At 63.0% G+C, this 225,964-nt stretch carries 216 protein-coding genes and 3 tRNA genes (2 of these 219 only partly in view); 138 read left to right on the top strand and 81 right to left on the bottom strand.

Annotated features, from left to right (window positions below):
* Together CSQ92_RS23385 and sugE are read right to left on the bottom strand one after the other, a co-directional pair.
* Positions 1–223 carry the 5' portion of an NADH-quinone oxidoreductase subunit A gene (locus CSQ92_RS23385; RefSeq protein ID WP_099395525.1) on the bottom strand. The gene continues 137 nt to the left of window position 1, outside the view, so 223 of the gene's 360 nt are visible here — the first part of the coding sequence; the start codon lies at positions 221–223; its stop codon lies off the left edge, out of view.
* Positions 224–234: 11 nt separating this feature from the next.
* Positions 235–555, bottom strand: a complete 321-nt coding sequence (gene sugE, locus CSQ92_RS23380; RefSeq protein WP_034783843.1) for a quaternary ammonium compound efflux SMR transporter SugE — start codon at positions 553–555, stop codon at positions 235–237.
* 317 nt (positions 556–872) lie between these two features.
* Between sugE and mnmG the strand changes: the two genes are divergently transcribed.
* The 13 genes from mnmG (at position 873) to CSQ92_RS23315 (ending at position 12,872) form a co-directional block, all read left to right on the top strand.
* Entirely contained in the window at positions 873–2,810 is a 1,938-nt protein-coding gene (mnmG, locus tag CSQ92_RS23375; RefSeq protein WP_099389712.1) for a tRNA uridine-5-carboxymethylaminomethyl(34) synthesis enzyme MnmG, read from the top strand.
* A complete protein-coding gene (rsmG, locus tag CSQ92_RS23370) occupies positions 2,807–3,451 on the top strand; it encodes a 16S rRNA (guanine(527)-N(7))-methyltransferase RsmG (RefSeq protein ID WP_099395524.1) in 645 nt (214 codons plus the stop codon). Before mnmG ends, rsmG begins: the two co-directional genes overlap by 4 nt.
* A gap of 328 nt (positions 3,452–3,779) precedes the next feature.
* Entirely contained in the window at positions 3,780–4,550 is a 771-nt protein-coding gene (locus tag CSQ92_RS23365; protein ID WP_034752687.1) for a ParA family protein, read from the top strand.
* Between the two features lie 64 nt (positions 4,551–4,614).
* Positions 4,615–5,502: a ParB/RepB/Spo0J family partition protein gene (locus CSQ92_RS23360; protein WP_034783839.1), complete on the top strand. Its 888-nt coding sequence runs from the start codon at positions 4,615–4,617 to the stop codon at positions 5,500–5,502.
* Positions 5,503–5,772: 270 nt separating this feature from the next.
* Positions 5,773–6,141, top strand: a complete 369-nt coding sequence (locus CSQ92_RS23355) for an ATP synthase subunit I (protein WP_099395523.1) — start codon at positions 5,773–5,775, stop codon at positions 6,139–6,141.
* A 51-nt stretch (positions 6,142–6,192) separates the two neighbouring features.
* The gene (atpB, locus tag CSQ92_RS23350; RefSeq protein WP_046681851.1) at positions 6,193–7,002 is read left to right on the top strand and encodes a F0F1 ATP synthase subunit A; all 810 of its coding nucleotides are present in this window, start codon (positions 6,193–6,195) and stop codon (positions 7,000–7,002) included.
* Between the two features lie 59 nt (positions 7,003–7,061).
* Positions 7,062–7,340, top strand: a complete 279-nt coding sequence (gene atpE, locus CSQ92_RS23345) for a F0F1 ATP synthase subunit C (RefSeq protein WP_034752695.1) — start codon at positions 7,062–7,064, stop codon at positions 7,338–7,340.
* 43 nt (positions 7,341–7,383) lie between these two features.
* Positions 7,384–7,854 (top strand): F0F1 ATP synthase subunit B, encoded by a 471-nt coding sequence (locus tag CSQ92_RS23340; protein WP_034752697.1) that lies wholly within the window; start codon positions 7,384–7,386, stop codon positions 7,852–7,854.
* A 2-nt stretch (positions 7,855–7,856) separates the two neighbouring features.
* Positions 7,857–8,402, top strand: coding sequence for a F0F1 ATP synthase subunit delta (locus tag CSQ92_RS23335; protein ID WP_034783838.1), 546 nt, complete (start codon positions 7,857–7,859; stop codon positions 8,400–8,402).
* A 78-nt stretch (positions 8,403–8,480) separates the two neighbouring features.
* Positions 8,481–10,022 (top strand): F0F1 ATP synthase subunit alpha, encoded by a 1,542-nt coding sequence (gene atpA / locus CSQ92_RS23330; RefSeq protein WP_034752701.1) that lies wholly within the window; start codon positions 8,481–8,483, stop codon positions 10,020–10,022.
* Positions 10,023–10,084: 62 nt separating this feature from the next.
* Positions 10,085–10,960, top strand: a complete 876-nt coding sequence (gene atpG, locus CSQ92_RS23325) for a F0F1 ATP synthase subunit gamma (protein WP_034783836.1) — start codon at positions 10,085–10,087, stop codon at positions 10,958–10,960.
* Between the two features lie 29 nt (positions 10,961–10,989).
* Entirely contained in the window at positions 10,990–12,390 is a 1,401-nt protein-coding gene (gene atpD, locus CSQ92_RS23320; protein ID WP_034752705.1) for a F0F1 ATP synthase subunit beta, read from the top strand.
* Positions 12,391–12,452: 62 nt separating this feature from the next.
* Positions 12,453–12,872 carry a F0F1 ATP synthase subunit epsilon gene (locus CSQ92_RS23315; protein ID WP_034752707.1) on the top strand — a complete coding sequence of 140 codons (420 nt, stop codon included), beginning with the start codon at positions 12,453–12,455 and terminating at the stop codon, positions 12,870–12,872.
* 57 nt (positions 12,873–12,929) lie between these two features.
* On the opposite strand, the gene rsgA is transcribed toward CSQ92_RS23315, so the two are convergent.
* The 7 genes from rsgA to CSQ92_RS23285 all read right to left on the bottom strand — a co-directional run bounded on the left by rsgA (position 12,930) and on the right by CSQ92_RS23285 (position 18,435).
* The gene (gene rsgA / locus CSQ92_RS23310) at positions 12,930–13,994 is read right to left on the bottom strand and encodes a ribosome small subunit-dependent GTPase A (protein ID WP_099395522.1); all 1,065 of its coding nucleotides are present in this window, start codon (positions 13,992–13,994) and stop codon (positions 12,930–12,932) included.
* A gap of 346 nt (positions 13,995–14,340) precedes the next feature.
* Positions 14,341–14,895, bottom strand: coding sequence for a hypothetical protein (locus CSQ92_RS23305; protein WP_070257823.1), 555 nt, complete (start codon positions 14,893–14,895; stop codon positions 14,341–14,343).
* Positions 14,896–14,959: 64 nt separating this feature from the next.
* Positions 14,960–15,331 (bottom strand): adenosylmethionine decarboxylase, encoded by a 372-nt coding sequence (speD, locus tag CSQ92_RS23300; RefSeq protein WP_092609593.1) that lies wholly within the window; start codon positions 15,329–15,331, stop codon positions 14,960–14,962.
* A gap of 2 nt (positions 15,332–15,333) precedes the next feature.
* Complete coding sequence (locus CSQ92_RS29125; RefSeq protein ID WP_157814714.1) at positions 15,334–15,504, bottom strand: hypothetical protein; 171 nt, start codon at positions 15,502–15,504, stop codon at positions 15,334–15,336.
* Complete coding sequence (locus CSQ92_RS23295; RefSeq protein WP_099395521.1) at positions 15,501–16,964, bottom strand: DUF4178 domain-containing protein; 1,464 nt, start codon at positions 16,962–16,964, stop codon at positions 15,501–15,503. The genes CSQ92_RS29125 and CSQ92_RS23295 overlap by 4 nt, the downstream gene beginning before the upstream one ends.
* Positions 16,965–16,974: 10 nt before the next feature.
* Positions 16,975–18,021, bottom strand: coding sequence for an SPFH domain-containing protein (locus tag CSQ92_RS23290; RefSeq protein ID WP_092609587.1), 1,047 nt, complete (start codon positions 18,019–18,021; stop codon positions 16,975–16,977).
* Between the two features lie 27 nt (positions 18,022–18,048).
* Entirely contained in the window at positions 18,049–18,435 is a 387-nt protein-coding gene (locus CSQ92_RS23285) for a DUF350 domain-containing protein (RefSeq protein ID WP_034783828.1), read from the bottom strand.
* A 59-nt stretch (positions 18,436–18,494) separates the two neighbouring features.
* Between CSQ92_RS23285 and CSQ92_RS23280 the strand changes: the two genes are divergently transcribed.
* Together CSQ92_RS23280 and CSQ92_RS23275 are read left to right on the top strand one after the other, a co-directional pair.
* Entirely contained in the window at positions 18,495–20,006 is a 1,512-nt protein-coding gene (locus CSQ92_RS23280) for a polyamine aminopropyltransferase (protein ID WP_099395520.1), read from the top strand.
* On the top strand, positions 20,006–21,637 hold the full coding sequence (locus CSQ92_RS23275; RefSeq protein WP_099395519.1) for an NAD(P)/FAD-dependent oxidoreductase: 1,632 nt from the start codon (positions 20,006–20,008) through the stop codon (positions 21,635–21,637). Before CSQ92_RS23280 ends, CSQ92_RS23275 begins: the two co-directional genes overlap by 1 nt.
* Before the next feature lie 61 nt (positions 21,638–21,698).
* Here the strand turns inward: CSQ92_RS23275 and mmsB are convergent, their stop codons facing one another.
* The 3 genes from mmsB to chvE form a co-directional block, all read right to left on the bottom strand.
* Positions 21,699–22,910, bottom strand: coding sequence for a multiple monosaccharide ABC transporter permease (gene mmsB, locus CSQ92_RS23270; protein ID WP_034783824.1), 1,212 nt, complete (start codon positions 22,908–22,910; stop codon positions 21,699–21,701).
* Entirely contained in the window at positions 22,900–24,441 is a 1,542-nt protein-coding gene (mmsA, locus tag CSQ92_RS23265) for a multiple monosaccharide ABC transporter ATP-binding protein (RefSeq protein WP_070258325.1), read from the bottom strand. The genes mmsB and mmsA overlap by 11 nt, the downstream gene beginning before the upstream one ends.
* Positions 24,442–24,554: 113 nt before the next feature.
* The gene (gene chvE, locus CSQ92_RS23260; RefSeq protein WP_223278970.1) at positions 24,555–25,577 is read right to left on the bottom strand and encodes a multiple monosaccharide ABC transporter substrate-binding protein; all 1,023 of its coding nucleotides are present in this window, start codon (positions 25,575–25,577) and stop codon (positions 24,555–24,557) included.
* Between the two features lie 429 nt (positions 25,578–26,006).
* On the opposite strand from chvE, the gene CSQ92_RS23255 reads away from it, so the two are divergent.
* The 15 genes from CSQ92_RS23255 to gabD all read left to right on the top strand — a co-directional run bounded on the left by CSQ92_RS23255 (position 26,007) and on the right by gabD (position 43,120).
* Entirely contained in the window at positions 26,007–27,164 is a 1,158-nt protein-coding gene (locus tag CSQ92_RS23255; protein ID WP_099395518.1) for a fumarylacetoacetate hydrolase family protein, read from the top strand.
* Between the two features lie 28 nt (positions 27,165–27,192).
* Positions 27,193–27,960, top strand: coding sequence for an SDR family NAD(P)-dependent oxidoreductase (locus tag CSQ92_RS23250; RefSeq protein ID WP_034783816.1), 768 nt, complete (start codon positions 27,193–27,195; stop codon positions 27,958–27,960).
* Positions 27,957–29,744 carry an IlvD/Edd family dehydratase gene (locus CSQ92_RS23245; protein WP_099395517.1) on the top strand — a complete coding sequence of 596 codons (1,788 nt, stop codon included), beginning with the start codon at positions 27,957–27,959 and terminating at the stop codon, positions 29,742–29,744. Before CSQ92_RS23250 ends, CSQ92_RS23245 begins: the two co-directional genes overlap by 4 nt.
* Positions 29,745–29,897: 153 nt before the next feature.
* Entirely contained in the window at positions 29,898–30,872 is a 975-nt protein-coding gene (gene xylF / locus CSQ92_RS23240; protein ID WP_099389834.1) for a D-xylose ABC transporter substrate-binding protein, read from the top strand.
* A gap of 120 nt (positions 30,873–30,992) precedes the next feature.
* The gene (xylG, locus tag CSQ92_RS23235; protein WP_099395516.1) at positions 30,993–32,564 is read left to right on the top strand and encodes a D-xylose ABC transporter ATP-binding protein; all 1,572 of its coding nucleotides are present in this window, start codon (positions 30,993–30,995) and stop codon (positions 32,562–32,564) included.
* Complete coding sequence (locus CSQ92_RS23230) at positions 32,561–33,703, top strand: sugar ABC transporter permease (protein ID WP_034783811.1); 1,143 nt, start codon at positions 32,561–32,563, stop codon at positions 33,701–33,703. The genes xylG and CSQ92_RS23230 overlap by 4 nt, the downstream gene beginning before the upstream one ends.
* Positions 33,704–33,891: 188 nt before the next feature.
* The gene (locus CSQ92_RS23225) at positions 33,892–35,091 is read left to right on the top strand and encodes a XylR family transcriptional regulator (RefSeq protein ID WP_099395515.1); all 1,200 of its coding nucleotides are present in this window, start codon (positions 33,892–33,894) and stop codon (positions 35,089–35,091) included.
* Positions 35,088–35,855 (top strand): aldose epimerase family protein, encoded by a 768-nt coding sequence (locus CSQ92_RS23220; RefSeq protein ID WP_143450419.1) that lies wholly within the window; start codon positions 35,088–35,090, stop codon positions 35,853–35,855. The genes CSQ92_RS23225 and CSQ92_RS23220 overlap by 4 nt, the downstream gene beginning before the upstream one ends.
* 84 nt (positions 35,856–35,939) lie before the next feature.
* Positions 35,940–36,953 carry a 2-dehydro-3-deoxygalactonokinase gene (locus CSQ92_RS23215; protein WP_099395513.1) on the top strand — a complete coding sequence of 338 codons (1,014 nt, stop codon included), beginning with the start codon at positions 35,940–35,942 and terminating at the stop codon, positions 36,951–36,953.
* The gene (gene araD, locus CSQ92_RS23210; protein ID WP_099395512.1) at positions 36,950–38,680 is read left to right on the top strand and encodes an L-arabinonate dehydratase; all 1,731 of its coding nucleotides are present in this window, start codon (positions 36,950–36,952) and stop codon (positions 38,678–38,680) included. The genes CSQ92_RS23215 and araD overlap by 4 nt, the downstream gene beginning before the upstream one ends.
* A gap of 16 nt (positions 38,681–38,696) precedes the next feature.
* Positions 38,697–39,590: an SMP-30/gluconolactonase/LRE family protein gene (locus CSQ92_RS23205; RefSeq protein WP_099395511.1), complete on the top strand. Its 894-nt coding sequence runs from the start codon at positions 38,697–38,699 to the stop codon at positions 39,588–39,590.
* A gap of 13 nt (positions 39,591–39,603) precedes the next feature.
* Positions 39,604–40,257 carry a bifunctional 2-keto-4-hydroxyglutarate aldolase/2-keto-3-deoxy-6-phosphogluconate aldolase gene (locus tag CSQ92_RS23200; protein ID WP_099395510.1) on the top strand — a complete coding sequence of 218 codons (654 nt, stop codon included), beginning with the start codon at positions 39,604–39,606 and terminating at the stop codon, positions 40,255–40,257.
* Positions 40,258–40,323: 66 nt separating this feature from the next.
* Positions 40,324–40,746 carry a CoA-binding protein gene (locus tag CSQ92_RS23195; protein WP_099395509.1) on the top strand — a complete coding sequence of 141 codons (423 nt, stop codon included), beginning with the start codon at positions 40,324–40,326 and terminating at the stop codon, positions 40,744–40,746.
* Positions 40,743–41,585: a PPK2 family polyphosphate kinase gene (locus tag CSQ92_RS23190; protein ID WP_070279946.1), complete on the top strand. Its 843-nt coding sequence runs from the start codon at positions 40,743–40,745 to the stop codon at positions 41,583–41,585. The genes CSQ92_RS23195 and CSQ92_RS23190 overlap by 4 nt, the downstream gene beginning before the upstream one ends.
* An 80-nt stretch (positions 41,586–41,665) precedes the next feature.
* Entirely contained in the window at positions 41,666–43,120 is a 1,455-nt protein-coding gene (gene gabD, locus CSQ92_RS23185; protein WP_099395508.1) for an NADP-dependent succinate-semialdehyde dehydrogenase, read from the top strand.
* A gap of 6 nt (positions 43,121–43,126) precedes the next feature.
* Here the strand turns inward: gabD and CSQ92_RS23180 are convergent, their stop codons facing one another.
* Positions 43,127–44,251, bottom strand: coding sequence for an extracellular catalytic domain type 2 short-chain-length polyhydroxyalkanoate depolymerase (locus tag CSQ92_RS23180; RefSeq protein WP_099395507.1), 1,125 nt, complete (start codon positions 44,249–44,251; stop codon positions 43,127–43,129).
* Positions 44,252–44,432: 181 nt separating this feature from the next.
* On the opposite strand from CSQ92_RS23180, the gene CSQ92_RS23175 reads away from it, so the two are divergent.
* Complete coding sequence (locus CSQ92_RS23175; RefSeq protein WP_099395604.1) at positions 44,433–45,026, top strand: glutathione peroxidase; 594 nt, start codon at positions 44,433–44,435, stop codon at positions 45,024–45,026.
* 115 nt (positions 45,027–45,141) lie between these two features.
* Positions 45,142–45,501 carry a DUF1428 domain-containing protein gene (locus CSQ92_RS23170; protein ID WP_099395506.1) on the top strand — a complete coding sequence of 120 codons (360 nt, stop codon included), beginning with the start codon at positions 45,142–45,144 and terminating at the stop codon, positions 45,499–45,501.
* 163 nt (positions 45,502–45,664) lie between these two features.
* On the opposite strand, the gene pabB is transcribed toward CSQ92_RS23170, so the two are convergent.
* The 3 genes from pabB to CSQ92_RS23155 form a co-directional block, all read right to left on the bottom strand.
* Positions 45,665–47,509: an aminodeoxychorismate synthase component I gene (gene pabB / locus CSQ92_RS23165; protein ID WP_099395505.1), complete on the bottom strand. Its 1,845-nt coding sequence runs from the start codon at positions 47,507–47,509 to the stop codon at positions 45,665–45,667.
* A 21-nt stretch (positions 47,510–47,530) separates the two neighbouring features.
* Positions 47,531–48,106, bottom strand: a complete 576-nt coding sequence (gene slmA, locus CSQ92_RS23160) for a nucleoid occlusion factor SlmA (RefSeq protein WP_034752791.1) — start codon at positions 48,104–48,106, stop codon at positions 47,531–47,533.
* A gap of 103 nt (positions 48,107–48,209) precedes the next feature.
* Entirely contained in the window at positions 48,210–48,944 is a 735-nt protein-coding gene (locus tag CSQ92_RS23155; protein WP_092609535.1) for a pyrimidine 5'-nucleotidase, read from the bottom strand.
* A gap of 95 nt (positions 48,945–49,039) precedes the next feature.
* Here CSQ92_RS23155 and CSQ92_RS23150 point away from each other — a divergent pair, with 95 nt between their 5' ends.
* Positions 49,040–49,909, top strand: a complete 870-nt coding sequence (locus CSQ92_RS23150) for a TraB/GumN family protein (RefSeq protein ID WP_249153658.1) — start codon at positions 49,040–49,042, stop codon at positions 49,907–49,909.
* Between the two features lie 170 nt (positions 49,910–50,079).
* On the opposite strand, the gene CSQ92_RS23145 is transcribed toward CSQ92_RS23150, so the two are convergent.
* Positions 50,080–50,154, bottom strand: a tRNA-Thr gene (locus CSQ92_RS23145).
* A 65-nt stretch (positions 50,155–50,219) separates the two neighbouring features.
* Positions 50,220–51,113 (bottom strand): acetylglutamate kinase, encoded by an 894-nt coding sequence (gene argB / locus CSQ92_RS23140; RefSeq protein ID WP_010393729.1) that lies wholly within the window; start codon positions 51,111–51,113, stop codon positions 50,220–50,222.
* Between the two features lie 231 nt (positions 51,114–51,344).
* On the opposite strand from argB, the gene CSQ92_RS23135 reads away from it, so the two are divergent.
* From CSQ92_RS23135 to CSQ92_RS23125, 3 genes are all read left to right on the top strand, one after another.
* A complete protein-coding gene (locus CSQ92_RS23135) occupies positions 51,345–51,542 on the top strand; it encodes a cysteine-rich CWC family protein (protein ID WP_099395503.1) in 198 nt (65 codons plus the stop codon).
* A 95-nt stretch (positions 51,543–51,637) separates the two neighbouring features.
* Positions 51,638–54,685, top strand: a complete 3,048-nt coding sequence (locus CSQ92_RS23130) for a response regulator (RefSeq protein ID WP_099395502.1) — start codon at positions 51,638–51,640, stop codon at positions 54,683–54,685.
* 31 nt (positions 54,686–54,716) lie between these two features.
* Positions 54,717–55,868: a response regulator gene (locus CSQ92_RS23125; RefSeq protein WP_034783788.1), complete on the top strand. Its 1,152-nt coding sequence runs from the start codon at positions 54,717–54,719 to the stop codon at positions 55,866–55,868.
* On the opposite strand, the gene CSQ92_RS23120 is transcribed toward CSQ92_RS23125, so the two are convergent.
* Together CSQ92_RS23120 and CSQ92_RS23115 are read right to left on the bottom strand one after the other, a co-directional pair.
* Positions 55,861–57,135, bottom strand: a complete 1,275-nt coding sequence (locus tag CSQ92_RS23120) for an extracellular catalytic domain type 1 short-chain-length polyhydroxyalkanoate depolymerase (protein WP_257219331.1) — start codon at positions 57,133–57,135, stop codon at positions 55,861–55,863. The two genes, CSQ92_RS23125 and CSQ92_RS23120, sit on opposite strands and share 8 nt — an antisense overlap.
* A 54-nt stretch (positions 57,136–57,189) precedes the next feature.
* Positions 57,190–57,603 (bottom strand): CopG family transcriptional regulator, encoded by a 414-nt coding sequence (locus tag CSQ92_RS23115; protein WP_034783786.1) that lies wholly within the window; start codon positions 57,601–57,603, stop codon positions 57,190–57,192.
* A gap of 278 nt (positions 57,604–57,881) precedes the next feature.
* Here CSQ92_RS23115 and CSQ92_RS23110 point away from each other — a divergent pair, with 278 nt between their 5' ends.
* From CSQ92_RS23110 to CSQ92_RS23100, 3 genes are all read left to right on the top strand, one after another.
* The gene (locus CSQ92_RS23110; RefSeq protein WP_070258360.1) at positions 57,882–58,115 is read left to right on the top strand and encodes a DUF1289 domain-containing protein; all 234 of its coding nucleotides are present in this window, start codon (positions 57,882–57,884) and stop codon (positions 58,113–58,115) included.
* Between the two features lie 7 nt (positions 58,116–58,122).
* The gene (locus CSQ92_RS23105) at positions 58,123–59,046 is read left to right on the top strand and encodes an MBL fold metallo-hydrolase (RefSeq protein ID WP_099395500.1); all 924 of its coding nucleotides are present in this window, start codon (positions 58,123–58,125) and stop codon (positions 59,044–59,046) included.
* A 100-nt stretch (positions 59,047–59,146) separates the two neighbouring features.
* The gene (locus CSQ92_RS23100; protein WP_034752807.1) at positions 59,147–60,100 is read left to right on the top strand and encodes an NAD(P)H-dependent flavin oxidoreductase; all 954 of its coding nucleotides are present in this window, start codon (positions 59,147–59,149) and stop codon (positions 60,098–60,100) included.
* A gap of 55 nt (positions 60,101–60,155) precedes the next feature.
* Here the strand turns inward: CSQ92_RS23100 and CSQ92_RS23095 are convergent, their stop codons facing one another.
* From CSQ92_RS23095 to CSQ92_RS23055, 9 genes are all read right to left on the bottom strand, one after another.
* Positions 60,156–60,737, bottom strand: coding sequence for a hypoxanthine-guanine phosphoribosyltransferase (locus tag CSQ92_RS23095; protein WP_034783782.1), 582 nt, complete (start codon positions 60,735–60,737; stop codon positions 60,156–60,158).
* Between the two features lie 63 nt (positions 60,738–60,800).
* Positions 60,801–62,057, bottom strand: coding sequence for a phenylacetate--CoA ligase family protein (locus CSQ92_RS23090; protein WP_034783780.1), 1,257 nt, complete (start codon positions 62,055–62,057; stop codon positions 60,801–60,803).
* Positions 62,054–62,413: an MmcQ/YjbR family DNA-binding protein gene (locus CSQ92_RS23085; RefSeq protein ID WP_034783779.1), complete on the bottom strand. Its 360-nt coding sequence runs from the start codon at positions 62,411–62,413 to the stop codon at positions 62,054–62,056. The genes CSQ92_RS23090 and CSQ92_RS23085 overlap by 4 nt, the downstream gene beginning before the upstream one ends.
* Before the next feature lie 16 nt (positions 62,414–62,429).
* Positions 62,430–63,266 (bottom strand): ABC transporter ATP-binding protein, encoded by an 837-nt coding sequence (locus CSQ92_RS23080; protein WP_052140232.1) that lies wholly within the window; start codon positions 63,264–63,266, stop codon positions 62,430–62,432.
* 127 nt (positions 63,267–63,393) lie between these two features.
* Positions 63,394–64,713, bottom strand: a complete 1,320-nt coding sequence (locus CSQ92_RS23075; RefSeq protein WP_099395499.1) for an ABC transporter substrate-binding protein — start codon at positions 64,711–64,713, stop codon at positions 63,394–63,396.
* Positions 64,714–64,778: 65 nt separating this feature from the next.
* The gene (locus tag CSQ92_RS23070) at positions 64,779–65,837 is read right to left on the bottom strand and encodes a branched-chain amino acid ABC transporter permease (RefSeq protein ID WP_034752817.1); all 1,059 of its coding nucleotides are present in this window, start codon (positions 65,835–65,837) and stop codon (positions 64,779–64,781) included.
* Between the two features lie 83 nt (positions 65,838–65,920).
* Complete coding sequence (locus CSQ92_RS23065; RefSeq protein WP_198521486.1) at positions 65,921–66,817, bottom strand: branched-chain amino acid ABC transporter permease; 897 nt, start codon at positions 66,815–66,817, stop codon at positions 65,921–65,923.
* A gap of 19 nt (positions 66,818–66,836) precedes the next feature.
* Positions 66,837–67,652 carry an ABC transporter ATP-binding protein gene (locus CSQ92_RS23060; RefSeq protein ID WP_034753577.1) on the bottom strand — a complete coding sequence of 272 codons (816 nt, stop codon included), beginning with the start codon at positions 67,650–67,652 and terminating at the stop codon, positions 66,837–66,839.
* A 14-nt stretch (positions 67,653–67,666) separates the two neighbouring features.
* The gene (locus CSQ92_RS23055; RefSeq protein ID WP_099395498.1) at positions 67,667–69,598 is read right to left on the bottom strand and encodes an AMP-binding protein; all 1,932 of its coding nucleotides are present in this window, start codon (positions 69,596–69,598) and stop codon (positions 67,667–67,669) included.
* 180 nt (positions 69,599–69,778) lie between these two features.
* Between CSQ92_RS23055 and CSQ92_RS23050 the strand changes: the two genes are divergently transcribed.
* The 7 genes from CSQ92_RS23050 to CSQ92_RS23020 are packed head-to-tail and all read left to right on the top strand — an operon-like array spanning position 69,779 to position 75,449.
* Positions 69,779–70,477 carry a Crp/Fnr family transcriptional regulator gene (locus CSQ92_RS23050; protein WP_034783773.1) on the top strand — a complete coding sequence of 233 codons (699 nt, stop codon included), beginning with the start codon at positions 69,779–69,781 and terminating at the stop codon, positions 70,475–70,477.
* The gene (locus tag CSQ92_RS23045) at positions 70,464–71,183 is read left to right on the top strand and encodes a hypothetical protein (RefSeq protein WP_099395497.1); all 720 of its coding nucleotides are present in this window, start codon (positions 70,464–70,466) and stop codon (positions 71,181–71,183) included. The genes CSQ92_RS23050 and CSQ92_RS23045 overlap by 14 nt, the downstream gene beginning before the upstream one ends.
* 30 nt (positions 71,184–71,213) lie before the next feature.
* The gene (locus tag CSQ92_RS23040) at positions 71,214–73,037 is read left to right on the top strand and encodes an aminopeptidase P family protein (protein ID WP_099395496.1); all 1,824 of its coding nucleotides are present in this window, start codon (positions 71,214–71,216) and stop codon (positions 73,035–73,037) included.
* Positions 73,037–73,285, top strand: a complete 249-nt coding sequence (locus tag CSQ92_RS23035; protein ID WP_070258377.1) for a hypothetical protein — start codon at positions 73,037–73,039, stop codon at positions 73,283–73,285. Before CSQ92_RS23040 ends, CSQ92_RS23035 begins: the two co-directional genes overlap by 1 nt.
* Positions 73,286–74,026: an MgtC/SapB family protein gene (locus tag CSQ92_RS23030; protein WP_034783768.1), complete on the top strand. Its 741-nt coding sequence runs from the start codon at positions 73,286–73,288 to the stop codon at positions 74,024–74,026. It begins immediately after the preceding gene.
* A gap of 5 nt (positions 74,027–74,031) precedes the next feature.
* Positions 74,032–74,619 carry a DUF924 family protein gene (locus CSQ92_RS23025; RefSeq protein WP_099395495.1) on the top strand — a complete coding sequence of 196 codons (588 nt, stop codon included), beginning with the start codon at positions 74,032–74,034 and terminating at the stop codon, positions 74,617–74,619.
* 2 nt (positions 74,620–74,621) lie between these two features.
* The gene (locus tag CSQ92_RS23020) at positions 74,622–75,449 is read left to right on the top strand and encodes a Rossmann-like and DUF2520 domain-containing protein (RefSeq protein ID WP_099389742.1); all 828 of its coding nucleotides are present in this window, start codon (positions 74,622–74,624) and stop codon (positions 75,447–75,449) included.
* Between the two features lies 1 nt (position 75,450).
* Here the strand turns inward: CSQ92_RS23020 and CSQ92_RS23015 are convergent, their stop codons facing one another.
* The gene (locus CSQ92_RS23015) at positions 75,451–76,905 is read right to left on the bottom strand and encodes a sensor domain-containing diguanylate cyclase (protein ID WP_099395494.1); all 1,455 of its coding nucleotides are present in this window, start codon (positions 76,903–76,905) and stop codon (positions 75,451–75,453) included.
* 265 nt (positions 76,906–77,170) lie between these two features.
* On the opposite strand from CSQ92_RS23015, the gene CSQ92_RS23010 reads away from it, so the two are divergent.
* Positions 77,171–77,533 carry a hypothetical protein gene (locus tag CSQ92_RS23010; protein WP_070258385.1) on the top strand — a complete coding sequence of 121 codons (363 nt, stop codon included), beginning with the start codon at positions 77,171–77,173 and terminating at the stop codon, positions 77,531–77,533.
* A 143-nt stretch (positions 77,534–77,676) separates the two neighbouring features.
* Here CSQ92_RS23010 and CSQ92_RS23005 read toward each other — a convergent pair whose 3' ends face one another.
* Complete coding sequence (locus tag CSQ92_RS23005; RefSeq protein WP_034783760.1) at positions 77,677–78,258, bottom strand: molybdopterin-dependent oxidoreductase; 582 nt, start codon at positions 78,256–78,258, stop codon at positions 77,677–77,679.
* Between the two features lie 224 nt (positions 78,259–78,482).
* Here CSQ92_RS23005 and CSQ92_RS23000 point away from each other — a divergent pair, with 224 nt between their 5' ends.
* Entirely contained in the window at positions 78,483–79,064 is a 582-nt protein-coding gene (locus tag CSQ92_RS23000) for a porin family protein (RefSeq protein WP_034783757.1), read from the top strand.
* A 172-nt stretch (positions 79,065–79,236) separates the two neighbouring features.
* Here CSQ92_RS23000 and ettA read toward each other — a convergent pair whose 3' ends face one another.
* Positions 79,237–80,904, bottom strand: coding sequence for an energy-dependent translational throttle protein EttA (gene ettA, locus CSQ92_RS22995; RefSeq protein ID WP_034783756.1), 1,668 nt, complete (start codon positions 80,902–80,904; stop codon positions 79,237–79,239).
* Between the two features lie 97 nt (positions 80,905–81,001).
* Positions 81,002–81,886 (bottom strand): EamA family transporter RarD, encoded by an 885-nt coding sequence (gene rarD, locus CSQ92_RS22990; RefSeq protein ID WP_099395493.1) that lies wholly within the window; start codon positions 81,884–81,886, stop codon positions 81,002–81,004.
* Positions 81,887–82,123: 237 nt separating this feature from the next.
* Here rarD and CSQ92_RS22985 point away from each other — a divergent pair, with 237 nt between their 5' ends.
* Positions 82,124–84,001 (top strand): potassium transporter Kup, encoded by a 1,878-nt coding sequence (locus tag CSQ92_RS22985; protein WP_070258389.1) that lies wholly within the window; start codon positions 82,124–82,126, stop codon positions 83,999–84,001.
* A 145-nt stretch (positions 84,002–84,146) separates the two neighbouring features.
* Entirely contained in the window at positions 84,147–84,623 is a 477-nt protein-coding gene (locus tag CSQ92_RS22980) for an FKBP-type peptidyl-prolyl cis-trans isomerase (protein WP_070258391.1), read from the top strand.
* Positions 84,624–84,689: 66 nt separating this feature from the next.
* Here the strand turns inward: CSQ92_RS22980 and CSQ92_RS22975 are convergent, their stop codons facing one another.
* The 3 genes from CSQ92_RS22975 to CSQ92_RS22965 all read right to left on the bottom strand — a co-directional run bounded on the left by CSQ92_RS22975 (position 84,690) and on the right by CSQ92_RS22965 (position 86,381).
* On the bottom strand, positions 84,690–85,361 hold the full coding sequence (locus CSQ92_RS22975) for a diphthine--ammonia ligase (RefSeq protein ID WP_099395492.1): 672 nt from the start codon (positions 85,359–85,361) through the stop codon (positions 84,690–84,692).
* Positions 85,358–85,834 carry a GNAT family N-acetyltransferase gene (locus tag CSQ92_RS22970; protein ID WP_070258394.1) on the bottom strand — a complete coding sequence of 159 codons (477 nt, stop codon included), beginning with the start codon at positions 85,832–85,834 and terminating at the stop codon, positions 85,358–85,360. The genes CSQ92_RS22975 and CSQ92_RS22970 overlap by 4 nt, the downstream gene beginning before the upstream one ends.
* Positions 85,835–85,955: 121 nt before the next feature.
* A complete protein-coding gene (locus CSQ92_RS22965; protein ID WP_034783746.1) occupies positions 85,956–86,381 on the bottom strand; it encodes an organic hydroperoxide resistance protein in 426 nt (141 codons plus the stop codon).
* Between the two features lie 285 nt (positions 86,382–86,666).
* Here CSQ92_RS22965 and CSQ92_RS22960 point away from each other — a divergent pair, with 285 nt between their 5' ends.
* Together CSQ92_RS22960 and CSQ92_RS22955 are read left to right on the top strand one after the other, a co-directional pair.
* Positions 86,667–87,926: a histidine kinase gene (locus tag CSQ92_RS22960; protein WP_099395491.1), complete on the top strand. Its 1,260-nt coding sequence runs from the start codon at positions 86,667–86,669 to the stop codon at positions 87,924–87,926.
* Entirely contained in the window at positions 87,919–88,701 is a 783-nt protein-coding gene (locus tag CSQ92_RS22955) for a LytR/AlgR family response regulator transcription factor (protein ID WP_099395490.1), read from the top strand. Before CSQ92_RS22960 ends, CSQ92_RS22955 begins: the two co-directional genes overlap by 8 nt.
* A gap of 131 nt (positions 88,702–88,832) precedes the next feature.
* On the opposite strand, the gene CSQ92_RS22950 is transcribed toward CSQ92_RS22955, so the two are convergent.
* The 7 genes from CSQ92_RS22950 to CSQ92_RS22920 all read right to left on the bottom strand — a co-directional run bounded on the left by CSQ92_RS22950 (position 88,833) and on the right by CSQ92_RS22920 (position 96,433).
* On the bottom strand, positions 88,833–89,876 hold the full coding sequence (locus CSQ92_RS22950; protein WP_070258399.1) for a histone deacetylase family protein: 1,044 nt from the start codon (positions 89,874–89,876) through the stop codon (positions 88,833–88,835).
* Positions 89,877–89,904: 28 nt separating this feature from the next.
* Positions 89,905–91,506, bottom strand: a complete 1,602-nt coding sequence (gshA, locus tag CSQ92_RS22945; protein ID WP_099395489.1) for a glutamate--cysteine ligase — start codon at positions 91,504–91,506, stop codon at positions 89,905–89,907.
* Between the two features lie 216 nt (positions 91,507–91,722).
* Positions 91,723–92,553, bottom strand: coding sequence for a peptide chain release factor N(5)-glutamine methyltransferase (prmC, locus tag CSQ92_RS22940; protein WP_099395488.1), 831 nt, complete (start codon positions 92,551–92,553; stop codon positions 91,723–91,725).
* 11 nt (positions 92,554–92,564) lie between these two features.
* Complete coding sequence (locus CSQ92_RS22935) at positions 92,565–93,083, bottom strand: disulfide bond formation protein B (protein WP_373606062.1); 519 nt, start codon at positions 93,081–93,083, stop codon at positions 92,565–92,567.
* 139 nt (positions 93,084–93,222) lie between these two features.
* Entirely contained in the window at positions 93,223–94,299 is a 1,077-nt protein-coding gene (gene prfA / locus CSQ92_RS22930; RefSeq protein ID WP_034783736.1) for a peptide chain release factor 1, read from the bottom strand.
* Between the two features lie 88 nt (positions 94,300–94,387).
* Entirely contained in the window at positions 94,388–95,662 is a 1,275-nt protein-coding gene (hemA, locus tag CSQ92_RS22925) for a glutamyl-tRNA reductase (protein ID WP_099395487.1), read from the bottom strand.
* An 81-nt stretch (positions 95,663–95,743) separates the two neighbouring features.
* The gene (locus CSQ92_RS22920) at positions 95,744–96,433 is read right to left on the bottom strand and encodes a response regulator transcription factor (protein WP_034783734.1); all 690 of its coding nucleotides are present in this window, start codon (positions 96,431–96,433) and stop codon (positions 95,744–95,746) included.
* A gap of 169 nt (positions 96,434–96,602) precedes the next feature.
* Here CSQ92_RS22920 and CSQ92_RS22915 point away from each other — a divergent pair, with 169 nt between their 5' ends.
* Positions 96,603–97,106 carry a hypothetical protein gene (locus tag CSQ92_RS22915; protein WP_034783732.1) on the top strand — a complete coding sequence of 168 codons (504 nt, stop codon included), beginning with the start codon at positions 96,603–96,605 and terminating at the stop codon, positions 97,104–97,106.
* Positions 97,107–97,109: 3 nt separating this feature from the next.
* Here the strand turns inward: CSQ92_RS22915 and minE are convergent, their stop codons facing one another.
* The 4 genes from minE to metE form a co-directional block, all read right to left on the bottom strand.
* The gene (gene minE / locus CSQ92_RS22910) at positions 97,110–97,361 is read right to left on the bottom strand and encodes a cell division topological specificity factor MinE (protein ID WP_034752886.1); all 252 of its coding nucleotides are present in this window, start codon (positions 97,359–97,361) and stop codon (positions 97,110–97,112) included.
* A gap of 1 nt (position 97,362) precedes the next feature.
* Positions 97,363–98,178, bottom strand: coding sequence for a septum site-determining protein MinD (gene minD / locus CSQ92_RS22905; protein ID WP_034783730.1), 816 nt, complete (start codon positions 98,176–98,178; stop codon positions 97,363–97,365).
* 37 nt (positions 98,179–98,215) lie between these two features.
* Positions 98,216–98,965 (bottom strand): septum site-determining protein MinC, encoded by a 750-nt coding sequence (gene minC, locus CSQ92_RS22900; protein WP_099395602.1) that lies wholly within the window; start codon positions 98,963–98,965, stop codon positions 98,216–98,218.
* A gap of 224 nt (positions 98,966–99,189) precedes the next feature.
* On the bottom strand, positions 99,190–101,514 hold the full coding sequence (gene metE, locus CSQ92_RS22895) for a 5-methyltetrahydropteroyltriglutamate--homocysteine S-methyltransferase (protein WP_099395486.1): 2,325 nt from the start codon (positions 101,512–101,514) through the stop codon (positions 99,190–99,192).
* A 118-nt stretch (positions 101,515–101,632) separates the two neighbouring features.
* Between metE and CSQ92_RS22890 the strand changes: the two genes are divergently transcribed.
* From CSQ92_RS22890 to CSQ92_RS22870, 5 genes are all read left to right on the top strand, one after another.
* Positions 101,633–102,541, top strand: a complete 909-nt coding sequence (locus CSQ92_RS22890; RefSeq protein ID WP_099395485.1) for a LysR family transcriptional regulator — start codon at positions 101,633–101,635, stop codon at positions 102,539–102,541.
* A gap of 128 nt (positions 102,542–102,669) precedes the next feature.
* Positions 102,670–103,155 (top strand): TIGR01841 family phasin, encoded by a 486-nt coding sequence (gene phaP / locus CSQ92_RS22885; RefSeq protein WP_034783725.1) that lies wholly within the window; start codon positions 102,670–102,672, stop codon positions 103,153–103,155.
* Between the two features lie 213 nt (positions 103,156–103,368).
* Positions 103,369–104,547, top strand: coding sequence for an acetyl-CoA C-acetyltransferase (locus CSQ92_RS22880; RefSeq protein ID WP_034783723.1), 1,179 nt, complete (start codon positions 103,369–103,371; stop codon positions 104,545–104,547).
* Between the two features lie 142 nt (positions 104,548–104,689).
* Entirely contained in the window at positions 104,690–105,430 is a 741-nt protein-coding gene (gene phbB, locus CSQ92_RS22875; RefSeq protein ID WP_034783722.1) for an acetoacetyl-CoA reductase, read from the top strand.
* A 117-nt stretch (positions 105,431–105,547) separates the two neighbouring features.
* A complete protein-coding gene (locus CSQ92_RS22870; RefSeq protein WP_143450418.1) occupies positions 105,548–106,984 on the top strand; it encodes a hypothetical protein in 1,437 nt (478 codons plus the stop codon).
* On the opposite strand, the gene CSQ92_RS22865 is transcribed toward CSQ92_RS22870, so the two are convergent.
* The gene (locus tag CSQ92_RS22865) at positions 106,921–107,541 is read right to left on the bottom strand and encodes a LysE family translocator (protein WP_257219329.1); all 621 of its coding nucleotides are present in this window, start codon (positions 107,539–107,541) and stop codon (positions 106,921–106,923) included. The two genes, CSQ92_RS22870 and CSQ92_RS22865, sit on opposite strands and share 64 nt — an antisense overlap.
* Positions 107,542–107,694: 153 nt before the next feature.
* Between CSQ92_RS22865 and CSQ92_RS22860 the strand changes: the two genes are divergently transcribed.
* The 4 genes from CSQ92_RS22860 (at position 107,695) to CSQ92_RS22845 (ending at position 110,263) form a co-directional block, all read left to right on the top strand.
* Positions 107,695–108,177 carry an Lrp/AsnC family transcriptional regulator gene (locus tag CSQ92_RS22860; protein WP_034752896.1) on the top strand — a complete coding sequence of 161 codons (483 nt, stop codon included), beginning with the start codon at positions 107,695–107,697 and terminating at the stop codon, positions 108,175–108,177.
* A 78-nt stretch (positions 108,178–108,255) separates the two neighbouring features.
* Positions 108,256–109,212 carry a prolyl aminopeptidase gene (pip, locus tag CSQ92_RS22855; RefSeq protein ID WP_034783717.1) on the top strand — a complete coding sequence of 319 codons (957 nt, stop codon included), beginning with the start codon at positions 108,256–108,258 and terminating at the stop codon, positions 109,210–109,212.
* Between the two features lie 112 nt (positions 109,213–109,324).
* Complete coding sequence (locus CSQ92_RS22850) at positions 109,325–109,765, top strand: DUF2721 domain-containing protein (protein WP_034783716.1); 441 nt, start codon at positions 109,325–109,327, stop codon at positions 109,763–109,765.
* Positions 109,766–109,807: 42 nt separating this feature from the next.
* Positions 109,808–110,263, top strand: coding sequence for a hypothetical protein (locus CSQ92_RS22845; RefSeq protein ID WP_034752899.1), 456 nt, complete (start codon positions 109,808–109,810; stop codon positions 110,261–110,263).
* A gap of 127 nt (positions 110,264–110,390) precedes the next feature.
* On the opposite strand, the gene CSQ92_RS22840 is transcribed toward CSQ92_RS22845, so the two are convergent.
* On the bottom strand, positions 110,391–110,972 hold the full coding sequence (locus CSQ92_RS22840; protein ID WP_257219328.1) for an SRPBCC family protein: 582 nt from the start codon (positions 110,970–110,972) through the stop codon (positions 110,391–110,393).
* Positions 110,973–111,133: 161 nt separating this feature from the next.
* Between CSQ92_RS22840 and CSQ92_RS22835 the strand changes: the two genes are divergently transcribed.
* Complete coding sequence (locus CSQ92_RS22835) at positions 111,134–113,179, top strand: NADPH-dependent 2,4-dienoyl-CoA reductase (protein ID WP_099395482.1); 2,046 nt, start codon at positions 111,134–111,136, stop codon at positions 113,177–113,179.
* A 79-nt stretch (positions 113,180–113,258) separates the two neighbouring features.
* Here the strand turns inward: CSQ92_RS22835 and ybaL are convergent, their stop codons facing one another.
* The 3 genes from ybaL to CSQ92_RS22820 all read right to left on the bottom strand — a co-directional run bounded on the left by ybaL (position 113,259) and on the right by CSQ92_RS22820 (position 117,926).
* On the bottom strand, positions 113,259–114,968 hold the full coding sequence (gene ybaL / locus CSQ92_RS22830; protein WP_070258417.1) for a YbaL family putative K(+) efflux transporter: 1,710 nt from the start codon (positions 114,966–114,968) through the stop codon (positions 113,259–113,261).
* Between the two features lie 208 nt (positions 114,969–115,176).
* Positions 115,177–116,298, bottom strand: coding sequence for a beta-ketoacyl-ACP synthase III (locus CSQ92_RS22825; protein WP_099395481.1), 1,122 nt, complete (start codon positions 116,296–116,298; stop codon positions 115,177–115,179).
* A 185-nt stretch (positions 116,299–116,483) separates the two neighbouring features.
* Positions 116,484–117,926 (bottom strand): S41 family peptidase, encoded by a 1,443-nt coding sequence (locus tag CSQ92_RS22820; RefSeq protein WP_070279980.1) that lies wholly within the window; start codon positions 117,924–117,926, stop codon positions 116,484–116,486.
* Positions 117,927–118,250: 324 nt separating this feature from the next.
* Here CSQ92_RS22820 and CSQ92_RS22815 point away from each other — a divergent pair, with 324 nt between their 5' ends.
* From CSQ92_RS22815 to CSQ92_RS22805, 3 genes are all read left to right on the top strand, one after another.
* Positions 118,251–118,844, top strand: coding sequence for a hypothetical protein (locus tag CSQ92_RS22815; protein WP_099395480.1), 594 nt, complete (start codon positions 118,251–118,253; stop codon positions 118,842–118,844).
* 154 nt (positions 118,845–118,998) lie between these two features.
* Positions 118,999–121,083 (top strand): M13 family metallopeptidase, encoded by a 2,085-nt coding sequence (locus tag CSQ92_RS22810; protein ID WP_099395479.1) that lies wholly within the window; start codon positions 118,999–119,001, stop codon positions 121,081–121,083.
* 181 nt (positions 121,084–121,264) lie between these two features.
* Positions 121,265–123,334 (top strand): M13 family metallopeptidase, encoded by a 2,070-nt coding sequence (locus CSQ92_RS22805; RefSeq protein ID WP_099395478.1) that lies wholly within the window; start codon positions 121,265–121,267, stop codon positions 123,332–123,334.
* Positions 123,335–123,467: 133 nt separating this feature from the next.
* On the opposite strand, the gene CSQ92_RS22800 is transcribed toward CSQ92_RS22805, so the two are convergent.
* Positions 123,468–124,031 (bottom strand): c-type cytochrome, encoded by a 564-nt coding sequence (locus CSQ92_RS22800; protein ID WP_070279983.1) that lies wholly within the window; start codon positions 124,029–124,031, stop codon positions 123,468–123,470.
* A gap of 199 nt (positions 124,032–124,230) precedes the next feature.
* Here CSQ92_RS22800 and CSQ92_RS22795 point away from each other — a divergent pair.
* The 18 genes from CSQ92_RS22795 to CSQ92_RS22710 all read left to right on the top strand — a co-directional run bounded on the left by CSQ92_RS22795 (position 124,231) and on the right by CSQ92_RS22710 (position 148,404).
* Positions 124,231–124,306, top strand: a tRNA-Arg gene (locus CSQ92_RS22795).
* A gap of 427 nt (positions 124,307–124,733) precedes the next feature.
* The gene (locus tag CSQ92_RS22790; protein ID WP_099395477.1) at positions 124,734–127,391 is read left to right on the top strand and encodes a TonB-dependent receptor; all 2,658 of its coding nucleotides are present in this window, start codon (positions 124,734–124,736) and stop codon (positions 127,389–127,391) included.
* Between the two features lie 109 nt (positions 127,392–127,500).
* A complete protein-coding gene (locus tag CSQ92_RS22785; protein WP_070279985.1) occupies positions 127,501–128,853 on the top strand; it encodes an MFS transporter in 1,353 nt (450 codons plus the stop codon).
* Between the two features lie 165 nt (positions 128,854–129,018).
* On the top strand, positions 129,019–129,966 hold the full coding sequence (locus CSQ92_RS22780; RefSeq protein WP_099395476.1) for a glycoside hydrolase family 43 protein: 948 nt from the start codon (positions 129,019–129,021) through the stop codon (positions 129,964–129,966).
* A gap of 18 nt (positions 129,967–129,984) precedes the next feature.
* Entirely contained in the window at positions 129,985–131,055 is a 1,071-nt protein-coding gene (locus tag CSQ92_RS22775) for an aldose epimerase family protein (RefSeq protein WP_099395475.1), read from the top strand.
* A gap of 196 nt (positions 131,056–131,251) precedes the next feature.
* Complete coding sequence (locus tag CSQ92_RS22770; RefSeq protein ID WP_034752921.1) at positions 131,252–132,994, top strand: IlvD/Edd family dehydratase; 1,743 nt, start codon at positions 131,252–131,254, stop codon at positions 132,992–132,994.
* 12 nt (positions 132,995–133,006) lie between these two features.
* Positions 133,007–133,999 carry an AraD1 family protein gene (gene araD1, locus CSQ92_RS22765; protein ID WP_099395474.1) on the top strand — a complete coding sequence of 331 codons (993 nt, stop codon included), beginning with the start codon at positions 133,007–133,009 and terminating at the stop codon, positions 133,997–133,999.
* The gene (locus tag CSQ92_RS22760; RefSeq protein ID WP_099395473.1) at positions 133,996–135,573 is read left to right on the top strand and encodes an aldehyde dehydrogenase (NADP(+)); all 1,578 of its coding nucleotides are present in this window, start codon (positions 133,996–133,998) and stop codon (positions 135,571–135,573) included. Before araD1 ends, CSQ92_RS22760 begins: the two co-directional genes overlap by 4 nt.
* Before the next feature lie 86 nt (positions 135,574–135,659).
* Positions 135,660–136,427 carry an SDR family NAD(P)-dependent oxidoreductase gene (locus CSQ92_RS22755; RefSeq protein ID WP_099395472.1) on the top strand — a complete coding sequence of 256 codons (768 nt, stop codon included), beginning with the start codon at positions 135,660–135,662 and terminating at the stop codon, positions 136,425–136,427.
* A 223-nt stretch (positions 136,428–136,650) separates the two neighbouring features.
* Positions 136,651–138,195: an alpha-N-arabinofuranosidase gene (locus tag CSQ92_RS22750; protein ID WP_099395471.1), complete on the top strand. Its 1,545-nt coding sequence runs from the start codon at positions 136,651–136,653 to the stop codon at positions 138,193–138,195.
* Positions 138,196–138,263: 68 nt separating this feature from the next.
* On the top strand, positions 138,264–139,298 hold the full coding sequence (locus tag CSQ92_RS22745) for an arabinan endo-1,5-alpha-L-arabinosidase (protein ID WP_257219326.1): 1,035 nt from the start codon (positions 138,264–138,266) through the stop codon (positions 139,296–139,298).
* 8 nt (positions 139,299–139,306) lie between these two features.
* Complete coding sequence (locus tag CSQ92_RS22740; RefSeq protein ID WP_099395470.1) at positions 139,307–141,664, top strand: glycoside hydrolase family 127 protein; 2,358 nt, start codon at positions 139,307–139,309, stop codon at positions 141,662–141,664.
* Between the two features lie 162 nt (positions 141,665–141,826).
* A complete protein-coding gene (locus CSQ92_RS22735; RefSeq protein WP_034783686.1) occupies positions 141,827–142,789 on the top strand; it encodes an ABC transporter substrate-binding protein in 963 nt (320 codons plus the stop codon).
* A gap of 9 nt (positions 142,790–142,798) precedes the next feature.
* Positions 142,799–144,340 (top strand): sugar ABC transporter ATP-binding protein, encoded by a 1,542-nt coding sequence (locus CSQ92_RS22730; protein WP_052140231.1) that lies wholly within the window; start codon positions 142,799–142,801, stop codon positions 144,338–144,340.
* Positions 144,337–145,419, top strand: a complete 1,083-nt coding sequence (locus tag CSQ92_RS22725; protein WP_034783684.1) for an ABC transporter permease — start codon at positions 144,337–144,339, stop codon at positions 145,417–145,419. Before CSQ92_RS22730 ends, CSQ92_RS22725 begins: the two co-directional genes overlap by 4 nt.
* Complete coding sequence (gene yjfF / locus CSQ92_RS22720) at positions 145,416–146,390, top strand: galactofuranose ABC transporter, permease protein YjfF (protein ID WP_034783682.1); 975 nt, start codon at positions 145,416–145,418, stop codon at positions 146,388–146,390. Before CSQ92_RS22725 ends, yjfF begins: the two co-directional genes overlap by 4 nt.
* Before the next feature lie 4 nt (positions 146,391–146,394).
* Positions 146,395–147,369 carry a glycoside hydrolase family 43 protein gene (locus CSQ92_RS22715; RefSeq protein WP_099395469.1) on the top strand — a complete coding sequence of 325 codons (975 nt, stop codon included), beginning with the start codon at positions 146,395–146,397 and terminating at the stop codon, positions 147,367–147,369.
* 93 nt (positions 147,370–147,462) lie between these two features.
* A complete protein-coding gene (locus CSQ92_RS22710; RefSeq protein WP_034752932.1) occupies positions 147,463–148,404 on the top strand; it encodes a LysR family transcriptional regulator in 942 nt (313 codons plus the stop codon).
* A gap of 209 nt (positions 148,405–148,613) precedes the next feature.
* Here the strand turns inward: CSQ92_RS22710 and CSQ92_RS22705 are convergent, their stop codons facing one another.
* The 4 genes from CSQ92_RS22705 to CSQ92_RS22690 form a co-directional block, all read right to left on the bottom strand.
* On the bottom strand, positions 148,614–149,879 hold the full coding sequence (locus tag CSQ92_RS22705; protein ID WP_034783677.1) for a DUF6445 family protein: 1,266 nt from the start codon (positions 149,877–149,879) through the stop codon (positions 148,614–148,616).
* Between the two features lie 46 nt (positions 149,880–149,925).
* Positions 149,926–150,657: a hypothetical protein gene (locus CSQ92_RS22700; protein WP_099395468.1), complete on the bottom strand. Its 732-nt coding sequence runs from the start codon at positions 150,655–150,657 to the stop codon at positions 149,926–149,928.
* 35 nt (positions 150,658–150,692) lie between these two features.
* Complete coding sequence (locus CSQ92_RS22695) at positions 150,693–151,514, bottom strand: hypothetical protein (protein ID WP_099395467.1); 822 nt, start codon at positions 151,512–151,514, stop codon at positions 150,693–150,695.
* Between the two features lie 85 nt (positions 151,515–151,599).
* Positions 151,600–152,979 (bottom strand): caspase family protein, encoded by a 1,380-nt coding sequence (locus tag CSQ92_RS22690; RefSeq protein WP_180277095.1) that lies wholly within the window; start codon positions 152,977–152,979, stop codon positions 151,600–151,602.
* A 187-nt stretch (positions 152,980–153,166) separates the two neighbouring features.
* On the opposite strand from CSQ92_RS22690, the gene CSQ92_RS22685 reads away from it, so the two are divergent.
* The 12 genes from CSQ92_RS22685 to CSQ92_RS22630 all read left to right on the top strand — a co-directional run bounded on the left by CSQ92_RS22685 (position 153,167) and on the right by CSQ92_RS22630 (position 165,707).
* Positions 153,167–153,931: a hypothetical protein gene (locus tag CSQ92_RS22685; protein WP_099395465.1), complete on the top strand. Its 765-nt coding sequence runs from the start codon at positions 153,167–153,169 to the stop codon at positions 153,929–153,931.
* Entirely contained in the window at positions 153,928–154,974 is a 1,047-nt protein-coding gene (locus CSQ92_RS22680; protein ID WP_099395464.1) for a hypothetical protein, read from the top strand. The genes CSQ92_RS22685 and CSQ92_RS22680 overlap by 4 nt, the downstream gene beginning before the upstream one ends.
* A 27-nt stretch (positions 154,975–155,001) precedes the next feature.
* Positions 155,002–155,865 (top strand): hypothetical protein, encoded by an 864-nt coding sequence (locus CSQ92_RS22675; RefSeq protein ID WP_180277094.1) that lies wholly within the window; start codon positions 155,002–155,004, stop codon positions 155,863–155,865.
* 1 nt (position 155,866) lies between these two features.
* Positions 155,867–157,471 (top strand): hypothetical protein, encoded by a 1,605-nt coding sequence (locus tag CSQ92_RS22670; protein ID WP_257219324.1) that lies wholly within the window; start codon positions 155,867–155,869, stop codon positions 157,469–157,471.
* Positions 157,446–158,357: a glycerophosphodiester phosphodiesterase gene (locus tag CSQ92_RS22665; RefSeq protein WP_099395462.1), complete on the top strand. Its 912-nt coding sequence runs from the start codon at positions 157,446–157,448 to the stop codon at positions 158,355–158,357. The genes CSQ92_RS22670 and CSQ92_RS22665 overlap by 26 nt, the downstream gene beginning before the upstream one ends.
* A gap of 204 nt (positions 158,358–158,561) precedes the next feature.
* Positions 158,562–159,587: a LacI family DNA-binding transcriptional regulator gene (locus CSQ92_RS22660; RefSeq protein WP_099395461.1), complete on the top strand. Its 1,026-nt coding sequence runs from the start codon at positions 158,562–158,564 to the stop codon at positions 159,585–159,587.
* Positions 159,587–161,074 carry a sugar ABC transporter ATP-binding protein gene (locus CSQ92_RS22655; RefSeq protein WP_099395460.1) on the top strand — a complete coding sequence of 496 codons (1,488 nt, stop codon included), beginning with the start codon at positions 159,587–159,589 and terminating at the stop codon, positions 161,072–161,074. The genes CSQ92_RS22660 and CSQ92_RS22655 overlap by 1 nt, the downstream gene beginning before the upstream one ends.
* Entirely contained in the window at positions 161,055–162,062 is a 1,008-nt protein-coding gene (locus CSQ92_RS22650) for an ABC transporter permease (protein ID WP_099395459.1), read from the top strand. Before CSQ92_RS22655 ends, CSQ92_RS22650 begins: the two co-directional genes overlap by 20 nt.
* Before the next feature lie 103 nt (positions 162,063–162,165).
* On the top strand, positions 162,166–163,092 hold the full coding sequence (locus CSQ92_RS22645; protein ID WP_370452836.1) for a substrate-binding domain-containing protein: 927 nt from the start codon (positions 162,166–162,168) through the stop codon (positions 163,090–163,092).
* A 79-nt stretch (positions 163,093–163,171) separates the two neighbouring features.
* Positions 163,172–164,224 carry a sugar phosphate isomerase/epimerase family protein gene (locus CSQ92_RS22640; RefSeq protein WP_099395458.1) on the top strand — a complete coding sequence of 351 codons (1,053 nt, stop codon included), beginning with the start codon at positions 163,172–163,174 and terminating at the stop codon, positions 164,222–164,224.
* 9 nt (positions 164,225–164,233) lie between these two features.
* Complete coding sequence (locus CSQ92_RS22635; protein WP_257219323.1) at positions 164,234–165,382, top strand: Gfo/Idh/MocA family protein; 1,149 nt, start codon at positions 164,234–164,236, stop codon at positions 165,380–165,382.
* Between the two features lie 16 nt (positions 165,383–165,398).
* A complete protein-coding gene (locus CSQ92_RS22630) occupies positions 165,399–165,707 on the top strand; it encodes a 2Fe-2S iron-sulfur cluster-binding protein (protein WP_099395456.1) in 309 nt (102 codons plus the stop codon).
* Between the two features lies 1 nt (position 165,708).
* Here CSQ92_RS22630 and CSQ92_RS22625 read toward each other — a convergent pair whose 3' ends face one another.
* Entirely contained in the window at positions 165,709–166,020 is a 312-nt protein-coding gene (locus CSQ92_RS22625; RefSeq protein WP_070258491.1) for a hypothetical protein, read from the bottom strand.
* Between the two features lie 92 nt (positions 166,021–166,112).
* On the opposite strand from CSQ92_RS22625, the gene CSQ92_RS22620 reads away from it, so the two are divergent.
* Together CSQ92_RS22620 and CSQ92_RS22615 are read left to right on the top strand one after the other, a co-directional pair.
* Positions 166,113–166,382 carry a MoaD/ThiS family protein gene (locus CSQ92_RS22620; RefSeq protein WP_034783656.1) on the top strand — a complete coding sequence of 90 codons (270 nt, stop codon included), beginning with the start codon at positions 166,113–166,115 and terminating at the stop codon, positions 166,380–166,382.
* A gap of 14 nt (positions 166,383–166,396) precedes the next feature.
* Entirely contained in the window at positions 166,397–167,494 is a 1,098-nt protein-coding gene (locus tag CSQ92_RS22615; RefSeq protein WP_099395597.1) for a WD40/YVTN/BNR-like repeat-containing protein, read from the top strand.
* On the opposite strand, the gene CSQ92_RS22610 is transcribed toward CSQ92_RS22615, so the two are convergent.
* Complete coding sequence (locus CSQ92_RS22610; RefSeq protein ID WP_099395455.1) at positions 167,467–168,090, bottom strand: TetR/AcrR family transcriptional regulator; 624 nt, start codon at positions 168,088–168,090, stop codon at positions 167,467–167,469. The two genes, CSQ92_RS22615 and CSQ92_RS22610, sit on opposite strands and share 28 nt — an antisense overlap.
* 169 nt (positions 168,091–168,259) lie before the next feature.
* On the opposite strand from CSQ92_RS22610, the gene CSQ92_RS22605 reads away from it, so the two are divergent.
* Positions 168,260–169,303: an MBL fold metallo-hydrolase gene (locus CSQ92_RS22605; RefSeq protein WP_099395454.1), complete on the top strand. Its 1,044-nt coding sequence runs from the start codon at positions 168,260–168,262 to the stop codon at positions 169,301–169,303.
* A gap of 1 nt (position 169,304) precedes the next feature.
* Here the strand turns inward: CSQ92_RS22605 and CSQ92_RS22600 are convergent, their stop codons facing one another.
* Positions 169,305–169,637, bottom strand: a complete 333-nt coding sequence (locus tag CSQ92_RS22600; protein WP_139179280.1) for a hypothetical protein — start codon at positions 169,635–169,637, stop codon at positions 169,305–169,307.
* A gap of 453 nt (positions 169,638–170,090) precedes the next feature.
* On the opposite strand from CSQ92_RS22600, the gene CSQ92_RS22595 reads away from it, so the two are divergent.
* Positions 170,091–171,101 (top strand): substrate-binding domain-containing protein, encoded by a 1,011-nt coding sequence (locus CSQ92_RS22595; RefSeq protein ID WP_034783651.1) that lies wholly within the window; start codon positions 170,091–170,093, stop codon positions 171,099–171,101.
* 54 nt (positions 171,102–171,155) lie between these two features.
* On the opposite strand, the gene CSQ92_RS22590 is transcribed toward CSQ92_RS22595, so the two are convergent.
* Positions 171,156–174,752 (bottom strand): indolepyruvate ferredoxin oxidoreductase family protein, encoded by a 3,597-nt coding sequence (locus CSQ92_RS22590; RefSeq protein ID WP_099395453.1) that lies wholly within the window; start codon positions 174,750–174,752, stop codon positions 171,156–171,158.
* Positions 174,753–174,946: 194 nt separating this feature from the next.
* Positions 174,947–175,888, bottom strand: a complete 942-nt coding sequence (locus tag CSQ92_RS22585) for a LysR substrate-binding domain-containing protein (protein ID WP_070258630.1) — start codon at positions 175,886–175,888, stop codon at positions 174,947–174,949.
* A gap of 138 nt (positions 175,889–176,026) precedes the next feature.
* Between CSQ92_RS22585 and CSQ92_RS22580 the strand changes: the two genes are divergently transcribed.
* Entirely contained in the window at positions 176,027–177,253 is a 1,227-nt protein-coding gene (locus CSQ92_RS22580; protein ID WP_099395452.1) for an HD-GYP domain-containing protein, read from the top strand.
* Here CSQ92_RS22580 and CSQ92_RS22575 read toward each other — a convergent pair.
* Positions 177,250–178,296 carry a GGDEF domain-containing protein gene (locus CSQ92_RS22575; RefSeq protein ID WP_034783647.1) on the bottom strand — a complete coding sequence of 349 codons (1,047 nt, stop codon included), beginning with the start codon at positions 178,294–178,296 and terminating at the stop codon, positions 177,250–177,252. The genes CSQ92_RS22580 and CSQ92_RS22575 overlap by 4 nt on opposite strands.
* 481 nt (positions 178,297–178,777) lie before the next feature.
* Here CSQ92_RS22575 and CSQ92_RS22570 point away from each other — a divergent pair, with 481 nt between their 5' ends.
* From CSQ92_RS22570 to CSQ92_RS22505, 14 genes are all read left to right on the top strand, one after another.
* Positions 178,778–178,960 (top strand): Flp family type IVb pilin, encoded by a 183-nt coding sequence (locus CSQ92_RS22570; protein WP_034752975.1) that lies wholly within the window; start codon positions 178,778–178,780, stop codon positions 178,958–178,960.
* Between the two features lie 53 nt (positions 178,961–179,013).
* Positions 179,014–179,547, top strand: a complete 534-nt coding sequence (locus tag CSQ92_RS22565) for an A24 family peptidase (RefSeq protein WP_099395451.1) — start codon at positions 179,014–179,016, stop codon at positions 179,545–179,547.
* Positions 179,548–179,640: 93 nt separating this feature from the next.
* Positions 179,641–181,014, top strand: coding sequence for an ATP-binding protein (locus CSQ92_RS22560; protein ID WP_099395450.1), 1,374 nt, complete (start codon positions 179,641–179,643; stop codon positions 181,012–181,014).
* Positions 181,011–181,868 (top strand): Flp pilus assembly protein CpaB, encoded by an 858-nt coding sequence (cpaB, locus tag CSQ92_RS22555; RefSeq protein ID WP_099395449.1) that lies wholly within the window; start codon positions 181,011–181,013, stop codon positions 181,866–181,868. Before CSQ92_RS22560 ends, cpaB begins: the two co-directional genes overlap by 4 nt.
* An 18-nt stretch (positions 181,869–181,886) precedes the next feature.
* Positions 181,887–183,338 (top strand): type II and III secretion system protein family protein, encoded by a 1,452-nt coding sequence (locus tag CSQ92_RS22550; protein WP_099395596.1) that lies wholly within the window; start codon positions 181,887–181,889, stop codon positions 183,336–183,338.
* 16 nt (positions 183,339–183,354) lie between these two features.
* Positions 183,355–183,657: a hypothetical protein gene (locus tag CSQ92_RS22545; protein ID WP_099395448.1), complete on the top strand. Its 303-nt coding sequence runs from the start codon at positions 183,355–183,357 to the stop codon at positions 183,655–183,657.
* Positions 183,647–185,077 (top strand): pilus assembly protein TadG-related protein, encoded by a 1,431-nt coding sequence (locus tag CSQ92_RS22540; protein WP_180277093.1) that lies wholly within the window; start codon positions 183,647–183,649, stop codon positions 185,075–185,077. The genes CSQ92_RS22545 and CSQ92_RS22540 overlap by 11 nt, the downstream gene beginning before the upstream one ends.
* Entirely contained in the window at positions 185,074–185,556 is a 483-nt protein-coding gene (locus tag CSQ92_RS29120; protein ID WP_099395446.1) for a TadE/TadG family type IV pilus assembly protein, read from the top strand. Before CSQ92_RS22540 ends, CSQ92_RS29120 begins: the two co-directional genes overlap by 4 nt.
* Positions 185,546–186,154: a TadE/TadG family type IV pilus assembly protein gene (locus tag CSQ92_RS22530; protein WP_099395445.1), complete on the top strand. Its 609-nt coding sequence runs from the start codon at positions 185,546–185,548 to the stop codon at positions 186,152–186,154. Before CSQ92_RS29120 ends, CSQ92_RS22530 begins: the two co-directional genes overlap by 11 nt.
* Before the next feature lie 52 nt (positions 186,155–186,206).
* A complete protein-coding gene (locus tag CSQ92_RS22525; protein ID WP_034783630.1) occupies positions 186,207–187,376 on the top strand; it encodes an AAA family ATPase in 1,170 nt (389 codons plus the stop codon).
* Positions 187,377–187,426: 50 nt separating this feature from the next.
* Positions 187,427–188,773 carry a CpaF family protein gene (locus CSQ92_RS22520; RefSeq protein ID WP_180277092.1) on the top strand — a complete coding sequence of 449 codons (1,347 nt, stop codon included), beginning with the start codon at positions 187,427–187,429 and terminating at the stop codon, positions 188,771–188,773.
* Between the two features lie 123 nt (positions 188,774–188,896).
* Positions 188,897–189,874 (top strand): type II secretion system F family protein, encoded by a 978-nt coding sequence (locus tag CSQ92_RS22515; protein ID WP_099395444.1) that lies wholly within the window; start codon positions 188,897–188,899, stop codon positions 189,872–189,874.
* A 15-nt stretch (positions 189,875–189,889) separates the two neighbouring features.
* Positions 189,890–190,828: a type II secretion system F family protein gene (locus CSQ92_RS22510; protein WP_034783626.1), complete on the top strand. Its 939-nt coding sequence runs from the start codon at positions 189,890–189,892 to the stop codon at positions 190,826–190,828.
* A gap of 11 nt (positions 190,829–190,839) precedes the next feature.
* On the top strand, positions 190,840–191,895 hold the full coding sequence (locus tag CSQ92_RS22505; protein WP_099395443.1) for a LytR C-terminal domain-containing protein: 1,056 nt from the start codon (positions 190,840–190,842) through the stop codon (positions 191,893–191,895).
* A 51-nt stretch (positions 191,896–191,946) separates the two neighbouring features.
* Here the strand turns inward: CSQ92_RS22505 and CSQ92_RS22500 are convergent, their stop codons facing one another.
* From CSQ92_RS22500 to CSQ92_RS29485, 3 genes are all read right to left on the bottom strand, one after another.
* Positions 191,947–192,948: an EDSAP-1 family PEP-CTERM protein gene (locus CSQ92_RS22500; RefSeq protein ID WP_099389797.1), complete on the bottom strand. Its 1,002-nt coding sequence runs from the start codon at positions 192,946–192,948 to the stop codon at positions 191,947–191,949.
* A gap of 210 nt (positions 192,949–193,158) precedes the next feature.
* Complete coding sequence (locus CSQ92_RS22495) at positions 193,159–193,341, bottom strand: hypothetical protein (RefSeq protein ID WP_099395442.1); 183 nt, start codon at positions 193,339–193,341, stop codon at positions 193,159–193,161.
* Between the two features lie 69 nt (positions 193,342–193,410).
* The gene (locus CSQ92_RS29485) at positions 193,411–193,533 is read right to left on the bottom strand and encodes a hypothetical protein (protein WP_257219322.1); all 123 of its coding nucleotides are present in this window, start codon (positions 193,531–193,533) and stop codon (positions 193,411–193,413) included.
* 162 nt (positions 193,534–193,695) lie between these two features.
* On the opposite strand from CSQ92_RS29485, the gene CSQ92_RS22490 reads away from it, so the two are divergent.
* On the top strand, positions 193,696–194,007 hold the full coding sequence (locus tag CSQ92_RS22490) for a hypothetical protein (protein WP_092609338.1): 312 nt from the start codon (positions 193,696–193,698) through the stop codon (positions 194,005–194,007).
* A gap of 27 nt (positions 194,008–194,034) precedes the next feature.
* Here the strand turns inward: CSQ92_RS22490 and CSQ92_RS22485 are convergent, their stop codons facing one another.
* The 7 genes from CSQ92_RS22485 to petA form a co-directional block, all read right to left on the bottom strand.
* A complete protein-coding gene (locus tag CSQ92_RS22485) occupies positions 194,035–194,241 on the bottom strand; it encodes a dodecin (protein WP_034753599.1) in 207 nt (68 codons plus the stop codon).
* A 219-nt stretch (positions 194,242–194,460) separates the two neighbouring features.
* Positions 194,461–194,536, bottom strand: a tRNA-Thr gene (locus CSQ92_RS22480).
* 26 nt (positions 194,537–194,562) lie between these two features.
* Positions 194,563–195,075, bottom strand: a complete 513-nt coding sequence (locus tag CSQ92_RS22475; RefSeq protein WP_034783599.1) for a ClpXP protease specificity-enhancing factor — start codon at positions 195,073–195,075, stop codon at positions 194,563–194,565.
* Positions 195,076–195,215: 140 nt separating this feature from the next.
* A complete protein-coding gene (locus CSQ92_RS22470; protein ID WP_010394154.1) occupies positions 195,216–195,827 on the bottom strand; it encodes a glutathione S-transferase N-terminal domain-containing protein in 612 nt (203 codons plus the stop codon).
* A gap of 120 nt (positions 195,828–195,947) precedes the next feature.
* Positions 195,948–196,712, bottom strand: coding sequence for a cytochrome c1 (locus tag CSQ92_RS22465; protein WP_034783597.1), 765 nt, complete (start codon positions 196,710–196,712; stop codon positions 195,948–195,950).
* Positions 196,713–196,748: 36 nt separating this feature from the next.
* Positions 196,749–198,161 carry a cytochrome b gene (locus CSQ92_RS22460; RefSeq protein WP_099389801.1) on the bottom strand — a complete coding sequence of 471 codons (1,413 nt, stop codon included), beginning with the start codon at positions 198,159–198,161 and terminating at the stop codon, positions 196,749–196,751.
* A gap of 2 nt (positions 198,162–198,163) precedes the next feature.
* Positions 198,164–198,772 (bottom strand): ubiquinol-cytochrome c reductase iron-sulfur subunit, encoded by a 609-nt coding sequence (gene petA / locus CSQ92_RS22455; protein ID WP_034783594.1) that lies wholly within the window; start codon positions 198,770–198,772, stop codon positions 198,164–198,166.
* Positions 198,773–199,184: 412 nt separating this feature from the next.
* Between petA and mscL the strand changes: the two genes are divergently transcribed.
* The 4 genes from mscL to CSQ92_RS22435 are packed head-to-tail and all read left to right on the top strand — an operon-like array spanning position 199,185 to position 201,910.
* Positions 199,185–199,634, top strand: a complete 450-nt coding sequence (gene mscL, locus CSQ92_RS22450) for a large conductance mechanosensitive channel protein MscL (protein WP_099395441.1) — start codon at positions 199,185–199,187, stop codon at positions 199,632–199,634.
* Positions 199,635–199,675: 41 nt separating this feature from the next.
* Positions 199,676–200,836: a Do family serine endopeptidase gene (locus CSQ92_RS22445; RefSeq protein ID WP_070258533.1), complete on the top strand. Its 1,161-nt coding sequence runs from the start codon at positions 199,676–199,678 to the stop codon at positions 200,834–200,836.
* A gap of 21 nt (positions 200,837–200,857) precedes the next feature.
* Entirely contained in the window at positions 200,858–201,550 is a 693-nt protein-coding gene (locus CSQ92_RS22440) for a DUF2461 domain-containing protein (protein WP_099389802.1), read from the top strand.
* A 15-nt stretch (positions 201,551–201,565) separates the two neighbouring features.
* Positions 201,566–201,910, top strand: coding sequence for a hypothetical protein (locus tag CSQ92_RS22435; RefSeq protein WP_225317152.1), 345 nt, complete (start codon positions 201,566–201,568; stop codon positions 201,908–201,910).
* Between the two features lie 5 nt (positions 201,911–201,915).
* On the opposite strand, the gene CSQ92_RS22430 is transcribed toward CSQ92_RS22435, so the two are convergent.
* The 5 genes from CSQ92_RS22430 to CSQ92_RS22410 form a co-directional block, all read right to left on the bottom strand.
* Positions 201,916–202,956 carry an NAD(P)H-dependent glycerol-3-phosphate dehydrogenase gene (locus CSQ92_RS22430; RefSeq protein ID WP_034783586.1) on the bottom strand — a complete coding sequence of 347 codons (1,041 nt, stop codon included), beginning with the start codon at positions 202,954–202,956 and terminating at the stop codon, positions 201,916–201,918.
* 36 nt (positions 202,957–202,992) lie between these two features.
* Positions 202,993–203,454, bottom strand: a complete 462-nt coding sequence (locus CSQ92_RS22425) for an SH3 domain-containing protein (protein ID WP_099395440.1) — start codon at positions 203,452–203,454, stop codon at positions 202,993–202,995.
* A gap of 83 nt (positions 203,455–203,537) precedes the next feature.
* Positions 203,538–204,011 carry a protein-export chaperone SecB gene (gene secB / locus CSQ92_RS22420; RefSeq protein WP_034783580.1) on the bottom strand — a complete coding sequence of 158 codons (474 nt, stop codon included), beginning with the start codon at positions 204,009–204,011 and terminating at the stop codon, positions 203,538–203,540.
* Between the two features lie 160 nt (positions 204,012–204,171).
* On the bottom strand, positions 204,172–204,438 hold the full coding sequence (gene grxC / locus CSQ92_RS22415; RefSeq protein WP_070220900.1) for a glutaredoxin 3: 267 nt from the start codon (positions 204,436–204,438) through the stop codon (positions 204,172–204,174).
* Between the two features lie 25 nt (positions 204,439–204,463).
* Positions 204,464–204,880, bottom strand: a complete 417-nt coding sequence (locus tag CSQ92_RS22410) for a rhodanese-like domain-containing protein (protein ID WP_092609308.1) — start codon at positions 204,878–204,880, stop codon at positions 204,464–204,466.
* A 106-nt stretch (positions 204,881–204,986) separates the two neighbouring features.
* On the opposite strand from CSQ92_RS22410, the gene gpmA reads away from it, so the two are divergent.
* From gpmA to CSQ92_RS22325, 17 genes are all read left to right on the top strand, one after another.
* Positions 204,987–205,733 (top strand): 2,3-diphosphoglycerate-dependent phosphoglycerate mutase, encoded by a 747-nt coding sequence (gpmA, locus tag CSQ92_RS22405; protein WP_099395439.1) that lies wholly within the window; start codon positions 204,987–204,989, stop codon positions 205,731–205,733.
* A gap of 77 nt (positions 205,734–205,810) precedes the next feature.
* Positions 205,811–207,274, top strand: coding sequence for a murein hydrolase activator EnvC family protein (locus CSQ92_RS22400; RefSeq protein ID WP_034783576.1), 1,464 nt, complete (start codon positions 205,811–205,813; stop codon positions 207,272–207,274).
* 47 nt (positions 207,275–207,321) lie between these two features.
* Positions 207,322–208,815 carry a S41 family peptidase gene (locus CSQ92_RS22395; protein ID WP_099395438.1) on the top strand — a complete coding sequence of 498 codons (1,494 nt, stop codon included), beginning with the start codon at positions 207,322–207,324 and terminating at the stop codon, positions 208,813–208,815.
* Between the two features lie 8 nt (positions 208,816–208,823).
* Positions 208,824–209,585 (top strand): HesA/MoeB/ThiF family protein, encoded by a 762-nt coding sequence (locus tag CSQ92_RS22390; protein ID WP_034783573.1) that lies wholly within the window; start codon positions 208,824–208,826, stop codon positions 209,583–209,585.
* 93 nt (positions 209,586–209,678) lie between these two features.
* Positions 209,679–210,131: a type II secretion system major pseudopilin GspG gene (gspG, locus tag CSQ92_RS22385; protein WP_034783572.1), complete on the top strand. Its 453-nt coding sequence runs from the start codon at positions 209,679–209,681 to the stop codon at positions 210,129–210,131.
* A gap of 12 nt (positions 210,132–210,143) precedes the next feature.
* The gene (locus CSQ92_RS22380; protein WP_046681998.1) at positions 210,144–210,638 is read left to right on the top strand and encodes a GspH/FimT family pseudopilin; all 495 of its coding nucleotides are present in this window, start codon (positions 210,144–210,146) and stop codon (positions 210,636–210,638) included.
* Positions 210,635–211,018 carry a type II secretion system minor pseudopilin GspI gene (gspI, locus tag CSQ92_RS22375; RefSeq protein ID WP_034783570.1) on the top strand — a complete coding sequence of 128 codons (384 nt, stop codon included), beginning with the start codon at positions 210,635–210,637 and terminating at the stop codon, positions 211,016–211,018. The genes CSQ92_RS22380 and gspI overlap by 4 nt, the downstream gene beginning before the upstream one ends.
* The gene (locus tag CSQ92_RS22370; protein ID WP_034783569.1) at positions 211,018–211,641 is read left to right on the top strand and encodes a PulJ/GspJ family protein; all 624 of its coding nucleotides are present in this window, start codon (positions 211,018–211,020) and stop codon (positions 211,639–211,641) included. The genes gspI and CSQ92_RS22370 overlap by 1 nt, the downstream gene beginning before the upstream one ends.
* Positions 211,638–212,612 carry a type II secretion system minor pseudopilin GspK gene (gene gspK / locus CSQ92_RS22365; RefSeq protein WP_099395437.1) on the top strand — a complete coding sequence of 325 codons (975 nt, stop codon included), beginning with the start codon at positions 211,638–211,640 and terminating at the stop codon, positions 212,610–212,612. The genes CSQ92_RS22370 and gspK overlap by 4 nt, the downstream gene beginning before the upstream one ends.
* A 19-nt stretch (positions 212,613–212,631) precedes the next feature.
* A complete protein-coding gene (gene gspL, locus CSQ92_RS22360) occupies positions 212,632–213,861 on the top strand; it encodes a type II secretion system protein GspL (protein WP_257219321.1) in 1,230 nt (409 codons plus the stop codon).
* Entirely contained in the window at positions 213,858–214,391 is a 534-nt protein-coding gene (gene gspM, locus CSQ92_RS22355) for a type II secretion system protein GspM (protein ID WP_099395435.1), read from the top strand. Before gspL ends, gspM begins: the two co-directional genes overlap by 4 nt.
* A complete protein-coding gene (locus CSQ92_RS22350) occupies positions 214,388–215,164 on the top strand; it encodes a type II secretion system protein N (protein WP_034783563.1) in 777 nt (258 codons plus the stop codon). The genes gspM and CSQ92_RS22350 overlap by 4 nt, the downstream gene beginning before the upstream one ends.
* A complete protein-coding gene (gene gspD, locus CSQ92_RS22345) occupies positions 215,161–217,410 on the top strand; it encodes a type II secretion system secretin GspD (protein ID WP_070258553.1) in 2,250 nt (749 codons plus the stop codon). Before CSQ92_RS22350 ends, gspD begins: the two co-directional genes overlap by 4 nt.
* Positions 217,411–217,420: 10 nt before the next feature.
* Positions 217,421–218,842 (top strand): type II secretion system ATPase GspE, encoded by a 1,422-nt coding sequence (gspE, locus tag CSQ92_RS22340; protein WP_034783561.1) that lies wholly within the window; start codon positions 217,421–217,423, stop codon positions 218,840–218,842.
* Between the two features lie 10 nt (positions 218,843–218,852).
* The gene (gene gspF / locus CSQ92_RS22335) at positions 218,853–220,073 is read left to right on the top strand and encodes a type II secretion system inner membrane protein GspF (protein ID WP_034783560.1); all 1,221 of its coding nucleotides are present in this window, start codon (positions 218,853–218,855) and stop codon (positions 220,071–220,073) included.
* A 15-nt stretch (positions 220,074–220,088) separates the two neighbouring features.
* On the top strand, positions 220,089–220,646 hold the full coding sequence (locus CSQ92_RS22330; RefSeq protein ID WP_052140217.1) for a type II secretion system protein N: 558 nt from the start codon (positions 220,089–220,091) through the stop codon (positions 220,644–220,646).
* 58 nt (positions 220,647–220,704) lie between these two features.
* Positions 220,705–222,969 (top strand): patatin-like phospholipase family protein, encoded by a 2,265-nt coding sequence (locus CSQ92_RS22325; protein ID WP_099395434.1) that lies wholly within the window; start codon positions 220,705–220,707, stop codon positions 222,967–222,969.
* Here the strand turns inward: CSQ92_RS22325 and CSQ92_RS22320 are convergent.
* Positions 222,942–223,736: a helix-turn-helix domain-containing protein gene (locus CSQ92_RS22320; protein WP_225317153.1), complete on the bottom strand. Its 795-nt coding sequence runs from the start codon at positions 223,734–223,736 to the stop codon at positions 222,942–222,944. The two genes, CSQ92_RS22325 and CSQ92_RS22320, sit on opposite strands and share 28 nt — an antisense overlap.
* 167 nt (positions 223,737–223,903) lie before the next feature.
* Between CSQ92_RS22320 and CSQ92_RS22315 the strand changes: the two genes are divergently transcribed.
* The gene (locus CSQ92_RS22315; protein WP_099395433.1) at positions 223,904–224,518 is read left to right on the top strand and encodes an outer membrane protein; all 615 of its coding nucleotides are present in this window, start codon (positions 223,904–223,906) and stop codon (positions 224,516–224,518) included.
* 153 nt (positions 224,519–224,671) lie between these two features.
* Here the strand turns inward: CSQ92_RS22315 and CSQ92_RS22310 are convergent, their stop codons facing one another.
* On the bottom strand, positions 224,672–224,866 hold the full coding sequence (locus CSQ92_RS22310) for a hypothetical protein (protein ID WP_099395432.1): 195 nt from the start codon (positions 224,864–224,866) through the stop codon (positions 224,672–224,674).
* Between the two features lie 18 nt (positions 224,867–224,884).
* A protein-coding gene (gene hslU, locus CSQ92_RS22305; protein ID WP_099395595.1) for an ATP-dependent protease ATPase subunit HslU crosses the window boundary here: on the bottom strand, positions 224,885–225,964 show its 3' portion. It continues 273 nt past the right edge of the window; only the last 1,080 of its 1,353 coding nucleotides appear in the window; its start codon lies beyond the right edge, outside the window — the gene reads right to left on this strand; it ends in the stop codon at positions 224,885–224,887.

The raw sequence follows: 225,964 nt of genomic DNA, 5'->3' as shown, positions 1-225,964 counted from the left end.
CCTCGATATCGAACAGGATGAAGAGAATGGCAACCAGGTAGAAGCGGATGTCGAACTTCATGCGCGCGTCGCCGAACGCTTCGAAGCCGCATTCGTACGGCGACAGTTTTTGCGGGTCCGGCTTGTGCGGTCCCAGCGTGCGGCCCAGCAGCATGGGCACGATACCGACCAGGATGCCGATCAGAATGAACAGGAGGACGGGGAAATAGTTTTTGAGAAGCATGGGGATTCCTCTCAGTGGCTGGACGACAGTTTCATCAGCACGATGCCGCACACGATGAGGACGGCGGCGCATACGCGCATGGTATTGAGCTGCTCGCCCAGAAAAACGATACCGACGATAAAGGCACCGACGGCGCCGATGCCGGTCCAGATCGTATAAGCCGTACCAAGGGGCAGGGTGCGCATGGCCAGCGACAGCAAGCCGAAGCTGGCGATCATCATGACTATGGTGACAACGGAGGGGGTGAGTTTGGTGAAACCCTCGGAGAGTTTCATCGAGTATGCCCACACGACTTCAAACATGCCGGCAATAAGTAAAAGTATCCAGGCCATGGCGGCTCCTTATACAGAGCGGGCCGTCCCGGTGTGTTCCCATGATGGGGGAGGCCGTCCTCCTGGATGATCGTCCCGCTGGCCACTGGCGTGGTCACGTTGGCGGACGATGCGGCAATTGTAGCAAACATTTCACGCTACCGCAGCCCCCTGCTTGCCCACGCTGCGTGTTCCACGTGAAACAGAATTCGTCGTTGACTTGCCCCTGCTGAGTAAAAATTAAGCAAAAAATGACCTGCGCAAGGTTGCGCTTGCAAAAAGACTCTATAATCGGAGCTCTCATCCCGCATTTTTACTTGCACTGTTACCTATTTATCATGTTATTTCCTACAGAATTCGACGTCATCGTTGTCGGTGGTGGTCACGCCGGTACCGAGGCGGCCCTCGCTTCCGCCCGCATGGGGCAGAAGACGCTATTGCTCACGCATAATATTGAGACACTGGGCCAGATGTCGTGCAACCCTTCCATCGGCGGCATCGGCAAGGGCCACCTGGTCAAGGAAGTCGATGCCATGGGCGGCGCGATGGCGATTGCCACCGACGAATCCGGCATCCAGTTCCGCATCCTGAACTCCTCGAAAGGCCCGGCAGTCCGCGCCACGCGCGCCCAGGCCGACCGTATTTTGTACAAGGCCGCCATCCGCACGCGCCTGGAAAACCAGGCTAACCTGTGGCTGTTCCAGCAAGCCGTCGATGATCTGATCGTCGAAGGCGACCGTGTCGTCGGCGCCGTGACGCAGATCGGCTTGAAGTTTCTCGCGCGCGCCGTGGTGCTGACGGCTGGCACTTTCCTCGATGGCAAGATCCACGTGGGCTTGAATAACTACTCGGCTGGCCGCGCCGGCGACCCGCCCGCCATCTCGCTGTCGGCCCGCCTGAAAGAGCTGAAACTGCCTCAGGGCCGCCTGAAAACGGGTACGCCGCCGCGCATCGATGGCCGCACGATCGACTTTTCCGTGATGCAAGAACAGCCGGGCGATCTCGATCCCGTGCCCGTGTTTTCCGTGATGGGCAACACGTCCATGCATCCGCGCCAGGTACCGTGCTGGGTCACGCACACGAATAGCCAGACGCACGACATCATCCGCGCCGGCCTCGACCGCAGCCCCATGTACACGGGCGTGATCGAGGGCGTGGGCCCCCGTTATTGCCCGTCGATCGAAGACAAGATCCACCGTTTCTCGGGCAAGGAATCGCACCAGATCTTCCTCGAGCCGGAAGGCTTGACGACGCATGAATTCTATCCGAACGGCATCTCCACCAGCCTGCCGTTCGACGTGCAGATCGCCCTCGTGCAATCGATGAAGGGCATGGAAAACGCCCACATCCTGCGCCCTGGCTACGCCATCGAATACGATTATTTTGACCCGCGCGGCTTGAAAGCGTCGCTGGAAACGAAGGCTGTCGCCGGCCTGTTCTTTGCCGGCCAGATCAACGGCACCACCGGCTACGAGGAAGCGGCCGCGCAAGGCATGCTGGCGGGCCTGAATGCGGCCTTGCTGACGCAGGACAAGGAAGCCTGGGTACCGGGCCGCTCCGAGGCCTATCTGGGCGTGCTGGTCGACGATCTGATCACCCAGGGCGTGCAGGAACCGTACCGCATGTTTACCAGCCGCGCCGAGTACCGTTTGAGCCTGCGCGAAGACAATGCCGACATGCGCCTGACGGAAATCGGCCGCGCCCTGGGCTGCGTGGGCGACGCCCAATGGCAAGCGTTTGAAACGAAGCGCGAAGCGGTGGCGCTGGAGCTCGAGCGCCTGCGTTCCACGTGGGTCAACCCGCGCATCCTGGCGGCCGCCGAATCGGAACGCATCGTTGGCCAGGCTATCGAACGCGAGTATTCGCTGGCGGACCTGCTGCGCCGCCCGAACGTGGCCTACGACACCCTGATGAGCATGACGGGCATGGAAGGCCAGGCCCTGGCGGGCCCCGGCGTGGAAGACCCCGCCGTGCGCGAGCAGGTGGAAATCCAGCTTAAATATGCGGGCTACATCGAGCGCCAGAGCAAGGAAATCGAGCGCCACGAACACTATGAAAACCTGGCCTTGCCGGAAGGTTTCAATTACCTGGATATCGGCGCGCTGTCCGTCGAAGTGCGGCAAAAACTCGACAAGCAGCGCCCTGAAACGCTGGGCCAGGCATCGCGCATTTCCGGCGTGACGCCGGCGGCGATTTCGCTGCTGCTGGTGCACCTGAAAAAGCGCGGTTTTGGTGCCGCGCAGACCACCACTTTAAAGGACGAGGTTGTTGAATGAAGCAGTTTGACCGGGCCGCACTGGCCCAGATTTTGAATGAAGGCATCGCCGCGCTGGGGCTCGACCTGAGCGCGGATCAGACGGAAAAACTGCTCGATTACCTGGCCTTGCTGGCCAAATGGAACAGCGTGTACAACCTGACGTCGGTGCGCGATCCCATGCAGATGCTGACCCTGCACGTACTCGATTCGCTGGCCGCCGTGCCGGGGTTCGCGGATGCAAAGAATGTGCTCGACGTGGGCGCCGGCGGCGGCTTGCCGGGCATGGTGCTGGCTATCGCGCGGCCCGATGTGAAGGTGTCGATGATCGACACGGTGCATAAGAAGACGGCATTTTTGACGCAAGTGAAAGCGGAACTGGGCCTCGCCAACGTCACCGTGTACACGAAACGGGTGGAACAGCTGGAAGTGCAGCAGAAATTCGACGTGATCACCTCGCGCGCCTTTGCCGACCTGTCCGACTTCGTCAACTGGTCGAACCATGTGCTGGCCGAGGGCGGGCAATTCATCGCCTTGAAAGGGGTGGCACCGCCAGACGAGCGCGAGCGACTGCCAGCGGAATGGCAAGTAACCGAGCTACGCGCAATCGCGGTGCCAGGGCTAAATGCAGAGCGTCATCTGGTCTTTATAGCAAGAATTTAAACGCCAGAAAATTAAACGATATAAATCATATAAATGGTTTATACGGTATATATAATATAAACCGTATAAACGATTTATATCGTATAAATGAAATAAACAGTATAAATCGTTTCGGCTAAGTGGGTCGTGGGAAATTATTGTGAAGTTATGACGAACAGAGCCGGATGCGCTGCAAGGCGTCCGTTGCGACGCAGTGCGGGCACTGCTAGCAGCGGGCAACGCCGCAGGGCGCCGGTTATGGAGGTCAGAAATCACAATAATTTATTGCGACCTACTTAGATGCCGGGGCGCACGATGAAGTTTGCATCTCTTTACAACTAGAAGATACATGGCCAAAATTTTTTGTGTAGCAAATCAAAAGGGTGGTGTTGGTAAAACCACAACAAGCGTCAACCTCTCCGCCGGTCTGGCCAAGTTGAACCAGCGCGTGCTGCTGGTCGACCTCGACCCGCAGGGCAATGCGACCATGGGCGCCGGCATCAACAAGGCCGGCCTGAAGGCATCGACGTATGAAGTCATGCTGGGCGAGTCCGATGTCAAAACGGCACGCCAGCGTTCGGAAGCGGGGCGCTTCGATGTCTTGCCGTCGAACCGCGAACTGGCCGGCGCGGAAGTGGAGATGGTCGAACTGGACAACCGCGAACGCCGCCTGAAGGATGCGCTGGCCGAAGTGGACGGCGAATACGACTTCATATTAGTAGATTGCCCACCGGCATTATCGATGCTGACCCTGAACGGCCTGTGCGCCGCGCATGGCGTGATCATCCCGATGCAGTGCGAGTACTACGCGCTGGAAGGCTTGTCCGACCTGGTCAACACCATCAAGAAGGTGCATGCCAACCTGAACCCGGACTTGAAGATCATTGGGCTCTTGCGCGTGATGTTCGATCCACGCATGACATTATCGCAACAAGTGTCGGCGCAGCTGGAACAGCACTTCGGCGACAAGGTTTTCAATACCATCATCCCGCGCAATGTCCGCCTGGCCGAAGCGCCATCGTACGGCTTGCCCGGCGTGACCTTCGACCCCAGCTCGAAAGGTGCCCAGGCATATATCGCCTTCGGCGCCGAGATGGTCGAACGCATCAAACATATGTAAACAAGGGGCGAGCGTCTGCACGATTCGATGTAAGCGCTTACTCTGAAAACACGATTAGGACAGCATGGCTACGAAAAAATTAAAAGGACTGGGTCGCGGACTCGACGCTCTGTTGGGCGGCGGGGGCGGCGACTTTGCCAGTCCGGACACGCATCAACCGTCGAACTTGCCCGTGTCGCAAATGCAAGCCGGCAAATACCAGCCGCGCACGCGCATGGACGAGGGGGCCTTGAATGAACTGGCCGCCTCGATCAAGGCGCAAGGGCTGATGCAGCCTATCCTGGTGCGCCCGATCGGGCAAGATACCTTGAGCGGCTTGATCAAATATGAAATCATCGCTGGCGAACGCCGTTTCCGCGCGTCGCAACTGGCCGGTCTGACGGAAGTGCCGGTGCTGGTGCGCGACGTGGACGACCTGGCCGCCGCGGCCATGGCGCTGATCGAGAACATCCAGCGCGAAGACTTGAATCCCCTGGAAGAAGCGCAGGGCATCCACCGCCTGATCGCCGACTTCAGTTTTACGCATGAGCAAGCGGCCACTGCGCTGGGACGCTCGCGCAGCGCCGTGTCGAACCTGTTGCGTTTGATGAACCTGGCCGCTCCCGTGCAGACCATGCTGATGGCCGGCGATATCGACATGGGCCATGCGCGCGCGCTGCTGGCCGTCGATGCGGCCAGCCAGATCACCCTGGCCAACCAGGTCGTGGCCAAGCGCCTGTCGGTGCGCGAAACGGAAAAGCTCGTGACGCGCTCGGTCGAGGAAGCGGCCAACCCGGTCGAGCCGCGGCAAAAGGAAAAGTCCGGCGACATCGCGCGCCTGGAAGAAGAGCTGTCCGATGCGCTGGCCACGCCCGTGGTGTTCAAGATGGGCAACAAGGGCCGTGGCCAATTGGTGATTGATTTTGCCGATCTTGACGTGCTCGATGGTTTGTTGACCCGCTTGCGTGGTTAAATAGCAAGCTGCAAAGACAGGGATCATGCGGGTGTGGACAATCCAGCCATACTTTCCAGATGCACCACGTGATTCCTTGATAACACGGCTGGAAGCGGCCAGACAAGCGACTTTGCCATATAGTGGTGCAAATGGCGGCGAATAGTCGGTAAAGCGTCAGTTTCACGCAGCAATTGCCCTGCTGCGGTGCAGCAACGTTTGACTCTATAGATCAAAGCCAACTATAATCCCGTGTCTTTGCGTGTGTAGATTTTTCTGGGAACTTGGCAATTGAGTGATTCACAACAAAGTATTGCCAAACCAGTCTACAAAGTAGTTGCATTGCAGCTAGCAATCGTTATCAGCTTTGCCACGGTCACCCTGTTTTTCGGTGGCAATGTCAGAGGCTGGTCCGCCGCATACGGCGGCGCTATCGCAGTCATCGGTAGCCTGGTGTATGCCCTGCTGGTGGTTCGCGGTTCTAGCGACGCCAACAAGGCATTCCGGGCGCATTTGCGCGCAGAAGTGGTGAAAATATTTATCACAGCGGTGCTGTTTATATTGGCACTGGTGTTGTTTCAGTCGGCCGCCTGGTTATGGCTGATCTTGGGTTTCGCGGTGGCAACCTTAGCATACTGGTTTTCATTGCTCGCTGTTTAATCATTGGTTTTGGGGCCTGTTGTGCTCTGAAACGACAAATCTAAATTCATTATGACCACAGAACACGCTATTGAAGCGGGCCATGCTGCCCCGGCCAACGCCACAGAATACATCAGTCACCATCTGGCCCACCTGAGAAGTGCCGACGGCATGATCAATCTGGATACGTTCTGGATTTCGGCCATTCTGGGCTTTGTTTTCCTGGCTGTTTTCTATATGGCGTCGCGCCGCGCGACGGCTGGTGTCCCTGGCAAGTTGCAAAACTTCGTCGAAATGGTCATGGAAATCGTCAATGACACTATTAATGGGGCCTTCCACGCGAAAAGCAAGGTCATCGCGCCGCTGGCCATCACTATTTTTGTGTGGGTCTGGTTGCTCAACGCGATGGACTTCCTGCCGGTTGACCTGTTGCCGAAGATTCTGAGCTGGTTTGGCGTGCATAAACTGCGCGCCGTGCCGACCGCCGACGTCAACCACACCTTCGCCATGTCGCTGTCGGTCGTGCTGTGCGTGATCGCCTTCTCGATCAAGGCCAAGGGCCTGGGCGGCTGGATCAAGGAACTGTTCACGGCACCGTTCCATGCGAGCGGCCTGATCGGCACGATCGCCCTGGCACCTGTCAATTTCCTGCTGCAAATGGTTGAGCTGGTTGCAAAACTGATCTCCCTGTCGCTGCGACTGTTCGGCAATATGTACGCCGGCGAACTGATTTTCATCTTGATCGCGTTGTTGCCTTGGTGGGCACAGTGGGCGTTGGGTGGTCCATGGGCAATTTTCCATATCTTGATTGTAACTTTGCAAGCTTTTGTGTTTATGGCGTTGACGGTTGTGTATCTGAGCCTTGCGGTTGAGAAACATTAATCATTAACTTTATATTTTGTTTTTTTAGTATCTTTCGTTTTTAAATTTAGGAGAATTTTATGCAAGCTCTGATCGCACAAGTACAAAGCATGACCGTTCTGGCAGCAGCAATCATCATCGGCCTGGCCGCAATCGGCACCGCTCTGGGCTTCGCTATCTTGGGTGGCAAATTCCTGGAAGCTTCGGCACGTCAACCAGAACTGATGCCACAACTGCAAACCAAACTGTTCGTTATCGCTGGTCTGCTGGATGCTATCTCGATGATCGGCGTTGGTGTTGCTCTGCTGTACACGTTCGCTAACCCGTTCCTGTCCGCTCTGACGGCTGTTGCTCAGTAATTCGCTCCAACCCTAGGAGAAACTTTTAGTTAGGAGCAAAGGTATGGACATCAATATGTCGCTCATCGGCCAGATGATCACCTTCGCGGTGTTGGTCTGGTTCTCGATGAAGTTCGTATTTCCAGCGCTGAACAATGCGCTGGATGAGCGTGCCAAACGAATCGCGGATGGATTGGCTGCGGCCGATCAAGGTCAAGCTTCGATGGCTGTCGCTGAAAAGCGTGCGCAAGAGGCATTGAACAGTGCACGTGAAGAAGCGTCGCAACGCGTTGCGGACGCTGAAAAGCGCGCGCAGCTGGTTGCTGAAGAGATCAAGCAAAATGCACAAGCTGAAGCTGCGCGTATCATTGCGCAAGCCCAGTCGGACGCCGAACAGCAACTGTCGAAAGCACGCGAACAATTGCGCGCTCAGGTGGCTGACCTGGCTGTCAAGGGTGCCGAGCAGATCTTGAAGCGTGAAGTTAACGCTACGGCTCACGCCGAAATGTTGCAGCGTCTTGCTGTCGAGCTGTAATCATGGCAGAACTCGCAACCGTCGCCCGTCCCTACGCGGAAGCTTTGTTCCGCGTAGCCCAAGCTGGTAAGGAGTCAAGCAACCTCGCGGCGTGGTCCGAGCTGGTGTCCGAACTGGCACAGATCGGTAGCCACCCCGAGGTACAGGCGTACGCGCGCAATCCGAAAGTTTCGGAAAGCGACGTCGCCGCCACCATCCTGTCGTTGTTGAAATCGCCGCTCAATGAGGAAGTGAAAAACTTCGTCACGATGTTGATCGAAAATGGCCGCATCAGCCTGCTGCCGGAAATCGGCGCGCAATTCCATACGTTGAAAAACGGTCTGGAAGGTGCGGCTGACGCCGAGATCACGAGCGCTTTCGATCTGAGCGAAGGCCAAACGGCCGAGCTGGTCGCAACGCTGGAAAAGAAATTCAGTCGTAAGCTCAACCCTGCCGTCACAGTGGATCCATCGCTGCTCGGCGGCGTGCGCGTGGTCGTTGGCGACCAAGTGCTCGATACCTCGGTGCGCGCCAAGCTGCAGCAACTGCACGCTGCACTGGTGTCGTAAGACACGCGCTTCGGCAGGCCAGCTAAGACAGACCCTTACCCCTCGCGCAAGCTGAGAGAAACACTTTTAGGAGTTAGTATGCAACTCAACCCATCTGAAATCAGCGAGTTGATCAAGAGCCGGATCCAAGGTCTTGACGGCGGCGCTGAAGTGCGTAATCAAGGCACGGTTATTTCCGTCGCCGACGGTATCTGCCGCATCCACGGTTTGTCGGACGTGATGCAAGGCGAGATGCTGGAATTCCCAGGCAATACGTTTGGCCTGGCAATGAATCTGGAACGCGACTCCGTCGGCTCCGTGATTCTGGGTGCCTACGAGCACATCTCCGAAGGCGACACGGTGAAATGCACCGGCCGCATTCTGGAAGTGCCAGTCGGTCCTGAGCTGCTCGGCCGCGTTGTCAACGCGCTGGGTCAGCCAATCGACGGCAAAGGCGCCATCGAGACGAAACTGACGGCCGCGATTGAAAAAATCGCTCCAGGCGTGATCGCCCGTGAGTCCGTTTCGCAACCAATGCAAACCGGCCTGAAGTCGATCGATGCGATGGTTCCAGTTGGCCGCGGCCAGCGCGAACTGATCATCGGCGACCGTCAAACCGGCAAGTCGGCTGTGGCGATTGATGCGATCATCAATCAAAAAGGCCAGGGCATGAAATGTATCTACGTCGCGATTGGCCAAAAAGCCTCGTCGATCAAGAACATCGTGCGCTCGCTGGAACAGCACGGCGCGATGGAATACACCATCGTTGTCGCCGCTTCCGCTTCGGAATCGGCCGCCATGCAATACATCTCGCCGTACTCCGGTTGCGCCATGGGCGAATACTTCCGTGACCGCGGTGAAGATGCACTGATCGTCTACGATGATCTGTCCAAACAAGCTGTTGCATACCGTCAAATCTCGCTGCTGCTGCGCCGTCCACCAGGTCGCGAAGCGTACCCAGGCGACGTGTTCTACCTGCACAGCCGCCTGCTGGAACGCGCAGCACGCGTGAACGCCGACTACGTCGAGAAGTTCACCGACGGCGCCGTCAAAGGCAAGACCGGTTCCCTGACGGCATTGCCGATCATTGAAACGCAAGCTGGCGACGTGTCCGCATTCGTTCCAACCAACGTGATTTCGATTACCGACGGTCAGATCTTCCTGGAAACCTCGCTGTTCAACGCCGGTATCCGTCCTGCCATTAACGCCGGTATTTCCGTATCGCGCGTCGGTGGCGCCGCCCAGACCAAGGTCATCAAAAACCTGTCCGGCGGTATCCGTACCGACTTGGCGCAGTACCGTGAACTGGCTGCGTTTGCGCAGTTCGCTTCGGACCTGGATGAATCTACCCGCAAGCAGCTGGACCGCGGCGCGCGCGTAACGGAATTGCTCAAGCAAGCCCAATACTCGCCACTGTCGATCTCGCTGATGGCCGTATCGCTGTTCTCGGTGAACAAAGGCTTCATGGACGACGTGCCAGTCAAGCAAGTGCTGTCGTTCGAAGCTGGTGTCCACGCTTACATGAAGACCAAGCAAGCTGCTCTGCTGGCCAAGATCGAAGAAACCAAGCAACTCGACAAAGACAGCGAAGCAACTCTGTCGGCGGCCATTGCTGATTTCAAGAAATCCGGCGCATATTAAGCGGCCAGGCGGCGCCCACTTCGAGTGAGGCGCCGCCCTACGCGCAGAAGGAGTAAGGACTCATGGCATCAAGCAAAGAGATACGAGGCAAGATCAAGAGCGTAGAGAATACGAAGAAGATCACCAAGGCGATGGAAATGGTCGCCGCGTCCAAAATGCGCAAGGCGCAAGACCGGATGCGGGCCGCTCGTCCCTACAGTGACAAGATTCGGAATATCGCCGCCAATCTGGCGACCGCCAATCCGGAATACACGCACCCGTTCCTGGCAGCTGCCCAGGGTACGCAAGCGAAGGCAGTGGGTTTCATCGTTGTCACGACCGACAAGGGTCTGTGCGGCGGCATGAACACCAACATCCTGCGCCAGGTGACGTCGAAGTCGCGCGAGCTGGAAGCAGCTGGCAACCGGGTTGAAGCAGTTGCCATCGGTAACAAGGGTTTGGGTTTTTTGAATCGCATCGGCGTCAAGATCATTGCGCACGCCATTCAAACCGGTGATACGCCCCACCTGGACAAACTGATCGGACCTGTCAAGGTCATGCTCGAAGAGTTCCAGGCAGGCAAGATCGATGCAGTGTACCTGTGCTACACCAAATTCATCAACACGATGAAACAGGAACCAGTCGTGGAGCAATTGCTGCCCCTGACGGCCGACAAGATGGTCGCCGACAAGGGTGCCCACTCGTGGGATTACATCTACGAGCCGGACGCGCAAAGCGTGATCGACGAATTGCTGGAGCGCTATGTAGAAGCGCTGGTGTACCAGGCAGTCGCGGAGAATCTGGCGTCCGAGCAATCGGCACGGATGGTCGCGATGAAAGCTGCAAGCGACAACGCGGGTAGTGTGATCGGCGAATTGAAGCTGATCTACAACAAGACCCGCCAAGCTGCGATTACCAAAGAACTCTCCGAAATCGTCGCCGGTGCGGCTGCGGTTTAAACGAATTTAACTATATTGAAGGAACGAACATGGCTGATGGCAAAATCGTTCAGTGTATCGGCGCTGTGGTGGACGTTGAGTTTCCCCGCAACGCGATGCCTAAGGTATTTGATGCCTTGAAGATGGCAGGCTCGGAACTGACCCTGGAAGTACAACAGCAGTTGGGCGACGGCATTGTCCGTACCATTGCACTCGGTTCGTCCGATGGCCTGCGTCGCGGCATGATGATTCAAAATACCGGCAAACCTATCATGGTGCCAGTCGGTAAAGCAACCCTGGGTCGCATCATGGACGTGCTGGGCAACCCGATCGACGAATGCGGCCCTGTGTCGCACGAGCAGATCGCGTCGATCCACCGCACCGCTCCTGCATACGACGAACTGTCGCCATCGCAAGAACTGCTGGAAACCGGCATCAAGGTGATCGACCTGGTGTGCCCGTTTGCAAAAGGCGGTAAAGTTGGTCTGTTCGGCGGCGCTGGCGTAGGCAAGACCGTCAACATGATGGAACTGATTAACAACATCGCCAAAGCGCACAGCGGCGTGTCCGTATTCGCCGGCGTGGGTGAGCGTACCCGTGAAGGTAACGACTTCTACCACGAGATGGCTGACGCGAAAGTGGTCGATCTGGAAAACCCGGAGAACTCCAAAGTCGCGATGGTCTACGGCCAGATGAATGAACCGCCAGGTAACCGTCTGCGCGTCGCGCTGACCGGCCTGACGATCGCTGAATCGTTCCGTGATGAAGGCAAGGACGTTCTGTTCTTCGTCGACAACATCTACCGCTTCACGCTGGCTGGTACCGAAGTATCGGCACTGCTGGGCCGTATGCCGTCGGCTGTGGGTTACCAACCGACCCTGGCTGAAGAAATGGGCCGTCTGCAAGAGCGTATCACGTCGACCAAGACCGGTTCGATCACCTCGATCCAGGCCGTCTACGTTCCAGCCGATGATTACACCGATCCGTCGCCTGCTACCACGTTTGCTCACTTGGATTCGACCGTTGCGCTGTCGCGTGACATCGCTTCCCTGGGTATCTACCCAGCCGTGGACCCACTGGATTCGACCTCGCGTCAGCTGGATCCGTTGATCGTTGGTCAAGAGCACTATGACACCGCGCGTGCCGTGCAAACGACCCTGCAACGCTACAAGGAATTGCGCGACATTATCGCGATTCTGGGTATGGACGAGCTGGCACCGGAAGACAAACTGCTGGTCGCCCGCGCACGTAAGATGCAGCGTTTCCTGTCGCAGCCTTTCCACGTCGCTGAAGTCTTTACCGGCGCGCCTGGTAAATACGTTTCGCTCAAAGACACGATCAAGGGCTTCAAAATGATCGCTTCGGGCGAACTCGATCACCTGCCGGAACAAGCGTTCTACATGGTCGGCACGATCGAAGAAGCAATCGAAAAAGCCAAGAAACTTAACTAAGTTAAGTCTGGGCCTAACCCCGCCCCTTACACGGCGGGGTTCTTCAACCCGATAGGACACACATGGCACACACAATTCACGTTGACGTGGTTTCCGCTGAAGAACTGATTTTTTCAGGCGAAGCAGAATTCGTCGCGTTGCCGGGTGAACAGGGCGAGCTGGGTATCTACCCACGCCACACGCCTTTGATTACCCGCATCCGTCCGGGCGCGGTCCGCATCAAGGTAGTCGGCCAGGCTGAAGAAGAGTTCGTCTTCGTTGCCGGCGGCCTGCTGGAAGTGCAACCGGATACCGTGACCGTCCTGGCCGATACCGCGATCCGCGGTCACGACCTCGACGAAGCGAAAGCGCTGGAAGCGAAGAAGTTGGCGGAAGAAAATATCCACAACAAGGATTCGGGCATCGACTACGCGCAAGCGCAAGCCGAGCTGGCCAGCGCGATTGCGCAGCTGGCAGCGATCCAGAAGCTGCGCAAGATGTAATCCATCTGCGCCGCACAAGAAAGGCAGCCTGCGGGCTGCCTTTTTTTTCAGCAAAAATTAGCGGCGCTTGTCCTTTCCCCTTTCCAGCCCCGCCTTCAATATCGTCTTCCACTTGGCGCGCGCGGCAATGCGCTCGAGCGGCGTTTCCTCGCTGCGGCGCGCGTCGCGCAGCAGCTTGTGATAATTACGCAGGCGGTCCCCATCGACGGCGCCGCGCACGGCGCAACCGGGCTCGCTGGCATGCTGGCAATCGCGGAACTGGCATGTCGCTGCCAGCGCCGCGATATCGTCGAAGGTGGCGGCCAGCGTCTCCGCATCGGCGTCCGCGCGCCAGCTGCGCAAGCCCGGCGTGTCGATGATGCAGGCGCCGCTGGAGCACAGGTGCAGCGAGCGTGCTGTCGTCGTGTGCCGGCCACGGCCATCGCCATGGCGCACGCCGTTGATTGCCTGCTGCGCCGCAGCCAGGGTGTTGGTCAGGCTGGATTTGCCCGCGCCCGATGAACCGAGCAGTACCAGGGTCTGGCCGGCGTCCAGCCAGGGTTCCAGGATGGCCACGTCATACGCATGGCGCGTATCGATGGCGAACAGCGGCACGTGGGGCGGCAGGCGCAGTTTGAGCTGCGCCAGCTTGCCCGGCACGTCATCGGCCACGTCGGCCTTGCTCAGCACCACGACGGGGCTGACCTGGGCCGCCAGCACGATGGCCAGATAGCGTTCCAGCCGGCGCGGGTTGAAGTCTTCGTCCAGTCCCATCACCAGCAGGGCCGTATCGACATTGCTGGCGAGCACTTGTCGCCGGCCGTCATTGCCGCGCCGGCCGATCTGCGTGACTGGGGATAAGTGCGCCGTTATCCACAGCATGCCGTAACCATCGTGTTCGGCGACAACCCAGTCGCCAACGGCAAGGATGGTGTCCTGCGCCTGCAGCTCGTGCAGCAGGCGTGGCAGGACCTGCGCCCCGTGTTCCAGGATGCCGTCGTGCACACCGATGCTGTCGCGGTGCACGGCGCTCACGCGCAGCAGCTGCGCGGCGGGGGAAGAGATGTCGAGTTGGGTGGCTGCGCTGGCGATGGCCTGCTGCAGCCCGATAAGGCGTAGTTGCGCAAAATCGAATGTGATCATGGTAGCGTGATTCCAGATTCTGTCGTCCGCGTGCGGACGTGAAGCCTGCGCGTGCAGGCACCGCCAGTCGCCATGACTGGCACGAAGAAGGGGGAAGTCGGCTACGCGATCACGCGTATGGGGAAGGGCGAGCTAAGGGAGTTAGCGGGGAAAACAGTGATCAGGCAGCCGACAGCACGGCAGTATCCGAATGGCGCATGTTGTCTACTCCTGAGGTGTGATGGAAAACGCCAGTGTGCCAGCGGCGCGCGCCGCCGTCAATGGAAGGTGTGGCTCAGCTGCACATGCCGTAGGTCGGATTAGTCCGCAGGGCGTAATCCGACACATTGTTGGCGCGATTGTTGAATTAGCTGCACATGCCGTAAGCGCTGCGCTCGGGGAAATAGCGGTAAGTAAACGTGCGCACCGGGTAGCGTTTGCCGGCGACGAGCATGTCGGGCATGGACAGGTCGAAACGCTGCGGCAGCTGGCGCGGCAGTTGCAGGCGCAGCCGCCACTGGGTTTCCTTGCTGTTGCCGACGGCGGCAAACATGATGGGCAGCTTTTCGATGACGTCGACGATTTCCGCCTTCTGGTTCATGCCGCGCTGGTAGATGGTCAGTACTTTCGCCTCGGCGAACGGCTGCTGTTTCGGCTCTTCCAGCAGGAAGGACAGGCGCGTAAAACTGGCTTGCGTGCCGACGGGTAAAGTAAAAATCAGTGCCAGTTCCGTGCCGCCTTCCTTCAGCGTGACGGGCGGCGTGGCATACACGCTGATACCGCGCGGCAGCTCGAAGCGCGAACCCTCCGTCCACGTCTTGCACTCGGGCGTGGTGGCCTGGTACAGGCTGGGCGCCGTGTAGTCATCACAGGCGGAAACCAGCAGCAGCAGGGGCAGGGCAAGGAGGGCGGAACGGCGCATGGGAGTCACGGTTGGGGGAATGAGCCGACAGTGTAAGCGATCCCCACGCGATCCACCAGCGACGCTAGGCCTGCCCGGGCGGCGCGCGCCGCACGGATTGCAGCTGGCAGTGCGCCGCCTGCAAGGCATCCTTGATGGCATCGAGCGCCAGTTGCGGCCGTGCCGCGCCGCACATGAAGATATCGACGGCGGCAAAGCTGCATTCCGGCCAGGTGTGGATGGAGATGTGCGATTCAGCCAGCAGCACCACGCCGGTGACGCCCTGGCCGGCGCCAAAGCTGTGGAAATGGCTGTGCAGCACCTGCGCGCCAGCCGTGATGGCAGCGTCGCGCAGCAGGCGCTCGAGCGCGGCGCCGTCGCGCAGGCGTGCCGGCGCGATGCCCGACAAATCGGCCAGCAAGTGGGTGCCCAGGGGCAGATGCGGTGTGGCTGCCATGCTTATTTGTGGCTGCCGCCGCTGGAGCCGCCGCCATAGCTGCCGCCGCCGCTGCCCGTGCGCGAACTCCAGCTGCTGCCGCTGCTGCTGCCGGCCACCTTGAACATGCGCACCCAGTTGGCGGCCGTGACACTGAAGGTCACCATCAGGGCATAGATCACGTATTTACTCATGGGGGATTCTTTGCATTCTTGTCGAGAAAAGCGGCAGGCAGGAACAGCGCCAGGCAGCCCAGCAAACTCCACATCAAGGTGCTGGAGAACGAGACAAACATGGGAATCGCATTCAAGACCAGCACGATGATGATGAAGACCTTGGCGATGCCGCGATGGCTCAACTGGATATTCTGCACTTTGTCGCCGCCATGGAAGGCGCTGCCGAACCAGGCGGCCATCTGGTCATAGGCGACGGGCACGGAGCGCGACCAGGTCATTTCCTCGCCGGTGAGCTCCGCCGCCAGCTTGGTCTGCCCCTGCTCGAATTCAAACACGCGCGTGCTGTCGCCGACGGCCACCTTCCAGTTGAAGGCGCCCGCCGCATACACGACCTGCGAGCCGTAGTCATACAGTTTGCGGTAGGTGGCGCCATCGAGCGTGCAGGTATCGGCGTCCAGCGACGCCCAATTGGGCCAGTTCGGCAGCACGTTCGAGCGCGACCAGCCATCGTCCGTCTCCACCAGCCAGAAGAAGCCGGCGCGCGTGTTGTACAGCAGGTATTCGTTCCACTCGCTGCCTTCGTCGTCGGCGCGGCGCATCATGCCGATCACCGTGAAGTCCACATTGCTGATCTTTGCGCTGGCGCCCAGCTCCAGCGTGATGTCGGCGTTGTCGTGCACCTGCTTGCCGATGGCCAGCACCTGCGCTTCCGGGCCGCTGGCGTCGAGCTGCGCATGGCAGGCGGGACACACGAGCTGCGCCGCCGCGCCGGGTACATACCCGATGCCGCTGCCGCAGGACGGGCAGTCGAGCGCGTCGAGCTTGCCGCGGTACTTGCCGGCGCTCCTGGCGATGGCGTCGTCGTCGCGCAGCAGCTGGCACTGCAAGCCCTCCAGGGTGACGGCAACGCCCTGGTAGACGACGGGTTGCGGGCCATCCGTGTAGTCGAGCGTGACAAAGCTGGCGTAGTTGCGGAAGTCCGCCACCTGGATGCGCCAGCTGGCGCCCACCTTGAAGGGCAATTCTCCCTGGCCGGCGATGCATTCGGCGCTGCGGATCTCGGCCGCCGTGTACGGTTCGCCGCAGAGCGTGTAGCGCCTGCCCGGCGCCAGCTCGGCAAAGGCGGGCAGCGCGTCTTGCGTGCTGCGTACGCGCGTCAGCGTGTACAGGCCGGACGAGTCACCCAGCCACGCCGTGCTGGCGTCGTCGAACAGCAGATACCACTCGTTCCACGTGCCGGCGCTGTAGCGCTGCTGGATGCGGCCGACGACGGTGAAGTGCACGCCATCGTGCACGCCGGCCGTGCCGACCTGGATCGGCGAGTAATCCTCGAGGACGGCCGACATCTTGCCCACGTCCTTGACGGAATCGGCGTCCTTGAGGATGGTGCTGTGGCAGTACTCGCACACGGCGAGCACGGAAGCGTGCGAGCGGAAGTGGACTTCCGCGCCGCAGCTGGGACAGGAAACAGTTTGCATGCAGTCGCGCTTAGCCGATCAGTTTTTTCAGCAGTTCAGCCTTGGCGCCGTCGTAGTCGGCCGGCGAGATGAGTCCCTTGTCGAGCAAGCCCTTGAGTTTTTCCAGGCGCGCCTCGATCGGTTCTTCCGCAGGGGCCGGTGGCGCCGCAGGCGGCGCGGCCGGGGCAGGTGCCGGCTGCTGTAGCGCTCCACCCATGCTTTGCGCCATCACCTGGCCGATCGACAGCCCGGCGCCCAGTCCCGCGCCGATGCCGGCCATGCCGCCTTCGTTTTGCGCCGCCAGCGGGATCGCATTGGCCACCTGGAATTTCGTGTAGCCGCTCATCTTGTCGGCGCCCAGGCCGCCCTTCATGCCGGCCGAGATGCGCTCGTCCAGCGCCGCCTGCAATTCCTCGGGCAGGCTGATGCTGGCCACATTGAATTCATCGAGACCCACGCCATAGCGGGCGAATGCCTGCGCCAGGCCATCCTTGACCTCTTGCGCCATCAGCGCCTGGTTGGCCGCCATGTCGAGGAAGGGGACATTCGCGCCGCCCAGCGAGCTGGCCATGCTCGACATCAGAATGCCGCGCAATTGATCTTCCACTTCGTCGCGCGTATAGACTTCGCGCGTGCCGCTGATCTCGGTGAAGAAGGTGCGGGCGTCGGCGATGCGGTACGAGTACATGCCGAAGGCGCGCACGCGGATCATGTCGAAATCCTTGTCGCGGATGGTGATCGGCTGCGGCGTGCCCCATTTGCGGCCCGTCTGCACGCGCGTGCTGAAGTAATACACGTCCGACTTGAAGGGCGAATCGAACAGCTTGTCCCAGTTTTTCAGGTTGGTCAGCAACGGCAAGGTCTGCGTCGTCAGCTTGTGCGTGCCGGGACCGAAGACATCGGCGATCTTGCCTTCATTGACGAAGACGGCTACCTGCGATTCGCGCACATTCAGGATGGCGCCGTTCTGGATCTCGAAATCCTGCATGGGAAAACGCCAGGCCAGTACGCCTTCCGTTTCTTCGTTCCACTGCAGTACGTCGATAAACTGCTTCTTGATAAAGCTGCCGAGGCTCATGATGGTGTCCTTGAATGAGGTAAAACGTCAGGAAATGCAGGCGGCGTTGATGGCGCCGATCGACAGGGAAATGGCGGCCAGCAGGCCGCCGAAGGCGCTGTTGTTCGATTCGATCTGGTCTTTCGACATGCGCAGCAGGCGCGTGGTGACCACATAGGCGAGCAATTGCACCACCATGGCGCCAAAGGCCCAGGCGAAGAACTGCTGGTAGTCGGCCGTGTGCATCAGGGACGAGGCGATGGTGGCGGAAAAGCCCAGCATGGCGCCGCCCAGCGACAGGGCCGCCGCCTGGTTGCCCTGGCGGATCAGCAGCACTTCGTTATACGGCGTGACGCGCGTGTAGATGATAAAAAATACAATCAGCAGCCCGGCGGCCAGTAAAAGATGGATCAGATAGTTTAGGATGGCGGGCACGGCATTCCTCACAATGAGTATTTGATAACGTCAACGCATATTAGAACAAAAAAAGTCCAATGAACAAAAAGATTCTGATTTTGTCCGTCTTCGTGGTCGCCTCCTGCGGCCTCGCGTATGAGCTGATTGCCGGCGCCATGTCCAGCTACCTGCTCGGCGACTCCATCCTGCAGTTTTCCACCATCATTGGCTGCTACCTGTTCGCGATGGGTGTGGGCGCTCACTTTTCCAAGTATGTAAAGGACGATGACGTGCTTTCGCGCTTCGTCGACATCGAACTGGCCGTGGGCTTGATCGGTGGCCTGTCGGCGGCCATCCTGTTCATGACCTTTTCGTGGATGGCCGCGCCATTTCGCACCTTATTGTATGTGATGGTGTTCCTGATCGGCGCACTGGTCGGCATGGAAGTGCCGCTGGTGATGCGCGCCCTGAACACGCGCCAGACGGAATTTTCTGAACTGGTCAGCCGCGTGCTGACATTCGATTACCTGGGCGCGCTGGCCGTGTCCCTGCTGTTCCCGCTGGTGCTGTCGCCGTACCTGGGCCTGGTGCGCACGGGCTTCCTGTTCGGCATGCTCAATGTGGGCGTGGGCCTGTGGAGCATTTATGTATTCCGCGCCGAGCTGAAAAATCTCACAGGACGTTTGCTGCGCGCCTGTGTCGTGATGCTGTTGCTGATCGCCGGCTTTGCCATGTCGGACCGCATGGTGGCCTGGGGCGAACACGGCCTGTTCGGCGACCAGATCGTGTATTCCACCACCACGCCCTACCAGCGCCTGGTGATCACGCGCTGGAAGGACGACACGCGGCTGTACATCAATGGCAACCTGCAGTTTTCCTCGCGCGACGAGTACCGCTACCACGAGGCGCTGGTGCACCCCGTGCTGGAAGCGTTGCCGTGGGCGCGCCGCGTGCTGGTGCTGGGTGGCGGCGATGGCCTGGCCCTGCGCGAAATCCTGCGTTATCCACAGATCGAACACGTCACCGTCGTCGACCTCGACCCTGCCATGACGGCCGCGTTTACCACGCGCCCGGAACTGGCAAAGCTGAATAACAAGTCGTTCTCGGACAAGCGGGTTACCGTCGTCAATGCCGATGCCGCCGTCTGGCTGCGCAACAACGGCGACATGTTCGACGCGGCCATCGTCGATTTCCCCGACCCGTCCAGCTTCGCGCTTGGTAAACTGTATTCGGTGCCGTTCTACGACCTGGTGAAAAAGCACCTGGCGGCCAAGGGCCTGATGGTGGTGCAATCGACGTCGCCCTTCTTTGCGCCGCACGCTTACTGGACCATCAATTCGACCCTGCGCGAAGTGGGCATGCGCACCTGGCCCTATCACGCCTACGTGCCCTCGTTCGGCGAATGGGGTTTTATCCTGGCCTCGCCCCAGCTCGACTACAAACCGCCCACCAGCTATCGTCTGCCGATGCGCTACCTGAATGCGGACACCACGCGCGAGATGTTCATCTTCCCGCCCGACATGCAGCCGCTGCCCATGGCGCCGAATCGCTTGAATACCCAGTCGCTCGTGCATGAATTCGAGCAGGACTGGAACCGGGTGATCCGCTGATGCAGCGCCGCTCCTTCATGCTGTGGGCTGCCGGTGGCACGGCAGCGGCAGCCGCTGGCATCGGCAGCATCGCCGCGTATCTGCGCTGGCAGGAAATCACGCCCAAGGTGCTGTATCCGGGCCGCAGCGAGGGGCATTACTTGCGCAAGCTGCTGCGCGAGCGCACGGCGCTGCCGGCGCCCTCGGCAACCGTCACCACGGATGTCGCCATCCTCGGCTCCGGCATCGCCGGCCTGACGGCGGCCTGGCGCTTGAATAAACTGGGGCACAAGGATTTCCTCATGATCGATGGGCCGCAGCCGTATGGCAACGCGGCCGGCGGGCAGTTCGGCGACCTGGCCTATCCGACCGGCGGCCATTACCTGCCGCTGCCTTCGCCCGAATCGACCCATGTGCGCGAGATCCTGTTCGATTTGGGGATCATCCAGCGCGATCCGCAGGCGGAAAAGCCGACTTACGACGAGCGCTATATCCTGCACGCGCCGGAAGAGCGCCTGTTGTTCAACGGTCACTGGCAGGATGGCTTCATTCCCACCGAAGGCGTTTCCGCCGAAGAACTGGCGCAGCACGAGCGCTTCTTTGCCGACGTGCGGCGCCTGCGCCAGGCGCATGGCAACGATGGCAAGCGCGTCTTCGTTTTTCCTACCGTGGAGTCGTCGCAAGACCCGGCCTGGCAGGCGCTCGACACCATCACCTTGAAGCAGTGGATGGAGCGCGAAGGCTATACCTCGCCCACCCTGCACTGGTATTTGAATTACTGCTGCCGCGACGACTACGGCACGCGCTACGACCAGGTCTCGGCCTGGGCGGGCCTGCATTACTACTGTAGCCGCTGGGGACAGGCGGCCAATGCCGGCAATGGCGCGTGGTTGACCTGGCCGGGCGGCATGCAACCGGTCGCCACGGCCATGGAGCAGGCCTCAGGTGTCAAGCGTCATGCGGGCACGGTGGTTTCCGTGCGGACGACGGAGCAGGGCGTGGAGGCGCTGTGCCTGGAGCTGGTCGACGGCCAGCCGCGCACTTACCTGGTCAAGGCGCGCAAGGCCATCTGCGCCATGCCTTTGTTCGTGGCCGCGCGCGTGGTGAACAACATCGCCGAGTATGGCTTTGACGCGCAGCGCGATACGCCCGCGTATGCGCCGTGGCTGGTGGCGAATTTTTTACTTAAACGCTTTCCCGACGAACTGCCGCATGCGCCGCTATGCTGGGACAACGTGGTGTACCAGGAGCCGGGCCTCGGCTATGTCGTCTCCACGCACCAGGATATCCGCGTGCGTCCGCCCGAGAAAACCGTCTTCAGCGCCTACGTAGCCCTGTCCGACCGCACGCCGCAGGAAGCGCGCAAGTGGTTAGATGTGGCCACGCCGGAGGAACTGCTGGCGCTGGCCAGCGTCGATTTGAAGACGGCGTATGGACGCGATTTTGCCCGCTGCGTCGAACGGGTCGACATCACCGTGCGCGGCCACGCCATGGCCGCACCGTTGCCGGGATTTCGCAGCAATGCGGGGTTGAAGGCGCTGCGCGAACACGACGGCGCCATCCTGTTCGCGCATGCCGATCTGTCGGGCTTTTCCGTGTTCGAGGAAGCGGCGTGGTGGGGTGACAGGGCGGCGCGCCTGGCTTCCACATGAGGATATCAATGAAAAAGGCCGGCGCAAGCGCCGGCCAGAGCCCCCTAAGGCTCGAACCGGTCTACTTGTTCTTGTTGATCACGTCGATGAAGACGGCCGCCAGCAGCACCAGGCCCTTGATCACCTGTTGGTAGTCGATGCCGATGCCCATGATGGACATGCCGTTGTTCATCACGCCCATGATGAAGGCGCCGATCACGGCTCCCATCACCTTGCCCACGCCGCCCGAAGCCGAGGCGCCGCCGATGAAGCAGGCGGCGATCACGTCCAGCTCGAAACCCGTGCCGGCCTTCGGCGTGGCCGTGTTCAGGCGCGCCGCGAAGATCAAACCGGCCAGCGCGGCCAGCATGCCCATGTTGACGAAGGTGTAGAAGCTGACCCGTTCCGTCTTGATGCCGGACAGGCGCGCCGCCTTCTCGTTGCCGCCCACGGCATACACGCGCCGGCCCAGCACGGTGCGGTTGGTAATGAAGGTGTAGGCGACGATGAGCAGCGACATCACGGCCAGCACGTTGGGAAAGCCGCGGTACGACGCCAGCAGGTAGCTGAAATACACCATCACGGCGGCGAAGATGGCGTTTTTCAGCAGGAAGAAGGCGCGCGGTTCGTTTTCCATGCCGTGCTTCAGTTGCTTGGCGCGGCTGCGCAGCGAGGTGATAATCAGCGCCGCGGCGGCGATCACGCCCAGCAGCAATGACAGGCCGCGCAGGTTTTCGCCGCCGAACGGGTCGGGCAGGAAGCCCGAACTGAGCATCTGGAAGCCTTCCGGGAAGGGGCCGACCGACTGGCCCGCCAGCAGGGCCAGGGTCAGGCCCTTGAACACCAGCATGCCGGCCAGGGTGACGATGAAGGACGGGATTTTAAAGAAGGCGACAAAATAGCCTTGCGCGCCGCCGATGACGGCGCCGGCCAGCAGGCAGATGATGCTGGCGGCGACAAAATTCATGTTGTAGTTGACGATCAGGACGGCCGCCAGCGCGCCGACGAAGCCGACCACCGAGCCGACGGACAAATCGATATGGCCGGCCACGATGACCATCAGCATGCCCAGCGCCATGATGACGATGTAGCTGTTTTGCAGCACCAGGTTCGTCAGGTTGAGCGGCTGCATCAGGGTGCCGTCGGTCATGTACTGGAAAAAGCCCATGATGACGATCAGGGAAAGCAGCATGCCGTAGTCGCGCATATTGTTCTTCAAAAAGCCGGCATAGCTTTTCGCTTGCGGCGCCGCGGCTGGCGTTGCTGGCGCTCCTGCTGTCAATTTATTGTCCATTGTTTTCTCCGTGTGTAACGATCGCGCGCATGATTCGCTCCTGCGATGCTTCTGCCGCGCTCAGTTCTGCCGCGAAGCGGCCTTCGTTCATGACATAGATCCGGTCGCACATGCCCAGCAATTCCGGCATTTCCGAGGAAATCATGATGATGCATTTGCCTTCGGCGGCCAGCTCGCTGATGATGCTGTAGATCTCGTACTTGGCGCCCACGTCGATGCCGCGGCTCGGTTCATCGAGGATCAGGATGTCGGGGCGCGAAAACAGCCATTTCGCCAGCACCACTTTCTGCTGGTTGCCGCCGGACAGGTTGACCACCTTCTGCGCCACGCTCGAGCAACGGGTCTTGAGCTTGCGGCGGAACTCCTCGGCCACGCCGAATTCACGCTGCTCGTCGATCACCATGTGCTTTGAAATCGCGTCCAGGTTGGCCAGGCTGGTGTTCTTCTGGATGTCTTCCTCGAGGATCAGGCCCAGGCCCTTGCGGTCTTCCGTGACATACGCGAGGCCGTGGGCGATCGCCTTGCCGATGGTGCTGACGTCGATTTCCTGGCCATTCTTGAGCACCGTGCCGCTGATGCGCTGGCCGTAGGCGCGGCCGAAAATGCTCATCGCCAGTTCCGTGCGCCCGGAGCCCATCAAGCCGGCGATGCCGATGATCTCGCCCTTTTTGGCATGCATGTTGATGCCCTTGATGACGGGGCGGTCGGCATGCTCGGGATGGAACACGCGCCAGTCGCGCACTTCGAAAATGGTCTCGCCGATGGTGGGCGTGCGCGGCGGATAGCGGTCGGCCATCTCGCGCCCGACCATTTTTTCGATGATGCGGTCTTCGCTGACGGCGTCGATGCGGCAGTCGAAACTGTCGACCGTGTTCCCGTCGCGCAGCACCGTGATGGCATCGGCGACCCGTGAAATTTCATTGAGCTTGTGCGAGATCAGGATCGAGGCGATGCCCTGGGCTTTCAGGCCCAGCAGCAGGTCGAGCAGGGCCGCGCTGTCGCTTTCGTTCAGGCTGGCCGTCGGCTCGTCGAGGATCAGCAGCTTGACGTCCTTGCACAGCGCCTTGGCGATTTCGATCAGCTGCTGCTTGCCCACGCCCAGGTTCGTGATCAGGGTGTCCGGGGACTCTTTCAGACCGACTTTGTGCAGCAGTTCGCGCGTCTTCGCTTGCGCGTATTCCCAGTCGATGACGCCCATGTGGGCCGGCTCGTTGCCGAGGAAGATATTCTCGGCGATCGACAACTGGGGCACCAGCGCCAGTTCCTGGTGGATGATGATGATGCCGATTTCTTCGCTGTCCTTGATGCCGCGGAAGTGCCGCGTCTGGCCCAGGTAATCGATGTCGCCCGTATAGCTGCCATGGCCGTAGACGCCGCTCAGCACTTTCATCAGTGTGGATTTGCCGGCGCCGTTTTCGCCGACGATGGCGTGGATCTCGCCGCTGCGTACCCGCAGGTTGACATTGTCGAGCGCAACGACGCCCGGGAATGTTTTGCGTATCCCGCGCATTTCCAGGATAGTGTTCGTCATATAACCTCTCTGGCACGGCCGCGCTGGTCGGCATCGGTCGTGCGGCAGTCTTGTTCTTGATCGTGCATGAAGCGAAAGGCCCGGCAGCGCCGGGCCTTCAGTACCTTGGATGCTTATTTCACTTGCGCTTCCGTGTAGTAGCCGCTGCCGGTGACGAGCACTTGCTTCCAGTTCGCCTTGTCGACGGTGACGGGTTTGAGCAGATAGGACGGCACGACTTTCACGCCGTTGTTATAGGTCTTGGTATCGTTGACGGTCGGCGTCTTGCCGCTCATCATCGCGTCAACCATGTTCGCCGTCACCTTGGCCAGTTCGCGCGTGTCCTTGAACACGGTCGATGCCTGTTCGCCGCGGATGATGGATTTCACCGACGGGATTTCCGCATCCTGGCCCGTCACGACGGGGAAGGGCTGTTTCGGCGTGCCATAGCCGACGCCCTTGAGCGAGGACAGGATGCCGATGCTCAAGCCGTCATACGGCGACAGCACCGCGTCGACGCGCGCATTGCCGTAGTAGGCGCTGAGCAGGTTGTCCATGCGCGCCTGCGCCACGGCGCCATCCCAGCGCAGGGTGGCGACCTTTTCCATGCCCATCTGCTTCGAGCGCACCACCAGCTTGCCGCTGTCGATGTACGGTTTCAGCACCGACAGCGCGCCGTTGTAGAAGAAGTGCGCGTTGTTGTCGTCGGCCGAGCCGCCGAACAGTTCAATGTTGAACGGGCCCTTGCCTTCCTTGAGTTTCAGCGCCGATTCGATATAGCCCGCTTGCAGCACGCCGACCTGGAAGTTGTCGAAGGTGGCGTAGTAATCGATGTTTTTCGTGCCGCGGATCAAACGGTCATACGAGATGACCTTGATGCCCTTGTCGGCCGCCTTTTGCAGCACGTTCGACAGGGTGGTGCCGTCGATGGCGGCGATCACCAGCACCTTGGCGCCCTTGGTGATCATGTTTTCCACCTGCGCCAGCTGGTTCGGGATATCGTCGTCGGCAAACTGCAAGTCCGTCTTGTAGCCGCGCTCCTTGAACACCTTGACCATGTTGTCGCCATCGGCGATCCAGCGCATGGACGATTTGGTTGGCATCGAGATGCCGATCGCGCCCTTGTCGGCGGCGCTTGCCACGGGCATTACCGCCATGCCGGAGATGGCCAGCGCCAGGCTCGCGGTCAGCATTTTCATTGTTGTTTTCATTTCAGGTCTCCACCGTCTTCGATAGTTGAATGTGCCAGGGCCGTCGTCCAGTGGGCGGGCTCCGTGCGGATGGCCGATTGCAGGCCACGGCTGATACTAGTTTGTCCATCCATCCCTCACCAATCACTTTTTTCGCATTGGCGATATCCAAAACGGTATCGATAAGCCAATTGATGCAATGCGCCATTGCGCGCCTTCCCGCCTGCTGGCAGGGCGGAAACGGGGGCCGGTCGGCGGCTTTTTTTGGTGCACTGCAATACCAATAATCATCATTCAATTTGGTGATTTTCGTAATTGCGGCGATACAGGGCGGCGCGCAGAATCGGTCCGAACTTGAAGACCAGCCATCCCGTCACGACCTTTTGAAAGCTTGCCATGCAGCCGATTTCTCCCGCCTCCCTGTTGCCCGCCGACCTGGCGCAGGCTCTCCTCATCGGCCGCATCTGGCGTGACGGCCCCTGCGTCGTCGCCGTGCGTGGCGGCGAGGTGGTCGACATCACGCAGACGGTGGCGACGGTGGCCGAGCTGTTCGAGCGCAGCGATGCGCTCGATATCGCCCGCCATGCACCCGGAATCGCGCTTGGCTCCGTGCAGGCCCTGCTGGAGCAGGCGCTGGCCGCACCGGCAGGCGAGCTGCTGCTGGCGCCGTGCGACCTGCAGGCCGTCAAGGCCTGCGGCGTGACCTTCGCCGTCAGCCTGCTCGAACGGGTGATCGAGGAACAGGCGGGCGGCGACGCGGCGCGCGCGGCGAGCTTGCGCGCTGCACTGCAAATGACCCTGGGCGGCGACTTGTCGGCATTTAAGCCCGGCTCGGACGCGGCGCAGCGCCTGAAACAGCAGTTGCAGCAGCGCGGCGCCTGGTCGCAATACATGGAAGTGGGCATCGGCCCCGATGCGGAAGTGTTTACCAAGGCGCAGCCGATGTCGTCGGTGGGCTGCGGCGCGCAGGTGGGCTTGCTGCCATCGTCCGCCTGGAACAACCCGGAGCCGGAGATCGTCCTGGCCGTCAACAGCCGCGGCGAGGTGCTGGGGGCGACCTTGGGCAACGACGTCAACCTGCGCGACATCGAAGGGCGCAGCGCCCTCTTGCTGGGTAAGGCCAAGGACAACAACGGTTCCTGCGCCATCGGCACCTTCATCCGCCTGTTCGACGAACACTTCACGCTCGACACCGTACGCCAGGCGGAAGTGTCGCTGCTGATCGAGGGCGCGGACGACGGCTTTGTGCTCGAAGGCGCCAGCTTCATGCGCGAGATCAGCCGCGACCCGCTGGACCTGGTGCGCCAGACGGCAGGCCAGTACCACCAGTACCCGGACGGTTTCATGCTGTTCCTGGGGACCATGTTCTCGCCCGTGAAGGACCGCGGCGCGCAAGGCGGCGGCTTTACGCACCACCTGGGCGACCGCGTCACCATCGCCAGCGCCGCGCTGGGCGCGCTGGTCAACGAAGTGCAGCGCTGCGATGCGATTACTCCCTGGACGTTCGGCGTGCGCGCGCTGTACCGGAGCCTGGCGCAGCGCGGCCTGATCTGATTTCCCAATTCCTATAACGAGAGACACCATGCAACATGCAATCTATCCCAGCCTGGCAGGTCAGCGCGTCGTCATCACGGGCGGCGGCACCGGCATCGGCGTGGCCATCGTCGAAGCGTTCGCGCGCCAGGGCGCCCACGTCACCTTTCTCGATATCGCCCGCGAGGCGTCGCTGGCGCTGCAGGAAAAGCTGGCCGACCTGCCGCAGCCGCCCGTGTTCCGTTATTGCGACCTGACGGACCTGGGCGCCCTGGCCGCCACCTTCGCCGAGATTGAGCACAGCGCGGGCGCCACGGATATCCTCATCAACAACGCGGCCAATGACGACCGCCACCAGTTACAGGACGTCACACCCGCCTACTGGGATGAGCGCATCGCCGTCAACCTGCGCCACCAGTATTTCTGCGCCCAGGCAGTGGCGCCGGCCATGCGCGCCAAGGGGGGCGGCGTAATCCTCAACCTGGGTTCGATTTCCTGGCACCTGGCGCAAGCGAGGCTGTCGATCTACATGACGGCGAAAGCCGGCATCGAGGGCTTGACGCGCGGCCTGGCGCGCGACCTGGGTGTCGACGGCATCCGCGTCAATTGCATCATTCCCGGCGCCGTGCGCACGCCGCGCCAAGAGCGGCTGTGGCATACGCCGGAGGCGGAAGCCGTGATCCTGCAGGGACAATGCCTGCAACTTCGCGTGGAGCCGGAAGACGTGGCGGCGCTGGCGCTGTTCCTCGCGTCGGACAACGCGGCCAAGTGCGCCGGACGCGAATACTACGTCGACGCAGGCTGGTACGGCGCATGAGCATTCCCGCCCAACCCCAGGCGCGGCGCTTCCGCTCGCAGGACTGGTTCGACAATCCCGAGCATATCGACATGACGGCGCTGTACCTGGAGCGCTTCATGAACTACGGCATCACGGCAGAGGAGCTGCGTTCGGGCCGGCCCATCATCGGTATTGCGCAAAGCGGCAGCGACATCAGTCCCTGCAACCGCATCCACCTGGAACTGGCCCAGCGCGTGCGCGACGGCATCCGCGACGCGGGCGGCATCCCGATGGAATTCCCGCTGCATCCGATCTTTGAAAACTGCCGCCGTCCCACGGCCGCGCTGGACCGCAACCTGGCATATCTGGGCCTGGTGGAAATCCTGCATGGCTACCCGATCGACGCCGTGGTGCTGACGACGGGCTGCGACAAGACGACGCCGGCGCAATTGATGGCCGCCGCCACGGTGGACATTCCCGCCATCGTGCTGTCGGGTGGCCCCATGCTCGACGGCTGGATGGACGGTGAATTGGTGGGTTCCGGCGCCGCCATCTGGAAAGGCCGCCGCCAGCTGTCCGCCGGCTTGATCGACAACGAAAAATTCCTGCAGATCGCAGCCGCCTCGGCGCCGTCGGCCGGCCACTGCAACACCATGGGCACGGCATCGACCATGAATGCGCTGGCCGAGGCGCTGGGCATGTCCCTGACGGGCTGCTCGGCCATCCCCGCGCCGTACCGCGAGCGGGGCCAGATCGCCTATGAAACGGGGCGCCGCATCGTCGGCATGGCGCATGACGACGTGCGCCCGTCGAGCATCCTCACGCGCGAGGCGTTTTTGGACGCCATTATCGTCAACGCGGCCATCGGCGGCTCCACCAACGCCCAGCCGCACCTGATGGCCATGGCGCGCCATGCAGGCGTGGCATTGCATTCGAGCGACTGGATGGCGCACGGCTATGACGTGCCGCTGCTGTTGAACATGCAGCCGGCCGGGAAGTATCTGGGCGAGCGCTTCCACCGCGCCGGCGGCGTGCCGGCTGTGATGTGGGAGCTGCAGCAGGCGGGCTTGCTGCACACCGAGCGCTTGACGGTCACGGGCCAGAGCATGGCGCTAAACCTGGCGGGCCGTGAAAGCGCTGACCGCGAGATGATCCGCCCGTTTGCGGCGCCATTGAAGGAAAAGGCCGGTTTCATGGCCTTGCAGGGCAACTTGTTCGATTTTGCCATCATGAAGACCAGCGTGATCTCGCCCGCTTTCCGCGAGCGCTACCTGTCGCGTCCCGGCAGCGAAGGCGTATTCGAAGCGCGCGCCATCGTCTTTGACGGTTCTGCCGATTACCACGCGCGCATCAATGACCCGGCGCTCAATATCGACGACAGCTGCATGCTGGTCATGCGCGGCGCAGGTCCCGTGGGCTGGCCCGGTTCGGCCGAAGTGGTCAACATGCAGCCGCCCGATGCGCTCCTCAAGGCCGGTATTTTGAATCTGCCGACCCTGGGCGACGGGCGCCAGTCGGGCACTTCGGACAGCCCGTCGATCCTGAACGCGTCGCCGGAAAGCGCCGTGGGTGGCGGCCTGGCGCTGCTGCGCACGGGCGACATCATCCGCGTGGACTTGAGCGCGGGCCGGTGCGACATGCTGGTCGATGCTGACGAACTGGCGCGCCGCGCCACGGCGCTGCCGCCGCCTGTCAACGACAGCGCCACGCCGTGGCAGGAAATCTACCGCGCCAGCGTGGGCCAGCTGGAAACGGGCGCCTGCATGGAGCTGGCGCTGAAATACCGCGCCGTGGGCCAGACCCTGCCGCGCCACAACCATTAGCAGGCAGGTCGGGGTAGGTCGGGTTAGCGCTCCGCGCGTAACCCGACACCACCACAGACATAAAATTTTTCAGCAGTACCCCGTAGTGAAAAAACGTTGTTAATAAAATCCACAAGGAGACACACAATGAACAAGATCATCAGTGCAGCCATCATGACCGCCATGCTGGCATTGAGCAGCAGCGCCGCTCTGGCCGATGCGAAAAACCCGAAGATCGGCTTTTCCATCGACGATTTGCGCGTGGAACGCTGGACGCGCGACCGCGATTTCTTTATCGCCGCCGCCGAAAAGCAGGGCGCCAAGGTCTTCGTGCAGTCGGCCGACGCCAGCGAGCAGCGCCAGATTTCGCAGATCGAAAACCTGATCTCGCGCGGCGTCGACGTGCTGGTGATCGTGCCGTTCAACGCGACAGTGCTCAACAACACCGTCAAGGAAGCGAAAAAGGCCGGCATCAAGGTGCTGTCGTATGACCGCCTGATCCTGAATGCCGATATCGACGCGTATATCTCGTTCGACAACGAGAAAGTGGGCGAAATGCAGGCCGAGGGCGTGACCAAGCTGCAGCCGAAGGGCAATTACTACCTGCTGGGCGGCTCGCCGACCGACAACAACGCCAAGATGCTGCGCGAAGGCCAGATGAAGGTGCTCAAACCGTTCATCGACAAGGGTGACATCAAGATCGTCGGCCAGCAGTGGGTGAAGGACTGGAGCGCCACCGAAGCGCTGTCCATCGTGGAAAACGCGCTGACGGCCAACGGCAACAAGATCGACGCCATCGTCGCCTCGAACGACGGCACGGCCGGCGGCGCCATCCAGGCCCTGGCCGCGCAAAAGCTGGCCGGCAAGGTGCCGGTCTCGGGCCAGGACGCCGATCTGGCGGCGGTGAAACGCGTCATCGCCGGCACGCAATCGATGACCGTCTACAAACCCCTGAAAACCATCGCTTCGGAAGCGGCCAAACTGGCCGTGCAACTGGCGCGCAATGAAAAGCCGGCCTACAACTCCAGCTATGACAACGGCCTGAAAAAGGTCAGCACGGTGCTGCTGAAGCCTACGCCGCTGACCAAGGCGAACGTGAACATTCTCGTCGACGATGGGTTCTATACCAAGGCGCAACTCGGTAATTGATCGCCTGTGTCATGTCGGGTTACGCGCCATGCGCTAACCCGACCTACCCTTTTTTACCGGTAGGTCGGATCAGCGTAGCGTAATCCGACATTTTTCCCCGTATCAGCAACGAGAGCAAGAATGTCCGACTATCTGCTTGAAATGAAAGGCATCGTCAAACAGTTTGGCGGTGTCCGCGCGCTTGACGGCATCGACCTGCAGGTGCGGGCCGGCGAGTGCATCGGCTTGTGCGGCGAGAATGGCGCCGGCAAGTCGACCCTGATGAAGGTGCTGTCCGGCGTGTACCCGCACGGCACCTGGGAGGGCGACATCCTGTGGGATGGCCAGCCCCTGCGCGCGCAATCGATCCGCGACACGGAAGACGCGGGCATCATCATCATCCACCAGGAACTGATGCTGGTGCCGCAGCTGTCCGTGGCCGAAAATATCTTCATGGGCCGCGAGCTCACCCTGCCCGGCGGGCGCATGCATTATGCGGCCATGTACAAGCGCGCCGACGAGCTGCTGCGCGAACTGAAAATTCCCGAACTGAACGTGGCGCAGCCCGTGATGAATTACGGCGGCGGCCACCAGCAACTGGTGGAAATCGCCAAGGCGCTCAACAAGAATGCGCGCCTGCTGATCCTCGACGAGCCGTCGTCGTCGCTGACGGCGTCGGAAATCGCCGTGCTGCTCGATATCCTGCGCGCATTGAAGGCCAAGGGCGTCACCTGCATCTATATTTCGCACAAGCTCGATGAAGTGGCGGCCATCTGCGACACCATCGTCGTCATCCGCGACGGCAAGCACATCGCCACCACGCCGATGGCGCAGATGAGTGTCGAACGCATCATCGCGCAGATGGTGGGCCGCGAAATGAGCCAGCTGTATCCGCAGCGCGCGCAGCCGCCGGCCATTGGCGAGGTGCTGTTCGAGGCGCGCCACGTGACCTGCATCGATGCCGACAACCCGCAGCGCAAGCGGGTCGACGATGTGTCATTCACCCTGCGCAAGGGCGAGATCCTCGGCATCGCCGGCCTGGTGGGGGCGGGGCGCACGGAGCTCGTCTCGGCCCTGTTCGGCGCATACCAGGGGCCGTGCCAGGCCGAAGTGTGGCTCGATGGCCGGAGAATCGATACCCGCTCGCCGCAAAAGGCCATCGCCATGGGCCTGGCCATGGTGCCGGAAGATCGCAAGCACCACGGTATCGTGCCCGACCTCGACGTGGGGCAGAACATCACCCTGGCCGTGCTGGAAGAATTCGCGCGCGCCACGCGCATCGATGGCGAAGCGGAATTGACGGCCGTGCGCGGCGAGATCGCCCAGCTGGAACTGAAGGCGGCCAGCCCTTCGCTGCCCATTACGAGCCTGTCGGGCGGCAACCAGCAAAAGGCCGTGCTGGCCAAGATGCTGCTGACGCGCCCGCGCGTGCTGATCCTCGACGAACCCACGCGCGGCGTGGACGTGGGCGCCAAATATGAAATCTACAAATTGATGCTGGCGCTGGCCGACCGGGGCGTGGCCATCATCATGGTCTCGTCGGAACTGGCCGAAGTGCTGGGCGTGTCCGACCGCGTGCTGGTGATGGGCGAAGGCCGCCTGCGCGGCGACTTTATCAACGATGACCTGAGCCAGGAAACCGTGCTGGCGGCGGCGCTGGACCAGCGTCCGGCACCCGCCGCCAGCACCGCAAACAAGGAACCCGCAGCATGAAACCGCACAGTATCAAACAGCTGTTCACCCAATACAAGATGCTGGCCCTGCTGATCGCCGTGGCGCTGATCTGGGCCTTCTTTTCGTGGAAGACGGAGGGCAGTTTCCTCACGCCGCGCAACCTGTCGAACCTGCTGCGCCAGATGTCCGTCACCGGCATCCTCGCCTGCGGCATGGTGCTGGTGATTATCGCCGGCGAGATCGACCTGTCGATCGGCTCCCTGCTGGGGCTGCTCGGCGGCATCGCCGCCGTGCTGGACGTGACGCAGCACTGGCCGCTGGCCCTGAACCTGGCGGCCGTACTCGGCTGCGGCCTGGTGATCGGCTTGCTCAACGGCTACCTGACGGCCTACCGGGGCATCCCCTCCTTCATCGTGGGACTGGGCGGCATGCTGGCGTATCGCGGCATCCTGCTGGGCATCACGGGCGGCATCACGATCGCGCCCGTCTCCGAGCCGATGGTCTACCTGGGGCAGGGCTATCTGCCCGCCGTGCCCGGCATCGTGCTGGGCATCGGCCTGTTCCTGCTGGCCGCCTTCCTGACGTGGCGCGCGCGTGCCAGCCGCGCACAGCATGGCTTGCCGCAGACGGCGCCTTGGGCCGACGGCTTGCGCCTGGCCGTCATCGGCGCCGTGCTGTATGCCTTCGTGCAAACCCTGAACGGCTATGAAGGCATCCCGCTGCCCGTGCTGTTGCTGCTGGCCTTGCTGGGACTGTTCAGCTACATCACCAGCCAGACCGTGTTTGGCCGGCGCATCTACGCTGTCGGCAGCAATATGGAAGCGACGCGCCTGTCCGGCATCAACGTGAAAGCCGTCAAGCTGTGGATCTTCGGCATCATGGGCCTGATGTGCGCGCTGGCGGGCCTGATCAACACGGGCCGCCTGGCGGCCGGTTCGCCCTCGGCCGGCACCTTCAGCGAACTCGATGCGATTGCCGCCTGCTTCATCGGCGGCACCTCGATGCGCGGCGGCTCGGGCACCGTGTACGGCGCCCTGATCGGCGCGCTGGTGATGGCCAGCCTGGATAACGGCATGTCCATGCTGGACGTGGACACCTACTGGCAGATGATCGTAAAAGGCAGTATCCTCACCCTCGCCGTGTGGGTCGATGTCAGCACCCGGGCCGGACGCAGATAGCGTGGACCCTCGACAAACCTACTGCGCGCACCACTATCGCCTCTGCGTTGCTCAGCGTACCTTTGTACGCTTGCGCTACTCAAGACGATATTGGACCGCTCGCTACGGTTTTTCGAGGCCCCGAAAGGCCTGACTACGTCGTGCGGCCAGAGATACTTCTTTGGCCGCCACATGGAGGAGACACCTGCATGAAACTGCCGACCGCGCACCGGATCGCGCTGCTTTTCAATGGCAACAAGATCTATGACCGCGACATCATCGCCGGCATCGCCGCCTACCTGAACACCACGCGCGTGTCCTGGGACCTGTTCCTGGAAGAGGACTTCCGCTGCCGCCTGCCGGGCATCGAACGCTGGCAGGGCGATGGCATCATCGCCGATTTCGACGATCCCGCCGTCTGCGCGGCGCTGGCGCACAGCCGCCTGCCCGTGGTGGCCGTCGGCGGCTCGTACGCAAAGGAGGAGGGCTATCCGGCCAATATTCCCTATGTGGCGACCGACAATTTCAAGATCGTCAAGCTGGCCTATGAACACCTGGTGGAAGCGGGATTGAGCCGCTTTGCCTGTTTCAGTCTGCCCGAGGCCGATGTCAACCGCTGGGCGCAGGAGCGCGAAACGGCATTTTGCGCCTTGATGGAGCGCGACCATATGCGCGCCGACGTGTACCGGGGCGTCGCCACCAGCGCGCCCTCGTGGGACGAAGCGGTGGAGCAGCAGATCGCCTGGCTCAACAGCCTGGAAAAACCTGTCGGCATCATCGCCGTCAGCGACGCGCGCGCGCGCCAGCTGCTGCAGGCATGCATGCATGCCGGGATCGCCGTGCCGGAGCAAGTGGCCCTGATCGGCATCGACAACGACCCGCTGGCGCGCATGCTCACGCGCATTCCATTGAGTTCCGTGATCCAGGGCACGGAGGAAATGGGCCGCACGGCGGCGCATTTGCTGCACCAGATGTTGAATGGCGCGCGCCTGTCCGGCACGCGCATCCTCGTGCCGCCGGCCGGCCTGAACGTGCTCGCTTCCACGCGCCACCAGCCCTTCCAGCATCCGCAGGTGATGCAGGCGCGCCACTTCATCCGCCAGTACGCCTGCCAGGGCATCAAGACGGAGCAGGTGGCCGATTACGTGGGGGTCTCGCGCTCCTCGCTCGAAGCGCACTTCCGCCACGAGCTGGGGCGCAGCGTGCACGATGAAATCCTGCATTTCAAGCTCGATGCGGCCAAGACCCTGCTGGCGCGCGGGCCGGGGCAGGTGGCCGAGGTGGCCGTGCGTTGCGGCTTTACCACGGTGCAGTACATGCATGCCGTCTTCAAGCGCGAACTCGGTTGCACGCCGCGCGAATTCCAGCAGCGCAGCCGGCCGCCGCCAGCGCCCGGGCCGGCGCCATGATGCATCTGCTGCGCAATGCGCGCGGCATGTGCGTGGCCATCGACGCGCACGATGCCAGCGTGCGGGCCTGGTGGGCGCCCGACCGCTATGGCCGTCTGGCCGATGTGCTGGGCGCGGTGCCCCCGGCGGCGCGTGCGTCCATGGGCTGGCAGGGCGCAGCGCCAAACGACGGCCACTTGCGGCTGCACCTGGCGCAACATGGTCTGTCAGTGCGCCTGGCCTACCGGCTTGACGACGATGGCAGCCTGCACCTCGATTGCGCCGCCACGGCCGAGGCGGCTTCCCGTTTCTCTCTTGCCGCGCCCCTGTTCAATCTGCAGGGCGGCCGTGCCGGCGTGGGCGACCATGTACTGCGCCTGGCCGCCGACCGCTACCGGCCCGGCGGCTGCGCGGGCGACGCTCCGCTCGATGTGGCGGGCAGCGCATTCGACTTCCGTCACGCGGCGCCGCTCGCTTCGCGCCTGGCCTGGCCCGCGCTGGCGCAATCGCCGGGATTCCGGCATGACTTTTACTGGACGGGCAGCGGCCAGATGCGCGAGGCGGCGCGGGTTGCCGACCCCGCGTCGGGCCGGGTCTTGCGTTTTTCCAGCACCCAGGACAGCTGCCATCTGTATTCCGACGCGCGCTGTTTTTCCCTGCTGGCGCAGGGCGTGCAACTGCAGCCGGGAGAGGCGAGGCGCTTCAACCTTGCCTACCGTTTGGGCGTGCAGGATATCGATGCGTTTGACATATCCGAACCGGTATCAATGATGTCAAATAAGTGATTGGTCAGATATGCGGGGCAGTTCTACCATGGGGTAGTTTTTCCCTCATTTATTTTTGTCCTGACCGACGCTGCGAACCTGCCCATGAACATACTCACCATCGATGCCGGCACTACCAATACGCGTACCTTGCTGTGGCGCGCGGGCGCCGTCGTCGCCCAGGCGCAGCTGGAAACGGGCGTGCGCAATACCGCCATCGATGGCCATAACGGCGCGCTGAAACAGGCGCTGCGCGACACCATCGCCAGCGTGCTGGCCAGTGCCGGCATCGCGCCATCCGAGGTGGACCTGGCGCTGGCGTCTGGCATGATCACTTCGCCCATGGGCGTGCGGGAGGTACCGCATTTGCCGGCGCCTGCCGGCCTGGCCCAGCTGGCGCAAGGCATGCAGGCGGTGGACTTGCCCGACGTGCTGGCGCAGCCCCTGTGGCTGATTCCCGGCGTGCGCAACCAGCATGGCGCCGTCGGCCTGCATAACGTCGAAGCGATGGATATGATGCGCGGCGAAGAGACGGAAGTCGTCGCGCTGCTCGAGCGCCTGCAGTTGCGGGGCGCGGCGACCCTGATCATGCCCGGCTCGCATACCAAACTGATCAGCGTGGACGAGCAGCGCCGCATCCTCGGCTGCAGCACCACCATCGCGGGCGAGCTGCTGCAGGCGATCACGCAGCACACCCTGATCAAGCAATCGGTCGACGGCGGATTTGCGCAGACCCTGGTGCCGAAAATGCTGCTGGCCGGCGCGGCCGCGGCGCAAAAAACGGGGCTGGCGCGCGCCTGCTTCAGCGTGCGCACCCTGGGCCAGTTCAGCGCTGTCGAATGCAATGAGCGGGCCAATTTCCTGATGGGCGCCGTCCTCAGCGGCGACCTGCTGGCGCTGCGCAACAGCACCGCCATCCAGATGCGGCCCGATACGCCGCTCGTCATTACTGGTAAACCCATGCTGCGCCAGGCGCTCGGGCTGCTGATCGAAGAACACGGATTTTTTTATGGCAAGCGCATCATCGTCGACGACCAGCAGCAAGACTATCTGGCCGGTCACGGTGCGCTGCTGATCGCCGCCGCGCGCGGCTTGATTTCCCCGCAGGAGACAGTATGAGCAGCAACAAGAACAAGCGTCCCTTGCGTTCGCAAGCGTGGTTTGGCGGCGACGACAAGGACAGTTTTATTCACCGCAGCTGGATGAAGAACCAGGGCTACCCCAGCGACGCCTTCGATGGCCGTCCCGTCATCGGCATCTGCAATACCTGGTCCGAGCTGACGCCCTGCAATGGCCATTTCCGCGACCTGGCCGAGATGGTCAAGCGCGGCGTGCTCGAAGCGGGCGGCTTTCCCGTCGAATTTCCCGTCATGTCGCTGGGCGAGACGAATCTGCGCCCGACGGCCATGCTGTTCCGTAACCTGGCCAGCATGGACGTGGAAGAATCGATCCGCGCCAACCCGATCGACGGGGTGGTGCTGCTGACGGGCTGCGACAAGACCACCCCGGCCCTGCTGATGGGCGCGGCCAGCGTGGACTTGCCGACCATCGTGCTGTCGGGCGGTCCCATGTTGAACGGGAATTACCGCGGCAAACCGATCGGTTCGGGCACGGACGTATGGAAGTTTTCCGAAGACGTGCGGGCAGGGCGCATGAGCTCAAACGAATTCAAGCAGGCCGAATCGTGCATGTCGCGCTCCGCCGGTCACTGCATGACGATGGGCACGGCTTCCACCATGGCCAGCATGGTCGAAGCGCTGGGCGTGACCCTGCCCGGCAACGCGGCCATTCCCGCCGTCGATGCGCGCCGCAAGCTGCAGGCCCAGCTGACGGGTCGGCGCATCGTCGACATGGTGCATGAAGACCTGAAACTGTCGCAGATCCTCACGCGCGAAGCGTTTGAAAACGCCATCATGGTCAACGGCGCCATCGGCGGCTCGACCAATGCCGTGATCCACCTGCTGGCCATCGCCGGGCGCATCGGCGTGGACATGCGCCTGGGTGACTGGGACCGCCTGGGCCGCGACATTCCCTGCCTGCTGAACCTGATGCCGTCGGGCCAGTACCTGATGGAAGATTTTTACTATGCGGGCGGCCTGCCCGTGATCATCCGTGACCTGCTGGGCAAATTGCATGGTGAGGCGCTCACCGTCACGGGCGCCAGCATGGCCGTCAACGTGGCCGAAGCGGAAAATTTCAATCCCGAGGTGATCACGCCGCTGGCGCAGCCCTTCAAGGACGAAGGCGGCATCGCCGTCCTGCATGGCAACCTGGCCCCGCGCGGCGCCGTCATCAAGCCGTCGGCCGCTTCGCCGGAACTGATGCAGCACCGTGGCCGCGCCGTCGTCTTCAACAGTATCGAGCATTATAAAAAGCGCGTCGACGATCCCGCGCTCGATATCGACGCCAGCTGCGTGATGGTGCTGCAAAATTGCGGCCCGCAGGGCTATCCGGGCATGGCGGAAGTGGGCAATATGGGACTGCCGAAAAAACTGCTGGAGCAGGGCGTGCGCGACATGGTGCGCATCTCGGACGCGCGCATGAGCGGCACGGCCTACGGCACGGTGGTGCTGCACGTGGCGCCGGAAGCGGCCGTGGGCGGGCCGCTGGCATTGGTGCGCGATGGCGACATGATTGAACTGGATGTGGCGGGGCGCCGCTTGCACCTGGACGTCGACGAGGCCGAACTGGCGCGGCGGCGCGCCGAGTGGAGCGCGCCGCCGCCGGCCATGAAGGGCGGCTACCAGTCGATGTATATCAAGCACGTGACGCAGGCCGACGAAGGCGCGGACCTGGACTTTCTCGTCGGCTGCCGCGGCTCGGCGGTTCCGCGCGAATCACACTGAAAAACAAGGAAAAATGATGGGGACACAGGCCCAACTACTGGTCGATGCGCAGCACTTCCTGGGCGAGGGCGTGCGCTGGTGCGAACGCAGCGGCCGCGTTTTCTGGACGAATATCGAAGGCTGCCAGCTGCATGCGCTGGTGCTGGACACGGGTGAGCGCCAGAGCTGGGCCATGCCCGAGCGCCTGGCCTGCTTCGCGCTGACGGATAGCGACGATGTGCTGTTGCTGGGACTGGCTTCGGGACTGGCCTGGTTTGACGCGCGCAGCGGGGCCGTCACGCGCTTGCACACGGTGGAGGGGGACTTGCCCATGACGCGCCTGAACGATGGCCGCTGCGACCGCCAGGGACGCTTTGTCTTCGGCACGCTCGATGAACGCCCGTGCCGCGATGCGATCGCCAGCTTCTATCGCCTCAACCTGGACTTGACCCTGGAGCGCTTGCCACTGCCGCAGATCGCCATCTCGAACAGCATCTGCTTCAGTGTCGACGGCACGGCCATGTACTTCTGCGATTCGATGAAAAAGGCGATTTATCGCTGGGATGATTACCTGGGGGGCGACGCCAGCCGGGTGCGCGTGTTTGCCGTGCTCGATCCGGGGCCGGGCGCCGCCGACGGCGCCACCATCGACGCGGATGACTACCTGTGGAGCGCGCAGTGGGGCGCCGGCAGGGTCTTGCGCTTCGCGCCGGACGGCAGCGTCGAGCGCAAGATCAGCCTGCCCGTCTCGCAACCCAGCTGCGTGAGCCTGGGCGGCCCGCACTACGACGAATTGTTCGTCACGACGGCGCAGGAGAGCTTGACCCCGGCCCAGCTGGAGAGCGAACCGCTGGCCGGGGGATTGTTTCATGCGCGCCAGGTGGGCGTGCGCGGTTTGCCGGAAGTGCGCTTTGGCGCCCTGCCGGCCTGACAGGAGAGAGCAAATGCAGAAGCACACGGTTTTCGAGGGCATTATCGAACGGGGCATGGTCGGCATCGTGCGCGCCTCTTCGGCGCAGGCGGCCGTGCAGATTGCCGAGGCATGTATCGCCGGCGGCATCACGGCGCTGGAAGTGGCGTTCACCACGCCCGATACCCTGGGCGTGCTGCGCACCCTGCGCGAACGCCATGGTGATGACGTGCTGCTGGGCGCGGGCACGGTGCTCGATACGGAGACGGCACGCGCCGCCATCCTGGCCGGTGCCCAATTCATCATCTCGCCCGGCGTGAACGTGGAGACCATCACGCTGTGCCAGCGCTACCAGGTGCTGTCCATGCCGGGGGCGATGACGCCGACGGAGATCGTCACGGCCCTGCAGGCCGGCGCCGACATCGTCAAGGTCTTCCCCGCCGAGATGTTCGGTCCCGCCTACATCAAGGCCCTGCGCGCCCCTCTGCCGCAAGCGCCGCTGATGCCCACGGGCGGCGTGACGGTGGAAAACCTGCATGCCTGGTTTGCCAGCGGCGCCGTGGCCGTGGGTATCGGCAGCAGCCTGAGTGGCCCGGGCGCCACGGGAGATTACGCGGCCGTGACGGCGCGCGCGCAAGCCTTCGTGGCGAAGATGGCGGCCGTGCGTAAGGCTAAGTCTTCTGGCTAGCTCCCGGCGGGACGGGAATCTGCTACGCTAGGCGGGCAATGTCGCACGCCTAACTACGATCCGAATATGCCCAACATCGCCCGCATCCTGCAAAACAGCCGCATCATCGCCATCGTCGGCATGTCCGACAAGCCCGAACGCGCCAGCCATGAAGTGGCCGACTACCTGCAGCAGCAGGGCTACCGCGTATTGCCCGTCAATCCGGCTCTCGCCGGGCGCGATGTGCTGGGGCAACGCGCCTATGCCACCCTGACGGAGGCTGCGGCAGCCGTGGCGCCGGCGCGCATCGACATCGTCGATTGCTTCCGCAAATCGGCGGACATCCTGCCCATCGCCGAGGAAGCCATTGCCGTCAAGGCCGGCTGCCTGTGGCTGCAGCTCGATGTCGTCAACGAACAGGCGGCGCAGCTGGCGCGGGCGGCGGGGCTGGAGGTGGTGATGGACCATTGCACAAAAATCGAGCACCGCAAGCTGGCGGTGGCGGCATGAAGGCGCGCACACAATTTCGTGCCGGCAAGGATTTTGAGCTGAACGAGGATTTCGCCGGCAAGCGCCTGTTGGGCGCCGCCACCAAGGCGGCGAACAAGAAGCTGACGGCAGCCCAGTGCAAGGCCCTGGACCGCGAGGAAACCGTGGCCCTGACGGCGCAGATCGCCGAGTGCCAGAGCATGCTGTATGCGCAGCACAAAAAGAAGGTGCTGCTGGTCTTGCAGGGCATGGATACGTCAGGCAAGGATGGCACGGTCAAGGCGATCTTCAGCAACATCAATCCGATGGGCATCCGCGCCGTGGCGTTCAAGGGGCCTACCGATATCGAACTGGCGCACGATTACCTGTGGCGCGTGCACCAGCACGTGCCCGTCAAGGGCGAGATCGCCATCTTCAACCGCAGCCATTACGAGGATGTGCTGATCACGCGCGTGCAGGACATGATCGACAAGGCCGAATGCCAGCGCCGCTACGCGCAGATCCGCGATTTCGAGCGCATGCTGAGCGAAACAGGCACCGTCATCCTGAAAATCTTCCTGCATATCTCGAAGGACGAGCAGCGCGGACGGCTGCAGGAGCGGCTCGACGATCCCGACCGCCAGTGGAAGTTCGACCCCAACGATATCGCCCAGCGCAAGAAGTGGGATGGCTACCAGCGCGCCTATGAAACGGCGATCCGCGAGACGGATGCCGATCACGCGCCGTGGTACGTGGTGCCATCGAACTCCAAGACGCAGCGCAACCTGGTGGTGGCGTCCCTGCTGCTGGAAACCCTGCAGGGCATGAAGCTGGAATACCCGGCGCCGGACCCGAAACTGTCGTCTTTCAAGGTCGAGTAGTTCCGCGCATCGCCTGCGGAATCGGCCGCGCTGTGGCATAGTATCCCTCGTCGATAATTCAAACCAGACCGGAGATCCATATGCTGCAGTTGAAAGATCCTACCTTGTTGCGTCACCAGGCTTACGTGAATGGAGCCTGGGCGGATGCCGATGGTGGCCAGACGATTAATGTGAGCAATCCCGCCACGGGCGAGCATATCGGCACGGTGCCCCTGATGGGCGCAGCCGAGACGCGCCGCGCCATCGAGGCGGCCAATGCCGCCTGGCCCGCCTGGCGCAAGAAGACGGCCAAGGAGCGCGCGGCCGTGCTGCGCCGCTGGCATGACCTGATCCTGGAAAACGCCGATGACCTGGCGCTGATCATGACCACCGAGCAGGGCAAGCCCCTGCCGGAAGCGAAAGGCGAAGTGCAGTTCGGTGCCTCGTTCATCGAGTGGTTTGCGGAAGAAGGCAAGCGCGTGGCGGGCGATACCCTGCAATCGCCGTGGCCTGACCGCCGCCTGGTCATCACCAAGGAGCCGATCGGCGTATGCGCCGCCATCACGCCGTGGAACTTCCCCGCCGCCATGATCACCCGTAAAGTCGGCCCGGCCCTGGCCGCCGGCTGCCCGATGGTCCTGAAACCGGCCGAAGCGACGCCGTTTTCCGCGCTGGCGTTGGCCGTGCTGGCCGAGCGCGCAGGCGTGCCTGCGGGCGTGTTCAGCATCGTCACGGGCGCGCCGAAAGACATCGGCGGCGAAATGACGTCGAACCCCATCGTGCGCAAGCTGACGTTCACTGGCTCGACCCAGGTGGGCCGCCTGCTGGCGGAACAGTGTGCGCCAACGATCAAGAAACTGTCGCTGGAACTGGGTGGCAATGCGCCATTCATCGTCTTCGACGACGCCGACCTGGACGCCGCCGTGGAAGGCGCCATCGCCTCGAAATACCGCAATGCGGGCCAGACTTGCGTCTGCGCCAACCGCCTGTACGTGCAGGACAGCGTGTATGACGCGTTTGCCGACAAGCTGGTGGCCGCCGTGGCCAAGCTGAAGGTGGGCAATGGCATCGAGGCAGGCGTCACGCAAGGCCCGCTGATCGACGCCAAGGCCGTCGCCAAGGTGGAAGAACACGTGGCCGACGCGCTGGGCAAGGGTGGCCGCCTGCTGGCCGGCGGCAAGCGCCATGCGCTGGGTAACGGCTTCTTCGAGCCGACCATCATCGCCGATGTGACGAACGACATGCGCGTGGCGACAGAGGAAACCTTCGGCCCGCTGGCACCCCTGTTCCGCTTCAAGGCGGACGATGAAGTGATCGCCCTGGCCAACAACACGGAATTCGGCCTGGCCGCCTACTTCTATTCGCGCGACATCGGCCGCATCTGGCGCGTGGCCGAAGGCCTGGAAACGGGCATGGTCGGCGTCAACACGGGCCTGATCTCGAACGAGATCGCGCCCTTCGGCGGCGTCAAGCAATCGGGCCTGGGCCGTGAAGGGTCGACCTACGGTATCGAAGATTATTTAGTCATTAAATACATCTGCATGGGCGGTATTTAAGGTCGCCTAGCGCGAGCCGCGGCGCGCGGCGAGGCGGTCGAGCATGCCCTTGACCGCTTCCATCTGCGTGCCGCTCTTGCGGTAGAAATCCGGGTCGATCGGATTGATGCTGGTGTAGCCCCAGAAATCCCAGCAGCCTTTCGGGTTGTACGGGTAGACGGGGCTCGGTTCGGCCTGCGGATACAGCACGATGATCTTGTTGGCGTCCGCCACCTGGTTGTAGCCGGTGCTGGTATAGAAGCGGTCGCCGATGGCCTGCGTCGTTTGCAGGCAGCCGTGGAACACCACGTGCACGCGGCAGCTCTCGCTGTCGCAGGCTTTCGGGATGTAGGCGTAGCCCGTATTGTTCATGCTGGAGTACGCGCTCTGGATGAAGCTGCGTTGATTGAAGGATATCAACTTGCCCGTCAGGGTGGTCGACGACGGCTGCAGGTCCGGATACAGGTGCTGCAGGATGTCGCGCGCCTGCACGAAGTCGCAGTCATTGATGAAGGGCGACGCCGTTACATCGCAAGCCTTGTCCTGGTTGTTGTCCGTGATGATGGCATGGCCCGCCCCGACCGTGTCGACGAAGCGGATCTGCTCGGCCGGCGTGCCCGCCAGCGCATAGAATTTTCCCACCTGCTCCACCACCGGCCGCGTCACGGTCTGGTCTTTCGTTCCGCTGAACAGATACACGCGCTGGCGTTTCAGGTTGGCCGTGTCGTCGATGAGACGGGCGCGCGCAAAATCGTTCGCCGCGCGCAGCAATTCGCTGGCCACGGGTGGCGCCACCTGCGCGCTGCCCGGATTCATGCAGGTGGTCAGGGCATTCGTCAGGTAGGGAATGTAGGGGAAGCGGCCCGGTTGGCCCGAGCAGAAATACGGGCCGCCCGCGATGATGCCTGCGCCGGCCACCGTGGCCGAGTAGGCGACGGCAAATTGCGCCGCCATGAAGCCGCCCGAGGACAGGCCGGATACGGTGGTCTGGCTCAGGTCGGCCTGGTAGCCGGGCAGGGCGGGGGCGTCCCTGGTCGCGGCGGGCTTGACGGCTTTGGCCGTCGTGGCGGCGTGCGCGCCGCCTGGCGCCAGGATGAGCAGGCTGGCAGCCAGCAGGGCGGAGGGTAGTACGGTCAGGTGCGGGAAGGGCATGGCGACTCCACAGGGCAAGAAAAGGGACAGGAAGGCCGAGCATAGGTAAAAAAACTGTGCGCTGGGCAAGTACTGCACTGTCGTTGATGTCGCTCAAGCAATCGCTGTTGTTGTCCGTCTCATACGCGCGCGCGGCGTTTGACATAGAATGGTTTTTTTCCGTTCAACCATGGTGCCCTTCATGTCCAAGACCCTTGCCCAGCTGTTTGCGCTCACCACCCTTGCCGCCAGTGCCAGCCTGGCCATGCCGGCCCATGCTGCCGAAGCCGCTACATCTACCGCTGCTCCGGCCGCCTGCCCCGCCATCCTCAAGCAAACCTTCAACCGCCTGCAGGATGAAGCGCCGCAAAACCTGTGCCAGTATGCGGGCAAGGTGGTGCTGGTGGTCAATACGGCCAGTTATTGTGGTTTTACTAATCAATATGAAGGGCTCGAGGCGCTGTACGCCAAGTATGGCAGCAAGGGCCTGGTGGTGCTGGGTTTCCCGTCGAACGATTTCGGCAAGCAGGAGCCAGGCAACAGCAAGGAAATCGCCGATTTCTGCTACAACACCTATGGCGTGAAGTTCCCCATGTTTTCGAAGTCCGTCGTCTCCGGTCCCGCGCCGAATCCGCTGTATGTGGACCTGATCAAGCAGACGGGCAAGACGCCAGCCTGGAATTTCCATAAATACCTGATCGACCGCCACGGTAAAGTGGTGGAAAGCTTCCCCAGCAAGGTGACGCCGGACGACAAGAAACTCGTCGGCGCGGTGGAAAAAGCGCTGGCGCTGTAAGTTGCCGAGACGCAAGCAGGCTTGAACGCCTGCTTTTTTTTAATGTTGCGCTTGTCGTCTTGCCATCATTGTCCTAAGCTGGTTGTTCGCGTTTGTCACAACAAAGGAGAACATCATGGCGTATGTCGATGGATTTGTGGTGCCCGTACCGAAAGCCAAGCTCGATGCCTACCTGGCCATGTCGCGCAGTTGCGGCGCCGTTTGGCGCGAGTATGGCGCGCTGGAATTTCGCGAATGCGTGGGCGACGATGTCAAGCCAGGCAAGCTGACCTCGTTCCCGCAGGCGGTGGACTTGCAGGATGGCGAAGTGGTGGTGTTTTCATGGATCGTGTATGCGTCGCGCGCCAAGCGCGATGAAATCAACGACAAGGTCATGAAAGATCCGCGCCTGGCCGAGATGATGGATACGGCCAAGCTGCCGTTCGATGGCAAGCGGATGATCTACGGCGGTTATGAAATGCAGGTGGATCTCTAGCGGCTGAAACAGTCCATGGCGGCGTTGCAATGCCTCGTCGTGCAGTTGCACTGCCTTCGGCAATGCGCCTTGCCCTGAACTGTTTCAGGAGTCCATGGCGGCGTTGCAGTGCCTCGTCGTGCGTTCGCACTGCCTTCGGCAATGCGCCTTGCCCTGAACGGTTTCAGGCGCTGGCGATAATATGTGCCGGCAACGCCCCGCGCAGCGCGTTGCATACGACAATCGCTTCCCCCCGCGCCAGCATGGCCCGCGTGATGATGGTTTCCTGCGCGTTCCAGGCGGGATCGGCCAGCATGGCCGCGCGCTGCACGCCGGGCAGCAGGCCGCAGGACAGGGGCGGCGTATGCCAGCGGCCGTCCAGACGGACGAAGACATTGCTGCGCCCGCCCTCCGTCAGTTCGCCCCGTTCGTTAAAGAACAGCATGTCGAAGCCGCCTTGCGCCTCGGCCGCGCGCCAGGCCGCGTCATAGCGCGCGCGCACGCTGCTCTTGTGGCGCAGGAACAGGTCGTCCGCCACGGTGGCGTCGGGCGCCAGCAGGATGTTGACCGTGTCCGGCAAGGCGGTGAGCGCGCCGCTTTGCGTCGTGAACTGGCCATCCTGGCGCAGTGCCAGGCGCAGGCGGAAGGGGGCATCGTCGGGGCGTGCCGCGCAGGCGGCCTGCAGCGCGGCACGCGCGGCACTGTCACTCCAGGCAAAACCGAAGTAGGCGCAGGAGGCGGCCAGGCGCGCCAGGTGGCGCTCTTGCTGGCGGCAGCCACCGGCACGGCTGGCGTGCAGGGTTTCGAACAGTTCAAAGTCGTTGCTCAGCCCCGTCAGGAAGCGGGCCTTGAGCTGGCACTCCGCAAATTCCTCCTGCGGGTCGCTGTCGAGCACGATGCCGGCGCCCACGCCCATCTCGCCGCGCCGGATGCCGCCATGGCCAGCCGCTTGCAGGGCCAGGGTCCGGATCGGCACGGACATGCAGAAGTCGCCCACCGCGTGGGCAGCGCCGGCGGCCGGCGGATCGAACCAGCCGATGGCGCCCGTATAGATTCCGCGTGGCGCCGCTTCCAGTTCGGTGATGATTTCCATGGTGCGGCGCTTCGGCGCGCCCGTGATCGAGCCGCATGGATACAAGGCCTGGAAGATGTCGGCCAGGCTGGCGTCGTCGCGCAAGCGCGCCTGCACGGTGGAGGTCATTTGCAGCACGCTGCTGTAGCGCGTCACCTCGAACAGGGCCGGCACCTTGACGGAACCCGTGGCGGCGATGCGGCCGATGTCGTTGCGCAGCAGGTCGACGATCATCAGGTTTTCTGCGCGGTTCTTCGGATCATGGGCCAGGGCGGCGGCGCGGCGCGCGTTTTCTGCTACTTGGTCCGCAGGGGCGGCCGGCGCCGTGCCTTTCATGGGGCGCGCCATCAGCTCGCCCTGGGCATGGCGCACGAACAGCTCCGGCGACAGCGACAGCAGGGCGCCGCCATCGGGCAGCATCACCAGCGCGCCATACGGCACGGGCTGGCGCGCGCGCAGCCGCGCATACAGGGCCAGGGGCGAACCGAAGGCGTCGAAGCGCAAACGATAGGTGTAGTTGACTTGATAGGTGTCGCCGGCCACGATGTAGTCGTGGATGCGGTGCAGCGCCTGCGTAAATTGCGCCTGGTCGACATTCGCGCGGATGCCGGCGATGCCGGCCGGCGTTGCCGTCGCCGGCGTACGTTCGGCCAGCCACTGCAGCACCTCATCCTGCGACAGCTGCGTGCAATGTTCAAAGACGAGCACTTGCGCCAGCGGCGGCGTGCCGGGATCTGCCGCGCGCGGTGGCATGCCCAGCAAGTGGGCCCCCAGTTCGTAGCTGCACACGCTGACGGCGTACTGGCCGCGTTGTAAGGCCTCTTGCAGCCCCGCGAGCAGGGTGGGCCACTGCTGCCCCTCGGTGCACTGCAAGACTGCCGCCAGGCCCGTGTACAGGCGCGAACCGGCGCCGGGCGTGCTGGCGTCGTCGAGCAGGGCGAAACAGTCGGTGTGCATGGGGACAGCCGCGGCGGTGACTTACCCCAGCAGCATGGCGATTTGCAGCGCCGCTTCCTGGGATGGGTTGATCTTGAAGCCGCTCTTGGCGTAGCGGTGCCAGCGTCCGATGACGAAGCTGACGATCAGGGTGGCGCGCGCCGCCACTTCGCTTTCCTTGCCATGGCCTTCGGCGGCTGCCACGCGCAAGGCTTGCTTGAGCGCCAGTTCCACGCGGTCGTAGAACTGGTTCATGCGCACTTGCAGGCGCTCGTCCTCATTGACCAGCGCATCGCCGATCAGCACGCGCGTCATGCCCGGATTGCTGATGGCGAAATTGAGCAGCATGCCGATGATGTCGCGTGTTTGCGTCATGCCGTCGCTGTGCTTTTCCGCGATCTGGTTGATCAGGCCGAAGACGCTCGACTCGATGAATTCGATCAGCCCTTCGAACATTTGCGCCTTGCTGGCGAAATGGCGGTACAGGGCCGCTTCCGACACGGTCAGTCTGGCCGCCAGTGCGGCAGTGGTGATCTTTTCGCCTTTCGGCTGCTCCAGCATTGCGGCGAGGGCCTGAAGAATTTGTAGCCTGCGTTGGCCCGGCGGTGTGCTTGCCATATTTTCTCTTGTCGTTAAAAAAAATGCTGCCTTGATGGGGGAGGTCCGTCACCGCCGCTAGCGGTGCGGCTTCCGGTGTCAACCGGAAGCCCAGGAGTCCCCTTCAACGCAGACGGTGAAGGCGGCGTGCCAAATGCCGGACAGATTTTACTTTGACATCGACGTAAGCGGGGCGATTTAACGCCTTGGGCAGCTTCGCCACGCCGATCGGATCGGCCATTTTCAAGTATTGCGTGATCCAGGCCGTGCGCAGGCCCAGTTTTTTCGCGCCCTTCAGGTTGGCCAGAGTGTCTTCCACCAGGATGCAGCGGCCAGGGCGGATCTGGTGTTTGCGCATCAGTTTGCGCAGCATCAGCGTTGATGGCTTGGGCCGCAGCTGGCGGTGCACATGCATCGCCTCGATGGCGATATGCTGCGCAAAGTGCCGGCGCAAGCCCAGGTGGCGCATCACGTCGCTCGAATAGCGCAGCGGCGCGTTGGTGAGTAAAATTTTACGGCCAGGCAGGCGTTTGAGTAAAGCCCCCAGTCCCCGCTCGGCGCGTATCATGGCGCGCAAATCGTCGAAGCTATGCGTCTCGTGCAAAAAATGGGCTGCCTGTACCTGATGGTGCTTGACCATGCCCAGCAAGGTGGCGCCGTAGCGGCGCCAGTAGGCCGCGCGCGCCGCATTGACGATGGCGTCGTCGGCCGGCGTGACGCCATCGCCCAGCACGCGGGCAATATACGTGTTCATATTGGCCGTGATGGTGGGGAAGATGGCATGCGAGGCATTGTGCAGCGTGTTGTCGAGGTCAAACAGCCAGACCGGCGACGAGCGGTTAAGATGGGACACAGGCACAGGAGTCTTTAGGCAAGATGATAAGCAAGATGAAAAATTCAACAATCAGGAAAACCATGCGACGCCAGATTATAGTGATGTTTTGCGGATTATTCTTGCTGCCGTTGCCGGCGGCCTTTGCCGAAGCACCGCCGGTGGCGCAAAACCGGGGCGCCCTGTTCAAGGTGCAGGATGCCAGCCACACCCTGTATCTGTTCGGCACCATCCACGTCGGCGCGCCCGATTTTTATCCGCTGGAACCGACGGTGACGCAGGCGCTGCACCAGGCTGGCGCGCTGGCGCTGGAGATCGATCCCGGCGCCGATTCGCGTGCCGCCCTGGGCGCCGTGCTGAAATACGGCATGGAAGCGCCGGGCAGCAAAGTGCCGCCTGACTGTCGCCAGACGCTGGCGCCGCGCCTGGCGCCGCTGTTGCAAAAATACGGCATTCCAGCCGAGTCGGTGGCGCCGATGAAGCCGTGGATGCTGGCCAGCATGCTGGCCATCGGCGAATTTTCCACGCTCGGCTACCGCTCCGACCTGGCCGTCGACAATTATCTGTCGCAGCAGGCCAAGGCGCGCAAGATCCCCGTGCTGGAACTCGAGTCGATGGAAGGCCAGATGGCGCTGTTTGGCGCCATGTCGCCGGCCGACCAGTGCCGCTTCCTGGAAGACGGCGTGGCGTCGATCGAGGACCAGGAGCAAAGCCAGGAAGCGCGCGAGATCGCCGATGCCTGGCGCACGGCCGATGCCGCCGCCTTCGACAAGCTGGCCGCCAAGGCCGCGACAGACCCGTCGTTCGCCGCGCAGTTCGTGCAAAAGGTGTTGCTGGATGGCCGCAACCCGGCCCTGGCCGACGGCATCGCCAAACTCCTGGCGCGCGAAAAGTCCAGCCTGGCCGCCATCGGCGTGCTGCACCTGGTGGGAACGAAAAGCGTCCCGGATTTGTTGCGTCAGAAGGGCTTGAAGGTCGAGCGGATTTATTAGTTTTAACGACAGCAGGAAGAATAGATGACGCTAGCTCCGCCGCGCAAAACACGCGGCAGAGCAGATGGAAAAGTGTTCAGGGCAAGGCGGACTGACGAAGACAGTACGCATGTACGGCGAGGAAGGACAACGCCGCCATGGACATTTTTTCAGCTGCGGGGAGATATAGTTGGTGCCCTTGACGTGGATCGAACACGTGGCCTCTCCCTTACCAAGGGAGTGCTCTACCACTGAGCTACAAGGGCAAATTAAAAGCGGCGCCAGGTGATCTGCGCCGCCAAACTACTCGCTGTGATGCGTTGCGATTTTTTTAGTGCGAACGGATCATAGTACCAAAAGCCTGCTCGGTCAACACTTCCAGCAATAATGAGTGTTCGATACGGCCGTCGATGATGTGCACCGTGTTGACGCCGGACTTGGCGGCGTCGAGCGCGGACGAGATCTTCGGCAGCATGCCGCCCGAGATCGTGCCATCGGCGAACATCTCGTCGATTTCGCGCGCGGACAGGTCGGTCACCAGGTTGCCCTGCTTGTCCTGGACGCCGGCGATGTTGGTCATCATGATCAGCTTTTCCGCTTTCAGGATTTCCGCGATCTTGCCCGCTACCACGTCGGCGTTGATGTTGTAGGCCTGGCCATCCTGGCCGAAACCGATCGGCGAAATGATGGGAATGAAGGCGTCGTCCTGCAGCGCCTTGACGACGGCCGGGTTGATCGCGTCGATCTCGCCGACAAAGCCGATGTCGAGGAATTCGCCCGGATGTTCGCGGTCCGGCATCTGCATCTTGCGCGCGCGGATCAAGCCGCCATCCTTGCCCGTCAGGCCCACAGCCTGGCCGCCGTAATGGTTGATCAGCATGACGATATCCTGCTGCACTTCGCCGCCCAGCACCCACTCCACCACTTCCATGGTTTCTTCATCGGTGATGCGCATGCCTTGCACGAAGGTGCCTTGCTTGCCGATTTTCTTCAGCGCGTTGTCGATCTGCGGTCCGCCGCCGTGCACCACGACCGGGTTCATGCCGACCAGCTTGAGCAGGATGACGTCGCGCGCGAAGCCGTGCTTCAGGCGTTCGTCCGTCATGGCATTGCCACCGTACTTGATGACGATGGTCTTGCCATGGAAATTGCGGATGTATGGCAGGGCCTCGGCCAGAATCTGCGCCTTGATTTGCGGCGACACCGCCGTCAAGTCGTCATTCATGTCCAGGTTCAAGTTAGCTAGTTGATTCATGGCGAGTCCGGAAAATAGATTTGTGCGATTTTACAGGGAAGAAGAAAATCCTGGAGGCATTATAGGGCGATCTTGTTGTATTTTCCCTGATGATCCTATAGTCTGGCCCGATATGTCCCCCAGCCAGCCCTTTTACTGCCAGTTACATCTGCGTCGCATGCCGGCGCAGCATGACACACACTTGCCAATTCACACACAGCCATGAGCCAGTGCACTCTCTGCGGCGCCACCTTCCAGTGTGGCCAGCTCGATCCGGCCGCCAAGGAACCCTGCTGGTGCGTGGCCCTGCCGCCGGCCGTTCCCTTGCCCGGCAGCCTCGCCGTCGGCTGCTGGTGCCCCGCCTGCCTGCAAGCCCGCATCGCCGCCTTGACACCCCCGGCAGCAACGCCGGCCAAGTAAGAGCCGCGGCACGCTTTTTCCTTTGCAAAAGACCTTGCATTTTGTAGGGGAATACGTTCAGACTTCGATTTTCAAGAATTTCTTATAGGAAAGTCATGCGCTTCAGGGATATCAGTATCGGCGTGCGCATCAATGCCGGTTATGCCATGTTGATCGTGCTGATGCTGGTTGTTATCGTCCTGGCGGGTAGCCGCATCTATGCCATCCGCGCCGAGACCGACGATATCCTGCAGCGCGACTGGGTCGCCGCCAAGGCCACCAGCAAGATCCATGGGCTGGCGCGCGAGGCCGCCACGCGCATCGGCAACCTGCCGAACCAGCACGAGCTGGCGCTGCGCCAGGAGAACCAGGCGCGCCTGGAAGCGATCAGGCAAGACATCGATGAGCAGGTGCGCATCCTCGACGGTCTCGATGCGCGGCCCGAGGAGCGGCGCCTGCTGGAGCAGATGCACCTGGCCCGCGCCGGCTACTATGTGTCGCTCCAGACGATGTTTGAACTGGTCGAGCGCGGCGAGGATGCGCGCGCCGAGCAGGCCATGCAGACGCAGACCTTGCCGGTGCTGGAAAAGGTGCTGCTGTACGTGGGCCAGCTCGACGATCTGCAGCAGCAACAGATCCGCGACAGCGCGGCCCGGATACGCAACGACATCGACACCTCGCTGCTGCTGATGGGCGGCATCGGTCTGGCGGCGCTGCTGACGGGGCTTGCCTTTGCCTGGTCGGCGCGCTCGATCACGCGTCCGTTGGGCGAGGCGGTGGCGATCGCCACGCGCGTGGCCAATGGCGACCTCAGTTCCGTCATCGAAGTGACATCGCGCGACGAGACGGGCGAACTGCTGCAGGCGCTCAAGGACATGAGCACCAGCCTGGCCGTGGAGCAGGACCTGCGCCACGCCGTCGAGGTGGCCGAGGATGCGACCAAGATGAAGTCGGACTTCCTGGCGAATATGTCGCATGAAATTCGCACGCCGATGAACGGCATCATCGGCATGACCCACCTGGCGCTGCAGACGGAGCTCACGTCGACCCAGCGCAACTACCTGGAGAAGGTGGAATCGGCGTCGAAGAACCTGCTGGCCATCATCGACGACATCCTCGATTTCTCGAAGATCGAGGCGGGCAAGATGGCCTTTGAAAAAGTCGATTTCTTCCTCGAGGACGTGCTGGCGCAGATCGCCGACCTGTCCGTGATGCGGGCGCAGGACAAGGGCCTGGAACTGCTGTTCGACATCGCCCCCGACGTGCCGAACGCATTGCAGGGCGACCCGCTGCGCCTGGGCCAGGTGCTGATCAATCTGACCAACAATGCGATCAAATTTACGGACAAGGGCGAGATCGTCGTCACCATCCGCCTGCAGCAGCTGGAAGAACATGCGGCTGTCTTGCGCGTCGATGTGCGCGACACGGGCATCGGCCTGACGCCGCCCCAGCGCAGCAAATTGTTCCAGGCCTTTACCCAGGCCGACACTTCCACCACGCGCCACCATGGCGGCACGGGCCTGGGACTGACCATCAGCAAGCGCCTGGTGGAAATGATGGAAGGCGAGATCGACCTGGTCAGCGAAGCGGGCGTGGGCAGCACCTTTTTCTTTACGGCCCGCTTCGGCCTGGCCGCCGTGCCGCGCGACAGCCTGCTTGCTCCGCAGCGCTTTGAGGGCTTGCGCGTGCTGGTGGTCGACGACAACCCCAGCGCGCGTGAAATCTTCGTCAGCATGCTGACGGCGCTGGGCTTCGAGGCGCGTGCCGTGTCTGGCGGCGTGCTGGCCATCGGCGCCGTGGCGCAGGCGCGCGCCGAGGGGCGTCCGTACGGGCTGGTGCTGATGGACTGGAAAATGCCGGGCATGAATGGCCTCGATACCCTGGCCGGCATCCGTGCCGATGCCGCCGGCATCGATGCGACGCCGGCCTGCATCATGGTCACGGCCTTCCATAGGGAAGCGCTGCTGGAGGCGGCACGCCAGCGCGACTTGCCGCTCGACGGCGTATTGAACAAGCCGATCAGCGCCTCGACCCTGCTCGACCAGATAGCGTTCGTGTTTGGCGGCGTGACGGGGCAGAGCCGCAAGACGCAGCGCCAGAGCAGCTACCGCGACGACGAGCGCGCCCTGCGCGGCGCCTGGCTGCTGCTGGTGGAGGATAATGAAGTGAACCAGGAAGTGGCGCAGCATATTCTCAACGACGCCGGCATCCGCGTCGATATCGCGGGCAATGGCGCCATCGCGCTGGCGAAGATTGAGGAAAACGCCTATGACGGCGTGCTGATGGATTGCCAGATGCCGGTGATGGATGGCTACCAGGCGACGCGCAAGCTGCGCCAGGATCCCCGGTATTCGAATTTGCCCGTGATCGCCATGACGGCCAATGCCATGGTGGGCGACAAGGAAAAATGCCTGGACGCCGGCATGAACGATTTCATCGCCAAGCCGATCGACGTGGCGCAGCTGTTCGGCACCCTGGCGCGCTGGATCGCGCCGGCCACGCCGCAGGAAATGACGGCGGTGGTGGCGCAGCCGGAAGCGGAGCTGCCCGTGATCGCCGGCCTGAAAATGGCGGAAGCCATGCGCCGCGTGGGCGGCAATACCGCTTTGATGCGAAAATTGCTGGACCGTTTTGTGGAAACCCAGTTCGATGCCATGCAGCGCATCGTTGCCGCCATCGAGAACAACCAGCTCGAGACGGCGATCCGCGAAGCGCATACCCTGAAGGGCCTGGCCGGCAATATCGGCGCCGGCGGCCTGGCCGACAGCGCCGCGCGGGTCGAGCACTTGCTCAGCCTGGGATCGCACGACGGCTTGCCGCAGGCGCTGGCCGCCTGCACCCTGGCGCTCGACGAGCTGGTGCCGAAGATCGTGCTGGCCATGCAGTCGCGCGGCCATGTGGCCGAGGCGGGCGGCGCGCCGGTGGCGCACGTGGCGCCGGTGGACCGGGCGTACCTGGAAGCGGGCTTGCGCGAGCTGTCGCAGCTGCTGCAGCAGGACGACGCGCAGGCCGTCAAGCACCTGGACGGCATCGGCCCCGTGCTGGTCGCGGCCGGGCAGGCGGAACACGCGCGCCAGTTGAAGCGCATGCTGGGACAATACGATTTCGAAGGTGCGCTGGCGCAGCTGGGCGAGGTGGCCGATGCGCTGGAGCTGACACTGTGACAAGGATAACTATGCAGAGCGAAGGAAGGGCATGAAAGCGCCGGCAAGCAAGCCAACCATCCTGGTGGTCGACGACACGCCAGACAATATCGACCTGCTGCGCGCGGTGCTGGAAGACGATTACCGCACCAAGATCGCCGTCAATGGCGAGCGCGCCCTGAAGATCGCCGCCGGCAGCGACCAGCCCGACCTGATCCTGCTCGACATCATGATGCCGGGCATGAGCGGCTACGATGTGTGCCGTGCGCTGAAGGCCGATCCCGCCACAGCCGGCATCCCCGTGATTTTCGTCACCGCCATGAGCGAAGTGGCCGACGAGCAGCTGGGCCTGGCCCTGGGCGCCGTCGATTACATCACCAAGCCGATTTCAGCGCCCATCGTGCTGGCGCGCATCAGGACGCAGCTGGCGATGAAGCAGATGCAGGATTTCCTGCGCGACCAGAATCATTACCTGGAAACGGAAGTGGAGCGCCGGGTGCAGGAAGTGGCAGCGCTGCAGGACGTCACCATTCACGCCATGGCGTCGCTGGCCGAAACGCGCGATAGCGAGACGGGCAACCATATCCGCCGAACCTCGCATTACCTGAAGGCGCTGGCCGAGAAGGTGCGCGGCTTGCCGCGTTTCCGCGATTTTTTGACGGACAAGAATATCGAACTGCTGTTCAAGACGGCGCCGCTGCACGATATCGGCAAGGTGGGCATCCCCGACCATATCCTGCTCAAGCCGGGGCGTTTCGAACCGCATGAAATGGCCATCATGAAGACCCATACCACGCTCGGGCGCGACGCCATCCTGGCGGCGGAACACGAGCTGGGCATCGAAGTCGATTTCCTCAAGTACGCGAAAGAGATCGCCTACAGCCATCATGAGAAATGGGATGGCAGCGGCTACCCGCAAGGCCTGGCTGGCGAAGCCATCCCGATTTCGGCGCGCCTGATGGCGCTGGCCGACGTGTATGACGCCCTGATCAGCCGTCGCATCTACAAGCAGGGCATGGACCATGCGCAGGCCGTGCAGATCATCGTCGAGGGGCGCGGTTCGCACTTCGACGCCGAGATCGTCGACGCCTTCCTGCAGATCCAGGACCAGTTCATCGCCATCTCCCACCGCTACGCCGACGGCGTGTGCGAGATCGCCGACAAGCAGCGGCAGATCGCGCCATACACCGAAAACATTAGCTGACCGTCTTGAAGAAGCGCAGCATCTCGCGGCTGGCGTCCGGCCCCTTGCCATCCGTGTAGCTGCCGTTATTGCTGCCGCCGGACCAGGCATGGCCGGCGCCGTGGATGACCCAGTGTTCGCCCAGCGGCGAGCCATCGGCCTGGCTGTGCGTGGTGCGCGTGTAGCGGTGGCCATTCGGCACGCTGCCGTCGATGGATGCGGCCTTGGCCGCCTTGCCGCCCGCCTGGTTGCGCACGCCCTGGGCGATCAGTTCATCGCCATTGCGCGGGTTGACGGTGGTGTCGCGGTCGCCGTGGAAAACGATGATGGGCACGCCGCCCGCCGGCGCCTTGCGCTGGGCATTGGGCATGGCGCCGCCCTTCATGGCTGCCAGTGCCGACGGCAAGTCCTGCGCCGAGGCGAACGGCAGGCCCGAATGCACGCCGACGGCGGCAAACAGGTCCGGATACAGGGTGCCGACGATGACGGCCATGGCGCCGCCCGCCGACAGGCCGGCGACGAACACTTCGCGTTCATTCACCGGGTAGTCGTCGATGACTTGCCGGGCGATGCCGGCGATCAGCGATGGTTCGCCCTGGTCGCGCTGCTGGTCGATGGCATTGAACCAGTTCCAGCAGCGCGAACTGTTGGCGCCCTGCGTCTGCGCCGGGTAGACGACAAAGCATTCCTTTTCTTCTGCCAGCGCATTCATCTGCGTGCCGGCGGCGAAATCGTCGGGATTTTGCGTACAGCCGTGCAGCATGACGATCAGCGGCATGGCCTGGCCGTGGTAGCTGCTGGGGATATACAGCTTGTAGGAGCGCGTGCCCGCATGGTTGCGGTACACGCCGTCGATGAACTGCGCGCCAGCGGGCACCTCCGCCGGCGTGGTGGCCGGCGCGTTGAAGCCGGGCGGGTGGAAATTCGGCAGCTCGAAGCTGGGCATGTCGAAGCTGTGCTGGCCCAGGCCTGCCGGCACGCCCAGGCGCGCCATGAAATCCTGCGCGAAGTCCTGCGCCGCTTGCGCGGGCGTGGGCGGCGCATCAGGCGTTTCTGGCGCGGCGGCAGTTTGCGGCTGTTCGGCTCGGGCTCGGGCTTGCGCTGGTGGTGGCGGATTAATGTCGCGCATGGTCTGCGGCGGCGGCGCTTGCGTGGCTGCCGCCTGCGGTGCCAGGCCGGCGGCAGACAGCGCCTGCTGGATCGCTTCGGTGGCGGCGGCGGGACCGCGGCCCATCAGATTACGGGTTGCTGCGCGCATCTGCGCCAACATGTTGAGAGGGAGTTTCATGACCATCCTTAACGGTGCCGCGCATCGGCCGGGTCATCGCCGCGAACCAATACGCTAGTGAATTCGCCCTGCGAGCGCCGTCTTGACGACGGTGCTGGCGTGCAGGGCACCTAATACGAAAATCGACTCGATGGTGGCCAGTGCCAGTTCCACGGAGACGTCGCTGGCGATGCTGGCCAGTCCCAGCACCTGTATCTGCAGGCGCTGGCCGGCTGCCTGGATCGCTTCCAGGTCGGCGCGCGAATAGTGCTGCATGCCCAATACCAGGCTTTTACGGGCGACGGTTTGTTTCACCACGTCGGCGTGGATACCCAGCTGGTTGCGTATGGCCGTACGGATCAGATCCGTGCGGTTGGAATAAAATCCCTCCTGGACCAGCAGATCGATCTGCCCCAGGTCGATCAAGCCGAGGTTGATCGTGATTTTCTCGGATTCCCCAATTTTGGGCTTGCTGTCTTGCTTGGCCATATCTCTCCAAAAACTCCACGTGGCATCCAATTGCCATCTGTATGGATGGTAGTATAGTTGTGAAATATCTCAAGTCAAGCAGGATCTGACCTGATCGTGTTGTAGGACGGGTACTCGCAGAGTGAGAATGGGCTGCAAAATAAATTTCCGGAAGATGGTTTTTTGATCATATTTTTGCTTGAAAATATATTCACAGAAACATTGCATGGCGATGCCACCGACTCGCCGGCACGGTTTCGCGGCATAATGCAAGCCTGTACCTACACCGATGCCGCTCCATGATGGTCACTCCCCCACCTCCGCCCGCCGTTCCGCTCCCCTTGCCGTCGCCGGTGCCGTCGCCCTGCGTCAGCCTGTGCAAGATGAACCGCAACAGCGGCTTGTGCGAAGGCTGCTTGCGCACGCTCGACGAGATCATCGCCTGGAGCAAGGCCGACGACGACTTCAAGCGCGCTGTGTGGGCCGAATTGCCAGGACGCGAATCCCAGCTCGATTTCGAGCCCGACTACTGAGGAAGCCATGCCGCGATCGCCAGCGCTGTTCCCCGATGCCATGCAGGTGTTCGAACGCGGCTGGCTGTCGTCGAATAACATCCTGTTCCAGGGCCGGGATGACACGGCGCTGATCGACAGCGGCTATGCCACGCATGCGCCGCAAACGCTGGCCCTGCTGCGCCACAGTCTCGATGGCCGTCCCCTGGACCGCCTGTTCAACACCCATCTGCATTCCGACCATTGCGGCGGAAATGCGTTGCTGCAAGCGGAATACGGCTGCCATACGTCCATTCCCGTGTCGGAGGCGGACAAGGTGCGCGCGTGGGATGTCGAGGCCCTGAGTTTCCAGGCCACGGGCCAGCAATGTCCGCGCTTCGGCTTCGACGCCACCGTCTCGCCCGGCGACACGTTGACGTTGGCCGACATGCGCTGGCAGGCGCTGGGCGCGCCGGGCCACGATCCGCACTCGCTGATTTTTTACTGCGCCGAAGAGGGCATCCTGATCTCCGCCGACGCGCTGTGGGAAAACGGCTTTGGCGTGATCTTCCCCGAACTCGATGGCGGCTCCGGCTTCCCTGAAGCGCGCGCCACGCTGGACCTGATCGCCAGCCTCGATGTGCAGGTCGTCATTCCCGGCCACGGGCGACCGTTCCAGGACGCCGCCGGCGCCCTGCAGCGCGCCTATTCACGTCTCGATTACCTGGCGTCCGATCCCGTGCGCAATGCGCAGAATGCGGTGAAAGTGCTGCTGAAATTCCTGCTGCTGGAACGCCAGCGCATCGCCCTCGCCGAGATACCGGCCCTGCTGCGGGGCATGCCCGTCTTCGAAGAGGCCAACCGGCGCTTCCTGCGCCAGGAGACGGCCGCGCTGGCCGAGTGGGCCGTGTCGCAGCTGGTGAGGGCTACAGCGGCACGGATTGAGGGTGAGTACTTGCTTAACGAGGGCTGACACGGATAGGCGATAAATTCAGCACGACCGTACTTTTTCTGCACTATAATCAACGTTCAGTGTGTTTCTCACGTCCGATCAACTTTCCAGCGAGTCCGCCATGGCATTGCCTGTTGCGTTGCAAAACCTCTCCTTACCCGTTATCGCGTCGCCGATGTTCATCGCCAGCGGCCCGGCCCTCGTCGCGGCGCAGTGCAAGGCCGGCATCGTCGGCTCCTTCCCGGCCCTGAACGCGCGTCCCGCCGAATTGCTCGACACCTGGCTCACCGAGCTGCAGGCCGAGCTGGCCGCCTTCCAGGCCGCCAATCCCGATAAAAAAGTGGGACCGATCGCCGTCAACCAGATCGTGCACCAGTCGAACGACCGCCTGGCACATGACGTGGAAGTGTGCGTGAAACACCAGATTCCCATCATCATTTCCTCGCTGCGCGCGCCGCCCAAGGAAATGCTCGACGCCATCCACAGCTATGGCGGCATCGTACTGCATGACGTGATCTCGATCCGTCACGCGAAAAAGGCCCTGGAGGCGGGTGTCGATGGCTTGATCCTGGTCGCCAGCGGCGCCGGCGGCCATGCGGGCACCCTGTCGCCGTTCGCGCTGGTGGGCGAAGTGCGCAAGTTCTTCGACGGCCCGCTGGCGCTGTCCGGCTCCATCGCCACGGGCGATGCCGTGCTGGCCGCGCAAGCGATGGGCGCGGACTTTGCCTACATCGGCTCGCGCTGGCTGGCGACCAAGGAATCGAACGTCAGCGATGGCTACCGCGACGCCATCGTCGATTCCAGCGCGGCCGATATCGTCTACACGAACCTGTTTACGGGCGTGCACGGCAATTACCTGAAAAAATCGATCGAAGCGGCCGGACTCGATCCGGAAGCCTTGCCCGAAGCGGATAAGAGCGCGATGAATTTCGGTTCCGGCAGCGCCAAGGCCTGGCGCGACATCTGGGGCGCAGGCCAGGGCGTGGGCTTGATGGATGACGTGCCGAGCGTGGAAGAGATGGTGGCGCGCCTGAAGGCCGAATACGATGCGGCGCGCGCGCGGTTGAAGCTGTAACGTTGGTGAGGATGTCGGATTACGCGCTGCGCGCTAATCCGACAACCATCATGAATCACTGCTGCTTCAAATCCTCGGGCTTGATGGCCCACAGGCCCGGCAGGTTGCGCCAGTAGCCATACGCATCCATGCCGAAGCCGACGACGAAGCGGTTCGGGATCACCAGGCCGACGATGTCGGCTTGTACCGGCTTCTTCTTGCCGATGGCCTTGTCCGCGAAGACGGCCAGGATCACTTCCGAGGCACCCATGTCCAGCAAGCGCTGCTTGACGTGCGCCAGGGTTTCGCCTTCGTCGAGAATATCGTCGAGCACGATGACGGTACGGCCCGCAACATTCGAGCGGGGGATGACTTTCCACACCACTTCGCCACCCTTGTCGTCGTCGCCATAGCGGCTCACATGGATGTAGTCGAATTCGAGCGGAAAGCTCAGTTGCGGCAGCAGGCTGCCCGTAAACACGACGGCGCCGCCCATCACGCCCAGCACCAGCGGGAATTCTTTCGAATCGTCGGCGTTGAAGCGCGTGTTGAGCACATCGGCCATGCGCGTGATCGACGCCTGCACGGCGTCTTGGTCGAACAGCAGTTCCGCGTTCTTGATCAGGTCACGGGCACGGTTGTGATGAAATTCTTGCATGGACTCTTGCATGGCGATGAATGGGGCTGATGGTCAATGCCGGTATTATCCCGCAAATCGGCCTTATTTGTAATCGCGCATGTCGTCGATAACTTTCCCATCCTGCGCCAGACTGCCCACGGCCACCAGCACTACGTCGCCGCGCAGCTTGGTCAGTTCGCGGATCGAGCCGATGATGGCTTCCACGCCGCTGGCGTCCGTCGGATCGTCGACTTCGCAATGCAAAGCCATCTCGTCGTTGGCCATGCGTCCCGAGACCACCAGCCGCGCCTTCTTGATTTGCGGGTGGCGGCGCGCGATCTCGTGCACCTGCGACGGATGCACGAACATGGCACGCACCTTGGTGGTTTGATCCGCACGTCCCATCCAGCCCTTGATGCGCGTATTCGTGCGGCCGCACGGCGAGTCCGGCGCGTCCATCAGCACGGCCGACAGGTCGCCCGTGGCGAAGCGGATCAGCGGATAGTCGGCATTGAAGACGGTGACGACGACTTCGCCCACTTCGCCGGGCGCGACGGGAATGCCGCTGCCCGGATGGACGATCTCGAGCAGCACGTTTTCATCAACGACCATGCCCGGATTGAGCTTGCCATTGCTGGCCGTTTCATAGGCGATGCTGCCGATATCGGCCGAGGCATAGGTCTGGAACACGTGCGGCACGCCATTTTCGGCAAACCAGCTGCGCAAGGATTCGGGCAAGGCTTCCGCGCCCATCACGGCCTTGGTGACGCTGCTGATGTCGGCGCCCATTTCGCGCGCTTTCTCGATGATCAGTTTCAGAAATGACGGCGTGCCGATATACGTGTCCGGCTTCAGGTCAGCCATCGCCTGCACCTGCATTTCCGTCTGGCCGATGCCGGCCGGGATGACGGTGCAGCCGATGCGCGCGGCGCCCCCTTCGACCATGAAGGCGGCCGGCGTGAAGTGATACGAAAAGCAGTTCTGCAGCAAGCCGCCGGCGCGCACGCCGGCCGCATACATGGGCCGCGCGAAGCGCCACCAGTCAGGGCCGCGGCCTTCCGGATCGAAGATGGGGCCGGGTGAGACGAATACGCGCGACAGGGCGTTCTTTGGCGTCGTGTTCAAGCCGCCGAACGGCAGCGCGTCGTGCTGCAATTGCTTGAGGTCGGACTTGCGCGTCACGGGCAGCTGCGCCAGCGCGGCGCGGCTGGTGATGTCGGCCGCGGTGACGCCATCAAGGATGCGGGCCCAGCCCGGCGCCTTCTGCGCGCGCGCGATCAGCTGCGGCAGGCCGGCCATCAATTCGCTTTCACGCGCTTCGGGGGCGCGTGCTTCCAGACTGTCGAGCGTATCGGTCATGTTGCTGATTCTCCAATGTCACGTTGCATTTTTTTCGTCAGCCCCGCAACAATCAGGCTGTATGAGCGCTGCAGCAGGGCGGCCATTTCATCGTCATCGAGGGCGTCGGGACTGGCGACCAGCACCCATTTGGCCCGTGCCAGGTAGGGTGCCGGGCGAAAACCGGGGCGGTCCGTCAACTCCAGGAAGCGTTCCGCATCGACCTTGAAGCTCATGCCGCGCGTGCTGTGCGCTTCCGCGCCGCATAGGGCGAACAGGCGGCCACCCACAGAAAACGCCAGCACGTTGCTCCACTTGATGTCTTCTGTCGCGCCGGGAAAGCCGCGGCATACTTGCTTGGCCCGTTCCAGGTCCATGACGGCAACTCCGATGTCAGGCCAGCCAGCGCTTGCGGCGGCGGTAGAACTTCATGTCGCGGAAGCTCTTGCGCCCGGCGCTGGACACGCCCAGGTAAAACTCTTTGACGTCTTCGTTGCTGGCCAGTTCCTGCGCTTGCCCTTCCATCACGACGCGGCCGTTTTCCAGGATGTAGCCGAAGTCGGCGTAGCGCAGCGCCACGTTGGTGTTCTGTTCGGCCAGCAGGAAAGACACGTTTTCCTTGTGGTTCAGGTCCTTGACGATGCCGAAGATCTCTTCGACGATCTGCGGCGCGATGCCCATCGACGGCTCGTCCAGTAAAATCATCGATGGCTTGGCCATCAGCGCGCGGCCGATGGCGCACATCTGCTGTTCGCCGCCCGAGGTGTAACCGGCCTGGCTGCCGCGCCGGGTTTTCAGGCGAGGAAAGTAGTGGTACACCTTTTCCAGCGCGTCTTTCAGCTCGCCGCGCGACAGGCTGCGCGTGTAGGCGCCCGTCAGGAGGTTTTCCTCGATGGTGAGGTGGCCGAAACAGTGGCGCCCTTCCATCACTTGCGACAGGCCCCGCTTGACCAGTTCATTCGGCGTCAATTGATCCACGCGCTCGCCCTTGAACTGGACTTCGCCCTTGGTGACGTCGCCCCGTTCGCCGCGCAACAGGGTCGAGATGGTTTTCAGGGTGGTCGACTTGCCGGCGCCGTTGGCGCCCAGGAGCGCCACGATCTTGCCTTGCGGGACTTGCAGCGACACGCCCTTCAGGACCAGGATCACGTGGTCGTAGATGACTTCGATATTGTTCACCGACAGGTAGGGCGGTGGCGTTTCCGGTGTTTGCGTGGCAGTGGGTGTCATGGCTGCTTCGTTTTCATAGGGTGTTGGCGATGCTGTCGGATTACGCTTCGCTAATCCGACCTACGTGGATGCGGCGTAGGTCGGATTAGGCCGCAGGCCGTAATCCGACACCACCATCGGCAGCGATTTACTTCATGCACGCCGGCGTGATCTTTTTCTCTTCGGCGTACTTGTTCGACGATTCCTCGACCAGCTTGCGCACCAGGGCCTTGTCGCCGACGATCCATTTCGGCGTGATGGCGGTCCATTTCTTGCCATCCCACTGCTGCACTTTCACGGCGCCCGAGCCTTCATGGTCGTCGCAGCTGGTTTTCACGGTCGGGAACATGCCCAGCGCGCCGACGGCCTTCTGGCGCACATCGTCGACGTTCAGGTTTTCCAGGCCCCAGCGCATCTGCTCGCCCGTGATCGGTTTGCCCTTGCCGAATTTTTCCTGCGCCACGCGGATCGCTTCCACCCACAGGATGCCGGCCGTTACGCCGCGCATGTGGTAGACGGAGCCGATGCGCGACTGGTCGGACAGGTTGCCCTTGCCGGACGCGTAGAGTTTCTTGCGGATGTCGTCGAGCACGGGGTAGTTGCCCGGCGTATTGAACGTCATCGCCGTGTAGCCCTTGGCCGCATCGCCCGATGGAATCGTGTCTTCCTCGGAGCCGGCCCACCAGACGCCCAGCATTTTGTCGCGTGGAAAGCCGTTGCGCTGCGCCGTCTTGATGGCAACGGAGTTCATCACGCCCCAGCCCCACAGGATCACGTGGTCCGGCTTGGCCTGGCGGATCTGCAGCCATTGCGATTGCTGTTCGCTGCCTGGCGGTGCGACGGGAATTTTCACCAGCTCGAAGCCGTACTGTTTCGACAGCGCTTCGAGCACGGGCAGCGGCTCCTTGCCGAAGGCCGAATCGTGGTACAGGTGGACGATCTTCTTGCCTTTCAGCTTGTCCATGCCGCCATCCTTGTCGCCCAGGTACTTGATCATGGCGGCGGCCTGGCTCCAGTAGCTGGAGATCAGCGGATACACATACGGGAAGACCTTGCCGTTGGCGGCGTCCGAGCGGCCGTAGCCGATCATCGTCATGGGGATCTTGTCTTGTGCCACGCGGTCCAGGATGCCGTAGGCGACGCCGGTGGACAAGGTTTCGACCAGGGTGGCGCCGCCCTGCTTGGTTTTCAGGCGTTCATAGCATTCGACGCCGCGCGACGGGTTGTATTCGGTTTCGCATTCTTCCCAGCTGATCTTGACGCCATTGACGCCGCCGGCCTGGTTGACCAGGTTGAAGTAGTCGATGATGCCGCCGTAGAAACCGGAGCCGCCGGCCGCGTACGGGCCCACGCGGTAGGACGGCAGGGCGATGTACTGTTCCTTGTCCTGGGCTTGCGCGCTGCCGGCCATGGTGAGTGCGGCACTGGCGATGGCGGCGGCCAGCATGAGCGATTTGATGTGTTTCATTGTGTGTCTCCTCTTGTTTTATTTGATTTCAAGTCAATCGACATCAGACAGCAAGGTACAAATTCCTAGTGCGGGAAAGGCCACAGGCGCAGTTTCTCCTTCGCGATCTGCCACAGCCTGGCCAGGCCGTGCGGTTCGACGATCAGGAAGAAAATGATCAGCGCGCCGAACACCATCAGTTCCAGGTTCGAAGCCACGCTGGTCGGCAATGCCAGGCCATGCGCGATGGTGTTCAGGAAGACGGGCAGCAGCACGATGAAGGCCGCGCCGAGGAAGGAACCGAGAATCGAGCCGACGCCGCCGATGATGATCATGAACAGGATGCGGAAGGACAGGTCCAGGTTGTATGCTTCCGGCTCCACCGTGCCCAGGTAGGCATACGCATACAGCGCGCCGGCCACGCCGCAATAGAACGAGCTGACGGCAAAGGCCAGCAGCTTGGTGCGCATCAGGCGGAAACCGATCACTTCGGCCGCCATGTCCATGTCGCGCACGGCCATCCACGAGCGGCCCACGTTCGAGCGGATCATGTTCTTGGCCAGCAGCGCCATGCCGGCGACAATCGCCAGCACCAGCAGGTATTTGCTTTGCGGCGTGTCGAACTGGTAGCCAAGGATGGTCATCTTCTGCACCGTGATCACGCCCGAGGAGCTGTAGTTGGTGAGATACGGGATCTTGGTCAGGCACCAGACGACAAAGAACTGCGTCGCCAGGGTGGAGGCCGCCAGGTAAAAGCCGCGGATGCGCAGGGAAGGCAGGCCGAAGGCGATGCCCACCATGGCCGCGCACAGGCCGCCGAGGATGAACGACACCAGCAGCGGCAAGCCCGGCAGGCGGGCCATGAAGTTATACGAGGCAAAGGCGCCCACGGCCATGAAGGCGGCCGTGCCCAGCGACAGCTGGCCCGCGTAACCGGTGAGGATGTTCAGGCCCAGCGCCGCCAGGGCGAAGATCAGGAAGGGAATCAGGATCGCCGACAGCATGTAGGGCGAGGCGAAATACGGCAGGAGGAAGACGGCGACGAGGAGCGTGGCCGTCAACGCCAGGCGGTCTTGCCGGATCGGGAAAATCTGGTTGTCAGCCTGGTAGCTGGTCTTGAATTGTCCTGCTTCACGGTAAATCATGGCGTGTCCTTTGCTGGCTGTTTTGGCTGTTGTCGGGTTACGCGCCATGCGCTAACCCGACCTACGATGCTGTTACGGTGGCGTTATATTCGCCGGATGATCTTCTCGCCGAACAGGCCTTCCGGCCGCACCAGCAGGAACAGCAGGGCCAGCACATACGGGAACCAGCCTTCGATGCCGCCGCCCACCATGGGACCGAGGTAGACTTCGGCCAGCTTTTCCGACGCGCCGATGATCAGGCCACCGACGATGGCGCCCGGCACCGACGTAAAGCCGCCGAGGATCAGCACCGGCAGCGCTTTCAAGGCGATGAAGGTGAGGGCGAACTGCACGCCGTTGCGCGCGCCCCACAGCAAGCCGGCCACCATGGCCACCAGGCCCGCCACGCCCCACACGACGGCCCAGATGCGCTGCAGCGGGATGCCGACCGCCAGTGCCGCCTGGTGGTCGTCGGCGACGGCGCGCAGGGCGCGGCCCACCTTGGTTTTCGAGAACAGCAAGGCCAGGCAGATCACCAGCAGCGCGCAGATGCCGGCCGCCATCAGGTCGAACTGCGAGATGTTGATGTCGAAGCGGTCCATCAAAAACTGCATCGGCACGTCTTCGATGGGCAGGTCCAGCTTGTGCACCTGGGAGCCCCACATCAGCTGCGCCAGGCCTTCGATGAAAAAGGTCAGGCCGATGGTGGCCATGAACAGCGTGATTTCCGGCTGGTTGACGAGCGGGCGCAAGACCACCCGTTCAATCGCCATGCCCAGCACGATCATGGTGAGCATCGTCAGCGGGATGGCCAGCCACAGCGACAGGCCGAACTTGTCCATGATGCCGACGCAGGTGAGGGCGGCGAAAAACACCATCGCTCCCTGCGCGAAGTTGAACACGCCCGACGCCTTGTAGATCAGGACAAAGCCGATCGCCACCAGCGCATACATGACGCCCGACAGCAGGCCGCCGATCAGCACTTCAAAGAAAAAATTGATATTCATTGCTATTCCTCGTCTAGTGCGCCACGCCGAGATAGGCGTTGATGACATCCTGGTTGCTGCGCACCTCGTCGGGCGTGCCGTCGCCGATCTTCTTGCCGTAATCGAGCACCACCACGCGGTCGGAGATATCCATCACCACGCCCATGTCGTGCTCGATCAGCACGATGGTCGTGCCCAGCTGGTCGTTGACGTCGAGGATGAAGCGGCACATGTCCTGCTTTTCTTCCACGTTCATGCCGGCCATCGGTTCATCGAGCAGCAAAATTTCCGGTTCGGCCACCAGCGCGCGGCCCAGCTCCACGCGCTTTTGCAGGCCGTAGGGCAGGCGCCCCACGGGCGTCTTGCGGATGGCCTGGATTTCCAGGAAGTCGATGATTTCTTCTGCCTTCTTGCGGTGCTCGATTTCCTCGCGCCGCGCAGGCCCCCAGTACAGGGCTTGCAAGAGGAAATTCGATTTCATCTTCAGGTTGCGTCCCGTCATGATGTTGTCGAGCACCGTCATGCCTTTAAAAAGGGCGATGTTCTGGAAGGTGCGCGCGATGCCGGACTTGGCGGCCGCATAGCAATCCATGCCGCGCCGGTGTTCGCCCCGGTAGATGATTTCTCCCTGCTGCGGGCGGTACACGCCGTTGATCACGTTGAGCATCGAGCTTTTGCCGGCGCCGTTCGGGCCGATGATGGCGCGGATTTCATGCTGCTTGACGTCAAACGAGATGTCGGTCAGCGCCTTCACGCCGCCAAACGACAGCGAGATGTTCTTCAGGTCGAGGATCACGGGGCCCGCCTTGCGGGCCGTGCCGAAATGGGCGTCGGGTTCGTTCATTTGCATCGTGCTGTGCTCCATCATGCGGCCAGGCCCTGGGGCCGATACGTTTTGCTGTCCCAGATCTGCAGGTCGGCGCTGGTCGAACCGGTGCGGCCATCCTCGAATTTCACCTGGGTCTCGATGTATTGCGTTGTCTTGCCCTCATACAGGGCGGAGATGAGCACCGCGTATTTTTCGGCGATGAATTTGCGGCGCACCTTGCGCGTGCGGGTCAGCTCGTCGTCGTCCGGATCGAGTTCCTTGTGCAGCACGAGGAAGCGGTGCACCTGCGTGCGGTCCATCAGCGGGTCGGCCGCCAGTTCCGCGTTGACTTGCTCGATGCAGTCGCGGATCAGGCCATAGGTCTCGGCGCGCGCCGCCAGGTCGGTGTAGCCGGAGTAGGCGATGCCGCGCCGCTCGGACCAGTTGCCCACCGCTTCGATGTCGATATTGATGAAGGCGCACACCTGGTCGCGCGCATGGCCGAAGGCCACCACTTCCTTGATGAAGGGGAAGAACTTGAGCTTGTTTTCGATGTAGTTGGGGGCGAACATGGCGCCGCAATTCATCTTGCCGACGTCGGCCGCGCGGTCGATGATTTTCAGATGGCCTTCGCTATCGAACACGCCCGCATCGCCCGTATGGAAATAGCCGTCGCTGTCGATCACTTCGGCGGTGGCGTCGGGGCGCCTGAAGTAGCCGCTCATGGTGGCCGGCGACTTGACCAGCACTTCGCCATTCGCCGCCAGCTTGACTTCCACGCCCGGCGCAGGCAAGCCGACGCTGTCGAACTTGATGTTGCCATCCGGTTGCAGACAGACATAGGCGCAGGTTTCGGTCGAGCCGTACAGCTGCTTGAGGTTGACGCCGATGGAGCGGTAGAAGCGGAACAGGTCGGGGCCGATGGCGGCGCCGGCGGTATAAGCCACGCGCACGCGCGACAGTCCCAGCACGTTTTTCAGGGGGCCGTAGACGAGCAGCTCGCCCAGCTTGTAGCTGAGGCGGTCCGCCAGCGATACGGGCTTGCCATCCAGGATCTGCGCGCCGCAGCGCTTGGCCACGTCCATGAAATGGCTGAACATGTGGCGCTTGATGCTGCTCGCGTCTTCCATGCGTATCATCACGCTGGTGAGCATGTTTTCGAACACGCGCGGCGGCGCAAAGTAGCAGGTGGGGCCGATTTCGCGCATGTCGATCATCACCGTGTCGCCCGATTCGGGGCAGTTGACGGTAAAGCCGGCCACCATGGCCTGCGCCAGCGAGAACAGGCAGTCGCCCACCCACGCCATGGGCAGGTAGGACAGGATGTCTTCCTCGTCGGTGAGCTTGTCGAAGGCGACGCCGCCAATGCCGGCAGCCAGCAGCGCCGTGTGGCTCTGGCATACGCCCTTCGGCTTGCCCGTGGTGCCCGAGGTGTACAGGATCACGGCGGAGTCGCTCCCTTGGCCCGCTGCCACGGCGGCGTCGAAAAAGCCCGGGTGTTCGCGGTCATAGGCCCGGCCCAGCACCTGCAGGGCGGCAAAGGACATCAGTTCCGGCTGGCGGTAATGGCGCATGCCCCGTTCATCGTCATAGGCGATGTGGGCGACGTGCGGGTACAGCGCTTTGAGTTCGAGCAGCTTGTCGACCTGCTCCTGGTCTTCGACGATGGCGTAGCGGATGTCCGCATCCTGCAGCACATAGGCCATGTCGGCGGCCGGCGCGTCCTGGTACAGTGGCACGGGCACGCCGCCCAGACTTTGCGCCGCCAGCATGGCCCAGTACAGGCGGGGACGATTATCGCCGATGATGGCCAGGTTCATGCCGCGCTGGAAGCCGATGGCTGCCAGGCCGCAGGCCAGCGCGCGTACTTCCTCGTTGACTTCAAGCCAGGTCCAGGTTTGCCAGATGCCCAGGTATTTTTCGCGAAATGCGGGCTTGTCGGATCGTACTGTCCCGTGTTGCAATAAGCGCCGCGGAAAAGTCGGCATTGCTGCTGTGGTATTCGTTTGCACCAGTGTCTCCCTGTTGCTTGTCTCAGGCCCCACCTCGTTGGATGGCGCTCTGTGTTTTTTATGTGTAAGGCGTTTGTGCAATGATAGTAGCTTGCGTTAGTTTGCCAAGTTGTCTTTTCGGGGACATTTACCCACTTTTCGATGGTGCATCGCACAATGACCAATCCTGATATCAGCCTCAAGGATGCCGTGCGCGCGGCGCACTGGGCACAGCTGCTCGATCCCGTTCAACTGGCCCGGGTCGAGGCGGATGTGTTTGAAACCTTCGTGCCGAAAGGCGGCTTTGTCTGCCGCAAGGGCGAGCCGGTGGACAACTGGATCGGCGTCATCAGCGGCATGGTCAAGATGAATAATTTTTCCGCTTCCGGCAAGGCCATGACCTTTATCGGCGTGCCGCCCGGCAGCTGGTTCGGAGAAGGTTCATTACTGAAGAATGAAATCCGCAAATACGACACCATGGCCCTGCGCGACACGCGCGTGGCGCGCCTGCCCGGCGCCACCTTCCACTGGCTGCTGGAAACGAGCCTGCCATTCACGCGCTTCCTGCTGATGCAGCTCAACGAGCGCCTGGGCCAGTTCATCGGCATGGTGGAAAACGAACGCCTGCTGGACCTGAACACGCGCGTGGCGCGCTGCCTGGCCTCGATGTTCAATTCGCACTTGTACCCGGGCGTGGAAACCTTGGTGCAGCTGTCGCAGGAAGAAATCGGACTGTTGTCCGGCTCTTCGCGCCAGCGCGCCAACCAGGCCTTGCAAGTGCTGGAAAAAAAAGGTTTATTGCGCCTCGATTACGGCGGCATCCGCGTGCTGGACCTGGAAGGCTTGCGCCGCTATGAGGCCGATGATGGCGAATGACGTGTCGATGGACGAGGTGCGGCACCTGACGGAGCAGCACTACCAGTCGTTCCTGCAGGCGCGCCTGGCTGGCGCCAAGGCCCTGGCGCGGCTCGATGCGGCCATGCAGGCGCGCCACGCCATGCTGCCGATGCCGATTACCCTGCGCGAACTGGCCTTGCTGCCGCAATTGCGCGATGCCTCCTTGCTGGCGCTGGCCCGCTCGCCGCACAGCGGGCACTGGAGCCGCGACGACATCGGCGATACGGATCCCGCGCAAGAGCTGGCCGGCGACGCAGCGTATGCGGATTTTGCGCGCGTCATCCTGGAAGAAGCGGCTGCGCACGTCGCCGCCATCCATGCGGGCCAGCTGCCGTATGTGGCCGATGCGGCCTTTGCCACGGCCGATTCCGGCGTGCTGGCGCGCGCCGCGCGGGTGGCTGCCTACCGCGATGACGCATGGTTCGCGCCCGTCATCGCCACCTTGCTGCCGCAAGTATGCGTGGCGCCCGGCACGGCGAAAAGCGCGCCGTCGCAGTCGCTGGCCATGGCGCTGGGCCATGGCGTGGAAACCATCCCCACCCAGGCAAGCCTGGAAGCCCTGCGCGCGGCGCTGGACCAGGTGCGCCACGCGGGCATCCGGAAAAAACTCGAACGCAACCTGAAACCGGCGGAAAAGGCGTTGCGGGCGCGCAGTGCCTTACCCGGGCTAATCGGGGTATCATAGGCACTTCCCAGCACCGCTCTTTTCGTCCCCATGCAGACACCTGACCAAGCCACTCCCGCCTCCCGTTTGTCGCAACTGCGCGGCGCCATGCGCGCGCAGCACATCGACGCCCTGATCGTGCCCTCGGCCGACCCGCATCTGTCCGAGTATCTGCCGGCCCGCTGGCAGGGCCGCGAGTGGCTGTCGGGCTTTACGGGCTCCGTCGGCACCCTGGTCGTGACGCAGGATTTCGCCGGCGTGTGGACCGATGGCCGCTATTGGGAACAGGCGGAAGACGAACTGGCCGGCAGCGGCATCGTCCTGAAGAAAATCCCGTCCGGCGCCAGCGTGCTGTATATCGACTGGCTGGGCGAGGCCATGCAGCCGGGGCAGACGGTGGCCGTCGATGGCGCCGTGCTGGGCCTGGCCAATGCGCGCCTGCTGCAACAGGCGCTGGGCGCGCAAGTGACGCTGCGCACGGACACCGATGTGCTGCAAGCCGTGTGGCCGGATCGTCCGGCCATGCCCGCCGCACCCGTGTTCGAGCATGCGGCCGCGTATCCCTCGCTGTCGCGCACGCAAAAACTGGCGGCACTGCGCGCCAGCATGGCGGCCCAAGGCGCCAGCCACCATGTGATTTCCACGCTCGACGACATCGCGTATCTGTTCAACCTGCGCGGCGCCGACGTCAGTTACAACCCCGTCTTCCTCGCGCATGCGCTGGTGGGACCCGAGCGCGCCATGCTGTTCGTCGCCGACGGCAAGGTGCCGGCGGCCCTGCGCGCCACCCTGGAAGCCCAGGGCGTGGACGTGGCCGCGTATGACCGTGCCGGCGCCGCATTGGCCGCCTTGCCTGCCGGCGCCACCTTGCTGCTCGACCCGCGCCGCATCACGTTCGGCACGCGCCAGGCCGTGGCCGATGGCGTGCAGGTGGTCGAATCGATCAACCCGACCACCCTGGCCAAGTCGCGCAAGACGGACGGCGAGGCGGCGCATGTGCGCGCCGCCATGGAGCAGGATGGCGCCGCCCTGTGCGAGTTTTTCAGCTGGCTGGACGCCACCCTGGCCGATCCGCAGCGCGCACCGTTGACGGAAATCGGCGTCGACGAGCACCTGACGGCCGCCCGCACCCGCCGCGCGCACTTTGTCAGCCCCAGTTTCGGCACCATCGCCGGCTTCAATGCGCATGGCGCCATCATGCATTACCACGCACATGCGGGCAGCGAGGCTACCATCGAAGGCGACGGCTTGCTGCTGATCGACTCGGGCGGCCAGTATTGGGGCGGCACCACGGATATCACCCGCGTGGTCCCCGTCGGCACGATCACGGCCGAGCACAAGCGCGATTTCACCCTGGTCTTGCGCAGCATGATCGCCCTGTCGCGCGCGCAATTCCCGCGCGGCGTGAAGTCGCCCATGCTGGACTCGATTGCGCGCGCGCCCCTGTGGGCCGAGGGCATCGATTTCGGTCATGGCACGGGCCACGGCGTGGGCTTTTTCCTCAACGTCCACGAAGGGCCGCAATCGATTTCCCAGTCCGCCATGCCGGAGCCGCAGACGGCCATGGAACCTGGCATGATCACGTCCATCGAGCCGGGCATCTACCGTCCCGGCCAGTGGGGCATCCGCATCGAGAACCTGGTGCTGAATGTCCCGGCAGGGACGACGCAGTTTGGCGAATTTTTGCGTTTTGAAACCCTGACCCTGTGCCCGATCGACACGCGCTGCGTGGAGCGTTCGCTATTGCGCGACGACGAGGCGGCCTGGCTCAACGACTATCACGCGACCGTGCGCGCGCGCCTCGCGCCGCACCTGGCCGCGCCGGCCGATGCGCCTGCGCTGGCGTGGCTGGAACAGCGCACGGGAGCCATCTGATGCGCTCGACCCGCGCCACGTCCGCCATCGAGCGGCTCAAGGAACGCACCGGCCAGCGCCTCTACACGATGGCGCGCACGGGCGATGAACTGTTCTTCCTCACGGAAGGGCCGGGCTTGCCGCCCCTGTGCCCGCCGCTGGAACTGGACGCCTTTGTCGCCTTCGTCAATGGCCTGGGGCCGCAAAAGGCGCGCCGCGTCAGCAAGCTCGACGTGGCGTTTGAAAAGCAGCTGAGCAAAAAGCCCTAAATGCCGACCATCGACTTCCTGCGCGCCTACTGGTCGCCGGCCGAGCTGGCGACGAATGGCGTGATCCTGCTGAACCTGCTGGGCGCGCTGCTGCTGGGCTTGCTGGTTGGCTATGAACGCTCGTATCACGGGCGCGCGGCGGGCATGCGCACCTACAGCCTTGTCTGCATGGCCTCGGCCGCGCTGACGGTGCTGGGCGGCTATCCCGAGTTCTGGTACGGCGGCCATGGCGCCATCGTCGGCAGCGACCCCACGCGCGTCATCCAGGGTATCGTCACGGGCGTGGGTTTTCTCGGCGCCGGCGTCATCATGCGCGAGGGTTTCAATATCAGCGGCCTGACGACGGCTGCCTCGATCTGGGCTTCGTCTGTGATCGGCATCATGGTCGGCATCGGCTTTTATCTGTCGGCCATGGGCCTGGCCTTCCTGTGCGCGATGGCGATGATTTTTCTGTCAAAATTGGAGAACTGGCTGCCGTCGCGCCACGCGGTGGCCATCACCATGCGCTTCCGCCAGGGATTTATTCCGCGCGAAGATGCGCTGCGGCGCATGGCGGCCAAGCGCGGCTACGACATCGCCAGCGGCTCGCTGACCATCGGCAGCAATGAAGGCATGCAGGAATGGCGCTTCGTCGCCATCGCGCATGGCAAGAACACGGGCGCCAGCCTGTCCGCCATGTCGGCCGAACTGGCCGCTTTCGAGGGCATTGCCGGCTTCCAGCTGTCGCACGCACGCAATTGAAAAGGATGGACATGGATGCACAGGCCCAAGAGGTACTCGATTTCTGGTTTCTGCCGCCGGATAACCCGGATTACGGCCAGTCGCGCATGGAGTGGTTCCGCAAGGATGACGGCTTTGACGCGCAGATACGCGACCGTTTCGGCGCGCTGATCGATGCCGCCATCGAGGGTGGCTTGCGCGAGTGGGACACGACGCCGCATGGCGCGCTGGCGCGCCTCATCGTGCTCGATCAATTCACGCGCAATGTGTATCGCGGCACGCCGCGCGCCTTTGCCGGCGACGCCCGGGCGCTGGCGCTGGCTCTATACTTGACCGAGCAAGGCCTTGATCAGCAGCTGCCGCCGATGCTGCGCGCCTTCGCCTATCTGCCGTTCGAACACGCGGAAGACCTGGCCATGCAGGCGCGCGCCGTCGAGCTGTTCCAGCTGCTGTCGCAGGCGCAGCCCGGCTTTGACGGCATGCTCGACTACGCCGAGCGGCACCAGGAAGTGATCGCCCGCTTTGGCCGCTTCCCGCACCGTAACGCCATCCTGGGCCGCGCTTCCACGCCGCAGGAGCTGGAATTCCTGCGCCAGCCGGGATCAAGTTTCTAGACATGAACGTCACCCTGAATATCATCGGCGCCGGCCATGTGGGCCGTGTGCTGGGCCGTTTGTTCGCCGGCGTGGAGGGTGTCGCCGTGCAGGACGTACTGACACGCTCGATGGCATCGGCGCAATCGGCCGTCGATTTCATGGGCGCCGGCACTCCCGTCGCCAGCTATGCGGCCTTGCGGCGCGCCGACGTCACCATGCTGGCCGTGGCGGACGACCAGATCGGCCCCGCCTGCGCGGCGCTGGTGGCCGAAGGACGCCAGGCGGGCGCCATCGTGTTCCACTGCAGCGGCGCGCTGGCGTCGAACGCGCTGCTGGCCGCCACGCAGGCCGGTGCCTTTGTCGCCAGCGCCCACCCGATCCGCAGCTTTGCCGACCCGCAGCAGGTGGCCGCCACCTTTGACGGCACGTTTTGCGGCGTCGAAGGCGATCCGCTGGCGCTGGCCTTCCTCACGCCGGCATTGAACGCCATCGGCGCGCGCCCCGTGCCCATCGACCCGGCCGCCAAGACCCTGTATCACGCCGCTGCCGTCTTCGCCAGCAATTACCTGGTGACGGTGCTCGACGCCGCCTTGCGCGCCTACCAGGCGGCCGGCATTCCCGAGCCGGTGGCGCGCGAACTGGCGCAGCCTCTGGTGACGGAAGCGGTGGCGAACGTGTTCCGCCTGGGCGCCGCGCCCGCGCTGTCCGGCCCCATCGCGCGCGGCGATTCGGCCACCGTGCAACGCCAGCAGCTGGCCGTGCAAAGCTGGGATGCCGCCACGGGCGAGTTGTACCGGGCGCTGGTGGCGCCCACGCAGGATCTGGCCAGGCGCAAGCGGGGGGGATGACTCAGGCGGCGTGCACGCCGTTGCGGCCGTGCTGCTTGGCCTGATACAGCGCACTGTCTGCGCGCGAAAAGAAGGCCGATTCGCTTTCCTCTGGCCGGTACTCGGCCACGCCCAGGCTGATCGTCACGGGTACCTGCGGTTCGGGCAAGCCGAAATCGTGGCCTTCGATGGCGGCGCGCAGGTTTTCCGCCACTTCCTCCGCTTTGGCCAGGTTGCAGTTATTCAGCAATACCAGGTATTCCTCGCCGCCCCAGCGCGTGATGACATCGCTTTCGCGCACGGTGGCGCGCGCCACGTCGGCCACGCCACGGATGACCTTGTCGCCCCACAGGTGGCCGTGCGTATCGTTGACGCGCTTGAAGAAATCGATGTCGAACAGGATGGCGGACATCGGTTGCTCGTTGCGTCTGGACAGGAGCATGGCGCGCTGGAACAGCAATTCCAGCGATTGGCGGTTCAATAGCCCGGTCAGCGCATCCGTCGAGGCGATGCGCTCGATGCGGCGCTGGTAGCGGTTCACCGTCAGCAAGGTCAGCACCAGTACCAGCAGGGTGACGCCAAAGCTGATGGCCAGGTTGAGGATGAAGACGCGCTGCAGCGACTGGACTTCGTCGCTGACGTTCTGCTCGACCACCAGGTACCAGCCCAGTTCGGGAATGAAACGCGAGTTGACGAGGATTTGCGCGTGGCCCAGCTGGTACGACAGATGCGTCGGTTCGCTCTGGTGGTTGATGATCTGTCCGGCAATGGCGTTCACGCCGGGCAGGCTGCGGATGTTGCCGTGCCCGTTGCGCATGGTCTTGCCCGCCAACACCAGGGTGCCGGCGCCATCGACAAAATAGATGTTGCGGTGAAAGCGCGCCTGGTAGCGGTCGATGATGTGGCTCATGGTGTCCAGAGTCAGGCCGATGCCGGTGGCGCCGATGAACCGGCCGTCGTAGTCGAGTACGCGGTGGTTGATGAAGATGGTCATGCTGTCGCGGTTGGCCATGTCCACGTCGACATTCGTTTCATAGTCGCTATTTTCCATGGCGCGCACGCGGTAGTACCAGATGTCGCGCGTCGCCTGCGGGCTGACGGATTTCAGGGTACCTTCCGCGTAATAATATTTGCTGCTCTTGTCCGAGACGAGAAAGCTGGTGATGGCGCCGTATTTCTTCTTGACTTCGGCCAGGTAGCGCACGATCTGTTCCGGCTTGTTTTCGCCGGCGAGTATCCAGTCGCGCACGAAGGTGTCGTGCGCCATCAGCGAGGAAATGAAGACGGGGCGCAGCATGTCCTTCTGGATTTCGGAATAGATATTGTCGCCCGTCAGCGGCAAGGTCTGGTCGGCGATACCATGTTCGATGGACTGGCGCGACGCCAGGTAGCTGGCCAGGCTGGTGGCCATGAAGCCCGCACCCAGGATCAGGGTCAGGAGGATGAGCAGGCGGTACTTGATCGACAGAAGACGCATGGAGACGAGGAGTGGCCGGCGGGAAGGCAATCGTGACGCAAGCCAAAAGTATGCAGCAGGGCGGGTATTGGCGCAATGATAACTGGATTTATTGACAATTTACCTTGCTGAACGCGACAAGATAACCACGACTTACCAAATAAAAGTGCCGATTTGTCGACAAAGATGCAAATTAGCAATAAGATTTGACGAGGGGAATCATTGCGCACCGCCCCTGTCTTGCCGCCCGTTTCAGGCGCGGGACATTACGCGCAGGGAGTGTTGTATGTTATTTTTAAAGAGTACGTCTGTCAGCAAGGCCCCCGGCATCTACGAGGTCGACATCGCCGCCAAGCCGCCTGGCAAGACCTTCGGCATTTTTCTCGCCACCGATCCCGACCATCCACCATCGGCTTTGCTGGGGCAATTGAAGGCGCTCGGCTTCGAGAACACCTATAGTTCGCCCTACCTGCACAAGGATGCGGGCAAGGTGCTGGACCTGCATTTCCAGAAGGATGGCACGGATATCTTCAAGGGCTGGAAAACCGAGGAGTGCACGCACAACCTGGCGGCCATCACGGCCCTGTTCGAGGAACACGGCATCACTATCGCCCCACGGGTTATGTCGATGGCGGAAGCCTACGCCTAAACGCCTATCAAAACCTACTGCGCGTCGGTATAGGCGGCCTGCGATGCTCACTGCCTCGGCGGTCCCGTGCATTAGCACAGCTCCGCTTCTCAGCCACCTCTTCCTTCCGCTCGCTACGGTTTTGTTTGGCGTTTTAAGTAGCGTCAACCGGCCTCCACGCCAATGTGATACAGCGCCCACGGGCAGCTGGTGTAGCGTTCGGCCAGGGGCAGCGCCGCCACGGCCGCGATGCGGTCCGCATCGTGGATCGCCCATAGCGGTCCCAGGCCGCCCAGCGCCATCGCCTGCCCGTCCAGGTGGGTGGCGACAATAAAACGCTGTGCGCGCGCCTGTGCCATGGTCAGCGCCGCCGCATAGCCATCCACGGCGCGCAGCAGCAGCCGCACGGCATCTTCCTCAGGCGCGCCCGCCGCCTTCAATACATCGACCAGCAGCGGCCCGCGCAGGGCATGCGCCTTGCCATCGTATTCCAGGGTGGGGTGGATGGTGCGTGCCGGCAAGTTCGCCAGCGCCGCGAAGTCGAAGGCGCGCGCCCGCTCAAAACTGATCTTTTGCTTGTGCATCATCTGGTCGCGCACGGCGTCGAACGGACCCCGGTTCGGCTTGTCGATGCTGCCCGTGATGGTCAGCAGGGCCGGACCGCGCAGGCCGGCGGGTGCCGCCCTGCTTATGGCGGGCAGGGCGCTGGCAGCCATGGCGGCGGCGAGAAACTGGCGTTTGTGCATGCACTTCTCCTCTTGACTGAAAATCGCTAATGTTCTTAAGTCTATCTTAAGTTCGCTTAACAGTGCGCATTTTACGGTTATTGTCAGTTTGGAATGTTGGCTTACATCTTGTCACAGTTCTTACGGAATGGAGAAAGACGTAGCTTTTTTCGGCTGTTATTGTGTAGTCATCGCACTTCGCTGAACTGCGAATCCAGGCAAGTCAACTAATTGAGAGAGAGAACATGATGAAGAAGAAAATCCTGTTTGCAATGATCGCTTCCGTTACCGCACTGACCGGCATGAGCGCCGCACACGCCGAAGGCGCCTATGTGGGTGCTGGCGTCACGGGCAACCGTTATAACTTCGATATTCCTGGCGCCACCAGCGCCGATAATCACAGCGGCTACAAGGCCGGCGCCAAGATCTTCGCCGGTTACGATTTCGATAAAACCTGGGCGGTCGAGGGCGGCTACGCCGATTTCGGCAGCAAGGATTACAGCTATGTCACTGGCGCCGGCAACGGTTCCGTGAAAAGCGATTCGCACGGCTACTATCTGGCCGGCAAGGCCACCATGCCCGTGACCGACAAGGTCGGTGTATTCGGCAAGCTCGGCGTGGCCAAGGTCAAGAACAGCTTGAGCGGCACCGGCCTGTCGACTGGCATCAGCGGCAACGACAAGACGGGCGTGTACGCTTCCCTCGGTGCCCAGTACGCGATCAACGAGAAAGTCTCGCTGACGGCGGAAGTGGAACACTTCGGCAAGAGCGCCGACCAGGGCCGCAAGGCCACCGGCCTCGCTTTGGGCGCACGCTACAACTTCTAAAAACCTACTGCGCGGCACGCTTTGCGGCCTCCGATGCTCACTGTGCTATAGCACAGCTCCGCTTCTCAGCCACAATTCGTTGCCGCTCGCTACGGTTTTAAAAACTGGAAGTTTGCTGAAAAAAAAGGCAGTTACCGCGAGGTAACTGCCTTTTTGCATGGCCGAACCGAAATTACGTGGTCAACGGCTTGTAGCGGATACGTTTTGGTTTCGCGCCTTCTTCGCCCAGGCGTTTCTTCTTGTCGGCTTCGTACTCTTGATAGTTGCCGTCAAAGAAGGTGACCTGCGAGTTGCCTTCGAATGCCAGGATATGCGTGGCGATACGGTCGAGGAACCAGCGATCATGGGAAATGACCATGACGCTGCCGGCAAATTCCAGCAAGGCGTCTTCCAGTGCGCGCAAGGTTTCCACGTCCAGATCGTTCGATGGTTCATCGAGCAGCAGGACGTTGCCGCCCATCAGCAGGGTTTTCGCCAGGTGCAGACGGCCACGCTCACCGCCGGACAGGTTGCCGACCATTTTTTGCTGGTCCGAACCCTTGAAGTTGAAGCGGCCCAGATAGGCGCGCGACGGCATTTCAAAGCGGCCCACAGTCAGCATGTCGGCGCCGCCGGACACATCTTCAAAGACGGACTTGTTGTCGGCCAGCGAATCGCGGTTCTGGTCGACGATGGACACGCGTGCCGTCTGGCCGATGGCCACTTCGCCGCTGTCCGGCTGTTCCTTGCCGGTGATCATCTTGAACAGGGTCGACTTACCGGCGCCGTTGGGGCCGATGATGCCGACGATGGCGCCTGGCGGCACGGTAAAACTCAGGTTATCGATCAGCAAACGGTCGCCGAACGCTTTCGACACGTTCTTGAACTCGATGACGTCATTGCCCAGGCGCTCGGCCACGGGAATGAAGATTTCCTGCGTTTCATTGCGTTTCTGGTATTCGTGCTCGGACAACTCGTTGAAGCGGGCCAGGCGGGCTTTTGATTTGGCCTGACGCGCTTTCGGGTTCTGGCGCGACCATTCCAATTCCTTCTGCAGCGCCTTCTGGCGCGCCGATTCCGTCGATTCTTCCTGCTTCAGGCGGGCTTGCTTCTGCTCCAGCCAGGTCGAGTAGTTACCCTTCCATGGAATGCCGCTGCCGCGGTCCAGTTCCAGGATCCACTCTGCCGCGTTGTCGAGGAAGTAGCGGTCATGGGTGATGGCCACCACGGTGCCGGGGAAGCGCAGCAGGAATTGTTCCAGCCAGTCGACCGATTCCGCATCCAGATGGTTGGTCGGTTCGTCGAGCAGCAGCATGTCGGGTTTCGACAGCAGCAGCTTGCACAGTGCCACGCGGCGCTTTTCACCGCCGGACAGCACGCCGACCTTGGCGTCCCATGGCGGCAGGCGCAGCGCGTCGGCGGCCATTTCCAGCTGCAAATTCAAATTGCCGCCGTCGGAAGTCGAGATGATCGCTTCCAGGCGTGCCTGTTCCGTGGCCAGGGCGTCGAAATCGGCGTCTTCCTCGGCATACGCGGCGTACACGGCTTCCAGCTTGGCTTGCGCTTCAAATACTTCGCCCAGGCCCGACTCGACTTCCTGGCGCACGGTCTTTTCCGGGTCCAGCTGTGGTTCCTGCGGCAGGTAGCCGATGTTCAGGCCCGGCATCGGCACGGCTTCGCCCTGGATGTCGGTGTCGATGCCTGCCATGATTTTCAGCAGGGTCGATTTGCCGGAGCCGTTCAGGCCCAGTACGCCGATCTTCGCGCCTGGGAAGAAGGAGAGGGAAATATCTTTCAGAATCTGGCGTTTGGGCGGGACGATTTTGCCCACGCGATTCATGGTGTAGACGTAATTTGCCATTAGAAATCTCGGGTGATATACAAAGACGGACAGGATACGGTAAACGCCCGCTTCCGGCCAGCGCTGCGCGCTGCGGAAACGGACGCCAGGGGCAAGACTAGGCGGCGGCGCGCGCCTTGCGGGCCGTCCACAGGCCCTCGGCCGCATACAGGCCCAGCGCCGTCCAGATGACGAGGAAGCCCAGCATGCGCTCGGGCGTGAACGATTCGTGGAAGACCCACACGCCGATCAGCAGCTGCCCCGTGGGGGCGATGTATTGCAGCAGCCCCAGCACGGCCAGCGGCAGGCGGCGCGCGCCGGCGGCAAACAGCAGCAGGGGAATGGCCGTGATGGGGCCGGACGCCAGCAGCAGCGCGCGCGTGGCGGTGGAATCTGTATTGACGAAGCCGCTCTGGCCATGCCAGCCCAGCCACAGCATATAGGCCAGCGCCAGGGGGAACAGAATCAATGTCTCGAACGACAAGCCTTCGAGCGCGCCCAGCGCGGCCGTCTTGCGCAGCAAGCCATAGCCGCCGAAGGTGGCCGCCAGCAGCAGGGCGATCCACGGCACCTGCCCCGCCTGCCAGGTGAGCCAGGCCACGCCGCAGGCTGCCAGGCCGATGGCCAGCCACTGCAGGCGGCGCAGGCGCTCGTGCAGCAGCAAAAAGCCCAGCATGACATTGATCAGGGGCGTAATGAAGTAGCCAAGGCTGGCGTCGACCACGTGGCCGTTGTTGACGGCCCAGATATAGATGAACCAGTTGGCGGACAGCAAGAACGCACTGGCCACGAAGCTGGCCACCACCCTGGGCTGCGCTTTCAGGCTGCCCAGCCAGCTCCACTGCCGGCGCACGGTCAGCACGATGCCCAGGAACAATAGCGACCAGACCATGCGGTGCACCAGGATTTCCCGTGGCGCGATCTCGCCGATGGCGTGAAAGTACAGGGGGAACAGGCCCCAGCAGAGGAAGGCGAGGGAGGCGTAGAGCATGCCTGGATTCATGATGGGCTTCGCTGGAGAGTAGACAGTCTGTCATTATGGCTGAAAACATCGGGGGCTGCCCGGCGCCGCTGGCGAGGCGTAGAATGGCAACAAATTAATGCCGCAAGCCCGCGCAGCAAGGCGGAGCGGCACAAAACCACGACTTTGGGGCAGCTGCGGAACCATGCAAAAATACTCTTGCTATTTGCTAATACCTATCATATTGTGCGATGCAACAAAACAAAAACGGGTGCAACCTTGACGTCGGAACATAAAAAAAGCGGCCTTGCCGGCATGACGCTGGCGGCCGTGGGCATCGTTTACGGCGATATCGGCACCAGTCCGCTGTACACCCTGAAGACCGTCTTTGACCCGGCCCACGGCCTGCTGCTCTCGCACGAGAACCTGCTGGGCATCGTCTCGCTGATTTTCTGGGGCCTGACCCTGATCGTCTCGCTCAAGTACGTAACCCTGGTGTTGCGTGCCGACAACCGCGGCGAGGGCGGCATCATGGCCCTGATGGCGCTGGTGCTGTCGTCCGTCAGCCGCCTGTCGCGCTGGCATTTCCCGCTGATGGTGATCGGCGTCTTCGGCGCCACCCTGTTCTATGGCGACAGCGTGATCACGCCGGCCATTTCCGTGCTGTCGGCGATCGAAGGCCTGGAAGTGGCCACGCCCGCCTTCAGTCCGTATGTGGTGCCGCTGACGATGGTGGTGCTGGTGGCGCTGTACTCGGTGCAGTCGCACGGCACGGCCGGCATCGGCCGCTATTTTGCCCCCATCATGGTGTTGTGGTTTGCCGCGCTGGCCGGCATGGGCGTGGTCAACATCATCAAGTCGCCGGCCATCCTGGCCGCACTCAATCCCCTGCACGCGGCCACTTTCCTGATGAATAACGGCTTTGTCGCCTTCGTTGCCCTGGGTGCCGTGGTGCTGGCGCTGACGGGTGCCGAGGCGCTGTACGCCGACATGGGCCATTTCGGCAAGAAGCCTATCCGCCTGGCCTGGTTCCTGATCGCCTTTCCCGCGCTGGCGCTGAACTACCTGGGACAGGGCGGCTTGCTGCTGGCGCATCCGGAAGCCGTCTCGAATCCGTTTTACCAGCAGCTGGGCGCGTGGAGCGTGTATCCGCTGGTGATCCTGTCGACCATGGCCACCGTGATCGCCTCGCAGGCGACCATTTCCGGCACCTTCTCGATGACCAAGCAAGCGATCGCGCTGGGCTTCTTGCCGCGCATGCGCGTGCGCCACACGTCGGAAAGCGAAATCGGGCAGATCTACATTCCCGCCGTGAACTGGCTGCAGCTGGCCGTGGTGCTGCTGGCCGTCATCGGTTTCGGTTCCTCGGAAAACCTGGCCGCCGCCTACGGCATTGCCGTGACGGCCACCATGCTGTCGACCACCATCCTGACCTTCTTCGTCATCCGCTACCGCTGGAAGATGAACCTGGCCCTGTGCTGGGCCGCCACGGGCTTTTTCCTGATCATCGACGTCAACCTGGTGTCGGCCACGGCGCTGAAACTGTTCCACGGCGGCTGGTTCCCGCTGCTGCTGGGCTCGATTTTGTTCATCGTCATGCTGACCTGGAAGCGGGGCCGCCAGCTGGTATTCCAGAACCTGGAAAAGCATGCGATTCCGCTCGACGATTTCCTTTCGTCGCTGTTCATCGCGCCGCCGCTGCGCGTGCCCGGCACGGCCATCTTCCTGCGCGGCGAAACGGATGGCGTGCCGCATGCGTTGCTGCATAACTTGCTGCACAACAAAGTGTTGCATGAGCGGGTGATCTTCCTGACCGTCTTCATGCATGAAGAGCCGTGGGTGGCGCCTTCCGAGCGCGTGCGCGTGGTGGACCTGGGCCACCAGTGCTACCAGGTCAATGTGCATTACGGCTTCAAGGATGAACCGGACATTCCGGCCGCGCTGGCGCAGTGCGCCGAGCAGGGACTGGATTTCGAGATGATGGAAACGTCGTTCTTCATCGCGCGCCAGACCATCATTTCGACGCCGGGCGCCGGCATGATGCCATGGCGCGAGCACCTGTTCGTCACCATGTCGCGCAATGCGCGCACGGCGGCCGACTACTATCAGATCCCGAGCAACCGGGTGATCGAACTGGGCACGCAGGTGGAAATATAGATATTGTGTCAACGTTGCATCGAGACACACATACTGCCTTGCTTACGTCTGCTTACAAATGGGCTACGCGAGTCCTGTTAAACTCCAGCCCGTACCGGTCCGCACCGTACGGGCTTAGCCACACACCAATATTTAAAGGGAAACCATGAAATCGGTATTTCAAATGATCGCCACCCTCGCTTGCGCCGTGGCCCTGACCGCTTGCGGCGCTGCTGCCAACACCGAGAAGCCGGTCGTGCTTGACCCGAACACGCAAGTGAAAGAGTTCGCCTTTCCCGACCTGGTGAAAGGCACCGGCACGGCCGCCGCAGCGGGCGATACCTTGACGGTGGTCTACACGGGCTGGCTGTACGACGCGAGCAAGCCGGACGGCAAAGGCGTGCAATTCGACGCGTCTCCTTCTCTCTCGGGTTATACGTTTATCCTGGGTATCGGCAAACATATCCTGGGCTGGGACCGTGGCATGGTCGGCATGCAGGAAGGCGGCACGCGCCGCCTGCTCATTCCGTATGACCTGGGCTATGGCGTGAGCGGCACCCGTGACGCGACGGGTGCTGTGGTGATCCCGCCTTACGCCGGCCTGGTGTTCGACATCACGCTGCGAAAAGTGGAGAAAAAGTAAGCACGCGCAAGGTGCACGGACAAAGGGCGACTCCATGGAGTCGCCCTTTTTGCTTTTGCGGCCAATTCAAACTGGCGCCAGTTCCTGGAAGTAGTAGGTGGCGCCGCCCAGATTGGCTGGCGCGTCAAATTGCAGCACTTGCGTGCGGCGCAGCGCCACCGGTGCACTGAAGGCGGGGCCGTCGTAGACGAAGGTGTGGAATTCGCCGTTTTCCCCGCAGGCGTCGACGCCGGGCGGCAGGTCGGCGAGGAAGGCGGCGTCGAACTCGCGCCCGCAAAATGCGCGCGGCAAGTGCTGGCCATTGATGCACACGACGATGGCCTTGAAGCCGGCGGCAAGGAACTCATCGACCAGCGCGCGGCGATCCTCGCCCCACAGGGGCAGGTGGGCCGTCAGGCCGGCCGCGGCGCAGACTTTTTCTTCCCAGTCGCGGTGCGGCTGCAAGTCGATGTCGCCGAAGATGGCGTGGGCGATGCCTTCGTCTTTCGCCGCGCGCAGCATGGCGATGAATTGCTCTTCGTAGCTGGCCCAGCTGGCGTGATAGCGCTGCAGGCGCGCGCCCAGGCTGGCTGCCTGCGCCTCGAGCAGCGCGGGCGGCACGCCGTGCGAGCGCGACTTGCGGCCGTCTTCATCCATGGCCGTGATCAACAGCGGCACGCTCGTGCCGGCGTTGCGCGCGCGCCACAGGGCCAGGCAGGAATCCTTGCCGCCGCTCCAGGAAATGAGGGCCGTCGTCATGCCGCCGGTCCCGGCGGCACCGCGCGCAGCATGTCGACGTGCTGTATGCCGTCTTCATCGTAGGGCGCGCTGACGGTGACAAAGCCGAAGGACTGGTAGAAGCGCTCCAGATACTGCTGGGCGCCGATGCGGATGGCGTGGCCAGGGTGCTGGCGTTCCGCGCGCGCGATGCCTTCCGCCAGCAGATGCTTGCCGGCGCCCGTGGTGCGCGCCTCGGGCGCCGTCAGCACGCGGCCCAGAGACATTTCCACATACTTGGCGCCGGGCGCCAGCACGCGCAGGTACGCGGCCAGCCGGCGCTGGCCATCGGCCGTTTGCCAGCCCAGCAAATGCATGGCTTGCTGGTCATGGCCATCGAGGTCCGGGTAAATGCACTGCTGTTCGATGACGAACACGCGCTGGCGCAAGGCCAGCACCTGGTACAAATCGTGGGGGCCGAGTTCGTCGAACGTGTTCCATTGCCAAGCGATCATGAGTGCTCCGAAAAATCAGGGAAAGAGCGTCATTTTAAAGGCGCACGCAAAAAAAACCGCATTGCCATGCAGGCAGTGCGGTTTTGACGGCAGAGCGCGATGCGCCGCAGCCCAGTTACGCTTAGACGATCGTCAAGGTGACGTCGATGTTGCCGCGCGTGGCGTTCGAGTAGGGGCACACGATGTGGGCGGCGGCGACCAGCGCTTCGGCGGCGGCGCGTTCCATGCCTGGCAGCGAAATTTTCAGTTCCACTTCGATGCCGAAGCCCGTTTCGATGGCGCCGATGCCGACGTTGCCTTCGATGGACAGGTCCGCCGGCAGGGCGATCTTGTCGCGGCCGCCGACGAATTTCATGGCGCCGATGAAGCAGGCCGAGTAGCCGGCAGCGAACAGTTGTTCCGGATTGGTGCCGACGGCGCCATTGCCGCCCAGTTCTTTTGGCGTGGTCAGCTTGACGTCCAGCACATTGTCGGACGACACGGCACGGCCTTCGCGGCCTCCGGTGGCGGTGGCTTGAGCGCGGTACAGGACTTGTTTGATCGACATGATGGTTTTCCTCGGTGAGTTAAATAGTTAACGACTAAATAGTGTGCTACTTGTTTCGTGGGCTACTGCCCCAGGATGCCCGTCTGAAGAAGCGATTTGCGGCGTCCATGTGCTCAATATATATCGCGCGCTATTTAATTGCAAGCTATTTTATTTGGGAAGGGCGCGGATTTATGCTTTATTTTCTTGCCTTTGTCGCCAGTATTGCCCTTCCATCGCATAATGGCCACCGCCGGTGGGGTCGGTGGTTATGCTTGGCCCCACTTCACACCCCAAGGAAAAATCATGACTAGCCTCTTCTTTATCCTGCGCATCACCCTGGCCACGATGGTCACCTACATCATCGCCACGGCGATCCTGGTCGAGAATTTCCTGCGCTATATCTTCGGGCGGACGGAAGGCTTTTTTGTCATCGTTGGGGCGCTGCTGGCCAGCGCCGTCATCACGAATGCGTTTTCGCACGTGCGGCGCGTGCGCCTGATCGCCGGCACCGTCAATGCCGGCACCCTGTCGAGCCGCCAGCGGCGCCAGATCGAGATCCCGTTCGAGGCGGGCGAAGCGTTCGACATGATCGACGCGGCCATCCACGAACTGCCGGGCAGCGAAGTGGTCGAAAGCGCGCGCGACAGCCTGCAGGTGCAGGCCCGCGTGCGCCGCGCCGCGCCCTACACGCACACGGGCTTGCCCCGCATACGCTTGCTGAGCTTCATTGAACCGCGGCCGAACCAGATTCTCGCCACCGTGACGCCGAATGGCGAGGCGGGCAGCGTGACCCTGATCTGCGAGCCGGCGCGCAATGCCTGGACCGACTGGTTCCTCGTCGACCATGGCAGCAACCTGGAAAACGCGGAAGCGGTGACGCGGGCGATGACGCGCCGGGTGGCGCAGCGCCGCCGCGGCGAGCAGGCCGAGGCGCGCCAGACGGTGACGGAAAAGGAACTCACGGTGGCCAAACTGAGCCTGCTGCACGCGCAGGTGGAACCGCACTTCCTGTACAACACCCTGGCCAGCGCGCAGCTGCTCACGCGCAGCGATCCCCTGCGTGCCGACGAGATGCTGGGTAATCTGATCCTGTACCTGCGCCACTCGTTGCCGCGCACGGAGCAAGCCATGTCGACCCTGGGCACGGAACTGGAACGGGCGCGCGCCTACCTCGATATCCTGAAAATCCGCATGGGTGGACGCCTGAACCTGCAGATCGAGGTGCCGCAATACCTGCGCCAGGCGGAGCTGCCGCCGATGATGCTGCAAACCCTGGTGGAAAACGCCATCAAGCACGGCCTGGAGCCGAAAAGCGGCGGCGGCACCATCTGGATCATGGCGCGCAGCGGCGACGGCACGGTGATCGTCACGGTGGCCGACGACGGCAAGGGCTTCAGCGACGATGGCGCCGGCACGGGTATTGGTTTACGCAATGTGCGCGAACGCCTGCGCCTGACCTATGGCGCGGCCGCGTCGTTTTCCATCCTCGCCAATTTCCCCGATGGCGTGACGGCCACCATCACGGTGCCAGACAGCACGGCGCAGGGAGTCTCCTATGCATAAGCCCGAGATGACGTGCGTCATCGCCGAAGACGAAACCCTGCTGCGCGATGCGCTGGTGGCCCTGCTGGCTGACGAGTGGCCCAGCTTGCGCATCGTCGCCGCCTGCGACGACGGCGGTGCCGCGCTCGACGCCATCGCCACGCATCAGCCCGACATCGCCTTCCTCGACATCCGCATGCCGGGATTGACGGGGCTGGAAGTGGCGGCCGGCGCGCTCGAAGCGAGTCCCGCCACGCAGGTGGTGTTCGTCACCGCCTACGACCAGTACGCGATCGACGCCTTCGACAAGGGCGCCGTCGATTATTTATTGAAACCCATAGCCCGCGAGCGCCTGCAAGCGACCTTGCAGCGCGTGCAGGCACGGGCCGGCAAGACCCAGGTGGATGACGGCGCGCTGGCCGGCCTGCTGCAGCAATTGAGCAGCGCCTTGCCGGCGGCCGCCAAGTCGCCGCCGCTGGTATGGCTGACGGCCAGCAGCGGCAAGGATACGCGGTTGATCATGGTGGAAGACATCGCCTATTTTCAGTCCGACACCAAGTACACGGCCGTCATGACGGCGGAAGGCGAGGCGCTGCTGCGCAAGCCGATCCGCGAACTGCTCGACGTGCTTGACCCGGCCATCTTCAAGCAGATCCACCGCTCCACCATCGTCAACATGAAGATGGTGGCGTCCGTCACGCGCGACGAAGTGGGACGCGGCGCCTTGCGCCTGAAGACGCGGCCGGAAACCCTGGCCGTGAGCCAGCCGTTCATGGCGTTGTTCCGGAATATGTAGGCCGGCTTAGAGCTCCTGACATAATCTACTGCGCGTCGCGATTTGCGGCCTCCGATGCTCACTGTGCATTCGCACAGCTGCGCCTCTCAGCCGCAACTCACTGCCGCTCGCTACGGTTCTGTCAGGCGCTCTTAATCAGCCGTTTCAAAGCCTTCGAGCACATTGACGACATTGATGCCGATTTCCTTCACCGCGTAGCCCCCTTCGAGGATGAAGGCGGTGGGCAGGTTCAGATGCGCGAGGCGCTCGCCCACGCGCAGGTAGTCGCCGCTTTGCAGGGAGAAGTGCGATAGCGGGTCGCCGGCGAAAGTATCGACACCGAGCGAGACCACCAGCGCGTCGGGCGCATACATATTGATGCGCAGGCAGGCCGTTTCCAGCGCGGCGAACCAGCTGGCCGTGCTGCTACCGGACGGCAGCGGCAGGTTGACGTTGTAGCCGAGCCCCGCGCCGCTGCCCGTTTCATCGGCGTGCCCCAGGTAAAACGGATATTCGCTGCGCGGGTCGGCGTGGATGGAGGCGAACAGCACGTCGTCGCGCTGGTAAAAGATGCTTTGCGTGCCGTTGCCGTGGTGGTAATCGATATCGAGGATGGCGACCTTGCGGGCGCCGTCGTCGAGCAGATGCTGCGCGGCCAGGGCCGCGTTGTTGAGAAAACAGTAGCCGCCAAAGAAATCGCTGCCCGCGTGATGGCCCGGCGGGCGGGTGAGGGCAAACGTGGCCCGCTCGCCCAGGCGCAGCGCGTGGGCCGCGTTGACGGCGCAGTCGGCGCCCGTCTTGGCCGCCGTCCACGTGCCGGCCGTCAGCGGCGTGCCATTGTCCATCGAGTACAGGCCCAGCTTGGCCGTGAAGTCGTCCGGTTCGATGTCGCTGCGCAGGGTGCGCACGGGCCACACGGACGGCAAGGCATCCCTGCCCGCATTGTCGGGGTCGAGCGCCAGCCAGTCGTGCCAGGCGTGGCGCAGGAAATGCAGGTAACGGGGCGTGTGGATGCGCTCCAGCGAGGTCAGCGGCACGCCGTGCGGCGTGACGATGCGGCCCAGGTTACGCCGTCCCAGTTCGGCCACCACCATGTCGGCCCGCTCGGGCGTCTCGAAGCAGGGCACCATGGTGCCGCGAAACATTTCGAAGCGGCCCCGATGCTGGCTGTGCAATTCATTGTAGAAGGTCAGCATGGGGCGCCAGGCAGGAAGTCAGGCAGGATCAGGTGTGCGAACACAGGGTGCTGGCACGGTAGGCGGCGACGAAATCGTCGAAGCTGCCGGCTGGCGCCGCTTCCATGGCGCGCTGCTCGGCCAGCGAGCTGGCGGCCATCTCGTCGAAATACGCGCTTTGTTCCGGTGTTGCCGGATGCGTGCGGAAATAGGCGGCGTGGCGCTCGCTCTGGCGCAGGCCGAAGGCGGCAAACGAGCCGCCGTTGGCGCGCAGCTCGGCCAGGACCTTTGCCGATGGCGTCGCATCCGGGTCGGCCAGCTTGATGGCTTGCGCCGCCAGGCTGTCCGCGTGCTGCGTGCCGCCAAGGCGCGCGTCCAGCAGGGCCGCCACGGGGGCGATGCGCGCCAGCAATTCCTCGCCCCACGCCTGCAGGGTGATGTCCTCGCCATCGCGGCGCAGGGTCAAGCCCGGCTTGCGGCCTTCCTTGACGGTGCGGGCGAAATTGTTCGTGTAGCAGGCGCTTTGCTCAGCCGAGATGGGAGCGCTGTCGTCGAGCGCGCAGAACAGCAGAAACGCGTCGAGGAAGCGACCCGTTTCCAGGCTGATGCCGACCGGTTCGAACGGGTCGACATCCATGCAGCGCACTTCGATGTATTGCACGCCGCGCAGGCACAGGGCCTGGATCGGGCGCTCGCCCGTGCGGATCACGCGTTTCGGGCGGATGGTCGAATAGTATTCATTTTCGATCTGCAGCACGTTGGTGGACAACTGGATCCACTCGCCCTCTTTTTTTGTTCCCAGCGCTTCGTACGGCGGATACGGGTCGTTGACGGCATGCGTGAGCGCGTTGACGTAATCTTCCAGGCTGTTTTCGTGCGGGCGCAGGCCGGACTGGGCATCGTTCTGGTAGCCGAGGTCGCTCATGCGCAGGCTGGTGGCATACGGCAGGAACAAGGTGTCGTCGGACAAGGTGTCGAGCTTGTGCGCGCGGCCGCGCAGGAAACCGGCGGACAGGGCCGGCGAAGCACCGAACAGGTACATCAGCAGCCAGCTGTAGCGGCGGAAATTGCGGATCGTCGCCAGATAGCTTTCCGACTGCACGTCTTTCGGCGTGGCCGCCGCGTGTGTTGGGCTGGCGCTGGTGTCCGGATTGCTGGCCAGCACTTGCCACAGCTGTTCGTCGAGCGAATAGTTGTAATGGATGCCGGCGATGCATTGCATGGCTTTGCCGTAACGCAAGGCCAGGCCGCGCCGGTAGACGTGCTTGAGCATGCCCATGTTCGAGCTGCCGTAGTTGGCGATTTCGATGTCCGCTTCGGGCGGCAGCTGGCACGGCATCGACTGGCTCCACAGCAACTCGTCGCCCAGGCGGCTGTAGGCGTGGCGGTGCACGGTGTCGAGCTTGTCGAGCGTGACGCCGATGTCGGCTTCGGCCGGGGTGATGAATTCGAGCAGCGCTTCGGCGTAGTCGGTGGTGATTTCTGGGTGCGTCAGCGCCGAACCCAGGACAACGGGGTGGGGCGTGGAAGCCAGATGGCCGGCGTGGTCGACGCGCAGGGTTTCACGCTCGATGCCGCGCAAGCCGCCCAGCAGCGCGCGGTTGGCATCTTCGGTCAGCAATGCCAGGCGGCGAGTCAACAGGTTGGGCAATTTGAGCTTCCTTTCTTGTGCAGCATATAAATAATTTGTGCTGAGATTAACCGAATTTTGGCAAATGCGTCGGCGCCGGCCCAAAAAACGCCGCGTCGCCAGCGTCCGCCCCGGGGAGCGGGGACGGCGCTTCGGTCAGGAATTCGCTTGATATTTTAACAAACTGCGGGGGGATCTGGCGCGCTGCCGGGTCAAGCTTTGCGCAGGTGGCGGCGGTCAGCCCAGGCGGGCGCCGCTGACTCGTTCGATGCCGGCCAGGTCGCGCCAGCTTTGCACTTTGCTGTAGCCGGCGTCGGCCAGCAAGCCGCGCACGGATGCTGCCTGGTCATAGCCGTGCTCCATCAGCAGCCAGGCGCCTGACGCCAGGTGGCGCGCGGCGCCGGAGACGATGGTGCGCAGGGCCGACAGGCCATCCGCATGGTCGGTCAGCGCGCCGGCAGGCTCGAAGCGCAGATCGCCTTCGGCCAGGTGGCGGTCGCCGCTGGCGATGTAGGGGGGATTCGAGACGATCAGGTCGAACTTTTCCGTGCCCAGCGCTTCGAACCAGTCGCTGGCCATGAAGGTGATGTTGACGCCATTGGCGCTGGCGTTGCGGCGCGCCACGGCCAGCGCCGTGCTGCTGACATCCAGGGCCGTGACGACGGCGTCGGGCCGCGTGTGCGCCAGCGCGACGGCAATGGCGCCGCTGCCCGTGCCCATGTCGAGCACCCGTCCGCCGGGCGGCAGGCGCTCGAGCGCCAGTTCCACCAGCACTTCCGTGTCGGGGCGGGGGATCAGCACGGCGTCGTTCACCTCGAACGGCAGGCCGAAGAATTCGCGCTGGCCCACGATGTAGGCGATCGGCTCGCCCTGCAGGCGGCGTGCCAGCAAGCTGGACAGGCGTTCCGCTTCATCGGGAGTGAGCACACGCTCCGATTGCGTGATCAGGCTCACGCGCGACAGGCCCAGCGCATGGCCCAGCAGGATGCGGTTGTCGAGCGGATCGAGCAGTGGACGTATTTGCAGGGCGCCGACAGTGCTGCCGGCGGGGATCAGTGTTTCTGACATGGTGCTTTCAATTATTTCTGACGGCGCAGCAAGATCCACAGCAGGCCGACGCTAAAAATGGCGAACCAGATGAACGCCCATTGCGGAATAGACAGGCCGAAAAACGGCTCGCCGGCGTTTTCGCAGGCGCCATAGGATTCAAACATGAAGGGCATGACTTGCGCCGTGAAAATCTTGTTCAGCGCCGTTTCCACCGGATCGATGCCGCACGAGAAGCCGGGGTTGGCCAGCACGTACAGGTGCTTGGCGCCCACGCCCAGCCCGCCCAGGGCCGCCAGCAAGCCGATGCCGGCGCCGATCTTTGGACGGTTGGCGGCCGCGCCGGCCAGGCAGGCGATGCCGATGGCGAGGAACAGGTAGCGCTGGATCACGCACAGCGGGCACGGCGCCATGTTCATGGCATGCTGCAAATACATGGCCACGCCCAGCATCAGGAAACACAGGGCGGCGATCGACAGGAGGACGGTGCGTGAATTTTTCATGGGCGACACGGTGAGGTGGATGGAATCGAGCTGGTCATTTTCGCACAAGGCTGGATTCTTATTGCTTAGCCGCTACTTAAAGCTGTCGGCTTACGCGCTGCGCGCTAAGCCGACCTACAAACTTAAACCCAAAGGCAGAATCTGGGGTCGGACCCTCAGGGTCCGACCCCGGCCCTTGCTCTAGGGGTTAATCGCCCAGCGCTGCCAAAAGCTCCGCCTGGTGCTCTGCCGCCAGCGCATTCGTCAAGTCCGTCAAATCTCCATCCATGATGAAGTCCAGCTTATACAAGGTCAAATTGATGCGGTGGTCCGTCAGGCGGCCTTGCGGGAAATTATAGGTGCGGATGCGCTCGCTGCGGTCGCCCGAGCCGATCAGGCTCTTGCGGGTGGCCGCTTCCTTCGATTGCTGTTCGCGCAATTGCACGTCCTTGATGCGCGCGGCCAGCACTTTCATCGCCTGCGCCTTGTTCTTGTGCTGGCTGCGGTCATCCTGGCATTCCACCACGATGCCGGTCGGCAAGTGGGTGATGCGCACGGCGGAGTCCGTTTTGTTGATGTGCTGTCCACCGGCGCCCGAGGCGCGGTAGGTGTCGATGCGCAGGTCGGCCGGGTTGATGTTGACGTCTTCCACTTCATCGGCTTCCGGCATCACGGCCACCGTGCAGGCGGACGTGTGGATGCGGCCTTGCGTTTCCGTGGCCGGCACGCGCTGCACGCGGTGGCCGCCCGACTCGAATTTCAGCTTTGAATACGCGCCGTTACCCACTACGCGCACGATCACTTCGCGGTAGCCGCCCAGGTCGGAGTCGGATGCCGACACCAGTTCCACCTGCCAGCGGTTGCGTTCAGCAAAGCGCGTGTACATGCGCAGCAAGTCGCCGGCGAACAGGGCCGATTCATCGCCGCCCGTGCCGGCGCGAATTTCCAGGAAGATATTGCGTTCGTCATTGACATCCTTCGGCAGCAGCATGGTTTGCAATTCGCGCTCCAGCCGCGCCATGGTGGTCTTGGCCGCCTCGATTTCTTCCTGGGCGAATTCCTTCATGTCCGGATCGGACAACATCTCTTGCGCTGTCGTAATATCGTTGCCCGCTTCCTGGTAGGAATGGTACAGGGCGACCAGCGGACCCAGTTCGGCGTGCTCGCGCGTCATCTTGCGGTAGCTGTCCATGTTCGACGTGGCGTCCGGGTGCATCAGCAGTTCGTCGAGTTCGACCAGGCGGTTCGCCAGTTGATCGAGTTTGGCCAGCATGGATGGTTTCATAGCGATTCGCGGTAAAAGAGTGTAGGGATGGTGCAGGCCCGGCAGGCGGGCAGGGGGTGGTCGCGCGCGGGCGGCCAGCGGGGCTGCGCTAACGGCGGGGGCGGAACAGTTTTGGCAGCAGGGTGACCAGCTGCTTGCGCTCGTCGCCTTGCGCGTGGTGCAGCGCCTGCTGCGGGCCGTGCAGGAACTTGGCCGTCAAGCCTTTCGACAGCGCTTCCAGGACGGCGTCGATGTCGGCGCCCTTGGCCAGCATCTTGCGCGCCCGTTCCACTTCCATCAGGCGCAGCGCTTCGCTGTTTTCATGCAAATGCTGGATCACGGGCACCATGGCGCGGTCATCGAGCCAGCTCATGAACGATTGCACGCGCGTCTCGATGATGGCTTCGGCTTGCGCCACGGCCGCTTGCCGGCTTTCCAGGCCCGTCTGCACGACCTTGCCCAGGTCGTCGACCGTGTACAGGAAGACGTCGTTCAAACGGCCCACTTCCGCTTCGATGTCGCGCGGCACGGCCAGGTCGACCATGAACATGGGCTTGTGGCGGCGTGCCTTGATGGCGCGCTCGACCAGGCCCAGGCCCAGCAGCGGCAAGGACGACGCCGTGCACGAGATGACGATGTCGAACTGGTGCAGCTGCTCCGGCAGGTCGGCCAGGCGGATGGCCGTGCCGTTGAAGCGGTGCGCCAGTTCCTCGCCCCGTTCCATGGTGCGGTTGGCAATGGTGATGCTTTTCGGGTTTTGCGCCGCGAAGTGCGTGGCGCACAATTCGATCATTTCGCCGGCGCCGATGAACAGCACGTTCTGCTCGGCGATCTTGTCGAAGATGCGCTGCGACAGGCGTACGGCGGCGGCCGCCATGGACACGCTGTGCGCGCCGATTTCCGTGCTGCTGCGCACTTCCTTGGCGACGGAAAAGCTGCGCTGGAACAACTGGTGCAGATACGTGCCCAGGCCGCCCGCTTCGTCGGCCGTGCGGATGGCGTCCTTGATCTGCCCCAGGATCTGCGTTTCGCCCAGCACCATCGAATCGAGCCCGGAGGCGACGCGGAAGGTGTGGCGCACGGCATCGTGCTGCGGCAGCATATATAAGTGGGGGCGCAGCTCGCTGTAGTTGAGCTTGTGATAATCGGCCAGGAAATGCGCGCCCGCGTCGAGCGGATTGGGCACGTGGCTGGCCGCATACAGCTCGGTGCGGTTGCAGGTCGACAGGATGGCCGCTTCGTCGTTGTCACGCAAGTCGATGCGCTGGAACCAGGTGCGCGCCGCCATCACCGCCGAACCCAATTGCTCAGGCGCAAACGCCAGCTGTTCGCGGAGCGACACTGGGGCGGTGGTATGGTTGAGGCCGACGGCGAGCAGTTGCATTTCAGGGCTGTTGGGATGACTTATGCCGACATTATAGCGCTTTGTGCCCGCGCTTTGAGCAGGTCAGCCGTTTGCCGCCGTTCAGCCGCCCAGTTTTTCCAGGCGATAACCGTAGCTGTAGACGGGCACCAGCCTGTAGCCGTGTTCCGGTTTCAGCTGCAGCTTGTTGCGCACGCGCGAGACGTGGGTATCCATGGTGCGCGAAGGCAAGGCTGTGTCGCGCTGCCACACGGCTTCGTGGATGTAGGCGCGCGACAAAGGACGGCCCAGGTTGCGGAAAAACAGCAGCGCCAGGGCGAATTCCTTGTGTGTCACATCCAGTACTTCGCCATCGCGCAGCAGGCGGCCGGGGCGGGTTTCAAATGTGTAATGACCGAATTGCAAGTATTCCGCGCCATTCTGGGCCGGGTAGGCCACGCGCAGCAGCGCCTGGGTGCGCAAGGTCAGCTCGCTGCGCCGCAGGGGCTTGATCATGTAGTCGTCGGCGCCTGCCGTCATGCCCGCCACCACGTCGTCTTCGCCGGAACTGTTGGTCATAAACAACACGGGTGCCTTGGGCGCCAGTTTTTCCCGGGCTCGGCGCAAGACTTCTGCACCGTCCAGATCGCTCACATGCCAGTCGAGGATGAGCATGTCGCAACTGTCCTTGCGCAGTTGCCCCAGCATGTCCTTGGCACTTTGAAACTCGTGGCAAGCGTGGCCGGCGGCGGTGAGCACCTGGCAGATCAGTTCTGCCTGGCTATGGTCGCTATCGAGTACGGCAATTCGCATAATTGGCTGGAGTGTGTAGCAACAAACAGACGGTCCGCTCTGCTTATCGTAATGTTAAGGAATGCTCAAGTGAAATATAACAGAGATTGCAACTGTGTCCAGTGAAATCGGCAGCTGAGGCCTTTACGTTACACTTGTTCATCTACCCCCTACTCGCGGAGAAACGGCCATGTCAGACAAGAGCACTACCGATTGGACACTGATACCGGGCAGTCGTGCCGAAATCGAGCAAGTGCGCGAGCGTTGCCGGCGCCTGGTGCAGCGGCGTGCCATGATGTCGGCGGGCGCTTCGGCCATTCCCATTCCCGGCATCGACCTGATGTCGGATGTCGGTCTGTTTTCCATGCTGATCAATGATATCAACCACGAATTCGGCCTCACGCCCGAGCAGATCGAGCGCCTCAACCCGCAGTTCAAGATGATGGCCTACCGCGCGGCGGTGGGCATGGGCGGCATGTTGGTGGGAAAGCTGGTATCGCGCGAACTGATTCTCCACCTGCTCAAGCGCAGTGGCGTCAAGATTGCCACCAAGCAGGTGGCGCGCTTCGTGCCGTTTGCCGGACAGGCGGTGGCGGCAGCCATCGGCTACGCCGTATTCCGCCAGATCGGCAACCAGCACGTGAACGCCTGCGCCGCGGTGGCGCAGGAATTGCTCACGGTCAGGCCGGATTAACGCTTAGGCGTCCGGCAGCACGACGTTGACATCGAGCACCTCCAGGTTGCCCTGGCGATCCAGCGAAATCTTGATGTCGTCGGCATTGACCTTGGTGTACTTGGAAATGACGGCGATCAATTCCTTGTGCAGGGCGGGCAGGAAGTCCGGACCATCGCGTCCGCTGCGTTCGCGGGCGATGATGATCTGCAGGCGTTCCTTGGCCGCGGTGGCCGTCTTCGGCTTGGGGGGGAACAGGAAAGAAAGCAAGGCCATATCACTTCGCCCCAAAAATGCGCTGGAGTAATCCAGGCTTTTCATAGTTGGTAAAGCGCAACTCGACATCTTCGCCGAGGAAACGCGAGACCACGTCTTCATAGGCTTGCGCCACGTCCGTGCCCGTGAAATGGATGGCCGGATTGCCCTGGTTCGAGGCGGCCAGCACTTGCTCCGATTCCGGAATGATCCCCACCAGCGGGATGCGCAGGATTTCCTGCACGTCCTGGTAGGACAGCATTTCATCCGATTCCACGCGTTTCGGCGAGTAGCGGGTGATCAGCAAATGTTCCTTGACGGGCTCGCCGCCCGTCTGCGCGCGGCGCGACTTGGCTTGCAGGATGCCGAGGATGCGGTCCGAATCGCGCACCGACGACACTTCCGGGTTGGTGACGATGATGGCTTCGTCGGCAAACGTCAGCGCCATCAGCGCGCCATGCTCGATGCCGGCCGGCGAATCGCAGATGATGAACTCGAAACCCATGTTGATCAGGTCGTTCAACACGCGTTCCACGCCTTCTTCCGACAAGGCATCCTTGTCGCGCGTTTGCGAGGCGGGCAGGATGAACAGGTTGTCGCAGTGCTTGTCCTTGATCAGGGCCTGGTTCAGCGTTGCTTCCTTGTTGATCACATTGATCAGGTCGTAGACGACGCGGCGTTCGCAACCCATGATCAGGTCGAGGTTACGCAGGCCCACGTCGAAGTCGAGCACGGCTGTCTTGTGGCCGCGCATGGCCAGGCCAGTGGAAAAACTGGCGCTAGAGGTCGTCTTGCCGACACCGCCCTTGCCGGACGTCACAACAATAATTCTTGCCACAAATAATCCTTTTCAGATATCTCTTGAATTGTGCAGCTTAAGAGCGGTTCACGGGAGTGACCGGATTGACAGAGTGTATATCGATTCTGTCTCCAGCCAAACGAATTTGCGCGGGTCCGCGCGCCATTTCTGGGGGGAAACCATCCTCGAACGTGCGGTACACGCCGGCGATCGAGACCAGTTCCGGTTCCATGGCCAGCGCGAAGATGCGCGCCTGGGGATTGCCCGAGGCGCCGGCCAGCGCGCGGCCATACAGCGAGGAATACACGTGGATGCTGCCGTCGGCGATGATTTCGGCGCCATTGTTGACGACGGCGGTGATGATCAGGTCGCAGCCGCGCGCATAGATGCGCTGGCCGGCCCGCACGGGCGTGTCGATCACCATCACTTGCGCGTCGGCGCCCGACTGGGCCGCCGCCGTGGGCGTATCCTTGGGGCCATCCTTGGGCGGCGCATCGTCGCGCGTCTTGCCGCTGTCGAGGCTCAAGCCTTGCGCCAGGATGGCGTCATGCATGTCGGCCGGCGCATTGCGCACAGCCACGGCATTCAAGCGGTATTTTTTCAGCAGGGCCACGAGGGCGGCCCAGTCGATGGGCACGCCGCCGGGCGGCAAGGCCGCCACGTCCAGCACGGCCAGGTCGTCCTCGAAAAAGTCGGCCACGCCTCCCGTCATGTCGCGCAAGGCGGCATCGAGTGCCTGCGTATCGGCGCTATGCAGAATGGCGGAGACAGCAACGACGGTGGAAATCTTGATTTCGATAGGCTTCTGCGACGGGCTTTTGGACATAAACATTTATCAAAGTGAAACTGCGGCAGGCCAGATGTTCCGTACGGCAACAATGGGAGCAGTAAATTTCTTGCATTCTACTGCAAAAAAATCAGCATCAGGGGCCTGGCGCGTGCTATTCCGCAGGGCAACACCTACTTCATGTCAAAAAAAACGGACGGCGCCCCGGAAAACCGGTGCGCCGTCCTGAAAGCAGCCCTGCATGCGGCCTGGGTAGGCCTATGTCATGCCGCCGCCCGCATCTGCTGCGCCGCCGCGACCATATTTTTTAAAGCCGCCTCCGTTTCCGCCCAGCCCCGCGTCTTCAGGCCGCAGTCCGGGTTGACCCATAAATTGGCTGGCGGAATGACCGTACTGGCTTTTTGCAGCAATTTCACCATGTCGAGAGTCGAGGGGAGGCGCGGCGAGTGGATGTCGTACACGCCGGGGCCGATTTCGTTCGGATACTGGAACTGGCCAAAGCCCTTCAGCAGTTCCATGTCGGAGCGGCTCGTCTCTATCGTGATGACGTCGGCATCCATGGCGGCGATCTGCGGCAGGATGTCGTTGAATTCGGCATAGCACATGTGGGTGTGGATCTGCGTCGTGTCGCTGACGACGGACGCGGCGATGCGGAAGGCGCGCGTGGCCCAGTCCAGATAGGCGTCCCACCGGCCGCGGCGCAGCGGCAAGCCTTCGCGGATGGCCGGCTCGTCGATCTGGATGATGCCGATGCCGGCCGATTCCAGGTCTTGCACCTCGTCGCGGATGGCCAGGGCCAGTTGCAGCGCCGTGGTGGCGCGCGGCTGGTCGTCGCGCGCGAACGACCATTGCAAGATCGTGACCGGGCCCGTCAGCATGCCCTTCACCGGTTTATGCGTCAGGCTTTGCGCATGCACCGTCCATTCGACGGTCATGGCGGTGGGGCGCTGCACGTCGCCGTAAATGACGGGCGGCTTCACGCAGCGCGAGCCGTACGATTGCACCCAGCCGTGGCGCGTGAAGATAAAGCCGTCCAGTTGCTCGCCGAAGTATTCGACCATGTCGTTGCGTTCCGCTTCGCCATGCACGAGCACATCCAGGCCCAGCGCTTCCTGGCGGCTCACGGCGTGGGCGATTTCGGCGCGCATCTGCTGTTCGTAGTCGCTCACAGCCAGTTCACCCCGTTGATAGCTGGCGCGGGCGGCGCGGATGGCCGTCGTCTGCGGGAAGGAACCGATGGTCGTCGTCGGGAAGTCGGGCAGTTGCAAACGCGCGCGCTGCATGGCCTGGCGCTGCGGGAAGCTGGAATCGCGGCGGTCGATGGTGGGCGTGAGCGCTTGCAGGCGCTGCGCCACTTGCGGGCGGTGCACGCGGGGACTGGCACGGCGGCCGGCGATAGCCAGGCGAGACGCGGCAAGCGCGGCATCATCGGGACGGCCTGCGAGCGCGCCCTTGAGGACGGCGATTTCGGACAGTTTTTCCGTGGCGAACGCCAGCCAGCTCTGGATGTCACCATCGAGCTCCGTCTCGGCTGCCAGGCTGAACGGCACGTGCAGCAGGGAGCACGATGGCGCCAGCCACAGGTGGCCGTTGCGTTTGGCCGCCAGCGGCTGCAGCACGGCCAGGGCAGCGTCGAGGTCGGTGCGCCAGATATTGCGGCCATCGACGATACCGACCGACAAGACTTTATGCGCGGGCAGCCAATCCGTCACGCTGATCAATTCATGCGGTGCGCGGATGCCGTCCACATGCAGGCCGGCCACGGGCAGGCGGCACGTCAGGCTGAGGTTTTCTTCCAGCGGCGAGAAATACGTGGCCAGCAGGATATTTATACCTACCTGGTTCAGCTGCCAGTAGGCGCTCTCGAAGGCACTGCGCCAGGCACCAGGCAAGTCCAGGCCCAGGATCGGCTCGTCGAGCTGCACCCATGCCACGCCTTGCTGTTTCAGGCGGTCGAGCAGGGCACCGTAGACGGGCAGCAATTGTTCCAGCAGGGCCAGGCGGTCGAAGCTTGACTCGCCGCGCGTCTTTTCCTTGCCCAGCCAGAGGAAGGTGAGGGGGCCGATCAGGGCCGCCTTGACCTGGTGGCCCAGCGCCTGCGCCTCGGCCACTTCCGCCAGCAGGCGCTCGCACGCGAGAGAAAACCGGGTCTGCGGCGACAGTTCGGGCACCAGGTAATGGTAATTGGTGTCGAACCACTTGGTCATTTCCAGCGCGGCAGGGCCGGCGGCGTGTGCATGGTGCGCGTGGCTGCAGCCGGCATGGGCGGCGTGCGTGTCTGCGCCGCGCGCCATGGTGAAATAGCGTGACAGCGGCGACTGCTCTGGCGCGAAGCTGAAACGGGCCGGTTCGCAGCCCAGCAGCTGGATATGGTTGGCCACCTGGTCGTAAAAGGCGAAGTCGCCCACGGTAACGTAGTCAAGACCGGCGTCGCGTTGCAGGGCCCAGTGGCGCGCCCGCAGTTGCCGGCCCTTCGCTTCCAGGGCCGCCTCGGACACCTCGCCGCGCCAGTGGCTTTCCAGCGCCAATTTCAGTTCACGCGCGGCGCCGATGCGGGGAAAGCCAAGGATGTGGGTGTGCACGGTCATGATGTCATCGAGATTTAATGTGAATGCGCTAGAGTGTGCGGCAACTTGGTCTATAATCAAAACGAAACATTTTGCCGAATAACATGAAAATCATTCACGTACGCCATTTCATTTGCCGATGCTAGAAATCCGCCACCTGCGCACCCTGAGTGCCTTGCGTTCGTCCGGCAGCCTGGTGCGCGCCGCGCAGCTGCTCAACCTGACCCAGTCGGCCCTGTCGCACCAGATCCGTTTGCTGGAAGAGCGCTACCAGGCGCCCCTGTTCGAGCGCAAGTCCATGCCGATCGCCTTTACGGCCACGGGCAGCCGTCTCTTGGCCCTGGCCGACAAGCTGCTGCCCGAGATCGAACTGGCCGAGCGCGACGTGGCGCGCCTGTCGCAAGGCGACAAGGGGCAGTTGCGCGTGGCGCTCGAATGCCATACCTGTTTCGATTGGCTCATGCCCGTGATGGATGCGTTTCGCCAGCGCTGGCCGGAAGTGGAAATCGACCTGGTCTCGGGCTTTCACAGCGAACCGGCGGACTTGCTGCGCTCGGGCGAGGCGGACCTCGTGATCGGTTCGCCATATGGCCCCGATTTCACCGTGTTTCCCCTGTTCCGCTTTGAAATGCTGGTGGTGATGGCGCAGAAGCACCGGCTGCAGGCGCAGCGCCGGCTGGTGGCGGCCGACTTTACGGGCGAGACATTAATTACCTATCCCGTGCCGGAAGAGCGCATCGACCTGATCCGCGAAGTGCTGCGCCCCGCCCGCATCGCGTTTGAACGCCGCACGGCGGAATTGACGGTCGCCGTGCTGCAACTGGTGGCGAGCCGGCGCGGCATTGCCGCCTTGCCGAACTGGGCCATCAAGAATTACGTCGATTACGATTATGTGGTGGCGCGCCCGGTGGGCGAGCACGGCTTGTGGAGCGACTTGTATGTCTCCGTGCCTGATCATCTGCAGGACAAGGCGTATGTGCGCGATTTCGTCAGCGTGATACGCGAGCAGTGCGCGGCCTCGCTGGACGGTATCAAGTTGTTGTCCTGATCAACGTTGAGTTGGAAACAAACCAACAGCAAAGCTTGATAAATATCAAGGTTCAGCAATGAACCACCGCTTACAGTTGAGTACTGTGCGGCGCAACATGCACCGCCATCAAATTGGAGAGGAACACTATGTTTTCATTTTCCGAGCAATGGGCACTGGCCGGCAAGGCCCTGGTGGAAGCACAATTGATCAGCGCGCAAGCGTATGCCCAGGCCGCTGTCGACAGCGGCGCCAGCGTGCTGGACTTGCAGATCGATGCGGCCCGCGCGGCGCTGGCCGCCGCTACGGTGGCAGGCAATCAGCTGCTGTCCGTGAAGGATCCGCAAGCGCTGCTGGAACTGTCGCGCACGCAGTCGCAACTGGCCATCGAACGCATCGGTGCATATGGCCGCCAGGCAAAGGATGTTGCCCAAGAAACCCAAGAGAAATTCGACACTGTGACAAAGGGTGAGTTTGCTGCATCGCGTCAAAAATTTGGCGAGCTGGTGCAGGTGGTAAAGCAAACGCCTGTGCCCCTGATTATTCCCTTCAATAATTTTCTAAAAACCACTTTCGGCGGCGCCGATGAAGGGTATGATAAAAATAAAAATACGCGTCCTGCTCGCCAGGCGTAAGCGTGTTGCGGCCCGGCAGCGGCTATCCGCCGCGCCAGGCCGCCCGCCGCCACCGCAAGCAGGCTGTCATCGCCGCCGCCTGCGGTGCGGCGCTGGAACTGCGGCGCGTGCCGCGCTAGAATGAAACGCAGCTTGCTGTGTCTTCCCGGATACTCATTGGATTGTATTAACACCTTGACCTTGGCCCTCGTGGCCTGCTTATCGGAGAAATAAATGGATGATGTCGTAATCGTGGCCGCCGGCCGTACCGCAGTCGGCAAATTCGGTGGCAGTCTGGCCAAGATTCCTGCGTCCGAACTGGGCGCGCATGTAATCAAGGGCTTGCTGGCACAAACCGGTATCGACCCGAACCTGATCGGCGAAGCGATCCTGGGCCAGGTGCTGACGGCTGCCGTCGGCCAGAACGCCGCGCGCCAGGCCGTCATCAAGGCTGGCCTGCCCAGCTCGATCCCGGCATTCACCATCAACAAGGTATGCGGCAGCGGCCTGAAGGCCACGCACCTGGCGGCGCAAGCGATCAAGTGCGGCGATGCCAACATCATCATCGCCGGCGGCCAGGAAAACATGAGCGCCTCGCCGCACGCGATGAACGGCTCGCGCGACGGTTTCCGCATGGGCGACTTCAAGATGATCGACACCATGATCGTCGACGGTCTGTGGGACGTGTACAACCAGTACCACATGGGCATCACGGCGGAAAACGTCGCCAAGAAATACGAAGTGACGCGCGCCGAGCAGGATGAATTCGCGCTGCAGTCGCAACTGAAAGCGGAAGCGGCGCAAAAAGCGGGCAAGTTCAAGGATGAAATCCTGCCGCTGGAAATCGCCAATAAAAAAGGCACCGTGGTCTTCGACAGCGACGAATACATCAAGCCCGGTTCGACCCTGGAATCGCTGGCCGGCCTGCGCCCCGCGTTCGCCAAGGATGGCACCGTCACGGCCGGCAACGCGTCCGGCCTGAACGACGGCGCCGCCGCCGTGATCATGATGTCGGCCTCGCAAGCGAAAGAACTGGGCTTGAAGCCGCTGGCGCGCATCAAGGCCTACGCTTCGTCGGGCCTGGACCCTGCCGTCATGGGCATGGGTCCCGTCTCCGCATCGCGCCTGTGCCTGAAAAAAGCCGGCTGGACGCATGAAGAGCTGGACCTGATGGAAATCAACGAAGCGTTTGCCGCGCAAGCGATTGCCGTCAACAAGGAAATGGGCTGGGATACCAGCAAGATCAACGTGAACGGCGGCGCGATTGCCATCGGCCACCCGATCGGCGCGTCCGGTGCGCGCATCCTGGTCACCCTGATCCACGAAATGATCCGCCGCGACGCCAAGAAAGGCCTGGCCGCATTGTGCATCGGCGGCGGCATGGGTGTCGCCCTCGCAATTGAGCGTGATTAATCGCTGACAGCGAACTTGGGCCGTTACGCGCAATGCGTGGCGGCCTGGTCCGGTGCGGTACGCCGCCGTCACGCGGCGGTTTTGGATTGCTTTCATTAAATAATTAACTTTTTAGCAATAGAACGACACTGAGGGGATGAAAATGGCAAGAGTTGCATTGGTAACTGGTGGCATGGGTGGTCTGGGCGAAGCGGTGTGTTTCAAGCTGGCCGCGCTCGGCTATCGCGTGGTGACCACATATTCCCCAGGCAATCCGAAGGTCGCGGAATGGCTGGCGTCGACCAAAGACATGGGTTATGACTTCAAGGCATATCCGTGCGACGTGGCCGACTACGATTCGGCGGCTGCCTGCGTGGCGGCCGTGGAAGCGGAAATCGGTCCTGTCGACGTGCTGGTGAATAACGCCGGCATCACGCGCGACATGACGTTCAAGAAGATGGACAAGCCGAACTGGGACGCCGTGATGGGCACCAACCTCGATTCCGTTTTCAACATGACCAAGCCCGTCTGCGACGGCATGGTGGAACGCGGCTGGGGCCGCATCATCAATATCTCGTCCGTGAATGGCCAGAAGGGCGCCTTCGGCCAGACCAACTATTCGGCCGCGAAAGCCGGCATGCATGGTTTCACCAAGTCGCTGGCGCTGGAAGTGGCGCGCAAGAACGTCACCGTCAACACCATCTCGCCAGGCTACATCGGCACCAAGATGGTCATGGCGATTCCGCAGGAAGTGCTCGACAGCAAAATCATCCCGCAAATTCCAATGGCGCGCCTGGGCAAGCCGGAAGAAGTGGCCGGCCTGGTCGCTTACCTGGCTTCCGATGAAGCCGCGTTCGTCACGGGCGCCAACATCTCGATCAACGGCGGCCAGCACATGTCGTAATCGGTATTGAGGGCAAACAAAAAGACAGCTGCGGCTGTCTTTTTTTATGCTTGCCAGCAAAACAAGATGATCGCCGGATTTGCCTTAGAATCAGCATTTCTCCACTGCACCATTTCCATGCCCCTCTTTCCTGTCTTGCGCCGCGCCAGCGTGGCCGCCATTCTTTTCCTGGGCGCCGGCGCGGCCCAGGCCAGCGTCGCGTTCCATGTCACGGTGACTACCGAGCGCGTCAACAAGCCCGGCGTGAAAACCAGCCTGCCTGCGCGCGAGACGCAGGAAAGCGATGTCGTGCTGGGGCCCCATTACCTGAGCGTGCGTGATGGCACGCGCTTGTCCGTGCTCGATTTTGCCGCGCGCCGCCGCCACCTGATCGATATGGCGGCATCCACCTACGACACGTATTCGCTGTTCGACGTGGCGGGATTTCGCGTCTTCGAACTGCGCCACCGGCAAGGGATCGTCGGCATATTGAAGGCGGGCGGCCTTGAGCAGCACGCAACGTTGCCCGTGTATGAAGAGCAGACTTTATCGGTGCTGGCGGCCAGGCGGCGTGGCACGCTGACTCCTCAAGTGCTCGACGGCGCCGTGCTGTGGTCGCTCGACGGGCAGCCCCTGCTGCGCCTGGGGATAGCCGGCAGCCCCGTCAGCGGCGACGATGCCACGGCATTTGCCCAGTACCTGCGCTACACCTGGGGCGGCCATCCGCTGGTGCTGAAGATGCTGGCCGGCGGCAAGCGCATTCCCGCCGAATTTACCATGCACTACCAGGAGGTGGGTGGCAGCGTGACGCGCCACTTCCGCGTCAGCGCCATGACGACGGGTGCGCCCGCCACGTATACCCTGGCCGCCTACCGGCCACGCCCGCTGGCGGCCGATGCGCCCCCGCTTGAGCGCGTGCTGGCGCAGGCGGCGCGGTTGCCGCCGCCGGGACCGCAGGCACATCCCGCGCTGCGTGCCGAGGCCGAGCGTCTGTTTGCGGCAGGCAAGCCCTTCGAGGCATTTTTGACCATGCTGGAAGACCATTTTTCCTCGGGCGCCCTGGTCGACAAGCTGTCGCCACAGCAGGTGCTGGCCATGCAGGAGTGCCAGCCCATCCACGACTTGACGCGCGCACTGCTGGCCAAGGACCAGGAAGGCATCACGGCAGCATTGACGACGGTGCAGGAATCAAGGACGCAAACGGGGCTGGAGCAGCCCGTGCTGGCCCTGTTTGAGGGGAATTTGCGCGCCAAGCTGGGGCAATGGCCGGAAGCGACGGCGCTGTATCTGCAAGTGCTGCAGGCCAAGCCGCAGATGGCGGCCGTGTACCAGGACCTGGGCGATGCCTTGCTGGCGCAATTCGATGCGCCGAATGCCTGGCGCAGCTGGGATGCGGGACGGGCCATGGCGCCCACGCTGCGGCAATTTCGCAAGATCAACGAGCTGGAGCGCAGCCTGCTGAACGATTACCCCGCCTTTTTTGCCGGCGGGGCGCCGCTTCCGCTGAAAAGTCAGCCCAGCACCAGCCGCCCGGCCAGCAAGACGAAGACGGTGGGCAGCACGAACTTGCCGTAAGGCGAAGGTTTGCCGCGCAGGCGGCGCGCCAGGCGCGCGGCCAGCACGGCGTACAGGGCGTCGAACAGCAGGCCGACCAGCACCAGGACGGCGCCCAGGCGCAGGTATTGCATGCCGACCTGCTCGCTGCCGGCGACGAACTGCGGCAGGAACATGCTGCAAAACAGCAGTGCCTTCGGATTGAGCAGATTTGTCAGGAAGCCCCGCACCAGGCTGGCGCGGGCGCCATGCGCCGTGGCGGGCGCGGCTGCTTCCTGCGCCGTTTGGCTCGACAGGGCCGACTGCAGCAGGCGCAGCGCCAGGTACAGCAGGTAGGCGGCGCCCGCCCATTTGACCCACTGCAAGGCTTGCGGATGCGTCACCATCAGCGCCGCCAGTCCCGCGCCCGATAGCGCCACGTGGACGGCGCGCGCGCCGGCGATACCGAGGGCTGTCACCAGTGCCGTGGCCACGCCGCGCGCGGCGCCCGTCGCCAGCACCAGCGCCATGTCGGGGCCCGGTAATAAAAAGGCGCCAGCCAGTGCCAGCAGGTACATCAGGAAGGTAGAATCGGACATGGGCCAGTCGAAAAGAAAAGCGGGAGCATGCGCACGGTGCAGCCTGCTCGCCGGGTCCCATTATGTTCTTGACGTGATGAAATGTGCTTGCTTTTCCTGCCCTGCATGCCCTAGTATTCGGGTAGATTCCACTCCTATAAAAACAAAAAATAGATGAAAATTTCAGAAGTTAGCCTCGACGCCACCGATTTGCAGATACTCAGGCTGTTGCAGGATGAAGGACGGCTGTCGAATGCGCGCCTGGCCGAGCGCTTGAAGCTCAGCGAAACCCCCGTCTGGCGCCGCTTGCGCCGCCTGGAAGAGGAAGGTTTTATTACCGGCTACCAGGCTTTGCTCAACCGCAAGAAGCTGGGCATCGGCCTGGTCGCGTTCGTCCGGGTCGTGTTTGCCAACCATGGCGGCGAGCAGCCGTCGCAGTTCGAACAAGCCATCGCGACGATTCCCGAGATATTGTCGTGCCACAATGTGGCGGGCGAAGCCGATTATTTCCTGCAAGTGGTGGCGCGCGACCTGGAAGCATATGGCGAATTCGTCTCGACCGTGCTGCGCCGCCTGCCTGGCGTGGCGGAAATCCAGTCCAGCCTGTCGATGCGGGAAATCAAGTCCTCGAACCGCCTGCCCTTGCTGCTGGCCTGAGGCGCCGGGGGCGCACTATAATTGGAACAGTTGCCAGGTCTCGTGCCTGGCGCCCTGACCGCCACTCCGAGGACCGCCATGCCCGATTCCCTGACTCCCCTGTTTCCCGTCCTGTCGCCGAACCGGCACGGCATGCTGGCGGTCGATGACATCCACACCATTTATTGGGAAGAGTGCGGCAACCCTGACGGCATTCCCGTGCTGTTCCTGCACGGCGGGCCCGGCGCGGGCCTGTCGCCGCAGCACCGGCGCTTCTTCGATCCGCAGCGCTACCGCGTGATCCTGTTCGACCAGCGCGGCGCAGGCAAGTCCACGCCGCTGGGCGAATGGCGCAACAACACGACGCAGCTGCTGATCGCCGATATCGAACGCCTGCGCGCCCAGTTCGGCATCGGCCAATGGCTGGTGTTTGGCGGCTCCTGGGGCTCGACCCTGGCGCTGGCGTATGGCCAGGCGCATCCGGAGGCTTGCCTCGGTTTCGTGCTGCGTGGCATTTTCCTGTGCACGCAGGCGGAAATCGACTGGTTCATCGATGGCGTGCGCTGGTTCTATCCGGAACTGTACGAGGAATTCGCCGCGCCCATTCCGGCAGAGGAACGGGGCGACTTGCTGGCCGCCTACGTGAAACGCATCCTCAGCAGCGACCCGGCCGTGTACTGGCCGGCCGCGCGCGCCTGGAGCCGCTTCGAAGGGCGCCGCGTGTACCTGATGCCGCAACCGGAAGATGCGCCGAACGATGCGCTGGACCTGGGCGTGGGCCGGCTCGAATCGCATTACATGGCCAACCTCGGTTTCTTCGAGGAAGACCAGCTGATCCGTAACATCGGGCGCATCGCGCATTTGCCGGCCGTCATCGTGCAAGGGCGCTACGACGCCATCTGCCCGCCGCTGTCGGCCTACCGTTTGCAGCAAGCCTGGCCCGGCGCACAGCTGGAAATGATTCCGGATGCGGGCCATGGCGCGCTCGAGCACGGTATCGCTTCGGCGCTGGTGCGCGCCACCGAGCGCTTCGTGCCGGGGCGCGGCTTCGCATGACGTTCAACCACGCCGGTTGGCAAAGCGGCCAGCCGGCGTGCGCCACCTGCTACACTATGGCCTGTGCTGGCGCCGCGGTCGGGCGCCGGTGTGAACCCACGACTTTTTATCCATGAACATACAGATCGGCGACATCGGCCATATCATCCAGCTGGCGATTGCGCCGGTTTTCCTGTTGACCGGTATCGGTACCATGCTGGTGGTGCTGACCAACCGCCTGGGCCGCATCATCGACCGCACGCGGGTGCTGGAAGACCGGCTCGACATCGGCTACAACGATTTCTATATGGATGAGCTAGATACCTTGTATCGGCGTACCCATCTGATCAACTATTCGATTTCGCTGAGCACGGCGTGCGGTTTCTTCGTCTGCGTCATCATCGCCATGCTGTTTTTGGGCGATATTCTGAACCTGACCCTGGACAAATACATCGCGGCCTTCTTTGTGCTGGCCGTGATTTGCCTGATCGGCTGTTTTATTTACTTACTGCGCGAAATTTATCTGGCCGCGACGGCCCAGCGCATCCGGCGCCATATCCGCCCGCCCCGTTAAGCGGCGCGCCGGTTTACCCTACTATTGAAGAACGAGTCCAGCATGCACGATTACAAACGTCCCCCCACCCTGCACCGCTACGGCCAGCGCAGCGAACTCGAGCTGGCGCTGAGCCTGGGCCAGTTCCGCCTGGCGCCAGCGGGCAATTGTCTGACCCTGAGCTTTTCGCAAGTGTGGGACAAACAATTGTTCGATCTGTTCGCCCCGGCCGACGCCTGTTTGATCATCCACAATACGGAAGAATTCGGCGAACGCCTGCACCGCGCCGTGCAGCGCACCTTGCCCAGCTGGGCAGGCATCGATGGCCTGGTCGAATACGGCCAGCGCGCCGCCCTGGGCGCCGCCTTCACCAAGACGCGCGCCGAGGCGCCCGAGCAGGAATGGCTGTTCGCCTGGCGCTCGATGCAGCCGCAAGCGAGCCTGAACCCCGTCACGGTCAAACTGGGCAGTCTGGAAAACTTCGCGGAAATCCGCGACCGCGATACCTATTTGGCCTGATTTTTTAACACCGGATGAAACCGTAGCGAGCGGATGGGAGTTGTAGCTGAGCAGCGGAGCTGTGCTTTAGCACAGTGAGCAGCGGAGGCTGCAAATCGCGACGCGCAGTAGGTTTTTTCCGGTGTCGTTATCCGGATTTATCGGCGTACTGGCTGTCGATGCGGGCCAGTACGGCCGCCATCATGCGCTCGATATCGCCGCGTATCATGGTCGTGCCCAGCATGCCGGGCACGTAGAAGCCCGGCATCAGCCGGCTGGAAAAGACGATGCGCGTGCCGCCCGTCTCCGGGATGGGATACAGATTCCAGCGCGATTCGTAGTGCCGCATGTCGCCCGAGATCAGGGCGATATCGATGGCCGTGACCGGCGTTTCCGTGGCCCGCACCACCAGGTGGATGGGGTGGTTCATGAACAGGAAGCGCGCCATGCCCTGCTGCTCGATGATGACTTCATTGCCGTTGCGCGACAGCACGCGGCAGGAGCTGAGGTCGGGCACGAATTCATGCATGCGCTCGTAGGTGGTCAGGGTCTTCCAGACGGAGGCCGGCGGCGCCTGCACGCTGCCGCTGGCATCGACTTCATACATGCGCTGCCCGTCGACCTCGATGCGCTTGACGTCTACCTTCAGCCTGTCCAGGCGTGTCGCCTGTGCCAGCGCGGTCGCGGGGACGGCGCACAGCATCAGCAGGCAAAGGAAGAGTCGCGTCATGTCACCTAGCCTACGGGAAACTTGCCCCCGGCACAAGCTGTACGCATCGCCGGCCCGTGCGCCGGGCGATTTAGAACTCCCGGTCTAGAGAAATACGCTGCGGCGAGCGGCAATGCTTGCTACCGTACGGCCTGCATACCACCTCTACCGGACCGATCACCATGACTGCCTATCCCCACCTGCTGGCCCCGCTCGACCTGGGTTTTACCTCTTTGCGCAACAGAGTCATCATGGGGTCCATGCACACGGGCCTGGAAGACCGCTTTTACCATTATGGCAAGCTGGCCGCGTTTTACCGCGAACGGGCGCGCGGTGGCGTGGGGCTGATCGTCACGGGCGGCATCTCGCCGAACCGCCAGGGCTGGCTGCTGCCGTTCGGCGGCACCCTCAATTTCCTCGGCGACGTGCCGAATCACCGCAAGGTGACGCGCGCCGTGCACGAGGAGGGCGGCAAGATCGTCATGCAGATCCTGCATGCGGGCCGCTATGGCTATCAGCCGTTCGTCGTCTCGGCGTCGGCGAAGAAATCGCCGATCTCGCCATTCCGGCCCCGTCCCCTGAGCGAACGGGGCATTGAGCGCACCATCTGCGACTACGTGCGCTGCGCGCGCCTGGCGCAAAAGGCCGGCTATGACGGCATCGAAGTGATGGGCAGCGAGGGCTACCTGTTGAACCAGTTCCTGTGCGCGCGCACGAATCTGCGCCAGGACCGCTGGGGCGGCACGATCGAGAACCGCATGCGCCTGCCCGTGGACATCGTGCGCCGCATCCGCGCCGCCGTCGGCCCCAACTTCATCATCATGTACCGCCACTCGCTGCTCGACCTGGTCGAGGGCGGCAATACCTGGGACGACGTGGTGACGGTGGCCAAGGCCCTGGAACACGCCGGCGTGACCATTCTGAATACGGGTTTCGGCTGGCATGAGGCCAGAGTGCCCACCATCGTCACGTCCGTGCCGCGCGCCGCCTTCGCTTCCGTGGCGGGCCGGCTGCGCCGCGAAGTCAATATCCCCGTGGTGGCGTCGAACCGCATCAACATGCCGCACGAAGCGAACGCCATCCTGGAACGCGGCGACTGCGACCTGGTGTCGATGGCGCGCCCTTTCCTGGCCGACCCGTTTTTTGTCGCCAAGGCCGCCGCCGGCCGCGCCGACGAAATCAACACCTGCATCGGCTGCAACCAGGCGTGTCTCGACCATACGTTTGCCAACAAGCGCGCCAGTTGCCTGGTCAACCCGCGCGCCTGCCATGAAACGGAACTCGTCTACGCGAAAAAGGCCGTGCCGCGCCGGGTGGCCGTCGTCGGCGCTGGCCCGGCCGGCCTGTCCGCCGCCTGCGTGGCGGCCGAATGCGGGCACGAGGTGACCCTGTTCGACAGCAGCGACAGCGTGGGCGGCCAGTTCAAGGTGGCCATGCAGATACCTGGCAAGGAAGAATTCACGGAAACCATCCGTTATTTTGCCCGCCGGCTGGCGCTGCTGGAAGTCAAGCTGCACCTGGGCCAGCGCGTGACGCGCGAGCAATTGCTTGCTGGCGGCTACGACGACGTCATCGTCGCCACCGGCATCAAGGTGCGCCTGCCGGCCATTCCCGGCATCGACCATCCGAAGGTGCTGTCGTATCTGGATGTGCTGCAGAGCAAGAAGCCCGTGGGCGCGCGCGTGGCCATCATCGGCGCGGGCGGCATCGGTTTCGACGTGGGCGAATACCTGCTGCACGACCCGGCGCACCCGCTGCCCCAGCCTGTGGCCACCTGGGCGGGCGAGTGGGGCGTGGACCTGGACGCGGCCACCGGCGGCGGCCTGGTACCGCCCGTGGCGCCGCATCCCGTGCGGCAGATATTCCTGTTGCAGCGCAAGACCTCGAAAGTGGGGGCGGGACTGGGCAAGACGTCGGGCTGGGTGCACCGCGCGGCACTGGCGAGAAACGGCGTGGCCATGCTGGCCGGCGTGAGCTACGACAAGATCGACGAGCAAGGCTTGCACATCACCGTGGGCGGCGAGCAGCGCCTGCTGGCGGTGGACAACGTGGTCATCTGCGCGGGCCAGGACAGCTTGACGGAACTCATGCCGGAAATGGGCAAGGATGGCAAGCCGCTGGCCGCAGGCGGCCCCCGTTTCCATAAGATCGGCGGCGCCGCGCTGGCGGCCGAACTCGACGCCAAGCGGGCGATACGGGAAGGCGCGGAGCTGGCCGCCAGTTTATAACCCGGAAAAAAACTGGGGTCGGACCCTGAGGGTCCGACCCCGGCATTTGCATGGGCTAGAGGTTCGGTATCAAAGAACCTTAATGGCCATGCCCCTTCTTCGCCGCATCAAAACTCTGCAGCACGTGTTCGGCCATGCCATTCGCCAGCTCGTGCTCGCCAATAAACACCTTGCCCGCGTTTTCCGCGCGCAGCAATTCCGCCTCTTCCTCGCTGTGCGTGCGCACCACCGTCATGATGGAGGGGTTCAGCGCGCGCGCCGTCTCGATCATGGCGCGCACGTGGAAGGTATCGGGCGTGGCGATGACGAGCATGGTGGCGTGCGTGATGTGCGCCTGGATCAGCACGGCCGGTTCGCCCGCATTGCCGGCCACGGCCGGGATGCCCTGCTTGCGCAGCTGGTCGACGATTTCGCGGTTTTCCTCGGCCACGACGAAGTGGATGCCCCGTTCCATCAGGGCGGCGGCGATGCGCCGGCCCACGCGGCCATAGCCGACCAGGACGATCTGGCCCGACAGTTTTTCCTGCGGCACCGTCATCGGCAGCTCGGCCAGCGGGTCGGTGGTGCGTTCGAACTTGCGTGCGAAATCGCTGTTGCTCATCACGCGCAGCAGCGGCTTGGCCATGCTGAACACGAGCGGGTTGAGGGCAATCGACAGGATGGCGCCGGCCAGGATCAGGCTTTGGCCTTCCTGCGGCATCAGGCCCAGCGACAGGCCCAGGGCGGCCAGGATGAACGAGAACTCGCCGATCTGCGCCAGGCTGGCCGAGACGATGATGGCCGTTTTCGGCGGATAGCGCAGGGCCATCACCAGCAAGAAGGCGGCGATCGACTTGCCGAAAATAATGATGGCGCACACGGCCAGCACTTGCAGGGGCTTTTCGATGAGGATGTTCGGCTCGAACAGCATGCCGACGGAAACGAAGAACAGCACGGCGAACGCGTCGCGCAGGGGCAGCGATTCTTCCGCGGCGCGGTGGCTGAGTTCGGATTCGCGCAGCACCATGCCGGCGAAGAAAGCGCCCAGCGCGAAGGACACGCCGAACAGCTTGGTCGAAGCGTAGGCGATGCCGACGGCGGCGGCGATCACGCACAGGGTGAACAGCTCGCGCGAACCGGTGCGCGCCACCTGCCACAAAATCCACGGGAACAGCTTGCGGCCGACCACCAGCATGAAGACGATGAAGCCGGCCACTTGCCCCAGGGTAATGGCCAGGGTTTGCCACAGGCTGACGGCCTCGGCATCCGGCGCCACTTTGCCGCCCAACACGCCGGCGAATGCCGGCAGCAGCACGAGCACCAGCACGGTGACGAGGTCTTCCACCACCAGCCAGCCGACGGCGATGCGCCCATTCAGGGAGTCGAGGATGCCCCGTTCTTCCAGCGCGCGCAGCAGCACCACGGTACTGGCCACGGACAGGGCCAGGCCGAAGATCAGTCCGCCACCGAGGGTCCAGCCCCACCAGTGGGCCAGGCCCATGCCCATCGCTGTGGCGACGCCGATCTGCAGGATGGCGCCAGGCAGCGCGATCTTGCGCACGTCCCATAAATCTTCGATGGAAAAGTGCAGGCCGACACCGAACATCATCAGCATCACCCCGATTTCCGCCAATTGTCCGGCTATTTCCGCATCCGCCACAAAACCGGGCGTAGCCGGTCCGATGATGATGCCGGCGGCCAGGTAGCCGACCAGGGCCGGCAGTTTCAGGCGCGCGGCGATGAAGCCGAAGATGAGGCCGAACCCGAGGGCGGCGGCGATGGTGGTGATCAGGCTGATGTCATGGGGCATGCGTGTGGGGTTCCTTATGGGACGTGCGGATGGAAAAAGATGTTGCTCAGCGACCAAGTATAAACGCATCAAAGCCCCTGCCGGAAGGTTCCTGCGGCTTTATTGCAAAAAACCTGTGCACTATCTTCGTCCAGGTGGCCACGAACGCATGTCATCCACCCGGATCTTCTCCTAATTCAAGGATTCCACCCTATGCCACCCCGTGTCTTTACACCTTGCGCACGATCACGCAGCCGATGGAATAACCGGCGCCGAACGAGCAGATGACGCCCGTGGCGCCCGCCGCCATATCATCCTGATACTTATGGAAGGCGATGATGGAACCGGCCGACGAGGTGTTGGCGTAGGTGTCGAGGATCACGGGCGCTTCGTTCGCTTCCGCGTCGCGGCCCAGGATCAGGCGCGCGATCAGCAGGTTCATGTTCAGGTTAGCCTGGTGCAGCCAGTAGCGGGAGACTTGCGCCACTTCCACGCCGGCCTTGGCCAGGGTCGCCTTGATCATCTCGGCGGCCATCGGGCACACTTCCTTGAAGACCTTGCGGCCTTGCTGGCGGAACAATTTATCGGCCTGGCCCACGCCGGACTCGTCAAAACGGTTGAGGAAGCCGAAATTGTTGCGGATGGCGTTAGAGAAGCGCGTTTTCAGTTCCGTGCCGATGATCTCGAACTGGTGCCTGGACACGGCCGTGTCCTTGGCTTCCACGATGATGGCCGTGCAGGCGTCGCCGAAGATGAAATGGCTGTCGCGGTCGCGCCAGTTCAGGTGGCCGCTGGTGATTTCGGGATTCAGGACCAACACGGCGCGCGCCTGGCCGCTTTGCACGGCGGCCACGGCTTGCTGGATGCCGAAGGTGGCGGACGAGCACGCCACGTTCATGTCAAAACCATAACCGTCGATGCCCAGCGCATCCTGCACTTCCACCGCCATGGCCGGGTAGGCGCGCTGCATATTGCTGCAAGCCACCAGTACCATGTCGATATCGGCTGGCGTGCGGCCCGCGCGCGCCAAGGCGTCGCGCGCGGCGGCAACCGCCATTTCCGCTTGCAGGGACAGTTCGTCATCGCCCCGTTCCGCAATGCGCGAGACCATGCGCGCCGGATCGAGGATGCCTTCCTTTTCCATCACGAAGCGCGACTTGATGCCGGACGCCTTTTCGATGAAGGCCACGCTCGACAGGTCCAGCGCCGTCACTGTGCCCGCGGCGATCGCGTCGGCGTTGTTGGCATTGAACTTTTCAGCGTAGGCATTGAAGCAGGTGACCAGCTCTTCGTTGGAGATCGAAAATGGCGGCGTGTACAGTCCGGTACCGCTGATGACGACTTGTTTCATGGTTAAGCTTTCAAATTTGGCAATCGGCGCGATGCCGATAAGTGAAGCAAATTTTACACAAACGGGCTCGACTGTAGAGAGTTTCGTGTTGCGGGGCGGGGGGATGTGTGGCGGAAGATTGATTTTTGTCGCGTGGACGGGTGACCAGGGGGCATTGCGCCCCCCTGTGATGCTGGCGCTGCTGCTTATTTCTTCTGTTCTTTCTTGACGTCGGCCTGCACCACCACCGGTTCGGCCTTGGCCAGTTGCACCGGCAGACCCTTCAGGTGGTTCAGCGCCTGGTGCAATTGAAAATCGTCCTTGCTGCCAAATTCCAGCGGTTTGCGGGTCTTTTCCAGGGCGATGATGCGCAATTGCTCTTCCATCTCGTCGTTAACGGGCGCGGCCTTGGCGCTTTCCTGGTCGCGGTCGTTGCTCAGGTGCTTGGTCAGGTCCGCTTCGCGGATGCGCAAGCCGTTCAAGCCGTCGCCGTCTGCATTTTCATCGACCAGCAGGTCGGGCACGATGCCCTTGGCCTGGATCGAGCGGCCGTTCGGCGTGTAGTAGCGGGCCGTCGTCAGCTTGACGGCCGTGTCGGCTGTCAGCTGGCGGATGGTTTGCACGGAACCCTTGCCGAAGGTCTGCGTGCCGATGATGGTGGCACGCTTGTAATCCTGCAGGGCGCCGGCGACGATTTCCGAGGCCGAGGCCGACCCCGTGTTGACGAGCACCACCAGCGGCACTTTCTTGATGGCGGCCGGCAATTTCGCCAGGGCATCGCCTTCCGAACGGAAGGTATAGTATTCGGCGCGGCCGTAGAACACCTGTTTCGAATCCGGCAACTGGCCATTCGTCGAGACGATGGCCGCGTCCTTCGGCAGGAAGGCGGCCGAGACGCCGATGGCGCCCTGCAGCACGCCGCCCGGATCGTTGCGCAGGTCCAGCACCATGCCCTTGATGTTCGGGTCTTGCTGGTATAACGCCGTGATCTGCGCGGCCATGTCGTCGACGGTCGGTTCCTGGAATTGCGACACGCGCAACCAGGCGTAGCCGGGCTCGACGATCTTCGCCTTCACGCTCTTCTGATGGATTTCCTCGCGCGTGATGGTGAAGGCCAGCGGTTGCGGTTCATCCTTGCGGGCAATTGTCAGCGACACCTTGGTGCCCGGTTCGCCGCGCATGCGCTTGACGTTGTCGTCCAGGCTGACGCCTTTCACGGGCTGGCCATCGAGGCGGGTGATCAGATCGCCAGCCTTGATGCCGGCGCGGTAGGCGGGAGAATCTTCGATGGGCGAGACGATCTTGATGTAGCCGTCTTCGCTGAGGCCGATTTCAATGCCCAGGCCGACGAACTTGCCTTCGGAGCCTTCGCGCAGCTCGGCATAGGCTTTCTTGTCCAGGTAGGCGGAATGGGGGTCGAGCGAGGCGACCATGCCGGAAATGGCGTCTTCCAGCAGTTTCTTGTCTTCCACCGGCTCGACGTAATCGGATTTGATCAGGCCAAATACGTCGGCCAGCTGGCGCAGCTCTTCCAGCGGCAGGGGCGGCTCGACGGTCTTTTGCGCCATGGCGGAAAATTGCAGCGACACGGCGACGCCGGCCACCACGCCCAGGCCGATCAAGCCGGTATTTTTGAGTTTGCCCATCATTGCACCTTTGCAGCTAGCGTGTCTTGCACAAGCGCCAGTCCCCGTGGAGCGGCGCTTTCCTGAAAGTATAGACCTGAATCTCTGCCGGCGTGGGCCGGCCGTGGAAAAAGCATGCCTGGGCCCAGTCTACGCGCGAAAACGCGGCTGTCAGCTTGCCATATGTTGCGGTTTTGTATGCGATGTATAGTTACTCTTGAGGGGAGTAAGCATTTGTAAGAGTCGAAAAAAAGCGTGTGCGGCGGCCCTATAGTGGACTCGCATTCTCGACCCGAAGTGGTTTTGCCTGCGTCTGCGGACGCAGGCTTTTTTTTATCCGGAGCCCCCATGACCTCGTTGACCTTTTCCCCCGCCGTGCGCCGTCTCGGCCTGGCCTTGCTGCTGGGCACCACCGCCTTGACCGCCTCGGCCGTGCCGATTGCCGAGATGCGTCTGGAAGACTTGTTGCCGATGGCGCCCGATTTCAAGACGGAATTGAAGCTCAATGCGAATCAAACCACCTTGTGGCAGCAGGTGGAAGGGAAATCGCGCCAGCTGTTGCGCGAACGCAAGGCGCGCCGCGAACGCCTGCAAGCGGGCGTGACGCAGGGTTTGCAGGCGCCCAGGCTGGAGTTGCGCGACTTGCTCGCCGGCCTGGGCACGGAAAGCACGCAGAGCCTGGCCGAAGAAAAGCAGCTGCGCGAATGGTGGCTGAGCGTCAACGATGCCCTCGACGAAAACCAGCGCCAGATGGTGGCCCAGTTCATCGCCGGCCAGATGGCGCGCGTGATGGACGCCGCCGCGCCCCGCAGCGAATCGCGCGGCGCGCCCGGTGGCGAGCACGGCGGGCGCAAGGGCGGCAAGGGGGGAATGGGCGGCATGGGAGGCGCGGGCGTGAGCATGGGCAGCGGGGGCGCGGGCATGACGCTGCCCGGCAACTGAGGGTAAGCAGGGGGCAGGCGCTGGGGGGCAACCAAGGGGCAAGGATGGCCAAAAGGCATGCTCGCGTGCTACATTCCTGCAGCGCCTGGCGCGGCAGGCTATCCGCCCGAAGCCATCCGCCCGGTCTTTTTGACATGCCCCATAAGGACAATCCGTGAATCGCTATCTCTTGAGCAGTCTGACCCTGACCCTGTTGGCTGCGTTTGCCCATGCCGCCGAACCCGTATCCGCCGCTGCCGCCCCGACCGTGGCGCCCGGCGTCGCACCTTCCGCACCTGCCGCCGCCGGCGTCGTTTCCGGTATCGATGTGCAGTACATCGACCCCGCCGTGCGCGTGCAGGACGATTTCTTCACCCATTTGAACGGCAAGTGGCTGGCCACGGCCGAGATTCCTGCCGACAAGTCGAGCTGGGGTTCGTTCGCCAAGCTGCGCGATGACACCACGCCACAGCTGCGCGGCATCATCGAAGCCACGCAAAAGGACAAGAACAGGAAAGCCGGTTCCGAAGCGCAGAAAATCAGTGACCTGTACGCCAGCTACATGGATGAAGCCAAGCTCGAGTCGCTGGGCACGAAGCCGCTGGCCGGCGAACTGAACCGCATCCGCTCGCTGCGCGACAAGAAGGGCGTGCCCGCCCTGATCGCCCACCTGAGCCAGACGGGCGTGTCGACCCCGTACGCCGTCTACGTGGGCCAGGATGCGCGCGCCTCGACGAAATATGCGGCGTATGTGAGCCAAAGCGGCCTGGGCATGCCGGACCGCGACTACTACCTGGAAGCCAAGCAGGCTGGCGTCAAGGAAAAATACCAGGCGCACGTGGAAAAGATGCTGGCCATGGCGGGCGACAAGAACGCCGCCGCCCGCGCCAAGGCTGTCGTTGCGCTGGAAACGGCCCTGGCCGAAGTGCAATGGACCAAGGTCGAGAACCGCGACCCCGTCAAACGCTACAACAAGACCGACATCAATAAACTGAACGACCTGACGCCGGGCTACGACCTGAAGTCCGGCCTGGCCGCCCTGGGCATCGCCAACAAGGTCGACTACGTCATCGTCAACCAGCCGAGCTACCTGGCCGGCTACAACAAGGTGCTCGCCTCAAGCGACCTGGATACCCTGAAAGCGTATTTCGAATGGCAGTTGCTGCGCAGCTATGCCAGCTACCTGTCGAAAAATTTTGTCGATGAAAGCTTTGCCTTCTACGGCACGGTGCTCAGCGGCGTGACGGAAAACCAGCCGCGCTGGAAGCGTGGCGTGGGCGCTGTCGAAGGCGTGCTGGGCGAAGCCGTCGGCAAACTGTATGTCGCGCAATACTTCCCGGCAGAACGCAAGGCGCACATGCAGGAGCTGGTGAAGAACGTGCTGGCCGCCTACAAGGACAGCATCGATACCCTGGACTGGATGAGCCCGGAAACCAAGAAGGAAGCGCAAGCCAAGCTGGCCAAGTTCACGCCGAAGATCGCGTATCCGAACAAATGGCGCGATTACACGAAGCTGCAAATCGTCCAGGGCGACCTGGTGGGCAACATGATGCGCGCCGCCAACTTCGGTTCCGCGCGCCAGGTGGCCAAGCTGGGCAAGCCGATCGACCGCGAAGAGTGGGGCATGACGCCGCAAACGGTGAACGCCTATTACAGCTCGACGATGAATGAAATCGTCTTCCCCGCGTCCATCCTGCAGCCGCCGTTCTTTGACGCCAACGCGGACGACGCCGTCAACTATGGCGCCATCGGCGCCGTCATCGGCCATGAAATCAGCCACGGCTTCGACGACAAGGGCAGCCAGTCCGATGGCGACGGCAACCTGCGCGACTGGTGGACCCCGGCCGACCGCAAGAATTTCGCCGCCAAGGCCGACGCGCTGACCAAGCAATATGACGGTTACAGCCCCTTGCCGGGCTACCACGTCAACGGCGCCCTGACCTTGGGCGAGAATATCGCCGACAACTCGGGCGTGGCGATCGCCTACAAGGCCTATAAAATCTCGCTGGGCGGCAAGCCGGCGCCCGTGCTGGACGGCTTGACGGGCGACCAGCGCTTCTACATGGGCTTTGGCCAGGTATGGCGCAGCAAGATGCGCGAAGCGCAGCAGATCGTGCAGATCAAGACCGACCCGCATTCGCCGGGCCAGTACCGCGCGAATGGCACCATGGTCAACCAGCCTGGCTTCTACGAAGCGTTTGGCGTGAAACCGGGCGACAAGATGTATGTCGCGCCGGAAAACCGCGTGATCATCTGGTAAGCCCAGCCTCGATGAAAACGTAATCCTGTAACAACAAAAGAGACCACTCGCGTGGTCTTTTTTGCATTCTGGCCAAAGTTCTTTCTGTCATTTCGGCCGGTATGCTACAGTCAAAAACCGGGCCAGAAGCCTTGGGCCTTCTGACCCTTATATTCCACACAATACAATATTGAGGACAACCGTGAATCGTTATTTGTTAAGTGCATTGACCCTGAGTTTGCTGGCCGGCGTGTCCGGCATGGCTGGTGCCGCTGATGCGGCCAAGAAAGCCGCTCCCGCCACGGCCGTTGCTGCTGCGGCGCTGACGTCCGGCATCGCCGTCGAATACGTCGATCCTGCCGTGCGCGCGCAGGACGATCTGTTCCAGCACCTGAATGGCAAATGGCTGGCGGAAACCGTGATTCCTGCCGACAAGTCGAGCTGGGGCAGCTTTGCCAAGCTGGCCGATGATACGCAAACGCAGCTGCGCGGCATCGTCGAAGGCGCTGCCGCCGACAAGGCCCGCGCGGCCGGTTCGAATGCCCAGAAGATCGGTGATTTCTATAACAGCTTCATGGACGAAGCCAAGCTGGAAAGCCTGGGCCTGACCCCCTTGAATGCGGAGCTGGCGAAGATCGCCGCGCTGCAGGACAAGGCGGAATTGCCGGCCGTGATCGCCCACTTCAGCAAGCTGGGCGTGACTTCGCCTTACGACTTCGGCATCCACCAGGACGCCAAGGATTCCACCAAGTACGTGGCCGACATCGTGCAAAGCGGCCTGGGCTTGCCTGACCGCGACTACTACCTGGAAGCGGGCAAGGCCGACACGCGCGCCAAATACCTGGCCCACGTGGAAAAAATGCTGAGCCTGGCCGGCGACGCGAACGCTGCCGCCAACGCGAAAGCCATTGTGGCGCTGGAAACGGAGCTGGCCAAGGCGCAATGGAGCAATGTGCAGAATCGCGACCCCGTCAAGACCTACAACAAGGTGGAACTGGCGAAACTGGCCGCCGTGGCGCCAGGCTACGACTGGGCCCGCTACCTGAAGGATACGGGCATCGCCGGCAAGGTCAATTACGTGATCGTCAGCCAGCCCAGCTACCTGAAGGGTTTTGCCGAGATCGCCAACAAGACCCCGCTGGAGACGTGGAAAGCATATTTCCAGTGGCACTTGTTGCACGCTAACGCCGGCTACCTGCCGAAAGCGTATGTCGATGAAAACTTCGCTTTCTATGGCACCACCCTGACGGGCGTGACGGAAATGCGTCCGCGCTGGAAACGCGGCGTGGGCGCCGTCGAAGGCGCGCTGGGCGAAGCCGTGGGCCAGCTGTACGTGGAGCAGTATTTCCCGGCCGAACGCAAGGTGCGCATGGAGGCGCTGGTGAAAAACCTGATGACGGCCTACAAGCAAAGCATCGACAAGCTTGACTGGATGAGCCCTGTCACCAAGAAACAGGCGCAGATCAAGCTGGCCAAGTTCACCACCAAGATCGGCTATCCGAACAAATGGCGCGATTACTCGGGCCTGGCGGTGGCGCCGGACGATTTGATCGGCAACATCCAGCGTTCGCACTTGCTCAACTACAACCGCGAATTGAACAAGCTGGGCCAGCCTATCGACCGCGACGAGTGGGGCATGACGCCGCAGACCGTGAACGCCTATTACAACCCTGAGCTGAACGAAATCGTCTTCCCGGCCGCCATCCTGCAAGCGCCGTTCTTCGACGCCAACGCGGACGACGCCGTCAACTATGGCGCCATCGGCGGCGTGATCGGCCATGAAATCAGCCACGGCTTCGACGACCAGGGCGCCCAGTATGACGGCGACGGCAATCTGCGCGACTGGTGGACCAAGGCCGACCATAAAAACTTCGCCAAGAAAACCAAGCAATTGGTGGCGCAGTACAACAGCTTCAGCCCCGTCAAGGGCCACTTCGTCAATGGCGAACTGACCCTGGGCGAAAATATCGCCGACAATTCCGGCGTGGCAATCGCGTATAAGGCGTACAAATTGTCGCTGAACGGCAAGCAAGCTCCCGTCATCGACGGCTTCACGGGCGAGCAGCGTTTTTATGCGGGCTTTGCCCAGGTCTGGCGCATGAAGATGCGCGAAGCGCAGCAACTGGTCTTGCTGAAAACGGACCCGCACTCGCCAGGCCAGTTCCGCGCCAACGGCACCATGCGCAACCAGCCCGGCTTCTACCAGGCCTTCGACGTGAAACCGGGCGACAAGATGTATCTGCCGCCGAAAGACCGCGTCATCATGTGGTAACAGCAGTTCTGACGCGCTAGCACCGAGCCGCCCCGCATCAAGCCGGGCGGCTTTTTTACGCCGTGTGATCTGGCGCAAACTGCGGGTAAAAAAAAACCGCCCATCCGGGCGGTTCCTTGCTACTGCGAGCTGCTTACTTGGCAGGCTCCGCGGCTGGTGCGGCAGCGCCGTCAGCTGCAGCGGCTGGTGCCGGCACTTCCGGTTCCTTGAACTTGCCGCCCGACGCATTGGCAATGTAGACAACGGCGCGCGCCACTTCCACATCGTCGAGGTCGGGATTGCCGCCCTTGGCCGGCATCGCGCGCAAGCCTTCGATGGCGTGTTTCAGGACCGTATCGTAGCCCTGGGCCAGGCGTGCCGACCAGCCGCCCGCATCGCCAAACTTCGGCGCACCGGCCACGCCGGCGCCATGGCAAGCCACGCAGGTCGCCGTGTAGACGGCTTCGCCGCTTTGCAGCACTTTCGGACCGCTGGCATCCTTGAAGGTGAAGCCGGCATTGGCAACCGGACTCAAGCGCTCGGCAATGGCTTCCGGCGACTGGCTGTCCGTACCGGCGCCCGTCAGTTTTTGCGCCGTGACGAACTGCACCAGCAGGATGATGCCGATGACGGTGATGAGGAAGAAGCCAGCTACGGCGGCAAGCAATTGTTTAGGCGTTTTGATCGCTGATTGTTGTTCGTTATGTGCGTCGCTCATGATGTCCTTAGTCCAGATTTGAAACTGATGGCCGTGTAAGGTAGCATTTTTACATGCCTGGATGTAAACCTTTATGAAACCCACAATTATAGGCACAAAAATTGAGCAGTGACATGCAATTGCCAGCGATACGACAGTTTCCGTAGACGTAGGTAAAGAAAAACGGTATCCTTCGCATCACTTCAGAAATTCCCCCTACGCGGCTGTAGCTCAGTGGATAGAGTATTGGCCTCCGAAGCCAAGGGTCGTGGGTTCGATCCCCGCCAGCCGCACCAGACAAATCAAGACTCCCGTTTTATCCAGCCAGCATTGTCATGCGGCTGCATGCCGTGTTCTCCATTGTGATTTCAACCCGGCAGGGACTGTGACACTGCGCAGCGTGCGAATCCAATACCTCCACACCTTCGTGCGAGAACGACGCTTGCCTCGGCACGTGACTGTTTCTGCTCGCCATGGGCACCGTGTGCCACCACATGTCGATAATGCCACTTTTTTGTGCGCCCCCTTCCGAAAACGCCCCTGACGCCTCTGCCGTTGTCCGTTTGCAACCTCCAAAGTCCGCTAACCGCCGATATCAAAATTGATATCGAAACAGTGGAAAAATTGATTGGAGAGATTATCGCCCAGCCCCTAAGATAAACGCCGAGCATGCGAACGACATGCAAGCAGCACAAAAAATATCAATACAATATCTGGAGATTCATGATGCGCAACGCCACCGGCCCGCTCGCGGCCACTTCCCCTCGTCCATTCATCTTGAAGGCAGCCGTTGCGGCATTGGCCGGTATTGGCTTGCTGAGCACGGCTTCGGTATGGGCGCAGGAGGCGGTGGTGGCCGATGCCAGTGCCGAGCCTGCTGCGGAAGTGTCGGTCGTGACCGTCAGCGGCGTGCGCCGTTCGGCGCAAAATTCGCAGCAGATCAAGATGCGCTCGGACCAGGTCATCGATTCGATCGTCGCCGACGACATCGGCAAATTCCCCGATAACAATGTAGCCGAGACCCTGGCGCGCATTTCCGGCATCCAGATACGCCGCGATTCGGGCGAGGCCAGCGCCGTCATGATCCGCGGCTTGCGCGATGTCACGACCCTGCTCAATGGCCGCGAACTGTTTACCACCACGGGGCGCTACGTCAACCTGGCCGACATTCCCGCCACCATGCTGCAGCGCGTGGACGTGTACAAATCGCAAGGCGCGGACCAGGTCGAAGGCGGCGTGGCCGGCATCATCGACGTGCGCACCAACCGCCCGTTCGACTTCAAGGAGTTCACGGCCAGCGTCAACACGCGCGCCGTCTACAGCGACAAATCGAAAGCCACGGACCCGAACATCAGCGGCATGGTGGCTAACCGCTGGAAGACGGGCATCGGCGAAGTGGGCGCGCTGCTGGGCTTGTCGCAGCAGCAGCACCGTTACCACGAAGAACGCGCATTCAATACGGCGCCCGTGGATAAAAGTTTCCTGTTGCCCGGTTTGACGGGGCCGGACCAGGTGGGCTTGCTGCCGATCAAGGGCGACCGCCGCCGCACCACCGCCAATGCCGTGCTGCAATGGCGTCCGAACGCCGACGTGGAACTGTACGCGGAAGGCATGGCCACGCGTTTCCTGCTTGATGCCGAGTCCGACTACTTTGTCGGCTTGCCATGGTGGGGCACGCCCGTGTCGGCTACAAAAATTCCTGGCACCGACCAGCTGCAAACGCTCACCTCGACCAACGTCAACACCATCATGTCGACGCAGGCGAACAAGAACCAGACGAAGACGCATCAATTTGCCGTCGGTGGCTTGTGGGATATCAACCCGGAATGGCGTTTCACGTCGGAAGTGGCCAGCACCAAAAGTACCTATGCCTGGCGCAACCCGATTCTCGATGCGATTACCGTCGTGCCGAATGCCCGCATCAATACCAACCAGAATGGCACCTTGCACGTCGACTACACGGGCATCGATTTGCAAGACCCGTCGAATTACTATCTGAAGGGCTTTTTCGACCGCTACGGCCGTGACCAGGGCAGCTCGAACGACTTGCGCGCCGACCTGGCGTACACGCCCAGTGCCGGCGGCATCTTCAAGGAAATCAGCGTCGGCCTGCGCGGCGTGAAGCGCGAAGCCGAATCGATCAAGAGTTTCGAGGGCAATGCGGAAGCACCGGACGTGTCCGGCGCCGCGTTTCCGTTTGGCCGCCAGAGCGTGACGTCGATTCCGGGCCTCAATTGCCTGTCGGAACCGATGTCCAGCGGCGGCCCCGACTATGGCTTGAAGCAGTGGTACACGCCGTGCGCCAGCTTCCTGCTCAACAACACTGGCACCATCCGCCAAGCCGTCACGGGCAGCAGCGCGGCGCGCGCCATGGACCCGGGTTCGTTCTTCAAGGACACGGAAAAGACGTATTCCATCTATACCAAGGCGAAGATCGCCTTCAAGCTGGGTGCCTACCCTGTCGATGGTACCCTGGGCGTGCGCGTCGTGCGTACCGAGCAAAGCCTGCAAGGCAACAGTTCGCAAGATGGCGTCTACACGCCTGTCATCAGCGACACGGCCAGCACCGATGTGCTGCCGAGCGTGGCCCTGAAAATCAAGCTGCGCTCCGACCTGGTCGGCCGCTTCGCTGCCGGCCGCACCATCAGCCGTCCGGGCTTTTCCCAGCTGAACCCGGGCGTGGCCCTCGTCAACTCGACGGAAACGGTGAAGGCGACGGGCGCGGGCGGCAATCCGAACTTGAAACCGGTGACGGGCGACAATGTTGACGCGGCACTGGAATGGTATTTCGCGCCAGCCGGTTCCGTGACGGCCACCGTGTTCCACCACAAGTTCGACGGCTATATCCAGCAACGCATTTCCAGCGAAACCATCGGTGGCAAGACCTATGACGTGGACCGCCCGTACAACACGGCCGCCGGCAAGCTGCAGGGCCTGGAAATTGGCTACCAGCAGTTTTATGACGGTTTGCCGGGCCTGTTGAGCGGCCTGGGCTTGCAGGCGAACGGCACCTACATGAGCGGCACCACCGATGACGAGACGGGCAGCCATGCCATCACGGGCGTGTCGCGCTATGCCTACAACCTGGTGCTGCTGTACGAAAAAGAAGCGTGGTCGGGCCGCCTGGCCTACAACTGGCGCTCGAAATTCATCGACAGCTACAACCAGGGCGGCCCCGGTCTGGACTTGAAAGTGGCGCCGACGGCCCAGCTCGACGGTTCGCTGTCGTACAAGATCAACGACCAGTTCACGGTGACCCTCGATGGCAATAACTTGCTGGACACGAAGTTCAAGGATTACTGGAACGAACCGGGCGTGTATGCGCGCGATACGCGCCGCTATGACCGCACGGTAGGGTTATCACTGCGCTGGAAAATGTAAGTTGATCGCACAGTAAACAATCAAGGGCGTTGCCATGGTTTCGGCCGGCAACGCCCCTGTCAGTTGGACAGTCACGCACGATTCATCATAAAAAGAATGGACGGAAAGCATGGAGACGCAAAAATTATCCACCGTTGAAAAGGTCGGCTTCGGCGCCGGCGACATGGCGCTCAATGTCGTCATCTCGTCGATGATGCTGATCATCACTTTTTTCTATACCGATATCTATGGCTTGAAAACCACCGACCTGGCCCTGCTGTTCGTGGCCGTGAAAGTCATCGGCGCCATCGCCGACCTGGTCATGGGCCAGATCACCGACCGCTACAGCTTTGCCTCGGGACGCTACCGGCCGTACCTGCTGTGGCTGGCCGTGCCGTATGGCGTTAGCGTCTTCTTTGTCTTCAGCACGCCCGAATGGCAGTATGACGCCAAGCTGATCTGGGCATATTCCACGTATATCCTGATGACCATCATGACGGCCGGCGTGGGCATTCCCTATATTTCCCTGATCAGCGGCTTGACCAGCGACCCGCAGGACCGCCTGTCGGCCAACGGCTACCGCCTGTTCTTCGCCAAGATCGGCGCCTTCATGGTGACCATCGTCGTGCCGGTCCTGTCGCAGCGCTGGGGCGGCGGCAACCCGGCCGTCGGCTACCAGGCGGCCATGGCCGTGATGGCCGTCATGGGTGTGGCCCTGTTCCTGTTCTGCTATTTCTCCACCACCGAGCGCGTCGTGCACGTGGTGGAAAAGCAATCGCTGCTGGCGCAATTGAAGGTGCTGCTGCAGAACGACCAGTGGCTGGTGCTGTGCGGCGTGTGCGTCACGGGCACCATCGGCTATGTGGTGCGCGGTTCCGTCGCCATTTATTACGCGAAATACTATCTGGGCGGCAGCACGGAAACGGTGGCCGCCTTCCTCACGACGGGCGTGGTGGCCGCCATCCTGGCCATGATCGCCTCGACCTGGATCACCAAGTTCTATTGCAAGGTGAAACTGTTCCGCTACACGCAGATCGGCGTCGCGCTGATCAGCCTGGCGATCTATTTCTTTGTAAAGCCGAGCGACACCGTGCTGGCCTTCGCCCTGTATTTCCTGCTGTCCTTCGTGGTGGACTTGCATGCGCCCGTGTTCTGGTCGGCCATCGCGGAAACCATTGATTACGGTCAAGTCAAGACGGGCAAGCGCGTCTCCGGCTTCGCCTTTGGCGGCATTTCCGTCTGCCAGAAGGCGGGCATGGCGGTGGCGGGTGGCTTGGTGGGCGTGCTGCTCGCGTATTTCGACTACCAGCCCAACCATGAGCAAACGCAATTCGCCCTGAACGGCATCGCCCTGATGCTGTCGATCATCCCCGGCTTTTTCCACTTGTTGATGGGCTTGCTGATGTTCAAGTACCGCATCAGCGACAGCTATTACACGGGCGTGAAAACCGAAATGCACAAGCGCGGCTACGTCGCCGCATGAGGACACCTGAGCTAACCTACTGCGCGTCGGTATAGGCGGCCTGCGATGCTCACCGTACTAGAGTACGGTTGCGCTTCTTAGCCACCTCTCCCTTCCGCTCGCTACGGTTTTCTCAGGTGTTGTAAGGCAAACTAATTTTATCTAATGAAATGATTTGGAGTGCTTATGGCAGACGTCTTGAAACCGCTGATCGAACAGCGCGCTGACCCGCATATCTATCGCCACAGCGACGGCTATTATTACTTTACGGCCTCCGTGCCCCAGTACGACCGCATCGAGCTGCGCCGCGCCGACAGCATCGCCGGCCTGGCCGACGCGCAAACGGCCGACGTGTGGCACAAGCCGGAAACGGGGCCGTACAGCGAACTGGTATGGGCGCCGGAACTGCACTTCAACCAGGGCGCCTGGTATGTGTATTTCGCCGCCGCGCCGAGCCGCGAGATCAAACATAAACTGTTCCAGCACCGCATGTATGCGATCCGCAATACCAACGCCAATCCGCTCGAAGGCGAGTGGGAATTCATGGGGCAGATCGACACGGGCATCGACACCTTTTGCCTGGACGCCACCACGTTCGAGCACGACGGCGTGCTGTACTACCTGTGGGCGCAGAAAGATGTCGCCATCGAAGGCAATTCCAACCTGTACATCGCGCCGATGGCCACGCCATGGCAGCTGGCCGGCCCGCCCGTGATGCTGAGCAAACCGGAATTCGACTGGGAAATCCGCGGCTTCTGGGTCAACGAGGGGCCGTCCGTGCTGAAACGCAACGGCAAGATATTCATCAGCTATTCGGCCAGCGCCACCGATGAAAACTACGCGATGGGGCTGCTGTGGGCCGACGCGTCCGCCGACTTGCTCGACCCGTTTTCGTGGAGCAAGTCGCCCGAGCCCGTGTTTGCCACCTGCTATGAGCACGGCATCTACGGTCCCGGTCACAACAGTTTCACGACGGCCGACGACGGCGACGGCGTATTGCTGGTGTACCATGCCCGCACCTACACGGAAATCGTCGGCGACCCTCTGTGGAACCCGGATCGCCATACGTTTGTCAAACCGCTGCGCTGGGATGCGCAAGGCATGCCCGTGTTTGGCCGCTCATCGACCCTGTAACGTTACGGACCCGACGCCATGACCCCAGTTGATTCTGTTTCAGTGACGCAAGCGCCGTTCGGCATCCTGCCCGATGGCCAGCACGTCAGCGTATTTACCCTGACGAACCGCCAGGGCATGCAAGTCAAGGTGCTCGACTTTGGCGCCATCATCAGCGAAATCCACGTGCCGGACCGCGACGGCAGCTTTGCCGACGTGGTGCTCGGTTTCGAGCGCATTGAACCGTATCTGCACAACAGCGCTTTCCTGGGCGCCGTCATCGGCCGCTTCGGCAACCGCATCGCGCAGGGGCGTTTCAGCCTCGACGGCAAGGATTACCAGCTGGCCGTCAACAATGCGCCAAACCACTTGCATGGTGGCAATCAGGGCTTTCACCAGGTCATGTGGCAGGCCGAGCCGTTCACCAGGAATGATGTGGTCGGCGTCACGTTCACGCGCAGCAGCCCGCACGGTGAGGACGGCTACCCGGGCAAGCTGGATGTCACCGTCGTGTATGAACTGGACAACGACAATGCGCTGAGCCTGCGCTACCATGCCGTCACGGACCAGGCCACGCCCGTCAACCTGACCAACCACAGCTATTTCAATCTGGCGGGGCAGGGCGATATCCTCGGCCACGCGTTGTCCATCAACGCGGACCGCTACCTGCCCGTGGACGCGGGGTCGATTCCCACGGGCGAACTGGCGGACGTGTCCGGCACGCCGTTCGACTTGCGTCAGAGCACCATCATCGGCGACAGCATCGCCCTGCCGCATGAACAACTGGGTATCGGCCGCGGCTATGATCATAACTTCGTGCTGAATCAACAGGCGGAGCAAGGGCTGAAGCTGGCCGCCACGGTGCGCGATCCGCAATCGGGCAGGGTGATGCAGGTGTACACGCAGGAGCCCGGTGTCCAGTTTTATTCGGGCAATTTCCTCGACGGCAGCCAGCCCGGCAAGCTGCGCGCCAACAGTTATCGCGGCGCGCTATGCCTGGAAACCCAGCATTTCCCGGATTCGCCGAACCAGTCCCACTTCCCCAGTACGATTTTGCGGCCGGGTCAGGAGTATCGGACGCAAACCGTGTATCGCTTTTCCGCCGAGTAAGCACCCCGGCCAAAACAGCCTGCGCCCTGCCGCCACGTGCGCGCAGGGCGTTTTCATTGGGGGATGCTGATATCGTTTTCGATATCGGAACGCATTAAAAATTGATTGGAAAGGCATGGCAGGATTCTTTAGTATTCCAACATCGCTGCCCGGGCCGACGACATTAGATCCGGCATAGCACAACCAGGAGAATGGCATGTCTGAGACAAAAAAGAAGGTTGCCCTGCGCTCTGCCGAGTGGTTCGGCTCGCAGGACAAGAACGGCTTCATGTACCGCAGCTGGATGAAAAACCAGGGCATACCTGACCACGAGTTTCACGGCAAGCCGATCATCGGCATCTGCAATACCTGGTCCGAACTGACTCCCTGCAACGCCCATTTCCGTCAATTGGCCGAACACGTCAAGCGCGGCATCCTGGAAGCGGGCGGTTTCCCCGTGGAATTCCCCGTCTTCTCGAATGGCGAATCGAATTTGCGCCCGACGGCCATGCTGACGCGCAACCTGGCCTCGATGGATGTGGAAGAATCGATCCGCGGCAATCCGATGGACGCCGTCGTGCTGCTGGTCGGCTGCGACAAGACCACGCCAGCGCTGCTGATGGGCGCGGCCAGCGTCGACATCCCCACCATCGTCGTCAGCGGCGGCCCCATGCTGAACGGCAAACTGAATGGCAAGGATATCGGTTCCGGTACGGCCGTGTGGCAGCTGCACGAGCAGATGAAGGCCGGTTCCATCACCCTGCACCAGTTCATGTCGGCCGAATCGGGCATGTCGCGCTCGGCCGGTACCTGCAACACCATGGGTACGGCCTCGACCATGGCCAGCATGGCTGAAGCGCTGGGCACGTCGCTGCCGCACAATGCGGCCATCCCTGCCGTCGATTCGCGTCGCTACGTGCTGGCGCATATGTCGGGCATCCGCATCGTCGAAATGGTGCACGAAGACCTGCGCCTGTCGAAAGTGCTGACGCGCGAAGCGTTTGAAAACGCCATCAAGGTCAACGCCGCCATCGGTGGCTCGACCAATGCCGTGATCCATTTGAAAGCGATTGCCGGCCGCATCGGCGTGCCGCTGGAGCTGGAAGACTGGACCAAGGTAGGCCGCGGCACGCCGACCATTGTCGACCTGCTGCCGTCGGGCCGTTTCCTGATGGAAGAGTTTTACTATGCGGGCGGCTTGCCGGCCGTGATACGCCGCCTGGGCGAGGGCGACTTGCTGCCGCACAAGAATGCGCTGACCGTCAACGGCAAGTCGCTGTGGGACAACTGCGTCGAAGCGCCGATCTACAACGATGAAGTGGTGCGCACCTTGGACAACCCGCTGCTGGCCGATGGCGGCATCTGTGTGCTGCGCGGCAACCTGGCGCCACGCGGCGCCGTGCTGAAACCGTCGGCCGCTTCGCCGCACCTGATGCAGCACCGCGGCAAGGCTGTCGTGTTCGAAGATTTCGAGCATTACAAGGCCCGTATCGTTGATCCGGATCTGGATGTGGATGCGAACTCCGTGCTGGTGATGAAGAACTGCGGTCCGAAAGGCTATCCGGGCATGGCTGAAGTGGGCAACATGGGCTTGCCGCCGAAACTGCTGGCGCAAGGCATCACCGACATGGTGCGCATCTCGGATGCGCGCATGAGCGGCACCGCCTACGGCACCGTCGTCTTGCACGTGGCACCGGAAGCCATGGCGGGCGGCCCGCTGGGTATCGTGCGCGATGGCGACATGATTGCCCTCGATTGCCACAACGGCAGCCTGAACATCGACATCAGCGACGCGGAAATCGCCGAGCGCCTGGCGGCCCGCGAACTGGGCAGCGCGCCCGGGCCGAAGAGCGGCTACCAGCAGCTGTACATCGAACACGTGTTGCAGGCCGACGAAGGCTGCGATTTCGACTTCCTGGTCGGCAATCGCGGTTCCGCCGTGCCGCGCCACTCACACTAAGCGGAGAATCCCATGCTGTTGCTGCAATTTACGAATGAACATGGCGGCCGCCTGGTCGGCCTGCTGCAAGACGACCAGATCCGCGTCATCGAAGGCTACAACACGACCTATGCGCTGGCGCAAGACGCCATCCGCAAGAAGGTCAACCTGGCGGAACTGGTCAATGCTACCGTCGGCAACACCATGCATTCCTATGCGGACGTGGCCGCCGGCGGCCGTGTGCTGCCGCCGCTGGACCACGCGGACGAAGCGCACTGCTACGTGACGGGCACGGGCCTGACCCACCTGGGCAGCGCCGGCGCGCGCGACGCCATGCACAAGAAGATCGGCGGCGATGCGGAGTCCCTGAGCGACTCCATGAAAATGTTCCGCCTGGGCGTGGAAGGCGGCAAGCCTGCCGCTGGCACGGCCGGCGCCCAGCCTGAATGGTTCTATAAAGGCGACGGCTCCATCGTGCGCGCCGGTGGCCAGCCGCTGCGCATGCCGGACTTTGCCCTCGATGGCGGCGAAGAGCCGGAAATCGCCGGCCTGTACGTGATCGGCGACGATGGCCAGCCCTACCGCGTCGGCTACGCCATTGGCAATGAATTCTCGGACCACATCACGGAACGCCAGAACTATCTGTACCTGGCCCACTCGAAACTGCGTGCCTGCAGCGTCGGGCCGGCCCTGCTGGTGGGTGAATTGCCCGCGCACATCGCCGGCGCCTCGCGCGTGCTCGATGCGGCTGGCAATGTGCGCTGGGAAAAGGCGTTTGTCAGCGGCGAAAAGAATATGTCGCACACGATTGCCAACCTGGAACACCACCACTTCAAGTATCCGCTGTTCAAGCGCCCTGGCGACGTGCATGTGCATTTCTTCGGTACGGCCACCCTGAGCTTTGCCGATGGCGTGAGCGTGGCGCCGGGCGAAACCTTTGAAATCGAAGCGCCGGCCTTTGGCCCTGCCTTGCGCAACCGCCTCGACGTCTTCCCAACCGAATTTGCGAAAGTGAGCACATTATGAGTTTCCATATCACCGGTGATGCATTGATCGGCGGCGTTGCCGTCCAGGGCAATGGCGGCTCCTTCCAAGCCTGGGATCCGGCCGCGCGCGCACACATCGCGCCTGCCTTCCACATGGTTGACGTAGCGCAAATCGACGCAGCCTGCCGCCTGGCGCAAGCCGCGTTCGACCCATTCCGCGCCACCACGGATGCGGAACGCGCCGATTTCCTCGACACCATTGCCGCGCAAATCCTCGAACTGGGCGACGACCTGATCGTGCGCGCCATGACGGAAAGCGGCTTGCCGCGCGCGCGCCTGGAAGGCGAACGCGGCCGCACGGTCGGTCAGCTGAAACTGTTCGCCGGCTTGCTGCGTGAAGGCTCGTGGACGGATGCGCGCATCGACAGCCCGCTGCCTGACCGCGTGCCACCGCGTCCTGACTTGCGCTTGCGCATGATCGGCCTGGGCCCCGTCGCCGTGTTTGCGGCCAGTAACTTCCCACTGGCCTTCTCCGTGGCCGGTGGCGATACGGCCTCGGCCTTGGCTGCCGGCTGCCCCGTCGTGCTGAAAGCCCACTCGGCCCACCCTGGCACGTCGGAGCTGGTGGCGCGCGCCATCGTGAAAGCGATTGCCCTGTGCAAGCTGCCGGCCGGCGTGTTTGCCTTGCTGACGGGAACGGGCAATGGCATCGGCCAGGCGTTGGTGGCCCATCCGGCCATCCAGGCCGTGGGCTTTACGGGTTCGCGTTCGGGCGGCATCGCCCTGATGAAGGTGGCGGCGGAACGTCCGCAACCGATCCCCGTGTATGCGGAAATGAGCAGCATCAACCCCGTGTTTGTGCTGCCGCAAGCCTTGGCCGCCCGCGGCGCGGCGATCGCCAGCGGTTTTGCCGCCTCGCTGACCATGGGTGTGGGCCAGTTCTGCACCAATCCCGGCCTCGTGCTGGGCCTGGAAGGCGCCGACTTTACGGCCTTTGCCGCCGCTGCCGCCGAAGCGCTGGCGCCTGCGCCTGCCGCCACCATGTTGACGGCTGGTATTGCCAGCAGCTATGCCAAGGGCGTCGCCGCCCTCGCGCAGCACGCCGATGTGACGTCGCTGGTGCAAAATACGGGCGACGAAGGCAAGGGCGCCGCCGCCCTGTTCGTCACTTCGGGCGAAGCGTTTTTGGCCAAGCATGACTTGCGCGACGAAGTCTTCGGTCCCGCCTCCCTGCTGGTGGCTTGCCGTGACATGCAACAGTTGCTGGCGATCACGGAAAGCCTGGAAGGCCAGCTGACGGCCACCCTGCAGATGGATGCGGGCGACCTGGAAGATGCGCGCCGCCTGCTGCCTGTGCTGGAACGCCGCGTGGGCCGCATCCTGGCCAACGGTTTCCCCACCGGCGTGGAAGTGTCGACGGCCATGGTGCACGGCGGCCCGTTCCCGGCCACCTCCGATGGCCGCAGCACGTCGGTCGGCACGGCAGCCATCAACCGCTTCCTGCGTCCCGTGTCGTACCAGAACCTGCTGCAGGACTTGCTGCCGGAGTCGCTCCGCGATGATAATCCGCTGGGGATCTGGCGCCGTCACGATGGCGTGCTGGGCAAGAACTAAAACCTGCTGCGCGGCGGGGCCAACGGGTCTTGCCGCGCCGGCTTGTGTTGCACGTTGTACATAAAAAATAAACAGGTGGAGACAAGATGAAGCAATTGGCGAAATATGGCAGCTTGCAGGGCAAGCGCGTGTTCATCACGGGTGGCGGCAGCGGCATCGGCGAATCCCTGGTGGCGGAATTTGCCGCCCAGGGCGCGTTGGTGGCGTTTGTCGATATCGCCGTGGAAGCGAGCGAGGCCCTGTGCCGCCGCCTGGCCGAAGCGGGCCTGACGGAGCCCTTGTTCCGCCATTGCGACATCACGGATATCCCCTCCTTGCAAGCCGTCATGGCCGAACTGGCAGGCGCGCTGGGCGACTTCGATATCCTCGTCAACAATGCCGCCAACGACCAGCGTCACCAGGCGCAGGACGTCACCCTGGAATACTGGAACGAGCGCATTGCGATCAATCAACGTCCGATGTTCTTCACGTGCCAGGCCGTCTTCGAAGGCATGAAGCGCCAGGGCGGCGGTTCCATCATCAATGTCAGCTCGATTTCCTGGCACATGAAGTCGGGTGGCTACCCCGTGTATGCCACCACCAAGGCGGCCGTCGTGGGCCTCACGCGGGGCCTGGCGCGCGATTATGGCGCACACAATATCCGCGTCAACACGGTCACGCCGGGCTGGGTCATGACGCAGCGCCAGATCGACCTGTGGGTCGACGACGCGGCCGAAGTGGAAATCAAGAAAAGCCAATGCTTGCCAAGCAAGCTGATGCCGCAGGACATCGCTGCCATGGTGCTGTTCCTGGCCTCGGATGACGGCGCCATGTGCTCGTCCCAAGAATTCATCGTCGACGCCGGCTGGGTTTGACAAAACGTCCAGGGCGTTGTTGCCTTGCCTAGCCGTACGTTCGTACTGTCTTCGGCAAGGCGCCTAGCCCTGGGCGTTTTGTCGGCCGCGGGTTTGCCCGCAGCCATCCCCCTCCTTTGAAATACCGCTCTTGCCGCCCCAACCCTGCGGCAGGAGAGGCATCGCCACATCCATTGCCGGCTTGATTCCGGCCCTTGCTTTTCACTTAAAAACAGGAGACAGCATGAAATTCATCAACACCAGCATCGCGGCCTTGAGCCTGGTCGCCGGCAGCGCCTTTGCCGCGCCCGTCAGCGTCACCATCGACGTGGCCAAGCCCGGTCCCGTGATCAACAAGAATGTGTACGGTCAGTTCGCCGAGCACCTGGGTACCGGTATCTACGAAGGCATGTGGGTGGGGCCGGACTCGCCCATTCCGAACACCAAGGGCTGGCGCAATGACGTGCTGGGCGCACTGAAGCAGTTGCACGTGCCCCTGGTCCGCTGGCCGGGCGGCTGCTTTGCCGATGAATATCACTGGAAGGATGGCATCGGCGCGCGCGCCCAGCGACCGACCAAGGTCAACACCAACTGGGGCGGCGTGGAAGAGTCGAACGCCGTCGGTACGCACGAATTCTTCGACCTGGCCGAGCTGCTGGGCGCGCAAACCTATATCAACGGCAACCTCGGTTCCGGCACGCCGCAGGAAATGTCCGAATGGCTCGAATACATGACGTCGGACAGCAAGTCCACCCTGGCCGAGCTGCGCCGCAAGAATGGCCGCGCCCAGCCGTATAAAGTCGATTACTTTGGCATCGGCAATGAAGCCTGGGGTTGCGGTGGCAATATGCGCCCGCAGTACTACGCCGACCTGTACAAGCACTATCACACCTTCATGAAGACGCCGGAAAGCGCGCGCCCGAAATTCATCGCCAGCGGCGGCAATGACGACGACATCAGCTGGTCCAGCACCCTGAGCCGCGAAATCAAGCCGAACATGATGGACGCCATCAGTTTCCACTACTACACGGTGCCGACCGGCGTGTGGGAAAAGAAGGGCGCCGCCACGGGCTTTGGCGAAAATGAGTGGATTTCCACCCTGAGCCGTACCCTGCGCATCGATAGCTTGATCAAGAACAATATCGCCGCCATCGACAAGAACGATCCATCGAAAAAGACGGGCTTGTACGTCGATGAATGGGGCACCTGGTACGACGTGGAGCCGGGCACCAACACGGGTTTCTTGTTCCAGCAAAACAGCTTGCGCGATGCACTCGTCGCCGCCCTGAACTTCAATATTTTCCACGCCCATGCGGACCGCGTGCGCATGACGAATATCGCGCAAATGGTCAACGTGCTGCAGGCGATGATCATCACCGACAAGGATAAATATTTCCTCACGCCCACGTATCACGCGTTTGAAATGTACGTGCCGTTCCAGGATGCCACATCGTTACCGGTCGCCATCAATGGCAATGGCAAGTACAGCCTGGGCAAGGTCAGCATTCCTGAAGTCAGCGCCTCGGCCGCGCGCGCCAAGGATGGCAAGGTGTACTTGTCCTTGGTGAATACCAACCCGCACAAGGCTGTCGATGTGAGCGTGGCGCTGGCCGGCAAGCAAGTGAGCAGCGTGACGGGCCGCGTGCTGACCGCAGGCAAGATGGATGCCGTCAACAGCTTTGCGCAACCGCAAGCCGTACAACCGGTGGCGTTCAATGCCAAGGCGCAAGGTGGCAAGCTGACCGTGTCGGTGCCCGCCAAGGCCGTCGTGGTGGTGGCTGTCGAATAGTCTTCACCCCTTGTCATTCATCCGGCCGGCCCGCATGATGGGCCGGCCCATTCATATCGGAGTAGACGATGCATACATTGACCCGCGGCATGGCTGCCATCCTGGGCACCCTGGCGATCATGGCTGCCGCGCACGCGGCCCAGGTCAGCGTGCACGACCCCGTGATGGCCAGGGAAGGCGACACGTATTATCTGTACAGCACGGGTCCCGGCATCACCTTTTACAGTTCGAAAAACATGGTCGACTGGCAGCCCGAAGGGCGCGTCTTCGCGGGCCAGCCCACATGGGCAAAAACAGCCGCTCCCGGTTTTGACGACCATATCTGGGCGCCCGACGTACAATTCCATGACGGAAAATATTACTTGTATTACTCCGTGTCCGGCTTCGGCAAGAACACGTCCGGCATTGGCGTGACCGTCAACACCACCTTGAATCCCCGTTCGCCCGACTACCGCTGGGTGGACCAGGGCATGCTGCTGCAATCCGTGCCTGAGCGCGACGAGTGGAACGCCATCGACTCGAACATCATCACCGATGCCAAGGGCACGCCATGGATGTCGTTCGGCTCGTTCTGGAATGGCATCAAGCTGGTGAAACTGACGCCCGACTGGACCCGTATTGCGGAACCGCAAGAGTGGCATTCCCTGGCGCGACGCGTGCCCTTGCCGCCAAGGGCCGGTGAATTCAAGCCCGCACCGGAGGAAATCGAAGCGCCGTTCATCTTCCAGCGCGGCAGCGATTATTTTCTCTTTGTGTCCTGGGGCTTGTGCTGCCAGAAGGAAAAAAGTACCTACCACCTGGCCGTGGGCCGCTCGACTAGCGTGACGGGTCCCTACCTGGACAGGGATGGCCGCGACATGGCGCAGGGCGGCGGCACGGTGCTGCTGCAAGGCGACAAGGACTGGAAGGGTCTGGGCCACAACAGCGCCTACACCTTCGATGGCAAGGATTACCTGGTGCTGCACGCCTACGAAACGGCGGACAATTATTTGCAGAAGCTCAAGATCCTGCCCATGACGTGGGACAAGGATGGCTGGCCGCAGGTCGATGCGCGCGACTTGAACCGCTATCAAAGCCGCCAACTGCCGGCCGCCAAACCCTGAGGGCGCCCATGCAAAAGACCTTGTTGACGCTGGCGCTGGCCGCTGGCGGCCTGCTCGCGCCTGCGGCGCAGGCAGCCGAACTGTTTCCCCTCTCGTCCGTGCGCTTGAAAGCGGGGCCGTTTCTCGATGCGCAGACGACGGACTTGCACTATCTGCTGGCGTTCGATCCGGACAAGTTGCTGGCGCCGTTTCGCCGCGAGGCGGGCTTGCCGCAGCCGCAGTCCAGCTATGGCAACTGGGAATCGACTGGGCTGGACGGCCACATGGGCGGGCATTACCTGTCCGCGCTGGCGCTGATGGTGGCATCGACGAGCGACGCACAGGCGCGCGAACGCCTCGACTACATGCTGGTGGAGTTGAAGAAATGCCAGGATGCCAATGGCAACGGCTATCTGGGCGGCATTCCCGACGGCAATGCCGCCTGGCAAGCCATCGCCAAGGGAAAATTGCAGGCCGACACCTTCTCCGTCAATGGTAAATGGGTGCCGTGGTACAACCTGCATAAGGTGTTCGCCGGCTTGCGCGACGCCTACCAGCACGCCGGCCATCTTGAAGCGAAAACCATGCTGATCGCCTTGTCGGACTGGGCCGTGGATCTGTCGTCCTCGCTTACCGATGCACAGATGCAAGCGATGCTGCGCGCCGAACATGGCGGCATGAACGAAGTACTGGCCGACGTCTACGCGATGACGGGCGAGCAGCGCTACATGGACCTGGCCGTGCGCTTTTCGCACCAGGCGCTCTTGCAGCCGCTGGCGGCGCAGCAGGACAAGCTGACGGGTTTGCATGCGAATACGCAGATCCCGAAGGTGATCGGCTTCGAGCGTATCGGCGCGCTGACAGGCCGGCGCGACTGGCAGCAGGCGGCGACATTCTTTTGGCAAACCGTACACGACAAGCGCACGGTGGCCATCGGCGGCAATAGCGTCAAGGAGCATTTCCACGACGAGCACGACTTTTCCGCTATGGTGGAAGAGGTCGAAGGGCCGGAAACGTGCAATACCTACAATATGCTCAAGCTCACGGAGCAGCTGTTCCGCCGCGATGAGCAGGTGCGCTACGCGGATTACTACGAGCGCGCCCTGTACAACCATATCTTGTCGTCGCAGCGCCCGGGCACGGGCGGCTTCGTGTATTTCACGCCCATGCGCCCGAACCACTACCGCGTGTATTCGCAAGTGGACAAGGGCATGTGGTGCTGCGTGGGATCCGGCATCGAAAGCCAGGCCAAGTATGGCGAGTTCATCTACGCGCATGAAGGCGACGCCCTGTACGTGAACCTGTTCATGGCGTCCACCCTGGACTGGAAAGAGCAGGGCGTGAAGATTATCCAGAGCACGCAGTTTCCGGACCAGGACACGACGCGCATTACCGTGCAGGGCAGTAAAACCTTCAGCATGAAGATCCGCTACCCGCAGTGGGTAGCCAAAGGCAAGCTGCGCGTCAAACTCAACGGCAAGGCCATGCGCGTGAACGGCGCACCGGGCGAGTACGTGACCATCACGCGGGCCTGGAAGTCCGGCGACACCGTCGACGTGACCCTGCCGATGACCACGCGCCTGGAACAGATGCCGGACCAGTCGAATTACTATGCCGTGCTGCATGGCCCCATTGTGCTGGCCGCCAGGACGCAGCCGTTCGCCAATGAAGCCCTGAATTACTTTGCCGACGACTCGCGCATGGGCCATATCGCCCAGGGGCAAGTGTGCCCGTTGGAATCGTCGCCCCTGTTCGTCAGCGATGAGAAGGATTTCATGCGGAGAATCCGCCCCGTGAAGGGCCAGCCGCTGACGTTTACGGCGCCCGGGTTGATCCAGGGCAAGGATGCGGCGAAGATAAAACTGATCCCGTTCTTCCGCCTGCATGACTCTCGCTACATGCTGTACTGGCCCGTGTCCACGCCGGCCAGGATGGCGCAGCTGCAGGAAAGCACCCGGCAAGCGGAAGCGCAGCGCTTGGCGCTCGATGCGCAAACCATCGACCAGGTGGCGCCCGGGCAGCAACAGCCGGAGTCCGACCACGGCTTCCAGGCGGAAGGGGGAGAAAACGGCGTCAACAAGGGCCGGCACTGGCGCCATGCGACAGGCTGGTTCAGCTATGAACTGAGCGACCCGCAAGCCGAAGCGAAGCGATTGCGCCTGACCCTGTCCACCCTGGATGCGGGCCGCGTCTTTGACGTCCTGATCAACGGCATCAAGGTCGAGACGATCGCCGTGGCGGCCGATGCGCCGCAAGAGCTGCATACGGTCGATATTGCCGTGCCTGCGGCCTTGGTAGCGGCCGCCAAGGGTAAATTGCGCGTGAAATTTGTCGCTGGCAAGGATTCCGTGGCGGGCGGCCTGTACGGACTGCGCCTGCTGCGCTGAGGGAAGAGGGACTCTGCTGGCGATACCGATACGTAAATCGGTATCGCAAGCGAAAAAGAATTGATTGGATGGCTATGTTGCTTTCTCCTACCATGGGTTCATAAAAAACCGCCCATCCGGCATCCGGCTGTGATGGTATTCCAAAAAAAACTGGAGACAAGAATGAAATTGACACGCCGCACACTCCTCGCCAGCGCCATGCTGCTCGCACTGTCCGCTACTTCTTCCGCTTTCGCCGCCAAGCCCCTCGTCATGGGCTTTTCGCAGGTGGGCGCCGAAAGCGAATGGCGCACCGCCAATACCGTCTCCATCAAGGATGCCGCCAAGAAAGATGGCGTCACCCTGAAATTTGCCGATGCCCAGCAAAAGCAGGAAAACCAGGTCAAGGCGCTGCGTTCGTTCATCGCGCAAAAGGTCGACGTCATCGCCTTCTCGCCGGTCGTTGAATCGGGCTGGGATACTGTCTTGCGCGAAGCCAAGGCTGCCAAGATTCCCGTCATCCTGACGGACCGCGCCGTCAACGTGGCCGACAAATCGCTGTACGTGACCTTCATCGGTTCCGACTTCGTGGAAGAGGGCCGCCGCGCCGGCCAATGGCTGCTCGAGCATGCCAAGAAGACCCCGGATGCCACCCTGAACATCGTCGAGCTGCAGGGCACGGTGGGCTCCGCCCCGGCCATCGACCGCAAGGCGGGCTTCCTGGAAGTGGTGGGCAAGAATCCGAAGATGAAGATCATCCGTTCGCAAACGGGCGACTTTACGCGCGCCAAGGGCAAGGAAGTGATGGAAGCCTTCCTCAAGGCCGAAGGCAAGAAGATCAACGTGCTGTACGCGCACAATGACGACATGGCCATCGGCGCCATCCAGGCCATCGAAGAAGCGGGCATGAAACCGGGCAAGGACATCATCATCATCTCGATCGATGGCGTCAAAGGCGCGTTCGAGGCCATGATCGCCGGCAAGCTGAACGTGACCGTCGAATGCAGCCCGCTGCTGGGCCCGCAACTGATGTCCATCGCCCGCGATGTGGTGGCCGGCAAGCCCGTGCCAGCGCGTATCACGACGGTGGAAGGCGTGTTCCCTGCCGAGGTGGCCGCCAAGGAATTCCCGAACCGTAAGTACTAAGCTTGCCGCATGATGAAGACGCAAGTGAAACACAATGCCGCGCCAGCTCCCTTGCTGGAGTTGCGCGGCATCAGCAAGTCCTTTCCAGGCGTCAAAGCCCTCAGCGACGTAGCCCTGCGCCTGTATCCGGGTGAAGTGCACACCTTGATGGGACAGAATGGTGCCGGGAAATCGACCCTGATCAAGGTGCTGACGGGCGTCTACACGCCCGACAGCGGCCAGATTTTGCTCGATGGCAAGCCCATTGCGCCCGCGTCCACCTCGGATGCCCAGGGACTGGGCATCAGCACCGTGTACCAGGAAGTCAATCTGTGCCCGAACCTGTCGGTGGCGGAAAATATCTTTATCGGCCGCTATCCGCGCCGCTTTGGCGCTATCGACTGGCGTGGCATGCAGCAACAGGCGCGTGCCTTGCTGCAGCAATTGCAGATCGATATCGATGTCACGGCGCAACTGTCCAGCTTTCCGCTGGCCATCCAGCAAATGGTGGCCATTTCGCGCGCGCTGAACATTTCGGCCCGCGTGCTGATCCTCGATGAACCCACGTCCAGCCTGGACGAGGCGGAAGTCAATCTGCTGTTTTCCGTGCTGCGCCGCCTGCGCGAGCAGGGCATGGCGATTCTGTTCGTCACCCATTTCCTCGACCAGACGTATGCCATTTCCGACCGCATCACTGTCATGCGCAATGGCGAGCGCGAGGGAGAGTACGCGTGCAGTGAGCTGTCGCGCTTGGCGCTGGTGAACAAGATGATCGGCGTGGCGGCCGACACCGTGGCGCAAGAGCTTGATCTGGCGCAAGACGCGAGCGCCGCCAGCTTTGGTCCGACCGTGCTCGAAGCGCAGGGACTGGGCCGCAAGGGCGCCTTGCTGCCCATGGATTTCCACATCCGCCAGGGTGAATTGCTGGGCCTGGCCGGCTTGCTCGGTTCGGGCCGCACGGAACTGGCGCGCCTGCTGTTTGGCGCCGACAAGGCCGATTCCGGCACGATCACCATGCAGGGCCAGCCGCGCCACTTCAGCGTGCCGCGCGATGCGATTGCCCGGGACATCGGCTTTTGCTCGGAAGACCGCAAGCATGAGGGCGCGATTTTGTCGCTGTCCGTGCGCGAAAACATCATCCTGGCCTTGCAGGCCCGCACGGGCTTGCTGCGCGCCATTCCGTTCAAACGCCAGCAGGCGCTGGCCGACGAATATGTGAAAGCGCTCGGCATCAAGACGGCCAGCATCGAAACCCCCATCGGCAGCCTGTCGGGCGGCAATCAGCAGAAAGCCTTGCTGGCGCGCTGGCTGGTGACGTCACCCGCCATGCTGATCCTCGATGAACCGACGCGCGGCATCGACGTGCGCGCCAAGCAGGAAATCATGAGCTATGTGGCCAAACTGTGCCGCAAGGGCATGGCCATCCTGTTCATCTCGTCCGAACTGCCGGAAGTGCTGCGCTGCAGCGACCGCATCGTCGTCATGCGCGACCGCAAGGCCTGCGGCGACTATGCGCGCGGCGAGCTGGACGACAGTTCCGTGCTGCAAGTGATCGCCGGAGACGCCACATGAGTTTATCCACGCCATCGAGCGCGCCACTGGCGCGTGCGGCTTCCCTTACGAATGCTTCCATGTTGCACAGTGTCTTGCATCACCCCCTGAGCCGGCCCCTGGCCGCGCTGTTCTTGCTGCTGCTGGTCGATTTCTTCGCCATCCCTGGCTTTTTTCATCTGGAAATTCGCGACGGCCACCTGTACGGCAGCGTGATCGACATCGTCAACCGCGCCGCGCCGCTGATGCTGGCGGCCTTGGGCATGACCCTGGTGATCGCCACGCGCGGCATCGATATTTCCGTGGGCGCCGTCGTGGCCCTGTCCGGCACCGTGGCCGCCATGCTGATCGGCGGCACCATGGTGATGGAGAACGGCGTTGCTACGTATGTGAGCAACATTCCCATGGGCTGGGCCCTGGCCGCCGCCCTGGGCGCGGCCTTGCTGTGCGGCGCCTGGAATGGCGTGCTGGTGGCGGGCCTGGGCTTGCAGCCCATCGTCGCCACCCTGATCCTGATGGTGGCCGGGCGCGGCCTGGCGCAATTGCTCACGGATGGGCAGATCGTCACCGTCTACTACCAGCCCTTCTTTTTCATCGGCAGCGGTTACCTGTTCGGCTTGCCGTTTTCCCTGTTTCTCGTCGCTGCCGTGTTCCTCATCACGGCCGTGCTGATGCGCAAGACCGCCCTGGGCCTGTTCATCCAGGCCGTCGGCATCAACCCCGTCGCCGCGCGCCTGGCCGGCATCAAGACGGCGACCCTGATCTTCTTCGTCTACGTCTTTTGCGCGGCCTGCGCGGGCTTGTCGGGGCTGATGATCAGCTCGAACATCAAGAGTGCCGACGCGAACAACGCGGGCTTGATGCTGGAACTGGACGCCATCCTGGCCGTCACCCTGGGCGGCACCTCGCTGGCTGGCGGCAAGTTCAGCTTAGTCGGCAGCATGATCGGCGCGCTCATCATCCAGACCCTGACCTACACCATCTATTCGCTGGGCGTGCCGCCGGAAGTCAACATGGTCGTCAAGTCGGTCGTCGTCTTCCTCGTCTGCCTGTCGCAATCGTCGGAATTCAAGCAATTGCTGCATCGGAGAAAAGCATGAAGGGTTTGCTGCACACCCCGTATTTCACCTCGCTCGTCACGGTCTTGCTGCTGGTGGTGATGCTGGGCCTGGGCGGCGCCGCCTACCCGGGCCTGCTGTCGACGCAGGTCATTTTTAACTTATTGATAGATAACGCCTTTTTGCTCGTCATCGCCGTTGGCATGACCTTCGTCATCGTGTCCGGCGGCATCGATCTGTCCGTCGGTTCCGTGCTGGCCTTGTCGACCATGATCGCCGCCTGGCTGCTCAACGTGGCGCACTGGCCGCCGCTGCTGGTGATCGCCACCGTGCTGGCGCTGGGCACCGTATTTGGCGCCAGCATGGGCGCGCTGATCCATTATTTCAAATTGCAGCCCTTCATCGTCACCCTGGCCGGCATGTTTCTGGCGCGCGGGCTGTGCTACTTGATCAGCATCAATTCCATCACCATCGATGATCCGCTGTTCGTCGCCATGTCGCAGACGCAGTTGCAATTTCTTGGTGGTTTTGTCTCGCCGGGCGTGGTGATCGCCGTGGTCACTTTGCTGCTGGCCATCTGGCTGGCGCACGCCACGCCGTTCGGCCGCGCCGTGTATGCGATCGGCGGCAATGAACAATCGGCCTTGATGATGGGGCTGCCTGTCGGCCGCACCAAGGTGCTGATCTATGCCTTCAGCGGTTTTTGCGCCTCGCTCGGCGGCGTGCTGTTTTCGTTCTACATGCTGTCCGGCTATGGCTTGCATGCGCAAGGCACGGAACTGGATGCGATTGCCGCCGTTGTCATCGGCGGCACCCTGCTCAGCGGCGGCTATGGCTACGTGGCGGGCGCGTTGTCGGGCGTGCTCGTGCTGGGCACCATCCAGACCCTGATCGCCTTCGACGGCACGCTCAGCTCGTGGTGGACCAAGATCGTCATCGGCGGCCTGCTGTTTGTCTTTTGCGTCGTGCAAAGACTGATGGCCATGGGCCAGAAAAATACCAACGGGAGTTAATCTGATGTTCAAGCAACACACACTTGCCGCAGCCATCGGCATGGCGGCGGCGCTCGCCTGCGCCCCATTCGGCGTGCAGGCGGCCAACCCCATCGTGAAAAATATCTACACGGGCGACCCGGCCGCGCTGGTCGACAATGGCAGGGTGTACCTGTACGTCGGCCACGATGAAGCGAGCGCCACGGATACGGATTACCGCATGAACGAGTGGCGCGTGTATTCCTCGTGCGACATGGCGAACTGGACGGATCACGGCTCGCCCGTGCGTTACTCGACCTTCGCGTGGGCCGGCAAGGATGCCTGGGCCGGCGACATCGTCAAGCGCGGCAACAAATACTATTTTTATTCGACCGTCGACCACAGGACCATCGCCGGCAAGGCCATCGGCGTGGCCGTGTCCGACAGCCCGACCGGGCCGTTCGTCGACGCGCGCGGCAGCGCCCTGATCACGAACGACATGACGAAGCAGACGGCCATTCCCTGGGACGACATCGATCCGGCCGTCTTCATCGACACGGATGGCCAGGCCTATATTTACTGGGGCAACACGGTCTTGAAATACGCCAAGCTGAAAGCCAACATGACGGAGCTGGACGGCCCGATCCTGACCTTCGGCATGGATGCGTTCACGGAAGCGGCTTACATGCACAAGCATGCGGGCACGTATTATTTGTCGTACTCGCGCAACTTCCCCGAGGAAACGGCGTACTCGACGGGGCCGACGCCGACAGGGCCATGGCATTTCCGCGGCACCATCATGGACAAGAATGCCGTCGTGAAAACCATTCACCAGGCCATCATCGAATTCAACGGCAAGTCCTACATCTTCTATCACAACGACAAGTTGCCCGGCGGCGGAGAATACCGGCGTTCCGTGGCAGTTGAGGAGCTGAAATACAAGCCCGATGGCACCATTGAATTCATCCAGCAGACGGCTGGCCCGGCCGCCAATCCCAGCGCCGCCTGCAAGGCATCTTGAACGCTCGTTGACTACGCACAAAAAGGAGACACACCGATATCTATAACATCGATATTGAGTTAGAACCGATATCGATCATGATATGATTTATTCATGGATACCCTCAACCCCAACTGGTTCTTGCGAGCCCGCCTGAAGACGCGGCAATTGCTGCTGTTGATCGCCCTTGACGAGCAGCGCAACATCCACCGCGCGGCGGAAGAATTGCACATGACGCAGCCGGCGGCGTCCAAGCAAATCAAGGACCTGGAAGAGATGCTGGACGTGCGCCTGTTCGACAGGTTGCCGCGCGGCATGGAGCCGACCATCTACGGCGAGACGATGATACGCCACGCGCGCATGGCCCTGACGAGCCTGTCGCTGGCGCATGACGACATCGTCGCCCTGAAATCGGGCTTGACGGGCCAGGTGGAAGTGGGCGTCATCATGACGCCGGCCATGGCCTTGCTGCCGCGCGCGATCGCCCGCATCAAGCAGCAGGCGCCGCTGATGCGCATCGGCGTGCACCTTGAGCACAGCAATACCCTGATGGACATGCTGCAGCACGGCACCCTGGATTTCATGATCGGGCGCATCCTGGAAAAGGAAAGCAGCGCCGGCCTGATCTACGAGGAATTGACGGAAGAGCCGGCCAGCGCCGTGGCGCGCAATGGCCATCCACTGCTGTCGCGCAAGAATCTGCAATTGAAAGACCTGGCGGGCCAGCCGTGGATCTTGCCGCCGCAAGGCAGCATCCTGCGCCACCGCTTCGACATGATGTTCCGCCGCGCGGGGCAGGAGCCGCCTGTCGACGTGGTCGACACGACGGCTTTGCTGTTGATCACGTCCTTGCTGCAGCAAACGGACTCGCTGCACGTGATGCCGACGGAAGTGGCGCACTACTATGAATCGTTGAACGTGCTGAGCATTTTGCCCATCGAATTGCCGTGCAAGATGGATGCGTTCGGCATCATCCGCCAGCAGGATCATTTGCTGTCGCCGGGGGCGGATATGCTGCTCAAAGCTGTACGGGCGACCGCCGCGGACATGTATTGACGATCACCCAATAAAACGTCCATGGCGTTGTTGCCGTGCCTTGTCGTACATTCGTACTGCCTGCGGCACGGCGCCTGGCCCTGAACATTTTCTTCGGCGCCGTCACCAACTTCGGGGATTTTTACCGCCAATTAATCGGGCACTTCAAAAAAGACAGGTAGGTCGGATTAGCCCGCAGGGCGTAATCCGACAATACCCGCGCAGCATGCTTAATCGGGCACCTCAAAGAAAAACAGCTGCACCAGTCGCCCATTTTCCGGCGTGTCGCCAAACACATTGCTGATCGAGTGAAAGTAATGGCCCTTGTACACGATCAGGCGGTTGTGACGCATGGGCACTTCCAGCAGGGCTTGCCAACTGTCGCGCTGTTCCTGCAAGTCGTTGAATTTCTGCACTTTACTGTTCGGCAGCCAGCGCTTCTGGAAATCCTTGAAGCTGGCATAGCCGCCCGCTTTCACGTCCGCCTCAGGTAATCGCCGGTACCAGCCGCTGGGCTGGTGGCGCCAGAAGGTGGTGCCACCCTGGCACTGCTCGGGCGGGTTCAGATACAGTACGCCCGCATAGAAATTGAAATTGTTGCCCGTCTCATTATCCACGTGGATATCCGTGCGCGCCATCGCGTCCGCATAGCTGAGGCGGTAGGACCCGTTGTCGGGCGAGATAAAACGGATGGGGCGGCCCAGGGCCGTGGCGATGCGCTCCATGATGGCCTGGCTGGGCTGGCCCGCCGTCTGGCTGCCCGGATAGTTTTGTCCCGCATAGCGCTGCTGCTCGAACGGCAACGCCAGCGCCTGCGCGCGCCAGGCGGCCGGGTCGGGCAGGAAATCGTCGAGGATGTGCAAATCTGTTTCGCGGATAAAATCGTGCAGGGTGTCCGCGACATTGAGCGGCGTCAATGTCTCTGCCTGTTCCGCTTGCGGGCTGGCAAAGCCGATGCAGCACGTTTGCGCCAGCGCCGGATGCAGCGCCAAGCCTTGCGCGTAACGGGCCAACGCCAGTTCCTGCTGTCCCGTGCGGTAATACAGCTCGGCCAGTCCCTGCAGGGTTTGCCAACGCTGCGGACGCAGGGCATGGGCCCGTTCCAGCTCGGCGATGGTGTCCGCCAGCTGCTGTTTGCCCATCAGCAATTCGGCATGGCTGATGGCGAAATCGTGTTCGTGCGGCGCCAGCCGCGCCGCCGTGGCGTAGCTGGCCAGCGCCGCCTCGTTGTCCGTGCCGCGCAGCACATTACCGAGGTTGTAGTGGAACAGGGCATTGTCGGGCTGTTGCTTGAGCGACAGTTTTAACAGGCCCAGGCCGATGGCGCCCTGACCCAGCTCCAGCATCGCCAGGCCCTGGAAATGCTGTGCTTCGGCCAGGGCCGGGTTCAGTTTATGGGCGGCCTGGTAGGCGTTGATCGCCTCGATCAGCTTGCCCGCCTGCTGCAGCCGTTGCCCGTTTGCCAGATGTTGTTCCGCCAGTGTCTGTTCGCCCATGTCGCTATCCCGATGCAATGTGGCGAACAGTGTAACCGAGCCCGTTCTACTGCGCCTGGCTGACGGGAATTTCTTCTCCGTTCAGCTTGATCGCCACCTTGACGATCTGCGCCTTGACCTGATGGCTGGCCATGTCCGCTTCCTGCGCGTAGGCGTACACGACGATGGCGAAGTCCTTGTAGCCGCTGCGCGCCGCCTCGATCTTGCGCGCCGCATCCTGGTCCACCTTCAGCAGCGAATAACCGTCGCCATTCGTGAACGCCAGCTTGTAGTCGCCGTTGTCGTACATGTAGTAATACGTGCCCGCTTCGGCGAACTTGGCGGGGAAGGCTGCCTTGTCCATGGCGTACGGCGACAGCGCGCCCTGGCCATTGATCTGGTAGCGCAGGTAGCGCCTGGTTTTCGCTTCGCTGACCTTGGCGTCGATCTGCGGTTTCAGGGCGTCGAGCACTTCCTGCTTGCGGAAGGCATCGTTGCTGCCCGCATATTCGCGCGAGATGCGCTGCGCCACGGCCGCATAGTCGGGCGGCACGCCGGACAGGGCGATGTAGCTGTACATCAACTGGTTGCCGCTGGTGATGTCGACATAGCTGGCGCTTGGCGTGGCGGCGTCCGCTTGCGGCAGGCTAGCGGCGGCCGCTTTTACCTGCGCCTTGGCGGCCAGGTCCGCGACATTCGCGGCGACGGGGGCTGAGGCGGCTGGTGTGGCGGTGTCGTTCTTGCCGCAGGCGGACAGGAGCAGGGTGATGGCGAGCAGGGCGGGGAAAGTGCGGTTCATGGTATTTCCTTCAGTATGGGGGTGTAAGAGGTGACTTAGCCGACGGTTTTGCGTTTGTATTCGCCATAACCGTAAGCGGCCAGGACAATGCTGGCGGCCAGCACCAGGTAAAAGCCGATGCCGAACGAGAGCCCTTGCCACACTTGCCCCAGCATTTCGCTGGCCATCTGCTCGGCCATGCGGGCTGCGCGGCTGCCCATGATGCCGCCCATGGCGTTGCCCGCGTCGCTGACGGCGCTCTTGATCTTGATGAACAGCAAGCTGCTGTGGATGACGACGAACAGCAGCGGCGCGCACTTGCCCAGTGCCGCTTTCGGGTGGCTGCTGGCCATGGTGGCGCAGCAGGCGGCAATGGCCAGCAGGAAGAAGAATTGTGCTGAGGTAAAACCGCCGCCGCCATCGCGGGCAAAGCTTTCCAGGCTGTCGGCGGACAAGCCCAGCAGCTGCCAATAGGTGCGCGAAACGGAGGCGAACAGGCGGATGCCGATGGTGTTGAAGACAAAGGCGCCGGCGATCAAGACGCCCAGGCTGGCCAGTACCTTGATGCCCAGGGCGGACACGGCCTGGCCCCACAGCTGCTGGCCCTTGTCGCGCGCCAGCTTGGCCGCGCCGGCCATCTCTTCCTGCGCCAGTTGCTGCGTTGCCACGGCGCTGACGGTGGCGAGGCTGCCTGCGTCATCGAAGCGCACGTCGACGACGGCATTGATGGCGGGCGCCACGTCAGAACGCCAATGCGTGGCCACGTCGAAGGCATGTTGAATGCCGGCCACGCTGACGGAACCTTGTCCGCTCGGTTGGTAGGCGAGGATGCGGCCCCGTTGGCCGGTGGTGATTGCTGCTGGGCTGGATGGTTGCATGGGATTTCCCTGGTCACTGTCATGCTGTATTGCATGTACCCACGGATAACGGGGGCAGTTCAGGGAAATCCAAAATTATTTTGAATTATTTTTTCGGCGGCTGCATCAGGTCCTTGGCGGCGCCCTGGTAATCCTTCATCAAGCCCATGAAGGCGTCCTGCAAATGCCGGGCCGCATCCTGCGGCGGCGCGCCCGTGCGCCGTGCCAGGTCGAATTTATAGGCGTGCGCGGCCGTGTAGCCGGCCTGCGAGGCGGCGTCCAGCAGCACGCCGGCCCGTTTCAGCGAGGCTGGGTCACCCTTGACCATCAGCAATTCGGCCAGATAAGTCTGGGCAATCGGAAAGTCTTTCGCGGCGGCCTTTTCCAGCCACTGCATGCCCGCCTTCGGCTGTTTCACACCCGCATCGCCGCCGCCGATGCCATAGCCGAGGGCCGTCAGCGCCACCAGGTCGCCGCCCCGTGCGCGCTTTTCCAGTTGCTGGCGGGGAAATGGACGGGCCGCGATCTGCATGCGGATTTCATAGTTGATGTCTTGCAGCACGTTGCCTGGCCACACCTTGGCACCGGGTGCGGCAGGCCTCTCCACCGTCGGGGCAGGCGCCCGCATGCCGTTGTTGCCCGATGCCAGTACGCCCGGCGCCGGCGGGCTGACGCCTTTGCCGCTGCCCATGTTCAGTACCAGCCGTGCCGACGTTTCGCCAAACGACACGCGGGGCTTTTGCACGTCGTGCGTCATGGCGGCGACCCGTGTCGCCACCTGCGAAAACACGTCGCCCATGGACAAGCCCGGTGCGTCGAGCGCGTCGAGCAGGGCGCTCGTGTAGGGACTGTTGCGAGAATCAGGCGACCAGAAATCGCGCGCCAGGGCGCCGGGGCCGGCTGAATAGGCGATGACCACGCCGCGTGGCGCTTGCGTGTCGGCAAAGCCATGGCTGGCCGCATTGCCGCCCCCGGGAACCACCACGGCGCCGCCGCGCGTATATTCCTGGCGGCAAGCGTCAAGGATCAGCACGGCGCCGCGCGCGCCCGTGCGCTGCAAGTCGCCCGCCAGGCTTGAAACGGACACGCCCTGCGCGGCAATGGCGGCCGCACTGAGCGCATTCATGTTCGCGCCCAGCGGCAGCACATAATTGGCTTCGCCCGCCTGCGCGCCGTGGCCTGCGTAAAACACGAGGGCGATATCGGCGCCGCGTGCCTGCGTGGAAAACTCGGCCGAGGCCTTTTGCAGCTGTGCCGCATTGATGTCCGTGCGCAACAGCACTTCAAAGCCCAGGCGGCGCAAGCGCTCGGCCATGGCGCGTGCATCGTTCACGGGGTTCAGCAAGGGTTGCGGATAGGCAGCGTTGCCGATCACCAGGGCGATGCGCTTGCCGGAACCGCTGGCGGCGGTCCCCACGGCCGCTTGCACGACATTACCGCAGAGTAAAAAGATGAGGCTCAAAAACAGGGGAATCAGGCGATGCATCGGGGTCTCGGGGATTGTCGTGTGAGTAACAAAAGTTAGCGATTTCCAGTACGGTATGAGAAAATTGCTTAAATGCATTTTACCTGACTGACAAGTTTGTCTTGTTGTCCAGCGTATTTCCTCTTTACCGGCCAGCCTCGCTCCCGGCCAGTGGCGCGCGCCGCCCCAACACACGATCGGACCGGCTGTGCAATCGGAACAATTTGAACGGATTCATGCTTTCTGGACCCGCCGCCCGCAGCTGACACAAGGCGAACTGGGCGAGTTTTACCAGCGCGTCATCGCCGCGCTGACGCCATGCCGCCCGCGCGAGGCGGCGTCGCTGGGCGATTCACTGGCCGACTTGCGCCACCAGTTTTTCATTGAAAAAGTCCTCCACAGCGATAGTGACGCGGCGCCTCACCACGTCGGCGCCCTGTTTTTGTACTTCAAGCGCTTCATCATCGACCAGCTGCGCAAGCAGCGCATCGAGGAGGATGCCGATGCGCAAGAAGGCTGCGAACTGCGCGCACCCGACGCCTATGCGGAAGCGCTGCGCGATTACCGGCTCACGCCACAGCAGGTGCGCGAGGCGGCAGACAGTTTTATCACCACCTTGCCGCGTGACTTGATCTTGCTGCTGCGCCATTGCGGTTGCGGCGGCATGCCCGTCAAGGAACTGGCCGAGCAGATCGCTTCCGCGCATTACCACGGCGGCAAGCTGGGCCTGGTGCACAGGCAGAAGGACGATCCTGCCAGCGCGGGACGCCAGATCGTCGAGCCGGCCCACCGCGCCACCTTGCTGGGCAGCTGGGTCTTGAGCCTGCTCAAGCTGCGCGTGGGGGACTCCTTGGCCGCGCGCGACATGCAGGCGGCGCAAATAGTTTTGGATATTTTATGTGTGGCTGCGTTATCCCTGCACATGGACCCCGTGTCCACCCACCCGAATACTGATGAAAGGCCACCGGCATGACTGCATTGACGCCCACACTGGCCATCGTTGCCGCGCGCCTGCCGTCGCCACCGTCTTCCATCGACGTGCTGGATGAGGACGTGGCGGGCGATACCCCCGACTGGCGCGACATTCCCGTGCCGGAACACGTGATGCAACGCTTCGCGCGCCGCAGCGACGCCGCACCGCTGGCAGCAAGGCCCATCGCCGGTGGACAGATCCATTTGCTGGCGCGCCGTCCCGGCTTCGGCGCCGTGCTGCTCGACGCCTGGGACAGCACGCGGCAGCGCTGGCGCGGCTGGCTCGTCACGCCCGATACGGCGTATGCGGATGCCTGCGGCCTGGTGGTCGAGGAGCGCGACGCGCCCGCCGATCCGCGCGCCGGCCTGGTGCTGTGCGACATGCCGGTGACCCTGGCCGTGACGGACCTGGGCGCCTGCCTGGGCGTGTTCAGCCAGGAACGCCTGCAGGCGGCGCGCTGGCTGGAAACGCATGGCCGGGCGAACGGGGCGGGGGTAGCTGCGGCACCGGGTGTGATCGCCCGCGTGGCCTTGCCCGGCGACGATTACGTCTTGACGGGCACGCCGCTGTCTAGCGAGCTGGGCAAGGATGGCCGCGTGGCGTACCGGCAATTGCTGCGCCAGGGGCTGCAGCAATTGCAGATCGCTTCGGCCGATGCGGCCGCATCCCAAACGACGGCACCCATATCGAGGCCTGTGCAGGCAGCCAATGCGAACCGCTGGCTGAAGATCGTCACGGCCGTGGCCGCCAGCGTGATGGTGGTGCAATCGGCGTGGCTGTTCCTGCCGAAAGACCCGGCCGTGGTCGGCAATGCGGAGTTCCGCAGCGGCGGCGGCAGCGGCGTCGAGAAGGGCGTGCGCATGCGCGTGCTGTTCCGCGCCGAGGCCACGGAGGCGGAAATCCGCACCTGGCTGCAGCGCGAGCAGCTGGAAATCGTCGCCGGGCCGGACACCCTGGGCGCCTTCACCCTGCTGTCGCGCGACCGCCAGAAAGTCTTGCCGCCGCCAGGCCCGGGCAATCCGCTGGCCGTGATCAATCCCTGACCCCGAAATAAGAGAAAGTTATCGAGCATGACAATGTATAAGAACTTTGCATCCGCGCACTGGCGCAAACTGGCTATGGGCCTGGCTGCCAGCGTCCTGTTGACGGGCTGCGCCATGACGCCGAATGGCCGTGGTGGCGTGCTGGTGGGCCTGGATACGGCCGAACTGTTCGGCACGCCGATTTCCACCTTCCGCTTGCGCGACGGCACGGAAGGCACCTTGCGCAAGGATCCGAAGGGCAAGTATTCGATCAAGCTGTCGCAGGCGTTCCGCGTCGTGCCGCTGGACAAGGCCATCACGGCCCGCGTGGCGCGCGTGGAAAACGTGGGCGAGCGCACCGTCGTGATCGTGGAAACCCAGGAGCGCGGCTGCGCCTACCGCTATGAAGTGCTGGCTTTCCAGGGCACGGACGTGCTGCAGTGGACGGTCGGCAATTGCAAGGACCGCCCTCGGGTGGAGCTGGCGGCGGACGCCAAATCGCTGAATATCGATTTCCCCAACTACAACCGCCTGTCGCGCATGATCTACACGGACAACCGCCTGCTCAACGCCAGCGTGGCCGTGCCGCCCGGCGTCGATACGCGCGCGCAGCCGTTTGCCGATGACGCCTTGCGTGCCACCGGTCCCGCCATCGCCACCATGCCCGGCAGCGACAGCGGCCGCGTGATCCCGGCGCCACCGGCCCCGGCATCGGCCCCGGCACCTGCCGCCGCGCCGAAAGCGGGCAGCCGCGCCAGCGCCAAGGCGCGCCGCCAGGACACCCCGGCCAGGGCGGCGGCGCCCGCGGCCATCAGCCTGCCTGCACCGCGTGCCGCAGCGGCTGCCCCGGCGGCGCCGATGATCTTCCAGGCTGAAGAGATCAAGCCCGTCGTCATCGATTTGAGGAAATAAGATGGCCGCGAGTTTGCGCAGTCTGCAAATCCGGCAGACCCTGATCCTGATCGTCCTGACGATCATTTACCTGTGCTTCGAGCTGGGCTTCAATGCCCGCCTGCTCGACGTGGTGGGCGGCAACGTCAAGCCGGAAGACGTGGAAGGGGTGGAATTCTATGGCCGCAGCCTGTCCGGCATCGCCGCCGCGCTGGTGGTGCTGCAACTGATGTGGCGCCGCCGGCTGAAGAACAATGGCAGCGGCCCTGGCTGGGTAAAAATCATCGTTTGCTGCCTGGTCACGGCCGGCGTGGTCTTCGGCGTGCTGAAGACCACGGTGAATGTGCTGGTCAACACGCGCGACGCGGAATTTCGCCGCATGGCCTTCAACACCACCTTGCTGCAGCGCTCGCTGGTAGGCGGCAGCCTGCAACTGCAAGGCCTGGTCGACGATCCGACCCTGTTCGCCAAGCCGGAAGGCAAGTCCTTCCTGGCCCTGTTCCCCTTCCTGGCCGTGTCGGTGCGGCATCTTGACGAGCGCATGGGGCCGGCCAAGGAGCAGCTGGTGCGTGCCAACGTGCGCCAGGTGGCGGGCGGCCCGTCCGGTTACTATGACAAATATCAGGAAGCCATGCGCGAGCTGGCCGGCAAGTGGGAGCTGTATGCGGGCATCATTCCCGACAGCGATGCCGGTTTGCGTGCCAAGCAGCAATCCTCGTGGCAGGAATACGTGAGCAGCCTGTCGCGGCGTGGCTGGCAGCCGCATTCCGTGCCGATGCGGCGCCAGGCGGCCGTCGTCAATAATGTGCGCAAGAAAGTCCCCGTGCCCGCCAACTGGCGTACCGACGATGAGCGGGGCTTCCGCGCCGCCGTCAAGCGCCGCTACACAGCCGAGGCGGCCAGCAAGGGCGTCACCGTGCGCGGCGAACGCATCCCGCCGGGCTTGCCGTTTGCCGCCTTTGTCGCGCGCCCTGGCGTGCAGGCGGAATTGCGCGAAGCGTTGAAACTGCCTGCAGGCGCCACGGTGCAGCCAGCGTATGCCAGTCCTGCCGAGTTCGGGCGCCTGTTCGAGCAGTTCCTCGATCGCCAGACGGCGGAAAAACTGGTGGAATACCGCGCCAGCCGCACCGACTTTGAAGCGGGTGGCAGGTTCTTCCATGAAGGCAAGGAAGCGGCGCGCGCCGCCATCGTGCCGCCCGTGGCCCTGTTCTTCTCGCTGCTGGGCGCCATCGGCCACTTTTCCAAATTGCTGTACCTGGTCGCCACCGTCGTATTATTGCTGCTGGCCATGCGCCGTGGCGAGCAGGCGGGTGCCGATGGACAGCTGAGCCGCCGTTCCGCCTGGATCGCCACGGGCGTGCTGGCGACGGCCTTTGCGGGCAGCTGGGGCATGCTGTCCATTCTCGACAACAACGTCACGCGCAGCGAGCTGTTCGGGCAAATGCTGGACTGGGCGCGCCAGCCCGAGCCCGACAGCACGCGCTGGCAAATCGCCGGCAAGGGCTTGCTGGCCAATATCACGCACGTCGTGGCGGTGGGGCAGGGCTACAGCTACCCCGTCAACGAAGCGATCCGCATCCACGTTTTGCAGGGAATTCATTATGGCTATCACGCGCAACAAAAATAAGGCGGCTGCGCTGGCATTGCTGCTCAGCACGTTCTGCACGTTGGTACAGGCCGATTGCCTGGGCATGAAGGTGCACGCCCACCGCGGCGCCGGCAATGCGCCGGAAAACTCGCTGAGCGCGCTGCGCAACACGTATTTCGGCACCTGGGATGGCGTCGAGACGGATTTGCAGCTGCTGGGCGACGGCAGCTGGGTGGTACACCACGATCTGTTGACTGGCCGGGTGGTCGACACGGGATCGCCGCGCACCGTCAAGCAGATGACGGCCGACGACTGGCGCGCCGCCAGCATGAAGAACCGTGGCGTGGCCACGCCGGAAACGCCGCCGTTCGTCAGCGACGTCGCCGACCTGGCCACGGCTTTCCCGGCGAAAACCCTGAATGCGGAAATCAAGGATGTCGTCTCGTCGTGCGCGCCGATCGCCACCCTGGTGGCGCAGTTGCGTACGAACATCAAGCACGGCAACTGGTTCCTGACGTCGGGCGTGCCGAACAACCTGGCGTGCGCGCGCCGCGCCGACCCGCAGGGTTATCTGGGCTTGCTCGTGTTTGACGCGCGCAATGCGCAGGCGGCCGGCGCCAACCGGGTCAGCCGCTATATCGCGAAAAATGCCCGCCCGCCCAAGCTGGACAAGCCGTGGCTGCAGCGCGTGCAGCAGCAGATCGGCATGCCCACCGGCGTGCACGTGGATGCGCGCAGCCTGGACGCCAATCCGAATCTGCTGGGCGACGCCGCCAGCCTGAACATGCCCGTCTTCGTCTACGCCGTCGATGGCGACTCGGCCCTGGCCGCGTCCTTGCTGCGCGCGCAGCAGCGCAGCCACCGCTGGCCCAGCGGCGTCATTCTTGACGGCAATCCCGATACGTTTTGCGCGATGATGAAATAAGTGCTCCCTGATCTGCGACACGGCGTTTTGCCGTGCAGCAGAATACCTCGCCGCCACAGAAATAGCCGCTTGCGGCGGCCCGCGCAGGGCCACTCTTGTGCCCCCTTTCTGCCTCTTTTTTGCGCATTGCAGCATCGATATTGTTTGCATCGGGCGCGCGACTGGCTTATAAATGTAATCGATTACATTTTATTGAAAAGCGCCATGCCAGCAGCCGTTCCTTCTCCATTGCCGACAGAAACCGTCTCCATCAGCGCCGTCGCCGCGCATGCGGGCGTGTCGGTGGCCACCGTCTCGCGCGTGATGAACGAGCAGGCCGGGGTGCGGGCGCCCACGCGCGACAAGGTGCTGGCGTCCGTGGCCGCGCTCGGCTACCGCATGAATCATCTGGCGCGCAGCCTGCGCACGGCCGAGAGCCGCATGCTGCTCACCATGGTGCCCGACGTGGGCAACCCCTTCTATGCGCAAATCGTGCGCGGCATCGATACGGTGGCGCGCGAACACGGCTATTTTGTGCTGCTGTGCGACACGGGCGCCGACGCGGGCCGCGAGCGCTCGTACTTCGACTTGCTGCGCATGCACCGCGCCGATGGCGCCATCTGCCTCGATCCGGACACGGTGCAGCATGCCCTGTCACATGAATCCGTCAGCCTGCCGTGGGTGGCGTGCTGCGAATTCGATCCCGCCGTGGCCGTGCCCTATGTCGGCATCGACAACCACCGCGCCGCCTCCGACGCCGTCGCGCATTTGCTGTCGCGCGGCCATACGCGCATCGGCCTGATCAACTCGGACGAGCGCTATCTGTACGCGCGGCAACGCCAGCAAGGCTACCTGGACGCCCTGGCGGCGGCCGGCCTGCCCGTACAGCCGCAGTGGGTGCACACGGTGCAAAGCCTCGATTACGAAGCGGGCACGGCCGCCACCTTGCGGATGATGGCGGGACCGGATGCGCCCACGGCCATCTTTGCCGTCTCCGACACCCTGGCCATCGGCGTGCTGAGTGCGCTGCGCCAGCTGAAAAAAAGGGTGCCCGAAGACGTGGCCGTCATCGGCTTCGATGATATCGCCATCGCCGCGCAGATCGATCCGGGCCTCACCACCATCGCGCAGCCGATGCGCGAACTGGGTGAGACGGCGGCGAGACTGTTGCTGCAGCGCTTGGCGGACCCGGCGGCACAGGTGCCGGGCGTGTTGCTTAACCATAACTTGGTCTTGCGAGGGAGTGCATAGTGAGCGTTGCCGTCGGTTTCGAGGGGGTCTGCAAGGATTTCGGCCCCGTGCGCGTCTTGCATGGCGTCAGTTTCAACCTGTCGCCAGGACGCGTGTATGGCTTGCTGGGCGAAAATGGCGCCGGCAAGTCGACCCTGATGAAAATCCTTGCCGGCTACGAGGCCGTGAGCGAAGGGCAGTTGCTGATCGATGGCCAGCCCCGGCGCTTTAGCAGCTCGCGCGCGGCGGAGAGCGCCGGCATCGTGCTGATCCACCAGGAATTCAACCTGGCCGAACACCTGACGGTGGCGCAAAACATGTTTCTCGGCCATGAAAAGACGCGCGGCTGGCTGCTCGACGAGGCTGCCATGCAGGAAGAAGCGTCGCGCTACCTGAAACAGGTGGGCCTGGACGTCTCGCCCGACACGAAAATCCGCGACCTGATCGTGGCCGAGAAGCAACTGGTGGAAATCGCCAAGGCCCTGTCGCGCCGCGCCCGCTTCCTGATCATGGACGAACCGACGGCCACCCTGACGTCGTCGGAAACCCAACGATTGTTTACCGTCATGGCCCAGCTGAAAGCGGACGGCGTGACCATTTTGTATATTTCCCACAAGCTCGACGAAGTCGAGCGCAACACGGACGAGGTCATCGTCATGCGCGACGGGCGTTTCGTCACGCGCGAACCGACGGCCAGCCTGACGCGCCAGCAGATGGCGAACCTGATGGTGGGGCGCGAGTTGTCCGACATGTTCCCCGCGAAAGTGCCACTGGCGCCGGATGCCCCGATCCTGCTGAAGGTCGATGGCTTGAGCGTGCCCGGCTGGTCAAAAGACCTGTCGTTCGAGGTGCGCGCCGGCGAAGTGCTGGGCTTTGCGGGCCTGGTGGGCGCGGGGCGCACGGAATCGTTCGAAGCCTTGCTGGGCTTGCGTCCACGCAGCGCGGGCGTGATCCATCTCAATGGCCAGCTAGTGGATATCCGCACGCCCAAGCAAGCGATGCAGCACGGCATGACTTACCTGAGCGAAGACCGCAAGGGAAAAGGTCTGCATGTGAACCTGGGCTTGCGCGAAAACCTCACCATGATGACGATGGAGCGCTATGCGCGGCCGTGGCTCGATGTGGCAGGCGAGAAAGCGGCGCTGGCCAAGGCGGTGCTTGACTTCAATATCCGCACGGGCGACCTGGACAGCCGCGCGCGCATGCTGTCGGGCGGCAACCAGCAAAAGCTGGCGCTGGCGAAATACCTGCATTCCGACCCGCACGTCGTCGTGCTCGATGAACCGAGCCGCGGCGTGGACGTGGGCGCCAAGCGCGACATTTACTTTTTGATACACCGCCTGGCCGCCGAAGGGCGCGCCGTGATCGTGATTTCATCCGAACTGATCGAATTGATTGGCCTGTGCCACAGAGTCGCCGTGATGCGCGCCGGCACCTTGCAAGCCACCCTGTCTGCTGACCACCTGACTGAAGAGGAGTTGATTGCCCATGCAACCGGCACGCACTGACACCACCGTATCCCCGCTTGCCAGCTTCGGCGCGCGCATCAAGGGCTTTGGCCCCGTGCTGGGCCTGCTGGCCCTGTGCATCGCGGGCACCTTGCTCAATGGCGATTTCGCCACCTTGGACAACTTGATGAACGTGCTCACGCGCACGGCCTTCATCGGCATCATCGCCGTCGGCATGACCTTTGTGATTATCTCGGGCGGCATTGACCTGTCCGTCGGCTCGATGGCGGCCCTGATCGCCGGCTGCATGATCTATTTCATGAATGCGCTGGCGCAAGGTGCGGGAGGAAATCTGGCGCCGATCACCATGCTGGTGGTGGGCATCGCTATGGCGTTGATCCTTGGCGCGGGTTTTGGCCTGATGCATGGCTTGCTCATCAGCAAGGGCAATATCGAACCGTTCATCGTGACATTGGGCACCCTCGGCATCTTCCGTGCCGTGCTCACGTACCTGGCCGATGGCGGCGCGCTGACCCTGGACGCCACCCTATCCGAACTGTACAGCCCCGTGTACTACACGAGCGTGCTGGGCGCGCCGATACCCATCTGGATTTTCCTCTTCGTGGCGGCGGCCGGTGCCATCATCCTCAACCGCACGACCTTTGGCCGCCATGTGCAGGCGATCGGTTCCAACGAGCAAGTGGCGCGCTATGCGGCCATCAACGTCGACAAGGTGAAAATCGCCACCTACATGCTCTTGGGCGTGTGCGTGGGCATCGCCACGGTGCTGTACGTGCCGCGCCTGGGCTCGGCTACGCCGACCACGGGCTTGCTGTGGGAACTCGAAGCCATCGCCGCCGTTGTCGTGGGCGGCACGGCGCTGAAGGGCGGCGAGGGACGCATCGTCGGCACTGTGATCGGCGCCATCCTCTTGTCCGTGATCAGCAATATCCTGAATTTGACCAGCATCATCAGTGTCTACCTGAATGCCGCAGTGCAAGGCGTGGTGATCATCGCCGTCGCCTTCCTGCAGCGAGGCCGCAAATAAAAACACAGCGGCGTTCTGAAAGGGCGGCCAACGGGCGCCCACAACCTTGGAGGAGAGCAGCATGAAGAGCTTTATACGGGTAGCAGGGATGGCAGTGCTGGTGATGCAGGCGTGGGCGCTTCCGATGGGACCGGCGCAGGCGGCCGAGAAGCTGGTGGTCGGCGTGGCCATTCCCACGGCCACGCACAGTTTCACGTCGGGTATCGTGTGGTGGGCGAACCAGGCCAAGGCGGAGCTGGAAAAAGCCCATCCTGGCCTGAAAATCATCGTCAAGACGGCCGCCACGGCACCCGAGCAGGCGAACCAGTTGCAGGACATGTTGACGGTGAACAAGATTAACACCCTGGTGATCTTCCCCATCGAATCGGCCTCGCTGACGCAGCCTGTGGCGCAAGTCAAAAACAAGGGCGTGTATGTCACCGTGGTGGACCGCGGCTTGACGAACACGCAGTCGCAGGATGCGTACATCGCGGGCGACAACACGGCTTTCGGCAAGCTGCCGGCCGAATACCTGGCGAAGAGCCTGAATGGCAAGGGCAATATCGTCGTGCTGCGCGGCATGCCGACGACCCTCGACAACGAGCGCTACGATGCGTTTTCCGCCGTGATGAAGGGCCATCCCGAGATCAAGGTGCTCGATGCCAAGTACGGCAACTGGAACCGCGACGATGCCTTCAAGGTCATGCAGGATTACCTGACGCGCTTCAAGCATATCGACGCCGTCTGGGCCGCCGATGACGACATGGCCATCGGCGTACAAAAAGCCATCGCGCAAGCCAAGCGCACGGACATCAAGCAAGTGTTCGGCGGTGCGGGCGCGAAGGGTGCCGTGAAAAAGATCATGGATGGCTCCGACCCGCTGATCGTGGCCGACGTGTCGTACTCGCCGAAGTTCATGTACGACGCCATCAAGCTGACGACGGAAGCGCGCCTGAAAGGTGATAAATTGCCGGCCAACACCATCATCCCGTCGGTGCTGATCACGCGCGAAAACGCCAAGCAGTTCTACTTCCCGAACTCGCCTTTTTAACGACACCCCAAAACAAGGACTGGGGTCGTACCCTCAGGATACGACCCCGGGTTTCGGTTGGGGTTAACAGGACATTGATATGAAAACCATCCAGGGTCCGGCCATTTTCCTGGCCCAGTTTCTCGGCGACGAGCCGCCGTTCGACTCGCTTGAGCACCTGGCGCAATGGGCGGCCGGCCTCGGTTACAAGGGCTTGCAGCTGCCGACAGCGCCGCGATTGTTTGACCTGGAACAGGCGGCCAGCAGCCAGCAGTATTGCGATGACGTGCAAGCCTTGCTGGCGCGCCACAGCTTGCAGGTGACGGAATTGTCGACGCATTTGCAGGGCCAGCTGATCGCAGTGCATCCCGCTTACGACGCCCTGTTCGACGGCTTTGCGCCCGAGCATGTGCGCGGCGACAGCGCGGCCCGTACGGCCTGGGCCACGCAGCAATTGCTGTGGGCGGCCACCGCCTCGCAACGCCTGGGCCTGAAGGCGCACGTGACGTTTTCCGGCGCGCTGGCCTGGCCGTATCTGTATCCATGGCCGCAACGCCCCGCCGGCCTGGTGGAGACGGCGTTCGCGGAACTGGCGAAACGCTGGCTGCCCATCCTCGACGCGTTCGATGCAGCGGGCGTGGACCTCTGTTATGAGTTGCATCCGGGCGAGGACTTGCACGACGGCGTGACGTTCGAACGCTTCCTTGCCGCCGTCAACGACCACCCGCGCGCATCGATTCTGTACGACCCCAGCCATTTCGTGCTGCAGCAGCTCGACTATCTGGCCTTCATCGATATTTATCATGCGCGCATCAAGGCCTTCCACGTCAAGGACGCGGAATTCCGGCCGAACGGGCGCCAGGGCGTGTATGGCGGCTATGGCGACTGGCAAGACCGGGCCGGACGCTTCCGCTCGCTGGGCGACGGGCAGATCGACTTCAAGGCGATCTTTTCCAAGATGGCGCAGTATGACTTTCCGGGCTGGGCCGTGCTGGAATGGGAATGCTGCCTGAAACACCCGGAAGATGGCGCGGCCGAGGGCGCGCGATTCATCCGCGAGCACATCATCCACGTGGCCGAACACGCGTTCGACGATTTCGCGGGCAGTGCGGTTGACCAGGATCAAATTCATCACTTGCTTGGCTTGAAATAAGGAGACGACATGCAGCGACGCTTACGGCTGGGTATGGTAGGGGGCGGGCAGGGCGCGTTCATCGGAGCCGTGCACCGCATCGCGGCGCGCATCGACGACCAGTACGAGCTGGTGGCGGGCGCCTTGTCGTCCGACCCGGATCGCGCGCGTGCAAGCGGCGCCGTGCTGCACCTGGCGCCCGAACGCTGCTACAGCGATTACCGCGCCATGGCGCAGATGGAGGCCGCGCGCGCGGACGGCATCGAGGCCGTGGCCATCGTCACGCCGAATCACTTGCACGCGCCCGTCGCCACGGCGTTCATGGAAGCGGGCATCCATGTGATCTGCGACAAGCCGCTGGGAATCTCTCTGGCCGAAGGCCAGGCGCTGGCGGCGCTGGCCGAGCGGAAAAACCTGCTGTTTGCGCTCACGCACACCTACAGCGGCTACCCGCTGCTGCGTCATGCGAAGGCCATGGTCGAGGCGGGCGACATCGGCGAATTGCGCCTCGTGCAAGTGGAATACTCGCAGGACTGGCTGGCCGATTCGATTGCTGCCGGCGGCATGAACGAGGGCAACTGGCATAACGACCCGCAAAAGGCGGGGCCGGGCGGCGTCCTGCTCGACGTGGGGCTGCATGCGTATCACCTGGCGCAATTCGTCAGCGGACTGACGCCGCATGCCGTGCTGGCGGAACTGTCGACCTTTGTACCGCACCGCAGCCTGGACGACCACGTGCAGGTCATGCTGCGCTACGCCAACGGGGCGAAAGGTACCCTGTGGGCCAGCCAGGTGGCGACCGGTTGCGAAAACACGGTGCGCCTGCGCCTGTTCGGCAGCAAGGCACAGCTGGACTTTGACCAGGAACAACCGAATGCACTGTGGTTTACGCCGCAGGGCGGCAACCGCCAGCTGCTGCGCCCGGGCCGGGTCGACAGCGCCGCCGCGCGCCACGCCACGCGGGTGCCGGCCGGCCATCCGGAGGGTTATCTGGAAGCGTTCGCCCAGCTGTACCTGGATGCGGCCTTGCGCATTCGCGCCTTGCAGGCGGGCTTGCCCGTGCCCAAGGAAGCGGGCTGGCTGCCGACTGTCACCGATGGCGTGGCGGGCCTGGCCTTTGCGGAAGCCGTGCTGCGCAGCCATGCGGATGGCGCGAGCTGGACAACCTTGGCAAGCTGACTGTTACACTGCGCGCATGAGTGCGCCCTTTACCATCACCACCTTTACTATCACCATCGTCCCGCAAGGCTGGCAATTCCCGGCCGAGGCAGGCACCACCATCCTGGCTGCCGCCGAACTGGCCGGTATCCGCCTGCTCAGTTCCTGCCGCAACGGCACGTGCCGCACGTGCATCTGCCACATGCCCGAAGGAACGATACGCTACACGGTGGACTGGCCCGGCATCAGCCCCGATGAGCGGCTGGACGGCTACATCCTGCCCTGCGTGGCCGTGGCCGAAAGCGATATCACCATCCAGGCGCGCGCCGTGCGCACGGGCAATTAATTCACGACGGCTTGCCGCCCTTGAGCCGCTGCAGCAGCGCGTCCACGCTGTCGCTGACGGGCAAGCCGTGGCGGCGCAGCAGCTGCACGTGCAATACCAGATTTTCCAGCACCAGCTTGGCCGCCACGGCCAGCAGGGCCAGGTTGCGGTCTTCCGGGCTGAAACTTTCCATCGCGTCGGCCATCTCGCACAGGTGGTTGGCGATCAGCCCGCGCAATTCCTGCTCGTCGAAGGGCAGGTCGGCAAAATCGATGGGATCGGCCACTTCCACTTCCTGCATCAGCACCGCTAGTTCTTCCGGGGTAATCGTCATGCCTGGCCTCCTTGTGTGCTTGCCTCTATTTTAATTGTATTGGCCGCAAAGGGGACTAGAATGAGTCGAGGCCGACGACGTCGAAGGGCAGCATGGCGCATTTGCATTTTACGCAACAACTGGCACGCTACCTGGACGTTCCTACGGTGGAGGTGGCCGCGCCACGGCTGCGCGCCGCTCTCGATGCCGCGTTTGCTCGGCAGCCGCGCCTGCGCGGTTACGTGCTCGACGAGCAGGGCGCCCTGCGCCCGAATGTGGTGATCTTCATCGATGGCGCCCGCTGCCGCGAGCGGCGCGTGCTGGACGACGCCTTGCTGCCCGACAGCCAGGTGTATATCTTGCAGGCACTTTCCGGAGGTTAATCATGGGACAAGGCATGGCTCAACGCGCGTATCTCGGCACCCGCAAGGGCTTGTTCCAGTTCGATGTCGATGCGGCCGGCGCCTGGCAGCTGGCGCTGGTGCAGTTTGCCGGCGACCCCGTTTCCATGCTGCTGCACGATGGGCGCGACGGCACCTTGTATGCGGCCCTGAACCTGGGGCACTTCGGCGCCAAGCTGCACCGACGCGACGGGGGCGCCAGCGCGTGGCAGGAAGTCGCCGTGCCCGCCTATCCCGCCAAGCCGGAAGACAGCACCGATACCGTGGACTGGACCTTGCAGCAGATATGGTCGCTGGCGGCCGGCGGCGCGGACCAGCCCGGCGTGCTGTGGGCGGGTACCTTGCCTGGCGGCCTGTTCCGTTCCAGCGACCGCGGCGACAGCTGGCAACTGGTGGAATCCCTGTGGCACGTGCCGCAGCGGGCGCAGTGGTTTGGCGGCGGCTATGACGTGCCCGGCATCCACAGCATCTGCGTCGACCCGCGCGACAGCCAGAAGGTGCTGGTCGGCGTGTCCTGCGGCGGCGTGTGGCAAACGTTGGACGGCGGCGCCAGCTGGGCCTTGAGCGCGACGGGCATGCGGGCCGACTACATGCCGCCCGAGCTCGATGAAAACGAAGCCGTGCAAGATCCGCACCGCATCGTGCGCAGCGCCGGCACGCCGGACGCGCTGTGGTGCCAGCACCATAACGGCATCTGGCGCTCGCACGATGCCGGCTGGCACTGGCAAGAAGTGACGACGGCGCCGCTGTCGCATTTCGGCTTTGCCGTGGCCGTGCATCCGCGCGATGGCGACACGGCCTGGTTCGTGCCGGCGCAGGCGGATGTGTTGCGCATTCCCATCGATGGCGCGCTGGCCGTCACGCGCACGCGCGACGGCGGAAAAACCTTCGAGGTCTTGCGCGCGGGATTGCCGCAGCAGCATTGCTATGACCTCATCTACCGCCACGGGCTGGCGCTGGCCGACGATGGGCGCAGTTTATTGATGGCGTCGACGACGGGCGGCGCCTGGTATTCCGGCGACGGGGGCGAGCATTGGCAGACCATCTCTGCCCACTTGCCGCCCGTTTATGCCGTCTGTTTTGCCACGCCGTAGTAGCACAGGAAGATATCGACGGCCAGTGCCGTCACTTCGCGCCGGCGTGCCGGGCCCAGCAGAGGCTCACCGAGGGTGATCTGCGGCCAGAAGGCAAAGGTTTTTAACGGCGACATCAGCAGGTGCGCCACTTCCAGCGTCTCGCCCGCCTTGATGCGCCCGTCTTGCTGCGCCGCGCGGATCCAGATATTCAAGCCCGTTTCCTTTTCATTCAGGCGCGTCACCATCGCTTGCGCGCGCTCGGGCGAGTGGATGGTTTCGCCAAAGATCACGCGCGCCAGGTCGATGAAGGCTGGATCGCACAGCAAGTCCATCTTTTGCTCGACCAGGGCCAGCACTTGCGGGCGCAGCGGCTGGTCGGCAACATAGGGCACTGCAGGCTGGGCCATGCTGCTTTCCCACATGCGCTGCAGGATTTCCGCGAACAGCTCGTCCTTGCTGGGGAAATGGTTGTACACGGTGCGCTTGGATACGGCAGCCGTGGCAGCGATCTTGTCCATGCTGGTCGCATCAAAACCGTGCTCGCGGAACTCGGCGATGGCGGCATCGACGATGGCGACGCGCTTGCGGTCGGTGAGGCGTTGCGGTGCGGCCATGGCGGGAAATCTCCTTTGAAAACAATATTTTACACCTCTTGGTTTACTTTGCCAGAAATAGGAACTACACTGTGTAGTGTAATTTAATCCTTGTTAATTCTTTGCCGGGCCGCATATGCACTTGCACCGAGTCGCACGTCGTCTCTTCTTTCTGGGAGTCCTGATCATCATGAGTTCTTGCACCTTGCGCGCCGCGCCTGCCGCACCGATAGAATCGCCCCAACGCCACGAAGGAAAGTTCCGTAATCCCGTGCAGATGCACAAACTGGGCACGGCAGCCACGCTCAAGCTGATGTGGACATTTTTCTTTGACAAACCCGACAGCACGGTGCCGGCTGCGGCTGTGCCCGTGCAAGCCTTGACCCGGGCGCAACTGCTGGCCGCACCCGACAACAGCCTGTTTCGCCTCGGCCATTCGACCCTGTTGCTGAAACTGAACAATGAATTTTTCCTCACCGATCCCGTGTTTTCCGAGCGCGCCTCGCCGGTGCAGTGGGCAGGACCAAAACGTTTCCATCAGCCGCCCATCAGCATCGCCGACTTGCCGCCGATCAAGGCCGTCATCCTGTCGCACGACCATTACGACCACCTCGACCATGCTGCCGTGCTGCAACTGGCCGCCAAGACGGAACACTTCGTCACGCCGCTGGGCGTGGGTGACACCTTGGTCGAATGGGGCGTGCCGAAAGACAAGGTGCAGCAATTCGACTGGTGGCAGGGCGTGACGATTGCCGGCGTGAAACTTGTCGCCACGCCATCGCAGCATTTTTCGGGACGCGGCTTGTTTGACGGCAATCAAACCCTGTGGGCATCGTGGGTCATCGACGCACCGGACGTGCGCGTGTTTTTCAGTGGCGACTCCGGCTATTTCGACGGTTTCAAGCAAATCGGCGACAAGTACGGCCCGTTCGACGTGACCATGATCGAGACGGGCGCCTACGACAAGCTGTGGCCGGACGTGCACATGCAGCCGGAACAGACCTTGCAAGCCCACCTGGACTTGCGCGGCAAGTGGCTGATGCCCGTGCATAACGGCACCTTCGACCTGGGGCTGCATGCCTGGCATGAACCGTTTGACCGCATCACGGGGCTGGCGGCCAAGCAGGGCGTGAACCTGGCCACGCCGCAGATGGGCGAGGCAGTCGACCTGGCGCAGCCGAAGAAGGGCAATAAGTGGTGGCTGGCGATGCTGGAAGAGGAGATGATTCGGTAATTTACGCCGTCACGTCGATCAGGCGCCCCAGCGTCTGGCCATAGCTGTTCAGCTGGGGCGTGCTTTTCGGTGCGGCGGGGACCGCTTGCTGCGGCACGGCCAGCTTGATCGCCTGGTCCAGCTGCGGCGCCTTGATGGCGGTGGGGGCATCTGCCTGGGCTTGCTGGCTGTTGCGTTGCGTCTGGCTCAGCGATTCCTGTTCCCGCGCCAGCAACTGGCGGCTTTGCGCCAGCTGTTCACTGTCGCGCTGTACCTGGTTCTGGCCTTGCTCGACCCGGCGTTGCGCCGTAGCCAGCGAGGCTTGCAAGTTGTTGACGGACGTTAGCGTGACCACATTGTTCACCTTTGAAAGTATGGCCAGGCGTGCAGGGATGGGGGAAGCCCGGGCCGATGTGCTGCGCCAGGCATCATTGTTCGAACATGCCAGACGGTAATCTTTACCTGAATCAAGAGTAGGACAAATTCTCGCACAGTTCCAGTAAATTATGTTTTCTTGATAATGCTAACGTGCGCGCCTTGCATGCCCAAGCCGGCATCCTGAAGTTGCTGCAGCACTTGTCAAAGTGAGTACCCGCTGTCGCTTTTTACCTTGTCTTGACTGCTATCGCCGATATGGCGCTGCGGAGAGGGTGGAAGTGGTCGCATTCAAAACGTTGCTTTTTAAATAGTCAATGTATTGTTGTTTTTATACCATGTCTGCGCACGCTAATGCGCGGCCTGTTTGGCGCTCTGGGCTATAATTGACGGGCAGAGTTGGTTTCTTTTGCCATACAGACAGGTAGTTAACATGAATCTCAAGAGCCTCGCAATTGCCCTCGGCATGTCGAAAACGACAGTCAGCAGGGCGTTGAACGGCTATCCGGAAGTCAATTCCCGCACCCGTGAAATCGTCCTGGCCGCCGCCAAGAAAGTCGGCTACCGGCCCAACCCGCTGGCGCGCAGCCTGGCCGTCGGCCGCACGAATGTGCTGGGCATGATCTATCCCCTGCTGCCCAGCGACCTGGGCGACAGCGTCTTTCTTTCCGTGGTGAATGGCATGTCGGACGCCGTGGAAGCATCGAAGATGAGTTTGATCATCGCTCCCGTATCGCCGCAGAACGAGCAGCCCTCGTATGAAACCATGGTGCGCGGACGCCAGGTCGATGGCCTGGTGGTGGGCCGCACCAAGGTGGTCGACGAGCGCATCGCCTACCTGACGAAGGTCGGCTTTCCTTTTGTGGCGAACGGCCGCACGCGCATCGATGCGCCGTATGCGTATTTTGACTACGACAACGATACGGGTATCGACCTGGCCGTGTCTTTCCTGGCGGCACACGGCCACCAGCGCATTGCCCTGCTGAGCGCGCCGCTGGATCTGCACTTCGCGTATGAACGCAAGGAAAGCTTTATCCGCTGCATGGCGCAAGCGGGCTTGCCGGTCGATCCCGCCTATCTGCTCGACAATACTTTTGATCGCCGCAGCGGTTACCAGGCCATGCAGCAATTGCTGGCCTGCTCGCCCCGTCCCACGGCCGTCATCGTCGACAATCACTTGTCCGGCGTGGGCGTGGTGCGCGCGCTGATGGATGCGGGCATCGAAATCGGCAAGGAAATCTCCGTCATCGTCTGGGGCAATGTGGAAGACACCTTGATCGGCATCAACGTCACCACCATCGACCAGCCCGACCTGCGCCGCGCCGGCGCCAAGATGGTCGAAATGCTGCAATCCTTGCTGGCCGGCACGCCGCCGGAGCGGCTGCAGGAAATCTGGCAGCCGGTGCTGTTGCCGGGGGCGACGGTGGGGCGTTGCCCTGAATGAAAAAAAACGCAGAGCCGAGGCTCTGCGTTGTCATGTCAAGCCCAGCTGACCGGCTTATGCCGCGTGCTTGCTGCCGTCCGCCAGCTTGGCCAGCAATCTCGCCTTGTCCTGGCGATACGTGTCGACGGCCGCTTCCTTGACGTGGCCGAAGCCGCGGATTTTCTCGGGCAGCGACGCCAGTTCCACGCAGGTGGCCAGGTTGTCCGCCGTCAGGCTGACCAGCAGTCCCGCCAGCAGTTCGCGGTATTCAACGATCAGCGCGCGTTCCATCTTGCGCTCGGCCGTATAACCGAAGACGTCGAAAGTGCCACCCCGCAGCCCCTTGGCTTTCGCCAGCAGCTTGAAGGCGCGCCACATCCAGGAACCGAACTCCGCTTTCACGAGGTGGCCTTTCGCATCTTTTTTCGCGAACAGCGGCGGCGCCAGGTTGAATTTCACGGAGAAATTCCCCTCGAACTGCTGTTGCAATTGCTCCACGAAACGGCCATCCGTGTACAAACGCGCCACTTCATACTCGTCCTTGTAGGCCAGCAATTTGAAATAGTTCTTCGCCACGGCCATCGACAGCTTCTGGCCCAATCCCAGGGTGTTTTCGCGGTCGCGCACCTGCTTGAGCAGGGTCACATAACCATCCGCATACGCGGCGTTTTGGTAGGCCGTGAGGAACTCCACGCGCTTCTTGATGACGCTATCGAGGCTTTGCGGCATTTGCACGATGATCGCCTGCGTGGGCGTGGCGATCTGCGTGACACGGCGCACGTCGACGGCGGCGCGGCGGCCCCACAGGAAACTTTTCTTGTTCGATTCGATGCCCACGCCATTCAGTTCGATGGCGCGCAGCAAGGCCGCTTCCGTCAACGGAATGCGGCCCTTTTGCCAGGCGTAGCCGAGCATGAACAGGTTGGCGGCGATCGAATCGCCCATCAGCGCGGTGGCCAGTTTCGTAGCATCGATAAAGTCGGCTGCCTCGGCGCCACCGACGGATTCCTCGATCAGCTGGCGCACTTCCGCCGTTGGATATTGCCAGTCGGCATTTTGCGCAAACGTGCCTGGCGGCTGCTCATGCAGGTTGACGACGGCCAGGCTGCGGCCCGGGCGCATTTTCGACACGGCATCCTGCGCGCCGGCCGTCAGCATGTCGCAGCCTAAAATCAGGTCCGCTTCGCCCGTGGCGATGCGCTGGGCGCGGATGTGCGCGGGAGACCTGGCGATTTTCACGTGCGAGGTGACGGAACCGTTCTTTTGCGACATGCCCGTCATGTCCAGCACGGACGCGCCCTTGCCTTCCAGGTGGGCCGCCATGCCCATCAGGGCGCCCACGGTGATGACGCCCGTGCCGCCGATGCCGTTGATGAGGATGTTGTACGGCGCGTCGCAGGCGGGCAGGACCGGTTCCGGCAGCGGGCCGAAGTTGTCCGTCTCGCCCGCTTTGCTGGCACCCGTCTTGGTCTTTTTCAGGCTGCCGCCCTCGACGGTGACGAAGCTGGGGCAAAAACCCTTGGCGCACGAATAATCCTTGTTGCACGAGGATTGGTCGATGGTGCGCTTGCGGCCAAATTCCGTTTCCTTCGGCAGGATCGACACGCAGTTCGATTGCACGCCGCAGTCGCCGCAGCCTTCGCAGACGGCGTCGTTGATGACCATGCGTTTGGCCAGGTCAGGGTATTCGCCCTTTTTCCTGCGCCGGCGTTTCTCGGCCGCGCAGGTCTGGTCATAGATCAGCACGGAGACGCCTTGCACTTCGCGCAATTCGCGCTGCACGGCATCCATATCCTTGCGGTCGTGCAAGGTCACGTGGGCGGGCAGGTTGCTGCGGTCGCTGTAGCGCGACAGATCTTCCGTCACCAGGGCGATGCGCGCGATGCCTTCGGCCGCCACTTGCTGCGCCATCATGGGCACGGTGATCAAGCCGTCCACGGGCTGGCCGCCCGTCATGGCGACGGCGTCGTTGTACAGAATCTTGTAGGTGATGTTGACCTTGGCCGCCTGCGCGGCACGGATGGCCAGATAGCCCGAGTGGAAGTATGTGCCGTCGCCCAGGTTCTGGAACACGTGCGGCAGTTCGGAAAATGCGGCTTGCCCGATCCACGGCGCGCCTTCGCCGCCCATGTGCGTGGTCAGCTTGTTCATTTCCGGGTAGATCGACGTGGCCATCACGTGGCAGCCGATGCCGGCCAGGGCCAGGCTGCCGTCCGGCACCTTGGTCGACGTGTTATGTGGGCAGCCGGAGCAGTAGAAGGCGGGGCGGAACGGCGTATTCACGGCTTTCTTCAATACCGCATCCTTGGCGTCGAGGAAACTTAATCTCGCCTTGATCAGGTCGCAGGTGACGGGATCGGAAATCAGGCGCGCGATGCGGCTGGCGATGACACGCGCCACTTGCGAGACGGAAAAGTCCGCCTTCGAGGTCAGCAGCCATTCGCCGCGCGGCGCCACCCATTCGCCTTTTTCATCGAACTTGCCGATGACACGCGGACGCACGTCGTCGCGCCAGTTGTACAGCTGTTCCTTGAGCTGGTATTCGACGATCTGCCGTTTTTCTTCGACGACGAGAATTTCATCGAGGCCTTGCGCGAATTCGCGCACGCTGTCCGGCTCCAGCGGCCACGGCATGGCCACCTTGAACAGGCGCATGCCGACGTCGGCCGCCATTTGCTCGTCGATGCCCAGCTCTTCCAGCGCTTCCAGCACATCCAGGTAGGACTTGCCGGACGCGATGATGCCCAGCTTGGCGTTCGGACTGTCGATGGTGGTGTGGTTGAGCTTGTTTTCGCGCGCGTAAGCCAGGGCCGCGTAGATCTTGTAGTCCTGCATCAGCGCTTCCTGGTTGCGCGCCTGCTGGCCCAGCGGGATGCTCGACAGGCGGGCATTCAGGCCGCCTTCGGGCATGATGAAATCCTGCGGAATTTTGACTTCCACGCGGAATGGATCGGCATCGATGGAAGCCGACGATTCGACCGTATCGGCCAGCGCCTTGAAAGCCACGGTGCAGCCGGAAAAGCGCGACATGGCCCAGCCGTGGATGCCCAGGTCCAGGTATTCCTGCACATTGCACGGATACAGGACGGGGATCATCGAGGCGGAGAACAGGTGGTCGGACTGGTGCGGCAGGGTCGAGGAATACGCGCCATGGTCGTCGCCGGCCACCAGCAGCACGCCGCCCAATTTGGAGGTGCCCGCGTGGTTCATGTGCTTGAAGACATCGCCGCAGCGGTCCACGCCGGGGCCCTTGCCGTACCACATGGCAAACACGCCGTCGTACTTGGCCGGGCCGATCAGGTCGACCTGTTGCGAACCCCAGACGGCCGTGGCGGCCAGGTCTTCGTTGACGCCGGGGACGAATTGCACGTGGTGCGCTTCCAGCTGTTTCTTGGCTTTCCACAGGTTCTCGTCGAGCCCGCCCAGGGGCGAGCCCCGGTAGCCGGAAATGAAGCCGGCCGTGTTGAGTCCGGCGGCCTGGTCGCGCAGGCGCTGCATCATGGGCAGGCGCACGAGGGCCTGGATGCCGGACAGGAAGATGGCGCCGGAAGTGGCCGTGTATTTGTCGTCGAGGCTGACGGTGGTCAAACGGGAAGTGTCGGGGGGCGTAGATGGCGCGGCACCGGCGTTTCTAGCGAACGCTGCGGAGCCGTTTTCCGTGGTCACGGACATGGCTGTCTCCAAAAGGGTGTTTCAGATGACCGCTGTACAAGTGGCGCGCCCGGTAAGGCGCGCACTGTGCAGACGGGATGGCCGCGTGTGGGCGGCACATAACCATTTTAAATTTAAAATAGTTAATGTGGTCAGTGTAGAACGAGTCAGGAAAGGGGGCAAATACGCTTTGCCGATGGGGGTATAAGAAATACTTATGCCATGGGCGAGAGCACATTCGCCCCCACCCAGCGCCCGCTGCCGCACAGTTCGGCGGCCACTTGCAGCACGAGGTTTTTCACGGCGTTGCCCGCATTGGTGAGGGGAATATTTTTCGAGGCGCACAGGGCCACTGTGCGCGACAGCACGGGGCTGTGGATGGCGTAGCTGCGCATGGCGCCGCTGTCGAGCTCGGCCAGCAGGGGGGCGGCCGGCAGGATGGTGGCGCCCATGCCGGCCAGGATGGCCGATTTCAGGATGGCGATCGAGTTGATCTCGATCACGTTTGCCGTTTCCAGGCCCAGTTCGCGCGCGCGGCTGTCGATGCGCGGGCGCACGCCATGCTGCAGGCCCGGCAGGATCAGGGTGGCGCTCAAGGCTTGCTGGAACGACACGGCATGGCCGGCGGGGGCGAACGGCGAATCGCTGCGGCAGATGAAGCGCATCTCTTCTTCCACCAGCGGGCTGCAGGCAAACGGCGTGAGCTGGCCATCGTCGAACAGCACGGCCAGGTTGATGCGGCCCGATTTGAGCTGTTCATTGAGGTTGCCCGTGATTTCTTCCGTCAATTGCAGGGTGATTTCGGGATAGCGTTCGCGCGCGGCCAGCAGCAGGGGCAGGGCCAGGGCGCCGGAAATGCTGTGCGGCAAGCCCAGGGTGACATTGCCGGACGGCCGCGTGGCGCTTTGCGTGACGGCCGAGCGGGCGTCGGCCACCTGTTTCAGGATCGCTTGCGCATGTTCGTAGAACACCTTGCCCGCATCCGTGCTGAGCACGCCCTGGGCCGAGCGGTGCAGCAGCTGCACGCCCAATTCCTCTTCCAGCTGGCGCAGCTGTTGCGTCAGGGCCGGCTGGGCCACGTGCAGGATCAGGGCCGCGCGCGACAGCGAGCCGTGGTCGACGATGGCAACAAAGTAGCGTAATTGGCGCAGTTCCATGGGTCCCAGAAGCGGTGCGTTGAGCGGAAAAAACACGGTGTTGCGCCGCAGCGCCGAACGCGGCCAGCAGAATAACAATTTTGTTATACTCATTCTAGCGCCTTCGGTGCTCCAGCCGCGTATTTGTGGGATGACAGCATGCTCAAGAAAGTTGATTCGTCTCAATTAAAAGTGGGCATGTACATTCATGACCTCAGTTGCGACTGGATGACGCATCCATTCGTGCGCAACCGTTTCCTGTTGCGCAGCGACGATGAAATCCGCAAGATCATGCAAGCCGGCATCCACGACGTGGTGATCGACAGCGGCAAGGGCCTCGACGTGCAGGATGCGCCTACCGTGGCGCAGGCGCACGCCGAGACGGAGCGCGAACTGGTGCAGATCGCCGCGGCGCCGCAAGTGGTCACGCGCGTGTCGCTGGGCATGGAACTGGCGCGCGCCACGCAAGTGCGGCGGCAGGCGGCCAGCCTGGTGCGCACGGTGATGGCCGACGTGCGCCTGGGCAAGGCTGTCGAGCTGGACCGCGTGCAGCACACGGTGCAGGATATTACCGAATCGATCCTGCGCAATCCCGGTGCCCTCGTCGGCTTGTTGCGCATCAAGACCAAGGATGACTACACCTTTTTGCATTCCGTCAGCGTGTGCGCGCTGCTGGTGGCGTTTTGCCGCTCGCGCGGCATCGATGCGGCGACCACGCACCAGGCTGGCCTCGGTGGCTTGCTGCACGACACGGGCAAGGCCCTGGTGCCCGACAGCGTGCTCAACAAGCCGGGCCCTCTCACGCCGGAAGAATTTGCCCTGATCAAGCGCCATCCGCGCGACGGCTACGAAATCCTGCGCCAGTCGCCCGAGGTGGGCGCGATTCCCCTCGACATCGCCTTGCACCACCATGAACGGCGCGATGGCAGCGGCTATCCGGACCAGCTGGCCGGCGACGCCATCAGCGAACTGGCGCAGATGGCCGCCATCGTCGACGTGTATGACGCGCTGACGTCTGACCGCAGCTATCACAAGGGCATCGCCGCCGCCGAAGCCCTGCGCAAGATCTATGAGTGGAGCAAATTCCATTTCAACCCCGTGTTCGCCCAGGATTTCATGCGCTGCGTGGGCATCTATCCGGTCGGCACCATGGTGATGCTGGAATCAGGCCGCCTGGCCGTCGTCATCGAGGCGCACGAAAGCAATTTGCTGGCGCCGAAAGTGAATGTGTTTTTCAGTACGAAGAGCAAGACCTACATCAAGCCGGAAACGGTCGACCTGTCGCGCGGCTTCGGCTTCGGCGGCGCCGACAAGATCGTCGGCCATGAGTCGGCCGCCAAGTGGCAGGTCGATCCCATGCGCTTTCTTTCCCTCGCGGATGCCTAGAAGAATTCCGCCGTATCGTTCGAGGTAATGGTGGTGAGCAAGCCCTTGGCGACCAGCTCGTCGTAGTGGCAAGCCAGGTTGCGGCCATGGCTCTTGGCGTAATACAAGGCCTGGTCGGCGCGGCCGAGGATGATGACGGGCGCCTCGTAGGCGTTGATGCTGACGAAGCCCACGCTGACGGTCACTCTGCCCACTTGCGGGAAGTCGTGCGCTTCGACATTGGTGCGGAAGCGGTCGATGATTTTCTGCGCATTTTCCAGGGTGATCGAGCGCAGCAGCACGACGAATTCCTCGCCGCCGAAGCGGAAGATGCGGTCTTGCGAGCGGAACGACGATTGCAACTGGTTGGCGATCAGGATCAGCACTTCATCGCCATACAGGTGGCCAAATTTATCATTGACCAGTTTGAAATGATCGACGTCGATCACGGCCAGCCATTGCCGTTCCGTGTCCGTATGGTGGCGCCGTTCTGCATCGACGGGAAGCGGCTTCTCCGCCTCCGGTTCGCCGCGGCTTTGCAGGATTTTCGCCAGCTGGTCGTCGAAGGTCTTGCGGTTCAACAAGCCGGTGAGCGAATCGCGTTCGCTGTAGTCGAGCAGGTTCTGGAAATTGCGGTACACGCTGACGATGCCGCCGATCACCTGGATGGTGGCGCCCGTGTACGGCGTGGGGTTGGTGATTTCCAGGCAGGTGGTGACCTGGTCGCCGATCCAGATGGGCAGCCACAGCAGGTGGCGGCCGTCGGCGCACAGGGTGTCGGCGCTTGCCTCATGGCGCTTGATGCAGGCGGCCAGGGCCGGGTAGTCCGACAGCGGTTCGCCTGGCAGAGTCGGGTCGTTATGCTCTTCCATGCGGGCCACGCTGCCCGCCACGATGATGGCCCGCGACCGCACGAACACCTGGCCACGCACGGTGGTCAGGGCCAGCACACGGGTCTGCGACGCGGCAGCGAGTTCCTGGACGGCCGAGATCACGGAGATGTCGAGCATCGTGTGGTCGCGGTGCCCGGTCATGTCCACCATGTGTTTCAGTAGGGAATCCATTGTCGATCTCTGGAAAGTAGTCACACAAGTGTCGTCATACCAGCATTGCATCAAGCAAGAGCATGTTCGCGTCCGTCTACAAGAAGCCAAGATTTATTTGGTGGCATGACGCTCTTTACCGCCGGGCGAGAGGCCTTTCCAAAGAAGAGCTAAGCAGGATAATGTCTTTTTGCCTAATAGGCAATTAACGTATGCAATATTTCATGTAAATACATGAGATTCATGCACCGCATTGCAAAAAACTTGCCCTGACGAAGGCTTTCAATCCGGATCGCAACATTTGTTTGCGCCAGCCGGCATTTCAACAGGGTTTGATAATTTCCATATGGAAACTTGTGGCGCGTCAATTTGCCAAAACGTGGACGCTTTATAGTCAATGCAATGGCGCAGAAATTTACGGCAGGAAACATATTAGCAGGAATGGGCAATGTTTCACACCCGATTGCGCCAGGGACTTGTGATTCACTTTTGGGAGCTTGTCATGCATACCTTCCTGTCGGCAGTACAGCAGTTTGTCAAGGATGAGGATGGCATTACGGCAATCGAATACGGCCTGATTGCGGCGTTGATGGCTACCGCCATCACGGCCGGTTTCTTGCTGATCAAGACCAACTTGCTGGCCGTCCTCACCGACATTTCGTCGAACCTGGTGTTGACGCCCTAAGCGGGTGCCCGCCGCTGGCCGGCCAGCGGCGGGTTTTTTTCAGGAGGTGTCGCATGCCTGCCTATGCCGTATTCGACCTGCTGCTGCTGTGCTTCGTGACGGGCGCCGCCGTCAGTGATCTGATCCGCCGCAAGATACCCAATGGTGTGGTGTTGTCCGGCATCCTTGCCGCCCTGGCGCTGCACCTGTGGTTGTGGCCGCAAAACGTGCTGCCGCTGTGGCTGGGCGGCATGGCCACGGGCTTTTTCCTGTTTCTACCGTTGTACCTGCTGCGCGGCATGGCTGCCGGCGACGTCAAGCTGATCGCCATGGCGGGCGCCTTTGCCGGTCCCTGGCCCGTGCTGCAGATCTGTTTCGCCACGTTTGTCCTGGGCGGCCTGATGGCCGTGCTGATGATCACCTGGCAGGGCAAGTGGCGCGCCTGCCTCGGCAATCTGCGCCAGCTGCTGTGGCCGATGATCGCGCGCATGGCCGGCATTCCCCTGGCGCCAAACGCCCTGGGCAGCGGCGCCAGCGTGGGCAACATGCCCTACGGACTGGCCATTGCCCTGGGCTGCCTGCTGGTGCAAGGGCGGCATTATTTCTGATTGGTATTCATTGCTCTTGATCAATGGGCACCGGTCCCCGCTCGCTAGAATGAATTCTGTTGAATGCAGTCTTAACCGGCTAGGAGACGCAGCATGACCGAGGTCGACTATTCCATGAGCACCGAGAGTGCGCCGCGCCCTGCCGATGCGAACCTGATGCCGCCCTTGCCGCCGCAGCCGAAGAGCTTGCGTGAAACGGGACTGGAGCGGCCCCTGGTGGTTGAACTGATCGCCAAGCTGATGTTTGTGAGCGGCAAGACGCACCTGTCCGCACTGACGACGCGCTTGCGCCTGTCGATCAATGTCTTGCGCGAAGTGCTCGACTTCATGGTGAGCGAGCAGATGGCCGAAGTGGCCTGGCGCGGCGAATCCGATATCGACGTGCAGTACCAGCTGACGAGCGCCGGCAAGCAGCGCGCCAGCGCCTTCCTCGAGCGCTGCGCGTATATCGGCGCCGCGCCCGTGACCCTGGACGCGTACCGCGCCATGGTGGCGCGCCAGTCGTGGCTGGTGCAGGAACAGCGCGTCGGCAGCGATGACCTGGCCGCCGTGCTGGGCGGCGCCCACGCGGGGCCGGGCATGCTCGACGTGGTCGGCGCGGCCCTGCATTCGGGGCGCTCGCTGCTGCTGTACGGTCCGCCCGGCAGCGGCAAGTCGACCCTGGCGCTGCAGCTGGGACAATTGCTGCACGGGCTGGTCGCCGTGCCGTACGCCGTCATCGTCGGCCACGACATCATCCAGTTGTACGATCCGGCCCAGCACCTGCCGCCCGCGCCGCAGCATGTCAGCCATGCGCGCCAGGCGCTGGAGCGGCGCAGCACGGACATCCGCTGGGTGCTGTGCCAGCGTCCCGTGATCCACGTGGGCGCCGAGCTCGACGCCGGCATGCTGGAACTGCGGCTAGACGCCAGCGGCGGCTGCTACCAGGCGCCGCCCCATGTGCGCGCCAATAATGGCATGCTGATCATCGACGACCTGGGCCGCCAGCGCCTGGGCGCGCCGGAATTGCTGACGCGGCTGATGCAGCCGCTGGCGCACGGCAGCGACCAGCTGGGCTTGCCCGGCGGCGTACAGATCAGTGTGCCGTTCGACAATGCCCTCGTGCTGGCCACGAACGTGCCGCCGGGCGAGCTGTTTGACGCCGCCTTGCTGCGCCGCATCGGCTACAAGGTGCACGTGGGGCCGCTGGCCGAGAGCGCCTATCGCGCGCTGTTCCGCCAGCAATGCCGGCTGGCCGGCATTGCCATCGACGAGCTGGCCCTGAACCATCTGCTGCACCTGCATGGCGCGCAGGGACGGCCCCTGCTGGCCAGTTATCCGCAGGAATTGCTGGCGCGCATAGGCGACTTCGCCGGCTTTGCCGGCTGCGAAGCGCGCCTGACGGTGGGCGCCCTGGAACAGGCCTGGAGCAGCCTGTTTGCCAGCTGCGACATGCCGGCCGCCAGCCTGTGCGAGCGTATCGCATGAAAAACCGGCGCGCCCTCCTGATGATGGGCCTGGCGGTCGTGCTGGGTCTGCTGGCCGTGCTGCTGGCCTCGCACTGGCTGCTGCGCCAGACGCCGGCCGGCAAGGGCAAGATCGTCGTCGCCGCCAGCGATGTCAACCTGGGCCAGCGCCTGGCGCCCGAGATGCTGCGCCTGGCAGAATGGCCGGCGGAAAGCTTGCCGCAAGGCGCGCTGCAAGACCCGGCGAAACTGGCGGGACGGGTGCTGAAAACCAGCGTGCTGCGCGGCGAGCCGCTGAGCGAAGCCAAGCTGGCGCCGGCCGGCACCCTGGGCGGCCTGTCGGCTCTCATCACGGAAGGGCGGCGCGCCATTACCGTGCGCGTCAACGATGTGATCGGCGTGGCCGGCTTCGCCTTGCCGGGCAACTATGTCGACATCATCGTGAGCACGCAGCAGGATTCTGGCGACCGCGCCTTTCCGCAAAGCCGCAACATTTCCAAGATCGTGCTCGAACGCATCCTCGTGCTGGCCGTGGCGCAGGAAGTGGGGCGCGACGAGACCAAGCCGCGCGTGGTCAATGCGGTGACCCTGGAAGTGACGCCGGAACAGGCGGAAAACCTGGACCTGGCGCGCAGCGTGGGCAGCCTGTCGCTGGTGCTGCGCAACCAGGTCGACCCGCAGCCGGGCGTGACGGCGGGCGCCACCAAGCTGACCCTGCTGGGCGGACCGCACGAAGCCGACGAGCCCGTTCCTGCCGCCGCGCCCGTGCCGGCCGCCGCGCCGCGTCCGGTACGCGTGGCCAAGGCGCCGCCGCAGCCAACTCGCCAGTGCAGCGGCGTCATCGATGGAACGCGCCAGTCGCGCGAATGTTTTTAGCCAACCATGGACACGCTCATGAACCGCGCCCTGCTGATACTGTGCTGCCTGCTGTCGCCGCTTGCCGTCGCGGCGGCCGATCCTGGCCCGCGCTGCGGCGGTGAAGCGGCCTCGCCCGGCAACCTGCAACTGCAGGTGGGCAAGTCGAGCATGCTGCGCCTGCCCGAGGCGGTGCTGGCCCGCAGCGTCGGCAATCCTGCCGTGGTGCAAGCCATGCTGGTGGCGCCCGACACCTTGTATGTGGTCGGCGTCGACGTGGGCAGCACGAACATGATCATCCAGGGACGCAGCGGCGTGTGCAGCGTGGTGAACGTCAGCGTCAGCATGGACCCGGCCGGCTTGCAGGCAACTCTGGCGGCGCTGATGCCGGACGAAAAAGCCATCCGCGTCACGGCCGTGGCCGACACCCTGGTGCTGTCGGGCACGGTGCAGGACGCGGGCGCCGTGCTGCGCGCCGTCGAGCTGGCGCATGCGTACGTGCGCCGCGCCACGGTGCCGTTGGCGCTGCCCAAGCCCGCCGATGGCGCCGCCATGCCGCCTGCCGCCACGGCGCCCGCTGGCGGCGCGGGCAGCGCGAACAGCCGCATCATCAACATGCTCGACGTCAGTGCGCCGCAGCAAGTGATGCTGGCCGTGCAGATCGCGGAAGTGTCGAAGTCGCTGCTGGAACGGCTGGAAGTGGGCGCCACCCTGCGCTTTGCTTCCGGCAGCTGGGCCACCACCTTGCTGTCGAATTTCTTGAGCGGCACGGCCAACGGCTTGCTCGACGTGCGCAAGTCGAATGGCCAGCAGCTGACCATCGAGGCGCAGAAACAGGATGGCCTGGTGCGCATCCTGGCCGAACCGACGGTGATGGCGATCAGTGGGCAAGAGGGCAGTTTTCTGGCCGGCGGCAAGATCTTCATTCCCGTCGGCCAGGACAACAACAAGATCACGCTGGAAGAGCGCGAATACGGCGTCGGCCTGCGCTTCACGCCGACCGTGCTGTCGGGCGGGCGCATCAATCTGAAGGTGGCGCCGGAAGTATCGGAACTGTCGCGCGAGGGGGTGGGTATTTCCGCCGCCGGCGTCAGCGGGCGCTCGATTCTGCCCGTCATCACCACGCGGCGCGCCTCGACCACGGTGCAGCTGTACGACGGCCAGAGCTATGCCATCGGCGGCTTGATCAAGAACAACCAGGTGAGCAACATCACGGGCTTGCCCTGGCTGAGCGAAGTGCCGATTCTCGGCGCGCTGTTTCGCAGCACGGATTTCCAGCACGACCGCACGGAATTGTTGTTCGTCATTACGGCGCACCTGGTCAAACCCTTGCCGTCCGATGCCGTGCTGCCGACGGCGCAGCTGGCGCCGCCGTCGCGCATGGACTTGATGTTGGGCGGCAAGATGGAAGGGCCTGTGCCCTCGGCGCCGCCGTCCGTGCCGCCGCTCGTGCCGCCACCGCGCGCGGCCAACGGTTTCGAGTTGAAATGAGACGGGGAGATACGCCATGCCGAACTCGCTCTTGACGTCGCTGCGGCGCCTGGCCGCCCTGGCCCTGGCCTTGCAGCTGGCCGCCTGCGCGCACGGCAGCACGCCGCAGCTGGACCGCCGCTTCGGCGACGCCGTGCGCCTGTCCATGGCGCAGCAGGTGCGCGATCCGGCCGGCGCGGGCAATCGCACGCCGGCAGACGGCCTCGACGGCCCCAGCGCGCAAGCTGTCATGCAGCGCTACCGCGCCTCGTTTGCCGAACCGAATGCCCAGGCGCCGCAGCCGGTGCAATTCATGCTGGGAGGCGGCAATGGCAAATAGACGCCGGCGCCAGCGCGGGGCGATGCTGATCGCCTTTTCCATCCTGCTCATCGTGGTGCTGGGCTTTATCGGCCTGGCGCTGGACGTGGGGCAAGTCATCGGCCGCAAGACGGAACTGCAGAACCTGGCCGACAACGCGGCGATGGCGGCGGCGGCGGAGCTGGTGGGCACGCCCGAGGGCCTGCTTGCCGCCGTGACGAAAGCCAAGAGCAGTGCGGCCGACCGCAGCGCATGGCGCCGCCGCATGGAGGGCGCGACCTTGTCGGACGCCAGCATCCGCTTCGCCAGTGCGCCCGACGCGCCCGCCAGCGACTGGCATGCGGCGGGCGCCGTGCCCGACGCCGCCACGGCGCTGTTCGTGCGCGTCGATACGCAGGCCAATGATCCGTCGCTGGGGCGGGTGGCGACGGCATTCCTCGGCGCCTGGTCGCCGGCCCTGCGCACCCTGGACACGGGCGCGCGCGCCGTGGCGGGGCGCAGCAGCTTGAATCTGATGCCGCTGGCTGTCTGCGCGCTGTCGGCCAGTGCCGCCAGCCCGCGCACGAATGCGGCACTGCTGCCGGCCGTCGAGCTGCTGGAATATGGCTTTCGCCGCGGCGTGGCGTATAACTTGCTGAAACTCAATCCGCACGGCCCGGCGGCCGAACATTTCGTGCTCAATCCGCTGGGCCGGCCGGGCGTGGTGGGACCGTCGCAGCAGGTCAGCGAATCGAACGTGCTGCCGTTTGTCTGCAGCGGCACAGTGCTGTATCCGCGCATCGGCAGCGCCCAGGTGCATGTGCACCGGCCTTTTCCCGCCGCGCTATGGACGGCCTTCAATGCGCGCTTCAACCAGTATCCGGGCAGCGGCTGCCATCCGGTGGTGGCGCCGTCCGACACGAACATCCGCGCCTATCCGAATACGGCGGCGAACTGGTGGATGACGAATGCGCCCGATGCGCCCAGTGCGCTGAGCACGGGCAATCCGCTGCTGTCCGTGGCCGATCCGGAGTCGAATGCGACGCCGCCCGCGGTCGGCAGCTACGGGCCGCTGTGGTCATTTTCCAGGGCGGCCAGGTACAGCAACCCGAAGCCGGCCGGCGGTTATCCGCCGTTTGCCACCACCGACTGGCCCAAGCTGTATCCGGCCACGCCGGCCGCTCCGGCCGCAAAATCCAGCTATCCGACCGACAAGTCGCCGTACCTGACGCTGGCGTACCAGACGGCGCCGACCGGCAACGCGGGCCTGGCGCAGCGGCGTTTGCTGCACATTGCGCTGCTCGCCTGTCCCGTGCCGGCCGGCAGCGACGTGCTGGCCCAGGTGCTGGGCATTGGCCGCTTCTTCATGACGGCGCCGGCCAGCAATGGTGTGCTGAGCGCCGAATTTGCCGGCCTGGCAGCCGAGGGATCGCTGATCGGCCCGGCGGAGCTGCTGCAATGAAGCCGGCTTGCCGCGCGCCACGCCGCGAGGGCGGTGTCGCCGCCATCGAGCTGGCGCTGATCCTGCTGTTTTTCATGGGACTGCTGCCCTTCGTGCTGCTGTTCGGCCGCGCGCTGCTGGTGTACACGGCCCTGCAAAAAAGCGTGCACGATGCGGCGCGCTACATGGCGACCATGCCGCTGCCGCAGATGGGCAGCATCGGCACGGCGAACCAGGGCGCCGCCCTGGCCCGGCAGATGGTGGTCGATGCGATGGCGGAAAGCTGGCCCGACATGGAGGCCGCCAGGGTCAACGTGGATTGCGTGTATGCCGACGATTCCTATGGTTGCGGCAGCTATGCGACGGCGCCGCTGCAGGTGCGCATCAAGGTCACCGTGGACATGCCGGTGGATTTCCTGCCTGAGCTGACCCGCAAGTGGCTGCCGCAGCTGGAGCCGATTCCCCTGCGCGCCAATGCGACATTGCGCTATGTTAATTAATCTGCCCCCCCGCCGGCAGCGCCAAGAGGGCGTCTTCGCCGTCGAATTCGCCATGCTGGCGCTGCTGTTCTTTTTGTTCCTGTTTGCCATGCTGGAAATGGCGCGCGCCGTGTACGTGTGGAACATGGTGCATGAGATCACCCGGCGCGCGGCGCGCGCTGCCGCCGTCACCGATTTCAGCAATGCCGGCGCCTTGCAAGCCGTGCGCACGCACGCCGTGCTGCGCGCCACGCCGGGCACGCTGCCGCTGGGCGGCGGCATCGGCGACGCGCATGTGCGCATCGATTATTTGTCGGAAAGTAGCGGCGGCGCCGCGCTGGCGGCAGTGCCGGTGACGGTGCTGCCGGGCTGTCCGCAACGCAACCGCATCAATTGCCTGGACGATCCGCATGGCGCCAGCTGCATCCGCTTCGTGCGCGCGCGCCTGTGCCAGCCGGGTCTCGGCGCGCGCTGCGAGGGCGTGCCCTACCGGCCCATCCTGCCGCTGCTGGGGGTGATGTTTCCTTCCGGCGCAGGCGTCATACGTTTGCCCAGCGGGACCACCATGGCGGTGGCCGAGTCGCTGGGCTATCCGGACAATCCCGGTTTTTGTCCATGAGCGCCGATCCTCCGGCGCAGCCGAATGTGTAGCCTTGAATGAAGGAGGGGCGATGAAAGCCTTGATGATTACCCGCGACGCCAGCTTGCACGATGAAATCGCGGCGCAAGGCGCGGCTCGCATGCCCGTGCTGCGGCTGCTGGACCGGCGCAGCGGCCTGCGCGACGCCGTCGAGCGCATGCTGGCCGAAGCGCCGGAACTGGTGATCGTCGACGCCAGCGGCATCGATGCCGATGAAGCCGACCTGCTCGAGCGCCTGGCGCGCCAGTATCCGCTGGCCGTGCTGATGCTGCTCACGCGCGGCCAGCAGCAGGATGTCCTGATACGCGCCATGCGCGCCGGCATGCGCGAAGTGCTGCAACTGCCGCTGGTGCACAAGGCCTTCCACGAGGCGATGGACAGGGTCGATATCCAGGCCGGCGTGACGCAGATGCGCGATGGCAAAGTGCTCGCCTTCATCTCGTGCAAGGGCGGCAGCGGCGCCACCTTTTTGTCGACGAATTTTTCCTATGCGATGGCGACACTGGCCGGCTGCAAGGTGCTGCTGATCGACCTGCACGGCCAGTTCGGCGACGCCACCCTGTATGTCTCGGACCAGAAACCGGCCATGACCCTGTCCGACATCTGCGCGCAGATCGCGCGCATGGATGGCGCCTTTCTCGCCTCGTGCCTGGTGCATGTGACGCCGAACTTCGGCGTGCTGGCGGCGGCCGACGATCCCGCGCACAAGGTCGACATGCAGCCCGAGCACATGGACCGCATCCTGGCCGTGGCGCGCCAGCACTACGACTACATCGTGCTCGACGTGGGACGCCAGATCGATGCGCTGTCGCTGCGCGCGCTCGACAACGCCGACGCCATCTATCCGGTGCTGCAGCTGGCCTTGCCGGACATCCGCGACGGGCGCCGCCTGCTCGACATCTTCCGCTCGCTCGGCTATCCGGGCGAGCGCCTGCGCCTGATCGTCAACCGCTATGAAAAGGGCGGCCGCCTGCGCCTGGCCGACCTGGAGCAGGCGCTGGGCGCGGAAGTGGTGCACACGGTGCCCAACGATTACATCGCCGCCACCGATTCCGTCAACCAGGGCATCCCGCTGCTGCAGCTGTCGCGCACCAGCGCCGTGGCGCGCAGCCTGGCCGAGCTGGTGGAACTGGTGACGGCGCGCCGCGTGACGGAAAGCCGCGGCCTGTTCGACCGCCTGTTCAGCCGCAGCGAGGCTTAGGACAGCAATGGATGTCAAGGCTCCCGCCGGGAGCCATCATGGGAGCCGAGATGACTTTACGCGAACGCCTGGCGGCGAATGAAACGGTGCGCCCCGCCACCAACGCACAAGGCGCGCTGGCGCTGCACGCCTACCAGGAACTGAAAAAAACCATGCACCAGACGATACTCGACCGTATCGACCTGGAACGCCTGAAGCGCCTGACGGCGGAGCAGTTCAAGCACGAGCTGGCGCTGCTGGTGCAGCGCGTGATCGAGGAAGAGCGCATCGTCCTGAACCAGCACGAGCGGCATAGCCTGGTGCTCGACATCCAGCACGAGATGCTGGGCTTCGGCCCGCTGGAACCGTTGCTGGCCGATGCCAGCGTGTCCGATATCCTCGTCAATACCTGCGACAAGGTGTATGTGGAGCGGGGTGGGCGGCTGCAGTTGACGGACGTGACCTTCCACGACAATGCGCACCTGATGAAGATCATCGAAAAGATCGTCTCGCGCGTGGGACGGCGGGTCGACGAATCGAGTCCGATGGTCGACGCGCGCCTGCCGGACGGTTCCAGGGTCAATGCCATCATTCCGCCGCTGGCCGTCGATGGCCCGATCCTGTCGATCCGGCGCTTTGCCGTGCAGCCTTTGACGATCGCCAACCTGCTCGACTACAAAAGCCTGACGCCGCCCATGGTGCAGGTGCTGCAGGCGCTGGGGCAGGCCAAGGTCAACATCCTGATTTCGGGCGGCACGGGCAGCGGCAAGACGACCCTGCTCAACGTGCTGTCCGGTTTCATACCTGGCAGCGAGCGCATCGTCACCATCGAGGATGCGGCCGAACTGGCGCTGCGCCAGCCGCACGTGGTGCGCCTGGAAACGCGCCCGCCGAATATCGAGGGCAAGGGAGAAGTGAGCCAGCGCGCGCTGGTGCGCAACGCGCTGCGCATGCGGCCCGACCGCATCATCCTGGGCGAGGTGCGCGGCGCCGAGGCGCTCGACATGCTGCAGGCGATGAACACGGGCCACGAAGGATCGCTGGCGACCATCCACTCGAACACGGCGCGCGACGCGCTGGCGCGGCTGGAAAACATGGTCGGCATGGCCAGCGTGAACCTGACGCCGCGCGCCACGCGCCAGCAGATCTGTTCGGCCGTGACGGTGGTGATGCAGGTGTCGCGCCTGACGGATGGCGCGCGCAAGCTGGTCAGCCTGCAGGAAGTGACGGGCATGGAAGGCGACATCATCGCCATGCATGAAATCTTCCGCTTCGAGCAGACGGGCGTCGATGCCGCCGGCAAGGTGCTGGGCCACTTTTGCGCCACGGGCGTGCGGCCCCGTTTCACGGAGCGCTTGCGCATGTTCGGCGCGCCGGTGCCCGACAGCGTGTTCGACCCCGACCGTATTTACGAATGAAAAACCTACTGCGCGGCGCGCTTTGCGGCCTGCGATGCTCACTGTGCTAAAGCACAGCTCCGCTTCTCAGCCACAAATCACATCCGCTCGCTACGGTTTTCTTATCTGTTTTATGGAGGCATCATGGACCTGGTGTTCTACGGCTTTGCCGTGCTGCTGTTCGCCGCCTGCATCCTGATGGTGGAAGGCGCCTGGCTGTGGTGGTCGGGCACGCACGGCAGCGCGGCGCGGCGCATCAACCGGCGCTTGCGGCTGATGGCGGCGCGCGGCGAGGCGGGCGGCGAGCGGGTCTCGATCCTCAAGCAGCGCCGCTATGCGCGCTCGCCCGGCCTCGAGCGTTTGCTGCGGCGCCTGCCGCAGGCGGCACGGCTCGACCACCTGCTGCTGCAATCGGGCTTGTCCTGGTCGGTGGCGCAGTTCCTGGGCGGCGCGGGCGGCTTGCTGTTGGTGGCGCTGCTGTGGCTGGCCATCTTGCCCATGCCGCTGCCGGGCGCCTTGCTGCTGCTGGGCGTGGCAGGCGGCGGGCCGTGCATGGTCGTGCTGCGCGCGCGCGCCGCGCGGCTGAAAAAGATCGAGGCGCAATTGCCGGAAGCGGCCGATTTCCTGGCCCGCGCGCTGCGCGCCGGACACTCGTTTTCGAATGTGCTGCAGATGGTGGGCGATGAACTCAATGAGCCGATCAGCGGCGAATTCAAGATGGCGCACGAAGAGATCAATTACGGCGTGCCGATGAACGAGGCGCTGCAAAACCTGGCCGCGCGCATCCCGCTGACGGACTTGCGCTACCTCGTCATCGCCGTGCTGGTGCAGCGCGAATCGGGCGGTAACTTGGCCGAAGTGCTGGTCAGCATCGCGCGCATCATCCGTGCCCGCTTGAAACTGCTGGGACAGGTGCGCGTGCTGTCGGCCGAGGGGCGCATGTCGGCCTGGGTGCTGGGCTTGATGCCGGTGGTGATGATCGGCGTCATGGCGCTCGTCAATCCGCAATACATCAGCCTGCTGTGGACCGACCCCAGCGGCATCAAACTGCTGTGGTACGCGGCCGGCATGGTGGCGCTGGGTGTCGTGTGGATGCGCAATGTGATCCGCATCCGCATTTAACGTGGAGGAAATGCCATGACTGGCTCGCAACTGCTGTTTCTGTTGATCGTCTTCGCCGTGGTGGTGGCGCTGGCCCTGCTGGCATGGCTGATCTTCTTTCCCGGTGCCTTGCGCCAGCGCCTGTTCGGTTCCATGGCACCGGCCGCCAGCGAGGCAGTGGCGGAAAACGGCTGGGTGGAGCGCGTGGCGCGCGTGGCGCAGCCGTTCAGCAAGCTGTCGCTGCCGGAAGAGGGCTGGGAGCGCTCGCCGCTGCGCACGCGCTTCATGAACGCGGGCTGGCGCCAGGCCAGCGCGCCGGCCCTGTACTTTGCCGCGAAAAGCGTGCTGGCCCTGCTGTTTCCCACCGTGCTGGGCCTGTATGCGGCCAGCGCCATGGCGGCGCAGCTGCGCAGCGTGCTGCTGTTGCTGCTGTGCGTCAGCGCCACCATCGGCTATTACCTGCCGAACCTGGTGCTGGCCAGCACGGCCAAGCGGCGCCAGCGCGACATCTTTGAAAACATCCCCGACGCGCTCGACTTGCTGACCGTGTGCGTGGAAGCGGGCCTGAGCCTGGAGCGCGCGCTGGTGAAGGTGTCGGGCGAAATCCATATCAAGAGCGTGGTGCTGGCACAGGAGTTGCAGCTGGTGCTGATGGAAATGCGCGCCGGCTTTTCCAAGGAAAAGGCGCTGCGCAACCTGGCCCTGCGCAGTGGCGTGGAAGACGTCGATACCTTGGTCGCCATGCTGATTCAATCGGAACGCTTCGGCACCAGCATGGGCGATTCGCTGCGCGTGCATTCGGAAAACCTGCGCGGCAAGCGCAGCCTGCTGGCCGAGGAGGCGGCAGCGAAGATTGCCCTGAAACTGCTGTTCCCGCTGATCTTTTGCGTCTTTCCCACCCTCATGCTGGTGCTCATGGGGCCGGCCGTGATCGAAGTGTATCGCGTGCTCGTGCCGGCCATGGCCAGCCGCTGAAAGGAGCTACCATGCGCTTGATGATTTCCCGCCTGGCCGTCGCCTGTGCCTGTCTGGGCCTGGGCGCGTGCGCCAGCCACACGGCGCACGCGCCGCGGCTGCCGGCGCCGCCCGCTGCCGCTGCCGATGCGGCCTATGTCGCGGGACGCCAGTATTTTGATGCGGGCGACCTGCCCGCCGCGCAAGCGGCCTACGAGCAAGCCTTGCGCGCCGCGCCGCGCCATGTGAATGCGCGTAACGGCCTGGCCGTGCTGCACGCGCAGCGGGGCGAGCACGACGCGGCGATTGCCCATTGGCTGGCCTTGACGCAGGAGGCGGGCACGCCGCAGCCGCAACAGGCGTATCTGTTCAGCAATCTCGGTCATGCTTATTATCTGAGTGGACGCGATGCGCAAGCCTTGCCCGCGCTGGAACAGGCGTGTCTGCTCGATCCGCTCAATGCGCTGGCCTGGCAGCATCTGGCGCAAGTGCTCGAACGGCTGGGGCAATACGCGCGCGCGGCCGTCATGCGGCGCCAGGCGGCCAGCTTGCAGGAGCACGATTTGCGGCGCGACATGGCCGTCTTGCGCAGCGCGGCGCCACCGCAGGGTGTACCCGTGGCCGCATCGGTGCCGGATGCGCCCGCCATGGCGCGCATCGAGATCACGCAAGGCGACGGCATGGCCCGCTTGCAGCGTGTGCCGGCAGCCGTGCGCAGCGTGCCCGTTGCCGTACCCCGTCCGCGCCTGGAAATTGTGAATGGCAATGGCGTGCCCGGCCTGGCCGCCGCACTGGCGCGCAGCCTGGCCGGCAGTCCCGTGCAGGTGGTGCGCCTGGCCAATGAAACCAGCTTCCAGGTGGCGCGCACGCGCGTCGAGTACCGGCCCGCGCAGGAGCAGGCGGCGCGCCAGCTGGCCCGCCAGCTGGGGATGCAGGTACAAACCCAGGTGCAGACCCAGGCCGCCGATTGTCCTGTCAGCGAGCTGCGCCTGGTACTGGGGCGCGACCTGAGCGATCCGGCCATGCTGCACCGCTATTATCTGCAGCAGTTGCAGCTGGCGCGCCAGGCGCTGGCACGGCTCGGTTAACACGCCTCTGTTGATGCAAAAAAAACGGCGCCCATGAGGCGCCGTTTTATTTCATGCTGCTGCTGATTGTGGCTGGCGGCGCCGCGTAAAAGCCAGGGCCGCCAGTCCCATGCCCAGCAGGAATAGGGTGCCTGGTTCCGGCACGGCCAGGGGATCGATGACGACGATGTCGGTGCGCGTGGACTTGGAAAAGTTCAAGGTGTAGCTGCCAGCCGGCAGGGCGAAATTCGAGGTTAGGGAAAACATCGCAAAGCCATTCGTGAAGGCGCGCCCGGTGGCAGGGTCGTTGGTGCCTGCCGTCATGTTCAGGCTGAACGGATCCAGGCTGCCGACCGTATGGTTGCCGTTGACGTCGCTGCCATTGTTGGCATCGCCATCGGGTGCGAACTGGAAGATCACGCCATCGGCATTCGCGTTCGACAGGCAGCCGACGGGGCTGGCGCTGTTGCAGGAGATATTGAAGATATCCATGATCGACACGTTCGACTTGTCGCCCATGGTCGTCACGCTGGTGCGCAGGTCGCGCCGTCCCATGAAGCTGAAGGTGATGAAGCCGGCGCTCGACAGGGTCAGGTTGACGGAGCCGGTGAGCGTGTCGCCGGCCGTGGACGTGGCGGCACCGACCGTGTTGCGCTGGGCTTCCGCCACGGCGCGCACCGTGGCGCCGCCATTGAGCATGTTGCCGAAGGCATGTGCATCGCCGCGGGCGAACTCCAGGGTGGAACTGGGGCTGGGGGCGTAATGGTTTTGCGGCAAGCCGCTGCAGCCTCCGCCCGAGCACACTTGCAGCACGTCGGCGTTGGCGGCCGGCCCCGTATTGACGGCACGCGGATTGACGGCCACGCCGCCTTCGAAAAACGCGCTGTCGCTGGCATTGCGGTTCGCGCCGGCCAGCGACAGCGCGCCGGCGCTGGTGGTGATGCGGAAATTGTTCAATTCATTGACGGCCAGGCCGTACGCGCCGGCCTGCGCCTGGCCGCTGGCCAGCAGGCTTGCCGCCGCCAGTGCGCCCAGCCAGCCCAGGGTCTTGCTTCGTGTGTGATCGACGTTCATCGCAGCCTCTTATCGTGGTCAGTCTCGAAAAATCCGGGGACAAAGAATCCAGGATGACTTGCCTGGATTCATCTCGTAGACAGGGATAAGCAGCTTGCGTGCCACACAAAAAAATCACGTGAAATCAATTGCTTGCGCAAAGCGGGCTGAGCTGGCGGAAGCAAAGTGTAAGAAAGGCCGACGCCGCTTGTCGGGCGGTGCCAGTCAGCCTCAGGTGCCCCGGTGATAGCCGAGGTGGCCACCGGAATTGCGTGCGCAGCCGCAACCGATATGCGCCACTTCCTCGCCTTCCGTCAATTTCCAGTTGGTAATCGTTGTGTGATTCCAGTCGATGTCGCTTTTCTTGACAGGTTTTACCGTCAGGGTGCGTGCTTCCGCATCCGTGTACTCCATCAGCTCCTCATCGTTGGCGATGTCGAAATGGCGGTGGATCAGGGAAATGCCGAAGCGGTCGAGCGCGCCTTAGCGTTGCAGCACATCGCGCAGTTCGCGAAAGCAGGCGAGATCCTCGGGCAGCAGCGGATCGACGGCGGAAATATCGGCAACGGGCTGCCATTGCATGGCGTGGATGTTCAGGCTGTGCATGATAGGCTCCTGTGCCCCATGATGATAGGCCCAGGCTGGCAGAGGGGCGCTGGCACGCCTGGCGAAATACCCATCGTGGACGCAAAGCCGCTGCGGCGCTTGCGCCGGATCAAAGGTGCGGCACATCGCCTCTCGTCCGATCATTGCCCGGTAAAATAGGCCATGGCAAACAAAACCCCCACCTTCCCCGGCGCGCGCACGGGCCGCGGCCAGGTCCTGGCCGTGCTGCTGTCGAACCGCGACCAGTCCGGCGCCGAGCCGCTGCAAGGCCGCGTCTCGCTGGCCGCCATCGTCAAGGCCTTGAAACGCAAATACCACTGGCCGATCGAGACGCACAGCTTTCCCGCCAACACGCAGGATGGCCGTGCCAGCTGGGCGACCGTCTACAGCTTGCCGGACAATGTCATCGAGACCGCGCTGGAGGCCGGCGGCCGGGAGTGGCTGGAGAGCCGGGGAGCGGTCGCGCGGCGGTGAATGCGCCGCCTGCCTTAATCGATCCCTTTACTCGAGCCGGAAGCCGACCTTGAGCGTGACCTGGAAGTGCGCCACCTTGCCGTCGACGATATGTCCCCGCGATTCGGTCACTTCATACCAGTCCATATGCTTGACCGTCAGCGCCGCCTTGGCAATGGCATCGCGTATCGCCTGATCGCTGCTCTCGGTCGACGTGCCAACCAGTTCGATCAGTTTGTAAGTGTGTGCGGACATGATATTTCCCCAGGTAGGCAAGCCAGACATCGGGAGCCTGCTTTGCGCAAGCACGTGCTCATCTTGCGCCTAAATGTGCTGATAGTCATTGCGCGGTGCAGCAACGCGTCAACCTGGATAGCGATGCGTGCCAGTGTTCCAGATGGCTTCCGCAGGCGTGGGAAAAGAAAAAAGGGCTACCAGCCGAAGCGGGTAACCCTTTGATTTACTACTGAATTCTGGTGCCGACTGCCGGTTTCGAACTGGCCACCTGATGATTACAAATCAACTGCTCTACCAAATGAGCTAAGTCGGCAAAAACTGCGCGTTGCGAATTATACGCTATTTAATGCGTGTCAGGGTCGGGCGGCCGCCTTTTTTTGGTGGCTCGTCGTCACCGGGCGTGGCGTTGTCGCGTTGTTCGGGGGAACTGGTCGGCACGGACGACAGGGTGGGACCGCTGGCGGCGGGGGCGAGCACGGGTGGCGGGACGTCGGCGGAGGCCGGGCTGTCCGTCGGTTGCGCGTCCGGGTCATCGTTGCCCAGCACGGGCTCGAAGGCCATGCCCTGGCCGTTTTCGTTGGCGTAGATGGCCATCACGTTGTCGACCGGCACGTAGATTTCGCGCGAGACGCCGCCAAAGCGGGCGTGGAAGCGGATGGCGTCGTTGTCCATCTTCAGGCCGCTGGTGGCGCCGAAGCTGATGTTGAGCACGATTTCGCCCTTTTTCACGTATTCCATCGGTACCGTGGTGCGCGAATCGACTTTGACCGCGAGATACGGCGTGTAGCCGCTGTCGGTGCACCACTCGTAGATGGCGCGCAGCATATAAGGTTTGGTTGAGATTTCAGACATGGTAGGCACGGTGAGGCGGGAGCGCCCCCGTCAGGCATGAGGCGGGCGCACCGGTAGTTCAAAAGACTGGGACAGTGCAAAAAGCAACTTTACCACATGCCCCAAGATACTCCGGCAGGCGCGGCCTGCCGGGATTATCTTTAGCGGCGCATGACCTTTTCGGAAGGGGTCAATGCCTCGATATACGCTGGACGCGAGAAGATGCGTTCGGCGTATTTCATCAGCGGTGCAGCCGTCTTCGACAGTTCGATGCCGTAGTGGTCCAGGCGCCACAGCAGCGGCGCGACAGCCACGTCGAGCATCGAGAATTCGTCGCCCAGCATGTACTTGTTTTTCAGGAACAGCGGCGCCAGGGTCGTCAGGCGGTCGCGGATTTCCGCGCGTGCCTTGTCGTGGGCCTTGTCGTTGCTCTTGGCGCGTTCGCTTTCCAGCACGTGCACGTGCACGAACAGTTCTTTTTCGAAATTGAACAGCATCAGGCGTGCGCGGGCACGCATCAGCGGATCGGCCGGCATCAGTTGCGGATGCGGGAAGCGCTCATCGATGTACTCGTTGATGATGTTCGATTCATACAGGATCAGTTCGCGCTCAACCAGGATAGGCACCTGGCCGTACGGATTCATGGTCGAGATGTCTTCCGGTTTGTTGAACAGGTCGACGTCGCGCACTTCGAAGTCCATGCCTTTTTCAAACAGGACCAGGCGGCAGCGTTGCGAAAATGGGCAGGTTGTACCCGAATAGAGAACCATCATTTTTTATAGTTCCTTAGAAACAAAGGGGGTGAAGCCGCGAACGGCTCACCCCAGGTCGCTTGTCCACTCATGCGGACAACGCAGAAACAGGCATAAACCGGCCTATGGCCGGCGCCTCACTTATTTAACTTCCTTCCAGAACGACGCGTTAAGGCGCCATGCCAGCAGAGCAAAGACCGACAGGAACAGCAGCACCCACACGCCCAGGCGCTTGCGTGTTTGCTGTGCCGGTTCGGCCATCCACTCCATGTAGCCGACCAGGTCGGCTACCGCATTGTCATACTCGATCTTGTTCAACGTACCTGGCTTGACCTGCTCGAAGCCGGCAAATTTGTGGATCTTCTTGCCAGCTTCGTGCGGATCATTCTCTTCCACGAACTTGGCAGTCTGGACACCTTGCAATTCCCATAATACATGCGGCATGGCAACATTCGGCACGACCATGTTGTTCCAGCCGGTCGGACGAGTGTCGTCTTTATAGAACGTACGCAGGTAAGTATACAGGTAGTCGCCGCCTGTGCCAGCGGAAGATGATTTCGCGCGCGAAATTACCGACAAATCCGGCGGTACGACGCCAAAGAAGGCCTTGGCGTCCTGCGGTGCCAGGGCCGTCGTCATCAGGTCGCCTACTTTATCACCTGAGAACAACAGATTCTCCTTGATCTGGATTTCCGTCAAGCCCAGGTCGCGCAGGCGGTTGTAGCGCATCGACACGGCGGCGTGGCAATTCAAGCAATAATTGACGAACAATTTGGCGCCATGCTGCAGCGCTGCCATGTTGGTCTGGCGGTCAGGCGCCTTGTCCAGCGGAAAGCCGCCTTCGCTGGCGAGAGCCATGGCGGGCACGAAGGCCAGGATGGCGAGCAGTTTTTTTGCAATCTTCATATGATGTATGTCCTTTGAGCGTGGCGTGAGAGCGGCTTAGTGCGGGTGAAACGTCACACGCGACGGCACGGTCTTGAACTGGCCCATTGCACTCCACCATGGCATCAACAGGAAGAAGCTGAAGTAAATCAGGGTGCACACTTGCGACACGATGGTCTTCGTATCCGTTGGCGCCTGGGTCCCGAGGTAGCCGAGGATCAGGAACGACAGGCCGAAGATGGCATAGATGTATTTGTGCCAGGTCGGACGGTAGCGGATCGATTTCACGGGCGAATGGTCTAACCATGGCAGGAAGGCCAGGATCACGACGGAACCGCCGAAGAACACCACGCCCCAGAATTTCGCATCGAGCACCTGCGGCAGCATGCCGATGATGGCGACGATGGCGATGCCGGCGATGAGGGATTTGACGGTCGTCGACAGGCGCGACTTGAGCCAGATGAACACCACGTAGGCAGCCACGACACCCATCAGCACGTACATGAAGTCGGCCGTGGTGGCGCGCAGCACCGAGTAGAACGGCGTGAAGTACCAGGTTGGCGCGATGTGCAGCGGGGTTTTCAGCGAGTCGCCCGGCAGGAAGTTGTTGTACTCCAGGAAGTAGCCGCCCATTTCCGGCGCGAAGAAGACGACGGCGCTGAAAATGACGAGGAAGATCGATACGCCGAACAGGTCATGCACGGTGTAGTACGGATGCGAAGGAATCGAATCGACCGGGTGGCCATCGGCGCCCAGGTTTTCCTTCACTTCGATGCCGTCCGGGTTGCTCGAGCCGACTTCATGCAGGGCGATCAAGTGCGCTGCAACCAGGCCCAGCAGTACCAGCGGGATGGCGATCACGTGGAAGGCGAAGAAGCGGTTCAGGGTCGCGTCGGACACGACGTAGTCGCCGCGGATCCACAGCGACAGGTCAGGGCCGATCAGCGGGATGGCGCCAAACAGGTTGACGATCACCTGCGCACCCCAGTACGACATCTGGCCCCATGGCAGCAGGTAGCCGAAGAATGCTTCGGCCATCAGGCACAGGAAGATGGCGAAACCGAACAGCCAGATCAATTCACGTGGCTTGCGGTAGGAGCCGTACAGCAGGCCGCGCGTCATGTGCAGATAGACGATGATGAAGAAGGCCGAGGCGCCCGTCGAGTGCATGTAGCGCACCAGCCAGCCCCACGGTACTTCGCGCATGATGTACTCGACGGAATTGAAGGCCAGGGCCGCATCCGGTTTGTAGTGCATGGTCAGGAAGATGCCGGTGACGATCTGCAGCACCAGCACCAGCATGGCCAGCGAGCCGAAGATGTACCAGAAATTGAAGTTTTTCGGGGCGTAGTACTTGCCCCATTGGTCGTTCCACAGCTTGGTCAGGGGAAAGCGGTCATCGACCCAGCCCAGCGCTTTTTCGGCGACGGGAGCGTCTGCCGGGAACTTCGTTTCTTTGAAAGCAGCCATGATCAAGCCTCGCCTTTCTCGTCTTTACCTATCAGCAATTTGGTGTCGCTCAGGTACATATGGCGCGGCACTTGCAGGTTGTCCGGCGCCGGCTTGTTCTTGAACACGCGGCCTGCCATGTCGAAGGTGGAGCCGTGGCAAGGGCACAGGAAGCCGCCTTCCCAGTCATCGGGCAGCGACGGTTGCGGGCCAGGGGTAAATTTCGAGGAAGGGGAGCAGCCCAGGTGGGTGCAGATGCCGACGGCGACGAGAATTTCAGGCTTGATCGAGCGCGCTTCATTCATGCAGTATTCAGGCGTGAATTCGGCGGGATTGCGTTGTGAATTGGCATCGGCGACCTTGCCATCGGTTTGCTTGAGCGACGCGATCATTTCCGGCGTGCGCTTGAGGATCCAGACCGGCTTGCCGCGCCATTCGACGGTGCGCATTTCGCCGGGTTGCAAGGTGGTGATGTCTACTTCGACCGGCGCGCCAGCCGCTTTCGCGCGCTCCGACGGCTGGAAGGTGCTTACCAAGGCTCCCGCGGTTGCCAATCCAACTACACTGCCCGCCGCGCACGTGGCGACGAGCAAGCCGCGACGGCCTGAATCGACCTGCTTTTCGTTACTCATGCAAACCCCAATCAGTCAAAATGCGAATCTTTATTATGAGTGGCAGCCGCGAAAAACCCGTCGCCGAAGCTCTTTCCCACTGTTTGCCGCAACCCGCATCTTTGTACGGTAAAGTGGCAACATCCCTGCGGAACTTCGGCCAATGGCGCAGCCCGTGCCAGTTTCTTGTTGATTATCCGGAAGTGAAAAAGCCACTTCTGGCAACCGCAAATTATAAGTGAAGCAAACAACGAATAAAACAAAAACGTTGCTTGTACCATAATTTATATACTTTTGCAGGAGGTGGCTAGTTCTTTCGAACTAGATGCGCACGGCTGTGCCGGAATTGGTCCTGCTGGCAACCACAAGTTGGTGTCCCCAGGAATCAATAGTATGATCGGCATGTTTTTATATCTATCCGAAGGAGAAATTCATGGCAATGATGAAGGAATTTAAAGAATTTGCAATGAAAGGCAATGTCGTCGATCTGGCGGTCGGTGTCATTATCGGTGGCGCCTTCGGCAAGATTGTCGATTCCCTGGTGCAAGACGTGATCATGCCGCCCATCGGCCGCATTTTCGGCGGCCTCGATTTTGCCAATTACTACCTGCCCTTGAATGGCCAGGCGACAACGATGACCCTGGTGGAAGCGAAAAAGGCGGGCGCCGTGCTTGCCTACGGTAACTTCCTGACCATTTTGCTCAATTTCATCATTCTTGCTTTCATCATCTTCCAGATGGTGCGCCTGATGAACAAGGCCCGCCGCAGCGAACCGGCCGCGCCGGCGCCGGCACCGGCCACGCCGGAAGACATCGTGCTGCTGCGTGAAATCCGCGACTCCCTGCAGCAGAACGCACGCAACAGCAACAATCTGGCAAAATAAGTCGTTCCGGCACGGGCCGGCTGACCTGGGCAGAGAACTGTATGCGACGATTCTGGTTATTGTTTGCGCAAACCGTGACGATCGCGTTGGCGCTGTACTTTGTGTACGGCGCGCTGCGCCCGGCCAGCCGGGTACAGCAGCTGGGTTCTCCCGCCAAGCCGGTGCCCGTGGTGGAAACGGCGTCGAGCAGCCTGGCGCCCGGTTCCTACCGCGACGCGGCGGCGCGCGCCATGCCTGCCGTCGTCAATATCCTCACCCTGCAAGTACCCAAGCGCGGCGCCCATCCGCTGGCGCGCGATCCCTTCTTCAAACGCTTCTTCGGCGACCGCGACCCGGACGGCGAGGATGGCGAGGACTTGAAAAACAGCCTCGGCTCGGGCGTCATCGTCAGCCATGAAGGCTATGTGCTGACGAATAACCACGTGGTCGAAGGCGCCGACGAAATCGAAGTCGTGCTCACCGATGGCCGCAAGGCGCCCGCCAAGGTCGTGGGCCTGGACCCGGAAACGGACCTGGCCGTGATCAAGATCGACCTCGACAAGCTGCCCGTCATCGTGCTGGGCCAGTCGGAACTGGCGCGCGTGGGCGACGTGGTGCTGGCCATCGGCAACCCGTTCGGCGTGGGCCAGACGGTGACCATGGGCATCATCTCCGCCCTGGGCCGCAACAACCTGCACATCAACAGCTTTGAAAACTTCATCCAGACGGATGCGGCCATCAACTTCGGCAATTCGGGCGGCGCCCTGGTCGATACGCGCGGCAATCTGATCGGCATCAATACGGCGATCTACTCGCAAAGCGGCGGTTCCGTCGGCATCGGCTTCGCCATTCCCGTCTCGACGGCCAAAACGGTGATGGAAGCCATCATCAAGGATGGCCACGTGGTGCGCGGCTGGATCGGCGTGGAAACGCAGGACATCACCCCCGAGCTGGCGCAAAGCTTCAACTTGCAGCGCACCAGCGGCGCCATCATCGCCGGCGTGGTGCGCAATGGCCCGGCCGACAAGGCGGGCATCGTGCCCGGCGACATCCTGCTGACGGTGGACGGCAAGCCCGTGGGCGACACGACGGAAATGCTGAACCTGATCGCGCAACTGCCGCCCGGCGGAAAAGCTAAAATGACGGTGCTGCGCAAGAATCGCGAAGCGGCGCTCGACGTGATGGTGGGCAAGCGCCCCATCCCGAAAGAGCTTTCCAAATAGTTGCTGATCGGAATTTGACACATGCATGTGCGTGATTTGACCCAATTTTTACGTGAACTGAGCGACAACAATAACCGTCCCTGGTTTGTCATGAACAAGCCCCGCTACGATATCCTGCGCGAGGAATTCCTCGCCCTGGTCACCAGCCTGATCGGTGAGCTGGGCAAGTTCGACCCGGCCGTGAAGTACTGCAATCCGAAGAAGGCGATGTTCCGCATCAACCGCGACGTGCGTTTCGCGCACGACAAGAGCCCGTATAAAACGCGTTTTTCGGCCGCCATCGCGCCGAACGACATGCGCCGTCCCAGCAAGGCGGGCGGCCCCACGTATTATCTGCAGATCGATGGCCAGGGCAACCTGCTGTTCGGCGCCGGCGAATACATGCCGCCACCGGGCCGCCTGAAGGCGCTGCGCGATCACATGGTCAACGACGCGCCAGGTTTCTCCAAAGTGCTGAAGAATAAGCGCTTGAAGGCCCGCTTCGGCACCATCCAGAACGAGGGCAAATTGCAGCGCCCGCCCAAGGGTTTCGAGGCGGATGCCGAACATATCGAATTCATCAAGCTGAAAAGCTTTTTTGTCTGGACCGAAGTGCCGCTGCCCGTCAACGCGCCCGAGAAACTGCTGCCGACCCTGGCGGAAGGCTTGAAGGATGCGTGGCCGCTGGTCGAGTGGATGCGCGGCGCGAAAGAGCCGGAGGAAGTCACCGAGTAATTGCGGAAGGAGCACATGATGGCACTGGAGCACGCAAGTTCAGGACAGGTGATCGAGGTGCTGCGCAGGGACGGCGACGACCTGTCGCAGTTTTCCGCCATTGCGCTGGCCAAGACGGACGAACTGGAATTGATCCGCATGTGCATGCCCAAGGGCAAGACCATGCCCGAGCATCATGTGCTCGGTGAAATCACCCTGCTGTGCCTGCAGGGGCAGGTGGCGGTGACGGCGCATGGCGGCGTGCAGCTGCTGGGGCCGGGGCAGATGCTGTACCTGCTCGGCGGCCAGGCGCACGCCCTGGAAGCGCGCGAAGACAGTTTATTGTTGCTGACTATACTCATGCACAAGGCGGGGCGCTAGTCCTGTCAGGCCGCCTCGGCGCGCGGATCGCGCGACAGCAGTTGCTGCACCATCACGTGCGGCAGATCGCCGTCGAACAGCACGCCGGCCACCGCGTTGGTGATCGGCATGTCGACGCCCATGCGGCGCGCCAGTTCGCGCACGGCCTTGGCGCAGGGCACGCCTTCTGCCACATGACCGAGTTCGGCCACGATGGTGGCCAGCGCCTTGCCTTGCGCCAGGCCCAGGCCGACGCGGCGGTTGCGCGACAGGTCGCCCGTGCACGTCAGAATCAAGTCGCCCATGCCCGTCAAGCCCATGAACGTTTCCGTCTGGCCGCCCAGGGCCGTGCCCAGGCGCGTGATTTCCGCCAGACCGCGCGTGATCAGCGCGGCGCGCGCATTCAAGCCCAGGCCCAGGCCGTCGGCCACGCCCGTGGCAATGGCCAGCACATTCTTGACGGCGCCGCCCACTTCCACGCCCACCAGGTCTTCGCTCGCATACACGCGGATGGTGCCGCCATGCAAGGCCGAGACGACGGCGCCGCGCAAGGCGGCGCTGTGCGAGGCGATGGTCAGCGCGCACGGCAAGCCGCGCGCCACTTCCTGCGCGAACGAAGGGCCGGACAGGGCGCCGCCGGGAATATTGTCGCCCAGCACTTCCTGCACGATCTGGTGCGGCAGCAAGCCCGTGCCGCCTTCAAACCCTTTGCAGAGCCACACCAGGTTGCCGATGGCCTTGTCTTTCAATTGATGCAGCATGGGCCGCAAGCCTGCCACGGGGCAGGCGGCGATCAGGATGCCGTGTTCGCCACCGGCATGCGCGACGGCGGCGTCGAAATCGGCGCCGATGCGCAGTTGCGGCGGCAAGGGGAAGCCGGGCAAATAGCTGTTTTCACCGCTGGCGGCCATGGCGGCCATGGCTTCGCCATTGCGGCCCCACAGCAGCACGTCGTGGCGGCCGGCCAGGGCCATCGCCACGGCCGTGCCCCAGGCGCCAGCGCCCAGGATGGTGATCTTGCGGGCGGTGGGAATGATATCGGGAGTGACTTCAGGAGAAACTTGCATGCAACCTCAATGGGGCAGGGGGAACGGGTGCGGTGCTTACATGCCCCACACTTCGCTGGTCTTGACGTAGCCGCTCTGGCCATCCTTGTGGCGCACCTTGACCCAGCCGGAGGTCGGTTGCTCGCTCATTTCCAGCAGCACGCCCTTGTCGACGAGGATGATGGCGGAGGCGGTGTCGTCGGGGCTGGCGCGAACCTTGAGGTTCGCGGCGCGTGCCACGAGGTTGCGCTTGGCCGACAGGCCCTTGGCTTCCGTCCAGGCCATTTCGCCGCTGGCGTCGCGCACCTTGACCCATTCGCCATAGCTGAGCACGACTTCCAGCGGCATGCCGCGTGGCGCCACGTACAGCTTGCCGCCCTTGGAGGATGGCGCGTCGTACAGGATCACGGGAGCCGCGCCCACCGTTTTGAAATCGACGGCATGGCTGGCGGCGGTCGCCAGCAGCAGTACGGCGCCGGCCACCCAGCGGAACTTGCTCAAGAGCGCACTTTTCAACATGATATTTTTGAACCTTAACGAAACACGGCGGCCAGGCCGCCGTGTCAGGCCAGCCTTGACGGCCGGCGGGGTCTTGCAAGAGCTTAGTGCGTTTCGCTGGCTGCTGGAGCTGCGGCAGCGGCGTCAGCAATAGCTTGCAGACGTTGTTGGTAGAACACTTCGAAGTTGATCTCGGCCAGGTGCACTGGCGGGAAGCCGGCACGGGTGATCACGTCGGCGATGTTGGCGCGCAGGTAAGGGTAGATGATGTTCGGGCAGCCGATTCCCAGCAGCGGATCGAGTTGATCAGCAGGAATGTTGCGTGCTTCGAAGATACCGGCTTGCTTGCCTTCAACCAGGAAAGCGACTTTTTCGCCGACTTTGGCGGTCACGGTGATGGTCACGGTGGCTTCGAAGATGCCGTCGGCCAGAGGCGCAGCGCCCACGTCCAGAGCTACTTCGATCGCTGGTGCTTCTTGTTCCAGGAAAATAGCTGGGGAATTTGGTTGTTCCAGCGACATGTCTTTCAGGTAGACGCGTTGGATTTGGAAGACTGGTTGCAGATTTTCGTCAGACATGGAACGCTTTCGTTGTAAAGGACAAGAACGGCACACCGTTCAAATATGGTGCTTGCGGTATTCAAACCGCGCCGGGTAGGCGCGGCCAGATCAGGTGCGAGGGCAATTGTATCAAAACAATACGACAAAAAACCAAGCAATTTCTCGAACCCGCTTTATATCAGGCTGCCGTGCCATTTAACAAGGGGTCCAGCTTGCCGGCTTGATCGAGCGCATACAAATCGTCGAATCCGCCCACGTGGGTATCGCCCACATAGATCTGCGGCACCGTGCGGCGGCCCGTGCGTTCCATCATCTTGATGCGCTCTTCCGGGTCGAGGTCGACGCGGATCTTTTGCACGGCGACGCCCTTGGCTTCCAACAGGCGCTCGGCGCGCACGCAATACGGGCACACGGCGGTGCTGTAAACAATAACAGGTACGGTCATGATGATTCCTTCAGTTAAGGCTGGTTTATTTCGCCAGCGACAAGGTTTTCAATGGCAAACCCTGCTTTTTCCATTCGTCGAGGCCGCCTTCCAGGCTCGTTGCCTCAGCGAAACCGGCTTTGCCCAGCAGGCCGACGGCGGTTGCCGAACGCGAACCTTTCTGGCAAACCACTACAATGGGGCGCGTTTTGAATTTTTCCAGCTCGCCCATGCGTTTTGCCAGTTCCGGCAGCGGAATATTTTTTGCCTCAGGCAAGTGGCCCGTGGCGAATTCTTCCGCGCTGCGCACGTCGACGATGATGGTTTTGCCGCGGTTGATCAGTTGCGTGACTTCCAGCACGGTCGCGCGCTTGCCGCGCATCGACAGCAGTGGCCAGAGGAGGGCGCCGCCGGAAATAATGACGATGGCAAACAGAAAAATGTGGTCGATAATGAATTTCACGTAGGGTCCAATGGTTTAAGTCAATCCGCGCATTATAAAATAGAAGCTGGACGAGGTCTTTTTACGTTTTGCTTTTTTGATTTGAACCCCTTGAGAAGATAGAACTATGTACAAAATCGTTTTCATGCGTCACGGCGAGTCCACCTGGAACCTCGATAACCGCTTCACCGGCTGGACCGACGTCGATCTGACGGAAAAGGGCGTCAACGAAGCCAAGGCCGCCGGCCAGATCCTCAAGCAGGAAGGTTTTACGTTCGACGTGGCCTACACTTCCGTCCTGAAGCGCGCCATCCGCACCCTGTGGCTGGCGCTCGACGAGATGGACATGATGTATTTGCCGATCAAGAACGACTGGCGCTTGAACGAGCGCCACTACGGTGCCTTGCAAGGCCTGGACAAGGGCGAGACGGCTGCCAAGTATGGCGACGAGCAAGTATTGGTGTGGCGCCGCAGCTACGACACCCCGCCGCCGCCGTTGGAAGCGAACGACGACCGCGCCTCGTTCAACGATCCGCGCTACGCGGGCTTGCCGAAAGCGTCGATTCCGCTGACCGAATGCCTGAAAGACACCGTGGCGCGCGTGATGCCGGCCTGGGATGAAGAAATCGCTTCGGCCATCCGCGCCGGCAAGAAAATCATCATTTCGGCCCATGGCAACAGCCTGCGCGCGCTGATCAAGATGCTCGATGGCATCAGCGACAGCGACATCGTCGGCCTGAACATCCCGAACGGCCAGCCGCTCGTGTATGAACTGGACGCCGACCTGAAACCGATCCGTCATTACTACCTGGGCGACCCGGCAGCGATTGCGGCAGCGCAAGCGGCCGTGGCGAACCAAGGGAAGGCCAAGTAATTTTGTTGTCTTTCTTCCGCGGCACAGCCATCGCCCCCTCTGCTGAACGACCCCTGCCGGCGTGGCGCGCCGGTGCCATGCTGTGCCTGGCGCTGCTGCTTTCCAGCGGTGCCGCGCAGGGCGCCAAGCCCACCGAACGCAGCAAGCAGAAGGCGGCCGCGGAAGCACAACGTGCTGGATTGCAACAAAAGCTGACGGCGCTCAAGCGCGACATCAGCCGCACGGAAAGCGCCAAGGATGACGCGGCCGATACCCTGGCCGAGTCGGAAGAAGCCATTTCCAACGCCAACCGCGCCTTGCGCGACCTGGCGCAGGAGCAAAGCGAGACGGGCGTGAAACTCAATGCGCTGGGGCAAGAGCACCAGCAATTGACGGCCACCGTCGAAAAACAAAAGACGCAGCTGTCCAAGTTGCTGCGTGAACAATATGTCGCCGGCAACGAAGACCGCATCAAGCTGCTCTTGTCGGGCGACAACCCCAACCGCATCAACCGCGACTTGCAATTGATGGCGTACGTGTCGCAGGCGCAGGCGCGCCTGCTGGAAGCCTTGCGTGCTAACTTGCTGGCCGTGGAGAAAAACCAGGCGGATGTGCAGAACGCCAAGGATGAACTGGAAGAAATCGCGCAGGAAGAGCGCGACCAGAAAGCCCTGCTGGTGCAGGAGAAGGCGCGCCGCGCCGCCTTGCTGACGAGCTTGTCTCAGCGCCTGGTGGCGCAGCGCAAGGAAGTGGGCAATGTCGAGCGCGACGAACAGCGCATGGGCAACCTGGTCGACAAGCTGGCAAAACTGATCGAAGAGCAGGCCGCCGCTGCCGCAGCGGAAAAGAAACGCCAGCAATTGCTGGCCGAGCAACGGGCCGCCGCCAAGGCAGCCGCCGACGCCAAGATCGCGGCGGAAAAACGCGAACGCTTGCTGGCCGCGCGCGCCAAGGCCGCCCAGGCGCAGGCTGAACGCGAACGAATTGCGAAAGAGCAACAAAACAAGTCGGGCAAGATCAAGCCGCAAACGCCGCCACCACCGCCCGTGAAACTGGAACCGATCGACGACGACGAACCGCCGCAAGTGGCGAAGGTGACGCCGAAACCCGAACCGAAGCCGGAACCGGAGCCGGAACGCCCAAGCCTGGGACCGGCCGCGCCAGCCGGCGCCTTTGCCAGCCTGAAAGGGCAGCTGCGCGCCCCCGTGGCGGGCAAGATCGCCGCCCGTTTCGGCAGCAAGCGCGGTGACGGCCCCAGCTGGAAGGGCGTGTTCATCCGCACGGGCGAAGGCAGCGAGATCCACGCCATCGCCGGCGGCCGTGTCGTGTTTTCCGACTGGCTGCGCGGTTTCGGCAATTTGATCATCGTCGACCATGGCGGCCAGTACATGAGTATTTATGGCAATAACCAATCGCTGCTGAAACGCGTGGGCGACGCCGTCAAGGGCGGCGACGCCATTGCCAGCGCGGGCAACAGCGGCGGCAACGAGGAATCAGGGCTATACTTTGAACTGCGTCATCAGGGCCGCGCCTTCGATCCAGCCACCTGGGTGAAGTTTTAAGTTCCCACCATTGCTGCGGCAGCGAATTTGTAGATTGCGAAGAATACATGGGTATCAAAGTCAAAAGTATCGGCCTGATCGGTCTGGGCGTATTGGCCGGCATCGGCATGTCGCTGCAGTTCCCGGCCGTGGCGCAGAAAATCACGAATGCCCCGCTGCCGCTCGACGAGTTGCGCCAGCTGTCCGACGTCTTTGGCCTGATCAAGACCGATTACGTCGAGAAGGTGGAAGACAAGAAACTCTTGACGGAAGCCATTTCCGGCATGGTGTCGTCGCTGGACCCGCATTCTGTCTATCTCGATAAGAATGCCTTCAAGGAAATGCGCGAAAGCGTGCAGGGCAAGTTTGTCGGCATCGGCATCGAAGTGAGCATGGAAGACGGCTACGTGAAAGTCGTTTCGCCCATCGAGGACAGCCCTGCCGCCAAGGCCGGCATCCTGGCGGGCGACCTGATCACCCGCCTCGACAATATCCCGCTGAAAGGCTTGCAGCTGGAAGAAGTCATCAAGAAGATGCGCGGCCAGCCCGGCAGCAAGCTGGTGCTGACGATGTCGCGCAAGGGCGAAAGCAAGCCGCTGGTGTTCCCCATCGTGCGCGAGGAAATCCGCGTGCAAAGCGTGAAGGCCAAGATGGTCGCGCCCGGCTATGCCTGGCTGCGCATCGCCCAGTTCCAGGAACCGACCGTCGATGACATGGTCAAAAAGATCAACGCGCTGTATGCGCAAGACCCCAAGCTCAAGGGCCTGGTGCTGGACTTGCGCAACGATCCCGGTGGCGTCGTGCCGGGCGCCATCGGCGTGGCGACAGCGTTTCTTCCGGGCAATTCCGTGATCGTTTCCACCAAGGGCCAGTTGCCCGAGTCGAAACAGGTGTTTTATGGCCGCCGCGAATTCTATGCCGCACCGGGCGTCAAGGCCGACCCGCTGGCCAAGCTGCCGGCCGCGCTGAAAACCGTGCCGCTGGTGGTGCTGGTCAATGCCGGTTCCGCTTCCGCGTCGGAAATCGTCGCCGGCGCCTTGCAGGATTACCAGCGCGCCACCGTCATCGGCACGCAAACGTTCGGCAAGGGTTCCGTGCAAACCTTGCGCCAGATCACGGCCGACACGGCCGTCAAGCTGACGACGGCCCGCTATTACACGCCGAAAGGCCGGGCCATCCAGGCGCGCGGCATCGTACCCGACTTGCTGGTCGATGAAACGGCCGAGGGCGATGGCTGGAACAGCCTGCGCATCCGCGAGGCGGACCTGGAAAAACACTTGAGCAGCAACGATGGCAAGCCGGAAGCGGCCAAGCCGACGATGGAAGGGATGCAGGATCAGCTGGAAGAAGAGCAGCGCCTGATCGCCACGGCGAAAAAGCGCAAGCCGCTGGAGTACGGCGCCAAGGACGATTTCCAGCTGCAGCAAGCCTTGAACCACTTCCAGGGCTTGCCGGTGCAGCTGGCCAAGGTGGACCCGAAGGCGGAGAAGATCGGCGCCAAGCCGGAAATTGCTTCCGACATCAAGGCCGATGACAAGAAGACTCCTGTACGGAAACCGTAGTCGCCGCCATGAACGACCATCAGCTGCTGCGCTACTCGCGCCACATCCTGTTAGACGAAATCGGCATCGAAGGCCAGCAAGCCTTGCTCGATGCGCATGTGCTGGTGATCGGCGCGGGCGGGCTCGGCTCGCCAGCGGCCATGTACCTGGCGGCCAGCGGCGTCGGCAAGCTGACCCTCGTCGATGACGACACGGTCGACCTGACCAATCTGCAGCGCCAGATCGCCCACACGACGGCCCGCGTGGGCCAGCCGAAAGTGCTGTCGGCGCGCGAAACCTTGACCGGTATCAATCCCGAGATCGACATCATCGCCTTGCAGGAGCGCCTCGACGGTGCGCGACTGGCCGAACTGGTCTTATCCAGTACGGTGGTGCTCGACTGCACCGACAACTTCGCCACGCGCCACGCCGTCAACCGCGCCTGCGTGGCGGCCAGGGTACCGCTGGTGTCGGGCGCCGTGATCCGTTTCGACGGACAAGTGAGCGTGTTCGACCCGCGCACGGGCACGCAGCCATGTTATTCCTGCCTGTTTCCGCAGGAGCAGCAGTTCACGGACGAGGCATGCTCGACCATGGGCGTGTTCGCGCCGCTGGTGGGCGTGGTGGGCGCCATGCAGGCGGCCGAAGCGCTGAAACTGATCATGGGCGTGGGAGAGTCCTTGGCCGGACGGCTGCTGCTGCTCGACGGTTTGCACATGGAATGGAGCAGCATGCGCGTCGCGCGCGACCCCGGCTGCGCCGTTTGCGGCGAAGTGGTCTTGCCGGCCTGACAGCCCCCGCAGAAATTTTTCCCTATATGACAGGCTTTGTCATATTTCCGCTTTATACTCTGCACTCATTACTCACCTTCTTCTCTCTTTCTTATGCAAAACGCAGCAAACCGTTCGATACGCCAGCGCCGCGCGCGCGGCTTCACTTTGATCGAAATCATGGTCGTGGTGGTGATCATGGGTATCCTCGCGTCGCTGGTGGTGCCCAAGCTGATCGCCCGCACGGGCGAGTCGAAAGTGGCGGCGGCGAAGGTCGATATCGCCACCGTGATGCAAGCTTTGAAACTGTATCGCCTGGATAACCAGCGCTACCCGACCACCGAACAGGGCTTGCAGGCGCTGATCGAAAAACCGACCACGGGACCGGCCGCGAATGGCTGGAAAGCGGGCGGTTACCTGGAAAAGATGCCGAAGGATCCATGGGGCAACCCGTACCAGTTCTTGTCGCCGGGCGTGAAAGGCGAAGTCGACATCATTTCGCTGGGCGCCGACGGCCAGCCTGGCGGTAGCGGCGACGATGCCGATATCGGCTCCTGGGAACTGTAAGTTTTCCATTGCATGCCTGCCATGACCACCGGCCGTGCACTGCCCCGGCCCCGCGCCAGCGGCTTCACGCTGATCGAGCTGCTGGTGGTGATGGTCATCATTGGCGTCACCCTGGGCCTGGTGTCGCTGAACGCCATGCCGAATGGCCAGCAAGCGCTGCAGAAGGAAGCCGAGCGCATCGCGCTGCTGCTGCAATTGGCGCGCGATGAAGCCATCGTGCGCAGCCGGCAGGTGGCGTTCGAGGCTGACGAAAATCAATACCGTTTCCTGGTCCTCAATGAAAAGCTGTGGCAACCCGTGACGCAGGACGATTTGCTGCGCGAGCGGGCGTTTGCCAATACGCCCATGCTGCTCAGCGTGCAGCCGTCGAACAGCGTGGCCCAGCCTTTGCGCATCATCTTCGGCCGCGAACCGGTCGACAAGCCTTTCGTGCTGACCCTGGCCAGCGGCGAACGCAGCGTGGCCATTCGCGCCGACGGCATCGGCCACTTCACGGTCGAGCAATGATGCGGCTCCCACGTCATGGCCGCCAGCGCGGCTTCACTTTGCTGGAAGTGCTGGTCGCCCTCGTCATTGTCGGCACGGCCCTGGGCGCCTCGCTGCGCGCCGTCGGCAGCCTGACGCAGAACAGCGATGGCTTGCGCAGCGCCATGATGGCCACCTGGTCGGCGGAAAACCACCTGGTGCGCTTGCGCCTGGCGAAGACGTTCCCGCAGACGGGCAAGCGCACGGTCGACTGCCCGCAGGGCGACCTGAAACTGATCTGTGAAGAAGAAGTGGTGGCCACGCCGAATCCCCGCATCCGGCAAGTGCGCGTCAACGTGTATGACGCGCAATATCCGGCCCGGCGCATCGTGCGCCTGGTGTTACTTTCCTTTAACGACTGATGGCGCGCCGCACTGTTCCTGCTGGCGGTTTCACCCTGATCGAGCTGCTCGTGGCGATCGGCATCCTGGCCATGGTCGCCGTGCTGGGCTGGCGCGGCCTGGACAGCATCATGCGCTCGCGCGAAGTGCTGACCAGCCAGCTGGAGCAGGCGCGCGGCATGCAGCTGGCGTTTGCCCAGATGCAGAGCGATTGCGACCACCTGGCCGGCGCCGGCTTGAGCACGAGTTTGCTCAATGGCCGCATCAACCTGTCGGCGGAAAATGACCGCCTGACCCTCGTGCGCCTGGCCGCATCGGAACAGGAACCGCAACAGTTGCAAGTGGTCACTTACCGCCTGCGCGGCGGCGTGCTGACGCGGCGCGAGTCGAACGGCACGCGCGACCTGGCCGTACTCGACACCTTGTGGCAGGCCGCGCGCGACGATACGGATACCTCCAGCGCCGACGTGGCCCTGATGCAGGGTGTCGACAGCATGGTCATGCGCGGCTGGAGCAATGGCGCCTGGAACGTGCTGACGGCGGGCGCCACCATCTCCAAGCAGGTGCCGGGCCTGGAAGTGACCTTGCAGATGCCGGGCCAGGACGCGGGCCTGTCCAAAGTCTTTTTACTGGGGCCGGGATGAAGCCGTTTACGCGCCCTTCGCGCCAGCGCGGCGTGGCCGTCATCACGGCCTTGCTGCTGACGGCGCTGGCGATTACCGTCGTCGCCAGCCTGTTCTGGCAACAACAGGTGCAGGTGCGTTCGATGGAAAACCAGCGTTTGCGCCTGCAGACGCAGTGGGCCATGCGCGGCATGGTCGACTTTGCCCGCTTCTGGCTGCGCCAGGACAATCCCATGCTGACGGCCGCCGACGGCGTGTGGGCCACGCCCATCGAGGAAGCGCGGCTCGACGATTATGTGGACCGTGAAAAGGTCGACACGGAAAAATTCGACGCCACCGTCTCGGGCCGCGCGCTCGATGCGCAGGCGCGCTTCAATATCACCAACCTGGTCGACGCCACGGGCAGCATCAATCCGAAACAGGTGCTGGCCTACCAGCGCCTGTTGGCCAACATGAAGCTCGACAGCGGCCTGGCGCAAGCGACGGCCGACGCCGTGCTGCGCGCGCGGCCGAAACCACGCACTGCCGACAGCGGCGCCGATGGCAAGACGCCCGTTGCCACGCCTGCCACAGGCGGCGGCAGCGAGCCGGTGGCCTTCACGCAGGTCGAGGATTTGCTGGCCGTGCCCGGCTATACGCCGCAGATGGTCGAGCAGCTGCGCGATGTCGTCATCATCTTGCCGGAGATCACGGGAGTCAACGTGAATACGGCGCCGGCCGAGGTGTTGGCGGCCGTGACGATGATGTCGCTGTCCGAGGCCAGCGCCCTGACCTTGAGCAATCCGCGCAAAAAGTTTGTCGATAAAGCAAATTTCCAGAATAATATTAATGCTGAACTGATTGAAGGCGTGGAACTCGATGTGAAGAGCCGCTATTTCCTCACCGTCATCCGCGTGCGGCTGGACCGTGCCGCCCTGGATGCCGTGGCGCTCATCAATCGAAAAACGGATCCGCAGCGCACCACCAGCCTGGTCTGGCTGCGGGAAAATTAACAGCTGAAAGCGAGTCACTTTGACAATATTGTATATCCGTCACCCGGCCAAGGCGTCCACCGACAGCGCGCCTGCCTGCTCCTTCGTGCTGGCCGGCGACGGCGGCGCCCTGCTGCAGCAAGGCAGCGCGCCGCTGGGCAGCCTGGGCCAGCTGATTGCCGGCGCGAAGCAGGTGGTGCTGCTGCTGGCCGGGGCCGACGTGACCCTGCTGCGCCTGAAAACGCCGCCGCTGGCCGGCGCCCGCTTGCGCGCGGCCTTGCCCGGCCTGGTGGAAGAACACATCCTTGGCGACACCCAGGATTGCCTGCTGGCCGCCGGCGCGCCCGATGCTGCCGGCATGCGCACGGTGGCCGTGGCGCAGCGCGCCTGGGCCGAGGTACTGGTGAAGGCCTTGCTGGCGCAGGGCGCGCGCAAGGTGGCGCTGCTGCCGTCGCAGCTGTGCCTGCCTTTGCAGCCGGGCAGCGTGACGGCCGCCCTGCAGGCAAGCGGCGACGGCCTGGAACTGGCCTTGCGCCAGGCGCCGCAGGAGGGCCTGGGCCTGGTCTTGCCAGCCCAGCCGCAGCAGGCGCTGCTGACGACGCGCGCGTTTGCCGGCGACGTGCCCCTGACGGTCTATGTGGCGCAGGCCGAGCTGGCGCAGTATCAGCAGCTCGCTGCCGGCATGGATGGCGTGACGGTGGAGCTTGACCATTGGGCGCACTGGATCGCCGGCGCCAAAAATGCGGGACTTGACCTGGCCGCCGCCCTGGGCACGGCGACGGGATCGGCCACCGAATGGCGCCGCTGGCGCTGGCCGCTGCGCCTGGCGCTGCTGGCCGTGATCGTCAACCTGGCCGGCATGAATATCGAATGGATGCGGCTGAAGCGCGAGGCCGCCACCGTGCGCACCTCGATGCAGCAAACCTTCAAGGCCGCGTATCCGAACGAAGCGCCCGTGTATGGCCTGGAAGCGGAGCAGATGCGGCGCAATATCGCCGCTGCCCGCCTGCAGGGCGGGCAAGCCAGCATGGATGACTTCACCAGCATGAGCGCGGCGCTGGGCGAAGCGCTGGGCGGCCTGGCCGGACGCGGCGTGGTGGCGTCGCTGGAATACCGCGAGCGCAGCCTGATCGTCAGGCTGAAGCCGGACATGGTCGACGCCAGCGCCCAGGCGCAGGTGCGCGATGGCCTGGCCGCGCGCAAGCTGGCCTTGAATGAAACGGCGCCGGGCGTGTGGAAGATCACGCCGGCCACGGGAGCAAAAGCATGAGTGCAGCAGTCAACAAGGCGCGCGCCGCGTGGGCGGGGCAGCAGCAGGCCGTGCAGGCCTTCTGGGCCGAGCGCACGCAGCAGGAGCGCAAGCTCTTGAGCATCGGCGGCGTGGTGGCGGGGCTGGCCCTCGTCTACGCCGTATTCTTCGAGCCGGCCTGGACGGGCCGCATCGCCTTGCAAAAGAGCTTGCCCGAGCTGCGCCAGAATGCGGCCCAGCTGCAGGCGCTGGCGCGTGAGGCGGGCGACCTGGCGCGCCAGGCGCCTGTGCAGGTGGCCCCCATGAGCCGTGACAGCATTGACGCCTCGCTGAAAGCGCGCGGCCTGTCGCCGCAATCGCTGTCGCTGACGGGAGAGTACGCGCGCGTGCAGCTGAATGGCGTGCCATTTGCCAGCGTCATGCTGTGGCTGGACGGCTTGCGCCGCGAAGGCCGCGTGGCGGTGCAGGAAGCGAAGATCACGGCGCAGGGCAAGGCGGGACTGGTCGATGCCAGCCTGACCCTGCACCAGAGCCCGGGCGCGGCGCGATGATGCGCTTGCTTGCCTGGCTGCTGGCCATCATCGTCAGCGTCTGCGTCACCCTGCTGGTGTTTTTCCCGGCCGGCTGGGTGGCCAGTATCGTGGAAAAGCAGACGGGCGGACGTTTGACCTTGGGCGATGCGCAAGGTACCCTGTGGCGCGGCTCGGCCTTTATCGGCGGGGCGGCCAGCGCGAATGGCGCCGTGACGCCGCTGCTGCCGGGGCGCTTCAGCTGGCGCATTTCGCCATCCGTGCTGTGGGGATCGGTGGATGTGGAATTGCAGAATGCGCAGGCGCTGTCGCAGGCGGTGAACCTGCGCGGTTCATGGTCGCACTGGCAGGTCAGCCCGGCGGCCCTGCTGCTGCCGGCCGATGGCCTGGGCGGCCTGGGGGCACCTTTGAATACCGTGGCGCCGACGGGCAGCATGCGCCTGTCGTGGAGCACCCTGCAGCTGGCACTGGAAAAACAGCAGTTTTCCGCCGTCGGCCGCACGACCTTGCAAATGACGGACATGGCGTCGCGCCTGTCGTCCTTGCGTCCGCTGGGCAGTTATGAGCTTGATTTCGATTGGCAGGGGCAGCAGGCGGCATTGACCTTGCGCTCCATCAGGGGACCGCTGCTGCTCGACGGCAGCGGCAGCCTGCAACAGGGGCGCATGCAGTTTTCCGGCCAGGCCCAGGCCGCAGCAGGATATGAAGAGACCTTGGCGAGTTTGTTGAATTTGCTGGGACAGCGCCGTAGCAATAGCGAAAAAAACATCATCGCCTTAGAGTTCAGACAATGAAAAAACCATCCGTGAGCCCAAATAAATCCACCTTCTCGCTGCGCCGCCTGTCGGCCGCCGCCTTGCTGTGCTGTTCCGTGGCCGGCATGCCGGCGCCCGTCTGGGCCGCGCCCGGCGACGAAGCGGCGCTCAATTTTGTCGGCGCCGACATCGAGTCCGTGATCAAGGCGGTGGGCCATTACACCAACATCAATTTCGTCATCGACCCGCGCGTCAAGGGCACGATCACGCTGGTGTCGGAAAAATCGATCAGCAAGACGCAGGCCTTCGCCCTGCTGGCATCGGCCTTGCGCCTGCAAGGCTATGCGGTGGTCTCCGGCGACGGCTATGCGAAAGTGGTGCCGGAAGCGGACGCCAAGCTGCAATCCGTGCCGACCCAGGTGGGCAACGGCGCCAGCCAGGTGAAGGGCGACCAGATCGCCACCCAGGTGTTTTACCTGAACTACGAATCGTCGGCCAACCTGCTGGCCGTGCTGCGCCCTTTGATTTCGCCGAACAACACGATCAACGCCAACCCGGGCAACAACTCGCTGGTGATCACCGATTATGCGGATAACCTCAAGCGCCTGGCGAAGATCATCGCCGCGCTCGACGTGCCCGCCTCGACGGACCTGGACGTGATCCCCGTGCGCTATGCCATCGCGTCCGACCTGGCCTCGATGGTGAACAAACTGATGGAAGGCGGGAATGCGGGCGGCGCTGCAGGGGCCGATGCGGGCAAGGTCTCCGTGCTGGCCGATCCGCGCACCAATTCGCTGGTGCTGCGCGCACCGTCGGCGGCGCGCGCCAACCTGGCCAAGTCGCTGATCTCGAAGCTGGACCAGCCCACCACGCAGCTGGGCAATGTGCACGTGGTGTACCTCAAAAATGCGGACGCCACCAAGCTGGCGCAAACCCTGCGCTCGGTCGTGACGTCGGACGGCACGGCCGCCTCGGCGCAGCAGCCGACCAGCAACAGCCTGAATACGAATAACCAGAATAACCAGGGCAGCGGCATGAACAGCACTGGCCTGGGCGGCAATACGCAAAGCGGCACCTCGGGCGGCGCTTCGCTGAGCAACGGGCCGCAGCAGCTGTCGTCGGGCGGCGCGGCCGGCTTCATCCAGGCCGACGCTTCCACCAACACCCTGATCCTGACCTGCAACGAGGCTGTCTACCGCAACCTGCGCGCCGTGATCGACCAGCTCGACGTGCGCCGCGCCCAGGTCTACATCGAGGCGCTGATCGTCGAAGTGACGTCGGCCAAGGCCTCCGAATTCGGCGTGCAGTGGCTGGGGCTTTCCGGCGACAGCAACAGCAGCTACCGCGTGGGCGCGCTGCAGTCGTTCGCCGGCGGCACCGACAACAATATCGCCAAGCTGGCGCTGGGCGGCGGCAAGGTGCTGCCGACGGGCGGACTGACCCTGGGCATCTTCAAGCAGATCAACGGCGCGCTGGGCCTGGGCGCCGTGGCGCATGCGCTGGAATCGGACGGCAACGCGAATATCCTGTCGACGCCGAACCTGATCACCCTGGACAACGAGCTGGCCACCATCAAGGTGGGCCAGAACGTGCCTATCCTGACGGGCCAGTACACGAGCACGGCCGGCACGAACACGAATCCGTTCCAGACCATCGACCGCAAGGAAGTGGGCCTGACCCTGAAGGTGCGTCCGCAGATTTCCGAAGGCGGCACCATCAAGCTGGGCATCTATCACGAAACGTCGAGCGTGGACAAATCCACATCGACGGCCGTCAGCGGCATCACCATCAACAACCGCGTGATCGAAAACAATGTGCTGGCCGACGATGGCCAGATCATCGTGCTCGGCGGCCTGATCGAGGACAGCACGGGCGACAATGCGGAAAAAGTGCGCGGCCTGGGCGACATTCCCCTGATCGGCAACCTGTTCAAGTACCAGACGCGCGAGCGCAAGAAAACCAATCTGATGATCTTCCTGCGCCCTGTCATCGTGCGCAACAAGGAGCAGAGCGGCAGCCTGGCGGCCGACCGCTACGACTACATGCGTTCGGCCGAGACGGCCGCCGTGCCGGCGTCAGGCAATTTGATGCTGAAAGACCTGGGCACGCCTGTGCTGCCGGCCTTGCAGGATGGCCAGCCGGTGGGCGGCAACATGGTGACGCGTCCCGTGCCGCCAGCGCCGACACCGCCGCCAGGCGCGCCGGCCAACGCGGCCACGCCGCCGCAGTCGCTGCTGCAGCAATACCAGCAGCAGCCGCAACAGCTGCCGCAGCCGCAGAAGTGATGGGACAGCCATGAGTAATCTGCTTCCCTACGCCTACGCACGCGATTTCGGCTTGCTGGCCCGGCCCGGTGCCGTCGACGGCGCACCCGTCGACGTGCTGGTGGCCGCATCGACGGCGCCGGCGGCGATTGCCGAAGTATCGCGCCGTTTCGGCCAGATCCAGTTGACGGTGCTGCCGCGCGCCGAACTCGATGCGGCCATTGCCGGCGCCTACGCGGGCGGCGGCGGCGATGCGTCGCAGATGGCCGATGAATTCGACGCCGACCTGGATTTGACCAAGCTGCTGCAGGACGTGCCGGCCATCGAGGATTTGCTCGAATCGTCCGACGACGCGCCCGTCATCCGCATGATCAACGCGCTGCTCACGCAAGCGCTGCGCGAAGGCGCGTCCGACATCCACATCGAGCCGTTCGAGCAGACCTCCGTCGTGCGCTTCCGCATCGACGGCAGCCTGCGCGACGTGGTGCGCCCCCGTAAGGCCATCCACGGTTCGCTGATCTCGCGCATCAAGATCATGGCGCAGCTCGACATCGCGGAAAAGCGCTTGCCGCAGGATGGCCGCATCACCCTGCGCGTGGGCGGCAAGCCCGTCGACGTGCGCGTCTCGACCCTGCCTACCGGGCATGGCGAACGGGCAGTGCTGCGTTTGCTGGACAAGGAGGCGGGGCGCCTCGACCTGCAGCACCTGGGCATGAGCGCGCCCATGCTGGGGCAGTTCGATGGCCTGATCACGCAGCCGCACGGCATCGTGCTGGTCACGGGCCCCACCGGCTCGGGCAAGACGACGACCTTGTACGCGGCGCTGTCGATGCTCAACGCCACCACGACGAACATCCTGACGGTGGAAGACCCGATCGAGTACGACCTGGCCGGCGTGGGCCAGACGCAAGTCAATCCGCGCATCGACATGACGTTTGCCAAGGCGCTGCGGGCGATCCTGCGGCAGGACCCGGACGTGATCATGATCGGCGAGATCCGCGACCTGGAAACGGCGCAGATCGCCGTGCAGGCATCCTTGACGGGCCACCTGGTGCTGGCGACCCTGCACACGAACGACGCTTCGGCGGCCGTCACGCGTTTGCTCGACATGGGCATCGAACCGTTCCTGCTGTCGTCGTCGTTACTCGGCGTGCTGGCGCAGCGCCTGGTGCGCAAATTGTGCGGCTCCTGCAAGACCTTCGACGGGCAATACTGGCAGGCCGTCGGCTGCGAGCATTGCGGCCAGACGGGCTACCAGGGCCGCGTGGGCGTGTACGAGCTGCTGCGCACGACGGAGCAGATCCGCGCGCAGATCCACAACCGCGCGTCGGAAGCGGAAGTGCGCACGGTGGCCCTGCAGGATGGCATGACGAGCATGCGCGACGACGGCGAACGCTGGCTGCGCGACGGCACCACCACGCAGGCTGAATTGCTGCGCGTGACCAAAGACTAGGCCCGCCACCATGCCCGCATTCCGCTATGAAGCCGTCGACGCCCAGGGCGCCACCCGCAAGGGCGTGCTCAATGCCGACAGTCCCCGTTCCGCGCGCGCCGAGCTGCGCGTGCAAGGCCTGGTGCCGCTGGCCGTCGAACCGATCGCCGCGCAGGTCGATGCCGCCGGCGTCACCAAACGGCGCGGCTTTGGCGAGCGCCTGTCCAGCACCGAGCTAGCCCTGTTTACGCGCCAGCTGGCCAGTTTGCTGGAAGCGGGCCTGCCGCTGGAGCAGGCGTTTTCCGCCCTGCTGGAACAGGCCGAGCGGCCGTATTTGCGCGACCTGATCGCCTCGATCCGCTCCGAAGTGATCGGCGGCGCTGCGTTTTCCGACGTGCTGGCGCGCCATCCGCGCGATTTCGCGGAGATCTATCGGGCGCTGGTGGCGTCGGGCGAGCAGATCGGCCATCTGTCGCGCGTGCTGTCGCGCCTGGCCGACTACATCGAGCGGCGCAACGCGCTGGTGCAGAAGGTCAAGCTGGCCTTTACGTATCCGGCCATCGTCACGGTGGTGGCGTTTTCCATCGTGATCTTCCTGCTCACCTATGTGGTGCCGCAGATCGTTTCAGTGTTCGCCAATACCAAGCAAAAGCTGCCCATGCTCACCGTGATCATGCTGGCGCTGTCGGACTTCGTGCGCAACTATGGCCTCGTCGTGGCCGTGATCCTGGCCGGCGCCTGGTTCGCCTGGCGCCGCGCCCTGCAGCAGCCGGCCCTGAAACGGCGCTGGCATACCTGGCTGCTGACGGCGCCCCTGTACGGCAAATTCGAGCGCAGCCTGAACACGGCGCGCTTTGCCAGCACCCTGGCCATCACCACGGGTTCCGGCGTGCCGATCCTGCGCGCGCTCGACACCAGCCGCGACACGCTCACCAACGTGGCGATGCAGGAACTGGTGCAGGAAGCCAGCGGCGCCGTGCGCGAGGGCGTGAGCCTGGCGCGCGCGCTGTCGGCGCAAAAGCATTTTCCGCCGATGCTGATCCACATGATACGCGCCGGTGAAATCACGGGCGAGCTGCCGGCCATGCTGGAACGCGCCGCCAGCGCGCAGGAACAGGACCTGGAACGCCGCACCCTGACGATTGCCGGCCTGCTGGAGCCGGCCCTGATCCTGGCGATGGGCGTGGTGGTGCTGCTGATCGTGCTGGCCGTGCTGATGCCGATTATCGAAATCAATCAGCTCGTAAGATAAGAATCCAAGGAAGCCATGAAGCGTTTGCCTCAAGTTACAAGTTTGCTCGCCGTCGTGGCGCTGTCCGTATCGCTGGCCTATTGGGCCATGCAGCTGTTCAAGGCGCCGCAACGTCCCATCAACCCGCCCGCCGTGCCGGTGGTGCAGGATGCCAGCGTGGAGGCGGGCGCTTCGCTGTTTGGCGGCCAGGTCAGCGTGGCCACGGCCAGCAATTACCAGCTCAAGGGCGTGGTCGCCGCCGGCAATGGCCGCGGCAGCGTGGCCATCATCTCGACCGATGGCAAGCCTTCCGTGGCCCTGCCGGAGGGCGCCGAGGTGGTGCCCGGCGTGACGGTGCTGGAAGTGCATGCGCGCCACGTGCTGCTGCGCGATGGCGGCGTGAGCAAGCGCATCGACCTGGTGGCCGATGACAAGGCGCTGGCCTTGCCGGGGCAAGTGTCCGCCACCCCAACGCCGGCCGCGGCCCCTGCGCCGGTCTCGAACCTGGTGCCGCCGCCGCTGCCGATGGAGCAGCAGCGGCCGGCGACCATGATGCCGGCGCCGCAAGTGAGCAGCGTGCCGCCGCCGAATTAACGCTGTTCTTATCGTATTTTGCCGATGGCGCCATGCCGCCATCGCTACAGGAGTCTTCATGTTCTCGATCCGTGCCGTCCTGGCGGGCTGCGTGGCGGCGCTATGCGCCTTGCCGGCGGCTGCCGCCGCCGACGTCCCCGCCGCCGCCGCCACTACCTCTGCCCCCGCTGCCACCCTGGCCGTGCCCGCGACCGTGGCGGCGCGCCCGCGCATCGCGCTGGTGCTGTCGGGCGGCGGCGCGCGCGGCCTGGCGCATATCGGCGTATTGAAAGTGCTGCAGGAGCTGCATGTGCCGATCGACATGGTGGTCGGCACCAGCATGGGCGGCGTGGTGGGCGGCGCGTATGCGGCCGGCGCTTCCGTGGCGGATCTGGAAAAGATGGCGCGCGAGACCAACTGGGCGCGCGTGGTGGCCGACCGGCCGCCGCGCGACGAACTGGCATTCCGCCGCCGCGAGGAAGATTTGTTGCTGCCGTCGCGCATCGAGTTCGGTGTGAGCCGCAACGGCATTTCCACGCCGCCGGCGGCGGCCAGCAATGCGGCGCTGGAAATGGCCTTGAACCGCCTGCTGCCGGCCGGCATGCGCGACCGCCCCGCCAGCCAGCTGCCGCTGCCCTTCCGTTCGGTGGCGTCGGACCTGGTCAATGGCGAGCTGGTCGAGCTGGTCGACACGCCCCTGTTCCTGTCGATGCGCGCCTCGCTGGCCGTGCCGGGGGTGTTTGCGCCCGTGCGCGTGAACAACCGGCTGGTGGTCGATGGGGGCCTGGTACGCAACCTGCCCGTCGACATGGCGCGCGCCATGGGCGCCGACATCATCATCGCCGTCAACGTGGGCACGCCGCTGGCACCGGAAAAAGACCTGGGCAGCGCCATCGGCGTGGCGCAGCAGATGCTGCAGATTCTCACGGAGCAGAACGTGCAGCGTTCGCTCAAGGAGCTGCGGCCGCAGGATATCCTGGTGGCGCCCGATTTGACGGGCGTCAGCTTCCTCGACTTTGAAAACTATGCGCGCGCCATGCGCGCCGGCGAGCAGGCGGCGCAGGCCTTGGCCGCCCGCCTGGCGCCGCTGGCCCTGCCGCCGGAACAGTATGCGGCGCGCGAGCAGCTGCGCCTTGCCGCGCCGGCCCTGCTGGACGTGGCCCTGCCGCTCACGCGCCTGGCCGTGGAGAGCGAAGGCGATATCAATCCGCGCATCCTGCAGGCGCAATCGGGCCTGGTGGAAGGGCAGGCGGTCAGCCAGGAAGATGTGCTGGCGGCGGCGGCCAAGCTGTATGGCCGCGGCGACGTGGCGCGCGTGGAGACGGACGTGGTCGACGCGGGCGACCAGCGCGCCGTCACCATCAAGGCGGTCGAAGCGCCGTGGGCCAGCAACCGCCTGCGCGTGGGCCTGGAACTGGCCAGCGATTTCAGGGACAGCAATAATTTCGCCCTGAAGCTGCTGCATGCGCGCTCGAACCTGAACAGCTGGGGTGGCGAGTTGCGCAGCACGGCGCAGATCGGTAATACGCGCGGCTATGGCGTGCAGTTCTGGCAGCCGCTGGGCGCCGGCAACCCGTGGTATATCGCGCCGCAGTTGCAATACACTTCGTCGGCGATGGATTTGTTCGACAAGGGCCGGCGCAGCGCGCGCCTGGCGTATAACGGCCAGACAGCTGCATTGGTGCTGGGGCGCCAGTTCGGTACCTGGGGCGATCTGCAGTTCGGCGTCGCCCGTACGGAAGTCAAGGGCAAGCTGGCGATTCCGGCCGACCCTACGCAGCCGGAGTCGCGCGCGCTGGGCACCACGCAGTTCGTGCGATTCCGCGCCGATACGCTCGATTCGCCGGGCTTTCCCACGCGCGGCGTCCTGCTTGAGGCCATCTGGGCGCGCGATACGACCACGGGGGTGGGCGAGGCGGCTCTGGGCCAATCGTCCATCACGGGGTTGAAGGCCTTTGGCCGCGGCAACTGGGCCGGTCACGTGTATGGCGAATGGGCGCGCTCGCAGCGTGACGAAGCGCCGCTCAATCTCGGTGGTTTCCTGCGCTTGTCCGGCACGGAATTTGACTCGGTGAGAGGACGCAGTATCGCCTTCGCGCGCTTCGTCATGGCGCGCCGCATCGGTTCCCTGCCCAGCACTCTGGGCGGCGTCGTGCGGGCCGGTTTTTCGCTGGAAATGGGCGGCGGCTTCGATCAGAGCGAGCGCTGGAAAGCCAGCAAGTTCACGCAGGCCAGCAGTGCCTTCATCTCCGTCGATACGCGCTTCGGTCCCGTGTACGTGGCATCGGGCGCGTCGAAGGGCGGCGAGAGCACCTTCTATCTGTTCCTGGGACCGGTCTGGTAAACGGCGCCTGGCGCGGTGGACGAGGCGGACGCCGTGCTGCGGCGCAGGGCCGTGAAGGCGGCAAATTCCCATGAGCGAAAGCCCAGCAGCAGGGTAAAACCGTCGCGCTCGGCAGGCGCAAGGCGCCGGTCGTTCTGGTGCAGGCGCGCCAGTTCCTCGGCCAGCTGGCGGATCTTTTGCACCAGCTCCTGCGCGCTCGACAGTGACAGGCGCGCCGGGATGCACATCAGGGTTTCGCCGGCGCCGTCAAAATGCCCGCTGAAATAATCGGCCACCACGTGTTCGCGGAAATACTGCTGCACCGGGCCGTCGGCCAGCCAGTGGAAGGCGTTCGAGACGCGCAGGCTGTAGCGGTTCAGCGGCTTGAGTTCGATCAAGCCCAGCCGGTCCAGCTCGGCCAGGCAGCCGATGCATTCGGCCTGCGTCAGCGCATACGTTTCCACCACCTGCTCCAGGCTCCAGTGGCCGAGGCAGCAGATCGCCACCAGCAGCAAGCGCGGATGCGCCACCAGCGACTTTTCCTGCACCAGCGTGAGCGTGTCGGCATGGGGCGTGATGTCGGCCGCGCCGCGCAGCACGTCCTCCATGGCGATGCCCGAAGCCTTGCAGATCAGGGCCAGGCGCGACAGCGACATGTCGTGCTGGCCAAACATGCGCTTGACGCTCGATTCGCTCATGCCGATGCGTTCGGCCAGTACCTTGTACGTGATGCCGGCGGCGCGCAGTTGGGTGCGCAGTACGCGCAAAACCAGTTCAGGTGAACTCACGATAGTTCCTTTATGCAAGTTTGGTAGCGGATGACGGTACCGAATGTAGCCGTTAACGGCACTTTGCACAAGGTGATAGTACTTTTCGGCAAAAGCGATGACACTCCCGCTTGTGGCTCGCGCAGCGCGCTACAACCAGGCAATCCATCCACTTGTAGAGGTTATCCATGTTCCCATCTTTCCGTTTCCCCGCAGCGCTGCTGGCGCTGGCCACCATCGCCCCCCTGCATGCCGTCGCAGCTGAACCGGCACCGGGTCCGTTCTATGCGGGCGCCAGCTATGGCTTTCGCGCCAGCAGCGGCCTCGATTGCATCGCCGGACAAAGCGATTGCGACAAAAGCAGCAAGCGCAATGGCAAGGCCTACCTGGGTTACAGTTTCGACGCGCTGCCGTTTCAGGGCGGCGTGGCCCTGCCTTCGATTGAGCTGGTGGGGTACATGGGCGGCGAGGTCAAGTCCGGCTTCGACACGGAGGCGGGCAAGCGCGCTGGCCGCGGCAAGTTCACGGGCCTCGGCATGCAGGGCGTGCTCGGTTACCAGTTTGACGCGTTTACATTGAGTGGCCGCGCCGGCGCGGCATACACGCAGGGCAAGGTCGATTATCTGGGCGGCGGTTCGGACAAGAAGAGCAAGATCGGCCTGACCTACGGCATCGGCGCGGCGTATGCGCTGAACAAGAATTGGTCGCTGCACCTCGACTGGGACCGCGTGCCCGTCAAGTACAACAGCAAGCAAACGACCAAGCTCGACATGTTTTCGCTGGGCGCGTCCTACCGTTTCTAAGGGGATGCTGCTGCGGCAGAGAGTGGCCTGATGGCGGACGCCCCTGAACGGGGTGTCCGCGGGCGGCCTGAAATGTCTATGGCGGCGTTGCACGGCCTCGCCGTATTGCTCATACTGTCTTCGTCCATGCGCCTTGCCATGGACATTTCCAGATCAGTCTTTGACGTCAACCTTCAGCAGCAATTTCGCCAGCAGGCGTTTTTCCTGCTGGCGCTGGCCTGACACGGTTTTCACGTGTGCCCCGGCGGTGCGCTGCAGGGCGGCAGTGGCGACCGGGTTGCGCGGTTTTTGCGAGGGTTCGACGCGGAACTGCATTTTCTGCCGCGTCGCCAATGCCTTGTTTGCCATCGGTTTCCCCCTTCCTTTCTACAGCACGTAGCGCGACAGGTCCTCGTTGACCGACAGCGCTTCCAGGCGTTCGTTGACATACGCGGCATCGATCACCAGCAGGTTTTCCGTGCTGCTGCTGTTTTCGCTGGCCGTAAACGACACTTCTTCCAGCAGTTTTTCCATTACCGTGTGCAGCCGGCGCGCGCCGATGTTTTCCGTGCGCTCGTTCACCGCATAGGCGATTTCCGCCAGGCGCGTGATGCCTTCCGGCGCGAATTGCAATGTGAGGTTTTCCGTCGCCAGCAAGGCTTCGTACTGCATCGTCAGGCAGGCGTCGGTACTCGTCAAAATGCGCTCGAAGTCCGAGATCGACAGCGATTCCAGTTCCACGCGGATGGGGAAGCGTCCCTGCAGTTCCGGGATCAGGTCCGACGGCTTCGACAGGTGGAAGGCGCCCGAAGCGATGAACAGGATGTGGTCCGTGCGGATCATGCCGTACTTGGTGTTGACGGTCGTGCCCTCGACCAGCGGCAGCAGGTCGCGCTGCACGCCGGCGCGCGAGACGTCGGCGCCGCCCGATTCCGAACGCGAGGCGATCTTGTCGATCTCGTCCAAAAAGACGATGCCGTTCTGCTCGACGTTCTGGATCGCCTTCTGTTTCAGTTCATCCTCGTTGAGCAGCTTGGCCGCTTCTTCCTCGAGCAGCAGTTTCAACGCTTCGCGGATCTTGACCTTGCGCGCCTTCTTGCGCTGTCCGCCCACGCCCGAAAACATGGACTTGATCTGCTCCGTCATTTCTTCCATGCCCGGCGGCGCCATGATTTCCATCTGCGGACCCGCCTCGGCCAGCTCGATCTCGATTTCCTTGTCATCGAGCTCGCCCTGGCGCAAGCGCTTGCGGAAGGTCTGGCGCGTGCTGTCGCCGCTGCCGCTGTCCACGGCCGCCGCCGTATTCGGCGTGAAGCCGAAGTCGCGCGCCGGCGGCACGAGGATGTCGATCACGCGGTCTTCGGCCGCATCTTCGGCGCGTGCGCGCACTTTCTTCATTTCCAGCGCGCGCGTCTGCTTGATGCCGATGTCGATCAGGTCGCGGATGATGGTGTCGACGTCGCGCCC

Source organism: Janthinobacterium sp. BJB446 (assembly GCF_002735655.1).
Taxonomy (GTDB): Bacteria; Pseudomonadota; Gammaproteobacteria; order Burkholderiales; family Burkholderiaceae_D; genus Janthinobacterium; species Janthinobacterium lividum.
Note: the sequence above shows the minus strand (reverse complement) of the source record. Positions and strands in the feature narration are given on the sequence as shown.

Bases quoted from the DNA above. Each gene is read 5' to 3' on its own strand.
- sugE (WP_034783843.1), bottom strand. From the start codon at position 555: ATGGCCTGGATACTTTTACTTATTGCCGGCATGTTTGAAGTCGTGTGG.
- mnmG (WP_099389712.1), top strand. From the start codon at position 873: ATGTTATTTCCTACAGAATTCGACGTCATCGTTGTCGGTGGTGGTCAC.
- rsmG (WP_099395524.1), top strand. From the start codon at position 2,807: ATGAAGCAGTTTGACCGGGCCGCACTGGCCCAGATTTTGAATGAAGGC.
- CSQ92_RS23365 (WP_034752687.1), top strand. From the start codon at position 3,780: ATGGCCAAAATTTTTTGTGTAGCAAATCAAAAGGGTGGTGTTGGTAAA.
- CSQ92_RS23360 (WP_034783839.1), top strand. From the start codon at position 4,615: ATGGCTACGAAAAAATTAAAAGGACTGGGTCGCGGACTCGACGCTCTG.
- atpB (WP_046681851.1), top strand. From the start codon at position 6,193: ATGACCACAGAACACGCTATTGAAGCGGGCCATGCTGCCCCGGCCAAC.
- atpE (WP_034752695.1), top strand. From the start codon at position 7,062: ATGCAAGCTCTGATCGCACAAGTACAAAGCATGACCGTTCTGGCAGCA.
- CSQ92_RS23340 (WP_034752697.1), top strand. From the start codon at position 7,384: ATGGACATCAATATGTCGCTCATCGGCCAGATGATCACCTTCGCGGTG.
- CSQ92_RS23335 (WP_034783838.1), top strand. From the start codon at position 7,857: ATGGCAGAACTCGCAACCGTCGCCCGTCCCTACGCGGAAGCTTTGTTC.
- atpA (WP_034752701.1), top strand. From the start codon at position 8,481: ATGCAACTCAACCCATCTGAAATCAGCGAGTTGATCAAGAGCCGGATC.
- atpG (WP_034783836.1), top strand. From the start codon at position 10,085: ATGGCATCAAGCAAAGAGATACGAGGCAAGATCAAGAGCGTAGAGAAT.
- atpD (WP_034752705.1), top strand. From the start codon at position 10,990: ATGGCTGATGGCAAAATCGTTCAGTGTATCGGCGCTGTGGTGGACGTT.
- CSQ92_RS23315 (WP_034752707.1), top strand. From the start codon at position 12,453: ATGGCACACACAATTCACGTTGACGTGGTTTCCGCTGAAGAACTGATT.
- rsgA (WP_099395522.1), bottom strand. From the start codon at position 13,994: ATGATCACATTCGATTTTGCGCAACTACGCCTTATCGGGCTGCAGCAG.
- CSQ92_RS23305 (WP_070257823.1), bottom strand. From the start codon at position 14,895: ATGCGCCGTTCCGCCCTCCTTGCCCTGCCCCTGCTGCTGCTGGTTTCC.
- speD (WP_092609593.1), bottom strand. From the start codon at position 15,331: ATGGCAGCCACACCGCATCTGCCCCTGGGCACCCACTTGCTGGCCGAT.
- CSQ92_RS29125 (WP_157814714.1), bottom strand. From the start codon at position 15,504: ATGAGTAAATACGTGATCTATGCCCTGATGGTGACCTTCAGTGTCACG.
- CSQ92_RS23295 (WP_099395521.1), bottom strand. From the start codon at position 16,964: ATGCAAACTGTTTCCTGTCCCAGCTGCGGCGCGGAAGTCCACTTCCGC.
- CSQ92_RS23290 (WP_092609587.1), bottom strand. From the start codon at position 18,021: ATGAGCCTCGGCAGCTTTATCAAGAAGCAGTTTATCGACGTACTGCAG.
- CSQ92_RS23280 (WP_099395520.1), top strand. From the start codon at position 18,495: ATGAACAAAAAGATTCTGATTTTGTCCGTCTTCGTGGTCGCCTCCTGC.
- CSQ92_RS23275 (WP_099395519.1), top strand. From the start codon at position 20,006: ATGCAGCGCCGCTCCTTCATGCTGTGGGCTGCCGGTGGCACGGCAGCG.
- mmsB (WP_034783824.1), bottom strand. From the start codon at position 22,910: ATGGACAATAAATTGACAGCAGGAGCGCCAGCAACGCCAGCCGCGGCG.
- mmsA (WP_070258325.1), bottom strand. From the start codon at position 24,441: ATGACGAACACTATCCTGGAAATGCGCGGGATACGCAAAACATTCCCG.
- chvE (WP_223278970.1), bottom strand. From the start codon at position 25,577: ATGGCGGTAATGCCCGTGGCAAGCGCCGCCGACAAGGGCGCGATCGGC.
- CSQ92_RS23255 (WP_099395518.1), top strand. From the start codon at position 26,007: ATGCAGCCGATTTCTCCCGCCTCCCTGTTGCCCGCCGACCTGGCGCAG.
- CSQ92_RS23250 (WP_034783816.1), top strand. From the start codon at position 27,193: ATGCAACATGCAATCTATCCCAGCCTGGCAGGTCAGCGCGTCGTCATC.
- CSQ92_RS23245 (WP_099395517.1), top strand. From the start codon at position 27,957: ATGAGCATTCCCGCCCAACCCCAGGCGCGGCGCTTCCGCTCGCAGGAC.
- xylF (WP_099389834.1), top strand. From the start codon at position 29,898: ATGACCGCCATGCTGGCATTGAGCAGCAGCGCCGCTCTGGCCGATGCG.
- xylG (WP_099395516.1), top strand. From the start codon at position 30,993: ATGTCCGACTATCTGCTTGAAATGAAAGGCATCGTCAAACAGTTTGGC.
- CSQ92_RS23230 (WP_034783811.1), top strand. From the start codon at position 32,561: ATGAAACCGCACAGTATCAAACAGCTGTTCACCCAATACAAGATGCTG.
- CSQ92_RS23225 (WP_099395515.1), top strand. From the start codon at position 33,892: ATGAAACTGCCGACCGCGCACCGGATCGCGCTGCTTTTCAATGGCAAC.
- CSQ92_RS23220 (WP_143450419.1), top strand. From the start codon at position 35,088: ATGATGCATCTGCTGCGCAATGCGCGCGGCATGTGCGTGGCCATCGAC.
- CSQ92_RS23215 (WP_099395513.1), top strand. From the start codon at position 35,940: ATGAACATACTCACCATCGATGCCGGCACTACCAATACGCGTACCTTG.
- araD (WP_099395512.1), top strand. From the start codon at position 36,950: ATGAGCAGCAACAAGAACAAGCGTCCCTTGCGTTCGCAAGCGTGGTTT.
- CSQ92_RS23205 (WP_099395511.1), top strand. From the start codon at position 38,697: ATGGGGACACAGGCCCAACTACTGGTCGATGCGCAGCACTTCCTGGGC.
- CSQ92_RS23200 (WP_099395510.1), top strand. From the start codon at position 39,604: ATGCAGAAGCACACGGTTTTCGAGGGCATTATCGAACGGGGCATGGTC.
- CSQ92_RS23195 (WP_099395509.1), top strand. From the start codon at position 40,324: ATGCCCAACATCGCCCGCATCCTGCAAAACAGCCGCATCATCGCCATC.
- CSQ92_RS23190 (WP_070279946.1), top strand. From the start codon at position 40,743: ATGAAGGCGCGCACACAATTTCGTGCCGGCAAGGATTTTGAGCTGAAC.
- gabD (WP_099395508.1), top strand. From the start codon at position 41,666: ATGCTGCAGTTGAAAGATCCTACCTTGTTGCGTCACCAGGCTTACGTG.
- CSQ92_RS23180 (WP_099395507.1), bottom strand. From the start codon at position 44,251: ATGCCCTTCCCGCACCTGACCGTACTACCCTCCGCCCTGCTGGCTGCC.
- CSQ92_RS23175 (WP_099395604.1), top strand. From the start codon at position 44,433: ATGTCCAAGACCCTTGCCCAGCTGTTTGCGCTCACCACCCTTGCCGCC.
- CSQ92_RS23170 (WP_099395506.1), top strand. From the start codon at position 45,142: ATGGCGTATGTCGATGGATTTGTGGTGCCCGTACCGAAAGCCAAGCTC.
- pabB (WP_099395505.1), bottom strand. From the start codon at position 47,509: ATGCACACCGACTGTTTCGCCCTGCTCGACGACGCCAGCACGCCCGGC.
- slmA (WP_034752791.1), bottom strand. From the start codon at position 48,106: ATGGCAAGCACACCGCCGGGCCAACGCAGGCTACAAATTCTTCAGGCC.
- argB (WP_010393729.1), bottom strand. From the start codon at position 51,113: ATGAATGACGACTTGACGGCGGTGTCGCCGCAAATCAAGGCGCAGATT.
- CSQ92_RS23135 (WP_099395503.1), top strand. From the start codon at position 51,345: ATGAGCCAGTGCACTCTCTGCGGCGCCACCTTCCAGTGTGGCCAGCTC.
- CSQ92_RS23130 (WP_099395502.1), top strand. From the start codon at position 51,638: ATGCGCTTCAGGGATATCAGTATCGGCGTGCGCATCAATGCCGGTTAT.
- CSQ92_RS23125 (WP_034783788.1), top strand. From the start codon at position 54,717: ATGAAAGCGCCGGCAAGCAAGCCAACCATCCTGGTGGTCGACGACACG.
- CSQ92_RS23120 (WP_257219331.1), bottom strand. From the start codon at position 57,135: ATGAAACTCCCTCTCAACATGTTGGCGCAGATGCGCGCAGCAACCCGT.
- CSQ92_RS23115 (WP_034783786.1), bottom strand. From the start codon at position 57,603: ATGGCCAAGCAAGACAGCAAGCCCAAAATTGGGGAATCCGAGAAAATC.
- CSQ92_RS23110 (WP_070258360.1), top strand. From the start codon at position 57,882: ATGATGGTCACTCCCCCACCTCCGCCCGCCGTTCCGCTCCCCTTGCCG.
- CSQ92_RS23105 (WP_099395500.1), top strand. From the start codon at position 58,123: ATGCCGCGATCGCCAGCGCTGTTCCCCGATGCCATGCAGGTGTTCGAA.
- CSQ92_RS23100 (WP_034752807.1), top strand. From the start codon at position 59,147: ATGGCATTGCCTGTTGCGTTGCAAAACCTCTCCTTACCCGTTATCGCG.
- CSQ92_RS23095 (WP_034783782.1), bottom strand. From the start codon at position 60,737: ATGCAAGAATTTCATCACAACCGTGCCCGTGACCTGATCAAGAACGCG.
- CSQ92_RS23090 (WP_034783780.1), bottom strand. From the start codon at position 62,057: ATGACCGATACGCTCGACAGTCTGGAAGCACGCGCCCCCGAAGCGCGT.
- CSQ92_RS23085 (WP_034783779.1), bottom strand. From the start codon at position 62,413: ATGGACCTGGAACGGGCCAAGCAAGTATGCCGCGGCTTTCCCGGCGCG.
- CSQ92_RS23080 (WP_052140232.1), bottom strand. From the start codon at position 63,266: ATGACACCCACTGCCACGCAAACACCGGAAACGCCACCGCCCTACCTG.
- CSQ92_RS23075 (WP_099395499.1), bottom strand. From the start codon at position 64,713: ATGAAACACATCAAATCGCTCATGCTGGCCGCCGCCATCGCCAGTGCC.
- CSQ92_RS23070 (WP_034752817.1), bottom strand. From the start codon at position 65,837: ATGATTTACCGTGAAGCAGGACAATTCAAGACCAGCTACCAGGCTGAC.
- CSQ92_RS23060 (WP_034753577.1), bottom strand. From the start codon at position 67,652: ATGCAAATGAACGAACCCGACGCCCATTTCGGCACGGCCCGCAAGGCG.
- CSQ92_RS23055 (WP_099395498.1), bottom strand. From the start codon at position 69,598: ATGCCGACTTTTCCGCGGCGCTTATTGCAACACGGGACAGTACGATCC.
- CSQ92_RS23050 (WP_034783773.1), top strand. From the start codon at position 69,779: ATGACCAATCCTGATATCAGCCTCAAGGATGCCGTGCGCGCGGCGCAC.
- CSQ92_RS23045 (WP_099395497.1), top strand. From the start codon at position 70,464: ATGATGGCGAATGACGTGTCGATGGACGAGGTGCGGCACCTGACGGAG.
- CSQ92_RS23040 (WP_099395496.1), top strand. From the start codon at position 71,214: ATGCAGACACCTGACCAAGCCACTCCCGCCTCCCGTTTGTCGCAACTG.
- CSQ92_RS23035 (WP_070258377.1), top strand. From the start codon at position 73,037: ATGCGCTCGACCCGCGCCACGTCCGCCATCGAGCGGCTCAAGGAACGC.
- CSQ92_RS23030 (WP_034783768.1), top strand. From the start codon at position 73,286: ATGCCGACCATCGACTTCCTGCGCGCCTACTGGTCGCCGGCCGAGCTG.
- CSQ92_RS23025 (WP_099395495.1), top strand. From the start codon at position 74,032: ATGGACATGGATGCACAGGCCCAAGAGGTACTCGATTTCTGGTTTCTG.
- CSQ92_RS23020 (WP_099389742.1), top strand. From the start codon at position 74,622: ATGAACGTCACCCTGAATATCATCGGCGCCGGCCATGTGGGCCGTGTG.
- CSQ92_RS23015 (WP_099395494.1), bottom strand. From the start codon at position 76,905: ATGCGTCTTCTGTCGATCAAGTACCGCCTGCTCATCCTCCTGACCCTG.
- CSQ92_RS23010 (WP_070258385.1), top strand. From the start codon at position 77,171: ATGTTATTTTTAAAGAGTACGTCTGTCAGCAAGGCCCCCGGCATCTAC.
- CSQ92_RS23005 (WP_034783760.1), bottom strand. From the start codon at position 78,258: ATGCACAAACGCCAGTTTCTCGCCGCCGCCATGGCTGCCAGCGCCCTG.
- CSQ92_RS23000 (WP_034783757.1), top strand. From the start codon at position 78,483: ATGATGAAGAAGAAAATCCTGTTTGCAATGATCGCTTCCGTTACCGCA.
- ettA (WP_034783756.1), bottom strand. From the start codon at position 80,904: ATGGCAAATTACGTCTACACCATGAATCGCGTGGGCAAAATCGTCCCG.
- rarD (WP_099395493.1), bottom strand. From the start codon at position 81,886: ATGAATCCAGGCATGCTCTACGCCTCCCTCGCCTTCCTCTGCTGGGGC.
- CSQ92_RS22980 (WP_070258391.1), top strand. From the start codon at position 84,147: ATGAAATCGGTATTTCAAATGATCGCCACCCTCGCTTGCGCCGTGGCC.
- CSQ92_RS22975 (WP_099395492.1), bottom strand. From the start codon at position 85,361: ATGACGACGGCCCTCATTTCCTGGAGCGGCGGCAAGGATTCCTGCCTG.
- CSQ92_RS22970 (WP_070258394.1), bottom strand. From the start codon at position 85,834: ATGATCGCTTGGCAATGGAACACGTTCGACGAACTCGGCCCCCACGAT.
- CSQ92_RS22965 (WP_034783746.1), bottom strand. From the start codon at position 86,381: ATGTCGATCAAACAAGTCCTGTACCGCGCTCAAGCCACCGCCACCGGA.
- CSQ92_RS22960 (WP_099395491.1), top strand. From the start codon at position 86,667: ATGACTAGCCTCTTCTTTATCCTGCGCATCACCCTGGCCACGATGGTC.
- CSQ92_RS22955 (WP_099395490.1), top strand. From the start codon at position 87,919: ATGCATAAGCCCGAGATGACGTGCGTCATCGCCGAAGACGAAACCCTG.
- CSQ92_RS22950 (WP_070258399.1), bottom strand. From the start codon at position 89,876: ATGCTGACCTTCTACAATGAATTGCACAGCCAGCATCGGGGCCGCTTC.
- prmC (WP_099395488.1), bottom strand. From the start codon at position 92,553: ATGTCAGAAACACTGATCCCCGCCGGCAGCACTGTCGGCGCCCTGCAA.
- prfA (WP_034783736.1), bottom strand. From the start codon at position 94,299: ATGAAACCATCCATGCTGGCCAAACTCGATCAACTGGCGAACCGCCTG.
- hemA (WP_099395487.1), bottom strand. From the start codon at position 95,662: ATGCAACTGCTCGCCGTCGGCCTCAACCATACCACCGCCCCAGTGTCG.
- CSQ92_RS22920 (WP_034783734.1), bottom strand. From the start codon at position 96,433: ATGCGAATTGCCGTACTCGATAGCGACCATAGCCAGGCAGAACTGATC.
- CSQ92_RS22915 (WP_034783732.1), top strand. From the start codon at position 96,603: ATGTCAGACAAGAGCACTACCGATTGGACACTGATACCGGGCAGTCGT.
- minE (WP_034752886.1), bottom strand. From the start codon at position 97,361: ATGGCCTTGCTTTCTTTCCTGTTCCCCCCCAAGCCGAAGACGGCCACC.
- minC (WP_099395602.1), bottom strand. From the start codon at position 98,965: ATGTCCAAAAGCCCGTCGCAGAAGCCTATCGAAATCAAGATTTCCACC.
- metE (WP_099395486.1), bottom strand. From the start codon at position 101,514: ATGACCGTGCACACCCACATCCTTGGCTTTCCCCGCATCGGCGCCGCG.
- CSQ92_RS22890 (WP_099395485.1), top strand. From the start codon at position 101,633: ATGCTAGAAATCCGCCACCTGCGCACCCTGAGTGCCTTGCGTTCGTCC.
- phaP (WP_034783725.1), top strand. From the start codon at position 102,670: ATGTTTTCATTTTCCGAGCAATGGGCACTGGCCGGCAAGGCCCTGGTG.
- CSQ92_RS22880 (WP_034783723.1), top strand. From the start codon at position 103,369: ATGGATGATGTCGTAATCGTGGCCGCCGGCCGTACCGCAGTCGGCAAA.
- phbB (WP_034783722.1), top strand. From the start codon at position 104,690: ATGGCAAGAGTTGCATTGGTAACTGGTGGCATGGGTGGTCTGGGCGAA.
- CSQ92_RS22870 (WP_143450418.1), top strand. From the start codon at position 105,548: ATGCCCCTCTTTCCTGTCTTGCGCCGCGCCAGCGTGGCCGCCATTCTT.
- CSQ92_RS22865 (WP_257219329.1), bottom strand. From the start codon at position 107,541: ATGTCCGATTCTACCTTCCTGATGTACCTGCTGGCACTGGCTGGCGCC.
- CSQ92_RS22860 (WP_034752896.1), top strand. From the start codon at position 107,695: ATGAAAATTTCAGAAGTTAGCCTCGACGCCACCGATTTGCAGATACTC.
- pip (WP_034783717.1), top strand. From the start codon at position 108,256: ATGCCCGATTCCCTGACTCCCCTGTTTCCCGTCCTGTCGCCGAACCGG.
- CSQ92_RS22850 (WP_034783716.1), top strand. From the start codon at position 109,325: ATGAACATACAGATCGGCGACATCGGCCATATCATCCAGCTGGCGATT.
- CSQ92_RS22845 (WP_034752899.1), top strand. From the start codon at position 109,808: ATGCACGATTACAAACGTCCCCCCACCCTGCACCGCTACGGCCAGCGC.
- CSQ92_RS22840 (WP_257219328.1), bottom strand. From the start codon at position 110,972: ATGACGCGACTCTTCCTTTGCCTGCTGATGCTGTGCGCCGTCCCCGCG.
- CSQ92_RS22835 (WP_099395482.1), top strand. From the start codon at position 111,134: ATGACTGCCTATCCCCACCTGCTGGCCCCGCTCGACCTGGGTTTTACC.
- ybaL (WP_070258417.1), bottom strand. From the start codon at position 114,968: ATGCCCCATGACATCAGCCTGATCACCACCATCGCCGCCGCCCTCGGG.
- CSQ92_RS22825 (WP_099395481.1), bottom strand. From the start codon at position 116,298: ATGAAACAAGTCGTCATCAGCGGTACCGGACTGTACACGCCGCCATTT.
- CSQ92_RS22820 (WP_070279980.1), bottom strand. From the start codon at position 117,926: ATGATGGGCAAACTCAAAAATACCGGCTTGATCGGCCTGGGCGTGGTG.
- CSQ92_RS22815 (WP_099395480.1), top strand. From the start codon at position 118,251: ATGACCTCGTTGACCTTTTCCCCCGCCGTGCGCCGTCTCGGCCTGGCC.
- CSQ92_RS22800 (WP_070279983.1), bottom strand. From the start codon at position 124,031: ATGAGCGACGCACATAACGAACAACAATCAGCGATCAAAACGCCTAAA.
- CSQ92_RS22790 (WP_099395477.1), top strand. From the start codon at position 124,734: ATGATGCGCAACGCCACCGGCCCGCTCGCGGCCACTTCCCCTCGTCCA.
- CSQ92_RS22785 (WP_070279985.1), top strand. From the start codon at position 127,501: ATGGAGACGCAAAAATTATCCACCGTTGAAAAGGTCGGCTTCGGCGCC.
- CSQ92_RS22780 (WP_099395476.1), top strand. From the start codon at position 129,019: ATGGCAGACGTCTTGAAACCGCTGATCGAACAGCGCGCTGACCCGCAT.
- CSQ92_RS22775 (WP_099395475.1), top strand. From the start codon at position 129,985: ATGACCCCAGTTGATTCTGTTTCAGTGACGCAAGCGCCGTTCGGCATC.
- CSQ92_RS22770 (WP_034752921.1), top strand. From the start codon at position 131,252: ATGTCTGAGACAAAAAAGAAGGTTGCCCTGCGCTCTGCCGAGTGGTTC.
- araD1 (WP_099395474.1), top strand. From the start codon at position 133,007: ATGCTGTTGCTGCAATTTACGAATGAACATGGCGGCCGCCTGGTCGGC.
- CSQ92_RS22760 (WP_099395473.1), top strand. From the start codon at position 133,996: ATGAGTTTCCATATCACCGGTGATGCATTGATCGGCGGCGTTGCCGTC.
- CSQ92_RS22755 (WP_099395472.1), top strand. From the start codon at position 135,660: ATGAAGCAATTGGCGAAATATGGCAGCTTGCAGGGCAAGCGCGTGTTC.
- CSQ92_RS22750 (WP_099395471.1), top strand. From the start codon at position 136,651: ATGAAATTCATCAACACCAGCATCGCGGCCTTGAGCCTGGTCGCCGGC.
- CSQ92_RS22745 (WP_257219326.1), top strand. From the start codon at position 138,264: ATGCATACATTGACCCGCGGCATGGCTGCCATCCTGGGCACCCTGGCG.
- CSQ92_RS22740 (WP_099395470.1), top strand. From the start codon at position 139,307: ATGCAAAAGACCTTGTTGACGCTGGCGCTGGCCGCTGGCGGCCTGCTC.
- CSQ92_RS22735 (WP_034783686.1), top strand. From the start codon at position 141,827: ATGAAATTGACACGCCGCACACTCCTCGCCAGCGCCATGCTGCTCGCA.
- CSQ92_RS22730 (WP_052140231.1), top strand. From the start codon at position 142,799: ATGATGAAGACGCAAGTGAAACACAATGCCGCGCCAGCTCCCTTGCTG.
- CSQ92_RS22725 (WP_034783684.1), top strand. From the start codon at position 144,337: ATGAGTTTATCCACGCCATCGAGCGCGCCACTGGCGCGTGCGGCTTCC.
- yjfF (WP_034783682.1), top strand. From the start codon at position 145,416: ATGAAGGGTTTGCTGCACACCCCGTATTTCACCTCGCTCGTCACGGTC.
- CSQ92_RS22715 (WP_099395469.1), top strand. From the start codon at position 146,395: ATGTTCAAGCAACACACACTTGCCGCAGCCATCGGCATGGCGGCGGCG.
- CSQ92_RS22710 (WP_034752932.1), top strand. From the start codon at position 147,463: ATGGATACCCTCAACCCCAACTGGTTCTTGCGAGCCCGCCTGAAGACG.
- CSQ92_RS22705 (WP_034783677.1), bottom strand. From the start codon at position 149,879: ATGGGCGAACAGACACTGGCGGAACAACATCTGGCAAACGGGCAACGG.
- CSQ92_RS22700 (WP_099395468.1), bottom strand. From the start codon at position 150,657: ATGAACCGCACTTTCCCCGCCCTGCTCGCCATCACCCTGCTCCTGTCC.
- CSQ92_RS22695 (WP_099395467.1), bottom strand. From the start codon at position 151,514: ATGCAACCATCCAGCCCAGCAGCAATCACCACCGGCCAACGGGGCCGC.
- CSQ92_RS22690 (WP_180277095.1), bottom strand. From the start codon at position 152,979: ATGCATCGCCTGATTCCCCTGTTTTTGAGCCTCATCTTTTTACTCTGC.
- CSQ92_RS22680 (WP_099395464.1), top strand. From the start codon at position 153,928: ATGACTGCATTGACGCCCACACTGGCCATCGTTGCCGCGCGCCTGCCG.
- CSQ92_RS22675 (WP_180277094.1), top strand. From the start codon at position 155,002: ATGACAATGTATAAGAACTTTGCATCCGCGCACTGGCGCAAACTGGCT.
- CSQ92_RS22670 (WP_257219324.1), top strand. From the start codon at position 155,867: ATGGCCGCGAGTTTGCGCAGTCTGCAAATCCGGCAGACCCTGATCCTG.
- CSQ92_RS22665 (WP_099395462.1), top strand. From the start codon at position 157,446: ATGGCTATCACGCGCAACAAAAATAAGGCGGCTGCGCTGGCATTGCTG.
- CSQ92_RS22660 (WP_099395461.1), top strand. From the start codon at position 158,562: ATGCCAGCAGCCGTTCCTTCTCCATTGCCGACAGAAACCGTCTCCATC.
- CSQ92_RS22650 (WP_099395459.1), top strand. From the start codon at position 161,055: ATGCAACCGGCACGCACTGACACCACCGTATCCCCGCTTGCCAGCTTC.
- CSQ92_RS22645 (WP_370452836.1), top strand. From the start codon at position 162,166: ATGCAGGCGTGGGCGCTTCCGATGGGACCGGCGCAGGCGGCCGAGAAG.
- CSQ92_RS22640 (WP_099395458.1), top strand. From the start codon at position 163,172: ATGAAAACCATCCAGGGTCCGGCCATTTTCCTGGCCCAGTTTCTCGGC.
- CSQ92_RS22635 (WP_257219323.1), top strand. From the start codon at position 164,234: ATGCAGCGACGCTTACGGCTGGGTATGGTAGGGGGCGGGCAGGGCGCG.
- CSQ92_RS22630 (WP_099395456.1), top strand. From the start codon at position 165,399: ATGAGTGCGCCCTTTACCATCACCACCTTTACTATCACCATCGTCCCG.
- CSQ92_RS22625 (WP_070258491.1), bottom strand. From the start codon at position 166,020: ATGACGATTACCCCGGAAGAACTAGCGGTGCTGATGCAGGAAGTGGAA.
- CSQ92_RS22620 (WP_034783656.1), top strand. From the start codon at position 166,113: ATGGCGCATTTGCATTTTACGCAACAACTGGCACGCTACCTGGACGTT.
- CSQ92_RS22615 (WP_099395597.1), top strand. From the start codon at position 166,397: ATGGCTCAACGCGCGTATCTCGGCACCCGCAAGGGCTTGTTCCAGTTC.
- CSQ92_RS22610 (WP_099395455.1), bottom strand. From the start codon at position 168,090: ATGGCCGCACCGCAACGCCTCACCGACCGCAAGCGCGTCGCCATCGTC.
- CSQ92_RS22605 (WP_099395454.1), top strand. From the start codon at position 168,260: ATGAGTTCTTGCACCTTGCGCGCCGCGCCTGCCGCACCGATAGAATCG.
- CSQ92_RS22595 (WP_034783651.1), top strand. From the start codon at position 170,091: ATGAATCTCAAGAGCCTCGCAATTGCCCTCGGCATGTCGAAAACGACA.
- CSQ92_RS22590 (WP_099395453.1), bottom strand. From the start codon at position 174,752: ATGTCCGTGACCACGGAAAACGGCTCCGCAGCGTTCGCTAGAAACGCC.
- CSQ92_RS22585 (WP_070258630.1), bottom strand. From the start codon at position 175,888: ATGGAACTGCGCCAATTACGCTACTTTGTTGCCATCGTCGACCACGGC.
- CSQ92_RS22580 (WP_099395452.1), top strand. From the start codon at position 176,027: ATGCTCAAGAAAGTTGATTCGTCTCAATTAAAAGTGGGCATGTACATT.
- CSQ92_RS22575 (WP_034783647.1), bottom strand. From the start codon at position 178,296: ATGGATTCCCTACTGAAACACATGGTGGACATGACCGGGCACCGCGAC.
- CSQ92_RS22570 (WP_034752975.1), top strand. From the start codon at position 178,778: ATGCATACCTTCCTGTCGGCAGTACAGCAGTTTGTCAAGGATGAGGAT.
- CSQ92_RS22565 (WP_099395451.1), top strand. From the start codon at position 179,014: ATGCCTGCCTATGCCGTATTCGACCTGCTGCTGCTGTGCTTCGTGACG.
- CSQ92_RS22560 (WP_099395450.1), top strand. From the start codon at position 179,641: ATGACCGAGGTCGACTATTCCATGAGCACCGAGAGTGCGCCGCGCCCT.
- cpaB (WP_099395449.1), top strand. From the start codon at position 181,011: ATGAAAAACCGGCGCGCCCTCCTGATGATGGGCCTGGCGGTCGTGCTG.
- CSQ92_RS22550 (WP_099395596.1), top strand. From the start codon at position 181,887: ATGAACCGCGCCCTGCTGATACTGTGCTGCCTGCTGTCGCCGCTTGCC.
- CSQ92_RS22545 (WP_099395448.1), top strand. From the start codon at position 183,355: ATGCCGAACTCGCTCTTGACGTCGCTGCGGCGCCTGGCCGCCCTGGCC.
- CSQ92_RS22540 (WP_180277093.1), top strand. From the start codon at position 183,647: ATGGCAAATAGACGCCGGCGCCAGCGCGGGGCGATGCTGATCGCCTTT.
- CSQ92_RS29120 (WP_099395446.1), top strand. From the start codon at position 185,074: ATGAAGCCGGCTTGCCGCGCGCCACGCCGCGAGGGCGGTGTCGCCGCC.
- CSQ92_RS22530 (WP_099395445.1), top strand. From the start codon at position 185,546: ATGTTAATTAATCTGCCCCCCCGCCGGCAGCGCCAAGAGGGCGTCTTC.
- CSQ92_RS22525 (WP_034783630.1), top strand. From the start codon at position 186,207: ATGAAAGCCTTGATGATTACCCGCGACGCCAGCTTGCACGATGAAATC.
- CSQ92_RS22520 (WP_180277092.1), top strand. From the start codon at position 187,427: ATGACTTTACGCGAACGCCTGGCGGCGAATGAAACGGTGCGCCCCGCC.
- CSQ92_RS22515 (WP_099395444.1), top strand. From the start codon at position 188,897: ATGGACCTGGTGTTCTACGGCTTTGCCGTGCTGCTGTTCGCCGCCTGC.
- CSQ92_RS22510 (WP_034783626.1), top strand. From the start codon at position 189,890: ATGACTGGCTCGCAACTGCTGTTTCTGTTGATCGTCTTCGCCGTGGTG.
- CSQ92_RS22505 (WP_099395443.1), top strand. From the start codon at position 190,840: ATGCGCTTGATGATTTCCCGCCTGGCCGTCGCCTGTGCCTGTCTGGGC.
- CSQ92_RS22500 (WP_099389797.1), bottom strand. From the start codon at position 192,948: ATGAACGTCGATCACACACGAAGCAAGACCCTGGGCTGGCTGGGCGCA.
- CSQ92_RS22495 (WP_099395442.1), bottom strand. From the start codon at position 193,341: ATGGAGTACACGGATGCGGAAGCACGCACCCTGACGGTAAAACCTGTC.
- CSQ92_RS29485 (WP_257219322.1), bottom strand. From the start codon at position 193,533: ATGCACAGCCTGAACATCCACGCCATGCAATGGCAGCCCGTTGCCGAT.
- CSQ92_RS22490 (WP_092609338.1), top strand. From the start codon at position 193,696: ATGGCAAACAAAACCCCCACCTTCCCCGGCGCGCGCACGGGCCGCGGC.
- CSQ92_RS22485 (WP_034753599.1), bottom strand. From the start codon at position 194,241: ATGTCCGCACACACTTACAAACTGATCGAACTGGTTGGCACGTCGACC.
- CSQ92_RS22475 (WP_034783599.1), bottom strand. From the start codon at position 195,075: ATGTCTGAAATCTCAACCAAACCTTATATGCTGCGCGCCATCTACGAG.
- CSQ92_RS22470 (WP_010394154.1), bottom strand. From the start codon at position 195,827: ATGATGGTTCTCTATTCGGGTACAACCTGCCCATTTTCGCAACGCTGC.
- CSQ92_RS22465 (WP_034783597.1), bottom strand. From the start codon at position 196,712: ATGAAGATTGCAAAAAAACTGCTCGCCATCCTGGCCTTCGTGCCCGCC.
- CSQ92_RS22460 (WP_099389801.1), bottom strand. From the start codon at position 198,161: ATGGCTGCTTTCAAAGAAACGAAGTTCCCGGCAGACGCTCCCGTCGCC.
- petA (WP_034783594.1), bottom strand. From the start codon at position 198,772: ATGAGTAACGAAAAGCAGGTCGATTCAGGCCGTCGCGGCTTGCTCGTC.
- mscL (WP_099395441.1), top strand. From the start codon at position 199,185: ATGGCAATGATGAAGGAATTTAAAGAATTTGCAATGAAAGGCAATGTC.
- CSQ92_RS22445 (WP_070258533.1), top strand. From the start codon at position 199,676: ATGCGACGATTCTGGTTATTGTTTGCGCAAACCGTGACGATCGCGTTG.
- CSQ92_RS22440 (WP_099389802.1), top strand. From the start codon at position 200,858: ATGCATGTGCGTGATTTGACCCAATTTTTACGTGAACTGAGCGACAAC.
- CSQ92_RS22435 (WP_225317152.1), top strand. From the start codon at position 201,566: ATGATGGCACTGGAGCACGCAAGTTCAGGACAGGTGATCGAGGTGCTG.
- CSQ92_RS22430 (WP_034783586.1), bottom strand. From the start codon at position 202,956: ATGCAAGTTTCTCCTGAAGTCACTCCCGATATCATTCCCACCGCCCGC.
- CSQ92_RS22425 (WP_099395440.1), bottom strand. From the start codon at position 203,454: ATGTTGAAAAGTGCGCTCTTGAGCAAGTTCCGCTGGGTGGCCGGCGCC.
- secB (WP_034783580.1), bottom strand. From the start codon at position 204,011: ATGTCTGACGAAAATCTGCAACCAGTCTTCCAAATCCAACGCGTCTAC.
- grxC (WP_070220900.1), bottom strand. From the start codon at position 204,438: ATGACCGTACCTGTTATTGTTTACAGCACCGCCGTGTGCCCGTATTGC.
- gpmA (WP_099395439.1), top strand. From the start codon at position 204,987: ATGTACAAAATCGTTTTCATGCGTCACGGCGAGTCCACCTGGAACCTC.
- CSQ92_RS22400 (WP_034783576.1), top strand. From the start codon at position 205,811: ATGCTGTGCCTGGCGCTGCTGCTTTCCAGCGGTGCCGCGCAGGGCGCC.
- CSQ92_RS22395 (WP_099395438.1), top strand. From the start codon at position 207,322: ATGGGTATCAAAGTCAAAAGTATCGGCCTGATCGGTCTGGGCGTATTG.
- CSQ92_RS22390 (WP_034783573.1), top strand. From the start codon at position 208,824: ATGAACGACCATCAGCTGCTGCGCTACTCGCGCCACATCCTGTTAGAC.
- gspG (WP_034783572.1), top strand. From the start codon at position 209,679: ATGCAAAACGCAGCAAACCGTTCGATACGCCAGCGCCGCGCGCGCGGC.
- CSQ92_RS22380 (WP_046681998.1), top strand. From the start codon at position 210,144: ATGCCTGCCATGACCACCGGCCGTGCACTGCCCCGGCCCCGCGCCAGC.
- gspI (WP_034783570.1), top strand. From the start codon at position 210,635: ATGATGCGGCTCCCACGTCATGGCCGCCAGCGCGGCTTCACTTTGCTG.
- CSQ92_RS22370 (WP_034783569.1), top strand. From the start codon at position 211,018: ATGGCGCGCCGCACTGTTCCTGCTGGCGGTTTCACCCTGATCGAGCTG.
- gspK (WP_099395437.1), top strand. From the start codon at position 211,638: ATGAAGCCGTTTACGCGCCCTTCGCGCCAGCGCGGCGTGGCCGTCATC.
- gspM (WP_099395435.1), top strand. From the start codon at position 213,858: ATGAGTGCAGCAGTCAACAAGGCGCGCGCCGCGTGGGCGGGGCAGCAG.
- CSQ92_RS22350 (WP_034783563.1), top strand. From the start codon at position 214,388: ATGATGCGCTTGCTTGCCTGGCTGCTGGCCATCATCGTCAGCGTCTGC.
- gspD (WP_070258553.1), top strand. From the start codon at position 215,161: ATGAAAAAACCATCCGTGAGCCCAAATAAATCCACCTTCTCGCTGCGC.
- gspE (WP_034783561.1), top strand. From the start codon at position 217,421: ATGAGTAATCTGCTTCCCTACGCCTACGCACGCGATTTCGGCTTGCTG.
- gspF (WP_034783560.1), top strand. From the start codon at position 218,853: ATGCCCGCATTCCGCTATGAAGCCGTCGACGCCCAGGGCGCCACCCGC.
- CSQ92_RS22330 (WP_052140217.1), top strand. From the start codon at position 220,089: ATGAAGCGTTTGCCTCAAGTTACAAGTTTGCTCGCCGTCGTGGCGCTG.
- CSQ92_RS22325 (WP_099395434.1), top strand. From the start codon at position 220,705: ATGTTCTCGATCCGTGCCGTCCTGGCGGGCTGCGTGGCGGCGCTATGC.
- CSQ92_RS22315 (WP_099395433.1), top strand. From the start codon at position 223,904: ATGTTCCCATCTTTCCGTTTCCCCGCAGCGCTGCTGGCGCTGGCCACC.
- CSQ92_RS22310 (WP_099395432.1), bottom strand. From the start codon at position 224,866: ATGGCAAACAAGGCATTGGCGACGCGGCAGAAAATGCAGTTCCGCGTC.